210 protein-coding genes, 2 tRNA genes and 4 pseudogenes are annotated in these 230,686 nt (G+C 40.5%); 108 read left to right on the forward strand and 108 right to left on the reverse strand.

Translation table 11 applies throughout. From position 1 onward, the window contains the following. Nucleotides 1-126: 126 nt before the first annotated feature. Nucleotides 127-1,335: an NAD(P)/FAD-dependent oxidoreductase gene (locus M1F17_RS00465; RefSeq protein ID WP_094962882.1), complete on the reverse strand. Its 1,209-nt coding sequence runs from the start codon at nt 1,333-1,335 to the stop codon at nt 127-129. Nucleotides 1,336-1,710: 375 nt separating this feature from the next. On the opposite strand from M1F17_RS00465, the gene pitA reads away from it, so the two are divergent. Then, on the forward strand, nt 1,711-3,201 hold the full coding sequence (gene pitA / locus M1F17_RS00470; protein WP_004263157.1) for an inorganic phosphate transporter PitA: 1,491 nt from the start codon (nt 1,711-1,713) through the stop codon (nt 3,199-3,201). A 132-nt stretch (nt 3,202-3,333) separates the two neighbouring features. Here the strand turns inward: pitA and uspB are convergent, their stop codons facing one another. Further along, nucleotides 3,334-3,669: a universal stress protein UspB gene (gene uspB, locus M1F17_RS00475; protein WP_004263154.1), complete on the reverse strand. Its 336-nt coding sequence runs from the start codon at nt 3,667-3,669 to the stop codon at nt 3,334-3,336. A gap of 450 nt (nt 3,670-4,119) precedes the next feature. Here uspB and uspA point away from each other — a divergent pair, with 450 nt between their 5' ends. Then, nucleotides 4,120-4,554 carry a universal stress protein UspA gene (gene uspA / locus M1F17_RS00480; protein WP_004263149.1) on the forward strand — a complete coding sequence of 145 codons (435 nt, stop codon included), beginning with the start codon at nt 4,120-4,122 and terminating at the stop codon, nt 4,552-4,554. A 266-nt stretch (nt 4,555-4,820) separates the two neighbouring features. Next, a complete protein-coding gene (gene gdhA / locus M1F17_RS00485) occupies nt 4,821-6,155 on the forward strand; it encodes an NADP-specific glutamate dehydrogenase (RefSeq protein ID WP_004263145.1) in 1,335 nt (444 codons plus the stop codon). 82 nt (nt 6,156-6,237) lie between these two features. On the opposite strand, the gene rsmJ is transcribed toward gdhA, so the two are convergent. Together rsmJ and prlC are read right to left on the reverse strand one after the other, a co-directional pair. Then, a complete protein-coding gene (gene rsmJ, locus M1F17_RS00490) occupies nt 6,238-7,008 on the reverse strand; it encodes a 16S rRNA (guanine(1516)-N(2))-methyltransferase RsmJ (RefSeq protein WP_094962881.1) in 771 nt (256 codons plus the stop codon). Next, nucleotides 7,001-9,043 (reverse strand): oligopeptidase A, encoded by a 2,043-nt coding sequence (gene prlC / locus M1F17_RS00495; protein ID WP_004263141.1) that lies wholly within the window; start codon nt 9,041-9,043, stop codon nt 7,001-7,003. Before prlC ends, rsmJ begins: the two co-directional genes overlap by 8 nt. A 309-nt stretch (nt 9,044-9,352) precedes the next feature. Between prlC and M1F17_RS00500 the strand changes: the two genes are divergently transcribed. Beyond that, nucleotides 9,353-9,447: transfer RNA gene (locus tag M1F17_RS00500), tRNA-Sec, on the forward strand. 176 nt (nt 9,448-9,623) lie between these two features. Beyond that, a pseudogene (gene rhuM, locus M1F17_RS00505) lies at nt 9,624-9,887 on the forward strand (RhuM family protein); the annotation flags it as partial. A gap of 68 nt (nt 9,888-9,955) precedes the next feature. On the opposite strand, the gene M1F17_RS00510 reads toward rhuM (M1F17_RS00505), so the two are convergent. Beyond that, nucleotides 9,956-10,852 (reverse strand): LysR family transcriptional regulator, encoded by an 897-nt coding sequence (locus M1F17_RS00510; protein WP_096863483.1) that lies wholly within the window; start codon nt 10,850-10,852, stop codon nt 9,956-9,958. A gap of 111 nt (nt 10,853-10,963) precedes the next feature. Between M1F17_RS00510 and M1F17_RS00515 the strand changes: the two genes are divergently transcribed. The 4 genes and pseudogenes from M1F17_RS00515 to rhuM (M1F17_RS00530) all read left to right on the forward strand — a co-directional run. Then, nucleotides 10,964-12,166 carry an MFS transporter gene (locus tag M1F17_RS00515; protein WP_197739537.1) on the forward strand — a complete coding sequence of 401 codons (1,203 nt, stop codon included), beginning with the start codon at nt 10,964-10,966 and terminating at the stop codon, nt 12,164-12,166. Nucleotide 12,167: 1 nt separating this feature from the next. Then, nucleotides 12,168-12,644 carry a cyclophilin-like fold protein gene (locus tag M1F17_RS00520; protein WP_318837167.1) on the forward strand — a complete coding sequence of 159 codons (477 nt, stop codon included), beginning with the start codon at nt 12,168-12,170 and terminating at the stop codon, nt 12,642-12,644. A gap of 6 nt (nt 12,645-12,650) precedes the next feature. Next, on the forward strand, nt 12,651-13,766 hold the full coding sequence (locus tag M1F17_RS00525) for an alpha/beta hydrolase (protein ID WP_094960890.1): 1,116 nt from the start codon (nt 12,651-12,653) through the stop codon (nt 13,764-13,766). A gap of 32 nt (nt 13,767-13,798) precedes the next feature. Further along, a pseudogene (gene rhuM / locus M1F17_RS00530) lies at nt 13,799-13,915 on the forward strand (RhuM family protein); the annotation flags it as partial. A gap of 95 nt (nt 13,916-14,010) precedes the next feature. Here rhuM (M1F17_RS00530) and M1F17_RS00535 read toward each other — a convergent pair. Then, nucleotides 14,011-14,373 carry a YibL family ribosome-associated protein gene (locus M1F17_RS00535; protein ID WP_036958636.1) on the reverse strand — a complete coding sequence of 121 codons (363 nt, stop codon included), beginning with the start codon at nt 14,371-14,373 and terminating at the stop codon, nt 14,011-14,013. 291 nt (nt 14,374-14,664) lie between these two features. Between M1F17_RS00535 and M1F17_RS00540 the strand changes: the two genes are divergently transcribed. Next, complete coding sequence (locus M1F17_RS00540) at nt 14,665-15,204, forward strand: DUF2058 domain-containing protein (RefSeq protein ID WP_004263100.1); 540 nt, start codon at nt 14,665-14,667, stop codon at nt 15,202-15,204. Between the two features lie 32 nt (nt 15,205-15,236). Here the strand turns inward: M1F17_RS00540 and M1F17_RS00545 are convergent, their stop codons facing one another. After that, a complete protein-coding gene (locus tag M1F17_RS00545) occupies nt 15,237-15,935 on the reverse strand; it encodes an RluA family pseudouridine synthase (RefSeq protein ID WP_094960883.1) in 699 nt (232 codons plus the stop codon). A 182-nt stretch (nt 15,936-16,117) separates the two neighbouring features. Between M1F17_RS00545 and M1F17_RS00550 the strand changes: the two genes are divergently transcribed. The 4 genes from M1F17_RS00550 to M1F17_RS00565 all read left to right on the forward strand — a co-directional run bounded on the left by M1F17_RS00550 (nt 16,118) and on the right by M1F17_RS00565 (nt 20,586). After that, entirely contained in the window at nt 16,118-16,600 is a 483-nt protein-coding gene (locus M1F17_RS00550; RefSeq protein ID WP_004263097.1) for a cold-shock protein, read from the forward strand. A gap of 110 nt (nt 16,601-16,710) precedes the next feature. Next, nucleotides 16,711-17,451 (forward strand): MurR/RpiR family transcriptional regulator, encoded by a 741-nt coding sequence (locus M1F17_RS00555; RefSeq protein ID WP_094960882.1) that lies wholly within the window; start codon nt 16,711-16,713, stop codon nt 17,449-17,451. 193 nt (nt 17,452-17,644) lie between these two features. Further along, nucleotides 17,645-19,201, forward strand: a complete 1,557-nt coding sequence (locus M1F17_RS00560; RefSeq protein WP_004263090.1) for a PTS transporter subunit EIIC — start codon at nt 17,645-17,647, stop codon at nt 19,199-19,201. Nucleotides 19,202-19,215: 14 nt separating this feature from the next. Then, entirely contained in the window at nt 19,216-20,586 is a 1,371-nt protein-coding gene (locus tag M1F17_RS00565; RefSeq protein WP_112308016.1) for an adenylosuccinate lyase family protein, read from the forward strand. Between the two features lie 71 nt (nt 20,587-20,657). Here M1F17_RS00565 and ytfE read toward each other — a convergent pair whose 3' ends face one another. Beyond that, nucleotides 20,658-21,320 (reverse strand): iron-sulfur cluster repair protein YtfE, encoded by a 663-nt coding sequence (gene ytfE, locus M1F17_RS00570; RefSeq protein ID WP_094960879.1) that lies wholly within the window; start codon nt 21,318-21,320, stop codon nt 20,658-20,660. A 62-nt stretch (nt 21,321-21,382) separates the two neighbouring features. Beyond that, a pseudogene (norV, locus tag M1F17_RS00575) lies at nt 21,383-22,576 on the reverse strand (anaerobic nitric oxide reductase flavorubredoxin); the annotation flags it as partial. A 181-nt stretch (nt 22,577-22,757) separates the two neighbouring features. Between norV and norR the strand changes: the two are divergent. Beyond that, complete coding sequence (gene norR, locus M1F17_RS00580; RefSeq protein WP_180312278.1) at nt 22,758-24,272, forward strand: nitric oxide reductase transcriptional regulator NorR; 1,515 nt, start codon at nt 22,758-22,760, stop codon at nt 24,270-24,272. 50 nt (nt 24,273-24,322) lie between these two features. Here the strand turns inward: norR and M1F17_RS00585 are convergent, their stop codons facing one another. Further along, nucleotides 24,323-26,143 carry an FUSC family protein gene (locus M1F17_RS00585; protein WP_112308014.1) on the reverse strand — a complete coding sequence of 607 codons (1,821 nt, stop codon included), beginning with the start codon at nt 26,141-26,143 and terminating at the stop codon, nt 24,323-24,325. 108 nt (nt 26,144-26,251) lie between these two features. On the opposite strand from M1F17_RS00585, the gene M1F17_RS00590 reads away from it, so the two are divergent. Beyond that, a complete protein-coding gene (locus tag M1F17_RS00590) occupies nt 26,252-26,713 on the forward strand; it encodes a MarR family winged helix-turn-helix transcriptional regulator (protein WP_004263073.1) in 462 nt (153 codons plus the stop codon). 117 nt (nt 26,714-26,830) lie between these two features. On the opposite strand, the gene M1F17_RS00595 is transcribed toward M1F17_RS00590, so the two are convergent. From M1F17_RS00595 to M1F17_RS00635, 9 genes are all read right to left on the reverse strand, one after another. After that, entirely contained in the window at nt 26,831-27,277 is a 447-nt protein-coding gene (locus M1F17_RS00595) for a YbaY family lipoprotein (protein WP_004263072.1), read from the reverse strand. A 26-nt stretch (nt 27,278-27,303) separates the two neighbouring features. Continuing rightward, nucleotides 27,304-27,732 (reverse strand): winged helix-turn-helix domain-containing protein, encoded by a 429-nt coding sequence (locus M1F17_RS00600; protein WP_094960902.1) that lies wholly within the window; start codon nt 27,730-27,732, stop codon nt 27,304-27,306. 318 nt (nt 27,733-28,050) lie between these two features. Beyond that, nucleotides 28,051-28,530 (reverse strand): hypothetical protein, encoded by a 480-nt coding sequence (locus M1F17_RS00605; protein ID WP_318837168.1) that lies wholly within the window; start codon nt 28,528-28,530, stop codon nt 28,051-28,053. After that, nucleotides 28,520-29,170 (reverse strand): hypothetical protein, encoded by a 651-nt coding sequence (locus tag M1F17_RS00610; RefSeq protein ID WP_094960874.1) that lies wholly within the window; start codon nt 29,168-29,170, stop codon nt 28,520-28,522. The genes M1F17_RS00605 and M1F17_RS00610 overlap by 11 nt, the downstream gene beginning before the upstream one ends. After that, a complete protein-coding gene (locus tag M1F17_RS00615) occupies nt 29,142-29,699 on the reverse strand; it encodes a hypothetical protein (protein ID WP_094960873.1) in 558 nt (185 codons plus the stop codon). The genes M1F17_RS00610 and M1F17_RS00615 overlap by 29 nt, the downstream gene beginning before the upstream one ends. Beyond that, nucleotides 29,683-30,432 (reverse strand): type III secretion system inner membrane ring lipoprotein SctJ, encoded by a 750-nt coding sequence (sctJ, locus tag M1F17_RS00620; protein ID WP_094960872.1) that lies wholly within the window; start codon nt 30,430-30,432, stop codon nt 29,683-29,685. The genes M1F17_RS00615 and sctJ overlap by 17 nt, the downstream gene beginning before the upstream one ends. A gap of 3 nt (nt 30,433-30,435) precedes the next feature. Further along, the gene (sctI, locus tag M1F17_RS00625) at nt 30,436-30,732 is read right to left on the reverse strand and encodes a type III secretion system inner rod subunit SctI (protein WP_004263051.1); all 297 of its coding nucleotides are present in this window, start codon (nt 30,730-30,732) and stop codon (nt 30,436-30,438) included. Nucleotides 30,733-30,785: 53 nt separating this feature from the next. Then, nucleotides 30,786-31,094, reverse strand: a complete 309-nt coding sequence (locus M1F17_RS00630) for an EscF/YscF/HrpA family type III secretion system needle major subunit (RefSeq protein WP_094960871.1) — start codon at nt 31,092-31,094, stop codon at nt 30,786-30,788. Nucleotides 31,095-31,141: 47 nt separating this feature from the next. Beyond that, the gene (locus tag M1F17_RS00635) at nt 31,142-32,350 is read right to left on the reverse strand and encodes a PrgH/EprH family type III secretion apparatus protein (protein WP_318837169.1); all 1,209 of its coding nucleotides are present in this window, start codon (nt 32,348-32,350) and stop codon (nt 31,142-31,144) included. Between the two features lie 227 nt (nt 32,351-32,577). On the opposite strand from M1F17_RS00635, the gene M1F17_RS00640 reads away from it, so the two are divergent. The 22 genes from M1F17_RS00640 to M1F17_RS00745 all read left to right on the forward strand — a co-directional run bounded on the left by M1F17_RS00640 (nt 32,578) and on the right by M1F17_RS00745 (nt 56,571). After that, nucleotides 32,578-33,357 carry a helix-turn-helix domain-containing protein gene (locus M1F17_RS00640; protein ID WP_318837170.1) on the forward strand — a complete coding sequence of 260 codons (780 nt, stop codon included), beginning with the start codon at nt 32,578-32,580 and terminating at the stop codon, nt 33,355-33,357. Next, nucleotides 33,347-35,050 (forward strand): type III secretion system outer membrane ring subunit SctC, encoded by a 1,704-nt coding sequence (gene sctC / locus M1F17_RS00645; RefSeq protein WP_318837171.1) that lies wholly within the window; start codon nt 33,347-33,349, stop codon nt 35,048-35,050. Before M1F17_RS00640 ends, sctC begins: the two co-directional genes overlap by 11 nt. Next, nucleotides 35,041-36,141, forward strand: a complete 1,101-nt coding sequence (gene sctW, locus M1F17_RS00650) for a type III secretion system gatekeeper subunit SctW (RefSeq protein ID WP_318837172.1) — start codon at nt 35,041-35,043, stop codon at nt 36,139-36,141. The genes sctC and sctW overlap by 10 nt, the downstream gene beginning before the upstream one ends. 21 nt (nt 36,142-36,162) lie before the next feature. Next, entirely contained in the window at nt 36,163-38,229 is a 2,067-nt protein-coding gene (locus M1F17_RS00655; RefSeq protein WP_180312281.1) for an EscV/YscV/HrcV family type III secretion system export apparatus protein, read from the forward strand. Nucleotides 38,230-38,326: 97 nt separating this feature from the next. Then, entirely contained in the window at nt 38,327-38,731 is a 405-nt protein-coding gene (locus M1F17_RS00660; protein ID WP_094960865.1) for a type III secretion system protein, read from the forward strand. A gap of 6 nt (nt 38,732-38,737) precedes the next feature. Next, nucleotides 38,738-40,030 (forward strand): type III secretion system ATPase SctN, encoded by a 1,293-nt coding sequence (gene sctN, locus M1F17_RS00665; protein WP_318837173.1) that lies wholly within the window; start codon nt 38,738-38,740, stop codon nt 40,028-40,030. After that, nucleotides 40,030-40,485 carry a hypothetical protein gene (locus M1F17_RS00670; protein ID WP_180312283.1) on the forward strand — a complete coding sequence of 152 codons (456 nt, stop codon included), beginning with the start codon at nt 40,030-40,032 and terminating at the stop codon, nt 40,483-40,485. The genes sctN and M1F17_RS00670 overlap by 1 nt, the downstream gene beginning before the upstream one ends. Further along, the gene (locus tag M1F17_RS00675; protein WP_318837174.1) at nt 40,457-42,235 is read left to right on the forward strand and encodes a hypothetical protein; all 1,779 of its coding nucleotides are present in this window, start codon (nt 40,457-40,459) and stop codon (nt 42,233-42,235) included. The genes M1F17_RS00670 and M1F17_RS00675 overlap by 29 nt, the downstream gene beginning before the upstream one ends. Before the next feature lie 2 nt (nt 42,236-42,237). Next, nucleotides 42,238-43,170 carry a FliM/FliN family flagellar motor switch protein gene (locus M1F17_RS00680; protein WP_180312285.1) on the forward strand — a complete coding sequence of 311 codons (933 nt, stop codon included), beginning with the start codon at nt 42,238-42,240 and terminating at the stop codon, nt 43,168-43,170. A 10-nt stretch (nt 43,171-43,180) separates the two neighbouring features. Beyond that, a complete protein-coding gene (locus M1F17_RS00685; protein WP_172412213.1) occupies nt 43,181-43,837 on the forward strand; it encodes an EscR/YscR/HrcR family type III secretion system export apparatus protein in 657 nt (218 codons plus the stop codon). Nucleotides 43,838-43,850: 13 nt separating this feature from the next. Continuing rightward, nucleotides 43,851-44,123 (forward strand): type III secretion system export apparatus subunit SctS, encoded by a 273-nt coding sequence (gene sctS / locus M1F17_RS00690; RefSeq protein WP_004262998.1) that lies wholly within the window; start codon nt 43,851-43,853, stop codon nt 44,121-44,123. Further along, complete coding sequence (gene sctT, locus M1F17_RS00695; protein WP_094960861.1) at nt 44,120-44,914, forward strand: type III secretion system export apparatus subunit SctT; 795 nt, start codon at nt 44,120-44,122, stop codon at nt 44,912-44,914. Before sctS ends, sctT begins: the two co-directional genes overlap by 4 nt. Before the next feature lie 20 nt (nt 44,915-44,934). Then, entirely contained in the window at nt 44,935-46,056 is a 1,122-nt protein-coding gene (locus M1F17_RS00700) for an EscU/YscU/HrcU family type III secretion system export apparatus switch protein (protein WP_112308001.1), read from the forward strand. A 92-nt stretch (nt 46,057-46,148) separates the two neighbouring features. Beyond that, the gene (sicA, locus tag M1F17_RS00705; protein ID WP_004262993.1) at nt 46,149-46,649 is read left to right on the forward strand and encodes a type III secretion system translocator chaperone SicA; all 501 of its coding nucleotides are present in this window, start codon (nt 46,149-46,151) and stop codon (nt 46,647-46,649) included. 12 nt (nt 46,650-46,661) lie between these two features. Then, the gene (gene sctE / locus M1F17_RS00710) at nt 46,662-48,695 is read left to right on the forward strand and encodes a type III secretion system translocon subunit SctE (protein ID WP_094960859.1); all 2,034 of its coding nucleotides are present in this window, start codon (nt 46,662-46,664) and stop codon (nt 48,693-48,695) included. Nucleotides 48,696-48,713: 18 nt separating this feature from the next. Then, nucleotides 48,714-49,874 carry a hypothetical protein gene (locus M1F17_RS00715; protein ID WP_094960858.1) on the forward strand — a complete coding sequence of 387 codons (1,161 nt, stop codon included), beginning with the start codon at nt 48,714-48,716 and terminating at the stop codon, nt 49,872-49,874. Between the two features lie 2 nt (nt 49,875-49,876). Then, nucleotides 49,877-50,965 (forward strand): IpaD/SipD/SspD family type III secretion system needle tip protein, encoded by a 1,089-nt coding sequence (locus tag M1F17_RS00720; protein ID WP_094960857.1) that lies wholly within the window; start codon nt 49,877-49,879, stop codon nt 50,963-50,965. A gap of 47 nt (nt 50,966-51,012) precedes the next feature. Continuing rightward, nucleotides 51,013-52,602 carry a hypothetical protein gene (locus M1F17_RS00725; protein ID WP_318837175.1) on the forward strand — a complete coding sequence of 530 codons (1,590 nt, stop codon included), beginning with the start codon at nt 51,013-51,015 and terminating at the stop codon, nt 52,600-52,602. 1 nt (nt 52,603) lies between these two features. Beyond that, nucleotides 52,604-52,855 carry an acyl carrier protein gene (locus tag M1F17_RS00730; protein ID WP_094960855.1) on the forward strand — a complete coding sequence of 84 codons (252 nt, stop codon included), beginning with the start codon at nt 52,604-52,606 and terminating at the stop codon, nt 52,853-52,855. Nucleotides 52,856-53,086: 231 nt separating this feature from the next. After that, entirely contained in the window at nt 53,087-54,472 is a 1,386-nt protein-coding gene (locus tag M1F17_RS00735; protein WP_094960854.1) for an MFS transporter, read from the forward strand. A 98-nt stretch (nt 54,473-54,570) separates the two neighbouring features. Then, the gene (locus M1F17_RS00740; protein ID WP_094960853.1) at nt 54,571-55,572 is read left to right on the forward strand and encodes a LacI family DNA-binding transcriptional regulator; all 1,002 of its coding nucleotides are present in this window, start codon (nt 54,571-54,573) and stop codon (nt 55,570-55,572) included. Between the two features lie 24 nt (nt 55,573-55,596). Then, complete coding sequence (locus M1F17_RS00745; protein ID WP_318837176.1) at nt 55,597-56,571, forward strand: nucleoside hydrolase; 975 nt, start codon at nt 55,597-55,599, stop codon at nt 56,569-56,571. A 40-nt stretch (nt 56,572-56,611) separates the two neighbouring features. Here the strand turns inward: M1F17_RS00745 and M1F17_RS00750 are convergent, their stop codons facing one another. The 7 genes from M1F17_RS00750 to M1F17_RS00780 form a co-directional block, all read right to left on the reverse strand. After that, nucleotides 56,612-58,000 (reverse strand): amidohydrolase family protein, encoded by a 1,389-nt coding sequence (locus tag M1F17_RS00750; protein WP_272536794.1) that lies wholly within the window; start codon nt 57,998-58,000, stop codon nt 56,612-56,614. Nucleotides 58,001-58,141: 141 nt separating this feature from the next. Next, on the reverse strand, nt 58,142-59,092 hold the full coding sequence (locus tag M1F17_RS00755) for a carbamate kinase family protein (RefSeq protein WP_004262965.1): 951 nt from the start codon (nt 59,090-59,092) through the stop codon (nt 58,142-58,144). A 76-nt stretch (nt 59,093-59,168) separates the two neighbouring features. Further along, complete coding sequence (locus M1F17_RS00760; RefSeq protein ID WP_318837177.1) at nt 59,169-60,731, reverse strand: xanthine permease; 1,563 nt, start codon at nt 60,729-60,731, stop codon at nt 59,169-59,171. Nucleotides 60,732-60,975: 244 nt separating this feature from the next. Then, complete coding sequence (locus M1F17_RS00765; RefSeq protein ID WP_094960850.1) at nt 60,976-62,391, reverse strand: DUF1116 domain-containing protein; 1,416 nt, start codon at nt 62,389-62,391, stop codon at nt 60,976-60,978. Then, nucleotides 62,391-63,941 (reverse strand): acyl-CoA synthetase FdrA, encoded by a 1,551-nt coding sequence (gene fdrA / locus M1F17_RS00770; protein ID WP_004262956.1) that lies wholly within the window; start codon nt 63,939-63,941, stop codon nt 62,391-62,393. Before fdrA ends, M1F17_RS00765 begins: the two co-directional genes overlap by 1 nt. Continuing rightward, nucleotides 63,931-64,854 carry a DUF2877 domain-containing protein gene (locus M1F17_RS00775; RefSeq protein WP_004262954.1) on the reverse strand — a complete coding sequence of 308 codons (924 nt, stop codon included), beginning with the start codon at nt 64,852-64,854 and terminating at the stop codon, nt 63,931-63,933. The genes fdrA and M1F17_RS00775 overlap by 11 nt, the downstream gene beginning before the upstream one ends. A 35-nt stretch (nt 64,855-64,889) precedes the next feature. Beyond that, a complete protein-coding gene (locus M1F17_RS00780) occupies nt 64,890-65,495 on the reverse strand; it encodes an ankyrin repeat domain-containing protein (protein WP_036958612.1) in 606 nt (201 codons plus the stop codon). A gap of 601 nt (nt 65,496-66,096) precedes the next feature. On the opposite strand from M1F17_RS00780, the gene M1F17_RS00785 reads away from it, so the two are divergent. Next, entirely contained in the window at nt 66,097-67,029 is a 933-nt protein-coding gene (locus tag M1F17_RS00785; RefSeq protein ID WP_318837178.1) for a LysR substrate-binding domain-containing protein, read from the forward strand. Between the two features lie 2 nt (nt 67,030-67,031). On the opposite strand, the gene M1F17_RS00790 is transcribed toward M1F17_RS00785, so the two are convergent. After that, nucleotides 67,032-67,889, reverse strand: a complete 858-nt coding sequence (locus M1F17_RS00790; protein ID WP_094960848.1) for an alpha/beta hydrolase — start codon at nt 67,887-67,889, stop codon at nt 67,032-67,034. 61 nt (nt 67,890-67,950) lie between these two features. Then, nucleotides 67,951-69,988: pseudogene (locus tag M1F17_RS00795) on the reverse strand (TonB-dependent receptor domain-containing protein). An 848-nt stretch (nt 69,989-70,836) separates the two neighbouring features. Between M1F17_RS00795 and emrA the strand changes: the two are divergent. Continuing rightward, nucleotides 70,837-72,009, forward strand: a complete 1,173-nt coding sequence (gene emrA, locus M1F17_RS00800) for a multidrug efflux MFS transporter periplasmic adaptor subunit EmrA (RefSeq protein ID WP_318837179.1) — start codon at nt 70,837-70,839, stop codon at nt 72,007-72,009. Between the two features lie 16 nt (nt 72,010-72,025). Then, nucleotides 72,026-73,549, forward strand: coding sequence for a DHA2 family efflux MFS transporter permease subunit (locus M1F17_RS00805; RefSeq protein WP_318837180.1), 1,524 nt, complete (start codon nt 72,026-72,028; stop codon nt 73,547-73,549). Between the two features lie 37 nt (nt 73,550-73,586). Here M1F17_RS00805 and paaY read toward each other — a convergent pair whose 3' ends face one another. The 13 genes from paaY to paaA form a co-directional block, all read right to left on the reverse strand. Beyond that, nucleotides 73,587-74,180, reverse strand: coding sequence for a phenylacetic acid degradation protein PaaY (gene paaY, locus M1F17_RS00810; protein WP_004262936.1), 594 nt, complete (start codon nt 74,178-74,180; stop codon nt 73,587-73,589). Between the two features lie 21 nt (nt 74,181-74,201). Next, complete coding sequence (gene paaX / locus M1F17_RS00815; RefSeq protein WP_004262932.1) at nt 74,202-75,140, reverse strand: phenylacetic acid degradation operon negative regulatory protein PaaX; 939 nt, start codon at nt 75,138-75,140, stop codon at nt 74,202-74,204. A gap of 151 nt (nt 75,141-75,291) precedes the next feature. After that, nucleotides 75,292-76,602: a phenylacetate--CoA ligase PaaK gene (gene paaK / locus M1F17_RS00820; protein ID WP_094960845.1), complete on the reverse strand. Its 1,311-nt coding sequence runs from the start codon at nt 76,600-76,602 to the stop codon at nt 75,292-75,294. 118 nt (nt 76,603-76,720) lie between these two features. After that, on the reverse strand, nt 76,721-77,923 hold the full coding sequence (pcaF, locus tag M1F17_RS00825) for a 3-oxoadipyl-CoA thiolase (protein WP_318837181.1): 1,203 nt from the start codon (nt 77,921-77,923) through the stop codon (nt 76,721-76,723). Further along, nucleotides 77,920-78,360, reverse strand: coding sequence for a hydroxyphenylacetyl-CoA thioesterase PaaI (paaI, locus tag M1F17_RS00830; protein ID WP_004262926.1), 441 nt, complete (start codon nt 78,358-78,360; stop codon nt 77,920-77,922). Before paaI ends, pcaF begins: the two co-directional genes overlap by 4 nt. Further along, complete coding sequence (locus M1F17_RS00835) at nt 78,357-79,907, reverse strand: 3-hydroxyacyl-CoA dehydrogenase (RefSeq protein ID WP_206277295.1); 1,551 nt, start codon at nt 79,905-79,907, stop codon at nt 78,357-78,359. The genes paaI and M1F17_RS00835 overlap by 4 nt, the downstream gene beginning before the upstream one ends. Nucleotides 79,908-79,909: 2 nt before the next feature. Beyond that, nucleotides 79,910-80,704: a 2-(1,2-epoxy-1,2-dihydrophenyl)acetyl-CoA isomerase PaaG gene (paaG, locus tag M1F17_RS00840; RefSeq protein WP_094960842.1), complete on the reverse strand. Its 795-nt coding sequence runs from the start codon at nt 80,702-80,704 to the stop codon at nt 79,910-79,912. Nucleotides 80,705-80,706: 2 nt separating this feature from the next. Then, the gene (gene paaF / locus M1F17_RS00845; protein WP_094960841.1) at nt 80,707-81,480 is read right to left on the reverse strand and encodes a 2,3-dehydroadipyl-CoA hydratase PaaF; all 774 of its coding nucleotides are present in this window, start codon (nt 81,478-81,480) and stop codon (nt 80,707-80,709) included. An 8-nt stretch (nt 81,481-81,488) separates the two neighbouring features. Then, nucleotides 81,489-82,547 carry a 1,2-phenylacetyl-CoA epoxidase subunit PaaE gene (paaE, locus tag M1F17_RS00850; protein WP_140171963.1) on the reverse strand — a complete coding sequence of 353 codons (1,059 nt, stop codon included), beginning with the start codon at nt 82,545-82,547 and terminating at the stop codon, nt 81,489-81,491. Nucleotides 82,548-82,557: 10 nt separating this feature from the next. Next, nucleotides 82,558-83,067, reverse strand: a complete 510-nt coding sequence (paaD, locus tag M1F17_RS00855) for a 1,2-phenylacetyl-CoA epoxidase subunit PaaD (protein WP_094960839.1) — start codon at nt 83,065-83,067, stop codon at nt 82,558-82,560. A gap of 4 nt (nt 83,068-83,071) precedes the next feature. Then, complete coding sequence (gene paaC, locus M1F17_RS00860) at nt 83,072-83,830, reverse strand: 1,2-phenylacetyl-CoA epoxidase subunit PaaC (protein ID WP_164454837.1); 759 nt, start codon at nt 83,828-83,830, stop codon at nt 83,072-83,074. A 10-nt stretch (nt 83,831-83,840) separates the two neighbouring features. After that, the gene (paaB, locus tag M1F17_RS00865; RefSeq protein ID WP_164454839.1) at nt 83,841-84,128 is read right to left on the reverse strand and encodes a 1,2-phenylacetyl-CoA epoxidase subunit PaaB; all 288 of its coding nucleotides are present in this window, start codon (nt 84,126-84,128) and stop codon (nt 83,841-83,843) included. A gap of 31 nt (nt 84,129-84,159) precedes the next feature. Continuing rightward, entirely contained in the window at nt 84,160-85,098 is a 939-nt protein-coding gene (paaA, locus tag M1F17_RS00870; RefSeq protein ID WP_036958609.1) for a 1,2-phenylacetyl-CoA epoxidase subunit PaaA, read from the reverse strand. A gap of 323 nt (nt 85,099-85,421) precedes the next feature. Between paaA and paaZ the strand changes: the two genes are divergently transcribed. Next, complete coding sequence (gene paaZ, locus M1F17_RS00875; protein WP_036958608.1) at nt 85,422-87,485, forward strand: phenylacetic acid degradation bifunctional protein PaaZ; 2,064 nt, start codon at nt 85,422-85,424, stop codon at nt 87,483-87,485. Nucleotides 87,486-87,583: 98 nt separating this feature from the next. Then, nucleotides 87,584-88,345, forward strand: a complete 762-nt coding sequence (locus M1F17_RS00880) for a class I SAM-dependent methyltransferase (protein WP_094960836.1) — start codon at nt 87,584-87,586, stop codon at nt 88,343-88,345. Between the two features lie 19 nt (nt 88,346-88,364). Here the strand turns inward: M1F17_RS00880 and M1F17_RS00885 are convergent, their stop codons facing one another. The 3 genes from M1F17_RS00885 to proP form a co-directional block, all read right to left on the reverse strand. Then, the gene (locus M1F17_RS00885; RefSeq protein ID WP_094960835.1) at nt 88,365-88,676 is read right to left on the reverse strand and encodes a monooxygenase; all 312 of its coding nucleotides are present in this window, start codon (nt 88,674-88,676) and stop codon (nt 88,365-88,367) included. A 79-nt stretch (nt 88,677-88,755) separates the two neighbouring features. Beyond that, nucleotides 88,756-90,198: a deoxyribodipyrimidine photo-lyase gene (gene phrB, locus M1F17_RS00890; protein WP_094960834.1), complete on the reverse strand. Its 1,443-nt coding sequence runs from the start codon at nt 90,196-90,198 to the stop codon at nt 88,756-88,758. A gap of 232 nt (nt 90,199-90,430) precedes the next feature. Continuing rightward, nucleotides 90,431-91,933, reverse strand: coding sequence for a glycine betaine/L-proline transporter ProP (proP, locus tag M1F17_RS00895; RefSeq protein WP_004262894.1), 1,503 nt, complete (start codon nt 91,931-91,933; stop codon nt 90,431-90,433). A gap of 822 nt (nt 91,934-92,755) precedes the next feature. On the opposite strand from proP, the gene poxB reads away from it, so the two are divergent. After that, the gene (gene poxB / locus M1F17_RS00900) at nt 92,756-94,480 is read left to right on the forward strand and encodes a ubiquinone-dependent pyruvate dehydrogenase (RefSeq protein ID WP_004262892.1); all 1,725 of its coding nucleotides are present in this window, start codon (nt 92,756-92,758) and stop codon (nt 94,478-94,480) included. Between the two features lie 63 nt (nt 94,481-94,543). Here the strand turns inward: poxB and M1F17_RS00905 are convergent, their stop codons facing one another. Beyond that, on the reverse strand, nt 94,544-95,443 hold the full coding sequence (locus M1F17_RS00905) for a DNA-3-methyladenine glycosylase family protein (protein ID WP_112307983.1): 900 nt from the start codon (nt 95,441-95,443) through the stop codon (nt 94,544-94,546). A 151-nt stretch (nt 95,444-95,594) separates the two neighbouring features. Between M1F17_RS00905 and M1F17_RS00910 the strand changes: the two genes are divergently transcribed. Genes M1F17_RS00910 through M1F17_RS00920 form a run of 3 tightly spaced genes read left to right on the forward strand, consistent with a single transcriptional unit; the run spans nt 95,595 to nt 97,044 of the window. After that, nucleotides 95,595-96,107 carry a DUF2569 domain-containing protein gene (locus M1F17_RS00910; protein WP_004262890.1) on the forward strand — a complete coding sequence of 171 codons (513 nt, stop codon included), beginning with the start codon at nt 95,595-95,597 and terminating at the stop codon, nt 96,105-96,107. Nucleotides 96,108-96,147: 40 nt separating this feature from the next. Further along, a complete protein-coding gene (locus M1F17_RS00915) occupies nt 96,148-96,501 on the forward strand; it encodes a DUF488 domain-containing protein (RefSeq protein WP_036958629.1) in 354 nt (117 codons plus the stop codon). Nucleotides 96,502-96,519: 18 nt separating this feature from the next. Then, the gene (locus tag M1F17_RS00920) at nt 96,520-97,044 is read left to right on the forward strand and encodes a DUF2569 family protein (RefSeq protein ID WP_004262888.1); all 525 of its coding nucleotides are present in this window, start codon (nt 96,520-96,522) and stop codon (nt 97,042-97,044) included. A gap of 42 nt (nt 97,045-97,086) precedes the next feature. Here M1F17_RS00920 and M1F17_RS00925 read toward each other — a convergent pair whose 3' ends face one another. The 7 genes from M1F17_RS00925 to M1F17_RS00955 all read right to left on the reverse strand — a co-directional run bounded on the left by M1F17_RS00925 (nt 97,087) and on the right by M1F17_RS00955 (nt 104,177). After that, nucleotides 97,087-98,658 carry an ATP-binding cassette domain-containing protein gene (locus M1F17_RS00925; RefSeq protein WP_180312292.1) on the reverse strand — a complete coding sequence of 524 codons (1,572 nt, stop codon included), beginning with the start codon at nt 98,656-98,658 and terminating at the stop codon, nt 97,087-97,089. A gap of 333 nt (nt 98,659-98,991) precedes the next feature. After that, nucleotides 98,992-100,497, reverse strand: coding sequence for a glycerol-3-phosphate dehydrogenase (gene glpD / locus M1F17_RS00930; protein ID WP_112307981.1), 1,506 nt, complete (start codon nt 100,495-100,497; stop codon nt 98,992-98,994). 293 nt (nt 100,498-100,790) lie between these two features. Continuing rightward, a complete protein-coding gene (locus M1F17_RS00935; protein WP_004262881.1) occupies nt 100,791-101,549 on the reverse strand; it encodes a DeoR/GlpR family transcriptional regulator in 759 nt (252 codons plus the stop codon). Between the two features lie 28 nt (nt 101,550-101,577). Next, nucleotides 101,578-102,423, reverse strand: a complete 846-nt coding sequence (gene glpG, locus M1F17_RS00940; RefSeq protein WP_318837182.1) for a rhomboid family intramembrane serine protease GlpG — start codon at nt 102,421-102,423, stop codon at nt 101,578-101,580. A gap of 16 nt (nt 102,424-102,439) precedes the next feature. Next, nucleotides 102,440-102,763, reverse strand: a complete 324-nt coding sequence (glpE, locus tag M1F17_RS00945; RefSeq protein WP_004262879.1) for a thiosulfate sulfurtransferase GlpE — start codon at nt 102,761-102,763, stop codon at nt 102,440-102,442. Between the two features lie 88 nt (nt 102,764-102,851). Next, complete coding sequence (gene nfuA / locus M1F17_RS00950; protein WP_004266130.1) at nt 102,852-103,430, reverse strand: Fe-S biogenesis protein NfuA; 579 nt, start codon at nt 103,428-103,430, stop codon at nt 102,852-102,854. A 63-nt stretch (nt 103,431-103,493) separates the two neighbouring features. Further along, nucleotides 103,494-104,177, reverse strand: coding sequence for a DNA utilization protein GntX (locus M1F17_RS00955; protein WP_094960829.1), 684 nt, complete (start codon nt 104,175-104,177; stop codon nt 103,494-103,496). Between the two features lie 53 nt (nt 104,178-104,230). Between M1F17_RS00955 and bioH the strand changes: the two genes are divergently transcribed. Beyond that, nucleotides 104,231-105,010: a pimeloyl-ACP methyl ester esterase BioH gene (gene bioH / locus M1F17_RS00960; RefSeq protein ID WP_036958605.1), complete on the forward strand. Its 780-nt coding sequence runs from the start codon at nt 104,231-104,233 to the stop codon at nt 105,008-105,010. 48 nt (nt 105,011-105,058) lie between these two features. On the opposite strand, the gene M1F17_RS00965 is transcribed toward bioH, so the two are convergent. From M1F17_RS00965 to M1F17_RS00980, 4 genes are all read right to left on the reverse strand, one after another. Continuing rightward, complete coding sequence (locus M1F17_RS00965; protein ID WP_180312293.1) at nt 105,059-105,292, reverse strand: FeoC-like transcriptional regulator; 234 nt, start codon at nt 105,290-105,292, stop codon at nt 105,059-105,061. Between the two features lie 11 nt (nt 105,293-105,303). Further along, complete coding sequence (gene feoB / locus M1F17_RS00970; protein WP_144138715.1) at nt 105,304-107,622, reverse strand: Fe(2+) transporter permease subunit FeoB; 2,319 nt, start codon at nt 107,620-107,622, stop codon at nt 105,304-105,306. A 29-nt stretch (nt 107,623-107,651) separates the two neighbouring features. After that, nucleotides 107,652-107,882, reverse strand: a complete 231-nt coding sequence (gene feoA, locus M1F17_RS00975; protein WP_004262866.1) for a ferrous iron transporter A — start codon at nt 107,880-107,882, stop codon at nt 107,652-107,654. A 339-nt stretch (nt 107,883-108,221) separates the two neighbouring features. Further along, the gene (locus M1F17_RS00980; protein WP_180312294.1) at nt 108,222-110,552 is read right to left on the reverse strand and encodes a Tex family protein; all 2,331 of its coding nucleotides are present in this window, start codon (nt 110,550-110,552) and stop codon (nt 108,222-108,224) included. A gap of 168 nt (nt 110,553-110,720) precedes the next feature. Here M1F17_RS00980 and greB point away from each other — a divergent pair, with 168 nt between their 5' ends. The 14 genes from greB to hemN all read left to right on the forward strand — a co-directional run bounded on the left by greB (nt 110,721) and on the right by hemN (nt 125,636). Continuing rightward, entirely contained in the window at nt 110,721-111,206 is a 486-nt protein-coding gene (gene greB / locus M1F17_RS00985; RefSeq protein ID WP_004262861.1) for a transcription elongation factor GreB, read from the forward strand. A gap of 116 nt (nt 111,207-111,322) precedes the next feature. After that, nucleotides 111,323-112,042 carry a two-component system response regulator OmpR gene (gene ompR / locus M1F17_RS00990; RefSeq protein ID WP_004266122.1) on the forward strand — a complete coding sequence of 240 codons (720 nt, stop codon included), beginning with the start codon at nt 111,323-111,325 and terminating at the stop codon, nt 112,040-112,042. Beyond that, entirely contained in the window at nt 112,039-113,370 is a 1,332-nt protein-coding gene (gene envZ / locus M1F17_RS00995) for a two-component system sensor histidine kinase EnvZ (protein ID WP_036958604.1), read from the forward strand. Before ompR ends, envZ begins: the two co-directional genes overlap by 4 nt. A 410-nt stretch (nt 113,371-113,780) precedes the next feature. After that, complete coding sequence (gene pstS / locus M1F17_RS01000; protein ID WP_004262850.1) at nt 113,781-114,824, forward strand: phosphate ABC transporter substrate-binding protein PstS; 1,044 nt, start codon at nt 113,781-113,783, stop codon at nt 114,822-114,824. Between the two features lie 130 nt (nt 114,825-114,954). After that, a complete protein-coding gene (gene pstC / locus M1F17_RS01005; RefSeq protein ID WP_004262847.1) occupies nt 114,955-115,911 on the forward strand; it encodes a phosphate ABC transporter permease PstC in 957 nt (318 codons plus the stop codon). 1 nt (nt 115,912) lies between these two features. Further along, a complete protein-coding gene (gene pstA / locus M1F17_RS01010; RefSeq protein WP_036958603.1) occupies nt 115,913-116,794 on the forward strand; it encodes a phosphate ABC transporter permease PstA in 882 nt (293 codons plus the stop codon). A gap of 38 nt (nt 116,795-116,832) precedes the next feature. After that, the gene (gene pstB, locus M1F17_RS01015; protein ID WP_004262838.1) at nt 116,833-117,609 is read left to right on the forward strand and encodes a phosphate ABC transporter ATP-binding protein PstB; all 777 of its coding nucleotides are present in this window, start codon (nt 116,833-116,835) and stop codon (nt 117,607-117,609) included. A 13-nt stretch (nt 117,610-117,622) separates the two neighbouring features. Further along, a complete protein-coding gene (phoU, locus tag M1F17_RS01020; RefSeq protein ID WP_036958602.1) occupies nt 117,623-118,336 on the forward strand; it encodes a phosphate signaling complex protein PhoU in 714 nt (237 codons plus the stop codon). A gap of 666 nt (nt 118,337-119,002) precedes the next feature. Continuing rightward, nucleotides 119,003-119,842 (forward strand): ABC transporter substrate-binding protein, encoded by an 840-nt coding sequence (locus M1F17_RS01025; RefSeq protein ID WP_112307979.1) that lies wholly within the window; start codon nt 119,003-119,005, stop codon nt 119,840-119,842. 110 nt (nt 119,843-119,952) lie between these two features. After that, nucleotides 119,953-120,705, forward strand: coding sequence for an amino acid ABC transporter permease (locus M1F17_RS01030; protein WP_144138718.1), 753 nt, complete (start codon nt 119,953-119,955; stop codon nt 120,703-120,705). Between the two features lies 1 nt (nt 120,706). Then, entirely contained in the window at nt 120,707-121,459 is a 753-nt protein-coding gene (locus tag M1F17_RS01035; protein WP_144138721.1) for an amino acid ABC transporter permease, read from the forward strand. 186 nt (nt 121,460-121,645) lie between these two features. Continuing rightward, nucleotides 121,646-122,980 carry an NCS2 family permease gene (locus tag M1F17_RS01040; RefSeq protein ID WP_112307978.1) on the forward strand — a complete coding sequence of 445 codons (1,335 nt, stop codon included), beginning with the start codon at nt 121,646-121,648 and terminating at the stop codon, nt 122,978-122,980. 434 nt (nt 122,981-123,414) lie between these two features. Further along, the gene (yihI, locus tag M1F17_RS01045; RefSeq protein ID WP_112307977.1) at nt 123,415-123,930 is read left to right on the forward strand and encodes a Der GTPase-activating protein YihI; all 516 of its coding nucleotides are present in this window, start codon (nt 123,415-123,417) and stop codon (nt 123,928-123,930) included. Between the two features lie 332 nt (nt 123,931-124,262). Beyond that, complete coding sequence (gene hemN / locus M1F17_RS01050) at nt 124,263-125,636, forward strand: oxygen-independent coproporphyrinogen III oxidase (protein WP_004262801.1); 1,374 nt, start codon at nt 124,263-124,265, stop codon at nt 125,634-125,636. A 213-nt stretch (nt 125,637-125,849) separates the two neighbouring features. Here hemN and ampC read toward each other — a convergent pair whose 3' ends face one another. Next, nucleotides 125,850-126,992, reverse strand: coding sequence for a class C beta-lactamase (ampC, locus tag M1F17_RS01055; RefSeq protein WP_241098183.1), 1,143 nt, complete (start codon nt 126,990-126,992; stop codon nt 125,850-125,852). A 182-nt stretch (nt 126,993-127,174) separates the two neighbouring features. Between ampC and M1F17_RS01060 the strand changes: the two genes are divergently transcribed. Continuing rightward, nucleotides 127,175-128,056 carry a LysR family transcriptional regulator gene (locus M1F17_RS01060; protein ID WP_094960822.1) on the forward strand — a complete coding sequence of 294 codons (882 nt, stop codon included), beginning with the start codon at nt 127,175-127,177 and terminating at the stop codon, nt 128,054-128,056. 78 nt (nt 128,057-128,134) lie between these two features. Here the strand turns inward: M1F17_RS01060 and M1F17_RS01065 are convergent, their stop codons facing one another. The 22 genes from M1F17_RS01065 to M1F17_RS01170 form a co-directional block, all read right to left on the reverse strand. Further along, on the reverse strand, nt 128,135-128,422 hold the full coding sequence (locus M1F17_RS01065) for a helix-turn-helix domain-containing protein (protein ID WP_004262793.1): 288 nt from the start codon (nt 128,420-128,422) through the stop codon (nt 128,135-128,137). Nucleotides 128,423-128,522: 100 nt separating this feature from the next. Beyond that, nucleotides 128,523-128,744, reverse strand: a complete 222-nt coding sequence (locus M1F17_RS01070; RefSeq protein ID WP_094960821.1) for a helix-turn-helix domain-containing protein — start codon at nt 128,742-128,744, stop codon at nt 128,523-128,525. A gap of 189 nt (nt 128,745-128,933) precedes the next feature. Then, entirely contained in the window at nt 128,934-129,920 is a 987-nt protein-coding gene (locus M1F17_RS01075) for a fimbrial protein (RefSeq protein ID WP_094960820.1), read from the reverse strand. Between the two features lie 9 nt (nt 129,921-129,929). Further along, nucleotides 129,930-130,214, reverse strand: coding sequence for a helix-turn-helix domain-containing protein (locus M1F17_RS01080; protein ID WP_004262784.1), 285 nt, complete (start codon nt 130,212-130,214; stop codon nt 129,930-129,932). A gap of 44 nt (nt 130,215-130,258) precedes the next feature. After that, nucleotides 130,259-130,756, reverse strand: a complete 498-nt coding sequence (locus M1F17_RS01085) for a fimbrial protein (RefSeq protein ID WP_036958601.1) — start codon at nt 130,754-130,756, stop codon at nt 130,259-130,261. A gap of 13 nt (nt 130,757-130,769) precedes the next feature. Continuing rightward, entirely contained in the window at nt 130,770-131,285 is a 516-nt protein-coding gene (locus M1F17_RS01090) for a fimbrial protein (protein WP_004262778.1), read from the reverse strand. 9 nt (nt 131,286-131,294) lie between these two features. Continuing rightward, entirely contained in the window at nt 131,295-132,278 is a 984-nt protein-coding gene (locus tag M1F17_RS01095) for a fimbrial protein (protein ID WP_094960819.1), read from the reverse strand. 12 nt (nt 132,279-132,290) lie between these two features. Continuing rightward, nucleotides 132,291-134,801, reverse strand: a complete 2,511-nt coding sequence (locus M1F17_RS01100) for a fimbria/pilus outer membrane usher protein (protein ID WP_318837183.1) — start codon at nt 134,799-134,801, stop codon at nt 132,291-132,293. Between the two features lie 26 nt (nt 134,802-134,827). Then, complete coding sequence (locus M1F17_RS01105) at nt 134,828-135,496, reverse strand: molecular chaperone (protein WP_115166388.1); 669 nt, start codon at nt 135,494-135,496, stop codon at nt 134,828-134,830. 59 nt (nt 135,497-135,555) lie between these two features. Then, nucleotides 135,556-136,080, reverse strand: a complete 525-nt coding sequence (locus tag M1F17_RS01110; protein WP_094960816.1) for a fimbrial protein — start codon at nt 136,078-136,080, stop codon at nt 135,556-135,558. A 673-nt stretch (nt 136,081-136,753) separates the two neighbouring features. Continuing rightward, nucleotides 136,754-137,074 (reverse strand): helix-turn-helix domain-containing protein, encoded by a 321-nt coding sequence (locus M1F17_RS01115; protein ID WP_004262765.1) that lies wholly within the window; start codon nt 137,072-137,074, stop codon nt 136,754-136,756. A 30-nt stretch (nt 137,075-137,104) separates the two neighbouring features. After that, a complete protein-coding gene (locus M1F17_RS01120) occupies nt 137,105-137,383 on the reverse strand; it encodes a helix-turn-helix domain-containing protein (protein ID WP_094960815.1) in 279 nt (92 codons plus the stop codon). Nucleotides 137,384-137,536: 153 nt separating this feature from the next. Continuing rightward, nucleotides 137,537-138,034, reverse strand: coding sequence for a fimbrial protein (locus tag M1F17_RS01125; protein WP_094960814.1), 498 nt, complete (start codon nt 138,032-138,034; stop codon nt 137,537-137,539). 15 nt (nt 138,035-138,049) lie between these two features. Beyond that, complete coding sequence (locus M1F17_RS01130; RefSeq protein WP_180312295.1) at nt 138,050-138,565, reverse strand: fimbrial protein; 516 nt, start codon at nt 138,563-138,565, stop codon at nt 138,050-138,052. An 8-nt stretch (nt 138,566-138,573) separates the two neighbouring features. After that, nucleotides 138,574-139,560 (reverse strand): fimbrial protein, encoded by a 987-nt coding sequence (locus M1F17_RS01135; RefSeq protein WP_180312296.1) that lies wholly within the window; start codon nt 139,558-139,560, stop codon nt 138,574-138,576. A 14-nt stretch (nt 139,561-139,574) separates the two neighbouring features. After that, on the reverse strand, nt 139,575-142,097 hold the full coding sequence (locus M1F17_RS01140) for a fimbria/pilus outer membrane usher protein (protein WP_206277874.1): 2,523 nt from the start codon (nt 142,095-142,097) through the stop codon (nt 139,575-139,577). 25 nt (nt 142,098-142,122) lie between these two features. Then, nucleotides 142,123-142,791, reverse strand: coding sequence for a molecular chaperone (locus M1F17_RS01145; RefSeq protein WP_206277873.1), 669 nt, complete (start codon nt 142,789-142,791; stop codon nt 142,123-142,125). Nucleotides 142,792-142,848: 57 nt separating this feature from the next. Next, nucleotides 142,849-143,379, reverse strand: coding sequence for a fimbrial protein (locus M1F17_RS01150; protein ID WP_206277872.1), 531 nt, complete (start codon nt 143,377-143,379; stop codon nt 142,849-142,851). 552 nt (nt 143,380-143,931) lie between these two features. Continuing rightward, nucleotides 143,932-145,404, reverse strand: coding sequence for a nitrogen regulation protein NR(I) (gene glnG / locus M1F17_RS01155; protein WP_206277605.1), 1,473 nt, complete (start codon nt 145,402-145,404; stop codon nt 143,932-143,934). A gap of 9 nt (nt 145,405-145,413) precedes the next feature. Beyond that, nucleotides 145,414-146,463, reverse strand: a complete 1,050-nt coding sequence (glnL, locus tag M1F17_RS01160) for a nitrogen regulation protein NR(II) (protein WP_004262719.1) — start codon at nt 146,461-146,463, stop codon at nt 145,414-145,416. 156 nt (nt 146,464-146,619) lie between these two features. Beyond that, nucleotides 146,620-148,029 carry a glutamate--ammonia ligase gene (gene glnA, locus M1F17_RS01165; RefSeq protein WP_004262716.1) on the reverse strand — a complete coding sequence of 470 codons (1,410 nt, stop codon included), beginning with the start codon at nt 148,027-148,029 and terminating at the stop codon, nt 146,620-146,622. A gap of 368 nt (nt 148,030-148,397) precedes the next feature. Then, nucleotides 148,398-149,249 carry a PadR family transcriptional regulator gene (locus M1F17_RS01170; RefSeq protein ID WP_242439573.1) on the reverse strand — a complete coding sequence of 284 codons (852 nt, stop codon included), beginning with the start codon at nt 149,247-149,249 and terminating at the stop codon, nt 148,398-148,400. 433 nt (nt 149,250-149,682) lie between these two features. Here M1F17_RS01170 and typA point away from each other — a divergent pair, with 433 nt between their 5' ends. Beyond that, nucleotides 149,683-151,506 carry a ribosome-dependent GTPase TypA gene (gene typA / locus M1F17_RS01175; RefSeq protein WP_004262702.1) on the forward strand — a complete coding sequence of 608 codons (1,824 nt, stop codon included), beginning with the start codon at nt 149,683-149,685 and terminating at the stop codon, nt 151,504-151,506. 81 nt (nt 151,507-151,587) lie between these two features. Here typA and M1F17_RS01180 read toward each other — a convergent pair whose 3' ends face one another. After that, nucleotides 151,588-152,190 (reverse strand): hypothetical protein, encoded by a 603-nt coding sequence (locus M1F17_RS01180; RefSeq protein WP_047756061.1) that lies wholly within the window; start codon nt 152,188-152,190, stop codon nt 151,588-151,590. A gap of 351 nt (nt 152,191-152,541) precedes the next feature. On the opposite strand from M1F17_RS01180, the gene yihX reads away from it, so the two are divergent. From yihX to fabY, 3 genes are all read left to right on the forward strand, one after another. Next, nucleotides 152,542-153,156 (forward strand): glucose-1-phosphatase, encoded by a 615-nt coding sequence (gene yihX, locus M1F17_RS01185; protein WP_094960806.1) that lies wholly within the window; start codon nt 152,542-152,544, stop codon nt 153,154-153,156. Between the two features lie 61 nt (nt 153,157-153,217). Further along, on the forward strand, nt 153,218-153,655 hold the full coding sequence (gene dtd, locus M1F17_RS01190) for a D-aminoacyl-tRNA deacylase (RefSeq protein WP_004262693.1): 438 nt from the start codon (nt 153,218-153,220) through the stop codon (nt 153,653-153,655). Between the two features lie 23 nt (nt 153,656-153,678). Beyond that, complete coding sequence (fabY, locus tag M1F17_RS01195; protein WP_036958598.1) at nt 153,679-154,593, forward strand: fatty acid biosynthesis protein FabY; 915 nt, start codon at nt 153,679-153,681, stop codon at nt 154,591-154,593. A 76-nt stretch (nt 154,594-154,669) separates the two neighbouring features. On the opposite strand, the gene M1F17_RS01200 is transcribed toward fabY, so the two are convergent. Beyond that, nucleotides 154,670-156,427 carry an AsmA family protein gene (locus M1F17_RS01200; RefSeq protein ID WP_318837184.1) on the reverse strand — a complete coding sequence of 586 codons (1,758 nt, stop codon included), beginning with the start codon at nt 156,425-156,427 and terminating at the stop codon, nt 154,670-154,672. 126 nt (nt 156,428-156,553) lie between these two features. After that, nucleotides 156,554-157,942, reverse strand: a complete 1,389-nt coding sequence (locus M1F17_RS01205) for a uracil-xanthine permease family protein (RefSeq protein WP_036958597.1) — start codon at nt 157,940-157,942, stop codon at nt 156,554-156,556. Nucleotides 157,943-158,177: 235 nt separating this feature from the next. Here M1F17_RS01205 and gltS point away from each other — a divergent pair, with 235 nt between their 5' ends. Then, nucleotides 158,178-159,392, forward strand: a complete 1,215-nt coding sequence (gltS, locus tag M1F17_RS01210) for a sodium/glutamate symporter (protein ID WP_004262677.1) — start codon at nt 158,178-158,180, stop codon at nt 159,390-159,392. 97 nt (nt 159,393-159,489) lie between these two features. Here gltS and recG read toward each other — a convergent pair whose 3' ends face one another. The 5 genes from recG to gmk are packed head-to-tail and all read right to left on the reverse strand — an operon-like array spanning nt 159,490 to nt 165,414. Next, nucleotides 159,490-161,571, reverse strand: a complete 2,082-nt coding sequence (gene recG, locus M1F17_RS01215; RefSeq protein ID WP_094960804.1) for an ATP-dependent DNA helicase RecG — start codon at nt 161,569-161,571, stop codon at nt 159,490-159,492. Nucleotides 161,572-161,586: 15 nt separating this feature from the next. After that, complete coding sequence (gene trmH / locus M1F17_RS01220) at nt 161,587-162,300, reverse strand: tRNA (guanosine(18)-2'-O)-methyltransferase TrmH (RefSeq protein ID WP_096863551.1); 714 nt, start codon at nt 162,298-162,300, stop codon at nt 161,587-161,589. A gap of 22 nt (nt 162,301-162,322) precedes the next feature. Then, nucleotides 162,323-164,440 (reverse strand): bifunctional GTP diphosphokinase/guanosine-3',5'-bis pyrophosphate 3'-pyrophosphohydrolase, encoded by a 2,118-nt coding sequence (gene spoT / locus M1F17_RS01225; RefSeq protein ID WP_004262666.1) that lies wholly within the window; start codon nt 164,438-164,440, stop codon nt 162,323-162,325. A 19-nt stretch (nt 164,441-164,459) separates the two neighbouring features. Then, on the reverse strand, nt 164,460-164,735 hold the full coding sequence (rpoZ, locus tag M1F17_RS01230; RefSeq protein ID WP_004262665.1) for a DNA-directed RNA polymerase subunit omega: 276 nt from the start codon (nt 164,733-164,735) through the stop codon (nt 164,460-164,462). Nucleotides 164,736-164,790: 55 nt separating this feature from the next. Continuing rightward, nucleotides 164,791-165,414 (reverse strand): guanylate kinase, encoded by a 624-nt coding sequence (gene gmk / locus M1F17_RS01235; protein ID WP_004262662.1) that lies wholly within the window; start codon nt 165,412-165,414, stop codon nt 164,791-164,793. Nucleotides 165,415-165,734: 320 nt separating this feature from the next. On the opposite strand from gmk, the gene M1F17_RS01240 reads away from it, so the two are divergent. Continuing rightward, on the forward strand, nt 165,735-166,394 hold the full coding sequence (locus M1F17_RS01240; protein WP_318837185.1) for a hypothetical protein: 660 nt from the start codon (nt 165,735-165,737) through the stop codon (nt 166,392-166,394). Next, on the forward strand, nt 166,351-167,463 hold the full coding sequence (locus M1F17_RS01245) for a hypothetical protein (RefSeq protein WP_318837186.1): 1,113 nt from the start codon (nt 166,351-166,353) through the stop codon (nt 167,461-167,463). Before M1F17_RS01240 ends, M1F17_RS01245 begins: the two co-directional genes overlap by 44 nt. Before the next feature lie 37 nt (nt 167,464-167,500). Here M1F17_RS01245 and M1F17_RS01250 read toward each other — a convergent pair whose 3' ends face one another. After that, a complete protein-coding gene (locus tag M1F17_RS01250; protein ID WP_004262660.1) occupies nt 167,501-168,115 on the reverse strand; it encodes a trimeric intracellular cation channel family protein in 615 nt (204 codons plus the stop codon). Between the two features lie 122 nt (nt 168,116-168,237). Here M1F17_RS01250 and M1F17_RS01255 point away from each other — a divergent pair, with 122 nt between their 5' ends. Then, nucleotides 168,238-169,569 carry a DUF3748 domain-containing protein gene (locus M1F17_RS01255; RefSeq protein ID WP_318837187.1) on the forward strand — a complete coding sequence of 444 codons (1,332 nt, stop codon included), beginning with the start codon at nt 168,238-168,240 and terminating at the stop codon, nt 169,567-169,569. A gap of 307 nt (nt 169,570-169,876) precedes the next feature. On the opposite strand, the gene M1F17_RS01260 is transcribed toward M1F17_RS01255, so the two are convergent. Beyond that, nucleotides 169,877-170,191, reverse strand: a complete 315-nt coding sequence (locus M1F17_RS01260) for a YceK/YidQ family lipoprotein (protein ID WP_094960895.1) — start codon at nt 170,189-170,191, stop codon at nt 169,877-169,879. Nucleotides 170,192-170,582: 391 nt separating this feature from the next. Between M1F17_RS01260 and M1F17_RS01265 the strand changes: the two genes are divergently transcribed. Continuing rightward, nucleotides 170,583-172,241, forward strand: coding sequence for a putative transporter (locus tag M1F17_RS01265; protein WP_136134095.1), 1,659 nt, complete (start codon nt 170,583-170,585; stop codon nt 172,239-172,241). A gap of 331 nt (nt 172,242-172,572) precedes the next feature. Here M1F17_RS01265 and M1F17_RS01270 read toward each other — a convergent pair whose 3' ends face one another. Next, nucleotides 172,573-173,829, reverse strand: coding sequence for a valine--pyruvate transaminase (locus tag M1F17_RS01270; RefSeq protein WP_094960801.1), 1,257 nt, complete (start codon nt 173,827-173,829; stop codon nt 172,573-172,575). A 205-nt stretch (nt 173,830-174,034) separates the two neighbouring features. Further along, nucleotides 174,035-174,598, reverse strand: coding sequence for a DNA-3-methyladenine glycosylase I (locus tag M1F17_RS01275; protein ID WP_004262650.1), 564 nt, complete (start codon nt 174,596-174,598; stop codon nt 174,035-174,037). Nucleotides 174,599-174,800: 202 nt separating this feature from the next. Between M1F17_RS01275 and glyQ the strand changes: the two genes are divergently transcribed. The 11 genes from glyQ (at nt 174,801) to M1F17_RS01330 (ending at nt 188,729) form a co-directional block, all read left to right on the forward strand. Then, nucleotides 174,801-175,709: a glycine--tRNA ligase subunit alpha gene (gene glyQ, locus M1F17_RS01280; protein ID WP_004262647.1), complete on the forward strand. Its 909-nt coding sequence runs from the start codon at nt 174,801-174,803 to the stop codon at nt 175,707-175,709. A gap of 9 nt (nt 175,710-175,718) precedes the next feature. Next, nucleotides 175,719-177,788 carry a glycine--tRNA ligase subunit beta gene (glyS, locus tag M1F17_RS01285; RefSeq protein ID WP_164454867.1) on the forward strand — a complete coding sequence of 690 codons (2,070 nt, stop codon included), beginning with the start codon at nt 175,719-175,721 and terminating at the stop codon, nt 177,786-177,788. Nucleotides 177,789-178,008: 220 nt separating this feature from the next. Beyond that, nucleotides 178,009-178,085: transfer RNA gene (locus M1F17_RS01290), tRNA-Pro, on the forward strand. Between the two features lie 177 nt (nt 178,086-178,262). After that, complete coding sequence (locus M1F17_RS01295; protein ID WP_144138757.1) at nt 178,263-179,849, forward strand: ShlB/FhaC/HecB family hemolysin secretion/activation protein; 1,587 nt, start codon at nt 178,263-178,265, stop codon at nt 179,847-179,849. 619 nt (nt 179,850-180,468) lie between these two features. Continuing rightward, the gene (gene dppA, locus M1F17_RS01300; protein WP_004262639.1) at nt 180,469-182,076 is read left to right on the forward strand and encodes a dipeptide ABC transporter periplasmic-binding protein DppA; all 1,608 of its coding nucleotides are present in this window, start codon (nt 180,469-180,471) and stop codon (nt 182,074-182,076) included. A 168-nt stretch (nt 182,077-182,244) separates the two neighbouring features. Further along, entirely contained in the window at nt 182,245-183,264 is a 1,020-nt protein-coding gene (dppB, locus tag M1F17_RS01305; protein ID WP_004262635.1) for a dipeptide ABC transporter permease DppB, read from the forward strand. A gap of 10 nt (nt 183,265-183,274) precedes the next feature. Then, nucleotides 183,275-184,177: a dipeptide ABC transporter permease DppC gene (gene dppC, locus M1F17_RS01310; protein ID WP_144138760.1), complete on the forward strand. Its 903-nt coding sequence runs from the start codon at nt 183,275-183,277 to the stop codon at nt 184,175-184,177. A gap of 12 nt (nt 184,178-184,189) precedes the next feature. Then, nucleotides 184,190-185,170 (forward strand): dipeptide ABC transporter ATP-binding protein, encoded by a 981-nt coding sequence (dppD, locus tag M1F17_RS01315; RefSeq protein ID WP_094960799.1) that lies wholly within the window; start codon nt 184,190-184,192, stop codon nt 185,168-185,170. Then, a complete protein-coding gene (dppF, locus tag M1F17_RS01320; protein ID WP_004262626.1) occupies nt 185,167-186,171 on the forward strand; it encodes a dipeptide ABC transporter ATP-binding subunit DppF in 1,005 nt (334 codons plus the stop codon). The genes dppD and dppF overlap by 4 nt, the downstream gene beginning before the upstream one ends. A gap of 193 nt (nt 186,172-186,364) precedes the next feature. Then, a complete protein-coding gene (locus M1F17_RS01325) occupies nt 186,365-187,063 on the forward strand; it encodes a HAMP domain-containing protein (RefSeq protein ID WP_036958595.1) in 699 nt (232 codons plus the stop codon). Between the two features lie 169 nt (nt 187,064-187,232). After that, a complete protein-coding gene (locus M1F17_RS01330; RefSeq protein ID WP_036958594.1) occupies nt 187,233-188,729 on the forward strand; it encodes an insulinase family protein in 1,497 nt (498 codons plus the stop codon). Nucleotides 188,730-188,795: 66 nt separating this feature from the next. Here the strand turns inward: M1F17_RS01330 and M1F17_RS01335 are convergent, their stop codons facing one another. Next, nucleotides 188,796-189,794 (reverse strand): serine hydrolase domain-containing protein, encoded by a 999-nt coding sequence (locus M1F17_RS01335; RefSeq protein ID WP_318837188.1) that lies wholly within the window; start codon nt 189,792-189,794, stop codon nt 188,796-188,798. A 209-nt stretch (nt 189,795-190,003) separates the two neighbouring features. On the opposite strand from M1F17_RS01335, the gene M1F17_RS01340 reads away from it, so the two are divergent. After that, entirely contained in the window at nt 190,004-191,065 is a 1,062-nt protein-coding gene (locus M1F17_RS01340) for a nitronate monooxygenase (protein ID WP_318837189.1), read from the forward strand. A 46-nt stretch (nt 191,066-191,111) separates the two neighbouring features. On the opposite strand, the gene yhjD is transcribed toward M1F17_RS01340, so the two are convergent. Together yhjD and M1F17_RS01350 are read right to left on the reverse strand one after the other, a co-directional pair. After that, nucleotides 191,112-192,104: an inner membrane protein YhjD gene (yhjD, locus tag M1F17_RS01345; protein ID WP_004262608.1), complete on the reverse strand. Its 993-nt coding sequence runs from the start codon at nt 192,102-192,104 to the stop codon at nt 191,112-191,114. A 204-nt stretch (nt 192,105-192,308) separates the two neighbouring features. Continuing rightward, nucleotides 192,309-192,713, reverse strand: coding sequence for a DUF1090 domain-containing protein (locus M1F17_RS01350; RefSeq protein ID WP_036958592.1), 405 nt, complete (start codon nt 192,711-192,713; stop codon nt 192,309-192,311). 233 nt (nt 192,714-192,946) lie between these two features. On the opposite strand from M1F17_RS01350, the gene M1F17_RS01355 reads away from it, so the two are divergent. Together M1F17_RS01355 and gorA are read left to right on the forward strand one after the other, a co-directional pair. After that, nucleotides 192,947-193,789 carry a 23S rRNA (adenine(2030)-N(6))-methyltransferase RlmJ gene (locus tag M1F17_RS01355; RefSeq protein WP_004262593.1) on the forward strand — a complete coding sequence of 281 codons (843 nt, stop codon included), beginning with the start codon at nt 192,947-192,949 and terminating at the stop codon, nt 193,787-193,789. 138 nt (nt 193,790-193,927) lie between these two features. Next, nucleotides 193,928-195,280 carry a glutathione-disulfide reductase gene (gene gorA / locus M1F17_RS01360; protein ID WP_036958623.1) on the forward strand — a complete coding sequence of 451 codons (1,353 nt, stop codon included), beginning with the start codon at nt 193,928-193,930 and terminating at the stop codon, nt 195,278-195,280. Between the two features lie 56 nt (nt 195,281-195,336). On the opposite strand, the gene M1F17_RS01365 is transcribed toward gorA, so the two are convergent. The 4 genes from M1F17_RS01365 to mobA all read right to left on the reverse strand — a co-directional run bounded on the left by M1F17_RS01365 (nt 195,337) and on the right by mobA (nt 197,871). After that, a complete protein-coding gene (locus M1F17_RS01365; protein ID WP_318837190.1) occupies nt 195,337-195,936 on the reverse strand; it encodes a glutathione S-transferase family protein in 600 nt (199 codons plus the stop codon). A 49-nt stretch (nt 195,937-195,985) separates the two neighbouring features. Next, nucleotides 195,986-196,684, reverse strand: a complete 699-nt coding sequence (locus tag M1F17_RS01370; RefSeq protein ID WP_096863561.1) for a helix-turn-helix transcriptional regulator — start codon at nt 196,682-196,684, stop codon at nt 195,986-195,988. 78 nt (nt 196,685-196,762) lie between these two features. After that, nucleotides 196,763-197,281, reverse strand: a complete 519-nt coding sequence (gene mobB / locus M1F17_RS01375) for a molybdopterin-guanine dinucleotide biosynthesis protein MobB (RefSeq protein WP_318837191.1) — start codon at nt 197,279-197,281, stop codon at nt 196,763-196,765. Next, complete coding sequence (gene mobA, locus M1F17_RS01380) at nt 197,278-197,871, reverse strand: molybdenum cofactor guanylyltransferase MobA (protein ID WP_094960789.1); 594 nt, start codon at nt 197,869-197,871, stop codon at nt 197,278-197,280. Before mobA ends, mobB begins: the two co-directional genes overlap by 4 nt. Before the next feature lie 216 nt (nt 197,872-198,087). On the opposite strand from mobA, the gene M1F17_RS01385 reads away from it, so the two are divergent. The 4 genes from M1F17_RS01385 to polA all read left to right on the forward strand — a co-directional run bounded on the left by M1F17_RS01385 (nt 198,088) and on the right by polA (nt 203,203). Further along, nucleotides 198,088-198,357, forward strand: coding sequence for a YihD family protein (locus M1F17_RS01385; protein WP_004262581.1), 270 nt, complete (start codon nt 198,088-198,090; stop codon nt 198,355-198,357). 6 nt (nt 198,358-198,363) lie between these two features. Further along, nucleotides 198,364-199,359 carry a serine/threonine protein kinase gene (locus M1F17_RS01390; RefSeq protein WP_112307786.1) on the forward strand — a complete coding sequence of 332 codons (996 nt, stop codon included), beginning with the start codon at nt 198,364-198,366 and terminating at the stop codon, nt 199,357-199,359. A 33-nt stretch (nt 199,360-199,392) separates the two neighbouring features. Continuing rightward, a complete protein-coding gene (gene dsbA, locus M1F17_RS01395) occupies nt 199,393-200,013 on the forward strand; it encodes a thiol:disulfide interchange protein DsbA (protein ID WP_004262579.1) in 621 nt (206 codons plus the stop codon). Nucleotides 200,014-200,410: 397 nt separating this feature from the next. Continuing rightward, nucleotides 200,411-203,203: a DNA polymerase I gene (gene polA, locus M1F17_RS01400; protein ID WP_110592665.1), complete on the forward strand. Its 2,793-nt coding sequence runs from the start codon at nt 200,411-200,413 to the stop codon at nt 203,201-203,203. A 532-nt stretch (nt 203,204-203,735) separates the two neighbouring features. Here the strand turns inward: polA and yihA are convergent. Further along, nucleotides 203,736-204,347 (reverse strand): ribosome biogenesis GTP-binding protein YihA/YsxC, encoded by a 612-nt coding sequence (gene yihA, locus M1F17_RS01405; RefSeq protein ID WP_125891687.1) that lies wholly within the window; start codon nt 204,345-204,347, stop codon nt 203,736-203,738. 323 nt (nt 204,348-204,670) lie between these two features. On the opposite strand from yihA, the gene ppiA reads away from it, so the two are divergent. From ppiA to M1F17_RS01420, 3 genes are all read left to right on the forward strand, one after another. After that, nucleotides 204,671-205,243 carry a peptidylprolyl isomerase A gene (gene ppiA, locus M1F17_RS01410; RefSeq protein ID WP_004262568.1) on the forward strand — a complete coding sequence of 191 codons (573 nt, stop codon included), beginning with the start codon at nt 204,671-204,673 and terminating at the stop codon, nt 205,241-205,243. Between the two features lie 431 nt (nt 205,244-205,674). Continuing rightward, on the forward strand, nt 205,675-206,250 hold the full coding sequence (locus M1F17_RS01415) for an aminodeoxychorismate synthase component II (RefSeq protein ID WP_094960786.1): 576 nt from the start codon (nt 205,675-205,677) through the stop codon (nt 206,248-206,250). Nucleotides 206,251-206,379: 129 nt separating this feature from the next. Then, complete coding sequence (locus M1F17_RS01420) at nt 206,380-207,612, forward strand: aspartate aminotransferase family protein (RefSeq protein ID WP_094960785.1); 1,233 nt, start codon at nt 206,380-206,382, stop codon at nt 207,610-207,612. Nucleotides 207,613-207,672: 60 nt separating this feature from the next. Here M1F17_RS01420 and M1F17_RS01425 read toward each other — a convergent pair whose 3' ends face one another. Both M1F17_RS01425 and crp read right to left on the reverse strand, forming a co-directional pair. Beyond that, the gene (locus M1F17_RS01425) at nt 207,673-209,250 is read right to left on the reverse strand and encodes a hypothetical protein (protein ID WP_318837192.1); all 1,578 of its coding nucleotides are present in this window, start codon (nt 209,248-209,250) and stop codon (nt 207,673-207,675) included. Between the two features lie 191 nt (nt 209,251-209,441). Further along, nucleotides 209,442-210,074 carry a cAMP-activated global transcriptional regulator CRP gene (gene crp, locus M1F17_RS01430; protein ID WP_004262556.1) on the reverse strand — a complete coding sequence of 211 codons (633 nt, stop codon included), beginning with the start codon at nt 210,072-210,074 and terminating at the stop codon, nt 209,442-209,444. A gap of 356 nt (nt 210,075-210,430) precedes the next feature. On the opposite strand from crp, the gene M1F17_RS01435 reads away from it, so the two are divergent. Next, nucleotides 210,431-210,832, forward strand: a complete 402-nt coding sequence (locus M1F17_RS01435; RefSeq protein ID WP_004262554.1) for an OsmC family protein — start codon at nt 210,431-210,433, stop codon at nt 210,830-210,832. 90 nt (nt 210,833-210,922) lie between these two features. Here M1F17_RS01435 and M1F17_RS01440 read toward each other — a convergent pair whose 3' ends face one another. The 3 genes from M1F17_RS01440 to M1F17_RS01450 form a co-directional block, all read right to left on the reverse strand. After that, nucleotides 210,923-211,792 (reverse strand): phosphoribulokinase, encoded by an 870-nt coding sequence (locus tag M1F17_RS01440; protein ID WP_096863570.1) that lies wholly within the window; start codon nt 211,790-211,792, stop codon nt 210,923-210,925. A gap of 177 nt (nt 211,793-211,969) precedes the next feature. Further along, a complete protein-coding gene (locus M1F17_RS01445; RefSeq protein ID WP_004262551.1) occupies nt 211,970-212,188 on the reverse strand; it encodes a YheU family protein in 219 nt (72 codons plus the stop codon). Then, nucleotides 212,185-213,168 carry a hydrolase gene (locus tag M1F17_RS01450; protein WP_036958590.1) on the reverse strand — a complete coding sequence of 328 codons (984 nt, stop codon included), beginning with the start codon at nt 213,166-213,168 and terminating at the stop codon, nt 212,185-212,187. Before M1F17_RS01450 ends, M1F17_RS01445 begins: the two co-directional genes overlap by 4 nt. Nucleotides 213,169-213,269: 101 nt before the next feature. On the opposite strand from M1F17_RS01450, the gene M1F17_RS01455 reads away from it, so the two are divergent. From M1F17_RS01455 to M1F17_RS01465, 3 genes are all read left to right on the forward strand, one after another. Beyond that, on the forward strand, nt 213,270-213,875 hold the full coding sequence (locus M1F17_RS01455) for a LysE family translocator (protein ID WP_094960782.1): 606 nt from the start codon (nt 213,270-213,272) through the stop codon (nt 213,873-213,875). Between the two features lie 161 nt (nt 213,876-214,036). Continuing rightward, nucleotides 214,037-214,642 carry a hypothetical protein gene (locus M1F17_RS01460; RefSeq protein ID WP_094960781.1) on the forward strand — a complete coding sequence of 202 codons (606 nt, stop codon included), beginning with the start codon at nt 214,037-214,039 and terminating at the stop codon, nt 214,640-214,642. Beyond that, nucleotides 214,629-215,735, forward strand: a complete 1,107-nt coding sequence (locus M1F17_RS01465) for a DUF262 domain-containing protein (protein WP_094960780.1) — start codon at nt 214,629-214,631, stop codon at nt 215,733-215,735. Before M1F17_RS01460 ends, M1F17_RS01465 begins: the two co-directional genes overlap by 14 nt. A gap of 67 nt (nt 215,736-215,802) precedes the next feature. Here the strand turns inward: M1F17_RS01465 and murP are convergent, their stop codons facing one another. Beyond that, complete coding sequence (gene murP, locus M1F17_RS01470) at nt 215,803-217,269, reverse strand: PTS N-acetylmuramic acid transporter subunit IIBC (RefSeq protein WP_004262534.1); 1,467 nt, start codon at nt 217,267-217,269, stop codon at nt 215,803-215,805. A gap of 27 nt (nt 217,270-217,296) precedes the next feature. Continuing rightward, complete coding sequence (murQ, locus tag M1F17_RS01475) at nt 217,297-218,208, reverse strand: N-acetylmuramic acid 6-phosphate etherase (RefSeq protein WP_004262531.1); 912 nt, start codon at nt 218,206-218,208, stop codon at nt 217,297-217,299. A 255-nt stretch (nt 218,209-218,463) separates the two neighbouring features. On the opposite strand from murQ, the gene M1F17_RS01480 reads away from it, so the two are divergent. Both M1F17_RS01480 and adiA read left to right on the forward strand, forming a co-directional pair. Beyond that, on the forward strand, nt 218,464-219,324 hold the full coding sequence (locus M1F17_RS01480) for a MurR/RpiR family transcriptional regulator (RefSeq protein ID WP_004262528.1): 861 nt from the start codon (nt 218,464-218,466) through the stop codon (nt 219,322-219,324). A 104-nt stretch (nt 219,325-219,428) separates the two neighbouring features. After that, nucleotides 219,429-221,696, forward strand: coding sequence for an arginine decarboxylase (gene adiA / locus M1F17_RS01485; RefSeq protein ID WP_094960779.1), 2,268 nt, complete (start codon nt 219,429-219,431; stop codon nt 221,694-221,696). 80 nt (nt 221,697-221,776) lie between these two features. Here the strand turns inward: adiA and M1F17_RS01490 are convergent, their stop codons facing one another. Further along, nucleotides 221,777-223,711, reverse strand: coding sequence for an ABC transporter ATP-binding protein (locus M1F17_RS01490; protein WP_094960778.1), 1,935 nt, complete (start codon nt 223,709-223,711; stop codon nt 221,777-221,779). A 183-nt stretch (nt 223,712-223,894) separates the two neighbouring features. On the opposite strand from M1F17_RS01490, the gene kefG reads away from it, so the two are divergent. The 4 genes from kefG to slyD all read left to right on the forward strand — a co-directional run bounded on the left by kefG (nt 223,895) and on the right by slyD (nt 227,162). After that, nucleotides 223,895-224,449: a glutathione-regulated potassium-efflux system ancillary protein KefG gene (kefG, locus tag M1F17_RS01495; RefSeq protein WP_136135504.1), complete on the forward strand. Its 555-nt coding sequence runs from the start codon at nt 223,895-223,897 to the stop codon at nt 224,447-224,449. Then, on the forward strand, nt 224,449-226,257 hold the full coding sequence (gene kefB / locus M1F17_RS01500; RefSeq protein WP_004262513.1) for a glutathione-regulated potassium-efflux system protein KefB: 1,809 nt from the start codon (nt 224,449-224,451) through the stop codon (nt 226,255-226,257). The genes kefG and kefB overlap by 1 nt, the downstream gene beginning before the upstream one ends. Before the next feature lie 9 nt (nt 226,258-226,266). Next, nucleotides 226,267-226,470, forward strand: a complete 204-nt coding sequence (locus tag M1F17_RS01505; protein WP_004262510.1) for a YheV family putative zinc ribbon protein — start codon at nt 226,267-226,269, stop codon at nt 226,468-226,470. Between the two features lie 86 nt (nt 226,471-226,556). Further along, nucleotides 226,557-227,162, forward strand: coding sequence for a peptidylprolyl isomerase (slyD, locus tag M1F17_RS01510; RefSeq protein WP_181488835.1), 606 nt, complete (start codon nt 226,557-226,559; stop codon nt 227,160-227,162). An 81-nt stretch (nt 227,163-227,243) separates the two neighbouring features. On the opposite strand, the gene M1F17_RS01515 is transcribed toward slyD, so the two are convergent. Next, a complete protein-coding gene (locus M1F17_RS01515; RefSeq protein ID WP_004262507.1) occupies nt 227,244-227,465 on the reverse strand; it encodes a SlyX family protein in 222 nt (73 codons plus the stop codon). Nucleotides 227,466-227,711: 246 nt separating this feature from the next. Between M1F17_RS01515 and fkpA the strand changes: the two genes are divergently transcribed. From fkpA to tusB, 5 genes are all read left to right on the forward strand, one after another. Next, a complete protein-coding gene (gene fkpA / locus M1F17_RS01520; RefSeq protein ID WP_004262506.1) occupies nt 227,712-228,455 on the forward strand; it encodes an FKBP-type peptidyl-prolyl cis-trans isomerase in 744 nt (247 codons plus the stop codon). Nucleotides 228,456-228,752: 297 nt separating this feature from the next. Next, nucleotides 228,753-229,457: a transcriptional regulator gene (locus M1F17_RS01525; protein WP_004262503.1), complete on the forward strand. Its 705-nt coding sequence runs from the start codon at nt 228,753-228,755 to the stop codon at nt 229,455-229,457. Next, nucleotides 229,454-229,858, forward strand: coding sequence for a sulfurtransferase complex subunit TusD (gene tusD, locus M1F17_RS01530; protein WP_110592658.1), 405 nt, complete (start codon nt 229,454-229,456; stop codon nt 229,856-229,858). The genes M1F17_RS01525 and tusD overlap by 4 nt, the downstream gene beginning before the upstream one ends. Before the next feature lie 24 nt (nt 229,859-229,882). After that, nucleotides 229,883-230,242, forward strand: a complete 360-nt coding sequence (gene tusC, locus M1F17_RS01535) for a sulfurtransferase complex subunit TusC (RefSeq protein WP_004262499.1) — start codon at nt 229,883-229,885, stop codon at nt 230,240-230,242. A 57-nt stretch (nt 230,243-230,299) separates the two neighbouring features. Continuing rightward, on the forward strand, nt 230,300-230,587 hold the full coding sequence (gene tusB, locus M1F17_RS01540; protein WP_181488831.1) for a sulfurtransferase complex subunit TusB: 288 nt from the start codon (nt 230,300-230,302) through the stop codon (nt 230,585-230,587). Nucleotides 230,588-230,686 lie beyond the last annotated feature (99 nt).

The following is a 230,686-nucleotide window of genomic DNA, read 5'->3' on the forward strand; positions in this document are numbered from 1 at the left end:
ATGATTTATATGAAATTAAATATTAACCATTATTTTTCAATGGATTAAGATTATTTGGCCATAAATAAAGGCCGATAACTTTAACGGAGCAATCCTGTTAAGAGTCTGGTTAAGGCCGAGTGTTTTTTAGTCGTTTTTTGCAAAAGGGAGAGGTAAGCTTTCCGCGCATGCAGCCGCGGAGCTCCATGCCCATTGGAAATTGTAACCTCCGAGCCAGCCGGTCACATCCATCACTTCACCAATAAAATACAGGTCTGGTACTTTAAGTGATTGCATGGTTTTAGATGATATTTCGTGAGTATCAACGCCACCCAATGTCACTTCGGCGGTACGGTAACCTTCCGTTCCATTAGGTTGCACCTGCCATTGGTGTAAGGTGGTGTGTAACGCTTCAATTTGAGGATGATTAAGCTGTTTTAGAGCAAACTCAGGGATTTGTCCTTGGGCTTGTAATACCTCAATTAGCCGTTTTGGTAATAATTTAGCTAAGGTATTTTTCAATGATTGATTTGGGTGCTGTTGTCTCTCTGAAACGATAAAATCATTGACGGAGATATCTGGAAGTAAGTTAATACTCACGTACTCGCCAGGGTTCCAGTAGCTGGATATTTGTAAAATAGCTGGACCAGAAAGTCCCCGATGGGTGAATAAAATATTTTCTTTAAATACGGTGCCGCTTGCCGCTGTTACCGTTGCAGGGACAGAAATACCTGAAAGTACCTGTAAGGTTTCTAAAAGGGGTTTATGTAAGGTGAATGGCACCAGTGCTGCTCGTGTTGGAATAATAGTATGCCCAAACTGTTCCGCAAGACGATAGCCAAAAGGGGTCGCACCTAAACCTGGCATAGATAGGCCGCCTGTTGCAACGACAAGTGAGTGGGTACTTACTTGAGAGCCGTTGATCGTGACTAAAAAACCATTATCTGCTTTGTCAACGGCAGTCACCTCACTGCGTAACTTGATAGTGATATTAGGTAGATTACACTCACTTTGCAGCATATCGACGATATCTTGTGCACTATTATCACAAAAAAGCTGCCCTAAGGTTTTTTCATGATAGGGAATATTATATTTGGCCACTAAGGCAATAAAATCCCACTGTGTATAGCGAGCAAGTGCTGACTTACAAAAGTGTGGGTTTGTTGAAATGTAATTGCTGTGTTCTGCATACATATTAGTGAAATTGCAGCGCCCGCCACCGGACATCAATATTTTTCTGCCTAATTTTTTCCCGTTATCAACCACTAGCGTCTTCAAACCGCGTTTGCCAGAGTGTGAGGCACAGAATAAACCCGCTGCACCAGCACCTAAAATAATAACGTCGAAATTTTTCACAATAAGTGTCTCTATATATGTTTGATTTTAAGCGTAATTACATTGATAACCGGGATATTTTACGTCATCTCACCGGGATTGTAATGTAAAGCTTTGAGGAAGAACTGATGAAAACTATACAGGACGTATTATAATTAGAAAAATTCGTCTAAAAAAAGCAAACAACGATTATTTTCTGGAAATATCGTTAAAAAGTTTCAAAAATTCAGAATAAGTTTGATTGCTTTAATGTATTGAAAAATATGGGGTAATTGCTATGAGGTGCTTTTTTGATGGGTAGTTAAATCAAAAAAAGGTTAGATTTTGCTTCCACCGCCAGCGTTTGTCACTGATAATGCGCCGCGTTCATGTCCAACATATAATGGCTTAACGTCTATGCTACATCTTTTTACAGGTTTAGAATTTCATACAGGTCTATTATTAGTTCTGGCACTGTTATTTGTGCTGATCTATGAGGCTATAAATGGCTTCCATGACACCGCTAACGCGGTAGCAACGGTTATTTATACCAGAGCAATGCGGGCTCAGTTCGCAGTTGTCATGGCAGGGGTTTTTAACTTTTTTGGTGTCTTGCTGGGAGGGTTGAGCGTTGCATATGCCATTGTCCATCTCTTACCAACAGACCTCTTGCTTAATGTGAGCTCAGCTCACGGCCTTGCAATGGTTTTTTCATTGCTCTTGGCTGCAATTATTTGGAACCTTGGAACTTGGTACTTCGGTATCCCTGCTTCCAGTTCACACACACTGATCGGGGCAATAATCGGGGTGGGTTTAACCAACGCGATTGTGACTGATTCGTCTGTTGTTGATGCCTTGAATATACCGAAAATGATCAGTATTTTCATGTCATTAATTTTGTCTCCCGCTATCGGTTTTGTGATTGCTGGTTTGATGATTTTCTTTTTGCGCCGTTATTGGAGTGGCACAAAGAAACGTCGTCGTATTCACTTAACACCAGCGGAACGTGAGAAAAAAGATGGTAAGCGTAAGCCACCATTCTGGACCCGTACTGCATTGATTTTGTCAGCAGTTGGGGTGAGTTTCTCCCATGGTGCGAACGATGGCCAGAAAGGCATCGGTCTTATCATGCTGGTGTTAATTGGTGTTGCTCCAGCAGGTTTCGTTATGAATATGAATTCTAACGGTTATGACATCGCAAAAACACATGATGCGGTTGTCCACCTGCAACAATACTATGAAACACATAAACCAGCGTTAAACCATGCAATAGAAAATGCCCCGGCCGTTGCAGAAAGTAGTGATGAGCCTGGCGGTGAATTCCATTGTGATAGCACGCGTACTAGCGCTATTTTAAATCAAGCGCAAAAGATGCTTGATGGCATTCAAAGCTATGAAGAGCTGACGCCAGACCAACGTAACCACGCACGCCGTTTGCTGATGTGTATCTCTGATACTGCGAATGCGGTTGCGAAATTGCCAGAAACCAGTTCGAAAGATGCCAGCTTACTGAAAAAACTCAGTAATGATTTGCTGTATACCGTTGAATATGCGCCACTGTGGATCATTATTGCGGTTGCTTTAGCATTATCATTAGGCACCATGTTTGGTTGGCAGCGTGTTGCTGTGACCATTGGTGAGAAAATTGGTAAGAAAGGCATGACTTATGCGCAAGGTGTATCTGCCCAGGTGACTGCAGCAGTTTCTATCGGCGTGGCAAGTTATACTGGTATGCCAGTTTCAACAACGCAGGTTTTATCTTCTGCGGTTGCGGGGACGATGGTTGTCGATGGTGGTGGTGTACAAACAAAAACCATTAAAAGCATTGCATTAGCATGGTTATTGACTTTACCGGTGTCCATTGTGTTATCGGGCGGTTTGTACTGGCTATCGCTGTTGTTTATCTAGTCGCACTAATTTTGGCTTCATACATGAGTATGGAGCCTTTAACAGTTACATGAACACAGTAATCTACATATATAAAATAGTGATGATCGGAAGGTCATCACTATTTTCTCGCTAGCAAGTTACTAATCACAATTAACCTGTTATCAATAAATAGGCTAAACTCACGACAACAAGAATACTGAGTCTGCTTATCATCATGAATTGCTTACGGATCCGCTCACAACGCAAAATAACTTCTGGGTCGTAATGTTCCAGATATTGTTTATTATTTATGTATCGAACTAACCGCAGTTGTTTGTTCAGTTGGCCGTGTGTAGTAAAAAAACCATTACCATCAACGGATTGATAAAGCAGGGGATCTGAATCCCTTAGAATAGACAATAAAACACGAACGGAAGAAAAGTACCGCATCATATTTAAGATGCACAAAATGCATAATGCCCAAAATAATGCAATCATACTGAACATAATCCTCTCCTTAGAACCTAGCTCAAGCTCACAGCAATTGTCGCAAAGGAAATACAGCAGAAAAATTGTACTTATACTCAGTTATTTTATTGTAGGATAAATTACTGTTTAAAAAAAGTGCAGTTAGCGCAAATTTGTGATGACCTCTTGTTTCTATTGAAGAAAATAAATCTGAGTTACTGAACTTTATTATCACAGTCTGCTGTGCAACTTTGTTGCATTTCTAAACTAAAGAGTCGCCATAACTCGAATTTTTTAGGGCAATATATTAATATTGAATGAATGATGTTATTGTTTTATAAAATGTTATATGAAGTGATGATTTTAAGGTTAATCTGCTTAGATGTGATCAAAGCAACACTTAATAATCACAATTAGCAGGTATAGTATTCATAAAGATGTGGTGAAGGCATAACCACCAGATAATCAGCATTCGGAAGGAGCTTACTTATGGCTTACAAACATATTCTCGTTGCGGTAGATTTATCACCTGAAAGTAAAGTATTACTGGATAAGGCTGTCTCTATGGCAAAACCTTACGGGGCCAAAGTATCTATGATCCATGTTGATGTTAACTATTCAGACCTCTATACCGGTCTTATTGATGTCAATCTTGGTGACATGCAGCAACGTATTACTGATGAAACACGTAATGCTCTGAAGGATTTGTCTGCGGGCGCAGGTTATGAAATCCAAGAAACACTCAGTGGTAGTGGCGACCTAGGCCAAGTACTTGTGGACGCGATTAAGAAATACAATATGGATTTAGTGGTCTGTGGGCATCACCAAGATTTCTGGAGCAAGCTGATGTCATCTGCTCGCCAGTTAATCAATACTGTTCATGTGGATATGTTGATTGTGCCACTAAATGATGATGAAGAATAATCCATATCACTCAATTTGAAATATTATTCACTGAAAACGCTTGCTTATGCAGGCGTTTTTTTTGTTTCAAAATATGTATTTTGAGGGAGTTATTGGCAGGTCAAGCAATTTATTTTGCTATAGAGTGAAAAAAAACCTTGAATTTAGAATACAAACTAATGATATATTCAATAGGCAAACACAAATCAACCTCACATTTCCTAAAAATAATGATAAGAAAGAGTGAGGCACATCACAACAACTACATGTTAAAAAGGAAGACATAGATGACACAATCACTATCTTCGTTCTTGGAGTCTGTCCAAAAAAGAGACCCTTCTCAACCTGAATTTCTACAAGCCGTGCGTGAAGTATTCACTTCCCTTTGGCCGTTCTTAGAGCAAAATGCTAAGTATCGTGACCAAGCATTACTTGAACGTTTTGTTGAACCTGAGCGTGTAATTCAATTTCGAGTATGTTGGGTAGACGACCAAGGTAAAGTTCAAGTTAACCGTGCATGGCGTGTGCAATTTAGCTCTGCAATCGGCCCATTCAAAGGTGGTATGCGTTTTCACCCATCTGTGAATTTATCTATCCTGAAATTCTTAGGCTTCGAACAAACACTGAAAAATGCTTTGACCACATTGCCAATGGGTGGTGGTAAAGGTGGCTCTGACTTTGATCCTAAAGGTAAAAGTCATGGTGAAGTGATGCGTTTCTGCCAAGCATTGATGACAGAACTCTATCGCCATATTGGTTCAAATACTGACGTCCCAGCAGGAGATATTGGTGTTGGTGGCCGTGAAGTGGGCTTTATGACAGGTATGATGAAAAAGCTGTCTAATGACACTTCTTGTGTATTTACCGGTAAAGGCTTGTCTTTTGGTGGTAGTTTAATTCGCCCTGAAGCAACCGGTTACGGTTTGGTTTACTTCACAAATGCGATGCTAAAACGTCATGGCCTAGGTTTCGAAGGGATGCGTGTCGCGGTTTCTGGTTCTGGTAACGTTGCGCAGTACACCATTGAAAAATGCATGGAGCTAGGTGCCAAAGTGGTTACAGCTTCCGATTCAAGCGGTACTGTAGTTGATGAAGACGGCTTTACAACAGAAAAACTCGCACGTTTGGAAGAAATCAAAAACAACTATGGTCGTATTGAAGAATATGCAAAAGAGTTTGGCTTAACTTACTTAGCGGGCCAGCAACCATGGAATGTTCCTGTCGATATCGCTCTGCCATGTGCAACACAAAATGAGCTGGATGTTGATGCAGCAAAAGTGTTAATCAAAAATGGCGTTAAAGCGGTCGCTGAAGGGGCTAATATGCCAACGACTATTCCTGCAACTGAGCTGTTCCTTGAAGCAGGAGTGCTGTTTGCGCCAGGTAAAGCGGCTAACGCAGGTGGTGTGGCAACCTCAGGTCTTGAGATGGCTCAAAATGCGGCTCGTCTAGGTTGGAAAGCAGAGAAAGTTGACGCCCGTCTGCATCACATCATGTTGGATATCCACCAGCACTGTGTGGAGTTCGGTGGTGAAGAGAAACAAACTAACTATGTTCAAGGCGCTAACATCGCGGGCTTCGTAAAAGTCGCAGATGCAATGCTTGGGCAGGGTGTGTTGTAATCTTCTGACCTCAAACGTACGCGAAAGGGCGGCTGTATCATACTGATAAATTCACCTGTACATACGCCCTTCGCCGTTACGTTTATTCGCTATTTTTAATGCATGGATAGATATCAAACCGATGGTTTTTAGTGGTAACTGCTGATGGCGCTTTTTGTCCCGCAAGGGGCTCAGCGTAGTCAGGGCGCTTAACAACCACTCTACGTTTAGCCAAAGCAATCGCAGGGGCTAATAATGAATCTGCATCATCATCTGCTCCCACCAATGACTGAAATACTCGCATTTCTTTCTTCACTAAAGCACTTTTTTGCCGATGAGGGTACATCGGATCAAGATAGATAACATCAGGGGCATGGGTTATCTCACTCAGTGCTGTAATACTGGATGCATGAATCAATGACATTCGCTCTTGTAACCATGGGCCAATTTCTGCATCTTGGTAGCCTCGTTGTAAACCATCATCCAATAGAGCAGCAACTACAGGGTGGCGCTCCAACATACGGACATGGCAACCGAGAGCGGCTAGAACAAAGGCATCACGCCCTAGGCCAGCAGTGGCATCAATGACATCGGGAAGATAATCTTTTTTGATCCCGACGGCTTTGGCAACAGCTTCACCGCGACCTCCACCAAATTTGCGACGATGAGCCATCGCCCCAGAGACGAAATCAACAAAAATCCCACCTAATTTAGGCTCATCTAGTTTGCGCAGTTGTAAGTTTTCAGGCGTAAGTACAACCGCCATAATGGCATCAGGGGTATGAGAAAGTTGCCATTTTTCAGAAAGTTGAGAAAGAGTGCCGGGATCGGCACCCTCTTCGCAGATCAATTGGATCTCAATACGATTAGCCATGAATACCATAGCTCTTCAACATGGCATCTAATTCTGGTTTGCGACCACGGAAGCGTTCAAACAGCGCCATTGGCTCTTCTGAGCCACCACGACTTAAGATATTGTCGAGGAAAGACTGACCTGTTTGACGGTTAAAGATGCCTTCTTCACTGAAACGTGAGTATGCATCTGCCGCAAGCACATCTGCCCATAAGTAGCTGTAATAGCCAGCTGCATAGCCACCTGCGAAAATATGGCTAAAAGCATGTGGAAAGCGCGACCATTTTGGTGAAGGAACCACAGCGACTTTATCTTTAATCGCATATAGCGTTGGCATGACTTGCGCACCTTTGGCTGGGTCATACTCAGCATGTAAGGTGAAATCAAACAGGCCAAACTCTAACTGGCGCAGAACAAACATGGCTGATTGGTAGTTCTTTGCTGCTAACATGCTATTAAGCATTTCTGTTGGTAATGGTTCGCCTGTCTCATAATGGCCGGAAATAAATTCGAGGGCTTCAGGCTCCCAGCACCAGTTTTCCATAAACTGACTTGGTAACTCGACAGCATCCCATGGTACACCGTTAATCCCTGCGACATCTGCAACATCAATTTGCGTTAACATATGATGTAAGCCGTGACCAAATTCGTGGAATAAGGTAGTGACTTCATTATGAGTAAACAGTGCGGGTTTATCGCCAAGTGGTTTATTGAAGTTACAGGTTAAATAGGCTACAGGATTTTGTAATGAGCCGTCTTTATGCACCATACGGCCAACACAATCGTCCATCCAAGCTCCACCGCGTTTATGTTCGCGAGCATAGAGGTCTAGGTAGAAGCTGCCGCGTAAGGTATTGGTTTCATCATAGAGTTCAAAGAAACGCACATCTTTATGCCATGTTTCTACATCATTGCGTTCTTTGGCAGTTAAACCATAAATGCGATGAACAACTTCGAACAAGCCATTCAGGACGCGTTGTTCAGGGAAATATGGGCGCAATTGTTCATCATTTAATGAGAATTTATGCTGTTTTTGTTTTTCGCTGTAATAGGCTAAATCCCAAGATTCAAGCGTATCGACACCATAATGTTCTTTAGCAAAAGCCGTCAGTTCAGCCAGTTCATTTTCCCCTTGCTGATGAGCACGGTCAGCTAAATCATTGAGGAAATTCAGCACTTGTTCTGGCGATTCGGCCATTTTGGTCGCTAGGGATTTTTCTGCGTAGTTTTTAAAACCTAATAATTGCGCTAGCTCGTGGCGTAAAGCCATCAGTTCATCGATTAATTCGCTGTTATCCCATTTACCCGCATTTGGGCCTTGGTCAGACGCACGGGTGCTATATGCATGGCTCATCTCACGACGTAATTCTGCGTTATCAGCATAGGTCATAACAGGTAAATAGCTTGGCATATCGAGAGTGAGTAAGTAGCCTTCTTCACCTTTTGATTCAGCCATGGCTTTTGCTGCAGCAATAGCGCTTTCTGGCATACCCGCTAATTCTTTTTCATCTTTAATCAGTTTGGTCCAACCCATAGTTGCATCAAGCACGTTATTGCTAAATTTAGACGCTATCTCCGACAAACGTGCCACAATTTCACCATAACGTTGCTGTTTTTCAGCAGGTAAGCCAATGCCGGATAACTCAAAATCGCGTAAGGTATTTTCGATAGACTTACGTTGAGCTTGGCTAAGGGAATTAAATTCAGCCCCTTCTTTTAATGATTTATATGCTTGATACAAAGGCTCATGCTGCCCCATCCAGGTACTGAATTCAGACAGTAATGGTAAACATTTTTCATACTCTTCGCGCAGTTCTGGGCTGTTTTTCACGGAGTGTAAATGACTCACTGGCGACCAAACACGAGACAGCTTATCACTGGCTTCTTCTAAAGGTTGGCACAGGTTGTCCCAAGTGTATTGATCTGTTGCACTCAACAGGTTTTCTACTGTTTGGCGATATTCATTGAGTACGTGTTGGACCGCGGGAAAAATATCCGCAGGCTCTATAGTAGAAAAACGGGGTAGTGCGGAATCGGCTAATAATGAATTTGTCATAAAACATCCTGTGATTGCAGGCTTGTGCTCGTAGGCCAAGGCTTACTGTGTTGACAATAAAAGTTAAATGGCGAACTTATACCCAAATAGGATAAATGTTATGGGTGATAGAACCAGCACGCCATTGCGAATATAAGAAAGTATATGGGGGCAGATGTACAAACCTCAATATCAATCTAACGTTTTTTCTTATTAACGCTTATCAATAAATGGGGTTTTTGTTGGTTTTTATCAATAAAGGCAATAGTTGTAGTTTCAATGCTTTGGAAAATAATGAATTCAGTCTATAATCACTTTCCAATCTATAGAGGAAGATCGTCGTCTCCGGTGAGGCGGCTGGATTTCAAATCCAGTTGGGGCTGCCAGCAGTCCCGGGCAGGTTCGACTCCTGTGATCTTCCGCCAAACGCAGTTTCTGAATTTCTCCCAAAGTCTATATTTTCCTTTTAAATCAACAAGATTAATCACTTCGATGTCTGTCTGATTCTCCCCTTGTTTACTGGTTTATACCCCTGTTTGGGGGCAAAATTGGGGGCATAATTTTTCCCTATTTTTTGGATGCCCCCACAGTGAAGCTTAAAGCCAGTCAGCTGGATATGGGCTTAACCAGCTATAAATTTGATGAGGTGCGTAAAACCGATGTCACGATCGCGAAGAACTATCTTCGAGAAAATGAACTGAAAGAATTAAACCGTATCGTCAATATGTGGTTAGATTTTGCAGAAGACTAAGCACTGCGTCGTAAGCAAGTTTTTTTACAGGATTGGGATACCAAGCTGGATCAGTTTTTAAGTTTTAATGACCGTGAAGTTTTGCAATGTGCTGGTGGGATTAGTAAAAAAGCCTACCACTAAAAAACCAATCTGGGGGTATTAATGGGGGCACTGCTATTTATCCAACTCACCAAATGCGACTACTTTGTTCGATACCGTATCGCTTCTACAAAAGCCATAAAAGCGGGTGAGGACTGTCGACGGTTTGGGTAATACAGGTGAAAACCTTCAAAGTAAGGGCTATAATCGATTAATACAGCCTGTAACTTCCCCTTGGCAATATAAGGCTCGGCTAAATGTTCTGGAATATAGGCTATTCCCATTCCGTCCAGCGCTGCATTTAACTGGTGCAGTGTACTATTGAAAACGAGTTGCCCATCCACCTTTATACTTGTTGTATGATCATTTTGTTTAAATTCCCACGCATAAATAGCCCCCGCAGCACGATGGCGAATATTGATGCATTGATGTTCAGATAAGTCGTTAGGAAATAAAGGTTTAGGGTGCTGTTTAAAATAGTCCGGTGAAGCGACTGCAATTAAGCGCCAATCTGGCCCAATGCGAACTGCTATCATGTCTTTATTGATATCATCGCCAATTCGAATTCCTGCATCGAAACGTTCTTCAACAATGTTTGTAAAACCATAGTCCACATATATTTCTATTGTGATATCAGGGTATTTTTGTAAAAAATTATTCAATATTGGTCGAATATAAATTTCTATTTGGTCATCGGTACAACTTAAGCGAATAGTCCCTCTAGGGCTGTCTCTTAACTCACTTAATGCATTAAGTTCAATATCAATCTGTTCAAATAATGGTCGGATGGCATTCATTAGCTGTGCGCCAGCCTCTGTTACTGAAACATTTCGGGTTGTTCTTGCGAGAAGTCGAATCCCTAAGCGTTCTTCCAAAAGTCGTATTGTATGGCTTAATGCCGAAGGCGTCACACCAAGTCTTGCAGCCGCTTTTGTAAAACTTTGCTCTTGAGCAACGATAAGAAAAGCGTGCAAGTCATTCATTTTACCTTTCATCATTAATGAATTTTTCTCACAAGTTCATGAAGATTATACCCACTAATTAAATTATTACCTGTATGCCATGATGATGTCCATTAAATATCGTAGGTACATAGGCGAATATAATCGATGGATAATGCCATTTTTCAAGAGCGAAATTTTCCTGAAAGAGCGAACTGGAGTGCAGTTTTTGCCATGACGCTATGTGTTTTTGTATTGATAGCCTCAGAATTTATGCCTGTGAGCTTGTTAACACCGTTAGCGCTTGATTTTCAGGTGACAGAAGGAATGGCGGGACAAGGTATTACTATCTCAGGAATATTTGCTGTCATAACGAGCTTATTTATTTCTGCACTTACTCATAATTTAAATCGTAAAACCTTATTACTAGGGCTTACTGTCTTAATGGGAGTGTCAGGTGCAATGATTGCCTTGGCCTCTAATTATTATATTTATATGGTTGGCCGTGCGCTAATCGGTATTGTTGTTGGCGGTTTTTGGTCTATGTCTGCTGCGATAGCAATGCGCCTTGTGCCGATAGATCAAGTTCCTAAGGCACTGGCTATTTTCAATAGCGGCAATGCGCTAGCAACGGTTATTGCTGCACCTTTAGGAGCTTATCTGGGCTCAACTATTGGATGGAGAGGGGCATTTTTAGGCTTGGTGCCTATCGCGATTGCAACTATTTTGTGGTTGTGGGTGAGTTTACCCTCAATGCCAACTGATCCGAACATTCATCAAAATACGCCTCAGATTTTCAGTATTTTTAGCTTCTTTAAATACCGCGTTATCACACTGGGTATGCTTGCTATCGGGTTATTTTTTATGGGGCAATTTACCTTATTTACCTATGTACGCCCTTTTCTTGAGACCGTCGTAAAAGTCGATATTTCGATGGTGACATTTAGTTTGTTACTTATTGGTATTACGGGATTTATCGGAACTCTACTGATTAATCGTGTATTAAAAATAGGGTTCTATCAAACATTAATCGCCATTCCACTATTGATGGCCAGTATTGCGGTATCACTTATTTTCTTTGGCTATTCCAGTCTTACTTCCATCGTATTATTGAGTATTTGGGGTTTTATCGCGACTGCGGCGCCTGTTGGTTGGTGGAGTTGGATACCTCGAATATTTTCAAATAGTGCAGAAGCAGGAGGGGGATTGATGGTTGCTGTGATCCAACTTTCCATTGCCTGCGGCGCTTCGGTGGGAGGCATAATATTTGATTTGATGGGCTATGAAAGTACCTTTGCAGTCAGTGCGTTATTTCTTGTAGTCGCAGCAATACTTGTTCAATGCACAGCAAAGGCTGAAAAGGAAAAATAATATGTTGAATCTATTATTTAAAAATAGGCTTACCCCATTAAATTTTTATTTTCTGTTGGTATTTGCCTGCATCAGCCAGCCATTATTGGCACGTAGTTTACCAATAGAACCTAAAGTGTATTTAATCGAAATTCGTCTTGATACGCAAATAATCAAGGCAGAATTAAAAGATTCAGAAATGACGCGTGATTTTATCAGTTTATTACCGCTCACTGTTGAGTTAGCAGATTATTCATCCACAGAAAAAATCACTTATCTTCCCCGAAAACTACTAACTCGCAATTCATCTAGTGGGATCGAGCCAGAGATTGGGGATATTACTTATTATGCCCCTTGGGGAAATATTGCTATTTTTTATCAACCATTTAGTTACTCCTCAGGGTTATTTAAATTAGGAAAAATAACCGATGGGCTGGAATATCTACAATTTACATCACCAAAACAAGCTGTGATAGAGCTTTTCCAAAGAAATGACTAAAAGAGGATGTACATTATGGATCATGAACGTAGAGATTTATTGAAATTAACGGGGGCAAGTATTGCTGTTGCAGGTATGGCATCGATAATTACAGCGCCAGTATTAGCGCAACCAAATACAAATTTCAGTGAGCTATGGGATAAAACCTTTGTAAAAAGTGATAAGGTTGAACATAAAAAAGTCACATTCAAAAATCGTTATGGTTTAGCCTTAGTCGGAGATTTATATCAACCTAAACATACTAGTGGGTTATTTGCTGCGATTGTATTGAGTGGCCCATTTGGCGCAGTAAAAGAGCAGTCTTCGGGGTTGTATGCGCAAACATTAGCAGAGCGTGGTTTTATTACTCTAGCATTTGATCCCTCTTTTACTGGAGAAAGTGAGGGTGAGCCTCGAAATGTTGCTTCTGCGGATATCAATACGGAAGACTTTAGTGCTGCTGTCGATTTTTTAGGGCTACAGCCAAATGTGGATCGCGAGCGTATTGGTGCGTTAGCTATCTGCGGATTAAGTGGTATGGCTTTAACTGCAGCGAGTAGCGATTCACGTATTAAAGCCGTAGCAACAGCATCAATGTACGATATGTCTCGCAGTATTAGCCGCGGATACCAAGATAGTTACACCATTGAAGAACGACATAAAGTGATTGATTATCTTAGCCAGCAGCGCTGGAAAGATGCAAAAAACGGACACTATGCTTTAGGTTACCATGAGGTGCCATTCGATGAAGATGGCAATATTATCGAGGGACAACGTGTTTTACCGGAGACTCTGCCAGAGAATGCACCGCCTGTATTAGCCGCATTTTTTGATTATTACCGTACTCCTCGAGGTTTTCATCCCCGTTCAATTAATTCAACAACCGCGTGGACAGCAACAACGCCTATATCTTTTTTTAATTTTCCTATGCATACCAATATTGAAATGATATCACCAAGACCAATTTTGCTGATTGCAGGGGAAAATGCACATTCTCGTTATTATTCTGAAGATGTGTACAAAGTAGCTTCAGATCCTAAAGAACTCTTGATTATTCCAAATGCTGATCATGTTGATTTATATGATAATCTAAGCAAGATCCCTTTCGATAAACTCACTGTTTTCTTTCAACAGAATTTATAAATATAGTAGCACATTATTTTTAGTAAAATAATGTGCTTGCTGTCAGTTACTGCGTTACATCTGTTGGTGGCACTCAATTTCGCCAGTAGGCAACGCAAACGCTAGAACGGTATCTGATCAAAGGGTTTGTGATGGATGATGAGCGGCTGAATTACTTACTAGCGGTTCATAACTATAAAAAGTGTATTAAGAACCTCCCAGTATTCGTTGGGCATTACAGATTTTAGTTGGGTTGACTTTCTAACTAGAAATCAGCCTTAGAAAAACCGGTCATAACATCCAGTTCCATTTCGCGGCCTAATGCCGTCATTGGATGGACAATGGTCAAGCCTCGCACGGATTTTTTCAGCTTGCCAAGGTCGGCTTGTTCTTTCTTAGTGATGGGACGCTTGAACGGCATATCTACTAGTTTTTGCGCTTCTTTGCTTAGTTTTTTGTTACGCACCGCCTTCAGACGAGCGATTTCAATTTCCAGTGTCGCTTTTTCTTTCTCTAGTTCTGCGTGTTTTTCTACTTCACTCGTCAGTTGCATACTTGCCATCTGGCGACGAATAAGATCTAAACGGTCGCTAAGAAGCTTAATTTGTGCTTTTTCGATTTCTTTCATTATATTAATTAACCGTGAATAAATTTCTTGTCGGCAAGTATACACTATTCTAGATAAGGGGGGGAAAAGGGATATTGGGCGGTTAGCTATCAAATATAACGCTTATGATAAATTGTTAAATAGAACTTATTATCAAACCAATGTAGGTTCAGCCAATAATTGTATTATCATCGCTAGCATCTTTTCTTAAATAGCATCACATAATTTCTCCATCAATAAAGCTCAAAGCCTATCAGGTCTCAGTCGCTACAGGTATAATCACATAATTATCCGATAGATTTAGAGGCGAAGATGGCGAAACTCACCTTACAAGAGCAAATGCTAAAAGCAGGATTAGTTACCAGCAAGAAAATGGCAAAAGTGCAAAGAACGGCTAAAAAATCACGTGTTCAGGCGCGTGAAGCAAGGGAAGCCGTAGAAGAAAATAAAAAAGCACAGCTTGAGCGTGACAAACAATTGAGTGAGCAGCATAAACAAATGGTGCAATCCAAAGAGTTTAAAGCGCAAGTTAAACAACTTATTGAAATGAATAAAGTTGATATTTCAAAGGGAGATATTAGTTTTAATTTCACAGATAACAACGTTATCAAGCAAGTTGTTGTAGACAAGATAACACAAACGCAATTGATCAGTGGGCGTTTGGCAATTGCACGTTTAGCGATTGATAACAGTGATGTTAACGAGTATGTGATTATTCCAGCAAGTGTAGCGGATAAAATAACGCAAAGAGATGCGGATAGTATCGTACTCAACAATGCGCTGAGCCAAGAAGAACAGGATGAAGATGACCCGTATGCGGACTTTAAGATCCCTGACGACCTGATGTGGTAATACTCGTCAAATTTTAAGCCGTGGCTTTGGTGCTAAAACGGGGGGGCGCTAAATATTTTAATGTTCTTCTGACTCGCAGGGTGAACAAAATGCAATTCACTAGCGTGCAAAAGTAAACGTGGAGTCTGCTCAGTCCATTGTAATAATCGCCCACCATATAGGTCGCAGCCTAATATAGGGTAACCTAATTTTTGGCAATGGATGCGTAGCTGGTGGGTACGCCCTGTTTCAGGTATTAATTGGACTCGGGTTACTGGGAGCAATGTGTCATCATCTAATGTGTGATACAGACGCTCAATCACTTGATAGTGGGAGCGGGCAGGTTTGCCATTCACCTCGCAAAGCGACATGCGGGGAAACTGTGCAGGGTCTTTTGCTATTGCCGCATCAATGACACCCTCATCATTAGCTAAGTGGCCACAAAGTAGAGCTTGGTATATTTTAATGACGGAGCGTTGGCTAAATTGCTGGCTCAGAGCTGCATTGATGGCTTTATTGCGAGCAACCACCATCAACCCAGATGTGCCAAAATCGAGACGGTGAACAAGAGTACAGTCTGGGAATATTTTTACTAATCGGTGATGGACGGAGTCTAAGTTTTGTGGGTTTTTTCCAGAAAGGCTGAGTAGGCCACTTGGCTTATTAATAAGAACCAGATGCTCATCCTGATAGATAATTTCTATCTCATCGTGACAGGGCGGAGCAATAAAGGTGTCGATGATTTCAGTCATTAGCCTTTCCAGCAAAAAATGGTTGTTGATAATAACCAATTTTTAGTAGGTAGGCGAACGCTGTCACTTGCATCACGTAAATTTATCACTCAGACTAAAAGCAAAGCCGTAGTCTGCACACGCATTGTGCTCTATACTGCGCGTTGTAAAAACTGAGTCAATAAAAGATTAATTAGGCGGTAATGGCAATGAATGGAACGATCACAACATGGTTCGAAGATAAAGGTTTTGGATTTATCAAAGATGAGAATGGCGATAACCGTTATTTTCATGTGGTTAAGGTTGCCAACCCAGATTTGATTAAAAAAAATGCTGCAGTCACTTTCGAACCGACGACAAATAATAAAGGGTTATCTGCTTTTGCGGTCAAAGTCATACCTGAAAGTAAATATATTTATATCGCAGGAGAACGGATTAAGATTACATCAATTAAATCCTATCGTGTTTATTCAGTAGAAGTACCTGCAGATACGCGTATCGATAAAGAAAATACCGTGTTATCAATTGGCGCATTAATGAATAGTATCAAACCAAAATCAGATAAACCTGGTCAAATGCGTTCATTGAAAAAATTAGAAATTAGTACGTTACATGGGACATCATTAACATTTTCGGAAGATGAAATTGATATCGATGAGGCTGTGAAACAACTTAAGTTTAAGTGATTTCTTGTCAGGTAAACAGCACCACTCTTGAGTGCTGTTTACTTGTTTATTACTTTATTCTTATACAATAGAGTCACTTGAAAGCTAGCTAGGCTCATCGGGGAGGGGATATGTTAGATTTCTTAAAAAATTACGATAATTTAACCATTAGCGAAAAAAAAGTCTTAAAATACCTGACTGATAATATTACAGATATCCCTTACTTAAATATTAATGAACTAGTTGCTAAAACCTTTGTTTCTAAAACAGTTATTATTAATTTGTCGCAAAAATTAGGGTTTAGTGGATTTAAAGAACTTAAGTTTCAGATTAATAATTATATTTTAACAAAAAATAAAACTGAAAAAATCACACCTTCGTCTTATAAAAAACAACTTGAAAAAAATATTAATAAAAGTTTTACATTAATTAACGAAGAGCAAATTAGCGATTGCGCTAAAATACTACATAAATCGAGAAATATTTTTATTGTTGCCAGAGGGACAAGTAAGGCTGTTGGCTATTATCTTGAACACTTACTATTTGCGTTAGGTTTACACTGTTTTTTCATTAATGACTACAATTTATCTGATTCTTTCACTCGATTAGTCAGCAAAGATGACACTGTCATTTTTATCTCACTATCAGGGGGAACCAAAAAAATTATTGAAACAGCAAAAATTGTGCAATTAAAAGGGGCAAATATCATTAGTATGACCGCTTTTAATACTAATGAACTAACCACTTATACTGATAACACTTTGTTTTGTTTTGCCGATAATTTTGATACTAAAAGAGATGACACAAAATCCAGAATTGGCTTTTTTATTTTAGTTGATTTACTTATCAATGAATTAGAAAATCTACTTTAAATTTTCTTTTTTATTTTCTAAGAAAACTTCACTCGTCTTTCATTCTTGTCTTTGGTAGATAGTTTTTATTAATATGACCTAGGTCATTAGTTATGACCTAAGATAACTTTTAAAACCGTGACATCATTTCTTTTATAATCCCTCCAAGCTAGTATGCCTTTAATTCTAATAATAGAAGTCATAAGGAAACAGTATGGCCAGAAAAAAGTTTGGTGAATCTATTCAACGCTTTGGGAGAACATTACTCCTTCCAATAGGTGTTTTAGCACCTATTGGTATGATATTGGGTATCAGTGGTGCATTAGTGCAAACTTATATGATTGCACGTTTTCCTTTTCTCGGAAATGAAACGGTTAATGCATTACTTGTCAGCATTCGTTCAATCGCGGGTGTTATTTTTGATAATATTCCCCTATTGTTTGCTATGGGAGTGGCCTATGGTATGAGCCATCGAGATAAGGGGATCGCCGTCTTTGCATCGGTTGTCGGCTACTTATCGCTGATCATAACCATGAATATTTGGCTAGTGCTTACTGGTAAGCTTGCAGACCCTGCAATGATGGGGCAAGTAGGGCAAATTAAAGTTCTTGGTATACAAACTTTAAATATCAGTGCCGCAGGAGGGATTATTACTGGTTTGATTGCCGCTTGGGCGACTGATAAGTTCTATAACCTTGAATTGCCAACCGCATTTGCTTTCTTTTCTGGTAAAAAATCCGTTTCTATTATTATGATCGGTTTAATGATTGGAGTGGGTGCGTTATTACCGTTTATTTGGGAAGTATTAGTCCAAGGTTTGATGAAACTCTCTGCGGTATTTTTAAGTCCTGTAGGGCCATTTTTTACCGCGGGTGGTGAACGTTTATTTATTCCATTTGGTTTACACCATGTATGGAACGTTTTATTTAGATTTACTGAGGCGGGTGGTACTTATGTTATTGACGGACAAACCTTTGTTGGTGTTGTTCCTGCATTAACTGAGGTGCTATTTAACCAAGGCCCAGATAGTGAATATTGGTCGATGATGCCAAGTTTGACTCGCTTTATGGCGCAGCAACAAATGCTAGTCACACTATTCCTATTCCCTGCAATTGCTCTTGCTATTTACAAAACATCGAAGAAAGAAAACCGCGCAGAAGTGAAATCCATGCTGGTTACCATGGTATTAACAGCCATGCTTGGTAACGTCACGGAGCCACTCGAATTTACCTTCGTATTTATTGCGCCATTATTGTACTTAATTTACGCCATTATTGTCGGTATCGGTGCGGTGTTGCTTTCATTGGCTGAGGTCGGTATCGGTTATATTCGTGGAACCGTCTTTGATTTTACTATCTTTGGTCTTCTGTACGAGCACACTAACTGGATCTTCCTTGTTATTATCGGTAGCTGTTTAGCCGTCGTCACTTACTTTATTTTCTACTGGGCAATTATTAAATTTGATATTAAAACTCCTGGTCGTGAAGAATCGAGTAATCTGAAAAATACCTTAATTAAAGAAAAACGATATGGCGAAATCGCAGAAATTTTAATCCAAGCATTAGGTGGAAAACAAAATATTCGTAACGTAGATAACTGTATTACTCGTATGCGTATTGATGTTGGAGAAGTGAACCAAATAGATAAAGATTTAATGTTGGAATCAGGATGTACCGCATTCTTCTTTCCATCGGCAAACCACGTCCATGTCGTGTATGGACCAAAGGTTGAGTTTGTTCGCAATGCTGTTGATGAAGCAATGAAGAAATAAAGAAAGGATACGAAATGAGAGCATTATACGATTCTAAAAGTAAAACTATTGATGACCGTGGAATTAAAGACTTATTGTCTGATGAAGCAAAATATTCTACTTGGTTAATGTTTGAATCCATGCTGGCCCAAGCCCAAGCGGAACTGGGATTTATTCCACAATCAGCGGCAGATGAAATTAAAGAAAAGGCTGTTATCGAAAATATCGATTTTGAAGAAATGAGCCGTATTTACCAAAAAATAGGCCATGGCTTTGTACCTTTCTTGAAAGTTTTAGTGAATGCTTGCTCTGAGGAAAGTGGTAAATATATCCATTATGGAATTACCACGCAAAATATTCAGCAAAGTTCACAGCTCTATATGATGAAAACCGTACATCATAAATTTATGTTGTTACTCGGTGAAATCATCGAAAACTTAGCAGATTTGGCCGAAAGAACCAAACATATGGTGATGCCGGGAAGAACTCATGGACGTCATGCGATCCCTATCACCTATGGCTATAAAGTTTCGGTATGGATCAGCGATTTTATTGATTGCTACCAACGTATGAAAGAGTGTGAAAAACGGGTTTTCACTATCATGATGGGTGGTGCTGTTGGTGCATTTAACTCAATGCCTGATGTTGGTATGGCGGTACAAAAACGTGTCGCTGAGCTGGTGGGTATGGAAGCCATGGAAGTACCATCCAGAAACTTAAGTACGCATAAGCTTGAATATATGGCAAATTTAGCGTTAATGGCCAATATTTGTCATAAAATCGGTGAAGAAGTTTATAGCACAACGTTAGAAGAAATTGCAGAGGTTTCAGAAGGCTTTACTAAAGGAACAGTGGGCAGTAGTACTATGCCGCATAAAATAAACCCAAAACTTGCTAAGGGAATTATTGCTAACTCACAGAAATTATATTCTTTACCGAGTGTTGGTATGTATTCTGCGGTAAGGCCTTATGAAGGTGATAGTAGCTCTTATATGTTATTTGATGGGTTAATTGAAGAAGCTTTGGAATTAACCACGGAAATTTTACTAAGAACTGAAGAGCTTTCTAGGACGATTGTGCCACATGAAGAGAGAATGCTTCATAATGTTTTGAGAAACAAAGGGCTGGATAATACTGAGTATGTCATGATGAAGATGGCGGAAAAATTAGGCAAAGATAAAGCTCACTCCCTTCTGTATGAAGAAGCAATTAAAACTGCGGCGGATGGGGAAGATTTTTATACTAATTTGACCAAAAATAGTGTGATATCAGCAGCATTCAGTAATGAAGAAATTAAAGCAATGCTTGACCCGAGATCTTATATCGGGTTATCCGTTGAAATTGCAGAAAAAGAAGCAAAACGTGGATTAGTCGTTTCGCAAGAAATTAAGCAACAGTACAAATAGGTATTTTTAGTATTTACTAAAAATTATTTTAAATAAGGGGCTGTCTATTATATAGATAGCCCCTTACTTATTTATTCGCCAGCGAGTGCTCTTGGGAATAATAAGTTATTTTCTAGGTTAATGTGATTCATTAAATCATCAATCAGTTCATTGATACCATTATACAACACACGCCAGGTAGTACAGGCTTCTGGTGGCGGTGTGACATTATTGGTAATACCTTTAATTGCTTCTAAGATATCACTAGCATCATCATGTTCTTGTTCCATTACACTAATTGGGCCTGCTGCGTTTCTGCCCATTCCGTTTTTTATCATAGGGAATAAAACGCGTTCTTCTTTCATCATATGGCTAGCTAGTTCTTCCAGTAATGCTTCTAAGTATTTTGATAAACCTTTTGGCACGCTTGGCTTATTTATATGAACGCGTTCAACTTTTTGTGCCTGTAGTATTAGTTCAGGTAATTGTTCTCTGTGCCTATCATGATAGCGAACAATGATAAAATCGATAATCTCACTGAGTGGGGCTTTGCGCCAATCCTGTTCTAACGTTTCTGTGGCTAATTTAGCTAATTGGCTTTCTAATAGCTCAATATCTAACTTTAATTTTTCTGCGCTGCGACTCAGCGTCTGTTTGCCACCACAACAGTAATCCATATTATATTGGCGAAATAAAGAAGAAGCTCTAGGAATGGATAATGCGAGCTGTCCGAGTGTTTTATCTCTAAATTGCATATGAGGTATCCTTTAAAAAATCATAAAATTCTGATGCTACTTTGTTATTTAATTTATGCAGGTAATGCCCATTGGCGAGCAATATTACGCCCATATTCACGGCAGTCATCTAATGTTTTTGTGTCTGGTTTCCATTTTGCTTTTAAAGATAATGCGGTATCAAAACCGGCATCCATCAAACGTGTTTGAACACGGTCAACGGCGCCGCCATTCCAACCAAAACTACCGAAAGCAGCGGCTTTTTTATTTAAAAAACGTAAGCCTGTAATTTCTTCAAGCATACCTGCTATTTTAGGCATCATGACATTATTCATGGTTGAGGTACCGACCAGTGCCGCTTTGGAGCGAAAAACATGAGTAATAATGTCGTTTTTATCACTGCGTGCAACGTTAAATATTTTAACCGCGACATTAGGGTCGGCTTCATTGATGCCTTGAGCGATTGCATCCGCCATTAAACGAGTATTATTTGACATGGTATCGTAGAAAATAGTGATACGATCTTCTTGATAATCTGCTGCCCATTTCAAATACAATTCAATGATTTTATTTGGATTATCACGCCATACTACTCCGTGAGATGTCGCTATCATATCGACAGGTAGATTAAAGCCTAAAATTTCATTTATTTTTGGCGTCACTAAGCGGCTAAATGGGGTAAGAATATTGGCGTAGTAACGCTGGCACTGTTCGAATAATTCATTTTGGTCGACTTCATCATTAAATAATCGCTCATCACAATAGTGCTGCCCGAAAGCATCATTACTAAAAAGTACGGCATCTTCAGTAAAATAAGTCATCATGCTGTCAGGCCAATGTAGCATTGGAGTCTCAATGAAAATCAATTGTTTATTGTTACCTATATCGAGCGTGTCACCTGTTTTAACGATTTTGAAATTCCATTCAGGATGATGGTGATGACCATTTATTGAATCAATGGCATTGGCTGTGCAATAGATCGGGGTATTAGGAATAAAGCTCATTAATTCGGTTAATGCACCTGCGTGATCTTCTTCTGCATGGTTAATGACGATGTAGTCAATATCATTTAAATCAATTTGCGAGCGCAAATTTTGAACAAACTCACGGCTAAATTTATGATCGACAGTATCAATAAGAACATTTTTTTCTTCGCGGATTAAATAGCTATTATAACTACTTCCCTTTAATGTTTTGTATTCGGTTCCATGAAAATCACGTACTTCCCAATCACGCTGACCTACCCAATGGATGTTATTTTTTACATGAATCGCCATATTAATTTTGTCCTGTAGCTTTTAGAGTATAAGAAGACATAATCAATATTCATGCCAATATTTAACATTTTGATTTTTAACTAAATTAAAATAATTTGTTTTAGTTTATAGTCAAAATGACTATGCTAAGTGTTGTCATTATGACTATAATTGTTGTCAAATTGACAATGGGGAATGAATCATGGGTTTTTCTGTCGAGGCACTGGCAAAGATTGCAATCGAATTACAAAGTGGTATGGAGCATTCAGATCGATTTCAGCGTTTGATTACCACGTTAAGGCAATCATTAAGGTGTGATGCATGTGCGTTATTACGTTATGAATCAGGCCAATTTATTCCTTTAGCAATCGATGGGTTAATGGCTGATGTTTTAGGTCGTCGATTCTTTTTGTCAGGGCACCCTCGGCTAGAAGCAATTGCAAGAGCCGGTGATGTAGTGCGTTTTCCTGCTGATAGCCAGCTCCCTGACCCATATGATGGGTTAATTCCTCATCATCAACACCTAAAAGTTCATGCTTGTGTCGGCTTACCCTTGTATGCGGGGCAAAATCTTATTGGTGCATTAACATTAGATGGTATGGAACCTGATCAATTCGATGCATTTAGCAATGAGTCACTGAGGTTAATTGCCGCGTTAGCTGCGGGAGCACTAAATAATGCATTACTTATTGAACAGCTTGAAAAGCAAAATATATTACCGAATAAACCCATACTATTTAAACCTTCTGGAGAAACCGAGATTATTGGTTTATCTCTTCGTATGCAACAATTAAAAAAGGAAATTGATATTGTTGCCGCGTCTGAATTAAATGTTCTGGTCGGCGGAGAAACGGGAACAGGAAAAGAGCTAGTCGTTAAATCTATCCATGAAAAATCCCTTCGAGCAGATCACCCTCTTATTTATTTAAACTGTGCTGCGCTGCCTGAGAGTGTGGCGGAAAGTGAATTATTCGGTCATGTTAAAGGTGCCTTTACTGGGGCAATTAGCCACCGTAGTGGTAAATTCGAAATGGCGGATAATGGTACCTTATTTTTAGATGAAATAGGGGAGCTTTCATTAGCGTTACAGGCTAAATTACTGCGAGTATTGCAATATGGCGATATTCAACGTGTTGGTGATGACCGTAGTTTACGCGTTAATGTTCGTATATTGGCGGCAACTAACCGTGATCTACGCGAAGAAGTGTTAGAAGGTCGGTTTAGGGCCGATTTATTTCATCGTTTAAGTGTATTTCCGCTATTTGTTCCCCCATTAAAGGAACGTGGCGAAGATATTATTTTATTAGCGGGGTTCTTCTGTGAACAATATCGTCAGCGTTTTAGCTTATCCAGTGTGGTACTGAGTCCTTCATTACAACGGTATTTACTCAATTATTCATGGCCAGGTAATGTACGTGAATTGGAACATGCGATTCATCGTGCCGTTGTTCTTGCTCGAGCTTCAAGTGATACTGATGAAATTATCTTACAGCCTCAATATTTTACCTTTGATAATAATAAGTATGAGTTTACAGAAACATCACAGAAAGCCTTACCACTAACTAAAAATTTACGTGAGGTAACGGATGATTTTCAGCGTAAAGTCATTTCACAAGTATTAGAACAAAGCCATTATAATTGGTCTGCATGTGCCAGAGAATTGTCTGTCGATATCGCTAATTTACATCGATTAGCTAAACGACTAGGTCTGAAATAAAGTATTAATGCCTGCTTTAGTCGGGGTACTCATAAGAACTTATTTTATTATTAGCAATATTCTTTTTCCATATAGTGTTTTACATATTTCTTAAGCTGTTCAAGTTCTTTATTATCATTTTCGTTACGCTGTAAATGCTGAAATAGTGTGGAAATTTTCTTTAAGTCAAAGCGATTTTGTTGAATGCGTTTTTCAAGCGCAATAAGGGCTCTTTTCTTTGATGCGTGGTGCGCAAATTGCTTATGCAAAATAAGTAGATACAACCAAATACTTTGTCGAGTTATAAAAAAATCAAATATAGGCGGGTGAGGAAGATTTGCTTTTTTTGCTAGCAATAATCCACTAAATAAACGGTGCATGAATTGGGATGTGGAAGGCTTATTGCCCTGAATTAGAGCCGCTACTCCTTGTTTAAATTGCTGCTCAGAGAGATAGATTAATTGCTGGTAACGCTTGGTCGGGTTGGTTGGATAAATCCATGCGAAAGCAGCCATTGCAACTAATGGGCCTGAAACTATCGCAATGGCATTACCGATACTTTGAGGGAGTGAAAGAGAAAAAGGATAGCTCGGTTGGAGCAAAATTAAAGAAACCATAATGTAATCAAAAGCAATTAAAATTAGGCGGTTATGGGAAAAAATGATAACGCCACTAATAATCACTGGAATAATGAAAAAGGTCATCTGCCATGATGAAGAGGCAAAAGGCCATAAGTACCATGTGCAGATTAACGCTGTAATAGCGCCAAACAATTGCCCAGTAAAAATATTTTTCATAAACCTAGCGGGGTAATCGAGGGATGCGAATAGAGCCAACATCACTGAAAGACCGAGAGTAAGATAAGCCAGTACTTGCCACTGTGTCCACAACCATAACAAACCAACTGCAGCGATAGTCATAAAAGAACGAGCAAAGGCGTGCCATGCTGAAATTTTATCTTGATGAAGCTTCAGTTTATCCACTTTTTCAAAGTGTTTCGCTGATTTACCAAAAATAGCATAGTAAAGTGGGATCAATAGTGTTTTCAGTACTCCAGCGGGGCATAATGATAAAATATGTTTCCATTGAGTCTCAGTTGGCTCTAGTGCAGGAAAATAAAAAGGTGCAATAGATTGATATTTATCTAAGTGTAATAATATTTGGCTTTGAAACATGAGTTTTTGACGCGCTTTAGCAACTTGTTTGCGGTGATAACGCCAGCCAATACGATGAGTCTCTAAAATTTCGTCATAGCTAGCCATGGTTTGCCAAAGATAGTCGATATCGTGTTGCTTAATTGGGTGCTTTTTCTCAAGTGAGTCATGTAGTATTTGGAAGAATAGTGTATCAATTTGATTTTTAAGGGTAATGATATTATCTTGTTCACGCTTAGGGGTAAAAAGGAAATTGAATACTACCGCTGAAAGCACGCCAACCAAAATGGTCCATAGCCGATCCCAAGCGACTATAAATAAGTTATCAGTAATATGAACGCTCAACATACTCACCATCACGGCGGAGTAACCTGCTAAAAATGTGCCATAAGCGACAAAGCCCTTTTGTAATTGGCCGATACCACTGCAAATGCCTAACCAACTCGCTAGCCCAATAATGAAAAGTAACGGGTGAATAAGGTGAAGCTGAATTAAGACGACACCGGCAAGCACACCACAAACTGTTCCAGCAAAACGCCACCAACTTTTTTCCAGTAAATTTTCGCGCCAAGGTTGCGCTGAAGCCCAGACGGTCATGGCTGCCCATTGGGGGTGAACTAACTCTAAATATTGAGCAATAAAGAGCGCAGCAATTGATGCACAAGCGGTAATGGCGGCAAAACGAAAGCGTGCTGGGTTGAATCCCAATGAATTCAGTAAAGTTATTATTTTTGACATAGAATATGAGTAAATTTGGGGTGTTAAAAAAGTATTTAGTTGATAATATCAACTAAAATCAGCGTGATTATTAACTAATTGGTTGATAAAATCAACTAAAGAGGGATTATGCGTACAGAACAGGCTCGAGTATTTGGAGTGATTAGCCGAGCAGCTCACCATTATATGAAATGGATGGGAGAGCCTTATGGTATCAATGCAATTGAGTGTTTGATGATTTTACATATTCATCAATATGATGCATCAACCCTAGAGCAGATTACGAAAGCGATGGTTGTGGATAAATCAGTGACGACTCGAGGTGTGAGCAAATTTTTAGCTAAGGGCTGGGTTGCTAAAACGAATAGCTTAGTCGATAAACGGGTTTATCATGTTTCGTTGACAGCGCTCGGCAAAACGATTGTGAATGAGTTAAATTTTAAACTAGATAAATGGAATGATTATTTAGCGGCGGATTTGCCAGAACAAGAGGCTGATCAGCTATTTAGTGCACTAGAAAGCTTAGCGAAACGAGCTATTGAAAGCTCGGCGGCAGATTTTCCGAGTTTATTAGAAAAACCAAATGAGTGAGGCTCAATAACCAACCTAGCAATGTTATGTATTTAGGGCTGGTTTGAGAGCGGGTTATGACATTCTTCATTAAGAGGAGGAGAATTCTTTAAATTTATTTTGGCGAAATGAACGTTGTTATTGCGAAATAGCGGTCATAGGAAGTAATACTACTTCAGACATATTCTCAGGTATTGGGCTTAGTTTATTACTCATCATGATTAATTCGCCATCTTTTTCAATTCTTGCACTCATTCCTAAGGTATACCGTTTGGATTGAAATTCTTCAGGAAGAGCGACTGTAAATGCGATACTACGTCCTGCACTTTTTGTTTTTAAACTGTAATCCAGATTAGACTTTGCGTTGTTTTCATTTTGTTGTATTGAGGTCAATGACAGTGTAATTGTGGAATTTTCGGGAATATCATAAGAGTGGGAATAAATATTACCATTAATATTATAAGCGGGAGTATGAGTAAAATAACTCATTAAAGTACTATTACAAGCAGATAGCATGAAGGTTATAAAAAGTATAAATAATAAAAAAAAGTATTTCTTTGAAAAATTTGGGTTAATATTTAGCATTAAATTTTCTCTTTGATGAAATCTGGTTATAGTGATGAACGAATAAACATTCTCTGAAGAAAATATCGTATATAGGTGTAAAAGCTTTTTTTTGTATCATATTTAGAGAGCACTGGCATTTCTGATTTCTCTCCTGTATATAAAATGCCAATTCGAGGTAAGGTCATAATTAAATTTTCATCGAGATCGACTTTTTTAAAGGATTGTCGTAATTGCCTGACTAGCTTGTAATAACTACTTTCAGTTACGATAGTGCCTCTTTTTTCCCAAATTTCATACATGACTTCTCTCTTACTATTTGTTTTTATTAATAATAATTTAAGCAGGCATGATTCATTTTCGGAAAGGTTAACGACATTTTTTTCACGGGAAAGTGTGCGTTTGAGTGGGTTATAGACGACATTCCCAGATAAGAGGATCATTGATTCTTTTTCATTATAGTCAATGTTATCCATAAGGTTTTGTACTGTAGGTAAATCGGTCATAATTTATATCTGTCCTGATCATTTATGAATATATTTCAATACAAAAAACGAGACTAGATAAGATGTTTAAAAAAATAAAATCGCTTTTTGATATTGAGCTAATGTGTTTTGATAAAGTGAATTTAAACGATATTCAGAGGTTGTATATATCAATTTTTATTTAAATTTTTTATGTTTTTTATATTTTTATAAATAAATAGGCTTAGGGTATTAAAAAAATACACTAAACCTATAAATATTAGTCGATAGATAATAAATTCAAGATGAGGGTAATAGAGGCAATTAATGCTAGATTACTAGTTCATCATCCTTATCGTCGCTACCCTCTAAATTAATATTAGTCATATTATGACGAAGTTGGTTGCTAAGAGGGGCGCTCATCAAACTGATAGACATATAATGGTTGAGTGAGCGATTAAATTTTTTATTTAGTGATACTAGCTCTGGGTCATTTGATGATTGTAATGCTTGGCTAACACCGGCGATAAAGTTTTGTTTTTCATCTTTACCCAATGCAATCATAGTTTTAAATACATGAGAGAAGAATATTTTGTCATCTCCCTTTGATTTAAGCTCATCAATAAAGTTGTTAACTTTATTTTTTTCTATAGGGGATAAATCTATTTTTTCGCTGTATTGATACTTATTTGTGGTCTCCATATTTTTCTCCTGCCATATTGAGGTCATTTTACTTTGAATATTTTCTGTATGAATTTGAGAACCGTTATATTGAGGATTAATAACCTTAGTTTGTAGATTAGTCTGCATATTTGTGTTCTTCCGGTATTGAATTTATTGTTGTTATCAAGTTTTGATAGGCATTTTTATGCATTTTTAAAATTTGGCATTGTGTCGGAACAGAAAATACATGAGGAAAAATATTTTTAGAGGCAATGACAGGGGAAAAGTAGGTGATTCTATTATCGACTTCTAAGGCAATTGTATTATCAGCCGTGGTTGAAAACTTCATATCAGAACCACCTATCGTAATACGAGTTTGCATTTTTTCAGGTAAGTGTAATGTTGTATTGGTTGTTTTTGCACATTGCCTCTCAAAATAGGTTGCAACCGTCTCTTGTAGATGGTTATCACCAAAAATATCATTCAATATTTTCATCAGCTGTTCTTTGCTTTGACTGATATTTTCTTGGTATTGAATTTCACTGGTTTCTACCGCATGAATAAAATCAGTTAATAATTGTTTAATTCCATCGTTATAGCCTTGTTGATAAGCGGTTTGGTAGATAGCTTCTTGCTGTTGTTTTGTTTGTTTGTATAGCTCACTCGCCTTTTTTTGAGCTTGTTGAGTGATAATTGTGTGGTATCTATCGGCACTCAATGCTTGGTATTTGATCAAAACTTTTTCAGACATCGTCTGTTTAACATTTGGGGGTGTTTTCTCTGACATATCGACATGTTTCTTCAATAGTATTCCAAGGTAGCATCGTTTTTACGGATGACGGTATAAGTTGCTGAGTTTCAAGACTAAACATATATTTAGCTCGAAGAGTGTAAGCGGTGCCAAAAGGGGTTAAACACATCAATAATTGTTGTGCTCCAAGGGCAGTTAATACCTGTGGTGAAGTAGTGGGTTGATTTTCTGACTGCCAAAGTGGGCGACTTAGGCGTGTATGTAATACACGGTATTTGGAAAGTTCAACCCACCAAGGGAGCGGTTTGGCGTGTAACAAAACCCCTAAGCCTAACGCTACCTCCGGTAGTAAAGCCCAATGTTCAGATAATACTTTTGGCAATAAGGGAGTTTTCTCATTGGGTAAAGGCAATGAGTATTGATGAATCAATTGCTGATTGTGTTTACGTTGCAGTAAAGGTGGAAAGTCGTTATATCCGACCCCATTAAATTCACTATGGAAATAGCAACCTGGCGCGAGTAAAATATTCCCTTGTTCAATTAGTAGGTTAGTCAGCGTTGCCATCAACAGGTTTCTCCATCAGATGAGTTGCTGATTTTTTGTTACTTAGCTGGCGCCACAGTAATAGTAAAATAGTAAATAGAATGATAATTGCTGCGATAATTGAGCTGATTATAATTGGATTGAATGTATTTTCTGGTTCAGATTTAATTTGGTATTGTAATGGTGGCCGGTTGACGACGACGACTGAGACATTATCGTAATTTGCTTCAGCAAAACTGTTCGTTAGAAACAGTTTAATTTTATGCATCATCATCTGAGGATCTTCACTTCCGGAATAAGTAACTAAGCTAGACACATTTTGTATTTGCTTGGTCGGATTATTGCCATTTAATGGGTAGCTGACATGCACTCGAGCATTAATAATGTCGGGGATGGTGAGCAGTGATTGTTCAAGCCGTTGTTCGATTAAAGAAAGTAAACGGGTACGTTCTGCTTGTGGTGATGCGACCAAAGAATCTCCAGGGAATGCTTGAATAATTTCTATTGGCTCTTTTGATGGTAAGTTATATTGGCGCAATAAATCTACCGCGATAACAAAATCACTAGGTTGAACACGAATAGAATCCCCGTTTTTATTATCTTGTTTACGCGTAGCCTCAACACCATGCTCTTGCAGTATGGCCAACACTTCATTACTTTGCCTTTGGCTTAACTGACTGAGTAATAATTGGTTATCACAGCCCGCTAAGAAGCTAATAAATCCAATCAAGATAAACTTCTTTAAAATATTCATGGTTTACTGTGCTTTTAAGACGGCATCAATTGCAGAGACGCTTTTATGTGTCAATGTGCTAATCATATTCATTGTCAGGCTATAATTGCCGACACGATTTTGAAATTGCAGTAGTTGGGTTGGGTTACTTGGGTCAATATTATTGACATTCTCAGTTAAGGCTTTCCGTTCTTGACTGACAGTTGCTGTGTATTCAGCAAATAGCTTTTTGACCTTGTCTTCAATCGGAAGAGATGGTGAGAGAACTGATGTGGTCTCTGTTGGGGCAGTGAGTAGTAAATGTGGTGTAATAGCTAACATAAATAATTATCCTAAATAAAATAGAGCATTATAATTAATAATGCTCTTTAAAATTAAACGTTACGAATAATGGCTTGGTCAGTATCTTTAATGGATTTCATAAAATTACTCTGCAATTGGCGTGCCATATTATAGTTACCACTCATAGCGGTGATTTTTGCCAACACTAGTGGGTTATCGACTTCTAAATTGGTGCTAGCAAGTAAGGTGTTTAATTCATCGCCAAATTTTGTAGCTTTAGCACTAATACTTGCCGAGGTACGATAGATCATACCCAGATCATTTTTACCTGTTCCTTCGGTTTCTAATTTAGAGCTGCCCCAACGGCCACTAGTATCTAAACCTGAAATTATATCTGACATTTTATTTCCTCTTTATGTTTAAAATCATATTAATTAAATTTTTTAAGTTAAAAACTGATTGAATTAAAAAACCAATGGTTATTACCTAATAGAATATAACCATTTGCATTGGTGACAAATGATTTTCCTTCGAGCTTGTTATTTGCAAGGGAAATAGAAAATTGAATGTGATTTTCTCCCCATTTTTTGTAAAATAAATTTGTAAAATTAATCAGTGAAGCCGTCTGGTCGTCATTTAAGCTGTCTTTTATTATAAATATGACTTTATTATCTTTAGTGATTTTACGCCATTGAACATTACTTTCTGTTAATCCTAACTCTGCTTTTTGTAATAATTCAGCAAGGTTAACCTGTTTTATTTCACTCTTAATATAACAACTGAAATAACCAGATAATATTTTGTCTATTTTATTGTTTACATTAATGGATGTTTTGTCATCTATCGCTGTTATTTTTGGATTACATGGGTTACTAAGCTCTATCTTTAATGTATCTGGAAATACGTCAATAATCTTATTTTCAATTTCATTTTCGAGTTTATTTATTATTTTAATTGAAAACTTTTCATTATATTTAGCTTTGACTAGGCGTTGCATACTCCAGTCGGCATCTCTTTGGGTTTTAACTAAAATGAGGCTTTCGTCATTTGCACTTTGAGTTACAGTAATAGGGTCGTGGTTGCCTTGAAGTATGCGCTCTAGTGTTTTTACTTTTTTCTCAGTACTTTGTTCTGGAATATATTGAAAAATAACGTAAGCAATAAATATTGAAAATAAAGTAAAGAAAAAGACCAGCATAGTTTGTTTATTAAAAACACTTGCTTTTTCCTTGGTTGACTTTTTTACTTTAGATTGAATGGCAGGTAATGGATTTTCCACTTCCGAGCTCAATGCATCCTCAAACGTTTGGAAGCTTTGCCAATCAGTATCTTGCATTTTTATTGCAATAGGAAATATATCAGCCAAAAGCAATTGCTGAAGAACGATAGGAATTTCGGTACTTAGTCCACTATCATTTAGTCTAATTGCCAAACCACTTTCAGTAGATTGACTTGCCGTAACAATTGAAAACTCACAGGTAATACCATCACTAGGGATCTGGTAAGTTGTAAATCCATCATCATTGATGTCAGTTTTGTAATCTAGGCCGTTACTAATGATAATAAGATTATTATCTGTATTAACCATTAACTCTTGGCCGGTCATAGGACCACTAGCAATTTTTATTATGCATGTTTGGCTATTTGTGTTACTCATAAAAATAATCTCATGGAATTCATTTCATTTTAGTTATGTATTTATTGGGTCTCGTTATTGGCAGCAAGTAAAACAAGAAATATTTTTTCTGTCAGTTGAATTGTTCTTATTCATTTTTACTTTTAATTTGGAATGGAAAGTGTGAAGGATTCCAGAGTATTCCCTTGAGGATTTTTCATCTATCGCTCATTCTGTATACACCAAGTTACTTTAATAAGGCTTATATCATGTCAAAAAAAGATATTGCTATATTATTAGAAAGTAGGGGCTGTTGCTTTTCTTTGCAGGATAAATTGGTCTTGGCTATACCTAATAAGAATGCAACGCCTTTTTCTTATAAATCTCTATATTCAAATTTAAATATTTCGATAGAAATTCAGGCTATATTTATTTGCCAAGAAAATGAATGGGAGTTGATAGATAAATCAAACTGGAATTTATATTCAATGGATTTATCAGAATTAGTTGAAATTTTAGCGGTTATTGATACCGCGACAGGGCAAGCATTTCTCGCTAAAAAAGAGAAACCAAAGGTTGATGAAAATAGTCAAGACGAATTTATTGTATTACCTGAAGAGTTTCCACCAACCGTTTCGATTAAAAATGTAGTGATTGATTTAATCATTAGAAACCACCCTGTATTTGATAGTTGGTGTGAAATATTAAGGCGATATGAAGCCTACGGTATGATGCGATTTATTCTTACTTCCGCTCAAGATGATAAGAATGCCAATATTAATCAGCTATGTGCACGTTATGGTATATCAGCTTCTTATTTTAGGCAGCTTTATCGAGAAAACTTTAATAAAACGGCAAAACGTAAAATTATGAGTGTGCGTATGGCTAATGCCATTCTACAGCTAATTGAAAGCGATGATTCAATATTAGATGTAGGGCTGGAAGCGGGATATTGCTCAGCATCTCATTTTACTAATGATATTAAAAAAGAATTAGGCCTAACACCATCAGAAATTAGGCATATTGGAGCAACATTATATGAGCAGTAAAAAAAATCGAGTGTTAGGACTAACACTATTTTTACTGAGTGTGAATTTTTATTCGGCGCAAGCAGAAATTATTGTGGCGGAGCCTGTTACACAGTCAAAAAACCACGATACATTCGTCGCAAATAATATAGCAGTGGGTAAGGTGTTTGATGCGGTCGCAGAGCGTCTAAATAAACCGATTATTCTTAGTAAATTAGCAGCTCAAAAAAAAGTAACTGGCAATTTTAATTTGGCTAATGCAGATGAAATGTTTAAAGCATTAGCTCGGCGAATTGCGCTAGTGTGGTATGACGATGGCGCAAGTATCTATGTTTATGATAATAGTGAAATGCGCAGCGCAATTATTCCAACGAATAACGTCAGTAGTAACCAGTTGCTTAATTATATTCAACGAAATGGCATCTATGATTCACGTTTCCCTGTACGTTCACAAGAGGGGGAAAGATTATTATTTGTTTCTGGTCCGCCTCTGTATATTGAATTAATTAAAGCAGCTTCTTTATACCTTGCAGAACAAATTAGGAAAGAGGAATTATCCAGCGGTGAAGTTGCGGTTATTCCGTTAAAACACGCCTCAGTAACAGATAGAAGTTATTCATTACGCGGACAAAATATCACAATCCCTGGTTTGCTGAATGTCATTAATAACTTATTTAAAAATGGCACCACAATCGATGAAACGTTAATTATTCAGCCTCCATCTGTAGCGATTAACTCAACAGGAGATTCAATCGATGAATTAATGGATGCACCAATTGGGGACTCATCATCTTCTACGAATAAGCCCCAGTTGGTAACAAGAAAGCCTTCTAACAGTGCTTTTTCTCTAGTGGCGCATCCTGACAGTAATAGTTTGATTGTTAAAGGCAGCCAAGAGCAAATTCGTTATGTTCGTCAACTTGTGAATACATTGGATATGCGTCGTCGCCAAGTGGAGCTGTCATTATGGATTATCGATATTACTCGTTCTGAATTAGATAATTTAGGTGTCAATTGGGAAGTTGGCACATTTAATACGGGAACGGGCTCAGTATCTTTTAATCGCAGTACATTATCGAACAGCCAGCAATTTCTATTACAGATTGATGCATTGAATAAGACGGGTAATGGGCACATAGTTTCTCGGCCAGTGCTATTAACCCAAGAAAACATTCCTGCTTTATTTGATAACAACACTAGTTTTTACGCCAAATTACAAGGTGAACGTATTGCGACTCTTGAGCAAGTCACATATGGCACCATGGTGAGTGTGATGCCGCGTATTTCCGCAGGTAATAACGTTGAAATGGAAGTCAATATTGAAGATGGTGCAGAAAACCGCGATAGCATGGGTAAAACATCCAGCGTAGAAGGGCTACCAGCCGTTAATCGAACCAGTATTAACACCGTTGCGCGTATTGCAAAAGACAGTAGTTTACTTATTGGTGGTTATACGCGTGAACAATATGTTGAAAATGAAAGCAAAATTCCTTTTTTAGGCGATCTTCCTTATGTGGGAGGGTTATTTAGCCATTCATCTACGAATCAGCAAAAGATGGTGCGTTTATTTTTAATCCAACCGCGTTTATTGAATGAAAATGAAGGTTGGGATGGGCGACAATTTTCCGAAAAAACGCGGATTACCAACCATGACAGTCAGTTACACGGTACGGTTCAATTTCTTCAACAATACATGAGTGAGTCATGGCAATAACACCACTGAGCTTTAATACCCGCTTTTCGGTTAATACTCAAAACAAAAGTCGTGCATCAGTGAGTAGCAGTAGTGACGACTCCGATGAAGTTGCTCGTGGCGCAGGTGTCATTGATAGCTCTAGTGAATATGCATCGATGTCGATGCTAGCGGCAAGTCATGTGCGCCGAGGAAGTTCTAAAAAGGGCAGCGAAGAAGACTGGTTGCAATTTTCTGAACGCATTTTAGATAAAGATGCGGATGACAAAGTGTTACATATAGAAGGGTTACTTAATAAGCAGTTAATGACCCCGAAACAGTTACGAGAATTTTTATTGCAATTTTTTACTGATCCTAGTGACTTATTAATGCTTCTTGCAGCATTACTTAATCGAAAAAAATTAAAAAAAGAACAAATTGATAACCTTGAAGCTTTAGCGGAATTACTGCAAGCAGAAGACACTGAACGGAGCGCTCAAGCAGGCATTAATGTTGCACTCATTGCAAAGGCATTTGCAAAAAAATTACATTTCAGTGCTGGGAATTTACGTACATTATATCGTGAATTTATTAGTTATGACGGGCCGATTGTTTATTTATATGAGCAATGGGTTGAGGAAATGGAAATCCAAGAGCGTGAAAATATGATGCGTTATCTTGGTCGGGCGCTTGCTTGTGATTTACAGGCGTTGCCATTAGGCGATCTAAATATCACTGCGTTCGGTAGTTTTTTTAGCCGTGTTGGCCGGCTCCGAGAATTGCAATCATTAGACTATGTATTTTGTCAGCAATTCTTTCAATCCGGGTTTTTTCGCCACAATGGAAAATCAAATCAATCAAAGCTTGAAAAAGAGTTAAGCCAATTATTTACCCGAGGGATACGTAATCACGTTGGCTTTGAAGAAGTGGTCATCACTTTTATTAATAACATATTGAACATAATGAGCTCCGATATTCGAGGCCAATTTTTACAATTACTCTTACTGGCGTTTTCTATCATTCCAGTTGCTGTATTTCCTTCATTGGAAGCACGAGAGGAACTTATTGATCAATTAAAGAAACTCATGGACCAAGTTATGGTGAAAGAGCTGTTTTTACACCGACATTCGTAGTTTGATAGGAAAAGTAATTTCATGAAAAATATAACCGGATTTTTATTACAAATCCGTAATCGCCCAGAGCTAATGGTATTAGTTATCATGGTTATGGTTATTGCGATGTTGATTATTCCATTACCCACAATATTGGTCGATTTATTGATCGGCTTAAATATTATGATCTCAGTACTTATTTTTATGAGTTCTTTTTATATTACTCGGGTACTTAATTTTCAGTCATTTCCATCTATCTTGCTAATTAGTACGTTATTTCGACTTGCTTTATCAATTAGTACTAGTCGTCTAATTTTATTAGAAGCAGATGCAGGGGATATTATCGCAACGTTTGGTGAATTTGTTATTCAAGATAACTTAGTTGTTGGTATGGTGGTATTTGCGATAGTTACCATTGTACAGTTTATTGTCATCACTAAAGGTTCTGAACGTATTGCTGAAGTGGCTGCACGCTTTTCCCTTGATGCGATGCCGGGCAAACAAATGAGTATCGATGCTGATCTACGTGCAGGTGTGATTGATGAGGCGACAGTTAAAGAGAAGCGTGGCGATCTTGAAAAAGAGAGCCAATTATTTGGGTCTTTTGATGGCGCGATGAAATTTATTAAAGGGGATGCGATAGCGGGTATTGTCATCATTTTTGTTAACTTAATTGGCGGAATATCTGTTGGCACAGCTCAACAGGGAATGGATGTTTCAACTGCATTAAATACGTTTTCTTTATTAACGATTGGTGATGGTTTAGTTGCTCAAATCCCTGCACTACTCATTTCTATCAGTGCGGGTTTTATTGTCACTCGAGTAGGCGGTAATGATAAAAACTTAGGTGAAAACATTGTTTCGGAGTTATTTGCAAATGACTTTACGATTTTAATTACAGCATTAGTTGTACTTTCAATGGGTTTTTTACCTGGTTTTCCAACGATTATATTTTTACTATTATCAGGGCTTCTTATTGGACTATTTTCTTTCCGATATTTTAAAAAACAAAAAAATAAGCAAAAAATAGTGAAAGGTGAAGCAGAATCGATTAATTCAGATGTGACGGAAGGTGAAACACAAAGAGAAATCAGTGATATTGAGGAAGAATATATTCCAGAAACATTACCGATTATCATATCTGTTAACCAAAAATATAGAGAACATTTAGAAGATAATAGATTTTTGTCTAGAATGAAAAAAGATATTTTTATTCGATATGGATATAGGATCCCAGATATTGCTGTCAACTATTCACCGATTATTCCTGAAAATAAAATGGTGATACTCATTAATGAAATTAAAGCAGGAGAATATGATATCTATTTTCATGGGTATCGCTTACTGACTGTTAATGATGAACCTGAATATCTAGGTATGGAATTAATAAAGTTTACGGATGAATACGGTTCAGTGAGCACGTGGTTTGAAAAAAATGATCTATCTAATATTGAACAACTCGGTTTAATGGTTCGTGATGATGTAACAGAAGCGATTGATTGTGCTAGTACCTTGTTGTTGAGATTTATAAATGAATTTTTTGGTATTCAAGAAACTAAAAACTTACTTGATGACCTTGAAAGAAAATACCCTGAATTATTAAAGGAGTGTTATCGACATACGACAGTACAAAAAGTTACTGAAGTTTTTCAACGTTTATTAATGGAAAAAATTTCAGTTCGTAATATGAAACTAATTATTGAAACCTTAGTGCAGTGGGTGCCAAAAGAAAAAGATAGTTTAATGTTAGTTGAGCACGTAAGAAGCTCAATGGCACGTTATATTTCATCCTGTTTCTCTGTGGATGGGCGTTTGAATGTCCTCATGATTAACTCAGGGCTAGAAGACACGATACGTCAAGGGATTAGGCAGGCTTCCGGTGGAGTGTACTTACATCTTGAACCTGAAAAAACCAATGAGTTGATACAGGCTGCAGAACTTGCTTTAGAAAATAGTTATTTGTCAGTTAGGGATGTGAATGTTTTAGTACCGGTTGATATTCGTCGTTTTGTCAAAAAAATCTTAGAAGGCCGCTTTCCAGAGCTAGAAGTGCTTTCTTTTAATGAAGTTTCTGAAATGGTGAAGGTTAATGTGGTTAAAACCATATAATCAAAAAATTGGCTTTATTAACAAATAAAGCGACTTAATTCAATATAATTAAAAATGTTGGATGATATAAAATATATTTAAAATATAAGGAATACCAATGAAATATAGATTTATAGAAATGTTAAATGAGTATTTAAATTCTATGGGGCGTAGTGACCTAGTTAACTCTCAGCTAGATTGTCATTCTAATATTCAATTTGAAATGAACGAGTTCTCTGCGATTAATATCGATTTATCAACGAATGATATTATCATTTGGAGTCAATTAGTAGATTGCAATTACAGTCATTTAGAGTTAGTTAGTGCTCCTTTATTGAAATCATTATTAGAATATGCGCCAAATAATTTTTATCCGGGGCAACCGGCATTGAATCTTGTGGATGATGCCTATGTTCTTTCTGCGGTTTTAAAAGAATCAGCTTTAAATGATATGCAATTATTTGCAGATAGCTTTGAAGAGTTCTTTGAGCGTGCAAATGAGCTTAGTGCTCAGCTAACGTAACCCATTATGAAGTTATTCGATTTCTGCGCGCATCCTGCGCGCATTCATGGATGCTTAATAGAAGCGCCTTTACACGGTGTTTTTATTGGTGAAATTTGTTTTATTGAGCGTTCTCTTATGCAGCCCGACATTATTGCGAAAGCGCAGGTTGTTGGTTTTAAAGAAGGGCTCACGGTATTGAGTTTAATAGGTCGCACACAAGGTTTAACGCGAGAAGTGGTTATTCGCCCGAGTGGCTACCCATTTGTATTTGAAGTTGGCGAATATTTAGCTGGTAAAATTTTTAATGCGGCAGGAGAACAAGTTGGTGCGTTGAGTGAAGACCTTGCTGAGCCAATGTTGCTCAATACAAAATTATTACGTATTGATAGCCCTCCGGTGAGCGTGACACAAAGGCGGCCGGTTTCTGAGCCGATGGTCACAGGGGTACGTGCAATTGATAGCCTACTAACATGTGGCTTAGGGCAGCGTATTGGTATTTTTGCCGCCGCAGGTAGTGGTAAAACTTCATTAATGAACATGATCATCAACCACGCTCATGCGGATATTCATGTCGTTGCTTTAATTGGTGAGCGAGGGCGAGAAGTTATTGAATTTATTGAGGAGTTGAAAGAGTCGCCTCATGCGGCACAGACGATATTAATTTATGCAACTTCAGACAGCCCACCGATTGAGCGGTGTAATGCCGCGTTGCTTGCGACTACGATTGCTGAATATTTTCGTGACTGTGGTCGTAATGTATTGCTGTACGTTGATTCCATGACCCGATATGCGAGAGCGTTGCGAGATGTGGCTTTAGCTACCGGAGAACTGCCGGCTAGACGCGGTTATCCTGCCTCTGTTTTTGAACAGCTTCCTATGTTGTTGGAGCGTCCAGGGCAATTAAAGCATGGCTCGATTACTGCTTTTTATACGGTGTTATTAGAAAGTGAAGAAGAGGCTGACCCGATTGGCGATGAGATTCGCTCCATTCTAGATGGTCATATTTATTTAAGCCACAAATTAGCGGGACGTGGGCATTACCCAGCGATTGATATCTTACACAGTATTAGCCGCGTATTCCAAAAGGTAACGACTCCAGAGCATCGCCAGTGCGCAATTGATCTACGTGACATGATCTCAAGGCTTGAACAAATTCAGCTTTACCTTGAACTCGGTGAATATCAACGAGGTGAAAGCCATGAAAATGATCGAGCTTTAGATAAAAAAGAGCAAATTGAAGCTTTCTTAAAACAAGCCATGGATGAGCCAATGAGTTTCGACAATATATTAAGCAATCTCAATGAATTGGCATCTTAATGATTTCTAACTTGCTGGCTTTAACTGAGAGACGTTTTGACCGGACATTACAAGAACAATCGCAATTAAATTCAATAATAAAGCAACAGCAACAGCAATGCAGGGATATTCGCCAGCGTATTTTAGTTCTATCAACACAAACTGCATCTTATGAAAAATCAGAAGAGTTAAGCCGAACTGCTTTTTGGGAAAGGCAGCGATTAAAGGCAGCGGTTCTTGCGGAAATAGCTCAACTTGAATTTCAAATAGAAACTCTAGCAGCCGAAATATCAAAAAATAAAATACTACAGTCTGAAATTGCTAAACGAATATTCATATTACGTAATAAGTGCGAGAAATTCCGAAATTATCTCAAGCAACAACGTATAGCCAGAAGGTTAAAATCAGAGCTACAGCAACAAAATGAAATTGAGGAGTTATTCGTACATGTCAGCAATAAAAATAAGTTCAAATGAAAAAGTACCCTGTGTAGCTATCGACAGAGAAGCAATATCATCAACATATAACACCACTGAATTTAGCCACCAAAATATAACTCCAAAAATGGCAAAAGTAGTGAATGACAAAAATATGATGCATCTATTCGGCCATAAAAATAAAAGTCAGCCAAAGGATATATCTGCTTTTCTATCCGTATCCCTTCCTTTTATGCAAAAAATATCGCAATTGAGCGACTTAGCGAAGGGGTTTATTACATGGAAAGAAAATGTATATATTGGTGAAGGTATCCAAATAGCCGGGGAAAATAAAGAATTAAAGGCCAAAGCGATTGAGCCGCTAATAAATAATTATATATTTACGGAAAGTTGTATACCTGTTGTTCATTATTTTCAGGATAACTTACCAAAGACTCATCAGGTCAATATTACGAATAAATTGATGGTGGATAATCAGCCAGATATGAATCTATTGGCTGATTTGACGACTACTGGGAAAGTCGAAACCGTCCCTGAATTAATTGAGAATAATGAGAATAATGAGAATAATGAGAATACTAACTTTATTATTAGCACCCCAGCCGCTGACCTAGTCGATATACTAAATAAACCAGTTGTTGATAATAATCTGTCAGAGAGTCCGGTTATTCACGTTGAACAAAATATTGCTGACGAAGATGAGATTCCTTTGTTTAACACTATGATGGTTGGCTATCCACTACTGAATATCCCACAGCGAGCAAGGGGGAAAGCTAACGATAATTTAGTCCCATACGGGGAAAAGAAACCGCAATTAAGTGAGAAGAATCAGCTCAATATGGAAAGTCCACTGGCAAATTTGGCGCTTAGGAGTACTTTAGAACCGACATCAAAAGAGTTGAAACCAGAGGTTAAAACGGGGAAACAGTATATTAGATCTTCAGTCAAAGTAGAGCTTGAGCCCGCTATCCAAAGGAAAATAGTTGGAGAACAATCCAAGCCAGTTAATATTCGACAAATTGATTCACTCGATACCATTTTGTTAAATACATATCCACGAAAAAATAACCCAGCAAAAGATGACTCACTAAGAAATCCCCCTTCTCTTCTGGGAATGCAGTTAGCTACCCATCATTTGCATGACCAACAGGGCACCCATCAAGGTATTAAAGAGAACACTCATCAAGGTACTAAAGAGAACACCCATCATCATGTTGTTGGGCAGCTTGAACTTGCTTTTACAAAAAATGAGCCACCTACACAGCCAGTTACCTCACTGAGAACTTCTTATCTACATGATAATAAAAGTATTTTATTATCTGAAAATGAGACGAATAATCTCCCTGATAAAGTGCAAGAGACGACAATTTCTGCACAAATCTCACCTGCAGAAGATATGAGCCCACCTAGCAATATGATAGCAACGACTACTAATGAGGTTATGCGGGTGTCTGTGCCACTACAAGCCACACAGCAAAAGCCAGAGATGCACAAAATGCCAGAGCTAGTGGAAACCCCCCCATTTTTAGGTGAAAACCAACAGCCGAAAACTGCAGAACGTAGTTTCACTTATACCTTTAACCAGTGGCAAAGTAGCCCATCAGTGACGTTTGAATTGGCCTCTAAAGGAGAGTTCGTTGCCTCAACAGCGAGTCCAGAAGTTCAATTGGCATTAAATGAGAATAAGCATTTATTGGCTCATGAAACGAGTGTGCATATTCGACGTGAAGATGAACGTCAGCAGCATCGAAACCGACAGCAGCATGACCAACAGCAAGAAGAAGATTAATTATGTTGAAGATTAGACGGATCAGCTCTCAAGAAAAACAACTTAAAATTTGGCAGCAATATTATTTAGTTAATCCACAAATAAAGCTAGCTAACCGCAGTATTGGTTATTTTCAATTATCACTAGTGAGTGAAACACAGAAAATAAATGCATTCGTTGTTGTTGAAAGTTGGTGTCATTATCGTTGGCCTGAACTGGTTCATTATGCATGGAGTTCATTATCAAACAGCCAGCTATGTGAATTGTTTGCTTCTGAATATATTGGAATTACATTTTTCTCCCAGAATTTCCGTTGTGAATCTGTCGAGATAGTTGATGATATGCGTATTAATTACCAGCCATGGCTAATTGTTAAAGAAGCTAGCCTCGGGGAAGTATTATTAGCAGAACCAATAGAAAGCCTCGAAAAAAAGCAGGGAACTAATCAGATATTCGACCATTTAAAACTGCGAGCGGATTGGATATTAGGGTATAGCTATATTAGTGCCAAACTTTTGCAAACTATAGAATTACGTGATGTGCTGAGTATCCAACAATTACAGTTAAATATGTCTGTGGCAGGACAGGTATTAGCTCGATTTCAAAAGCAAGATGAAGGACTACTTATGATTGAAGAATTAGTGGCGCCAGAGAGTGAAGAGGAATTCGTATTTCCTGAAGAAGATGAAATGCAAGAAATTGTGCGCCCCTTTAATGTAAAAGAAATGAATATTAAATTAACCTTTGTTTTAGGTCATAGTGATATTACGGTCGATGAGCTTTCAAAAATGGAGCCCGGTTATATTTATTCTATTGGTGAAAATAAAGAACGTGAAGTTAAAGCCTATGCTAATAAGCAACTTATTGCAGAAGGGGAGCTTATTTATATTGGCAATAGTGATGAGTTAGGTTTGGAAATCACACATGTTGTCAGTTTGGGTGATAAAAGAGTTTAATATGCCAACGATACCTGATGGGATCCCATTATTAGCGATTATCGCATTCTCGACATTATTGCCATTTGTTATTGCTGCAGGCACCTGCTATTTAAAAATATCTATTGTATTAATTATGGTACGCAACGCGATGGGCGTTCAACAAGTTCCTTCTACTATGGTATTAAATGGTATTGCATTGTTACTTTCTATTTTCGTTATGATGCCAGTTTTACAGGATGTGAATAATCATATGCGACAAGAACAGGTTGATTTTAGTAATGCTGAATCAATCGATAGTTTTGTTGAAAATGGGCTGGGGGGATATAAAGCGTATTTGAAAAAATATTCAGATCCACAACTAGTGACGTTCTTTGAGTCAATACAACAAGGTCGAAGTGAAGAAGAAGTGACCGCTGATGAAGGCGAAGCTACATTATTTTCTTTATTACCTGCTTATGCATTAAGTGAAATAAAATCAGCTTTTGAAATTGGTTTTTATATCTATTTACCTTTTGTTGTAGTTGATTTAGTTATTTCCAGCATTTTATTGGCACTGGGTATGATGATGATGAGCCCAGTAACAATTTCGATTCCGGTTAAATTAATTCTATTTGTTGCAATTGATGGCTGGTCACTGATTTCTAAGGGGTTAGTGATGCAATACATTGAATTAGCACAGCATTAAAGCGAATGATACTATGGATCAAATCGTTTATTTAAGTAACAAAACGATGTTATTAATCGTTATATTATCTGCAATACCAGTAATAGTGGCTACTGCAGTAGGATTATTGGTAGGGTTACTACAAACTGTCACGCAACTTCAAGAGCAAACATTACCTTTTGGTATTAAATTATTAGCTGTTTTTGGTTCACTTTTTATGATCTCTGGTTGGTTATCCGATAAGGTAATGAATTTCGCATTAGAAACCTTAAGCGCTGCTATCCCTGCTATCGGGTTATTCGGATGAATCAGGAAATACTATCGCTGATGTCCTCGCTCTATTTTATCTTTCAAGAAGGATTGATAAAAATAGCGTTAGCTTGGTTGAGAATTGCACCAGTGATGTTTTTATTACCTTTTTTAAGTAACAAATTACTTAATGGTGGGATTATTAAAAACTGTGTGGTGGCTTATATTGCATTAGGTTTATGGCCTTTTTTTTCATCCTATGAAATACAATGGGATGAAATTAATTTTGTTGATGTATTTATTTATGAAATTTCGATTGGACTCGTATTAGCACTGATGTTAGCGCTGCCTTTTATGATAGCCAATATTGTTGGCGAATTAATTGATGCGCAGCGTGGCGAGACGATTAGTAGTATTGTTGACCCTGCGAGTGGAACCGAAGCTTCGGAGCTTGCTGTATTATTAAACCATATTACGTGTATGATATTCTTAGCACAAAATGGAATGTATCAACTTGCTAATCTATTCGCACAGAGCTATCAGTTATTACCCTTTGCCCATGGATTTACGTCATTTAATAGCCTTCCTTTGGGGGAATGGTTAAATAAAATGGTCGTCAGTGGAGTTGTTTTAACTGCCCCAATATTAGTGACATTATTTATTACAGAGGTTGCCTTAGGGCTATATTCCCGTTTTTGCCCTCAATTAAATGCATTTTCATTATCTTTAGCAATAAAATCAATCATCGCTTTCTGTGTTTTTTTACTTTATTTCCATAATGAGGTACCAGAGATATTAGTCAATATGATTTCGATTTCACCACTGCGAGACATATTCCTTTCTTCTTGATTTTATGGATATAAATAAATATGGCTGAAAAAACAGAAAAACCTACGGATAAAAAAATTAGAGATTCAGCTAAAAAAGGGCAAAGTTTTAAGAGTAAAGATAGCGTTGCGGCAATTGTATTAGTCGTAAGTGCATTTGTTATTGAAGGCGTATCTAGTTTATATGAACTGGGTGGGTTAATGCGAAAAATATTTTTATCCCCAACGGAGATAAAAATTGATGCACTACTTTGGCAATTCTTCACGATATTTTTAAGTATTGTATTACCTGTTCTATTTACTTGTTTTTTATCCGGTACAATTATTTCTTTATTACAAAGTCGATTTAGATTGGCCAGTGAAGCAATAAAGCTTGATTTTACTAAATTAAATCCAATTGCAGGATTTAAAAAAATATTTTCATTGAATTCATTGAAAGAGTTAATTAAGGCGATTTTGTATTTAATTGTCTTTATTATATCAATATTAGTCTTTTTTATTGTTTGGCGTAAAGATATTTTTATGCTCTACCGAACAATGATTAATGGGATGATTAGCCAATGGGTTAGTTTGTGCGTAACATTTATTGTCGTCTTTCTTGCAGTTGCTCTTATTATTATCTTGGTTGACGCAATAGCTGAATTCTTTTTGTATATTAAAAACTTAAAAATGGAAAAGCAAGAGGTTAAAAAGGAATACAAAGATAATGAAGGTGATCCTCATATCAAAAGTGCACGTCGAGGAATGCATCAGGAATTACTGTCTGAAGAGGTTAAATCAAATGTTCGTAATTCAACATTTGTAATGGCAAATCCAACGCATATTGCATTGCTTATTTATTATGATTCGAATATTGCACCATTACCCTTTTTATTCTCTAAAAGTAAAGGCGCACAAGCAAAAGCAATTATTAAATACGCGGAACAACAAGGTGTTCCAGTTATTAGGGATATCGTTTTAGCTAGGCAAATATGGCGGTCATATAAAAATGATAGTTTTATTGATGAAAAAGGATTAGAAGATGTTATGCAAATAATATCATGGTTAATCCGTATAGAATTAGTAAAAATGGGAGTCGATATTGATAAAGCATTAGAAAAAATATCAGAGAACGAGGCATATTCGAAAAATAATAGCGAACTTAATAATTTATTTATTACTTAAATCGTTTTTTTAAAGAAAGAATCAAATCGGTTAATTATGATGCAAGCATAAAGTATATGTTATGCATTGCATATCAACAATAAGGTAAATATATGAATAATGCGGAAACAGAGAGTTTTCAACAATCTGATATGGAAGAATTACTTGACAATATTACAACTGCACTAATGGATGGTGCAACTTATAAAGATATTCACGGGATCCCACAAAGTACAATGGATGGCATTTATTCCTATGCATACGAGTTCTATCAACAAGGCAAATTAAAAGAAGCAGAAACTTTTTTCCGATTTCTAAGTATTTATGATTTCTATAATACAGATTATGTGATGGGGCTTGCTGCTGTCTATCAATTAACGAAACGGTATGACAAAGCAACTGAATTATATGCTCTCGCATTTGTATTGGCAAAAAATGATTACCGCCCGCTATTCCATGCAGGACAGTGCAATTTAATGATGAAAAAAAGCAGTGCCGCAATTCATTGTTTTGAAAGCGTTGTAAAAAGCAGTACAGATATTGATTTAAAAAATAAATCTCAAGCTTATTTAAATGCATTAAAGAAAAACTCAGAAAGAGATTCTAATATATAACGAGGAAATGGCATGGTAGATATTAAAGCTTTAGGAAATAGTGAACGAATAAATAATATTAATGCCTATTTACAAGGTAGTAATCCTTTAGCACTAAGTGAGGATATTACAAAATCAGTTTTAGCTTTAGAGGATGTATGTAGGGAGTCCATATCGGGAGAACAAGCAAAACGAGCTAAGATAGAAGGCTCGCCTCGCCTGAATAAGCCGATGATGGCAAAAGCTATGCTAAGTGCACAATCATCTTCGCAAGATAAAACATCTAATGCAATGGCCATACTGGTTGAAACATTTGCGACAATTCGTCGGTTGTTACATGAAGGTAATATTGGTGAACTAAGTAATCGGTTACAGCTTTTAAACCTTGAATCAGGTTCCTTACGAGAGAAAGGGAAGGAGTTACTTGATTCTTTCGCAAATTCGACAAAAAAAGCACTTAATATTAAACATCAATTAGATGAGGCCAAAGGTATTTTAGATTTAGGTAAAAATAAGTTGGCGAATACCTTAAATTTACTAGAGGAACATCAATTTTCTGTAGCAGATAATATAAATGATATTACGAATACAAAGGAAGAATTAAGCAATTGTGAACAACGATTAGAGAAAATAAATACTTTTGATAAACCTATTACAGAAGAAGTTTATAACCAAGAAGTTAATATTAAAAATAAAATAGAAGTGCTTACCAATAAACTCGAAGAGTTGACAAATAAACGTGATGCTTTAGAAAGCACAACAACTTTATTTAAAGCTAATGTTGGAACGTTAACTGAAAATGTCGATAAACTTCAAAATAATTATGAAGTTCTAATAAATAAAGAATATGAGCTTGTAAAAACTTCTGACGACGCCAGCCAAAAACTGAATGTATTTATGGAAACAGCACCTAGGTCTGTTGAGGTTGACGGTGAGAAATGGGAGAACACATTATCTCTCTTAACGATGCTGACGGCTCAGCTTAAAAAGGTTATGAATGAAGACTCTATTCGTAACATGAAAGAGCAAGAAGCAGTGATGATGAAAATCAATGAGGCCTCTCGGAAAGATTCTGATAACAAAGCAAAAGAGGCCGCGGAATCTGAACGTAAAGCGGCTGAAGCAAATAAAGCGGCATCTTGTGCCAGTAAAATTTTTAGTTATGTACTTTTAGCTGTTTCAGTGGTTGCTACCGTAGCTTCTTTTGGAACAGCAGCACCGTTAACACTTGCGATTGCAGCTATTGGTATTTCTATGGCGGTTGCGGACATTGTATTGGAAGAAACAGGGCACGGTAGCTTAATGCAGATGCTTGCTAATGAAATTTCTTCAGTAGTAACGGATGTATTGATTAAATTTGGTGTTGATGAAGATAAAGCTAAGCAGATTGGTAGCATCGTGGGAATGATTGTCGCTGCGATTGCATTTTTAGCTCTTTCGTTAATTTCTATGGGTTCAATGGCTAAAAATATCGTGAATACGGTGAAGAGTGCGGCTCAATTATTGCTCAAAAATGCGGGTTCTTTACTCAAAAGTACAATTAAAGCCATGCCAAAAAATTTAACTAATGCATTGGGTAATATGGCAACCAAAACTGCAAAAGTGAGCGATTCAGTGGCTGATAGCACAGATGATATGGTGAAGTTAACGAAATTCACCAAGCTGGCAGACAAATTTGATGATGCAAAAGATACCGTGAAAACGACCGAAAACACGATAGCTAAAATCAAAAAAGTCGACACGGTGAAAAATCCAAGTGTAGCAATGGCCAAATTAGAAGTTACTGCAAGAGGCATGAATGCAGGGCTTACAGTTGCAAATGCAGCGACAACAGGAGGGTTAAATGTACACGCGGCATCAATGGGAGCCAAAATGAAAGAGATGCTTGCAGGTATGATGTTAAATAACTCTGCTATCGAAGCTATTACCGAGTTACTTAATCAATTAATTCAAGCTATGTCGAAAAACTATGAGCAGTTTGATGAAATGTTTGTATCAATGCTTAATGGCCTTCAAAAATCGGGTCAAAGTAAAGTCGATATGATGAATACCGCACGCTTTGCGTAAACTAAGGAGTAATTTTATATGACACCCATTATGACACAACCCGTTATAGCCAATAAAGCTGTTTTCAATGCTGAAGCATTAGGTAATAAAAAAGAGATATCTGTTTCAACTCATCCATCTGCTCGACAAGAAATTAATTTAGCAAGTTTGCCACAATTAACACCCGCAGAATTTTCAGATAAGCCGGTATTAAAGTCACCATCGAGTGGGGAAATAATGCCAGAACAATTAATGGGCGCCCTATCAGAGCTTGATTCAGACGAAATAGAAAAGGCGGCAATACGGTTAAGTGCATGTCCTCCTAAACTTGCTAATGAGTTGCATCATATTTTTAAAAATGCAGAACAAAAAGCGATTGAAAGCATTAGCTCCGCGAAGACGAGTGAATATATTGGTATTATCAGCAGTGATATTATTGTTGAAATATCAAAGCTTATCCGCAAAGTTGCATCCGAAATTAAAATCTCAGACCGCCAACTTAATGCAGCATTTAATATCTTAAGTGGCAAAATGGTGGCGGCAGCCGCCACATCTACCATTAAAGAAGGAAAAAAAATGATGGAGAGCGCCATGATTAATTTTGGCGTCTCATTAGGCGTAAGTGGTTTAGGTGCTGCATTCCAAGCGAAATCGTTACATACGCAAAATAAATCGATAAACACTAACTTAAAAACGGGTACTAATAATATTAATGCAGGTAATAAACTTAATGGTCATGCCTCTGAGTTAACAGGAAAAAATAACGGAAGTACCGTACTAAAAGGTAAGGACGGTAGTACTATTGAGTTGGTTGACCAAGCAACGGCGGGGCAGAAAACGTTAGTTGCGAAAAATATGCAAAATGCAGCGGATAGTACGAAAGCTCACGGCCAAAATCAGCTTAATGATCATAACAATATTGTCACCAAAGAGAGTGTGAAACGTGGTGTAGCAGAACAAGGGGCTCGCTTATCCGATAGCGCAGGGAATATGGCAGGGTCGGCATCACAAGCTGGGGCTAAAGCGGAAAGTGCTAGCGCGATGATAGAGCAGGAAACGTCATCAGCAGCACGTAAAGTCTCTGAAAATGCAGAGAAAACGATGAGTGAAAGTACTGAGTTGTTGAAGAAAATGGATGAAGCTTTAAGGGATATTCGTGATTCTAAAACGCGCACATTCCAAGCTGCAATACGAGGGTAATAATGAGTACAACATCATTGAACCTATTGGCAAATATTCAGCTTTCACGCGTAAATAATGTCGGTTTAATTGATAACAATCCTTCCCCTGTCGGGGAAGGTGTTTTGATTGATCCTAATTTGGATATCTATCAACAAGTCGTCAGTTATTATGAGCAATTATGTGATGAAATAGCCAAACCTATAGAACGAACTAATATTGTTTTTGATCAGCTAAATGATATTTCTGAACAGGCAAACGCTTTAATCCGAGAATTAAAAATATCAGGGGACAGCACCTCTAGAGTATTAATAAAGTTATCTGAAGAGTTCGCGACATTACCCAGTGGTGCGGCAACTCATTTTTTTCGTTCTCAGCCGATTGATGATGGTCGAAGCCATATTGGCGAAATTTCTAAAATAATAGAGAATATTAATTCTGGATACCAAAAAGATTTCGGTAACATCATAAAATCGGCAACAAAATATATGCAGGATGTTAATACTGCCCTTGGTAAAATATCCGAATATATTAAGGCAGGGGATAGTGGAAAAATCAAATTTCTGCGAGTTGCATTATTAGATAGACTCGATGAGCTTTTTAACAAGTATACAGATCATAAAGAAGTAAGAGGAAATAAACCTGAGATAACAGATTCTGATGAGGCGAATAAAAGGTACTATGAAAATTGGTCTGAACCTGATAAAAGTGCGGAGAGTATATATCAAATGAAATATAGTGATTCGGCTTTTGCATTTTGGAAAAAAAAACTACACGGCCAAGGTTTTAGTGTGGAAATAAGAAATGAGAATAATAATAAATTTATTCGTATTTATCCAGATATTAACCCGCTCCGGGAAATTATGAAGGTGATTTATGATGTTGATAAATATGAAAAAGGTTGGGCGAGTAAAGGCGTGGACTTAATGGCTCAGACTGTACAAAGCCTGCAAACTGCAATTGATGCTCAAAAAAATGCAGTTAATAGTTCGGTTTCTCGTTTATTAGAGACTTTCCGCCAAGATAATAGTCATTTTGATACGTTAACTCAATTATTGATAAAGTTAATTCAAGAACTCAACCAATATAATAACGGTTTAGTTAATAGTTAGTATATATACAAGAAATTAATAATTGTTTATTATAAGGATAACCTTTGATGCCAACATCAAACATTGGTAGTTCGTGTAAGGCTAACATTAATAATATTAACCATAACCAACAAAGTAGTGGTGAATTTGTTAATCAACTAAATAAAATTATTTCATCGGGAACCGAGAGTTTATTACCTAAGAATAATATTGAAAATGAAATTAATATCTCTGGCGATGTTAATAAATTACATGCGAGAAACCATCAACAACAAATAGAAAAAATTACACAACTACTTAGCTCTTCTGACAGTCATATTACTCATGAGATGGTTGAAAAGGTATTAAATGCAGGGGGGCATGGCTGTACTTTGCAGCAGGAAATAAATCATAGACCTGAAAGTGCATTGGTAGTATTGACGTTATTTGAGCCCCAAGAAATACCACGAGCTTTACTTTCTGCAGCGACAGAGTTAGTTAAAAGTATAAATACAACAAATTTAAGTAAAGAAAAAAATGTTAAAGATATTTTAAATGGTCAACAGGAAAAGGTAGATACGCAACTCGCTAATTTTTTATTAACTAAAGGGAATAATGACTTGGTAATGCGTTACCAAGAGAAGTATGTTTCCCCGGCAATTAAACAGCAATTAACTGCATATTTCCCTGATAATGAAATTCAAAGCCACTCAGTAGATAAGTTTTTAGTCACAGAAGCAAATGAACAGCTAGATAGTGATATTTCTAAATTAATAATGGAATATAATAAAGTTCCTGCTAATCAGTATGGCGATAAGTATCAGCAATTAAATAATATATTCCGTAGTTTAGAGGAAAAAATAGGCATCATTATGCCGTTAAAAGTCAAAATGAATTTAACGGAATCTGTGAAACAAGAAAACCCTGACAATGAATCATCGAGCGATGAGGTTGATGGTTTGGCCAGCCAATTAGGAACGGATTTACCTGGGATTATTTCAAATAATTATAAAACAATTTTATCAAGTAATTATGCTAATTCACCATTAAGTGCAAATTCTGAGTATATTTCTCATCAAAAGCATGAAAGTAAGACAGATCAAGAGCTTAATTTATCAAATACCCATGAAAGTGATAAGCCATTTGATGACAATGCGCCTTTATCACAAGAAAGCGTAGTATTACGGGCGGTATTAAATGCAACAGAGAAAAAACCTTTACCAGATTATGAGTCTCTTAATCGAGGTGCTGAAAATGACCAAGAGGTTGCAACTATTGAACCGGAACTCTTTATCGAATCAAGCAACGAAGGCTCTTTAGCTGAGAAGAAAAAGCAAATATTGAAATCGATTGAAGACCAGCCTGAATCTTCTGTTAAATTAGCGAGTCAGAGTAAGCAACCACTGAATATCACGCCTAAACTGGGTAGTCACTACGGTAGTTACTTAATCGACAAAAAAGTTCCTGAAGGTGTGAAACTCAGCAATAATAGAGAGCTAGTGAAGGAGAAATCAACCAAACCGGCAGAGACAGAATCGTTTTTGGCCATTAAAAATGCCTCTCACTATAGAACATCTTATATTGATGGTAGTGCTAAAGTTGTATTGTCTGCAGAAGGGCTAATGACACGTAATTTAAATGAAAAATTAGATTATGCGAAGCAGTCTCAAGGTGAATAAAATGACTTTATCGACAGAAATTCACTGGCAGTGGTTATTCGACCAAATTCATTTAATTCGAACCTATTCCGGCATTACAAATGATTTTACTCTTGATTCGGCATTAATTGCGGATGTGCATATTGACTCTTTGGAAATGTTGGAGTTGATAGCAGCCATTGAGCAGTATACCGGGCAACCCATTAGCGATGAAGTCTGGATGAAATGGTATAATTTACAGGATATTGTCGAGTATCTATTGAGTGTTAAATAAAAACAGAAAGCCACAGTATTTATACGAGCGTGGCTTTTGTTGATTTATTTCCTATCGTGTCATTTCAGTCATTTAAAATTCATATTTTTGTCATCAAGTGATAATGCTCACAAAATAGCATACCCTCGTTTGCTTAATTCTACGCGCGTAGACTATCCTTTAAGTAAATAAAAAACGCCAGTTAGATTTTTTGATTAATAGGCTTCGCGCCAACACCAAGGGTTTATCACTATGGCTACACAATTAAATATCGAGGCGAGTCAACAAGCCGCGCAAGAGCGGTTAAGTACGCCAGAAGGAAAAAAAGATTTCCGGCGGGCGATTTTTTCTTGTTGGTTAGGTACAACCATGGAATATGCAGACTTTGCTCTCTATGGTTTAGCGGCAGGTATTATTTTCGGTGATGTTTTCTTCCCTGATGCAACGCCTATTATGGCGCTGTTATCCAGTTTTGCAGCCTATTCAGTTGGGTTTATTGCACGTCCAATAGGCGCGTTATTTTTTGGTTGGCTAGGTGATAAACATGGCCGAAAAATGGTTATGGTCATCACGATTGCATTGATGGGGCTATCGACTACATTAATTGGTGCAATACCCAGCCATGCACAAATTGGTGTTTGGGCGCCTGTTTGTTTGGTGATCCTAAGGTTTGCTCAAGGCTTAGGGGCGGGAGCTGAGCTATCCGGTGGTACTGTGATGCTAGGTGAATATGCGCCAGTAAAACGCCGTGGTTTAGTTTCTTCGATTATTGCATTAGGCTCCAACAGTGGAACATTACTGGCCTCAATGATTTGGCTGATAGTGTTACAAATGGACAAAGAAAGTTTGATGTCATGGGGATGGCGGATTCCTTTCCTTGGCAGTATTTTGATTGCATTGGCGGCATTATTTATTCGTCAACATATGCGTGAGACGCCAGTTTTTGAGCGGCAAAAAGAACAGCTTGCTGAAGAACGCCGCCTCGCATTGGAATCTGATGCTGTCGCTCACCCTGTAGATAACCGTTCATTTTGGCAAAAAACGCGTGCGTTTTGGACCATGGTCGGGTTGCGTATTGGTGAAAATGGGCCATCTTATCTTGCTCAAGGCTTTATTATCGGTTATGTCACCAAAATATTGTTGGTTGATAAATCTGTGCCAACAACGGCGGTTTTGATAGCGTCAATTCTTGGTTTTGCCATCATTCCATTTGCCGGGTGGTTATCAGATAAATTTGGGCGTCGGATTGTTTATCGCTGGTTCTGTTTTTTACTGATGTTGTATGCCGTGCCCGCTTTCATGTTATTAGACTCCCGAGAGCCAATGATTGTTATTCCAACCATTGTTATTGGGATGGGGTTAGCATCACTAGGGATTTTTGGCGTACAAGCAGCTTGGGGGGTGGAGTTATTTGGTGTACGTAATCGTTATACTAAAATGGCTTTCGCTAAAGAGCTTGGTTCTATTTTATCTGGTGGTACTGCGCCGCTGGTGGCATCTGCATTACTATCATGGACAGGGCATTGGTGGCCGATAGCCGTTTATTTTATTGCGATGGCATGTATTGGTTTAGTAACCACATTCTTTGCACCAGAAACGCGAGGCCGTGACCTAAATCTACCAGAAGATGCGATATAAGTAAGCATGGCTGTATATAAAAGTAAGCATGGCTGTATATAAAAGTCAGAGTGGCTGCTATTCTTTGGCAAAGTCATGTTAGAAAAAGGAATTGCTGGGTGTCAGATACAAATGACCGTAAAGTGACGCGGGTAGATGTTGCCCGCGAAGCCGGAACCTCGGTTGCGGTAGTCAGTTATGTGATTAACAATGGCCCTCGTCCTGTTGCAGAGGCAACGCGGCAAAAGGTGTTAGCAGCAATCAAAAAAACGGGGTATCGGCCAAATGGTATTGCAAAAGCCCTAGCTTCGGGGAGCACGCAAACTTATGGGCTAGTGATCCCCGATATTTCTAACCCCTTTTTAGCCTCTATTGCGCATGCTTTGCAGCGTGAAGCGTTTAAACATGGGCATGTTTTGTTACTGGGGGATGCGGGGGATTCTCGGGTTCGTGAAAAAGAACTGATTAATAACCTGTTGTTAAGGCAAGTTGAAGGGCTTATTTATACCAGTGTTGACCGGCATCCCTATGTTGATTTAATTCAGTCATCGGGCACGCCCTGTGTGATGCTTGACAGGATTGAGGCTGCGGAAGGGATCAGTACCATTCAAGTGAATGAGAAACTGGCCGCCTATAAAATTACCCGTCATCTCATTAAGCATGGCTATCAAAATATTGGCATTATTTGTGGCCCGAATGAGATGCTCAACACACAAGACCGCTTAAATGGCTGGAAAGCTGCGCTGACAGAAGCGGAGTTATCCATACAACAAAAATGGATTTTATCGGGGGAATACACCCGTGATTGGGGTTACCAAGCTATCTATCAGATGCGGGAAGAGGGATTCCCCGAAGCTATTTTTGCCACGAATGAATTGCAAGCTTTTGGCTGTTTAAAAGCCTTAGCAGAATTAAAATTACGCGTACCAGAAGACATTGCACTGGTATGTTTTAACGGTACCGTGCAATCAGAATATACTGTTCCAACTCTCACAACTGTTCGCCAGCCTGTTGATAAAATAGCGCAAAAAGCGATACACATCTTACAAAATTGGCCGCAAAAAGAAGCCATTTGTGAAGTGGAATTTGAATTACAAATCGGGCACTCATGTGGGTGCTGATTATTTATTGTTTCAGGGAAATTTATGCGTGTGATTATAGATTGCGACCCCGGTAATGGGGTCGTTGGTGCGAATGTTGATGATGGCCTAGCACTTGCGCTGGCTATCGCTGCACCTGAAATCAAATTGGAAATGATCACCACAGTTTCGGGTAATACACCTAGCGAAATTGGCTTTGACGTTGCTAGTCATTTAGTTCATTCACTGGGTGAAAATATTCCTGTTTATCGTGGTGCGTCGTCAGCGTTGGTTGAAACTAGCTCACCATGGCGTGAACTACTCGATAACGGCGCTGAACGAGCGCAACTTACGCACCTATGGGATGGCCTTCCATCCATACCTAGCTTACCGAAGTCTATCCCAGAAGCCGCGTTACGTATTGGCGAGTTAGTTTGCCAGAACCCAAAACAAGTCACGATTATTGCCATTGGCCCATTAACCAATATCGCAATAGCAATGCAGTTGTTTCCTGACATGGCTAAAAACGTGGCAGAGATAGTAATCATGGGGGCGGTTTTTAACGTGCCGGGGTACTTGAAAGACACTAATTTTGGCATCGACCCTGAAGCGGCCTACGCGGTGCTTAATAGTGGAGCAAATCTGACTTTAGTGCCAATGGATGTCACCGTACAAACGCAAATGGTGCATGAGGATCTTGATAAGCTTGCTCAAATTGCTACACCACTGAGCCGTTTTCTTGTGGCAACAATGCGACCGTGGATGGACTATTCACGTGCGACACGCCATTTAGCAGGGTGTTGGATACATGATGTGTTAACCGTAGCATGGTTATTGGATAAGAGCCTGGTGACTTATGATAAAAAGCACGTAGGTATTGAGCTTCAGGGAGTGCTGCGCGGTAAAAGCTTTTGCTATGACGCACTGCGCTTACGGGTCGGGGTTCCTGAACCAAAAACAAAGCCAATTACTGTGCTGCAATCCGTAGATAACTCAGGTTTATTAGATTTAATCTTTAATACGCTCAAACTGAAAAAATAACGTGGCAAGAATAGCGCCTATAGGCGCTATTCTTTTATCACTATGAAGCGGACTTTGGCATCATTCCGTGGGCTAAATGGCCTTTATGGAAAGTCGCGAACCTTGGGGAAATCCGTGCAACGGCCTCGGCAGAACAAGATGCATCAAGCAGCACAAAGCTGGCATCATCCCCTTTAGCTGGCCACACTTGTTGGCCTTTTTCATCTAACGGTAGAATATTGCCTGTTGCGATGGCCAGTGAACGGGACAGCGATAGCTCATCAGGGCGAGTATAAAGCTGCGCGTATAAATTGGCTTTTTCTAGCATATCGCCTAGGCCAAAGGGCGACCAATGGTCAATCACACTATCCGTTCCGGTCATCACAAATACCCCATTTTTATTTAGGGTTTTCAGTGGCATATGCAGTGTGCCAATCGGGACGGTAGAGGCAATGGTAATTTGCTGCTCAGCCAACTGTTTTGCCGTTTTTTCCGCTTGTTCAGGGGTGAGTGTTGCCAGTGCAAAGGCATGGCTGATGGTCACTTTACCGCGTAAGCTGCGGTTTTCATCCACCGTTTTAATCATATAATTGATAGCGGCAACGCCTGCAGGGCTCGTTTCATGCAGATGAATATCCACGCCTTTGTTGTAGTCCAATGCAATTTTGAACATCGAATCGAGAGACTTTTCCATCGCGCTATCTACATTGGTTGGGTCTAAACCGCCAACGTAATGAGCGCCTGCTTGCATGGCTTCACGCATTAAACCTTCTGACTTGGAATGTAATAAACCATGTTGCGGAAAGGCGACGATTTCGCAAGTTAGGTCTTGTTGGTGTTCACCAAGCACTTTTTGTAAGGCTTCTAAATTTTTTAAACCGGAAACGGGCTCGATATTACAATGGCTACGAGCAATGGTCGATCCTTGGGATTGGATCAGTGCGATCAGCGCATTCGCTCTTTCTTCCGTGAAAGGTTGTAACTCAGGTAGCAATTTTTGCTCTAATGCGATCATATCCATAATGGTTTTGCCTTCACGTGACTGTGGCGCTTGCCATGGCCCGCCATAGAAGGTTTTATCAAGGTGGATATGCATGTCACGAAAGGCCGGTAGCATCAGTTTGCCTTGCGCACTATAGGCATTTAATGTGCCATCAGCATGCTGTTTATTCGGTAAAACGGCTGCAATTTTACCGTCCCGGATTTCTACAGTGTGTAATGCGGTTTGGGTGCCGACGACCGTTGAATCTTGGTAATTAAAGCCAGTTTCGAGTAGCACGTCATCGAGGTAATAATGTTTATCCGTAATACTGGACTGGCCTGCTTTTTGGCTAGTTTGGTCTTGAGCGGAGGCAAAGCCCGATACCGCGCCGAATAAAGTGCAAGCGGCTGCGACTTTAGCGCTGGTGGAAAGGAACTCTCTTCTGCCTGATGATTTTTCTGCTTTCATAGAAACTCCTAGTGATATCCATTTACTTTCGAATTTCCTGTTTTTAAGCGACACTTACCCACTCAGATCGTCATCAAACGATCTGAGGAATATTGCGGTTTGCGACTAACAAAAAATTCGCATGATCCAGATTATAGAAACTTACCCTTGAACAATATGGGTTCCCGTTTCACCGCGTAAGGCTTCTGGTAGCTTTTCAGGGGTGGTGATGATCACACGTTTACCGCCATTAGCAATAAACGATAGGCTAGCTTCAATCTTCGGTAACATGCTACCCGCTGGGAAATGGCCTTCTTCCATGTAGCGTTGCATGTCGCTAGTGCTGGTTTCGCCAAGTGCTTTTTGTTCAGGTTTGCCGAAGTGAATACACACTTTTTCGACACCTGTGGTGATAATTAAAATATCGGCATTGAGCTCTTTCGCCAGTAAAGTTGTTGAGAGGTCTTTATCAATCACCGCGTCAACACTTTTGTAGCCACCATTGCCGTTATCAATGACTGGAATACCGCCACCACCTGCAGCAACCACCACATAATTGTGTTCTGTTAAAGTGCGGATCGCTTGTGATTCAATCACACGTTTTGGTTCGGGGGAGGCCACCACACGGCGGTAACCGCGACCAGAGTCTTCAACAAAATGCCAGTTTGGGTTTTCTTGCTGTAATTGCTGAGCTTGTTGCTCAGTAAAAAATGCCCCAATCGGCTTGGTTGGCGCGCTAAAGTTTGGGTCGTTTTTATCGACTTCAACTTGTGTCACTACCGTAATTGCTTGGCGGTTATGGCGTTTCGCTAAGACGTTAGTCAAAGCTTGTTGAACTAAATAGCCAATTCCGCCTTGAGTATCTGCCACACAGTTAGCCAGCGGTGTTAAAGGTAAACCTTCGGTTTCGTGTGCAATTTCTGCACGGCGCAAATCTAATCCAACTTGAGGTCCATTTCCATGGGTCAAAACAATGTTGTAATTACCTTCAAGCATATCACTAATATGGTGTGCGACTTCTTGAACGGCTTTTTCTTGAGCTTCGATAGACTGGCTGTTGTTATCTTTGATAATACTGTTGCCCCCGATGGCAACAACCACGAGTTCTTTCATTGTTAATGTTTCCTGAGACAGAGATTTAGCTGATAGTAGGTGTACAGCGCACACCTACTATAAAAGGTTGGCTTAGTTACACTGACTTACTGAGTTTCTCAGATTTTTCAGCTTGTTGTTCTTCCACCGATTTCCGGCTATCTAAAAAGTGTTTGAGTACAAATAAAGCTGCCATCATGAGGTATGCGTAAACAAACATCAAGGTTGAACCAGTAGCAATTCCGACCGCTGGGGAGTGAATAATTCCGAAGAATACTAATATTGCTCCCGCTGCAGCAGCAATGGCTCCACGCAGTGGTTGGTTGAGGATAGCAAAGATAGCAATACAGCCCCATAACATACTGGCTAACGGCGCACCGTTACCTAAATGAACTAGACCTTGGTAATAAACACCTTTGTGTAGCAAGGTTTCAACACCAATTGCACTCGCAGAGGTGCCCGCCGCGCCCATGACACTATTAACCATCGTCAATGCCCAGTTAGCAATCCATGGGAATAGACAGATAAAGATAACGGGAACTTCAATTTTTGGCGTTTCTCGCACAACTTGGTTGGCGGTGACGACACCGATAAACACCAGTATTGGCACGATAGCGGTCATTGGAATGATAGCTAACATAAAAGCGCCGATACCGAATAATGGGACGATAAACATAGTGATACCGGATGCTAGGGTATAACCTACGCTAGCGCCCATGGCTTTCCAACCCGCATGGCCGACGTAAACAGTGACAGGGAATGGGTTACCCATAAAACAGCCAAATGTAGACGATAAACCGTTAGCTAACATGACCTTACGAGTATTATATTCATCACCTGCAGCATGCGCACTTTCAATATTTTCAAGGTCGAAGATATAGTTTGCTAAGCCAAGTGGTACCGCAGACGCTAAGTAAGGCAGAGCGTGTGGCAGGCCTTGGAAGAAGCTATCAATATGGATGCCCGGCGGGTTGAAACCAAATGACGCCATTGAGTCTTTGATTGCTTCCGCACTTTGCAAGCCAGAAACCCATGCCAATACCGTACCGGCAATTAGCAGCAATAAGCCAGTTGGGATGCGAGCAAAAATCGGTTTTTTACCAAACCAGTTAATGAAAATTAATAACAGCACAATGAATGAAACCGTTGGTGCTTCAAACGCTTGCAGCATCGGGTTCATCGCTAGTAACAGTAATCCTAAACCGGACAAACAGGATAACAGTACGGTGCGTGGGATCATCTTACGGATGGTTTCACCTAAGAAAGAACCACCGACGAGGATCATTGATTCGACAAAACACCAAACTAGCGCAATTTGGATCGCAAATTCAGCATTCTGTGTTGTTTGGTAGACAGGCATGATGACTAAGAACGTCACCGTAAAGATAGAAGGCGCACTCGGCCCTGATGGTAAAGCGGTGACATCATTGCGTCCAGTTTGCTTTATCATTTGCTGGCCAAAGTAAGCATAGCTCACGCTGGCAAGTAAAACAGCGAAACCAAAGGCTGGTGCGATACGGCCGTAAACAATTTCTGATGGGATGCCGACAACGAAAATCAAGAGACCCATCATGGTGAGTAGGTTGGTTAGGTTATTGGTCATTAAGCCGAAGTAGGCGGCCAAATCCCCACGTTTCCATTTGATATTTAGTATATTCATAAAATACTCCCATACCCGTCATACTTTGAACCGCAGCGTTGTTGGCTGCGTTCATTCACCCTAGTCACATACTTGTGTATGCTCCTAGGGACTCATTTACTTGCCGCCTAGCTGCAATTCAAATTATTTAGGGTATACCCCTACATTTTGAGTTACAGCACTGTTTTTCAAATAAAATTAATCAGGGTTCACGTTTTATTTTTATTGCCCAACCGGAGTTGGGCGTCTTTTTTATGATTGAAAACTAAGCATATTTCTGTGCGTAGGCCAACATGGCTTTTTCAAAGCAATCAAACGGCGGGTGAACAATACCTGCCCCAATCATACCGATGCCCGCATCTTTATGGGCAATGGCTGTGTTGATGACAGGTAAAATACCACTGGCTGAAACCTTCGTAATATCAATAGCTGTAGGGATACCCATAAAGCCCAATAATGGAATAGTGACATTCGGGTTTTCACCTAAGGTGATTTCACGCATTTGGCGAGAGAAATCGACCGCTTCTTCTACCGTACCGCCAACGAGTGCCACAATAGCTGGCGCTGTTGCCATAGCAAAACCGCCAATACCGTAGGTTTCTGTGATTGCGGAGTCACCGATATCTAAACCAGAGTCTTCAGGTTTGTAGCCTGCAAACATTGGGCCGATAACTTGCTGAGAAGGCCCTGTGAACCATTGGCCTGGTAGTCCACTAATGCGTAAACCAAATTCATAGCCATTACGCGCCATGGTCGTGACAACAGTGCTGTATTCGATACCGTGAGCCGCATCCATTGATGCTTTACACATCGCCATCCACGTTGGACCGGAGAAGTAATCGCTGCTTGCAACAAAATCAAATACTTCTTTTTGTTGGGCGACAGAGAAATCAGTTTGAATGATCCCTGTTGTAAGCGCTTGAATCAGTAAGGTTGTCCCTGCATTGTTACGGTTATGGCACTCATCGCCCATATGCAGTGCTTGAGCAAGCATCAAACGCAGGTCGATTTCACCAATGATTTTCATTGCGTCGCGCAGCATTGGGCCTAATACATCACGCATCCAATTTAAACGGTCTATTACACTTTGATCATTGGCACCCATGCGCAGGATTTTCGCCATTTGCTCACTGAGGTTAGTGAATGCACGGTTGCCATAGGTTTTATTTTCAACGATATGCATAAACATCGATGCTGAAGTGACACCAGCCATCGAACCTACACAATCGTGTTCATGGCAAGGGGAGAAAATGATATCTCCCGAGGCCGCAACACGTTCTGCATCAGCTAAGTCTTTCGCTAATCCTTCGAAAACCAGCGCTCCCGTCACCGCACCTTTCATCGCGCCACACATATCTTTCCAAGCAACCGGTGGACCTGCGTGTAGGATAGTATTTTTGGTCATGCCCGGAACCACATTAATCGCTTGGTCGTAACCGATTAACACAGGTTGAGATTGAATAATGCGCTCAAGCGCTTGGGTATTGGCGGCCGCAATTTTTTCTTGTAGTGCGGCATTACCTTCAATTTGGTCGAGGGCGCGGATAACCGCAACGTTGCCTTGTCCGGGAGGAGTCCAATTTAAATGTGTGACCGGAACATGTTGTTTTTTTAGGTCATCACTGAACATTTCGATGCCAACATTGATGACATTTAATGGCTGCTTAAATAATGAAGTCATTATGCTTTCTCCCCTTTCCATACAAACTCACGCCCTAATAAACCGGTATTGGTGCTGCTACTTGCCCAGATAACGCCGGCATCTGTTAGCATTTTGACCTGAGCATCCATCGACGGTGTGTCTTGGTCAGTACCCAGCACATAGCCTAAAATTTCTAATTCACGCCCATCTTGTTTGGCAATATTCTTCGCTTCTTTAATCGCGTCGATCATCACGCCTACTGGGTCTTCGTGAGAACCAAAGCCCAAAACGAAGTCCATCATAATCACGCCAACTTCAGGGTCGCGAGCCTCTTGTAATAAGCGTTCAATGCGGTTAGTTGGGTCGATCATTGGGTGCGGTTTACCGTTGGTAAAGTCGTCATCACCAAAGTCGAGGAAAGTGTGCGCAATACTTTTGTTGAGGTCTTTTAAGCGATAGTCAGGGTTTGGCTGAATATTGCTGTAAACATCATCGTATTTTTCCAAGGCGGCAAACATGGCTTCATCACATAGCGTTCCACCACAGAATAAGCCACGAATATATTTCTGCTCAGGTTTCAGCTTTGCTCTGACTTCGTCAATAAGTGGTAAATTAAGAGGATGTAAATCTAAATCTTCTTTGCGAATACCGGTTAATAGAACGGCTTTCAGTGCGGCTTCTTTGGTGCCCTGAGCAAAGGTTAGACCGGGTTTGTCTTCTGGTAGTGGTTGGCTACCTAAGAAACACACAACAACTGGTTTGTGGCATTTTTCCGCTTGTTCTAACACTTTTTTCGCAACGTTAGGAGCTGGTGGCTTAGAGATCAATGCGATAACTTGGGTTTCATCATCGGCATCAAGCATTTTCAGGGCGTCAATCATCATGATACCGCCAATTTTCTCGCTTAAATCGCGACCACCAGTACCAATTAATTGGGAAACCCCTGCGCCAAATTCGTGAATACGGACGCTAAGTTCTTGGCTACCCGTACCGGATGCACCGATGATGCCAATGCTGCCACGGCGAACGCTATTACCAAAGCACAGCGCGGTTCCGTTGATAATGGCAGTTCCACAGTCAGGGCCCATCATCAGTAAGCCTTTTTTGCTAGCCAGCTGTTTAAGTGCGAGTTCATCTTCAATGGAGACGTTATCGGAAAATAGCATGACATTGAGGTCATTTTCTAACGCAATGCGTGCTTCACGGGCAGCAAACTGACCATTTACTGAAATGACGGCAAGGTTGGCATCTGGGATATGTGTTTTCGCTGAATTAATGGTGGCGTATTTGGCTTCATGCTGCCCGCCGCCTTGATTTTTCTTATTAAATAAATCTTCGATAGCAATTAATGTGGCTTCGTTAGCTTCATCACTTGGGCCTTTAATGACAATCATTAAATCGCCATTTTTAGCCTCTTCTAATTCAGGTGTTAGTAAACCTAAATTACGTAAAACACCTTTGTTCATCTCTGTTGCCATTGCGACGAACGCTTGCTCAACATTGTCGAGTTGATTGGCTTTTGTCGAAATAGACATCAGTGATACGGAATCAAAATAGGTATTCTTTTTTATGACAACTTTAGTCGACATAGTTTTCTCCGAAATAATGGGTGATATACAGGGCATCTCGCAAGCCAAATAGCATGTCGCTGCCAGAACTCGACCCGATATTTAAAATCTCTAAAAATTGTGGATAAATATTTGTTTCTTTCGCATCAACTAATGATTGAATTAATTGCTGCATATTTTCGCGATATTCTCGGTTTAATGCTTTTTCTAATGTGATGGCACTGATAGGTGTCGTCTGGCTTAAGCTTTGGGTTATTCCTTGATAAAACTCAGGGTAAAAAGTGGCAGCCGGGTGACCGGTTAATAATAAAAATGCCATTAACCCAACTAAGTAATCATCTCCTGAAGGTGTTAGCCCGATACCTAATCCAACAAACTGGCGGATCACATAAATAATATTTTCTTTATTTTTCTTAATTATTGACTCAATCAATTCAGAGCGTAATTGAACCAATTGCTCTGTCATAGAGAGATAAAAAAAGTTATCTCCCTGATATTTAAATAGAGAATTTTTATTTTCAGTTAAGATTAAATCCAAATTACTTATTTGTTCTTCGATATATAATAAATAATTTGATTTCTTCAGTTCGTTATCACTAAAGTTGATAACTGGTTGCCGCCATTCTTTACATAAAGAAAATGATATTAAATAATGACTACCAATCAATATTTCTTTATTCGATAAATTAATAGTCTCTCCTTCTTTAATATCGAAAAGAGAAAAGTCTTTATTGATTAATCGGCAACTATTTGGTGCATTATCTAATTGAGAACAAAGAAAAGTATAAAGTACATTATCAATAGAAAAGTTAATGGCTTTATTAAATACTTGTTCTACTGTTCCTTGGGGTTGTGGCTGATTTAACAGATTGAGAAAATGTGTATCAGCCGTTAGCCCGTATAACCTTTGCCGATGAGATATGGATGCGTTCACATGCCTCCTTATCCTATTTAGAGTCTATGATTTCGCTAGGCTCCAGCTGCAATCAGTAACTCAGCAATCTCGTTATAGCCTTTTTCACGTGCTAGCTCTAATGGTTTTTTACCATACTTATCAGTCATGTGAGGATTTGCGCCATGGTCTAATAGCAATTTAACGATTTGCTGCTGTTTTTCGCCACCGTCGTTGAGTACGATAGCTTCTAATAGTGGTGTCCAACCTACAAAGTTGGTATGGTTGACATTAATATCGGTTTTTTCAAGTAATTCACGAACAATTTCTACATGGCCTTTTTCACTAGCAGGTGTAATTCCCACGCCACCAAAACGGGTCAATAAATCTAAATTTGGTTTTGCAGGCAAGACAATACGCAATAAAGTGAGGTCATTATTAAGACAACTTAATAAGAAAGGGTTAAAACACGTTTGGTCTTGTTTATTAATATCCGCCCCTGCATTAATCAGAAAAGAAACACATTCATAATGTTTATTCAGGCTGGCATTGACGATAGCTGTACGGCCTTGACGGTTGGTGGTATTAATATCCACACCTTTTTCAAGACAACTTTTTAATATTTCTAATTGTCCTTGTTCAGCGGCGGTTAAAAAATCGTGAGCGAGAGTACTAGCGGTCATCATTTTCCCCTTAGGTTGGTTTTTATTACCAACATAGATAAAGACAATTTAAAGGTGACTTCGAATATATAATGGTTAGAGCATAGCAATTGTCATTAATAAAAAGAATCCGTTTAAATTTAATTCATCAATGAGGCGTTTTATTGTTGAATTAAATTCAATAATCCGGCTTTTTTGTGCGTGTGAGCATTATTTTTAATCGTTATTTGATAGTTTATGGCCATTTTTTGACCCGAATTGTGTGATTTTCTTTGTTAATTAAAATCGAAAATCATGATTTACTCAGTTCTGTGATAGACATCAAATTGAAAGTTTTTAATTTGTTAAATTTGTAATTTTATTGATCGCAATCGTGTCGAATGTTAATACTTGGTTTGCCTATTTAATTCAATAATATTAGGTATTTCGAATATTAATAGTTACTTTAAAGGTGTGGTTTTTACTTGGCGAAAATGCATATCAAATTTAATCTATTCCAGTTGTTAATAATTCTGTTAAGCTATAAAAATGTGCTCGAAAAATAATCTGATTTTTACGTTATTGAATTTTATTCACATAAAAATATGATTTGTCTAAATTTTAAACATTTTTGGCGGTGGGTATGAACTCAATTTTTGCGGAAGAAAACTTACTGACTTACACAACAGCGGCGAAGTTTGCTAGTTTTAGTAAAGCAGCAGAAGAGTTAGGCGTGACCACCTCCGCGGTGAGTTATACCATCAAACGTATCGAAACCTATTTAGATGTGGCGTTATTTATTCGTAATACCCGTAATATTGAACTCACCGAAGCCGGTTATTATTTTTATCGCAAAGCAACCGACTTGCTTAATAATTTCCATTCCATTCAAAAAAGTATTTATTCTATTGAGCAAGGTATTGAAGTGCGGGTACGTATTTGTATTAATCAGTTATTATATACGCCGTATCATACCGCTAGGTTATTGCAAATATTAAAAAAACAGTTTGCTACCTGCCACATTACAGTGACAACAGAAGTGTACAATGGGGTTTGGGATGCCATTATTAATAACCATGCGGATATTGCGATTGGCGCTCCGGGTACTTTGATGGATGGCGGTGGAATTGACTACACTGAAATTGGTGCGATTCACTGGCAATTTGCTATAGCGGCAACTCACCCTTTGGCGCTGATGCCAGAGCCCATCGCTGAGAGCCAGTTGCGTCTTTATCCAAATATTATGGTAGAGGATACCGCGCATACCATTAATAAGCGGGTGGGCTGGCTACTACATGGGCAAGAGGCAATTCAAGTTCCTGATTTTAATACTAAATGCCAGTGTCAGATACTCGGTGAAGGGATTGGCTTTTTACCCGATTATATGATCAAAGAACATGTTAAACATGGCCTGTTGGTAACAAAACACATTCAGAACCCACGACAAGACTCCCATATGCTATTAGCCACACAACATTCGGCTACTGGGCTTGTGACGCAGTGGATACGCAAAGAATTTGGTGAAAAGGGGGTTTTAGCAGACCTCTACAGCGACCTCCTAAAACCCATCAATTAGTATTATTGGCTAGCGACATCAAGGGCTTTATCGATGGCGTCAGGGATCACTGAACCGTGGTTTTTGCCGTCGAACAAGGTAAATTCACAGTGCCTTTGGTGGTTTGAAATTTCAGTGCAAACTTGGCGTGTGCTAATCCAACTTTTGCGCATTTGGTAATTTTTCACCTGTTCGGTGCTGAGTTTGGATAAATCAGGGCTCTCTTCTAAACCACCTAAAGTCACAAACAGGGGGGAACTGGCCTGTTTAGCTGTCAATTTTGCTAAATCCACCATACTTCCTTTGCCCCACCATAATGACGGGCTGGCAGAAACATAAAACTGGAAATCATCCGGCTGTTGTTGGTATGCCATCAAGGTAAATAATCCGCCAAATGAATGGCCAAATAGGGTTTGCTTGCTTTTATCAATAGGAAACTGTTGTTCTGCCCATGGGCGGATTGTGTCAGTTAAATATTGGTATAGCGCAGGGGAGCCGCCCCCTTGTTTAAAATCGTCACCTGCAACAGGTGGGGTATAGTCGTAAGTTCGCCATGCTTTTGGAAAGGCTTCATCGATTGGGTAACCAATTCCAATAATAATCGGTAGTTTATCTACGGGGAGCTTTTCAACAGCGCGATTAACGGCTTTAGGATATAAGCCATTGCCATCAAGCATATATAGGACAGGGCGTTGTGCGGTGACATTATAGGGTACTGCACTGTAAATGCGCAGCGCACGGTCACCGTAGGTCATATCCGTTTGTTGGATATCGTAAAATTGGCTGACAGTTTTATCCAAGGGTGGAATGGTTTGGCTTGGGCGGGAAAATGCGGAACTGGTCATACACAGTAATATGCCACTTAATATGATTTTATTCATTTATTGAGTCTATTTAAAGGTTTTGAGGGTATACCTGAAACAGGCATACCCTCAGAGTTAATTAGAAACTAACGTTAACGTTCGCCCAATAACGGCGTCCGTCTTCAACATCCCAGTTACCGCCTTTCTCATCAATCTTAGGCCTTTTCTCATTACCAATATTTAATACCGCAAAGTTGAGTTTGGTATTTTTCAATAATTGATAGGTTGCACCGACATCCATAGTGGTATAACCACTACGGTAGCGAGCACCAGAATGACTATTCCTCTGCGCAGCCCAAATTTGCTTACCTTCATAGTGAGCGCGGGTATACAGAGTCAGGTCTTCATTGAAGTTCCAATCTAATTTTGCATTAGCGATGTGTTTTGGTGTTTTATCTAATGGGTATCCTTTCAATGAGGTCCCATTTCTTAGTTTCTCATCATCACTTTTACGTTCGGAATCAGTATAAGTGTAGTTTAAGTTAAGGTTCCAATCTTGTGCGAGAGGTATACCCGTTGCAACCTCGACTCCTTTAATATTGGCTTTACCAACATTGTCATATTGGTAGATAAACAGACCAGTGCTAGTTTCTTCTTTACCAGTCGCATAGCTCGTTAATTTATTTTTAAAATCAGTATTAAAGAAGGTTAAGCTTGCATTAAAGCCAGACTCATGGTTATAAGCAATACTGATTTCTTCACTAACGCTCTTTTCCGGTTTTAGGTCTGGATTACCATAAATAACACCTTTACCACCTTGGGTAGAGGTGCCATAACCTTTACTAATTTCACGCAATGTTGGTGCGCGAAAAGCAGAAGAAACGCCCCCTTTAATGGTGATTTCATCTGTCAGATAATAAACCGCATAACCCCTTGGGTTCCAATGGTTTCCATAGGTTTCGTGGTGATCTAAACGTAGGCCACCGGTTAAGATCAGATCATCTGTTGCAGTAAATTCATTTTCCACAAACAGTGCCGATTGCTCAACGCTCATACTGTAATTTTCAAACTTTTCTTTTGAAACCAGTGAGCTATCTTTGAGCTTTGAGTATTGATATTGGCCACCAACGGTTAAGATGTTGTCGGGTAAAAACGCGACTACTTTACCATCTACAACTGTATTGGTAATTTCAGGGACACGAACTTCATAGCCTCCTTCCCATTTTCCTGTTTTTTCATTCAATTCTTGTGATTTAGTATGTCGTTTGGTTTGTTCTTGATAAACACTAAATTCTGTATTGAAATTGTTCCATTCACCTTTAGGCATGGTTACGGTTATTATGTATCTCTGATTTTGGGTTTTTCTGCGCACCAGCACGGTTGGCATATTCATCGATAGATTTACCTGGAGTATCTCCCCTTTCTTGAGTGGTTCTACCCGCTTCTAATAAAAAAGTTTGATTATCCATTGGGGTAAACGTCAGTTTTGCGGTTAGGCTCTTATTATCTTTTTTATTATGCCCTCCAATTATCTTATCTTCTTGGCGGTAATCCCCACCACCATACAATTGCAGGCCGAGTTTATCTTGAATTAATGGACCAGATAGGTAGAAGTTACCGTCGGTTGAATTACCGCTATCACTGTTTTCTTGGATAATTGCGCCGGTTGTCACACTACCGTGCCATTCATTGGTCACTTTTTTGGTGATGATATTGATAACACCACCCATCGCATCAGAACCATACAGGGAGGACATAGGTCCACGGATCACTTCGATGCGTTCAATCGCTTCGACAGGTGGCATAAAGCCCGCTTCAAAACCACCACTGCCATTTGGACGTGATTCACGGCTATTTTGACGACGCCCATCGACCAATATCAACGTGTATTCGCCGGGTAAGCCACGGATATTAATATCTTGTTTGTTGGCGGCCCCAACGATACTCACCCCTTCCACGTCTTTAACGGCATCGGCGAGGTCACGGACAGGTTTATTTTGTAATTGGTCTGCACTGATCACGGTCACACTAGCAGGAGCATCACGCAGTTGTTGCGAGAAGCCTGACGCACTGACGACCATGGTATCTGTTTTATTGTCTGCTGCTGTAGCGCTAAATGAAGATAAAGCCGCACAAACACCGGCGGCAATAAGGGTGTAGTGATATTGCAAAGTCATAGTTATCCCTAGTAAATATAAATGAGAATGATAATTATATTGTTTGCGAATATTATCACTAAAACATATCAAAAATAAATAATGAGCTAGCTAATTTATGAGCAATATTTGATCTCAGCTAAGAATTTTCACCTAAGGTGTTTTCCCCCCTTTTACCGTTTTTACCAAGCGTGACGAAAAATTAAGGCTTAACTTTGGTTTATGGTGTTTATCGGTGTGTAAATCTACTCTAGCGCCAACGTTCACTAAAAAAATTTGAGTTATATGAAACATACATTCAAAATTAGCCCGTATCCTTGGGGATAACCTCGTTAACCTAATGAATAATATTAAGTACTGGTAAAGAGATAAAAGCCGGCCGATAGGCCAGCAATACTAGCGTACTTCGTTACTCTATTAAGCACCGTATTGAGTTTATTAATGTTGTATTGATGAGGACAAAAATGAAAATCGAGACAATCAGTGGTATTAAAAAGCAAGCGGCAGCCCGTGATCAAAAATGAAAACTCCAAGTTAAGAAATCATAAATATAGCCTAATAAATAGGGGCTTCACATCTAAAAAAGAATGTCGATAATTGAATGATTGATTTTTATTACGAGTAAATATTATTTAATATATTTTTAATTTTCACTTTCAATCTAATTAAGAATGATTTTGATTAAATTGATAATAAACATCAATTTAATGCTTGATTTGATTTGCTTTTAATTAGTTGTTTTATATCAATGAATTAATGGTTTTTTGTTGGGATTAATTTGATTGTAAATTATTAGCTATTGCTTTATTACATATAGTTCGTAAATATATAGGAAGAATTAATATTGATTTCAGAACTTGAGAGTTATTATGAGTCAAGATACCCATTCAGAAACACATAATCAAAAAACGACGAATGAAAAACGCAGAACAATATGGATGGTGATAGCCACAATAATTATCATTCTATTATTTGTAGCCTACGGTGCTTATTGGTTTTTAGTTTTACGCTTTCAAGAATATACCGATGATGCCTATGTATCTGGCTTGCAAATCCCGATAGTTGCGCAAACAACGGGTAATGTTACTCAAGTTAACTTTGAAAACACCGACTTGGTAAAGGCGGGTGATGTACTCGTTGTATTAGATAAAACTAACGCCCGCTTAGCATTCGAACAAGCCAAACATGATTTAGCAACAACCGTGCGCAAAACCAAAGAGCTCTATATCAATGGTGATGAATATCAAGCGCAAATTCAAAAAAACCGGGTGACACTTGCGCAAGCTCAAAAAGATTATCAACGTCGTGTGGCTTTAGGCCGCAGCGGTACCATTTCGAAGGAAGACCTACAGCACTCCCAAGAAGCGGTGCAACTTGCTCAGGCAGCTCTGGATATTTCTATTCAACAATACAATGCCAATCGTGCATTGTTGCGTAATACAGAGCTCAAAAAACAACCAGCAATTCAGCAAGCGGCTGATAGCGTACGCAGTGCGTGGATAAACTTACAACGTACTGAAATTAAAAGCCCGATGACGGGGTATGTTTCACGGCGTAATGTTCAAGTTGGTTCTCAAGTCAGTCCACAGAGCTCTTTAATGGCCATTGTGCCTGTCCAGCCTGTTTGGGTAGATGCAAACTTCAAAGAAACCCAACTGGAAAAAGTCCGTATTGGGCAACCCGTGACGATTAACAGTGATTTTTACGGAGATGATATCGTTTATAACGGTACCGTTGTCGGGCTTGATATGGGAACCGGCAGTGCTTTCTCATTATTACCTGCCCAAAACGCGACAGGGAACTGGATTAAAGTCGTACAGCGCTTGCCTGTACGCGTTGAATTAGACCCTGAGCAGGTGGTGAAGCACCCATTACGCATTGGGTTATCCATGAATGTCACCATAGATATTAAAGACCAGAATGGCCCTGTCTTAGCGGAAGTCCAGCGTACAGCACCAGCATTTGAAAGTGATGTGTTGGTCTTAAACTTAAGTGATGTCGACCACATCATCGACACCATTATCAGCGATAACGCAGACTAGCTTGAAAGGAGCCGTTGTGGCAGATATTCAACCACTTAAGGGAGCAAAACTGGTATGGGCAACCATTGCGTTGTCCCTTGCGACCTTCATGCAGGTGCTTGATTCCACGATTGCTAACGTGGCTATCCCGACTATTGCCGGTAACCTTGGGGTTTCTATGTCTCAAGGGACATGGGTGATTACCTCTTTTGGCGTATCGAATGCGATTTCAATTGCCATTTCTGGTTATTTGGCGAAGCGTTTTGGTGAAATCCGTGTTTTCTTATGGGCAACGGCACTTTTCACATTATTTTCATTACTTTGTGGGTTTTCCGATAGCCTTGGTATGCTGATTTTATACCGCGTATTGCAAGGGGCCGTCGCCGGGCCAGTGATCCCGCTTTCGCAAAGTCTTATCATGCGTTGCTATCCGCCAAAAATGCAAAATATGGCGTTAGCATTTTGGTCGATGACGATTATTTTAGCCCCAGTATTCGGTCCTATTTTTGGTGGTTATATTAGTGATAATTTCCATTGGGGCTGGATATTCTTTATGAATGTGCCTTTAGGCATTTTCGTCATTATTGTCGGCTCAATTATCTTAAAAGGGATGGAGTCGAAGGTCGTGAAAGTGCCATTCAATGTGATTGGTTTGGCACTACTTTCTGTGGGAGTTGGCTGCTTACAAGTTCTGCTCGACAAAGGTAAGGAACTGGGATGGTTGGCGTCTAATGAAATTGTTATCTTAGCCGTTGTTTCAGCGATTGCGTTGGTATTCCTCGTTATTTGGGAACTCACAGATAAAAACCCAATTGTCGAATTATCGTTATTTAAATCGCGCAATTTTACCATCGGAACGATTTCTGTCAGCTTGGCATATATGGCCTATTTCGGTGCTATTGTCTTGTTGCCGCAACTTTTACAGGAAGTTTATGGCTATACGGCAACATGGGCAGGGCTCGCATTGGCACCTATTGGCTTATTGCCTGTGTTGTTCTCGGCTCCAGTGGCAAAACTATCCGATTTTCTCGATATTCGCTGGATAGTGACCTTTAGCTTTGTATTCTATGCAATTTGCTTCTTCTGGCGTGCATATACTTTTGAACCGAGTATGGGCTTTTCTGCTGTGGTTTGGCCGCAATTGGTACAAGGGATGGCAGTGGCTTGTTTCTTTATGCCACTGACTACATTGACACTTTCAGGTTTACCGCCGGAAAAACTCGCTTCCGCGTCGAGTTTAGCTAACTTCTTCCGTACCTTAGCGGGTTCAATAGGGACTTCCATTACCACAACGCTGTGGAGTGATAGAGAAGCCGTGCATCATAGCCAATTAACGGAATTTATTACCGATTACAATCCTGAATCTTTAGGGATGTATCAAGAAATGGCCGCTCATGGGCTGAGTACCGAACAGACTTCCGGTTTTATTGCCCAGCAAATTACTAGCCAAGGGTTAATTATTGCTGCAAATGAGATTTTCTGGTTATGCGGTTGGGTATTTATTGCGCTGATTATTACCGTTTGGTTTGCTAAGCCACCATTTGGCAGTAATGCGAAATAATTAATGGATGGGGCTACGTATTTTAGCCCCATCTAGCTTATAACTGGGATTTAGGGATCACATTCTCGAAACTTAGAGTGGGTCGGTTCGTTTCGATTTCTTTGAGTGGTTCGACTTCTTTAAAGGTGTTTAAGCAGCGTGTGACTAAGTTTTGATAATCTTTAGTTCCGCTGGTTTTCCACGCAATTTCTTTGTCTGATAAAGCGCGCAAGACTTTGGCTGGAGTGCCGACAATTAAACTATTTTCTGGAAAGATAGCTTCAGCTTTGACGAATGCGCATGCGCCCACTATGGAATTTTCGCCAATTACGGCTCCATCCATAATTACACTATTCATCCCGACTAGCGCATTACGTTTGATATGGCAGCCATGCAAAATTGCCCCATGACCAATGTGCCCATTTTCCTCGACGATCGTTTCATATTGCGGGAAACCGTGCATGACACAATTATCTTGCACATTGGCACCATCTTTAATGATCAAGCGACCAAAGTCCCCACGTAAGCTGGCGTTTGGGCCAATATAGACATTTTTGCCAATAATAACATCACCAATCACCACAGCAGTAGGGTGCACAAAACTTTCAGGGCTTACGACGGGCGTAATACCATCGATTTGATAAAAAGGCATACAGGCTCCTGTAATGTGTATTTAGGCGGCTATATCTCTGAGTACTCCACCAAAGCGGCGATAATAAGCGCTGGATGGCTGAGGTAGTTCGCCGACCGTCGTTTCGCACTGTTCAGAAACATATTGGGTTGCCGCTTGATCAATGCGTTGATAAATATTGGTGCAAAGATGGCGAGCAATATGGCCTTCCCATTGTGTAGGAAGGAGTTCATCAGGTAATAACGGGTCTTTAAGCGTGACACGGCGGTAGAAGTGGATCAGTAACAAACGTAGCTGAAAACAGTGTTCAGGGGAAATCTGTGCGTCAGTATTTTCTTTAAGGAGTAGTGCAAGTGGCCTAAATAAGGAAATAAACTGATGGTAATGCTCTGAAATTTCTTGCAAAGACCAAGCGTGTGAAACCAGTTCTTTGAGGTTTTTTTCTGAGCGGCTATAGGGGTAATCGGCATGAAAATAAATGGCATTTTCCGTGGCATTGAGCTCATTAAGTAGTGTCGGTACATCACTTTGCGCACAGCTTGGTGCCGCCATGAGTGACGTGTTAAATTGCCCGAAACCGAGCCAACTCAGTTCCTTTTTTAGCCTAATTTTTTCGTCTTTATCAGCCGCTTCGAGGAGTAGTAAATCCCACTTTCCATCCCAATCAGGCTGCCCTGCGAGGTAAATTTTATTTTCTGCTCGGCGAAACCGACTTTGCCCACGCTCAGAAATGCGGTAATAGCTGCGACGGCCGATTTTTTCTACATCGAGCCAACCTTCTTTTTGTAAACGGAAAACGGAGGTTCGAACAAAGCGGTCAGTAAAGCCCATCGGTTCTAACAGCTTAGTTAAGCTTCCTAGCCACACTTCACCACCACGATGGTGCAAAGCATCACCATAGAGTGAGCTAATTAGAGACGTACCACTAATGGGCTGGCTTGCTATTGCATGTTGTATGAATTGGCTAAGTTTATTTTCCATTTATATTTCATCTATAAAATTTATGTATCAGAAGGCTTACTGAATAGTAGACATAAATTTAAAGGTTGTCTTCCATTACCTGTTTTGAACACTTTCTCAGAGATTAAGGCATATCAGAGTAGTTCATCTCAATATGCCTTAATAATTTGAATTAAATCGCAATTCTAGTATCAATTACTCGTTCGGCTTTGCCTTGAGAACGAGGGATATCGCCGCAATTGACAATACTAATACGGGTGCTAATGCCAACCATGGATTTGATTCGGTGCTTTAAATGGTGGCAGATATTACAGCGTTCATCATAAGTGAGTTGTTCAGGGTGTTTGAGCTCAACACGGACAGATAAGTTGTCCATATTGCCTTGGCGACCAATCTCTAACTGATAGTGGGGAGAAAGCTCCTTAAACTGCATAATTTGTTCTTCAATCTGAGAAGGGAACACATTCACGCCACGAATAATCATCATGTCATCTGAACGACCGGTGATTTTACCAATTCGACGCATATTACGATTTACCCCCTGCATTAGGTGGGTGAGGTCGCGAGTTCGGTAACGAATCACAGGCATAGCTTCCTTTGTCAGGGTAGTAAACACTAACTCACCATGTTCACCCGCTCCTAATGTTTTTAAGGTATTGGGGGAAATAATTTCGGGATAAAAATGGTCTTCCCAGATAGTTGGGCCACTCTCTCCTGAGTCTGCACACTCCATAGCGACACCAGGCCCCATGACTTCAGATAAACCGTAAATGTCTAACGCTTTGATACCAAGGCGGGTTTCAATTTCTGTTCTGAGAGATTCTGTCCAAGGTTCAGCGCCAAAGACACCTAATCTAAGTGAGCACTTACTAGCATCTCCGCCCATGATTTTCTCAAGTTCATCAATAATACTTAAGCAGTAAGATGGCGTCACCATGATCACATCGGGTTTGAAATCCGCGATCAGTTGCGCTTGCTTTTCAGTTTGCCCACCAGACATAGGGATCACTGCAGCCCCTAGGCGTTCCGCGCCATAATGAGCGCCTAGGCCTCCGGTGAATAAACCATAGCCGTAAGCAACATGGACTTTATCGCCTCGGACAGTGCCTGCTGAACGTAAACTACGTGCGATCAGATCAGCCCAGTTATCGATATCCCGTTGGGTGTAACCCACAACAGTTGGACGCCCTGTAGTTCCCGAAGAGGCGTGAATGCGGATGATTTGGTCCATTGGCACGGCAAAGGTGCTAAATGGGTAGTTTTCACGTAAATCCTGTTTGGTCGTGTAAGGGAATTTTTCGATATCACTCAGTTGTTTGAAATCGTCAGGGTGTACACCCGCATCATCGAATTTTTTACGATACATGGGTACATTTTCATAGGCGTGAGTGAGTGTCCACTTCATTCTAGAGTACTGTAAAGACTCGATCTCATCCCGCGATGCAAATTCAATTGGGTCGATGCTATCTTGTATATTGCTCATAATTGCCTGTCCTCATAATTATTATGTTCACCAGTTCACGTGAATAAATGACGTTTCTGGTATTTGCCTGAGCAGGTGTCGGGTTTTCAGGCTGTTTTTATTTGTATTAAGACGTTGTTCAGACTCGTTCAATAATCATTGCTATGCCTTGCCCAACACCGATACACATGGTGCATAATGCATAACGCCCCTGCTTGCGGTGCAGCTCATTGATAGCGGCAATAACAAGCCTTGCTCCACTCATTCCAAGTGGATGGCCTAACGAAATGGCTCCCCCGTTAGGGTTAACGTGTGAGGCATCATCAGGTAAACCAAGCCCCCTTAAAACGGCGAGTGCTTGAGCGGCAAAGGCTTCGTTTAGTTCAATAACATCCATTTGTTCGATGGTGAGCCCTGCCATTTTTAATACTTTTTGCGAGGCAGGAAGTGGACCGATCCCCATCAATCTTGGCTCAACGCCGCAAGTGGCTGTAGCGATGATACGAGCCCGTGGTGTTAGCCCTTGCTGCTTGGCAATAGTGCCGGATGCGATAATCAGTGCGGCAGCTCCATCATTAACACCAGAAGCATTACCTGCCGTTACAGTCCCGTTATCGCGAAACGGGGTTTTTAGTTTTTGTAATTGTTCAAATGTCGTTTCTGCTCTTGGATGCTCGTCTTCACTGACGACGTATTCATTTTGACGTTGTTTAACCGTGACAGGGATGATTTCTTGCGCAAAAATACCGTTAACTTTGGCAGTTTCAGTACGCTGTTGACTGCGTAATGCAAAAGCATCTTGGTCTTCACGGCTAATTTGGTAGGTTTCAGCCACATTTTCCGCAGTTTCTGGCATCGAATCTGTGGAAAACTGTTGTTCCATCAGCGGGTTGATAAAGCGCCAGCCAATAGTGGTATCAAATACTTGCGCTTGGCGTGAGAATGCAGATTCTTGTTTGCCCATGACAAACGGCGCTCGGCTCATGGACTCGACGCCCCCGGCAATCATGAGCCCGGACTCACCAGATTTGATACTTCTTGCCGCTAATGCAATGGCATCTAGCCCAGAACCACATAGGCGGTTAATGGTGGTACCAGAAACTGAAACAGGGAGCCCGGATAACAGTCCTGCCATGCGAGCTACATTACGGTTGTCTTCTCCTGCTTGGTTTGCGCAACCTAAAATGATGTCGTCAGCTAATGACCAATCGAGTTGCGGGTGCCTTTCCATTAAGGCTTTTAATGGCACTGTGGCAAGGTCATCAGGACGTAATGGTGATAAAGCGCCACCGTAACGGCCAATTGGGGTGCGGACACCATCACAAATAAACGCATCTATCATGATTGTTCTCCTGTTAAACGATGGCCTAACCGATGAGAGCGACCGTGAAATAGAGCGAGTGTTTTGCCATCTTGGTTCGTTATCTCGACTTCATATAAGCCGTTACGTTTGCCTTGGTGTTTCATCGTGGCAGTGGCAGTCAGTAAGTCACCTTCAAAACCGGGACGAATAAAATCAATGGAACACATTGAGGCAACAGCGGCATGCCCTTGGCTATTACAGGCGTAGGCAAATGCAGTGTCGGCAAGGCTAAATAATTGCCCGCCGTGGCAGGTTTTATGGCCATTAAGCATTTGTGCTGTGATAGGCATCTTCAATTGCGCAAAGCCTTCTTCGACTTTTTCAATGGACATACCCATAGCTTTTGCACATGCATCATCACGGTACATAATGTGAGCTGATTGCTGGGCCAGTGTATCGTTTGGCAGTGAAATCATGGTTGCTCCTTGAAAGATAAAGATTGATAACCGGCTGCTAATTGCCTTAAAAGTGGGTTTGGCCGATAACGGCTGTCGCCATAAAACTGTGCTAAATTTTCAAGTACGGACAGCACGCGTTGCCAGCCAAGTTGTATCCCCCAAGCGAGTGGGCCTTTGGGGTAATTCACACCAAAACACATGGCATTATCGGTATCTAACGCAGTTGCTATTCCCTTATTGACGATATCTAATGCCTCATTGCACAACATCGCGACCGTTCTCATGGTTAACAGCGCAGGGTAGTCTGGTAATACAATCACGTGTTTGCCTAATGATTGAAAAAATGCGATTGCTTGTTGGTTTTGCTGCGTATTATTTTGTGCTGCACAGCTTATCGTGATGGCTTTTGCTGTAAGGTAATTTGCTGACAAATCAAAATGTACGACCGCTTGTTTTTGTATTTGCGTATGTGATGACGCCAATTCACCATTCGTTAACATAATAATAACGTCATTAACAATAAGTGTTGGGAATTGTTCGGAATGTTGTGTTAATCCTTCGAGAGAGATCCCATTTTCAGTTAAAAGCTGCGCAAACTCAGGAAATATCTGCCAATCGCCATGAGCTTTTATGTTTAGAGGCTGGTCAAGGTGAATTTTTTCTGCGACTAAAGGTAAAGGCTGGGGTTTATTATCATCATAATGATAAAATCCTTGCTTCGATTTACGGCCTAAATGACCCGCTTGGACTAATTCCAATTGCATTAATGAGGTTTGAAAGCGTGGGTCATACCCAAAGGCCTGAAATACCGATTCAGTCACCGCATAGTTCACATCATGACCAATTAAATCTGTTAGTTGTAATGGCCCCATAGCGAAACCCCCTGCGTCACGTATGGCGCTGTCTAATGTGGCAGGGGACGCAATTTGTTCTTCAAGGGCACGCATTGTTTCTGCGTAGAAAGGCCGAGCCACACGGTTGACAATAAAACCAGGGGTGGAACGGCAAATCACTGGCACTTTTCCAAATGATAGCGTCAATTCTTTTAGCTGTTTTATCACCGTATCTGATGTTTCTAGCCCGCGGATCACTTCAACCAATTTCATCACGGGAGCGGGATTAAAAAAGTGTAATCCTGCAAGACGTTCTGGATGAGTTAATTGTCTACCGATTGCGGTAATTGATAACGATGAAGTATTACTAGCAAAAATGGTTTTTTCGTTACAAATACCTTCAAGTTCACTGAAAATGGTTTGCTTTACCTCAAGTTTTTCAGCAACAGCTTCTATTACCAATTGTGCTTCTGAGAGCTCAGGTAAACTTTGCGCAACGCTAATGCAGTTAAGCAGTTCTTTTGTTGCTACAGCTTGGGCTTTTCCTTGCTCCACGCGCTTATTGAGCCGTTGAGTCATTTCGGTAAGGGAGTGACGTAAAACCTCTTGGTTAACATCAAACAACAAGACACGTAAACCCGCGCTCGCGGCAACTTGCGCAATACCAATACCCATAGTGCCTGCGCCAATAACGGCGACGGTATTGATGGCTAAATTCAAAGGTAAGGTCATGATTATCTTCCTTTAAACTGGGGTTCACGTTTATTTAAAAAAGCACTAACTCCTTCGCGATAATCTTCACTTCTCCCGCCAAGGCGCTGTAAGTCGCGCTCAAGGTTGAGTTGCTCATCAAGAGTATTAGTTGCTGCGGCATAAATGGCCTTTTTGATAAGCCCTAAGCCATAAGTGGGTTGGGTAGCAAGGTGTTGCGCAAGCTGTTGAGTGGTATTAATGAGTTCTTCATTTTCAGTGACTTGCCAAATCATTCCCCACTGTAATGCTTTCTCCGCACTTATTTTATCGCCTAATAATGCCATCCCCATTGCCCGTGCATGGCCGACTAATTGAGGTAAAAACCAACTCCCCCCTGAGTCAGGAACCAAGCCAAGGCGGCAAAAAGATTGAATAAAACTGGCATTTTTTGCGGCAATGACAATATCACCAGCGAGTGCAATGGCGGCTCCTGCACCCGCTGCAACACCATTGACCGCACAAATAATTGGTTTTGGTAATGCGGTTAGGCGGCGGATCAAGGGGTTATAATAAGTTTCAACAGAGAAACCGAGATCAGGAACTTCACTACCCACGCTCACATTGCGATCATTCAGATCTTGACCGGCACAAAATCCACGGCCTGCGCCAGTGATCACTAAACAGCGTACGGTTTCATCGCGTTCTGCTATTTTGATAGCTTCACTGAGCTGGCGATGCATTTCATCGTTAAAACTATTCAGCCTATCGGGGCGGTTGAGAGTGACGGTGAGAACCCCATTTTCTAAAGTAGTGAGGATCATTGCTTCATTGGTCATGATTATTGTCCTGTAAACTGAGGTTTTCGTTTTTCGAAGAATGCCTCGATCCCTTCACGTCGATCATTCGTACCCGCTAAAGTCACAAAATATTGGCGCTCAAGCTGTAACCCCTCAGTAAGGTGGTTTTCTTGAGAATGCACCAGTGATGCTTTCGCGGCTTGTACCGCTAAAGGTGCATGCATCGCGATGCGCTCTGCCAGTTTTTGGGCGCGTTCTAACACCAATTCATCCACACAAATCTCACTGATTAACCCTGCTTGTAACGCGTGTTTTGCACTGATTGGCTCACCTGTTAGTACCATTTGCATGGCGAGGGATTTGCCCACCGCGCGGATTAAACGCTGTGTTCCTCCCGCACCTGGCATTAAACCCAGAGTAATTTCGGGTAAGCCGAAGCGAGCGGACTCACCGGCAATGATGATGTCGCTGGCGAGTAATAATTCAAAACCTGCCCCTAGTGCATAACCATTTGCAGCACTAATAATAGGTTTTGATATCATGGATAACCTGCGCCAAACTTGTGGGCGTTTATCGGTGATCGCATTCGCAACGGTTTGTTGCTGTAGTTCTTTAAGGTCGGCACCGGCTGCGAAAAAACGCGGATTTCCGGTGATTACGATCGCACCGACCTCATCATTTATTTGTGCTTGTTCGAGGTGCTGAACGAGCAACTCTAAGCAGGCGGTGTTCAGGGCATTACGTACTTCAGGTCGGTTTAACGTGAGTGTCAAAACGCGGTTATGTTGTTGTGACAAAATCCAGTGGTTTTCCATTACAGCTCCTACACGTCAAAGTCTAAAACAACACCATCGCCTTTTGGCCACGCTTGGCAGCTAAGAATGTACCCCGCAGCGATTTGGTCGGGCTCGAGGCTGTAATTGACCCCCATTTCCACTTCACCAGAGCGCAATTTACATTTGCAGGTTGCGCAAACGCCCCCTTTACAGGCGTAGGGCAAATCCGCACCTTGGCGCAGTGCGGCATCCAAAATACTGTCGTCTTGGCTATCCATGGCGATATCCATCGTTCTGCCATCAAGGTGAATACTGACTTGACGTGTTTCGCTAGTTATAGCTGTTGCGGGTTTGAATTTAGCGCCTGAAGTATTGAAACGCTCGGTGTGAACATATTCCTTTGGCATGCCATAGCCGACTAAAGTGTCATGCACCTCATCCATCATGCTGTCGGGCCCACAAATAAACGCTCGGTTAAATTGTTTAAAATTTAATAAGGTGTTATTTAAGGCGCTGAGCTGTTGTTGGCTAATCCTGCCGCTGAGTAGTTCGCTATCTTGCTGTTCTTGGCTGAATAGGTAGAGAACTTGGAAACGTGTTGCAAAACGGTTTTTTAGGTCTGCGATGCTTTCTTTAAACATCACTGAGCGGCTATTTCGATTACCATAAATCAACACAAAACTGCTTTTGGGTTCAGTTTGTAATGTGGCTTTAATAATGGAGAGCAATGGTGTGATCCCAGAGCCAGCAGCGACGGCAAGGTAGTGTGCGTGGTTATCTGCTTCTGGCTGATAGCCAAATTGCCCTTGCGGAACCATCACATCAAGGCTATCGCCAACTTGTAGCTCTTGGTTAACGAAATTAGAGAAACGCCCCTCGTAAATGGCTTTCACCCCAATTTTTAGCGTGTTTTCATCCGGTGAGCTGCAAATGGAATAACAGCGACGTAGGTTTTCACCATTAATAGAGGCTTTTAATGTGAGGTGTTGCCCCGGGCGGTAATGATATTGCTCGCGTAATGCATCGGGTACGTTAAAAGTAATGGCGACAGCATCAGGGGTGTCACGCTCAATGGCAGCAATACTTAAACGATGAAATACAGTCATATAGGTGCCCCTAAATACATTTAAAGTAATCAAACGGTTCTAAGCATTCAGTGCATCGATACAATGCCTTGCATGCAGTGGAACCAAATTCACTAATTTTTTCGGTCTGCTCGCTGTCACAACGTGGGCAACGAACCGCACCTTTGTGTTCTGGGTGCTCGCAGGACGTACCTTGTGGTGGTGCGATACCGAATTCACGCAAGCGTCTTTTTGCATCTTGGTTCATCCAATCTGTTGTCCACGCAGGGGTTAACAGAATTTCGATATCGATATTTGAAAAACCCGCATTACCTAGAACAGTTTTAATTTCATTGAGTAAAAATTCAGTTGCTGGGCAACCTGAATAGGTAGGTGTAAAAATAACTTTCCAACCCTGAGCCGCAGGTAGCACATTGCGGATCATGCCAAGATCAGTAATAGAGAGTGCGGGTAGTTCAGGATCGGGTATTTGGTGGAGCTGTTGCCAGATCTGGTGAACCTGGGGCGATTGAAGTTCGCAATGTTGCAGTCTCTGTTCCATAGCATCACCACTGGCAGTTCGGGTAAGCGCGTTGCACAAACTGCAATTGTGTTAATAACAAGCCCAAATGTTCAGTATGGCTGCCTTGCTTGCCGCCTAAGCGATACGCTTTTTTCTCCGGTACAGTGAGGGTCGCTTCAGTGAATGTTTCGCTAATGGTGTTTAACCATGCGGCTTGTAAAGAACGTGGGTCAACGGCGATGCCTAATTCGCTAAGTGCGATTTCAACGTCATCAGCATGGAAAAGTTCGCCAGTAAAACGCCATAACTCATTGACTGAACGTTGGATTCGTTGATGACTTTCTTCACTGCCATCCCCTAAACGGATCATCCAACCACGGCTAAAACGCAAGTGATAAACGGCTTCTTTGAGGGATTTCTCAGCAATGGCAGACAGTTGTTCATCACGGCTATGAATTAGCGCTTCATATAATGGAACATGATAAGCATCCATAAAAAATTGGCGCACTAAAGTGTCATCAAAGCCATTGTTGGGTTGTTCAACCAATAATAAATTGCTGAATTCTCGTTCATCACGCAAAAAAGCAAGGGTGTCTTCATCGCACTCAGTTCCTTTTAATTGCGCGGCATAGTTCAAAAAGTTACGCGCTTGCCCTAGCAAATCTAAGCCGATATTGGATAACGCAAGGTCAATTTCGAGCTCAGGAGCATGGCCGCACCATTCGCACAGGCGCTGCGCTAAAATTAAGGGGGTATCGCCAAGTCGTAATGTGTAATGGTGGAGCTGTTCTTGTTGGTTCATGGCAAGCTCCTTACATGTTTTTGATACCATCAGGGATGGTATAGAAGGTTGGGTGACGATAGACTTTGGTATCCGCAGGGTCGAAGAAGGTGCTTTTATCTTCGGGCTGTGAGGCAATTAAATGTGCGGCCTTCACCACCCAAATTGAGCAGCCTTCGCTACGCCTTGTATATGCATCGCGGGCATTCTCCAGTGCCATTTGGTTATCAGCCGCATGTAAACTGCCGACATGACGATGCGCAAGCCCTTGCTTACTACGGACAAAAACTTCATATAAAGGCCAATCTTGATTGCTCATGGTGTTTTCCTTTTTGTAAAATGGTCAGTGATTAAGCCGCCGTTTTAACGGATTTTTGTTTGCGGCTATGTGCCATTGCACCTTCACGTACCCATGCGCCGTCTTCCCACCCTTTGCGCTTAGCGCTAAGGCGCTCGTGATTACAAATGCCATTGCCTTTAATAACTTGATAAAACTCTTCCCAGTCGATTTCACCAAAGCGGTAATGACCAAGTTCTTCATCCCAAACCAGATCAGGGTCAGGGATCGTCATACCTAACGCTTCCACTTGCGGAACGGTGTTATCAACAAACTTTTGCCGTAGCTCATCATTACTGAAGCGTTTGATTTTCCAAGCCATGCTTTGAGCGCTGTGCGGGGAGTCCGAATCGTTGGGGCCGAACATCGTGAGAACGGGCCACCAAAAGCGGTTTATCGCATCTTGCAGCATCGCTTTTTGCTCATCGGTGCCTTCTGCAAGTGCCATAACAGCTTCATAACCTTGGCGTTGGTGAAAACTTTCTTCTTTACAGATTTTCACCATTGCTCGTGCATAAGGGCCATAAGAGGCACGGCACAATGCAACTTGGTTCACAATTGCCGCACCATCGACAAGCCATCCAATCACTCCTATGTCTGCCCAACTTAATGTCGGGTAGTTAAAAATGGAGGAATATTTCATTTTTTCATCAAGTAACTTTTGGTAGATATCTTGACGAGAGCAACCGAGAGTTTCGGCAGCGCTATAAAGGTATAAACCATGACCTGCTTCATCTTGAATTTTGGCCAGTAAAATCGCTTTACGGCGGAGTGTTGGGGCTCGAGTCAGCCAATTCGCTTCTGGTAGCATGCCAACGACTTCTGAATGGGCATGCTGACCAATTTGGCGGATAAGGTTTTGCCGATACGCATCGGGCATCCAGTCCTTGGGCTCGATGGAAATATCTGCTTCGATTTTGGCTTCGAAGTTAGCCTGGTTATGCTCGCTCATTGATCTTTCCATTAAGTGATTCGTTAATGTTATTTTTTATTAAAATAGTGAATCATGTTTATTTAACATCAATGCTAGGAATTGTTAACATAAAGATCAATATTCATTAACCTTGTTTTGCGATGCACTTCACAATCAATAAGTAAAATTAAATTAAAAACAATGAGTTATATTTGTTGTTTTTTGTGTGGTTTTAATAAAAATAGGCATTTTATATAAAATTGTTCTTAATTTGTTAAATTTAAATTAGCTTCTATGATTATTTTTATGATACATATTTGTCATCTGATTTGAATTGATGTTTTTTATTTCTGGAGAGGAATATGCAGCATTTAACAAGTTACATTATGGGAAAATGGGTACAAGGTGAGGGCGAAGGGCGAAAAATTCACCATGCGCTAACGAATGAAACCTTATATACGGTGACGACTGAAGGGTTGCCGTTAGCAGAAAGTTTGCAATATGGCCGCCAAGTGGGGGGCGAAATATTGTCAGCGATGACATTCCAGCAACGCGGGCAAATGCTTAAGGCCCTAGCAAAATACCTACTGGAACATAAAGCGCAGTTATATGCGATTTCGGCACAAACTGGCGCAACCAAAGCGGATAGCTGGGTGGATATTGAAGGGGGAATTGCCACATTGTTTTCTTATTCGGGGCTCGCTAACCGTGAGCTACCAGATGACACGATTTGGCCTGAAGATGAAATGATCCCGTTATCAAAACAAGGGCAATTTATTGGCCATCATATTTTAACATCTCGCCGTGGCGTTGCCCTGCACATTAATGCATTTAACTTCCCGTGCTGGGGTATGTTAGAAAAACTGGCTCCAACATGGCTTGCTGGCATGCCTGCTATTATCAAACCAGCAACCGCCTCAGCACAGTTAACACAGGCGATGGTGAAGTTAATGGTGGATAGCGGCCTGGTACCTGATGGCGCAATTCAACTGGTTTGCGGTGGTGTTGGCGATATGTTTGAACACCTCGATTTTGAAGATGTGGTGACTTTTACAGGGTCGGCTAGTACAGGGCAAAAACTAAAATCGCATCCACGTATCATTGCCAAATCAGTGCCTTTTACAATGGAAGCGGATTCACTGAATTGTGCAATTTTAGGTGATGACGTCCAGCCAGAACAGCCTGAATTTGCTTTATTTATTAAAGAAGTCGTTCGTGAAATGACAGCGAAAGCGGGACAGAAGTGTACCGCGATTCGTCGCATTATTGTGCCGAAAAACCAGCTCGAAAATGTGAAGCAGGCGTTATTGAAACGTTTATCTGCCACAACAGTGGGCGATCCTGCGGTGGAAGGGGTTAGAATGGGCGCATTGATTAACTTAGAACAGCGCCAAGACGTACAAGAGAAGGTGAATTATTTACGTGATCATGGCTGTGATGTCCTATGTGGTGGGCAATTCGAAAAGCTGGATGTTATTGGAGCAGATAGCCAGTACGGGGCTTTCTATCCACCAACGTTGTTATATTGTGCAGAGCCGTTTAATTCGACTGCGGTACATGAAATTGAAGCTTTTGGCCCTGTCGCCACATTAATGAGCTATGACAATATCGAACAGGCGGTGCAGTTGGCGATTTTAGGTGGAGGTAGTCTTGCGGGGACGTTAGTCACTGCTGATGCACAAGTCGCGCAAACGGTCATTCGTGCGAGTGCGCGGGCACATGGGCGGATGCTAATTTTAAATGAAGCATCAGCCGCGGAGTCCACAGGCCACGGTTCACCGCTTCCGTTACTGGTACACGGCGGCCCAGGTCGTGCAGGTGGTGGTGAGGAGCTTGGTGGGTTGAGAGCAGTCAAACACTATATGCAGCGAACTGCCATCCAAGGTAGTCCTTCGATGCTAACAGCCATTACCAAGCAATGGATCCGCGGGGCAGATACTATCGCTGATGTGGTTCATCCATTCCGTAAACATTTTGAAGACTTAGCGATTGGCGACACATTACTGACTGCAAGGCGTACCGTTACAGAGGCCGATATTGCTAATTTTGCTTGTCTCAGCGGTGATAATTTTTATGTTCACGTCGATAAAATTGGCGCAGCACAGTCGTTATTTGGTGAACGAATTGCGCACGGCTATTTTGTCGTTTCAGCAGCCGCAGGGTTATTTGTTGATGCAGGTGTTGGGCCCGTAATCGCCAATTATGGCATGGAAAGTTTGCGTTTTATTGAACCGGTGAAAATCGGAGATACCATACAAGTTCGCCTAACGTGCAAGAAAAAGATCAAAAAAACGCAAAAACTTGCTGAAGATAAACCCAATGGTGTTGTTGAATGGGATGTGCAAGTGTTTAATCAGGATGATACCGTTGTGGCGTTGTACAGTATTTTAACGCTGGTGGAGCGTCGTGTAGGTGATTTTCATTAGTCATTATACGATATGAATTAATTATTGAGCTAATAGGTGCATTTTCAATCATTTTCTGTTGTGATGAGTTACTAGCAACTGAATGTAGGGAAACAAAGATGAAAACGCACCACCAAGCGGTTTATCAACAATTTGACCAGCAAGCAAACTCGTATTTAACCAGCCAAGTTCATGCACAAGGTGAGGACTTACTTGTTTTGCAACAATTGCTACAAGGCTGTCAGGGTGAGGACGTGCTTGACCTTGGCTGTGGAGCAGGGCATGCCAGCTTCCATGCAGCGCCGCTGGTAAAGTCAGTGACGGCTTATGATTTATCGGACTCAATGCTCAATGTTGTGGCTAAAAATGCACAAGAACGTGAATTAAACAATATCACTACCTGCAAAGGGACTGCGGAGTCTCTACCGTTTGATGGCAATGGTTTTGACCGAGTGATTAGCCGTTATTCAGCACACCATTGGCACGATGTGGAACAAGCGCTACGTGAGGTGCGTCGAGTGCTCAAACCAGGTGGAAAAGGCATCTTTATTGATGTGGTATCACCGGGGCATCCATTATTGGATATTTACTTACAAACTGTCGAAGTGCTTCGGGATACTTCACACATTCGTGATTATTCCGCTGGAGAATGGTCTGGTATGTTTAATAATGCAGGGCTATTTGTTCAACGAGTACAAAGTTTCCGTTTAGCGCTGGAATTTACCAGTTGGGTCGAACGGATGCGTACACCAAAGGCACTCGTTGAGGCTATCCGCCACTACCAAGGAACATTAAGTGATGAGGTAAAAAGCCACTTTGCAGTACAAGCAGATGGCTCATTTACCTCAGATGTGATGTTGTTTGAATTTCAGTGCCAATAGCTATTTATTGCGCTAAAAATTATTGCGCTAAAAACTGCGCTTGGTTTAATTGGCTAAGCGCGTTATTTACCGCAAAAATTTCACCGCGAACATCAGGAACACCAAAGGATTTTAATCGTGCGCTGTGTTTGGTGAGGTAAGCTTGTGCATCAGCTTCTGAAGCAAACAAATACACACCACCTGCCATTTGTGTTTGTTGGTTTTCAGTCCAAATCTTCCAAATAAAGCCCGGCTCTTGGTTAATTGATTCCGCCAAATCATTCATTGCGGATGCCATTTCATCACCCCATGGCCCCTGATACGGAAAATCAACTTGTAAAATAACGCTCATATCTGCTCCTTATGATTGAAGCGCTATAGTAACCCTTAAAGTAAATAATAACTTTGCTATTCATCGTATTTCAAACGACTTATTGCTTCAAACTATTACGTTTACCTGCCTCAAATGCAGCTAGAGTCGCTAACCGAGCTTGTTTATGGTCAACAATCGGCTCTGGGTAATTAAGCGCAGTGTTGCTGATCACAGCCCATTCATGGGGTGTATGAATATATTTGTCGGGCACTTGCTGCAATTCGGGCAACCAATGGCGAATAAAAGCCCCTTGCGCATCAAACTTTTTCCCTTGAGTGGTTGGGTTAAAGATACGAAACCAAGGGGAGGCATCAACGCCAGTAGAGGCTGACCACTGCCAACCGCCGTTATTCGCGGCTAAGCTGCCATCAAGCAGTTGGCTCATAAAGTATTTTTCACCTTTGCGCCAATCAATCAGTAAGTCTTTGACTAAAAAACTAGCCACAATCATTCGTAGGCGGTTATGCATCCAACCTGTTGTATTTAGCTGGCGCATAGCGGCATCCACTATTGGGTAACCCGTTTGTCCCGTTTTCCATGCTGCAAAATCGGTTGAAGAATCATTCCAGTGAATATGTTGTGTCCACTGAATAAATGGCTGATGGCGACATAGGCGTGGAAATGCCACTAAAAGATGCGAATAAAATTCACGCCAGACTAACTCATTTAACCACGTGAACGCCCCACTATCAGGGTGATCTAACACTTGGGGGTTCTCTGCTTGTAATCGGTTGAAGCATTGGCGAGGGGATAGCACCCCCACCGCGAGATAAGGTGATAATTGGCTGGTACCATCAATAGAGGGAATATCTCTATCGTTTTGATAATCGCCGACTTTCAGGGAACAAAACTGCCTGAGTCGCGTTAAAGCCGATTTTTCACCGGCAGGAAATTGCTGGAAGTCTTCAATGGGCTGATGCGGAAATAACGGTGAAGCCCTATCAATGTTGATAGGGGCAGCTCGTTTTTCTGGGGCTCGTAGTGAACGGCAATCTGTCACGGTAAGTTGGGTGAGGAAGGCTCGGCGAAAGGGAGTATAAACTTGATACATCTCCCCTTTTTGAGTCGTCACGGAGCCGGGTGGTAGTAATAAATAATCATCGAAAGCATGGATATGCAACCCATGAGGTTGATTGATTAACCACTCGTCTCGTTGTTTTTCGTTCCACTCATATTGCCGATTAAAAAACAAGGCATCCGCTTGCTGTGTCTTTGCGTAATCGAGTACCCATTGTGCCGCATCGGTGAAATGGTTAACGGTTTGGCAAACCAGTGGAATACCAAGCTCTGCGAGTGAATTCTGCAGTTCAACAAGATTCTGGTGAATGAATGAAATTTGCCGTTCAGCCATATCATGTTGTTGCCACTGCTTAGGGGTTGCCGTAAAAAGGGCGATTACCTTTGCATTTGGGTCTGCGCAGGCGGAGGAAAGTGCTTTGTTATCAGTGACCCGTAGATCATTACGAAACCAGATAAGATGACAAACTTGTTTGGCTGCCATCGCCTCCCTCCTTGGTTGAAGTTTTTGTTGAAATTAAAACAAAGAGCCGTTTTACCGGCTCTTCAGACTGCTGACAAACATATTATGTTTGGCGGCAAGTCGAATAGGTTTTGAAAATAAACTAGGAAAATCAATTTATTGATTTTCGGCTGATAACACAAAGTGGGAAAAACCACGCTTTTATCCCGCTTTGTCAACAACCTTAAGAGCCGTTTTACCGGCTCCTTCATGTTTAATCTAATTTAGGGTGCTGATTGATTAAGGATTGGCGTTTTTTCTCAAGCTCAGCAATTTGTTGGTCAATATCTTCAACTTTCTGCTCAATATTGTCAAAGTGCTCGCTAAGAATTTCTTTTGCCTCGGCTTTATCTGATGCAGCAGGTGTTGCCCCGCGTAATGGTTTATTCGCCGTTTCTGGCATTCTAATACCCGTATATAAACCAATTAAAGCAATCACGATTAAGTAATAAGCTGGCATATATAAGTCAGTGGTTGATTCGACCAACCATGCCGCAACAGTCGGTGTCGCACCGGCAATTAATACTGAAATGTTAAAGGCAATAGCTAACGCACTGTAACGAATATGTGTCGGGAAAATCGCGGGTAAAATGGAAGCCATAACCCCTGTAAAACAGTTCAACAGCACCGCTAAAATTAATAAACCTAGGAAAATTAAGCCAACAGAACCACTGTTGATTAACATAAATGCAGGGTATGCCAATAAAATCAGACCGACACTACCGGTAATAACAAATGGGCGGCGACCAATTTTATCACTGGTTAAACCGATAATCGGTTGAACAAATAACATACCAATCATAATTGCAATAATAATTAGCACACCATGGTCAGTAGAATAATTCAGGTTGTGTGATAAGTAACTTGGCATGTAGGTCAGCAACATATAGTAAGTCACATTGGTTGCGATAACCAAGCCAACACAAATCATCAAGCTTTTCCAATACTTAGTCGCCACTTCACGTACTGAGATTTTTGGTGGGTTTTGAATATTGGCTTTATCTTGCTTTTCTAACGATTCGACATGTTGTTGGAAAGCAGGGGTTTCTTCTAGTGAATGACGTAGATATAACCCGATGATCCCTAACGGTAATGCTAAGAAGAACGGAATTCTCCAGCCCCAATCATGGAAGTTAGCTTCCCCAACGATACTGGAAATGAGTACTACGACACCCGCACCTAAGACAAAACCGGCGATAGAGCCAAAGTCTAACCAACTTCCCATAAAACCACGTTTACGGTCTGGTGAGTATTCAGCAACAAAGATTGCTGCACCAGAATATTCACCACCTACCGAGAAACCTTGAGCTAACTTAGCAATTAATAACAGAATGGGTGCCCAGATACCAATGCTTTCATATGATGGAATCAAACCAATACAGAAGGTACTGACTGCCATGATGATAATTGTCATCGAAAGGACTTTTTGACGGCCGTATTTGTCACCTAAAATACCAAAAACGACACCACCTAATGGCCTAACTAAGAAAGGCACGGAGAAAGTGGCTAATGCGGCAATCATCTGTACGCTCGGTGATGCGTCCGGAAAGAAAACCTGACCTAGAACATAGGCTAAGAAACCGTATACCCCAAAATCAAACCATTCCATCGCATTACCCAGCGAAGCCGCGGTAATTGCTTTTTTGAGTTTACCGTCATCAATAATAGTAATATCACTAATATTTAACGGTTTTTCTTTTTTCTTCTTGAATCTCATGAAACCATCCTCTTATTTTAATTTCAATAATCGAAACAACAGCACTTAAGATATGGGTTTTCATACATCGGAAAATATAAAACCTTATTATTTAGAATAGACGTTGTTTACGCAATAGATAAGTTTTTAGTGTTTTTATGTCGCGCTGAAATAACAGGCTAAAATAGGTATGTAATGGGTAGAATAATGAGAGTGTCTGTCTTTAAAATACAGCAAAAAAGTCACCTTGAGTTAAAAAATACAGTACTAATACTACATTAATATCGAACAAATGTAAAATGCAGGTGCTTTATACTGATTCATGCGCCTTATTGGGATTTTATATTGGTAATATAACGATTGAATTTAATACTTGAAAAAATAGAACTTTGGGGATCAATTAGGTGAATATAAATTGTTTTAAATCAATTTAGTATATGTTTTTTTGGTGAGTTTTAGTCTGTCATAAATATATAAGGTTATTGATTTAATATGGTGGAAACAATGGTGTGACTGTGATGAATAATATATGTAGATAACTCCATCTTTTTATGATGTTCTTGTTTTGCTTAAGTTGTTAATAACTCGCCTATTTATTTATCTTGTTGCTATCCTCTTCTTTTGATAATAACGGTGGATTGTGCTGTTCTATTTTATATTTAATTTGATGAGTAGGAATGAGGAATTTACTTAGTTACAATCAATCTATTATCGATATTGGGTTTGATATACGCGAGTATGACAAGATTCTACTTTGAATGTTGTTATGTTTCTAAAAGTACCTTTCATATTTTGAGCTGCAAGATATCAAGGGTATCACATCCGACTTAAAAGAGTGCCATTATGAAAAAACAGAGTGTTGCATCCTATATTGCAAAAGTACTTGATAATGCAGGTGTTAAACGTATTTGGGGCGTTACAGGAGACTCGTTGAATGGCTTAACCGACAGCTTGCGTCGTCAAGGCGCTATTGAGTGGCTAGGAACTCGCCATGAGGAAGTCGCTGCCTTTGCTGCGGGTTCAGAAGCTCAGCTAACTGGTAATTTAGCCGTATGTGCAGGCTCTTGTGGGCCGGGAAATATGCACCTTATTAATGGGCTGTATGATTGCCATCGTAATCGAGTGCCCGTGTTGGCAATCGCCGCTCATATTCCATCTAGCGAAATTGGTAGTAATTATTTCCAAGAAACCCATCCAACTGAATTATTCCGCGAGTGCAGCCATTATTGTGAAATGGTCTCTAACCCTGAGCAAATTCCACAAGTTCTTGGTATCGCTATGCGTAAAGCGATTCTGAATAAAGGGGTATCAGTCGTTGTGATACCAGGTGATATTGCGCTAAAAGATGCGCCAGAGTCCGCGAAAGAAACATGGTATCAACCACAAGCGCCACTGATTATGCCTCAGCGAAGTGAAATCGAAAAACTCGCTGAATTGCTGAATCAGTCTAAGAATATCACGTTATTCTGTGGTAATGGCTGCGCAGGTGCCCATGATGAAGTGGTTAAACTAGCAGAAACACTAAAAGCACCGGTAGTACATGCGTTACGTGGTAAAGAACATATTGAATGGGATAACCCATACAGCGTTGGGATGACAGGCTTAATAGGTTTTTCATCAGGTTACCACGCAATGATGAATGCAGATACGGTTGTTTTGTTAGGGACACAATTTCCATACCGTCCTTTCTACCCAAGCGAAGCTAAAATTATTCAGGTTGATATTAATGCAGGTAGCTTGGGCTCCCACTGCCATATTGATATGGGGCTGATTGGTGATATCAAAGCAACATTAGATGCATTACAGCCACATTTAGAGGCTAAACAAGATACAAAACACCTTGATGGCGCTTTAAAACATTATGCAGAGGCTCGAAAAGGGTTAGATGACCTCGCTAAACCGGGTCATGAGGGGTTAATACATCCTCAGTATCTTGCAACAAAAATTAGTGAATTAGCTGCTGATGACGCGATTTTCACCTGTGACGTTGGAACCCCGACAGTATGGGCTGCGCGCTACTTGAAAATGAACGGTAAGCGCCGTTTAATTGGCTCTTTTAACCACGGGTCAATGGCGAATGCGATGCCACAAGCTATTGGTGCGCAGGCCGTTGATAAAAAACGTCAAGTGGTTGCAATGTGTGGCGACGGCGGTTTCAGTATGCTAATGGGGGACTTTATCTCTCTTTCTCAAATGCAATTACCGGTAAAAATCATCATTCATAACAATGGGGTGCTCGGTTTTGTTGCCATGGAAATGAAAGTGGCTGGTTTCTTAACAGCGGGAACGGATTTACATAACCCTAACTTTGCAGCGATTGCGAATGCTGCGGGTATCAAAGGGATCCGTGTTGAAAAAAGTGAAGATCTAGACGGTGCATTAAAAGAAGCTTTTGCCCATGATGGGCCAGTGGTGGTTGATGTCCTAACCGCCAAACAAGAGCTGTCGATGCCACCAGAAATTGCGGCACAAGAAGCGAAAGGTTTTAGCTTGTATATGTTAAAAGCGATTATGAGTGGTCGCGGTGATGAAGTCGTTCAATTAGTGAAAACGAACTGGTTACGTTAAATCATTATTGTGAATAGTAGGAAAGCCCATTTCAGGTTATTGAAGTGGGCTTTTTAAAACTATTCAATAACCTGCGGCTGACTGGCTACGCCACAAATGGGCGGCAACCAGTGCACGCCATGGGGAAAATTGTTCCAACCATTTTTCCGTTTCTTTGGCGGAGGGCTGTTCTAATTTCGCAAGTAATGTTTGCAAATTACGTCTTACCGCCACATCTCCATGTAAAGAGCCATCTAAATAGTTGAATCCTCTAAGTAAAGCATAGCTCACAGTCCAAGGTCCAATACCTTTGATTTGTAATAATTGTTCAGTTATTTGATTCGCATTGGAATGAGTCACGTGCTGTGATAAATCAATTTGTTGATTTTCGATGGCGTCACAAAGAGCTCTGAGGGCGATAATTTTTCCCTTTGAAAAACCCGTTTGGCGCAGTATTTCGTCATCAACTAACCTGACTTGTGGAACATCGGGAAAACACCAAATACCTGAAGCATGCTGAATCCCCACGGCTTGGATAAATCGCCGACGAATGGCGATAGCTGCATGGACACTAATTTGTTGCCCAATAATAGCCCAAACTAACGCTTCAAATGCACTAGCAGATTGATAAATTCGTAATCCTCTTTGTTTTTCAATGAGCTGTCCAAGTATTGGGGTTTCAAGGTAGCGTTTTTCGAACTCATCAATATTTTGTTTCAAACCAAGTACATGCTGTGCCAGCGTTAGTAAATCTTGCTCATTGATAATGATAGATGGAGAATCAATCGCTAATGAAATCGTTGCTTGTTGTTTTTTAAGTTCCAATGTCATTTTTGTTGCATGTTGTTGCCATATTATGCCTTTATGTAATGTATTTTCTTCTACTATTTCCGCGACATTGTGTTGATCTCTTAAATGAAAGGCAAAAAAATCACCATAAAGGTAATTGGTAGGGAGTGGTAACTGTGCGGTAAATATTTGCATAATGATGGCCTTGTCAGATTGTTCTTTATTAGCAATATAATTGTGAATTAGCGCATTTAGTTACTCATTTTTTGTTGAGTAGGTATGCTATCTTATACAGGGCTATTTATTTTGTATTGATATTATTTGTATGTTTAATAAGGAAGTGTAAATGAAAACTGAAGGTCACAGTTCATCTCATGGCACTTCGGTACCATCACCACAACCAAGGCAGGAATTAAAAGGCATTGGTGGATGGCTTATTTTACCCATGTTAGGGATAATATTGTCCTTGATTATTTTGCCTTTTTCGATTTATGAGCAAAATGCTCAAGTGATTGAATATTGGATTGAATTAACAGACCCACAATCAAGTTCATTTATTCCATTATTTAAAGAGCTAATCTACTTTGAAGTTTTAGGTAACGTTATTTTATACGCCACCTTACTTTTCCTAAGTTATGTCTTTTTTACAAAGAAAAAACTCACAATTAAAATTTATATTTTTTTCCAGATCTTTTCTTTAGTTTTGACGGTTACGGATATTATACTCGCAAGTATTTTATTGGATTTAGAGGTTGAAGCCTCCGATATCAAAGATATTTTTCGGGCTCTAATTGCTTGTGCCATTTGGATACCGTATTTTTTAGTTTCAAGGCGTGTTAAAAATACTTTTGTAAATTAATAAATAAAATGCTGCGGTTTACTTATTGGGTAGGTAAATGATGATTAAATGCAAACGAGTTTATGACCCTGTTGACGATAATGATGGTTATCGCGTGCTTATCGATAGACTGTGGCCAAGAGGAATAAAAAAAACAGACTTACACCACGACTCTTGGAATAAAGACGTTGCACCTTCCAATGAGTTACGAAAATGGTTTCATCAGAACACAGATCAGTTTGCTCAATTTATCGAGCGATATCAGCAGGAACTTAATAACACAACAGCTTGGCAGGTATTGGTTTCACAAGCAAAACAAGGTGACTTAACACTGTTATACAGTGCTAAAAATACAGAACATAATCAAGCAATTGTACTCAAGGCATTTCTTGAAGAAAAAATGCAAAGTAAATAGTAAATAAAGGTTATTTGAATGGATATTCAGCAATCAACCACGCAAACAGAGCCAGCAATAATATCACCAGAGGCTCAGCCGGTAGTTAAAAAGCCGTTACAGGGACTCAGTGGATGGTTAATTTTACCGGTTATTGGTCTGTTTTATATGTTGTACAAAACGGTCACGATGCTATTGCAAGAAATCTCGCAAGTACAAACTGCATGGTCATTGGCAACTGAAGCGGATTCTGATTTTTATATTTCAGGCTTTGCGACAGGTTTTTACCTCTTGCAACTAGGTTATGGTGTTTTAATTGCTCTATTTCTTTGGACGTTTATCGCTGCGGTTAAATGGAAAAAACAGGCGAAGTGGCTGTTTATCACCACCATGGTACTGTTTACTTTAATGGTATTAGTTGCTCGTTTTGTGTTCCCATATATATTTGGTTTGGAAATTAACTACTCAAATATTATTACCGCTATAAATGGCAGCTTCTATTGTGTGTTATGGATCCCCTACTTTTTAGTTTCTCATCGCGTCAAAAATACGTTTATCCATTAAAGCAGATGGCCACACCTAATTAGGCAGTGGCCTAGTAGACAGTTATTTATCAGAAAGATTTAGCGTATGGGTTATATTGCAGTTTGCAATAAAGGCGTCATCGTGAGAAACCAGTAAGAGTGTTCCTTGGTAGTCCTGCAATAGCGCTTCAAGTAGTTGTTTTGAATCCAAGTCTAAATGGTTATCCGGTTCATCGAGTAATAAAATAGCGGGTGGGTTCGGGCTATGCGTGAGCGCCAGTAGTGTTGCTTTTAACTGCTCACCACCACTGAGCTGCTGTAGTGGCAGTAATGATTTATCTCCTCGTATTCGCAGCATACCTAATTGCGTGCGCCACTGCTCTACAGTAAACAACGGTTGGTATTGATGAAGTGCTTCAGCGACAGGTAATGTCTTATCGAGTAAGTTGAGGTGTTGGTCTAAATAGCAAAATTCACCGCTTAGGCGGCATTCTCCTGAAGATGATGGCAATAGGCCAGCAAGCACTTTAAGTAGTGTTGACTTACCACAGCCATTACGCCCTTGAATATGCCAATGTTCTCCACTGTATATGGTGAATGAAAGTGGTGATGAATAACCGTAGGGCAAACACAAGTTAGAAGCAAAAATTGTGACTTTATTACCTTCATTTTGATAGTTAATCGTCATTTTTTGTGGCTTGATATAGCGAGCTTTTTCTTGGTTTTCCTGTTGTTGGCTTTGCAGATTATCCATAACCCGTTGGTGCCGTTCTGCGACATTTGATTGCCTTTTCTCTGCACGGTTCTTTTGCATATCAAGTAGCAGTAAGGATTGCGACCCACCATAGCGAATTTTTTCCCCCTGTTTCTTGCGTTGAGCGGCTTTTTGTAATGTGGCCTGTTGCTGCTTTTTCTCTTGGTGAATACGTTTTTCTAAGCGCTCACTTTGTGCATCAATTGCGGCAATTTCCAAGTTTTTTTGGGTATCGTATAACGCATAATTTCCCCCATATTCGTGTAAGCCTTTTTCCGTTAATTCAAAAATAGCATCCATTTCGCCTAACAGAGTTCTGTTGTGAGAGATAACTAGGCAGCCAGCCCGATGCTCAGTAAGCTTTTGGCTGAGCCATTGCCGACTTTGCGTATCTAAATGGTTATCCGGCTCATCAAGTAGCAAAAAGTGATCTTGATGAAGAAATGCATGGCAAAGGGCTAGACGGGTACGTTCACCCCCACTTAAATGGGAGATAGGAGCTTCCATTGAGATAGCTAGCCCAGCAGAGTCCAATAAACTTTGCCATTGGGAAGGTAAATGCCATTTATCTTCCGTTAGTTCAAAATCTGCCAAAGAACCATTTCCTGCCTCGATGCGTGAAAATGCATGATAAAGTTCCTTGATGCCTAAGGCATCGACGAGTGTTTCGCCCATTAGTCGAGTTAACTGCTCAACATAGATAAAGGGGAGGTTCCAATGTACATTCCCTTGTGTAGGGCGCAATTGGTTAGCAAGAATACGCATTAAAACCGATTTTCCTCTGCCATTATGGCCAATTAGAGCATTTTTTTTGCATGACAACGTCCCGCTTATCGGTGGAAAAAGGGCGGTTTGGTTAAATTCAATATTGAGCTGTGAAAAGTGACAAGCTATCGTCATATGCACCTCCAAAATAATGAGGACAGACAACGTCGTTGACTTATTAAGAAGTGTCGATGAAAGCGGTTGCCTGCCAGGAACAGAAAAATGAATACCAAAAGGGTATTAGAAAATATTTTCTGGCAGTGCTTAGTTCATCGTGAGGCGTACCTGCGAAGTTGGGTGAGAAGTAAGGTCGCGTACATTATAAACAGATGGAATTGATTTGTGCAAATTATCGTGATTGGGGTTTTTCTGAAAGTCGTACAAACTAAAAATAGAAAAAGCCAGTCAACAATTGCAACTGGCCTTTTCCATTAACAACGAGATTTTATAACAACGAGATTTTTACGATTATGCAGAGGTGTGCTCTGACAACCCATTTTTTGCTAACCACTGAGCAATGCGCTGTTTTTCTTCTTCATTCAGCCACATACCCAATTTAGTGCGACGCCAAATGGCATCATCCAATTCTGTTACCCACTCATGTTTGACTAAGTAACGTAATTCTGCTTCATAGACATTCGCAGAGAAGGCTTCACCGAGGTCGCTGAGTGAATTTGCACCTTCAAGGATTAACTTACTGTTGCTACCGTAGGTTCTGGCAAAGCGTAGCGCTAAACCTTCAGGAAGCCATTGATAATGTTGACGCAATACACGTGCATAACCATCACGGTCACAACCTTCGATATCGCCACCTGGTAACTGACCATTTTTAGTCCATGGGCCACCTGCATTTGGATAGTAAGTCGCTAACTTATTCACAGCAGCTTCCGCTAATTTACGGTAAGTGGTTAATTTACCGCCAAATACAGATAACAATGGCGCTTGGCCTTGTTCATCGTGAATATCCAATGTGTAATCACGAGTAATGGCTTGTGGTGAGTCCGATTCATCGTCGCATAGTGGGCGAACACCTGAATAGTCCCAAACAATGTCACTCACGGTTAACTGTTTTTTGAAGTGGTCGTTATACACTTTCAGTAAATAGTTAACTTCGTTTTCATCAATTTTGACGTCTTTCGGGTCGCCTTTGTATTCTACGTCAGTGGTGCCGATGATAGAAAATTCATCCATCCACGGGATAACAAATACAATACGGTTATCTTCATTTTGTAAGATGTACGCTTGTGGTTCATCATGAGCACGCGGAACGACAATATGGCTCCCTTTGATTAGGCGAATACCGTAAGGTGATTTTAATTTCAGCCCATCATCAAAGAACTCTTTTACCCAAGGCCCTGTGGCGTTAACCAGCCCTTTTGCTTTCCATGTATGGGTTTCGCCTGTACGTAAGTCCTGAGCCTCAACAACCCATAAGCCGTTTTCACGGTAAGCGCGAGTCACTTTTGTGCGAGTACGAACCTCACCACTCTTACGTACCACTTCTTGAGCGTTTAACACAACTAAACGCGCATCATCAACCCAACAATCGGAATATTCAAAACCTTTTGTTAGTTCAGGTTTTAGTACAGAGTTTTGGTTGAATTTCAGCCCCTTACTACTTGGTAAGCTGACACGTTTGCCTAAATGGTCATATAAGAATAGGCCAATACGGATCATCCAAGCTGGACGTAAATGAGGCTGATGAGGTAAGCGGAAGCGCATTGGGAAGGCAATATGCGGTGCTAATCGTAATAGCACTTCACGTTCTGCCAAAGCTTCGCTGACTAATCTAAATTCATAATGCTCTAAATAACGTAAGCCACCATGAATGAGTTTAGAACTCGCAGATGAAGTCGCACTTGCCAAGTCTTGAGCTTCGAGCAGTAATACCGATAATCCACGACCTGCAGCATCTGCTGCAATTCCAGCGCCGTTGATCCCGCCGCCGATGACAATCAAGTCTTTAGTTTCCATGCATCCCCCTGAGATGTTCGAAACGCTTTCAATAATGTTCGTTTTCGCTCATTTGATTGTAGTCAAAATAGATAGTGATGCCAACTATTATTAATGAAAAAAATAACAACTGCGTGATATTGGTAACAATTTTTTTTCAATACCCACATATAAAGTATTGTTATTTACAAGAGGGAAAAGAGGGTTTCGCGCGAAAAAGAAAAAAACACCTGTAAGGTGGGGGACTATGGTGGGGAAGGGGACTAATGAACATGATGGTAGCTGGGACTACCATCATGAAGGTAACTATTTGATTAACAAAGCTCTAATTGAACATTATGTTGCTCAATCACTTTGAGAATGCTGTCTGGTGGCTGTTTATCAGTAAATAAATAGTCAATTAGGTTCATATTACCCAAATTAACCATCGCGTTACGACCAAATTTAGAATGGTCGGTGACAAGCATGACACAACGTGAATTTTCAATAATCGCGCGTTTGGTACGAACTTCGTGGTAATCGAACTCAAGTAATGAGCCATCCATATCAATACCACTGATGCCCAAAATGCCGTAATCTAACCTAAATTGGGAAATAAAATCGAGGGTCGCTTCACCGACAATACCGCCATCTCGTGATCGTACTTCACCTCCCGCTAAAATTAGGCGGAAGTCTTCTTTTGGCATCAGCAAGGTGGCGACGTTAAGATTATTGGTCACCACACGTAGGTTTTTATGGTTAACCAGCGCATGAGCAACCGCTTCAGGGGTTGTACCAATATCAATAAATAGTGTCGCACCATCAGGGATCTGGCTTGCAACATGCTGCGCGATACGCGCTTTTTCATCTGACCACATGATTTTACGGTCATTATAAGCTGCATTCACAGAACTTGAAGGCAGTGCTGCGCCACCGTGGTGCCGCTGAATTTTATTCTGTTCAGCGAGGTCATTGAGGTCTCGACGGATCGTTTGAGGGCTAACCTCAAAGTGTTCGACGAGTTCTTCAGTACTGACATATCCCTGAAGACGCACAAGCTCAACTATTGCATCATGTCTCTGGGTTTGTTTCACAGCGTTAGCCTCTAATTATTAAAATGTTTTATCTGGAGCTCTGGTGTTTAAAACTGTGCCTATTATCCCATACTCCCATCAATAAGCCGATAATTAACCCTGAAGTATGTGCGGCATTGGCAATATGCATACCTAAAACATCGAAGTAACCGAAAAAAAGCCAGATAATCGAGAATATCATTAACCCTCGAGGAACATTGATGCCACTTTCGGGACGACGTTCACCCGTTAACCACACATAGCTGACAAGGGCATAGACGACACCAGATAAGCCGCCAAAGTTGTTTTCACTAAACAGCGACTGCCCCCAGTTACTAAACAGCGCTGAGACCAGTAAGATAGTGAATAATTTACCCGTTCCGAGCTTTCGTTCTACTTGCCCAGCCAAAAACCACCAGAGCGCAAGGTTGAAACCAATATGTGATAGCGAAAAGTGCACCAATGCAGGACTAAACCAACGCCAAAGTTCCGTTTGTTGGTCGCCAATAGGCCATGCCAAATAACGTAGAACTTCTCGTGCATCAGTCATTTCTACCCAAAGATATACAACAATCGACAACAAAATAACAGCGATAGTTAAAGGGCCAGATTGTTCTTTAAGGTAACCCCAAGTTAGGTAATTGCGATATTGAAACTGGGTATCTGCGCTTCCCGTGTGCCAACTGGCTTCTAGGTAGCGAGGGTGATTTGGGTCTTGTAGAAAAATATCTAATTCTTTTTGGACTTGAGGTTGAAGTTGCTCATCTTCTAGCCAAAGCTCAAAGACAGCTTGTTCTTGTGATGGCTTTATTTTTAAGTGAATATTTTTGCTAGCCATATAGTCAACAAAGGCTTGCGCCATTCTGGGATTAGCAAAGGAGGTGATGTGGATCATGAATGCGTTTTCTCATCTAGAGAGCCGTAACGGCTTGTGGATATTCCCTTAACCATGCTTCAAATCCACCATTGATGCTATATACAGATTCAAAGCCAATGTTGATCAGATATTGTGCAGCACCTTGGCTACTGTGCCCATGGTAGCACATCACCATAACAGGTTGTTCGTAATCCGTTTGTTCTAAAAATTGGCTCAGTGACTCATTGGTGAGGTGATAGGCTCCACTAGCATGGCCTGCACGGAAACTTTGTGGGTCTCGTACATCTACCAGTATGGCCGTGCCGTCTAACCAATGTTGATAGGCTTGTTCTGGTGTTAGTGTTTCAAAATGGTCCATAAAATACCGAATACAGTAGGTAACAACCCATTAAAGGTTAAATAATAGGCACTCGTAAAAACAGAGTGCCAAATATTCGTGGTATTGATTAGTAGAAAGAGTGCTCGCCACGTTGGTGTTCAGTCAGGTCTTTAACGCCTTTTAGCTCACCTTCAAACATTTTGAGAAGTTCTTTTTCGATACCTTCTTTAAGCGTGACATCGACCATTGAACAACCGTTACAGCCGCCACCAAATTGCAGAATTGCAAAGCCTTCATCGGTGATTTCCATCAGGGAAACACGGCCACCGTGGCTGGCAAGTTGTGGGTTAATTTGTGACTGTAAAACATACTCAACACGCTCAATTAATGGTGCGTCATCAGAGACTTTACGCATTTTGGCGTTCGGCGCTTTTAACGTCAGTTGTGAGCCTAGTTGGTCGGTAACGAAGTCAATCTCGGCATCATCCAAGAATGGAGCGCTAATTTCATCAACATAAGCAGATAATTTCTCGAACTTTAGTTCTTTATCTGTTGCTTCAACGGCACCCGGAGGGCAGTATGACACACCGCATTCTGCGGTTGGTGTGCCTGGGTTGATAACAAAAACACGGATTTGAGTTCCTGGCTCTTGATTTTCCAACAACTTGGCAAAATGAGCCTGTGCTGCTTCAGTAATATTAATCATAATCATTTGCTCAATAATAGTTGACTGCTTTAGTTGGTTATAATACGCCCATTTACCCCTTTCCTACAAGGTGCGACACAGTGACCATGCATCAACAGTACGTGCTCCCGCACAAATCAACAATTGTGCTGCGGCATTCATCGTGGAACCTGTTGTAATAACATCATCAATAACAGCAACATGTAGGTTTGAAACCGAGTCGTTTAAGGTAAATGCTCCCTTTAGGTTGTTTTGGCGATACTCACGTTTTAGTGTTGTCTGTGCCAGTGTAGCACGACTACGCGATAATGAATTTTGCGAATAGGGGATATTTAACCATCTGGATAAATTTTCGCCTATTAATGCCATGTGGTCAAATCCTCTCCACAACAGACGGCGGCGATGCAATGGAATTGTGACAATTAAGTCCGGTTTGTGCCATTTTTGTTGGCGGTAACCCGTGAGCCAAAATAACGCAAAGATACGAGCTAGAGTAAAAGCAAGCTGAGGTTGTTTTTGAAATTTAAACCGATGGATTAACATGCGTAAAGCGGCTTGGTATGGGGTTACAGTGATAATTCTCTGCCATGCAGGAGGGTTTTTTAGGCAGCGTCCACACTCCATGGTAGGCTGTTCACAGGGTAAAGCACAGCGCAAACAGCAGGTTGGCATTTTAGGTAATCCTTCAAGACAAAAACTACAAACACCTTGATGAGGTAATTTTAGTGATTGATGGCATAGCCAGCAGCCCCCCTCCATTGTTAGCATAGTAGAGTCCTGTTAAACGAGTTGACGAATAAATGAATGAAGAGAGTGTAACGATGGCAAAGTTATATTGGCAGACCGTTGGTGAAGGTAAACAAGATCTTGTGTTGCTGCACGGATGGGGATTGAATGCACAAGTCTGGCAAACAATTATTCCGCGAATCGCTTCGCACTTTCGGGTTCATTTGGTTGACTTGCCGGGGTACGGACGTAGCCAAGGGTTCTCCCCCATGAATATTCAATCGATGGCGAATATTTTGTGGGAGCAAGCCCCTAAAAACGCGATTTGGCTCGGTTGGTCACTTGGTGGGCTAGTTGCAAGCCGTATTGCGCTTGACCATCCTTATGAAGTCAAAGGGTTAATTACCGTTGCTTCTTCCCCATGCTTTAAAGCAGAAGAAAACGGTTGGGCAGGGATCCGGCCAGAGGTTTTATTAGGTTTCGAGCAGCAACTTTCGGCTGATTTTCATCGCACCGTCGAGCGTTTTTTAGCATTGCAAACTTTAGGCACTGAAAGTGCAAGAAATGATGCAAAAACTTTGAAATCAGTGGTACTTGAGCAGCCTATTCCAACTGTTGAAACACTAAATGCAGGGCTTGAATCATTACGTACCGAAGATTTGCGGGATGAATTAAAACAGTTACCTATTCCTTTCTTGCGCATTTATGGTTATCTCGATGGCTTGGTACCGCGCAAAATAGTGCCTATTTTAGATGAGCTGTATCCGAATTCGCCATCCGTGATTATGCGCAATAGCGCTCACGCGCCATTTATTTCTCATCCTGATGAGTTCTGCGAATACTTGTTGGATTTTCAAAGTCGTACCGAGGAATAAATAAAAAAAATCAGCCTAACTTGGGGCTGATTTTTTGTGGTGTCTCTATTATTTGATTTTATACACAAAATGAGCGCAATCAGTGCTTTCAGGGCAACCTTTACAGCTATTGCCTGTTAAACAAGCACTGATATCGACTTGTTCAATTTTTTCTAAACTGACTAGCTTCTCAACCATTGCTTTAATTAATGGGATTGGCGTATTTAGCTGCTCACTAAGTAGTGCGATGTCAGCTTGCCCATATAAGGCGATTAAATCTCTTATTTGTAGCAAGCTGGTCATCGTTTCATTCCTTAGTGGCAAGCATCTCTTGAACAGCCAGAGCATTGCTCTGCGGTTTTGCTCTTGATATTCAAGGTTACGCGGCTACGCATGCGACGTAAGAATATAAACAAGGCAAGGTTGAACAGGATAACCGCAGTAATGGTAATCAAGCTACTTTGTGGGTGTTCGCTGAAAGTCGCTGTTTGGTAAAATAGAGCTGCAAGACTATAAGCCACATTTAAACCCCACAGAATGGAGAAACTCATCCAGCTTTTATTGGTTTCACGTGCGATAGCCCCCATCACCGAGACGCAAGGCACATACAGCAAGACGAAGATGAGGTAGCTGTAAGCTGCAATTCCTGAACCAAATTTTGCTGCCATGGTTCCCATTGAGCCGGATTCCATCTCTCCATCGCCTTTACTAGCTTCGATAGGGTTTGATAGCGCGCTTAAGGTAAAGGTTTCTTTTAAGCTATCCCAAGTTTCAGAAACCGCATCTCCCAGTTCTTCCCATAAATTGAAAGATTCTGCATCAAACGGCTCAGAAGTAATGGCTTCAGCGGTATACAGGGTGTTTAGTGTTCCCACTACCACTTCTTTGGCCATCGCCCCGGTAATCAACCCAACGGTCGCTTGCCAGTTATCAGCATGCACGCCAATAGGTTGTAAAGCAGGGGTTATGACTTTACTGACAGAAGCCAGTGCGGAGTCATTAATATTATCAACAGGCTTACCAGAGAAAGAAAAGCTATTTAATGCACCAATAAAGATACTGGCAACGATGATGACTTTACCTGCACGTACCACGAAGCCTTTGAGGCGTTGCCATGTTTGAATCAGTAGTGTTTTGATGTGTGGCACATGGTAAACCGGAAGTTCCATGATAAATGGAGAGGCTTCGCCACGCATGAGGGTATGTTTTAGTAGTAACCCAGTTAAGATAGCGACAACAATCCCTAAAATATAGAGAGAAAAGACCACACTTGCCCCATTTTTGCCAAAGAAAGCGGCAGCAAAAACGGCGAAAATGGCCAGTCTTGCCCCACAAGACATAAACGGAGCCATTAATACAGTAATTAGTCTTTCACGGGGTGCGTCTAACGTGCGGGCACCCATAATGGATGGTACGTTACAACCAAAACCGACAATCAAAGGTACGAAGGATTTACCCGGTAAACCTAGTGCTTGCATGAGGCGGTCCATTACGAAAGCCGCTCGCGCCATATAACCCGAGTCTTCCAGTATTGAAAGGAACAGGTACATCATCCCGATTTGTGGCACTAACGGTAAAACCGTGTTAATACCGCCACCAACACCTTGAGCAAGGAAAATAGTTAGCCAATCAGGGAAGCTGAAATAATCACCTAGCCATTGAATTCCATGGATAAATATTGCTTCTGATGCACCTTCAAAGAAGGGTTGTAAGGCACCGCCAATGTTGATGGCTAAGACGAACATCAAATACATCACAAACAAGAAAATTGGCACGCCGAGCCAACGGCTCAGAATAAATTTATCCAGTGATTGTGTTAGTCGATTTGGTTCAGCGGCACTATTGTTAATCGCAGCATTGCAAATTGTGGCAATAGATTGATAACGTGCGTCGGCAATGAGTAGTTCAGGTTCTTCGTTTAAGCTTTCTTTCAGTGTTTGGCGTATCGCCAGCAATTGCCCTTCAGATATTTCCGCGCGTTGGCGACTATATATATCTCCTTCGAGGATCTGTAATGCTAGCCAGCGGCGTTGCTGGTGGCTAAATTGTTGTGCTGAAATTTGTTCAGATAATGAATCCACTGCCTGTAATAATTGGGGTGGATATTCCACAAGGGCTTGCTGGCTATTTTGTGGATGTGTATCAATGGCTTTTTTCAGTTTATCGATACCAGTTGCTCGAGTTGAAACCATTGGGATCACAGGGCAGCCGAGCTGTTTTTCTAATTCAGCTATATTAATATCAATATGTTGGCTTTGAGCGATATCCAACATATTCAAGGCGACAATACATGGAACGCCTAACTCGACTAATTGTAATGTCAGATAAAGGTTACGTTCTAAATTAGACGCATCGACAACATTAATGAGCATGTCTGCCTCACCACTTAAAATAAAGTAGCAGGCGATTTGTTCGTCGAGAGAGGTTTGTTCAGAAATCGTGGTCAGAGAATAGGTGCCAGGTAGGTCAACGAGCTCGATTTTATGGTCATCTGTATGGAAGCGACCGACTTTTCGTTCAACAGTGACCCCAGCCCAGTTACCGACACGCTGTCTTGACCCTGTGAGCTGGTTGAATAAGGTCGTTTTGCCTGCATTGGGGTTACCAATTAAGCCGATGGTTAAACGTTTCATAGTGTTTGCCAATAATAAAAAAGAAATACTTAAGCGGTGGTCGCTTCATCTAGGTTGAGTAGGGCGAGATCCTTTTTGCGTAGCACTAAGCTGACACGATGAGTTTCTATTTGTACAGGATCGCCAAAAGGCGCTAAACGCACCACTTTAAAGACAGAACCCGGAAGTAAACCGAGTGAAAGCAGTTTTTGTCGGTATGCAGGACTGATTTCTGGGGAGAAACCAAGTATTTTGTAGCTGCATTGAGGAAGTATTGCCATAGTGTCTTCCTAATCATTTAATTCATAATGATATCGATGACAATTGTTAATGATTACAATTGCTCAGGTAACGAGACCACCAAACAACAATAAATCTAATTAACAATGAGAATCATAATCATCCACCTTTTATTATATTTAGCCTCTTTTTTCGTCAATTTGACTTGATATGGATCAACGAAGCATTGAGTTTGCGGTGTTTCGTTAGCAAAAATAATGGTGGGGTAAACGGGGGAGAGGGTTTAATTATGCCTAATATATTGGCTGGGGTAATTAATTACAGCATTATTTATTGAAATAGGCACCACAACAGGTACATTGCGATGCCTATTAACAGAGTTAACGTTTCTTGCCAAATGCAGCAGCAAGGGCATCACTCATGGCACTATTACCCGAAGATGCGTTGTTTTGGCGTGAACCTCCTCTTGATTGAGGTGTTTTACGCGTATTTTTTTCCTGTTCAGGGGCGGCACGGCGAGGAGAACTATTAGAATCCCCCGCTTGCTCATCTAAACGCATCGTTAAAGCGATACGTTTGCGTGCAATATCAACATCTAACACTTTTACTTTAACAATGTCGCCCGCTTTTACCACCTTGTGTGGGTCTTCGACATAACTATTTGAAAGTGAAGAAATATGAACTAAACCGTCTTGGTGAACACCAATATCCACAAAAGCACCGAAGTTGGTCACATTAGTGACTGCGCCTTCTAATATCATGCCAGAAGTCAGGTCATTCATCGTTTCTACACCTTCTGCGAAGGTGGCAGTTTTAAACTCAGGACGTGGGTCACGACCCGGTTTTTCCAGTTCTTTAATGATATCAGTGACAGTTGGAACCCCGAATTGCTCAGTAGTAAAGTCACGTGGGCTCAAGGCATTAAGCACCTGTGAGTTACCCATAATTTCTTTGAGCGGCTGGCGGACTGACTCAAGAATTTTTTCAACAATCGGGTAAGCTTCAGGGTGAACAGTAGAAGCATCTAACGGGTTTTCACCATTGGTGATACGTAAGAAGCCCGCACATTGTTCAAAGGCTTTTGGCCCAAGGCGTGCAACTTTGAGTAACTGTTTTCTATCACTAAACTGGCCATTCTGGTCGCGCCAGTCCACCACGTTTTGCGCAATCATTTTGCTTAAACCGGCAACGCGAGTCAGTAAGGCAACAGAAGCGGTATTCAAATCAACACCAACGGAGTTTACACAGTCCTCGACGACCGCATCGAGTTTACGCGCTAACTGAGTTTGGCTAACATCATGCTGATATTGGCCAACCCCAATGGATTTAGGATCAATTTTCACTAATTCAGCAAGCGGGTCTTGTAGGCGACGAGCAATAGATACGGCACCACGTAAAGACACATCTAAGCTAGGAAACTCCAAAGCCGCAAGTTCAGAAGCGGAATAAACAGAAGCGCCAGCTTCGCTGACAATGACTTTCTGTGCAGTGACTTCAGGGTATTGTTTTTGTACTTCAGCAAAGAAACGTTCCGTTTCACGAGAAGCGGTGCCGTTACCAATCGCTACTAATTCGACGTTATGTTTTTGGCAAAGTGCCGCAACGATGGTTGCCGCTTTTGCGGCTTGTCCGGTATGCGGATAAATCGTATCCGTCGCAATTAATTTACCTGTCGCATCCACGACAGCGACTTTCACCCCAGTACGTAAACCTGGATCTAAGCCCATGGTGGCACGCATTCCCGCTGGTGCCGCCATCAGTAAGTCACTAAGGTTACGAGCAAACACGTTAATAGCTTCCTCTTCAGCTTTTTCGCGCAGTGAGCTCATGACCTCTGTTTCTAAGTGCAGTAATACTTTGACACGCCATGTCCAGCTGATCACGGCTTTACGCCATTGGTCAGCCGGAGCATTATTTAAACGAATATCTAAATGGCGGGTGATAATTTCTTCGCAGTAACTTTCTTTTGGCGGTTCATCGAACTGCGGATCACAGTTTAATGAAAGTTGTAAAATTCCTTCGTTACGACCACGGAACATCGCAAGCGCTCGGTGAGAAGGGACTTGAGCAACAGGCTCGTGATGCTCAAAATAGTCACTAAATTTTACCCCTTCTTCTTGCTTACCTTCTGCAACAACAGAAACAAGGTGGGCATTTTTCCAAATATAGTCACGAACTTTCGCTAAAAGTGCCGCATCTTCGGCGAAACGCTCCATAAGGATATAACGAGCACCATCTAAGGCGGCTTTGACATCAGCAACACCTTTATCTGCATCGATATACGTTTTTGCAAGTTCGTCAGGTGATTGGCTAGGGTCATTCCATAAGGTGTCCGCTAAAGGCTCAAGCCCTGCTTCGATAGCAATTTGCCCACGGGTGCGACGTTTCGGTTTATAAGGAAGATACAGGTCTTCAAGTTCGGTTTTATTAAGCGTAGTGTTGATAGCGGAGGCAAGCTCTGGAGTCAATTTACCTTGCTCTTCTATCGATTTGAGAATGGTTTGTTTACGGTCATTTAATTCGCGCAAGTACCCTAAACGGCTTTCTAGCTGGCGAAGCTGAGTATCGTCCAACCCACCGGTAACCTCTTTACGGTAACGTGCAATAAACGGGACAGTATTCCCTTCATCTAATAGTGTGATGGCAGAAAAAACCTGTTTCGGCTGGGCTTGCAGTTCCGCTGCAATAATTTGGCTTAGAGTTTCATTCATGTCGAGTTTAAATACCTACTGAAAGAACAGTTAAAAAATTTACTGCACTGTTATACTTGGTGGTAACGAGAATTTCCAGACTGAATTTGAGCCTATTGGTAGGAAAGTCTCAGATTATGTTCTATAAAATACTATAATTATGGTTTCACTGATTAATATTCAAAGGTTATGACTAAAAGTCTTTTAATTACACGTGAAGGTTGGGATGCATTAGATAAAGAGCTGAAATACCTGTGGAAGGAAGAACGTCCTCGGGTTACTCAATCTGTTTCAGAGGCCGCAGCTCAAGGGGATCGCTCAGAAAATGCAGAATATATTTACGGCAAAAAAAGGTTGCGCGAAATTGATAGACGCATCCGTTTCTTATCCAAAAGATTGGATCAATTAAGGATTATCGAGCCTGATCCTCGCCAAGAAGGCCGTGTGTTTTTTGGAGCATGGGTTAAACTAGAAGATGAAAATGAAAATATCAGAATATTCCGTATCGTCGGTGCTGATGAATTCAACCCTACAAAACAATGGATTTCAATTGATTCTCCCGTAGCACGAGCCTTGATAGGTAAACAGGTTGATGATGAAATAACAGTAAATACGCCAGGAGGGCAGGTGACTTATTTTGTGTTAGAAATAAGCTACCAGCCACTAACCACCTGAAGTGTAAAATGATTCATTAAATCCTACGTTAGTGGTAAATTAGTGAGCATTAATATTGTTTTACTTACATTCATTAAAAAAATAATTTGAAAGATGCACATCTTGAGGGCTACAAAATGCAGGAAAGTTATAAGGTTCTTGTCGTCGATGATGATATGCGTTTACGTGCACTGCTGGAACGTTACCTCACTGAGCAGGGTTTTCAGGTAAGGAGTGCCGCGAACGCAGAACAGATGGACAGAATCCTGACAAGAGAATCTATTCATCTGATCGTCTTAGATCTAATGCTACCGGGTGAAGATGGCTTATCAATTTGCCGTCGCTTACGTAGTCAAAATAACCCAATTCCTATTATTATGGTAACAGCGAAAGGCGAAGAAGTTGATCGCATCGTTGGCTTAGAAATCGGTGCGGACGACTATATTCCAAAACCTTTTAATCCACGGGAATTGCTAGCTCGTATTCGTGCGGTTTTACGTCGCCAAGCTAATGAATTACCGGGTGCGCCATCTCAAGATGATGCGATAATTACTTTTGGTAAATTTAAATTAAATCTTGGGACACGAGAAATGTTCCAAGGTGATGAGAATATGCCATTAACCAGCGGTGAATTCGCGGTGTTAAAAGTGTTGGTTTCTTACCCAAGGGAACCGTTATCTCGTGACAAGTTAATGAGCTTAGCGCGAGGTCGTGAATACAGTGCGATGGAACGTTCAATCGATGTTCAAATTTCACGTTTACGCCGCATGGTTGAAGAAGACCCAGCACACCCTCGTTATATCCAGACGGTTTGGGGCTTGGGCTATGTGTTTGTTCCTGATGGAAGTAAAGCATGAAGCGACTGAGGTTCTCAAGGCGTAGTACATTTTCTCGCTCGTTATTTTTATTTGTAGCCTTACTGTTTGCGAGTCTCGTGACCAGTTATATGGTCGTGTTGAATTTTGTTGTAATGCCTAGCTTACAGCAATTCAACAAGGTACTGGCATACGAAGTAAGAACATTAATGACAGAGAAAATGGTTCTACAAGATGGAACCTCAGTGCGGGTATCTCCCGCGTTGCGTAAGAAAATCTACAATGAATTAGGAATTACCTTTTATGCACATTCAGCGGCGATGGAAGAAGGACTGAATTGGGCAAAAGAGTATGATTTTCTAAGTGAACATATGTCGGAATATATTGGTGGTAAGGCGAGTGTTCACCTTGAATTAGGCCGAGAATACCCCATTCTATGGCTAACGTCTTATCTCGCACCTGATATTTGGGTGCGAGTTCCACTGACTGAAATCGGCCAAAACCAGTTCTCCCTTGTTTTTCGCTATACATTAACAATTTTTCTCACCATTTTTGCAGGGGTATGGTTGTATATACGCTACCAGAACAAGCCGTTGCTTGAATTGGAATACCACGCAGGTGAAGTCGGCAAAGGGGTAATTTTACCCCCAATGCAGGAAAAAGGCGCCACTGAGGTTAGAGCCGCTATTCGTTCTTTTAACCACATGGCTGCAGGGATTAAAACCTTAGAAAATGACCGAACTGTCTTAATGGCAGGGGTAAGTCATGACCTAAGAACTCCCTTAACCCGTATTCGTTTAGCGACAGAAATGATGAGCCCAGAAGATAGCTATCTGGCTGAATCTATTAATAAAGATATAGAAGAGTGTGATGCGATCATCGGCCAATTCATGTCTTATCTGAAAACTGGTCAAGAAATGGATATGGAATTCTGTGACCTTAACGCTATTTTAATGGAAGCGGTGAACTCAGAAAGTAATGTCATCGGTGAAATTGAAACCGCACTTGAGCCTGGCTCAATGATTGTTAATGGTAACCCATTAGCAATTAAACGCGCGATTACCAATATGATTGTTAACGCTTACCGCTATGGTAATGGCTGGATCAAAGTCAGTAGTGGAAAAACGGAAGACTCCGTTTGGTTCCAAGTCGAAGATGACGGTGCAGGTATCAAAGAAGAAGACATTCATCGCCTGTTCCAGCCATTTGTACAGGGTGAAAAAGCTCGTAGCAACAAAGGCACAGGGCTAGGGCTAGCGATTATTCGCCGAATTGTCGATGCTCATGAAGGGAGCATTGAGATCCATAAGAGTGAGCGTGGTGGGTTTGCGATTAGGGCTTTGCTTCCTCTTAAAGAGAAAGAAGACTAAATACTCTTCACACTTTGCGCGGCAGCGTTGTTGGCTGCGTTCGGCTACTCGGGTCACATACTTGTGTATGCTCCCCGAGATATCCTCGCTTGCCGCCTAGCTGCAACACAAATTGTTTTGAGTATTACTTTATAGTTGCAGGATAAAAATATTTTTCGCTTTTATGACAGTCTGTCATTTTTCTTTTTGATATTAGTTTCGAAATTTTGTTTTTATAACTAATTGAATTTTAAGTTGTAAAATTGTATTTTTCTTCGTTTTTGTTTTCTCGCCAGTGAAAAAATCAGCAATTGTCATAAAACTGTCATAAAAACGACATGTTGTCGTAACTAAATTGTCCTATTTTTCCTACCGTGACATACACCCAACAATTTTATACTTGATTGTTTCTATACATCCCCGGAGGGATTATGAAAATGACGCGTACCACCTTAGCAAGCGTAATGGCAGCAACTTTATCTCTGACTGCAATGTCTTCTTTTGCTGCTACCAGCCTGACCGGAGCTGGCGCGACCTTTCCTGCTCCTGTTTATGCGAAGTGGGCAGATTCTTATCAGAAAGAAACAGGTAATAAAGTAAACTATCAGGGGATTGGTTCTTCTGGTGGTGTCAAACAAATCAATGCAAAAACAGTTGATTTCGGTGCATCTGATGCCCCATTAACTGATGAAAAATTAAAAGAAGATGGCTTGTTCCAGTTCCCAACTGTTATCGGTGGTGTGGTACTGGCTGTTAATGTAAAAGGAATTGAGTCAGGGCAACTGACTTTAGATGGCAACACATTAGGCGACATCTATTTAGGTAAAATTACCAAATGGAATGACCCAGCAATCGCTAAATTGAACCCAAATGTTAGTTTGCCAGACCAAGCTATCGCAGTTGTTAGACGTTCTGACGGTTCTGGTACCACGTTCGTATTCACCAGCTACCTTGCTAAAGTCAGTGCAAGCTGGAAATCAGACGTTGGCGCGGGTTCTACCGTTAACTGGCCGAAAAATAGCGTAGGTGGTAAAGGTAATGATGGCGTTGCAGCTTTCGTACAGCGTCTACCAGGTTCTATCGGTTATGTTGAATATGCATACGCAAAACAGAACAACCTTGCGTATACTAAATTAATCTCTGCTGATGGCGAGGCGGTTTCACCAACGGGTGAAAGTTTCAGTGCCGCAGCGAAGAAAGTTGACTGGTCTAAATCTTTTGCACAAGATTTAACAAACCGTGATGGCGCGAATGCATGGCCGATTACTTCAACCACATTTATCTTAGTTCACAAGCAGCAAGCGAATGCGGAAAAAGGCAAAGCGGTTCTTGACTTCTTCAACTGGGCTTATGATAAAGGTGGTAAACAAGCGGAAGCGTTAGATTACGCAATTTTACCTCAAGAAGTCGTGACCGCAGTACGTGCAGCATGGAAAACAGAAGTTAAAGATAGCCAAGGTAAAGCATTATTCTAGGTGAACTTAGGTTTTCTAAGTGCACTTAGGGTTGGAAATGGCGGGTAAGTGCTGAGGAACAGGGCTTACCCGCTCATCGTTGTAACGCAATCCTGTAGAAAAGAGCAGGAATGAAATGAGAACAAAGCGCATGGCCGAGAAAACAACGGCATTTAGAGCTCCCAGCAAATCAGGTGATGTGATTTTTAGTGCACTGGTAAAGATTGCCGCGCTCATCACTTTGTTAATGCTCGGAGGCATTATTATTTCCCTTATTTTTGCATCTTGGCCAAGTATGCAAAAGTTTGGGTTTTCGTTTTTGTGGACCAAAGAATGGGATGCACCGGCTGAAGAATTCGGTGCTCTTGTGCCTATTTACGGCACTATCGTTACATCGTTAATTGCTCTGATTATCGCCGTTCCTGTTAGTTTTGGTATAGCACTGTTCCTAACAGAACTGGCACCCAATTGGTTAAAACGTCCTCTTGGTATCGCGATTGAACTTCTTGCTGCTATCCCAAGTATCGTTTATGGGATGTGGGGGTTATTTGTCTTTGCTCCTCTGTTTGCAGAATATTTCCAAGAGCCAGTTGGTAATGTGATGTCGAGTGTGCCGATTGTCGGTGAATTATTTTCAGGGCCTGCATTCGGGATAGGTATTTTAGCAGCGGGGATTATCCTCGCGATTATGATTATTCCCTACATTGCGTCAGTGATGCGCGATGTATTTGAACAAACGCCTGTGATGATGAAAGAGTCAGCTTACGGCATTGGTTGTACGACATGGGAAGTGATTTGGAATATCGTGCTGCCGTATACCCGCAATGGGGTAATCGGTGGAGTGATGTTAGGCCTTGGCCGTGCATTGGGTGAAACCATGGCGGTGACGTTCGTGATTGGTAATACTTACCAACTTGATAGCGCATCACTGTTTATGCCAGGTAACAGTATCACCTCGGCACTGGCAAATGAATTTGCGGAAGCAGAGAGCGGTTTACATACCTCGGCCTTGATGGAACTTGGACTTATCCTGTTTGTTATCACTTTTATTGTGTTAGCGATTTCCAAGTTGATGGTCATGCGTCTTGCGAAGAATGAGGGCCGTTAATATGTCGATATCTCAACCTATCGCAGTGAATGAAAAAGAACGAGCACGCCGTCAAGCGTGGCGTCGTCAAGTTAACAGAATGGCTCTATTTGTCTCAATGTTAACCATGGCTTTCGGCTTGTTCTGGTTAGTGTGGATTTTGTTTTCTACAGTCACTAAAGGGATTGATGGCATGTCCCTCAATCTGTTTACTGAAATGACTCCACCACCGAATACTGAAGGTGGCGGGCTGGCAAATGCCATCGTAGGTAGTGGTTTATTAATCTTATGGGCGACAGTTATTGGTACGCCTTTAGGGATTTTAGCGGGAATTTATTTAGCAGAATATGGCCGTAAGTCATGGCTAGCTTCAGTCACCCGATTTATTAATGACATTTTATTATCAGCTCCGTCTATCGTTGTAGGGCTGTTTGTGTACACCATTGTGGTTGCTCAAATGCAGCACTTCTCGGGTTGGGCTGGGGTTGTGGCGCTTGCATTGCTGCAAATTCCAATTGTTATCCGAACCACTGAAAACATGTTGAAATTAGTTCCGGATAGCTTACGTGAAGCCGCTTATGCACTTGGCACACCAAAATGGAAAATGATTTTATCTATTACGCTAAAAGCATCTGTGTCAGGGATTATCACTGGGATCTTGCTTGCAATTGCGCGTATTGCTGGGGAAACCGCACCGCTTCTGTTTACTTCTCTGTCAAATCAGTTCTGGAGTACGGATATGAGCGAACCAATTGCTAACTTACCGGTGACAATCTTCAAATTTGCAATGAGCCCATTCTCCGAATGGCAAGAGCTTGCATGGGCAGGGGTTCTGTTAATTACCCTATGTGTCCTGCTCATTAACATCATTGCACGTGTTGTGTTCGCACAGAAAAAACACTAAGCGCCAGATAAATAAAGATTTAGAGAGAAAAGCAAACCATGATTAATGCAAACGATATTGCAAATAGTAAAATTAAAGTACGTGACCTCAACTTCTATTATGGCAAGTTTCACGCACTGAAAAATATCTCTTTAGACATTGAAAAAAATAAAGTCACTGCGTTTATCGGCCCATCAGGCTGTGGTAAATCGACGTTACTACGTACCTTCAATAAAATGTATGAATTGTATGGTGAACAGCGCGCAGAAGGTGAAATTTTACTGGATGGTCAAAATATCCTGACAGATAAACAAGATATCGCGTTATTGCGTGCGAAAGTCGGAATGGTTTTCCAAAAACCAACACCATTCCCGATGTCAATCTACGATAATATTGCATTTGGTGTGCGTTTATTTGAAAAATTATCTCGTGTAGAAATGGATGAACGTGTGCAGTGGGCGTTAACAAAGGCTGCATTATGGAATGAAACCAAAGATAAGCTACACCAAAGTGGTTATAGCTTGTCGGGTGGGCAGCAACAGCGTCTCTGTATTGCTCGTGGTATTGCTATTCGTCCAGAAGTTTTATTGTTGGATGAGCCCTGTTCTGCTCTTGACCCAATTTCAACCGGTCGAATTGAAGAACTGATTAGTGAATTAAAGTCAGAATACACCGTGGTAATTGTTACCCACAATATGCAACAAGCAGCACGCTGTTCTGACTATACGGCTTTCATGTATTTAGGGGAGTTAGTTGAGTTTAATCATACTGACAAAATGTTTACTACCCCAGAAATGAAGCAAACTGAAGATTATATTACTGGCCGCTACGGTTGATATGGAGCCGACGATGGATACGCTGAATCACAACAAACATATATCGGGGCAGTTCAATGCTGAACTGGAACATATCCATACTGAATTGATGACGATGGGGGGGCTGGTCGAAGAACAGCTTACCAAAGCCATTACGGCCATGCATAATCAGGATGAAGCCTTAGCGCGTGAAGTTATCGAAAATGACCATAAAGTCAATATGATGGAAGTGGCCATTGATGAAGAATGCGTTAAGATCATCGCGAAACGCCAACCAACGGCGAGTGATTTGCGCCTGATTATGGCAATTTCAAAAACCATTGCTGAGCTGGAAAGAATCGGCGATGTTGCAGACAAAATTTGCCAAACTGCATTGGAAAAATTCTCTCATCAACATCAGCCCCTGTTAGTGAGCTTAGAATCATTAGGCCGCCATACAGTGCAAATGCTACATGACGTATTAGATGCATTCGCACGAATGGATCTCGAAGAAGCCATTCGTATTTACCGTGAAGATGAGAAAGTTGACCAAGAGTATGAGGGCATCGTACGCCAATTGATGACCTATATGATGGAAGACCCTCGGACGATCCCAAGTGTATTAACGGCATTGTTCTGCGCACGTTCAATTGAGCGCATCGGTGACCGCTGCCAAAATATCTGTGAGTTTATTTTCTACTATGTGAAGGGGCAGGATTTCCGTCATGTGGGTGGGGATAGTCTTGAAAAGATGCTAACGAACAAATAAATGCTCGTCATATTTCGTACTGTGGCGGTGTTGGCTTCGCTCGGCTACTCGGGTCACATACTGGTGTATGCTCCCCGAGATATCCTTGCTTGCCGCCTAGCCACAATACGAACTATTTAGAGCATAAACGCTGGTCATATTTCGTGCTGTGGCGGTGTTGGCTTCGCTCGGTGATTCGGGGCACATACTGATGTATGCTCCCCGAAATATCCTAGCTTGGTGCCTAGCCACAATACGAACTATTTAGAGCATAAACGCTGGTCATATTTCGTGCTGTGGCGGTGTTGGCTTCGCTCGGCGATTCGGGGCACATACTGATGTATGCTCCCCGAAATATCCTAGCTTGGTGCCTAGCCGCAATACGAACTATTTAGAGTATTGATACGTTTGAACAGTTATTTCTTTAATGACTATTGGCGTATATTTTCAGGTACAAAGCATCTAAAAATTTAGCTTAAGATTTTTATACCGACTTTCTTCTTGCTCAATAAGAGTCTATTGATGGTTTAACCATGTTGGGGCCTTTGTACAAAGCTTGCCCCTTTTTTGTGTGGTTTTATATTCTATTTTGTTATAAATATATTATTTAATATTATTTCAAGTGCTAAGCAATAGTTGATAGCTTGTGATGGTCGATTTACAAAAATTTACCGTCAGGGGTGTTCAATGAAAGCTCGTATTCTAACGACTGTTTTACTTACAGGTTTAGCGCTGACAGCGAATGTCGCTAGCGCAGATAAATTAGATGATATCAAACAAGCGGGTGTGATCCGCATTTCAGTATTTGATAGTAACCCACCATTTGGTTTTATTGACCCACAAACTAAAAAATTAGCGGGTTATGATGTTGATATTGCGCAAGAAATTGCAGATGGCCTAGGGGTAAAACTTGAGCTTCGTCCAACTAATCCAGCAAATCGCATTCCACTTCTAACTTCAGGAAAAGTTGACTTGATTGGTGCTAACTTCACCATTACAGATGAACGCGCAAAACAAGTTGATTTCTCAATTCCTGATTTTGCGACAGGCCAAAAATTTATTGCCCGTAAAGGCGTATTAAAAACACCTGACGACATCAAACCACTGCGTATTGGCGCAGACAAAGGTACTGTGCAGGAAGTGACTTTGCGTGAGCGGTTCCCTGAGACTAAAGTGATTTCTTATGACGATACCCCACAAGCTTTCGCTGCACTGCGTAATGGTAACGTCCAAGCTATCACACAAGATGATGCAAAACTGGTGGGCTTATTAGGCAATTTACCTGAAAAAGTGAAAGCAGATTTTGAGATTTCCCCATTTAGCCTGACGAAAGAATACCAAGCATTGGCAGCAAGCAAAGGTGAAACGCGTTTGGTTGAAAACGTCAACGAAACACTGTTGAAACTGGAGAAAGACGGTAAAGCCGAGGTGATCTATAACCGTTGGTTTGGGCCAGATACCAAAGCCGCACAGCCACGCGGAGACTTTAAATTCGCACCACTGAGTGAGCAACAGCCACAGTCTTAATGGGGAACGGTAAGTACTCAGTGATTTGAAGCCCCGCACTCTGTGTGGGGTTCTTGGTTATAAGGGATGAGTTTTTAATCACAAGCTGTGAAGGCAATAGGTCGTGAACAATGTTTGAAAAATTTTTAAATGGTGATTTTTGGTCTGCCCATTTCTTGGCACCGCAGTATTTAGAATGGTTTGGCTACGGCTTTTTGATCACTATTTGGATCTCGATTTGTACCATTGTTGCAGCCACTGTATTGGGTTTTATAGTTGCATCAGCAAAGGATAGCCAAATTGCTCTTGTGCGTTGGGCTGTGAGTATCTACATCTCTATTTTCAGAAATACGCCTTTGTTGGTGCAGTTATTCTTTTGGTATTTCGCTTCTGGTGAAATTTTACCCTCTGCTGTAATGGAATGGCTCAATACTCCCCATGAAGTCCATTTACTTGGAATCACAGTGGGTTGGCCGTCATTTGAATTTTTAGCCGGTTTTATTGGTTTGACCCTTTATACCGTGCCGTTTATCGCTGAAGAAATTCGTGCTGGGATCCGTGGCGTTCGTCAGGGGCAAAAATATGCGGCGTTTGCTTTAGGGCTAACCTCATGGCAGGCCATGAAATTGGTGGTATTACCGCAAGCCGTTAAAATCGCGATGCCTCCACTACTGGGCCAATATATGAATGTGGTAAAAAATTCATCATTAACGATGGCGATAGGCGTCGCAGAACTGTCTTATGTCTCCCGCCAGGTTGATAGCCAGACACTGCAAACCTTTGCTGCATTTGGTGTGGCAACCGTTTTGTATATTGCCATTATTGCGGTAATGGAAGGTTGGGGTCAGTGGCGTCAACAGCGTAATTTGGCTCAGGGGGTATAAGATGGATTTTTCGATTATTGAGCAGAATTGGCAATATTTATTGTTTGGTACTTTTCCGGATGGGCCACTTGAAGGCGCTGCACTGACGTTAGTCATTAGTTTACTTGCCGGTGCGGCTTCTATTGTATTAGGAACATTGGGCGGAATAGCTTTAGCCATGCTGCGGGGCTTCTGGGTTAACCTATTTGCTGCGATTTTAGGTTTCTTCCGTGCAATTCCGGTCATTATGTTAATTTTTTGGACCTATTTTCTGTTGCCAATCTTATTGGGTATGGAAATTCCGGGTATTGCAACAGTCGTCTGTGCATTGGCATTAATTACTTCTGCATATTTGGCTCATGCCGTGAAAGCTGGCATTTTAGCGATAGGAGCAGGGCAGTGGCAGGCAGGATTATCCTTGGGGTTTAGCCGCTGGCAGGTATTGTGGAATGTCGTATTGCCACAGGCCTTACGTATGATGGTTCCTTCATTTATTAACCAGTGGGTAGCATTAATTAAAGATACCTCATTAGCCTATGTTGTTGGTGTTGCGGAGCTTTCTTTTTTAGCAACCCAAGTGAATAACCGTGAAATGGTTTATCCTCTCGAAGTTTTCTTATTCGTAGCATTTATTTATTTTGTGATGTGTTTTGCGGTAGAAATTATTGCGAATAGGGTGGCGACAAAGTTGAGTGCGCAACATCAACCTCAAAAAATGGCTGCGAAACATCGTTTATTGTTTTGGCGCCGACAAAAACTGTTAGCACTTTCCTAAATTAAAAGTGGTGGTGAAATATCCACCATTTCCTCACTCCACTATTTTGGTTTATTTTTATTATTTCATCTTGGCGTATCAGTTAGTTAGGACATTTTTGCCCCTTATAGTTTACGCAATCGTTTTCTTTTGTGATTTTTAATTGTAGTATAGGGCGAAAAAAACTTTTTTTGGGCGCAATATCTAATGAGTAATCAATCTTCTAGCTCGGCACAACCGCAGGGCTTGTTTCAGCGTGTTTTTAAATTGCAAGAGCACGGCACGACAGCACGGACAGAAGTTGTTGCAGGCTTCACCACCTTCCTAACGATGGTATATATCGTTTTTGTTAACCCTCAAATTCTCTCAGTTGCAGGCATGGATATCAAAGCTGTATTTGTCACCACCTGTTTGATTGCGGCTATTGGTAGTATTTTGATGGGGCTGTTGGCAAATTTACCGATTGCAGTAGCACCTGCTATGGGGCTGAATGCTTTTTTTGCTTTCGTTGTAGTTGGCGCGATGGGCTATTCATGGCAAGTTGCAATGGGGGCCGTATTTTGGGGGGCAGTCGGGTTATTTATTCTGACATTATTCCGTATCCGTTATTGGATTATCGCCAATATCCCGCTTAGTCTTCGCGTCGGGATCACCAGTGGTATCGGCCTATTTATTGCGATGATGGGGCTGAAAAACTCCGGTATCATTGTCGCTAACCCAGACACGTTAGTCTCTATCGGTAATTTGACTCACCATAATGTTTGGCTGGGAGCCCTCGGGTTCTTTATTATTGCAATCTTAGCGGCTCGTAATATTCATGCCGCGGTATTAGTTTCTATTGCAGTGACCACCTTGATTGGTTTGGCTTTGGGGGATGTGAAATATTCTGGAATATTCTCAATGCCGCCAAGTGTCACGAGTGTCGTCGGGCAGGTTGATTTCGCTGGCTCTTTAGACTTAGCGTTATCCGGTGTGATTTTTGCCTTTATGTTAGTAAACCTGTTTGACTCATCAGGCACCATGATAGGTGTGACTGACAAAGCTGGTATCACAAATGAACGCGGAACTTTCCCACGGATGAAGCAAGCGTTATATGTGGACAGCTTGAGCTCTGTTGCAGGTTCAGCGATGGGGACATCTTCTGTCACCGCCTATATTGAAAGTTCTTCTGGTGTTTCTGTTGGTGGGCGTACAGGTTTAACTGCGATTGTCGTTGGTATTCTATTTCTATTGACCATGTTTATCTCACCTCTTGCCGGTATGGTTCCTGCTTATGCAACTGCGGGTGCCTTGATTTACGTGGGCGTGTTGATGACTTCAAGTTTAACCCGCGTGAAATGGGATGACTTAACTGAGTCTGTACCCGCATTTATTACCGCAGTGATGATGCCATTTAGCTTCTCAATCACAGAAGGTATCGCACTAGGCTTTATTGCGTACTGTGCAATGAAAATTGGTACAGGCCGCTGGCGTGATTTGGGGCTGTGTGTGATTTTAGTGGCGGCGATGTTTCTACTAAAAATGGTGCTCGTCGACGCCTGATATTCGTCATACTTCAAGCTGTGGCGTTGTTGTCTTCTCTCGGCTACTCGGGTCACATACTTATGTATGCTCCCCGAGATAACCTCGATTGACGCCTAGCCACAACTTGAATTATTTAGAATATTGCTCAAGATGACTCTCTATTTTCTGTCCTCTAACGGTACAGCTATTTAGAGTATTGGAACGTTTAGTGTATTGGCGAAGTGATCATTTTCTGTAGGTAAAGCTATTTAGAAGATTAATCCCCCCTCATACGGCTCTTCCTTTTTGTTGCTTGCATGCAACACAAATTATTTAAGGTATAATCATTAAAGTACTATTGCGAAGGCAGGGTGGAGTAAAAAATCCGCCAAAATTGCAAACTAGTGCTTTCCCCCTTTATGGGATCCTGCTAGATTTCGCAGCAGAAACTGACTTTATCAAGGTATCAGACCATGAATGCACCAAAAAAACCGGCTGCTAAGCCAAAGAAAAAATACCGTAAAACTAAAGAAGAGATAAATGCGGAAGGCCGTGAGCGTAAGCGCGAGAAAAAACATCGAGGTCATAAATCTGGTAGCCGTAACCAAGAATCTGCTTCTAGCAATGCTAAAGGTGGGCAATCTACCACCATAGACCCGCGTATTGGTAGCAAAAAACCGATTCCATTAGTTGTGGATGATAACAAACCAGTAGCGCGTCCAGTGGTGAAAGAGAAGCCAGTCGCTAAAGAAAAATTAACGCCAGAAAAAGAGTTGGAAATGCTAGAAAGCGATGACCGCCTAGATAGCATTTTGGCGCGTCTGGAGGATGGCGAAACTATCACTGCGCAAGAACAGCAGTATGTTGATACCTGTTTAGACCGTATTGATGAACTGATGAATATTCTCGGTATTGAATATAGCGAAGAAGAAGAGGAAGAAGACGAAGAAAAACTTGATGACATTATGCGCATCTTAAAAAGTAAATAATTTCGTTTAAAAGATCCCTCGCGCTAGCGGGGGATTTGGCTATTTTTTCTGCTAACTCACTTTTCTTTGATGTTGAATCAAGTCTCTTTTCTCTAACATATTTATACTCGTCATATTCAAAGCTGCAGCGTTGTTGACTATGTTCATTCGCACGAGTCTCATACTTATGTATACTCCTAGCGACTCATTCACTTGTCGCTTAGCTGCAACTCGAAATATTTAGAGTCTATAATGCTTATGCAGGTTATAAAATTTTCACTCTCATCGAATAACAAATTAAATAGAGTGAAGTCATCGTTATAGTTTGAGCTTTTGGTCAATTGAGGAATGTTATGTCAGAGCAAAATATTGTTTGGGATCTTTCTCTCATTCAAAAATACAATTATTCAGGGCCTCGTTATACCTCGTATCCCACAGCCTTGGAATTCAATCAAGATTATGATGAGAATGCGTTTGTTCAAGCAACACAACGTTATCCTGATCGACCTTTATCGCTCTATGTCCATATCCCTTTTTGCCATAAACTTTGTTATTTCTGTGGCTGTAATAAATTAGTGACACGCCAAAAACATAAAGCCGATGAATATCTTAAAGTAATTGAAAAAGAAATTATTCAGCGCGCAGCTTTATTAAAAGGTCGTATTGTGACCCAGATGCATTGGGGCGGTGGTACTCCGACTTACCTCGATAAAGCTCAAGTCAGCCATTTGGTTGGTTTATTGAAAAAGCATTTTCATTTTGCGGATGATGTTGAAATGTCCATCGAAGTCGACCCGCGTGAAATTGAACTGGATATGATAGATCATCTGCGCCATGAAGGGTTTAACCGCTTAAGCATGGGAGTTCAGGATTTTAATAAAGAAGTTCAGGTGCTGGTTAACCGTGAACAGGACGAAGAATTTATTTTTGCCCTAATTAAACGAGCCAAAGAAACGGGTTTTACCTCAACGAGTATTGATTTGATTTATGGTTTACCTAAACAAACTCCTGAGAGCTTTGCATTTACCTTAAAGAAAGTGGCTGAATTATCACCAGATCGCTTAAGTGTGTTTAATTACGCGCATTTGCCTAATTTATTTGCGGCGCAGCGTAAAATTAAAGATGCTGATTTACCAAGTGCAGAGCAAAAACTCGATATTCTGCAAGACACAATCGCAACCCTCACCAGAGATGGCTATCAATTTATTGGTATGGACCACTTTGCTCGCCCTGAAGATGAGCTCGCTGTGGCCCAACGAGAAGGGGTTTTACACCGTAATTTCCAAGGTTATACGACTCAAGGCGACTGTGATTTATTAGGATTAGGCGTTTCTGCGATCAGTATGTTAGGCGATAACTACGCGCAAAATCAGAAAGATTTGAAAACCTATTATGCGCAAGTTGAAGAGCAAGGCCAAGCGCTGTGGCGAGGTCTCGTCTTAACCGATGATGATTGCTTGCGCCGTGATGTTATTAAAACCTTAATCTGTAACTTCCAATTGGATTTTGCACAAATTGAAGCAATCTATCCAATTGACTTTAAATCTTATTTTAAAGAGGATTTAGAGCTATTGAAGCCAATGGCAGAAGATGGATTAGTCGAAATGACAGACAAAGGAATTAAAGTTACGCCGCAAGGGCGTTTACTTATTCGTAATATTTGTATGTGTTTTGATGTTTACTTACGTAGTCAGATGAGGCAGCGGCAGTTTTCCCGCGTTATCTAAATGCTCTTCATAATTCGTGCTGTCGCGTTGTTGTCTTTAATACTCTTCATATTTCGCGCAATAGCTGCGTTGGCCTTATTCGGCTACTCGGGTCATATACTTTTGTATACTCCCCGAGATAGCCGAATTTTGCCGCCTTGCTCTAGCACGAACTATGTTGAGTATTACTGGTTCGTTATCTGATTATTTAGAACATTGGATGTTCTGCGTGGGCTAGTGTTTCGCTTTTTCGATTAGCTGGTAGGCCGCAGTGATGCGGTCAGGGATTGGATACCATTTGTTGGATAAAATAATAATACCCACTTGGTTTTCCGGAATAAATGCCGCATAGGTTGCAAAACCATTGGTTGAGCCTGTTTTATTGTAGAAAGCCTGTGTTTCAGGTGGCATTACTGGTGTAATTGCTTCGACCTTTTGTGGCTGTAATGCCATTTCATTTCGGTTACCTTGCTGTAATTGAGCAAGAGATACTGGCCATGAATAGCTTTCCCACATCATATCTTGCATAAATGAATCGGTCATATAGAACCCAGTATGGGTGTTTTCTACGGCTTCTTGCCACGGCTTAGCGACTTTCTTCGTTTGCATATTAATATCTAAGAAGCGAATTAGATCTTTAGCATTAGATTTCAAACCATAAGATTCAGCATCTAAAATTTGTGGTGCTACACGAATGGGCTGATCGTGCTTATTATAACCTTGAGCATAATTTTTCTGTTGGTTTTTAGGGACATGAATATAGGTATGTTTTAGCCCAAGTGCAGGCAACATTAATTTTTCCATCGCTTGCTCAAATGGCATTTTGAGTTGTTTAGCGGTAACGATACCGAGTAGCCCCACGCCAAGATTTGAATAAGAGCGATATTGCCCAATGGCTTTGGTCGGTTTCCAATGTTGGTAATAACGGATTAATTCAGCTGAATTAGTAATGCTATCAGGCACAAATAACGATAAACCGGAAGTGTGAGTAGCCAAGTTCATTACTGTGACTTGGTCAAAAGCAGACCCTTTTAATTCAGGAAGATAGTGGCTTACCTTTTGCGAAAAATCGAGTTTTCCTTGGTCTTGTGCATAGGCTGCGAGTGTGGCAGTAAACGTTTTAGACAAAGAACCAATCTCAAATAAAGTCTCATCACTGACAGGTACTAAGCTTTGCTTAGACTGCACACCATAGTGATAAATATAGTGTTTCCCTTCAACGGAAATTGCGACAGACATCCCTGGGATCTGTTTTTGTTCCATCAGAGGTTTAATAATGTCATCCACATCCTTTTGAGTGAACGCATTAGCGGATAGCGTGGTTAACGCCAAACTCAGTGCGACAAAAATTCGCCCCTGACGAAAAAGAGTTTTCATAGAGTTATTCCAATAAGTACAAGTTTAAGTTATTGCTAACAGGAACTGAAAGCACTTCATTGTAAATTTAAAGTGCTTTAATATAGGCTATTAGGCGGTTAAACCGCGATTGCAAAGCAGTATGCATGCTTTCGGTCATTATTTAAAACGATATAAAATTCGATGAGGTAAAAGAAAATCTTATGGCAGAAAATTATCGTCATCGGCTTCCACTCAATGCGCTTAGGGCATTCGAAGCTTCAGCGCGGCATTTAAGTTTTACACGAGCAGGAATAGAGTTGAATGTCACTCAGGCAGCTGTTAGTCAACAAGTTAGGTTGTTAGAGGAGCAGCTGGGACTAGAACTCTTTATTCGCTTACCTAGAGGGCTTGCATTAACTGATGAAGGGCTTGCATTGCTGCCCGTATTGAGCCGCTCTTTTGACCAGATTGAGTCATTACTACTGCAATTTGAAGATGGCCATTATCGAGAAGCTTTAAGTATTTCAGTGGTCGGTACATTTGCTGTGGGCTGGTTATTGCCAAGGTTAACCCAATTCTCGGAACTATACCCTTATATTGATTTACGCATTATGACTCATAACAATGTGGTGAATCTCGCTGCCGAAGGCGTTGATTTTGCTATTCGCTTTGGGGAGGGCTTATGGCCACTGGTTGAAAATATCCCCCTATTTTCAACAGCTCATACTGTACTTTGTTCAGAGAAAGTCGCAAGCCAGCTCAAACATCCATTAGATTTAAAATCCCACCAGTTAATGCGTTCATATCGTAAAGATGAATGGGAAAAATGGTTTTTAGCTGCGGATATTGAACCTTGGCGTGTCAAAGGCCCAGTATTTGATTCATCGCGTTTAATGGTTGAGGCTGCGTTATTAACTGACAGTATAGCATTGGTGCCAAGTTGCATGTTTAGTCATGAATTAAGTGCTGGGGCGTTAGTTCAACCTTTTGATATATCTGTAACACTGGGTGGATATTGGTTAAGCCGTTTAAAGTCAAGAGTCATGACACCAGCGATGGCGATATTTCGTCATTGGTTGGTGGAGGAGTCTAAAAAAGAATAATAAGTCGGTGCTATACTATAAATAGAAATAGCACCGATATTTAATTTATTGGCATATTATAATGCTCATATTTAGAGGTTAGAATACCAAAGCTTCAGCAGAGAAATAATTCTTTTTATTAACAGAGAGCTCTGTACTATTAATATCCGTAATGGTTTCAGTAAAGAAATAGGTCGGCGAAACATTAAATATTTGTGCCAACTGGTAAATAGTATCGACATGAATATTAACCTCGCCATTTTCATAGCGTGATTGGTGTTGTTGGCTAATGCCTAACAATATGCTTAAATCTTTACCACTCATTCCGTGACTTTCTCTTAATGATCTTATTTTTAAACCGACGGATTTAGATATTTTTCGTTTCATGATTTTCTCTCTAATTTATTTTAAATATTATAATGTTAATATAATTAAATATTTTTAATGTAATTGGATCTTCTAGTGATATGTATTATTACTTAATTTATTAAAAATCATGGGACTGAAAGAAGGTTTTAATATCAATCTCAAAATACGTTGCATACTGGAACAATCTATCTAAAGTAATTCTATTTACTCCTCTTTCATATCGTGACTGCTGTTGTGGGCTGATGCCAATAACCTCGGATAGTTCATTAACTGAAAGTCCATTCGTTTTCCGATAAAAAAGTATTTTTTTGCCAATTAGGTGAGATGTTGAATAAGGCATATATACTCCTATAATTATATTTTTTATTTCTAACTAAACACGATGAAAGATTACCTCTCTATCTTAACCATTTTAATAAAATAGTAAATTTGCTATTTATCAATTGTTCGATGATATTTTTCGATGTTAGCAATAAAAATCAAGTTATAAATAAATTAATATCTTTTTATGATTAATGTTGGATGCTATTTATTCATATCTTATGTTAACCGAAGCTGTTGAGTTTGCAGTTCCTGCAGTTATATTATTAGCAGTCTTAATATATCTAGCTTTCCAATTAAAAATATAATCGCCACCTGCAACATTGTTTTGCAAAGTGAACTTTGAGTTGAGCTTTATCGGGTTACTGTTTCTATCCAATAATTGAATGGCGACTCCAGTCGCTTGACCTTGCCCAGACAATTTAATCTTCCCTGTATTGATATCAACATACCCAGCACTACTTGTGACTGTCACTTTTAGATTGGTGCCTGCAGCGCAGCTTAATGTAATGGGTATATTGACACTATTGCTAGTAGAGCCAATAGCTTTAAACTGAGTATCATACCAAGTCCCTAAGTTAACATTGTAACTTGTCGCTTTTGTTGAGCACTTTAATACATTAATTTTGATAGCACCTGCTGGAATATTCAGCGATGTTAAATTCCACGTACTGTTATGTGGCGCAGGGTTACGCTGTGTTAGTCTTCCCACATGCCCTGCCTTTAAATTTCCCCCTTGTGTGACTTGTCCTGTTTTTTTTATGGTAATCGTCCAATATGGGTTAGCAATAGTCCAAGCGGCTGGGTTAGCTGCTGTTGGTGGTCCATAACGTGTATTTAAAAAACCGATATTGGTTGCTTTCACTTGAATGCTGATGCCCGGTATATTACTGGCTGCAATTTTATTGCCGTTTGGTACCCAACCATTGACATAGTCAGCGTGTAAGTAGGCATCACCACATTCACCATTACTTTTTGGGCCTGAAAATGTATTGACTTGTGAGCCTTTAAAATTGACCTGAATAGTGGCTAAATCGCGAGCCCCTGTATCATCATATTGCAGCGAATAGGTTCTTGCTGGTACATTCACCACAACATTCCGTAAATTAGGATTTTGAATACAGGCCGCTTGTGTATATGCAGAATAAGCAAAAACCGAGCCTATTATTACCAGTAAAATTTTCTTTTTAGTCATAAAATATCCTTAACATTTACTTTTTTTATTTAAATATTTTTCTTCTGCATGCTCAATCTCATTGATCTCTCTAGAATTGAAAATAAAAAAAGCCATAATATCAATTTCAAATATCTTAGAGTAATGATAAAGCCTATCAATATTAATTCGATTAATACCACGCTCATAGCGTGACTGTTGTTGTTCACTCACACCCACGATATTAGATAAATTTTCTAATGTCATGCCTTTCATTTTTCGGTAATAGGTGATTTTATTGCCAATTATTTTTGATATAAGATAGTAATTAGGCATACCGCTTTCCCCTATTAAAACTGATATAATTAAAACAAACTTACTTACTGATATGTAAATGTAAATTCTAAATGGCTTTTAAATGAACCTGCAACCATACCACTTCCATAACCCGAGACTCTTGCAGATAATGGGATTTCAACATTTCGCGTTTGAGTATTAACATTCGCGGTAATGGTATCGCCATTTTTTATTGTTGTTTTATTGCCGGTATTGGCTAAATTTAATGCCACATTTTTCGCTGTACCATTATTAATAAAATGTTCAGTTATTGTTGAGTCTGGCGTACCTGATATTTTCATTACAGCTTTGGTGGTGCCTACAGGGCAATTTTTTAGCTTCACGGAAAAATCAACCCACGGAGATTTTTGCGTATCTTTGATATTCCAAATATTAATTTTTTTCAAATCGATTAAATAATTATTTTTTTCAACCTCACAAGGAGCAGCAATAACGACGCCATGCACTTTAATATTTGCTGTTAGCCCAAATGCAGTTAAAGAACAGCTCATTAGTGATAGTAATAGGATAAAATGTCTCATATTATTTTCTCTTTTATAAATAGGTAATTGTTGCCGTAATATTGGCGGAAATAGTTCCCGGAGTGGCATTACCTAATGAGCTAAAGGCGCGTGTGCGTAATGGAATATTAATATTCGCTTGCCCATTTGTCGGAACTTGTAATACTTTTTGGTTACCTAAAGCGGTTGTTCCATTACCATTTTGTAGTTGAACGGCTAAGTTTTTAGCCGTACCTTGATTTTTGTATAAGCTTGCTGCATCCGCAGTATCTGCGGTTCCTGTAAACGTCAGTTTTACTTGATTAATAAAAGATGAACAATTATTTAGGCTAATATTAAATGTGTTCCAGTTAGAACCTGAACTCGCATTACGAAATACATCAGCAGAAATATTTTTCAGGTCAATATCAATATTATTCCCACCGGTAATATTGCAAGTTGCGGCTCTAATATTTCCGGTAAAGTTCAATGTCACTGTGCTAGCAGCAAATAAATTCCCACTGAATATTAAGCTACTAAGTAAAAGTAAATTTTTAGATATTTTTTTCATTTTTTATTCCTACTCATAGCGAATATTTACAGTAGCAGAGGCATTCGCTGTACCCGGCGTGATGTTATCTGCCGTTTTGATATAGCGAGCTTTCCAATCAAACATATAATCACCAGCCGGCACATTATTTTGCAGGCTATTTAAAGTGTTCAACTTGATCGGGTTATTATTTTTATCTAGCAATTGTATTGCGACACCAGTGGCGCTATCAGGTCCCGTTAGAGCTAATTTTCCTGTAGCGGTATCTTCATATTTAGAACTTGTGACCGTCGCTTTAATATTGGTACCCGCTGCACATGTTAAGGTAATTGGAATATCTACAGGCGCACTGGTTGAGCCTATATTAGGGAATTGTGTATCATACCAATCTTGCATATCAATATTGTAGGTTGACTGGTTGTTCTTTAATGAACAGCTAAGTACATTGATACGAATCGCATTTGCAGGCATGTTTAAGGTTGTTAGATACCAAGTGCTAATGGGCGTCTGATTTTTTTGAGTTAATTGAGCTACTGGGCCAGAGCGCAGGGTATTTGACGAGGTTACCTGCCCTATTTTTTTTATTTTAATATACCAAACGGTATCTGATATTTCCCATGGTTGCTTGCCACTTGAGGAAGGGCCAAACCAACGATTGAAATCTCCACCTATTGATGCAGTTTGAACTGAAATACCGATACCAGGAATATTTGATGTTGCAACACCATTATTGGGAACCCAGTTATTAATAAAATCACCATATAAGTAAGATATACCACAGCTCCCATTTCCTTCAGAATAGGTAGTTGTCATCGAACCAGATAAATAACGGACACTTAGTGCCCCTAATTCTCTGGTAGTTATATCATCATACTGAATGTTATAAGTTGCTGTAGGAATATTCACTTGTATATTATTAAATCTTGGATTCTGGATACAGGCTGCATTTGTATAGCTTGAATATAAAAATAGACTTATAAATATAAAAGTAGACTTATAGAATAAATTTTTCATTTATATCACCGATTATTTACAAATTGCAGCTGTTTTATATAACCCCATATAATTCGATATACCTGCTAAGTTATAATTTACTTGGCATTGTTGTTTATCGTTATATTGAATGGTAAAGCTGCCATTTTCAGCTAAACCAGATAAATAAATTTCGCCATCATTGCCCACTATATTATTTAGCTGAGGATTATCTTTAAATATCGCCTGAGCACCAAAAGGTACGGGGTTACCATCAGCAAAGGTTAATATCATGATGGCTCGGTACCCGACATTTGCGGCAAAGCTGGCTTTCACTAGAGCGCCACGGCTTGGTGCAACACTTTGGCTGGTTAACTCCATTTCCGTATTTTCAGGTAGTTCAGAAGTATCAATATCAATCACATTTTTACGATAAGCCGTGACATAAGGCACGAGTGCATAACCTTGGTTATTAGTGACAACCCCTGCTTGGTTTAATACTGGTACATCACCTGCATCTGGGATTTCAACAATAGCCGCGGTTTCGCCTAATTGTTGACCGAGTACAAGGCCGCCAGAGTGAGCCACTAAGCTACCATTAACACCGTAATAGAGGTTATAGTTGTCTTTGCTATAGCCTGTTCCACCTGAAATTTCACCATATTGGCCTTTATAAGAAGCGTTCATATTACCGCTCGTACCTTGTTCTTGAGTGGTGAAACCCTGCTGCATGCTCCAATTTAAGCGGTTATTAAGTTGTGAAGCGGAAAGCCTAATACTGCCTGTGCTTGGGCCGTTGCTGCTACTATTACTGTTAAAGTTGTAATAGAAGGTGTTATCAAACACGGTAAATGGCACACTGACAGAGAAGGCAAGCTGATGATCATCTTCACTTTTCGTACGGCTATCGGAAGTATATGAGTAGCTATTGGTATTTTTGTTATAGGTATAATTCAAACTATAACTAATGCCTTGCCAACTGTTGTTATAACCCACGGTGGCAGACTGAGTTTTACGGTCACTATTCCAGTAGTCTTCATTGATATAGCCTACGGAGATTGAACCAAAGTTATCCCCTAAGTTTTGGCTGAGGGTGATCTCACCGCGATTACGGCGGCGTTCAATTTCAGGGATATAGTTTGTATTTCTATAGCCGTCAAAGACTTCCGCTAAACTGTAAAAACCTTTAGTGGAATAACGATAACCAGCCAATGCGATATTAGTACCAATATCGTTGATATTTTTGTTATAGCGGAAACGGTATGATTGGCCTTTTTCCTTAACGTCATTACTTAGCGTTGAATTTGCATGGGTAACGTCAATGGATAACGCACCAAATCGCCCAAGGTTTTGGCCTGCGCCGATGGAGTAAGATTGGTAATGCTCACTCACTTGGCTACCACCATAAGCGGTAATACCATAAGGTAGACCATAGATTAAGGTAAATTGGCCAAATTTTGTTTTATCAATGCTACTGTCATAAGCGCGGTATTCTCCGCCCGTTACGCTATAAGAAAAATATCCTTCACGTTGCAATACAGGTAATGAAGCAAAAGGAACGATTTGATATTGCTCACTACCGTTGGATTCTTTGATGGTGACATGCAAATCACCGCTTCCCCCCGTTGGGTATAAGTCATTGATTTCAAAAGGGCCCGCAGCCACCTCGGTTTGGTAGATAATGTAACCATTTTGGCGGATCGTCACCTGTGCGTTGCTACGAGCAATCCCACGTACAACGGGCGCATAGCCGCGTAAACTCTCAGGGGACATATCATCATCTGTCGCAAGCTGAGCACCACGAAATGGCACGCTATCAAAAACCATCGAAGGTGAGACACTATCTCCCAAGGTCAACTGACTTTTGATGCTATTAATACCGCGTGATGCGTAGGTATAGATGGTATCCCATTTACCGGATTGGTCGGTACTACTTGACCATGTTGTGTAATTGCGTAGCCGCCATGCTCCAATATTTAAGCCAGGTCTTAAATTTACATAATGGGATGTGTTATCCGAACCACTACTTTTACGATCGTAATTCTTAGAGCCGTTATAGCTATAATTTAATAGCAGTGCGTTGATCCCATTATCGATATTGGCTAAGTCAACGTAACCCCTTGGGTTTCTATCCAATGCGATTTGGGGGATGCTTAAATATAAACGTTGAGAATCAAACTCAAAATTACTTGTGGCATCAGGAATCGCTGCAAGGTTTACACAGTGACTTCCTGCGGTTTGTAATTCAGGGTATTCCGCTGTTTTGATACCAAACTCTTTAATATCAGCAAGTGATAAACATGGAACTAATTGGTTACGGCTATTTTTTTCAAATTTAAGATTTTTAGCACCAATTAAGTTGGTGTTGACATAAATATCAACATAGTAGTCACCGGCTAATTGCTCATTATTCTCGAACTGTGACAAATCAACCGAATCTTTATTCGGTAGCTCTAAAAAGTCAGGATCAAAGTAGACATTATTTTCTGTTTTTTCTTCAGCATATAGCGATGCGGTATAGCCTAAATATAATAGTAGGCCTAGAGATATTTTATTTATTTTCATGATAAAGCCCAACTTATTTTATAGTTTTATATTTTCTTTTCGAGTGCTTCTGGTGCTGCACCATAATCATTAATAACTTCCCATTTAATTGTTCCATTAGTATTTGAGTTATTAACCTCGAAAGTCGCACTTGAGAAAGGTGCAGCATAAGAAACATCATTAGCCTTTGTTCCGTTAAAGCTGATGCTCTGGAAATTCATAAAATAAGGTGTTGGGTTTTTAACCGTAATTTTATTTCCAGATTTAGACCACACTAATTTTTTTTGCTCTTCAATAAAATTAACATCTTTTAATGCTTTAGGGCGATAAATTAATTTCATTTGTGTTTTAAAGGCAATTTGTAATGAGTTTTCTGTTCTTTCTGTTGCTGGAATAGTTTTTATATTTAACCAGAACAATGACTCTCTATCATTAGGTAATTTATTTTCTGTTAAAAATATTCTAAGCGCATTAGTTCTATCTGCATTTAGCCTAAATAATGGTGGTGTGATAGAAAAATCAGACTGTTTTTTTTCATCTATATTATCTATCCAAGATTGAATCAAATAAGGGATTTTATCTGGATTTTCTACGCTGATGCTGACATCTTTGTTTCCCTCATTATAAATAACACGGGTTCCACCAATAATAACACCAGCATTCGCAGTATTTATTAGTGCAAGTAAGGAAATGAAAATATAGATAATAGATTTCATAATACCACCATTGATTATTATTAGATAAGGCTTAAGTCCTTTTAAACCTTATTTATTACTTAGTTATAATTGATTGTGAAAGTTGCTGTCGCATTTGCAGGACCAGGAGTCACTGTGTCAGACTTAGCAATATAACGTGCTCTGAAATCTAAATTATTTTCCACATTTTGTTGTAATGGATATGCTTTAGAGGCAGTAAATAATGGAACAATTTTATTCGTATCATCAGTAATTTGAATTCCAACGCCAGTTGCAACGCCAGTTTCTTCTTTTAATTTAATAACTTCATCATCACCAATATAAGAATCAGCATCAAATTTTACTGAAGCCGTTGTTACTGTAGCAGGGCAATTAATTAATTTGATCGTAAATTTAGTTGCTGCCGCTGTACTTCCTGCGTTTGGTAATGCTTTTTTAGATACTTGTCCTAAGTTTACTTTTAGTGCATCAGAGCCAGCTGCTAATTCGCATGCTTGGTCGATGATTTCACCTGTAAAGTCGATAGTACCATCTGCTGCTAATGCATTATTAACAGCAAAGATTGAGGTTGCAGCAATTAATGATGCAAGTAAGTTCTTTTTCATTTGTTTTTCTCCAAAAGATAATTATTTATTTTTATTGAGTAGGTGGAATTACCAATTACTCAATTGGAGAGTATTTTGAAACTATTTATTAAAATAAACAAGTTTTGTAAAATTTGGTAAAATATAATTAAATTTTAAAGTATTTAATTTTTTTAATTAAGTTAACACATTATAAGAGAAGGATTAATACACTATATTGAGCTAAGTTAAATATAATTTTTTTTGATTTTTTCACTAAAGTTAAATAACGATATAAAACTAAGAATAATTACAAGGAGGGATATAAATTTAATTTATCTCTCATATGGTGATAATTTGGGATTATAAGGTTTTGACTTATTAGACCACATACAGTGGATGTTGTATTTTTACTATCGAAAAATGAAATAATAGTATAGTTATCGGATTTAGTAGGTCTAAATGTGCTATTTATTTGGTTTTTTATAGAGAAAATGGTGTTGCCATTCAGTAAATGAATAAAAATAGGGGGTAACCTTGGTTTTAAGGAAACATTAAATGACTATCAAAATGTTCTTATTAAATTCAATTAAGTAGCCTTAATTTTAATTCGCTATGTTAAGGCTACGTGAGAGATTTTTTACTTATAGTTACCTTTAGCTACAGTTGTCATGACTATAAATTTCCTATAAATAAATTTAGTTTTGTATTAACGCTATTTGTATAAATTGAAATTATGTTCTGGTGATAATAGGCTTTCTGCTTGCAACATTTTTTTTCTATTCTGTTTATTACTCATTGTGTTAACTGGTATTGGGATAGCAAAGTCAACAATTAACTCTTGAATATCAAGGTCGAGTATTTCGGAAATAGAATATAACGTATCAACATGAATTCGGATTTCGCCTAATTCATGGCGAGATTGATGCTGCTGACTAATCCCAAGTAATGTACTGAGTTGCTGAATACTCATGTTTTGGTCTTTTCTTAGTGTGCGGATCCGCGCTCCGACAATTTTAGAGGTGTTTTTTTTCATACGATAACCAATAATGATTAAGTAAAAATACTATAAATAAAATGATTTTTTAATTTCATAACCATTTTTAATTTTTGTTTTTTCATCTTCACTAAATGAAAAGAAATAAATTATATTAATATCAAAATAATTAGAATATTGCTTTAGCCTATCTATCGATATTCGATTATTTCCTCGTTCATAACGTAGTTGCTGTTGCTCACTAATTCCAACAGTTTTAGCAAGGGCAGTAAGAGAGAGTCCTTTATTTTTACGCAATGACTTTATTTTATTACCAATAACCGCAGAGACAGGGTAATAATTGCTCATTATTCAACCTCATTGATTTTTTATTCTTAATAAGTAAAAGAATGCCTTGTACCTTCAAGATACATCTATCAGGTACTATGGTTTTTATCTTGATTTAAATCACACGTATACAGTTTTTATTTGGATATTAGTTAATATAATAGCCAGACCTTGTTAATGATAAACAAATGTAAAATCAAGGTGGCTATTAAATGAACCACTTGTCATACCTGAGCCATAGCCTGCCATTCTCGCTGATAGCGGAATATCAACTTTGCGGGTTTGTTCATTAACGGGCACCGTAATTTTTTCACCATTTTTTATCGTGGTTTTATTTGCATGGTGAGCTAAGTTTAATGCGACATTTTTAGCACTACCGGTGTTGATAAAATAATCCGTTGTGGTTGAATCTGGGGTGCCTTTAATTTCCATAATGGCTTCCTTGGTACCCATAGGGCAATTTTTCAATTTAATTGAGAAATCAACCCACGGTGAAGTTTGTGTATCCCGAATATTCCAAACATTCACTTTTTTCAGGTCAATGACATGATTGATGGTTTCTAATTCACAGGGCATAACTGCGACATAACCATGTACATTGATATTAATTTGCTGGTCTGTTGCCAATACGGGGCTGGAAGCAAGACAGAATAACAGCACTATTTTCTTCATATTATATGCTCCGGTTTATAAATAGGTGATGGTGGCGGTAATATTGGCTGAAATAGAGCCAGCCACGACATTACCTGCCATGCTAACAGCCCGCGTACGCAGTGGAATAGCGACATCAGATTGCCCATTTAAGGGCACTTGTAATATTTTTTGATTACCTAACGGTGTGGCACCATCACCGCTTTGTAATTGCACAGCTATATTTTGAGCAGTACCTAGGTTTTTATATAAGCTAGTCGTATCAGCTGTGTCCGCAGTGCCTGCAAATGTCAGTTTGATTTGATTGATAAATGACGAACAATTATTTAAATGAATATCAAAATTTCTCCAGTCGGACCCTGTCTGCGCGCCACTAAATATATCAATAGGTAAACGTTTTAAGTCAATATCAATATTGTTTCCCCCAGAAATATTACAGGTCGCTGCTTTAATATTACCTTTGAAATTTAATGTTACCGTATCCGCCGCATTAACTAATAATGGCTGACTTAAAATATTGATAGTCAATAGGGTTAATATTGTTTTTTTCATGAGAACCTCTATTCGTAGCGAATATTAACGGTGGCTGTTGCATTCGCACTTCCGGGAGTGATTTTATCTGCCGTTTTAATATAACGGGCTTTCCAGCCAAAAATATAGTCGCCTTCAGGAACATTACTTTGTGAAATGTTACTTGTATTTAGCTTTATGGGGGTATTGTTTTTATCTAGGAGTTGAATTGCTACGCCAGTTGCTTTATCTGTACCAGATAAAGCAAGTTTCCCTGTATTTTGATCAATATAGCCTGAGGAACTGGTAACGGTAGTTTTAATATTTGTTCCCGGATTGCAGGTTAATGTAATTGGAACATCAATAACATCACTAGCATCTCCAATATTTGTAAACTGAGTATCTCGCCAGTCACCCAGCTCAATATTATAAACGGATTGGTTATTTTTCAGTGAACATTGGAGAATGTTGACTTTAATTTGGTCAGTAGGAAAATATAAACTCGCTAAGGTAAAGGTTGTTCTTGGGTAGGGGTTATATGCGAGAGCATGGCCAATGGCACCCGATGATAATGCTCCTGATTGTGTTACCCGCCCAGTTTTTATGAATGTGACTGTCCACATGGGGGTATTAATTCGAAGAGAATGATGAACATTATCATAAGGAGCATAAAATGGTTCCGGCCCACTATTAAGATAAAATCTGTCGTGCATTATTTTTACGCCAATTCCAGGAATATTTGTACTGGCAATATAGTTAGCATTAGGTTTCCAACTATTTGCATAAGCGTATTTCCAGCGTATATTTCCACATGTCCCAGGGTAAGTTGTTATCGCGTAAGGACTTCCACTTACATATCTGTGCTCAAAAATAGATAAGTCGCGAACACTGTTATCATCATAAAGTATATTAAATGTGCGTGGAGTCACGGTTGTTATAACATTATTTAATGCAGGATTTTGTACACAGATTGCATTAGCATGCCCGGCATACAAGTATCCCACAGCCAATACGGAGTTAACTATTAATTTTTTCATTACTGATTTCCTGTTTATCGGCATATGGCAGCGGTTTTATATAACCCCATATAATTTGAAATGCCGGCTAAGTTGTAATTAACCTGACACTGCTGTTTCTCGTTATATTGAATAATAAAGTGACCACTTTCTGCCAAACCGGATAAATAAATTTCGCCATCATTACCCACTAAATTATTTAACTGTGGGTTGTCATTAAATATGGCCTGAGCGCCAAATGGCACGGGCTTCCCATCTGCAAAATTCAATACCATAATGGCGCGATAACCGACATTAGCGGTGAAACTGGATTTCACTAGCGCACCACGGCTTGGGGAGACTGACTGGCTGGTGAGTTCCATTTCCGTGTTGTCAGGTAACGCCGAGGTATCAATGTCGATGGTATTTTTGCGGTAAGCGGTGACGTACGGCACTAACGCATAACCTTGGTTATTGGTTACTACGCCCGCTTGGTTTAATATGGGAACATTCCCTGCATCAGGCACTTCTACCAGCGCAGCGGTCTCACCTAATTGTTGCCCTAACACTAACCCACCCGCGTGGGCGACAAGGCTGCCGTTAGTTCCGTAGTACAGGTTATAGCTATCTTTGCTATAGCTCGCACCACCAGAAATTTCACCATACCTGCCTTTATAGGTGGAGTTCGCATTACCAGAACTGCCTTGCCCCTGATCGGCTAAACTTTGTTGCATGCTCCAATTTAAACGGTTGTTCAGGTGAGATGCTGATACACCGACGCTACTCGAACTGGAGTCTCGGCTACTGTGGTTACTGGCAAAGTTAATGTAGGCGGTATCTTCAAACAAACTGAACGGAATATTGACCGAAAAAGTAAATAAATGGTCTTCATCACTGTATTTTTTTGCCCCAGCACTCTGCGAATAGCTGCTGGTATTCTTGTTATAGGTGTAATTCAGCCCGTAACTGATCCCTTGCCAGCTATTGTTATAGCCAAGGGTTGCTGACTGTGTTTTGCGGTCACTATTCCAATAATCTTCATTAATATAACCCATTGAAATAGAACCGTAAGTATCCCCTAGGTTTTGGCTGAGGGTGATTTCACCGCGATTACGGCGGCGTTCGATTTCAGGAGTGTAAGTGGTATCACGGAAGGTATCAAACACCTCGGATAAACTGTAATACCCTTGGGTCGAATAGCGGTAACCTGCCAAAGCAATATTGGTGCCGATATCATTGAGGTTTTTGTTATATCTAAAGCGGTAAGACTGACCACGTTCTTTGCTGTCATCACGCATTTTGGCGTGAGATTGGGTAATATCAATAGACAGCGCCCCGAAGCGGCCCAAGTTTTGCCCAGCACCTATCGAATAAGATTGGTATTTTTCACTGAACTGACTTCCTCCGAACATAGTGATGCCATAGGGTAAACCGTATACCAAAGTGAACTGACCAAATTTGGTTTTATCTACATGGCTATCATATGAACGGTATTCACCTGCGGTGGTGCTATAAGATAAATAACCCTCACGTTGCAGCACGGGGAGTGAGGCAAAGGGTACAATTTGCACCTGTTCGCTGCCGTTCGACTCTTTTATCGTCACATGTAAGTCACCGCTGCTGCCGGTTGGATAGAGGTCAGTGATTTCAAAGGGGCCTGCTGCCACATCGGTTTGGTAGATGGTGTAACCGTTTTGGCGAATGGTGACCTGTGCGTTGCTGCGGGCTATCCCACGCACAATTGGCGCATAGCCGCGCAGACTTTCAGGGTACATATCATCATCGGTGGCGAGCTGCGCCCCACGAAACGGTACACTGTCAAACACCTCTGACGGAGAAACGCTGTCTCCCAAGGTTAGCTGGCTTTTTATGTGGTTGATCCCACGGGAGGCGTAAGTATAAATAGTATCCCATTTATTGGACTGCCCTGTACTGTTGGACCACGTGGTATAGTTGCGCAGACGCCATGCCCCAATATTTAAGCCGGGGCGTAAATTGACGTAGTTTGAGGAGGTGTCTTCTCCACCGCTACGATCGGTATTTTTAGAACCGCTATAGCTGTAATTCAGTAATAGGGCGGTAATACCGTTATCGATATCGGCAAGGTCAACATAACCCCTCGGGTTTTTCGCCAGCGCGATTTGCGGAATACTTAGGTATAACCGCTGTGAATCAAATTCAAACTGGCTTGTTGCATCAGGAATGATTGCTAAATTGACGCAGCTTGTTTGGCTATTTTGTAGCTCAGGATAATCTGCAATTTTAATATCGAAGCTTTTTAAATCATCCAAAGTTAAGCAAGGAACCAGTTTATTCTCAGTATTTTTATCAAACTTTAAACTTTTTGCCCCGATTAAGTTGGTATTGACATAAATATCAACGTAATAGTTACCCGCCAATTGTTGGTTATTTTCAAATTGGCTTAAATCGACAGCATCTTTATTAGGCAACTCTAGGAAATCAGGGTCAAAATAGATATTTCCTTGTGCTGTATTATTATCGATGGCATTTTCAGCGTATAAAGGTACCGTATAGCCTAAATAAATAAGTAGGCTAAAGCATATTTTATTTATTCTCATTTTAACAACCTAAATCAATATTGGGCTATATTTTCGCTTCAGCCAGTTCAGATGCGGAGCCGTAATCATTAATGACTTCCCATTTCACCGTGCCATGAGTGGCGGCATCGTTAATTTCAAAAGAAGTGCTGGAAAACGGTGCCGCATAAGAGACGTCATTGGCCTTTTTACCGTTAAAGGTAATACTTTGGAAATTCATAAAATACGGCGTCGGGTTTTTTACCGTAATCCTATTGCCTGTTTTTGACCAAGTTAATTTCTTTTGCTCTTCAATAAAATCAACATTTTTAATTGCAGAAGGGCGATAAATTAATTTCATTTGTGTTTTAAAGGCAATTTGTAATGAATTTTCCGTGCGCTCTGTTGCTGGGATCGTTTTTATATTCAGCCAAAATAATGATTCTTTATCTGTCGGTAAGGTATTCTCTGTTAAAAATATTCTTAGCGCATTGGTTTTATCTGAGTTTAATCTAAATAATGGAGGTGTAATAGTAAATGCGGATTGCTTATTTTCATCAATACCATCAATCCATGATTGAATTAAATAAGGGATTTTATCAGGGTTTTCGACACTAATACTGACATCCTTATTTCCCTCATGATAAATAACACGAGTGCCGCCAATAATAACGCCTGCATGGGCTAAATTAATCAATAAAAATGAAGAAATAAAAAAATAAACTAAGCGTTTCATATTAGTACCATTGAATAGAGGAATAAGGTTTAAATCCATTTAAACCCTAAAAGCCTATTAGTTATAATTGATAGTGAAGGTTGCGGTTGAGTTTGCTTGACCAACGCCAACGCTATTAGACATTGCAATATAACGAGCGGTAAAATCTAAATTATTTACTGTCTTTTCTTTTAATGCATACGCGCTAGATTCAGTAAATAGTGGAACGGTTGTTCCTGTGGCGTCCTGAATTTGAATACCAACATTTTGTGCCGTTGTCGCTGCAGCAGGGTCGGTTAACTGGAGTACACTATTATCACCTGCATAACTGGTGGCATCAAATTTAACCGTTGCGCTAGTCACGGTTTGCGGGCAGTTTTCTAATTTGATAGTAAATTTAGTTGCTGCTGCGGTGCTACCTGTACTAGGTAATGCCGTTTTAGAGATTTTCCCTAAGTTTACGGTAAATGCATCAGAACCGGTTGCAAACTGACAAGCCTGATCGGTAATTTCACCTGTAAAATCTATCGTTCCATCAGCAGCTAATGCATTATTAATGGCAAAAATAGACGATGCCGCAATTAAATAGGCAAAGACATTCTTTTTCATTTTTTACTCTCCAAGAGGATATTTATATGATGAGGTTGAGTTAGTGAATATATTTAGTTACTCAACTGGTGAGTATTTTGGCTTTTATTTTAAAAATAAACAATATGAGAGTAATTTAGGTTTAATACCCTTTTTTAATATCATTTTTATATCTTGAGTTTGATATTCACATTATAGGTTGGAGATTATTTTTGGATATTTTAAGAAATGCTGTTTTTCTAAGGTGATAAATTTTAGAGTGGAATTAAATAAAGATTAAATAATTAAATTAATTTTAAACTGGTGTTTTTTATTGTTACTTAACTCATGATGTGTTTTGATGGCATTTAATATTATTATAGTGCTTTAATTTTTTCATTTTAAAACAAAAAGCAGTCTAAAATGTATTATATTAAAGGTATCATCCGAAACCAATCATCATTAATGGTGATTTATTTAACGTTTTAATATCTTTTTTTGATGTAGATTGGTATGGCGTTATTGAATATTAAGATAAGCATGAAATAATAAATTAAGTCATGCCTATCTTAATAGGATAGTAAGTTTGGGGGGTTATTCAATTCCTAGCTCTTTTAATTTTCGAGTTAATGTGTTTCTTCCCCATCCTAATAAACGGGCCGCTTCTTGCTTATGGCCATTGGTGTATTTCAACGCGCAATTTAACATTGTACGTTCGAGTAAGGGAATAGTCTGTGCAAAGAGGTCTTCTTTGCCTTCTATTAACGCGTTATCGGTCCACTCTTCCAGTAATTCAAACCACTGAGCTGCAGAAATAGGATTTTGCGATGACAATGATTGTGTTGGCATGGAATCAGCTTGTGATGATTTTACCACTGCATTTTGTTGTGGGTGCTCTTCAAGTAAATCATCGGGCAAATCTTGCGGTAAAATTTCTTGGCTTGCTGCCATCACGGTTAACCAACGGCAGACATTCTCCAATTGGCGAACGTTACCTGACCAATAATAGCGCTGAAGAATTTTTTCGCTGTCAGGGTGGAGAACCTTAGCCTCGACACCGAGTTCTTTTGCCGTATTTTGTAGAAAATAATCGGCGAGACGTGGGATATCTTCAGTGCGCTCACGTAGCGGTGGTAATTGTACTCGAATGACATTTAACCGGTGAAATAAGTCTTCGCGAAATAAGCCTTCTTTAACCCGTTTTTCAAGATCTTGGTGGGTCGCTGCAATAATCCGTACATCTACATTGACTGGGGTATAACCCCCAATACGATAGAATTGGCCTTCAGCCAGAACACGTAACAAGCGAGTTTGTACATCAAGGGGCATATCGCCGATTTCATCTAAAAACAATGACCCATGGTTAGCTTGTTCAAATCGGCCCTGACGTACTTGAGTCGCACCCGTAAATGCGCCTTTTTCGTGGCCAAATAGCTCAGATTCAATTAAGTCTTTGGGAATAGCCGCCATATTTAATGCAATAAAAGGGGCGTCGGCACGAGGGCTGTGTTGATGTAACGCGTGGGCAACCAGCTCTTTTCCCGTTCCTGATTCGCCATTAATAAGCACACTAATTGATGAGCGTGATAAACGGCCAATAATGCGATAAACCTCTTGCATCGCTGGTGCTTCCCCGATCATGGTCGAAGAGACTGTAGGGGCAGGCTGCTTAGCTTCACGGCTAGTATGGTTTTGTTCACGGCTATGATTCAGAGCACGTTCGACTAATGCGACGGTTTCATCAATATCGAAAGGCTTTGGTAAGTAATCAAATGCCCCTGATTGGTAGGCATTTACGGCAGCATCAAGGTCAGAGTGTGCTGTCATAATAATAATCGGCAGAAGCGGGTGTGATTGCTTGATGGTATTCAGAAGCTCAATACCATTTGTGCCTGGCATACGGATATCAGATAACAACACATCAGGGCGTGAATTTTCTAATGCGGTGAGCACTGCATTCGCACTATCAAAGCAGGTACAAGCAAAGTTAGCATTATTTAATGCGCGCTCAAGTACCCAACGGATGGAACTATCATCATCAACCACCCAAATTTTTCCCTGCGTCATGGTTATCTCCTATTTCTTAATTGGTAGATAAATGGAAAACTCAGTGTGGCCTGGCCAACTGGTAAATTCGATTTTTCCTGCGTGTTGGTCAACTAAACTGCGAGCAATCGATAGGCCAAGCCCTGTGCCATCAGGCCGTCCGCTCACCATGGGGTAAAACAATGTATCCTGAATTGCCAATGGAATACCAGGACCGTTATCTTCAATATCAATACGTGCAGCTAATCGATAACGTTCACCTTGTAGTGTGACTTGAAAAGCCGTTCGTGTACGCAAAGTGATATAGCCTCCCGTTTCGGCGAGGGCTTGTAAGGCGTTTCGGGTGATATTTAGCAGCACTTGCTCGATTTGGTCTGGGTAATACTCTAATTCGGGCAGGCTTGGGTCATAGTCACGAATTAGTGTCACATTATCGGGCTTTTCTAATGACACCAACCGCGTTACATTTTCCATAATATGATGAATACTTTGCTGTGTTTTTGGCCCTGGATATTGTGGACCAAGCAGCCGATCAACCAATGCTCGCAAGCGGTCGGCCTGTTCGATAATCACTTGAGTATATTCATTTAATTGTGGGTCAGGCAACGCTTTAGATAGCAATTGCGCAGCGCCTCGCAAACCTCCGAGAGGGTTTTTGATTTCGTGAGCAAGTCCACGGATCAGTTCGCGGGCAGCCAATTGCTGGGCATTCTGTGCGAGTTCTTGGCTCAAACGCCGTTGGCTATCTAATTGTGAAAGCTCAACTAAAATAAATTGCTCTGAAAAAGGCTGTGCACTGAACGACATCACGTGGGAATGGTTGTTAAATACTAAGGTGACTTCGTTCTCGGTAAAACTATGGCCATCTTTTAAGCTATTGAGCATGAGTTCATCATTGAGCGAACAATAACTGAATAATAGTGGCAGTGGCGTACCGTATAGCTTGCGCTGGCTTTGGGTTAAGATCTGGAGTGCAGCATGGTTGGCGTAATGGATAACCAAGTCGTAATCCAAAATTAGCACGCTATTAATGAGTGAGTCGAGAATATGTTCCGGTGCTGGCAAATGTTCGGTTTTCATGTAATGTTGCTCCTGCACTATTTTGGTGCATTATACCTGATAGACCAAACAACCGATATTTGATTTTTGTTGCGTAAATACGTTAGAGATAAAAGGCCCCATCAAAAGATGGGGCAAGTGCTTCACGGCAACAAAGACTAACAGTGGAACGGCGTGTTACACACTGTAGTACATTTCAAATTCGAGAGGGTGTGGTGCCATACGAACACGTTGAATGTCGGCACGGGTTAATTCGATATACGCATCGATAGCATCATTAGTGAATACGCCACCACGGGTTAAGAATTCACGGTCTTTATCTAATTCCGCTAATGCTTCGTCTAAAGAGCCAGAAACTGTTGGAATTTCTTTGGCTTCTTCTGGTGGTAAATCATATAAATTTTTGTCCATCGCATCACCAGGGTGGATCTTGTTAATGATGCCATCAAGGCCTGCCATTAACTGAGCCGCAAACGCTAAATATGGGTTAGCTGCTGGGTCTGGGAAGCGAACTTCAATACGGCGTGCTTTAGTGCTCGCAACGACTGGAATACGAATCGAAGCAGAGCGGTTACGTGCAGAATATGCCAACATTACAGGTGCTTCAAAGCCCGGAACTAAGCGTTTGTATGAGTTAGTGGTTGGGTTAGTAAATGCGTTCAGTGCACGTGCATGTTTAATAATACCGCCGATGTAGTACAGCGCCATTTCGGATAAACCGCCATATTTGTCACCTGCAAACAGGTTAACGCCGCCTTTAGATAAAGACATATGGCAGTGCATACCAGAGCCGTTATCGCCCACTAAAGGTTTAGGCATAAAGGTGGCTGTTTTACCGTAGGCATGTGCAACATTGTGAACAACATATTTATAAATTTGAGTTTCATCCGCTTTTTTAGTCATAGTATTAAAGCGGGTCGCAACCTCGTTTTGGCCAGCTGTCGCCACCTCATGGTGGTGAGCTTCAACAACTAAGCCCATCTCTTCCATTGTGGTACACATGGCTGAACGTAGGTCTTGTGATGAATCAACTGGTGGAACTGGGAAATAACCCCCTTTTACTGCAGGGCGATGGCCTTTATTACCACCTTCGTATTTGGTTCCAGTATTCCATGCCGCTTCGATATCATCGATATGGTAGTAACTACCATGCATGTTGTTGCCAAAACGAATGTCATCAAAAACGAAAAATTCAGGTTCTGGCCCAAAGAGAACGATATCGGCAATGCCACTTGAGCGCAGAAAATCTTCCGCACGTTTTGAAATTGAACGTGGGTCTCTGTCATAACCTTGCATCGTGCCCGGCTCTAAAATATCGCAGCGAATGATCAACGTGATATCGGCAAAGAACGGGTCTAACATTGCAGTTGATGGGTCTGGCATTAATACCATGTCTGACTCATTGATGCCTTTCCAGCCACCAATAGATGAACCATCAAACATCTGGCCTTCTTCAAAGAAGTCTTCGTCAACTTGATGAGCAGGGATAGTGATGTGTTGCTCTTTACCTTTAGTGTCGGTAAAACGCAGATCAATAAATCTAACATTGTGCTCTTTAATTAACGATAAAACATGTTCAGCGGACATCTCGGCTCTCCTGGTCGGGTCTAATCAACAAATCACAGGCTATCATATTGATAATATGTTTGTTGTTTGTCTGGCGTGTTAGTCATATATAAATAGGTAGCACGCGCTCTATAAATAGATAAGCGAAAAGCGTGCCAACTTTTTAATTATAGTAAATACTGATTGTTACGTGTGGAATAGATTTATAATTAAGCAATTTCTGTACTAAATGCACCGATTTAGTGCTAATTATTTCGTCATTGCACTAAATTGGTGCGAGTGACAGTTGGAGATGGGATTTCAAATAAAAAATCAGCATTGTGCTCTGTTAAAGCGCAATGCTGATGGGATATAAAAGAAATGAGGTTGTTTAATCTCAAACAGTTACATTAATCTTCATCGCTATTTGTTAATAACGTATTCACTTCTTCAATTTGTTTTACTGCATCATTAATGATAGAGGCGATTTGACGTGTTTGCTCTTCATTGAGTTGTTTTAAAACCATTTTGTGACGTAATAAAGCTTTAAAGCGACTGACTGCCACCTCAATGTCTTCTGCTAAATTACTGCCTTGTTGCATATCACGTGCTTTTGCCAGTTTGCGAGCAATAACCGCTTCAATTTCTTTATTTTGAGCTAGATGGGCAGAGCCTTCAGGTGTAATCGTAAAACTTTTGCGATTGCGTTCAACAATCTGAGACTCCAAGAAGCCTTGTTCTTCAAGCAGTGTTAGCGTTGGGTAAATAACCCCCGGGCTAGGAACATATAAGCCATTTGAGGCTTCTTGAATATCTTTGATAATTTCGTAGCCATAGCTTGGTTTTTTAGCGACTAACGAGAGTACCATAATATGAAGATCGCCATGGTCGAATAAACGACGAAGGCCTTTACCTCTTCCACGGCCTCTTTGGCTGTCATCACCATGGCCTCGACCATGACGACCTTCGCCGTGGCAGCGTTCACCGTGCCCATGACCATGACGGCCTTCGCCGTGGCAGCGTTCACCGTGCCCATGACCATGACGGCCTTCACCGTGGCAGCGTTCACCGTACCCATGACCATGGCGGCCTTCGCCGTGGCAGCGTTCACCGTGCCCACGACCATGACGGTCTTCGTCGTGGCAGCATTCACCGCTCCCATGACCATGACGGCCTTCATCGTGGCAACATCCACCGCGGTGGCCATGTTGATTTTCATCATGGCGTGCATAATATACATGACGACAAGATTTAATTAGCATATAGTTACTCCTTAGTTTGTAACTTTAGATATATCGAATTTATTTTATGGTTTTACTATATTTAGATATATCTAATTAGTCAATTTAGATATATCTAAATAATGCAAAAAGATATTTAAACTGGCAGTTAAGAAAGAAAGTCTATTTTTTGTTCTTTTTTTGGGCTGCGAATATTAAGTTTTTAGCGTATTATTCTGTCACTTCGTGGTTTCGCAGAGATGATGCTCATTATTTTGTGAGGGAATCTGGCACTGTTACGCAACTGAATGTTTTTTCGCTAAAAACTTTTTATACAGTGATGGGTTTCACATTTATTCCACTTGTGCGGAAAAACGTGTAAAATAACAGCAAATTAACGTAGAAAGTATGCTTTGGGTGTGAATAACGGCTCAGTAAGCATATTCCTTTCCTGTCAATTAAACGGTAAAAATCCTTGTCAATTCAAAATTTAAGAAACATCGCCATCATCGCTCACGTTGACCATGGCAAGACCACACTGGTTGGTAAATTATTGCAGCAATCAGGCACGTTCGGTGAACGTGAAACTGTTGATGAGCGTGTTATGGACTCCAATGACTTGGAGAAAGAGCGTGGTATTACTATCCTTGCTAAAAATACCGCTATCCAATGGAATGGTTATCATATCAATATCGTAGACACCCCAGGTCACGCCGATTTCGGTGGTGAGGTTGAGCGCGTTATGTCTATGGTTGACTGCGTACTGCTGGTTGTTGATGCGATGGATGGCCCAATGCCACAAACTCGTTTCGTAACGCAAAAAGCGTTCGACCACGGTTTACGTCCTATTGTTGTTATCAATAAAGTTGACCGCCCAGGCGCACGCCCTGATTGGGTTGTTGATCAAGTATTCGACTTATTCGTGAACTTAGGTGCAACGGATGAGCAACTCGATTTCCCTATTGTTTATGCATCTGCATTAAACGGTATCGCAGGCCTTGACCACGAAAACATGGCTGAAGACATGACTCCACTGTATGAAGCGATTGTGGAACATGTTGCACCACCAGCAGTGGATATCGACGGTCCATTCCAAATGCAAGTTTCGCAATTGGATTACAACAGCTATTTAGGTGTTATCGGTATCGGCCGTATCAAACGTGGTGTTGTTAAGCCTAACCAACAAGTAACGGTTATCGATAGCGAAGGTAAAACTCGTAACGGTAAAATTGGTAAAGTTCTGACTCACTTAGGTTTAGAGCGTATTGATTCACAACAAGCGGAAGCGGGTGATATCGTCGCTCTGACAGGTTTAGGTGAACTGAACATTTCTGACACCATTTGCCAAGTCGGTAGCGTTGAAGCATTGCCTGCGTTAGCAGTTGATGAGCCAACAGTTAGCATGTTCTATTGTGTTAATACTTCACCATTCTGCGGTAAAGAAGGTAAATTCGTGACTTCACGTCAGATCCTTGACCGCTTGAATAAAGAATTGGTTCACAACGTTGCACTGCGTGTTGAAGAAACTCAAGATCCAGACGCATTCCGCGTTTCTGGTCGTGGTGAGCTTCACTTATCTGTTCTGATTGAAAACATGCGTCGTGAAGGTTTCGAATTAGCTGTATCTCGTCCAAAAGTTATCATTCGTGAAATCGATGGCCGTAAACAAGAGCCATTCGAACAAGTGACTTTAGACGTTGAAGAACAGCACCAAGGCGACATCATGAAAGCTTTAGGTGAACGTAAAGGTGACCTGCGCGACATGATGCCAGACGGTAAAGGCCGCGTACGTCTTGATTACGTCATTCCAAGCCGTGGTCTGATTGGCTTCCGTACTGAATTCATGACAATGACATCAGGTACTGGTTTACTGTATTCAACATTCAGTCATTACGATGATGTTCGCCCAGGCGAAATCGGCGGCCGCCAAAACGGTGTTCTGATCTCCAATGGTCAAGGTAAAGCAGTTGCTTATGCGCTATACAGCCTGCAAGACCGCGGTAAGCTGTTCTTAGGTCACGGTGCTGAAGTGTATGAAGGTCAAATCATCGGTATTCACTCACGTTCTAACGACTTAACCGTTAACTGCTTAACGGGTAAAAAACTGACTAACATGCGTGCGTCAGGTACTGATGAAGCAACAACACTGTCACCACCAATTAAAATGACTCTGGAACAAGCACTTGAGTTCATTGATGATGACGAGTTAGTTGAAGTGACTCCGCAGTCTATCCGTCTGCGTAAACGCCACTTGACTGAGAACGATCGCCGTCGTGCAAACCGTTCTAAAGAAGACTAATTATCGTTACGTGATGTTGTTGATTACGTCATTGTAGTTATGCAGTAAGGCGCCGAAAGGCGCCTTACTTATTTATAAGGTTTATAATGACTTGTCTTTTTTCATAAAATACAGCGACGAAATAAACAGTCCGATAATTAAAGGGATTTCGTATAATTCTTCGATAAGGCTTTGTAGTTCAGAATGATATAGGAAAACTGAACTGAGAAATCTATGGTGTTCAACACTATCTGAAATCACAAAAGCGCACAGGGTCAGTAGTAGGCTCCAAAGTGGAATAGCTGTGTTTTTTAGGTGAAAAATAATACTTTTTCTTAATGAAGAAGCAAATAGCATCAAAACTAAACTGCCAATCAAGATGATAGAAATTAGCCTGAAGTAAGAGTGATCCAGATTAGGAAAAAATTCACGCCCCCAATTTATTCCTCTGCCAAATAATGTTACCCACCAGATAGTTGCCCACACCCAAAATAATTTCATTCCCTGATTTTTTTGCTGTAATGGTTTCATATAAAACCAAGTGAAAATGGCACTGATAATTAGAATAATAGATTGAAAATGTTCAATAATTTTTGTTGTAAGGTCGATATTAAAATCCAGAGGGATAGTATTAAATAATGGAATTAAAAATAAGCTTCCCCACAGAATAGCAATCGGCCAAGAGATTGTTTTATCTATTTTCATAGTATGACTTTTATATTTTAAGATTTATTTATTACTGATATCGGATAGATATCAGCTCACATTGCTTGTGGCATGGCTTGCTACGTAAAAACTATTATGCAAAAAGCGTATGGAGGGACTTAACATTTAGTATCAAAAATCGATAGTGCTGTGTGAAATAGCACCTTTGGGATAAAAAGCGTTTTCTCATTAATGGAACAAATCGTCTGGTTTGTTGTTCATTAATTGCGCTAAGTGTGGATTGCTTAATCGATAAATTGACAAAATAACGTGAATTATCACTAATTAGGGCTGTTCAGTTGCGTGAATAATGATTAAAGTAAATTTAGTGAATAACAATGAGGAAAATTTATGCTGTATATCTTCGATATGGGTAATGTGATTATTGATATCGACTTTAATCGTGTATTTGATAAATGGTCTGAACTCAGTGGTACACCAAGTGAAGAGATCAAATCACGGTTTACTTTTGGTAATATCTTTCAATTACATGAGTGTGGAAAAATTTCAGACATCGAGTTTGCTGAGCTGCTTTGTGAAGAAATGGACATCACTCTAAGCTTTGAAGACTTTGCTGAAGGCTGGCACGCTATTTTTATTTCGTTAAGACCTGAAGTCATTGATATTATGGAACGCCTGCGTGAGCAAGGGCACCGAGTGGTGGTTTTATCGAATACCAACCGTCTACATCTAGACTACTGGCCAGCACACTACCCAGAAATTGCAGCCTCCTCCGATTTCCTATATCTGTCCCAAGATTTAGGCATGCGTAAGCCTGATCCTGAAATCTACAAATATGTACTGCAATCAGAAGAGTTTGATGCTGCAGATGCTATTTTCTTTGATGATGTCGAAGAAAATGTAAAAGCCGCAGAAGCCCTTGGTATTCGTAGTATTCATGTTGTGGATAAAGACACCATTCCTGAATATTTCCGCACTTACGATTTTAGTGCAGAAGTTGAATAACATCCTGATTTTATAGTGGGGCAACGGCTAACGTTGCTCCATCTTTTTGTAAAGAGTCATCATGATTGCATTAATCCAGAGAGTCACTCATGCGAGTGTGGCTGTTGATCAGAAAATAGTAGGGCAAATAAATGCTGGGTTGTTGGTTTTGCTTGGCGTTGAAAAAGATGATGATGAGCAGAAAGCCAAACGTTTGTGTGAAAAAGTATTGGGCTACCGTATTTTTAGTGATGAACAAGGGAAAATGAATCTCAATGTTCAACAGGCGGGAGGCAGCCTTTTGGTTGTTTCTCAATTTACTTTAGCAGCTGACACTAAAAAAGGTATGCGGCCTAGCTTTTCAGGGGGAGCAGAGCCTGAAAGAGCAGATGCTTTGTACCAATACTTCGTTGAACAAAGCCGCCAACAAGGGGTTGAAACACAAACTGGTGAGTTTGCCGCTGACATGCAAGTGAATTTAACCAATGATGGCCCTGTTACCTTCTGGCTACAAGTGTGAGTTCATTTTTAAAGGGGGAAGCGATGTACCATTTACGTACACCGAAAGATGATATTGAATTTGCAACTTACTACCATTTTCGCTGGGAAATGTTGCGAAAACCGTTTAATCAACCCCTAGGTTCAGAAAAAGATGGTTATGATTTAACCGCACACCATCAAATGGTCGTGGATGATAAAAACCGTATTCTTGCCATTGGTCGCTTATATATCAATGCTGACAACGAGGGAGCAATCCGTTTTTTAGCCGTTAACCCTGCCATGCAAGGTAAAGGGCTCGGTAAATTGATTATCATGGCCCTAGAGTCCGTTGCACGCCAAGAAGGCGTCAAACGCATCGTATCCAGTGTTCGTGAAGAAGCAGTACCCTTTTTCGATAAAATGGGCTTTGAGAACCGTGGGCAAGTCGCTGGGCAGTTAAAAACACCAGTGCGCCATTACTTGATGATCAAACCCATTGAGACATTAGACCAAATTCTACATCGTCCAGACTGGTGTGGTGAGCTACAACAAGCTTGGTATAAGTATATTCCATTGAGCGAAAAAATGGGGGTTCGAATCGACCAATACACAGGGACTCGTTTTATTACTACCATGCCGGAGGCGGGCAATCAAAACCCCCATGAAACGATTTTTGCAGGGAGCCAATTTTCATTAGCCACACTGACAGGATGGGGGCTGATTTGGCTGTTAATGCAAGAACACCAGCTTGGTGGCGATATTGTATTGGTCGATGCCAGTATTCGTTATGGTAAACCTGTAAGCGGTAGGCCTACAGCAACTGCGGACTTAGCTAATATGAGCGGTGACCTTGACCGTTTAGCTCGGGGTAGCAAAGCGCGAGTAAAACTGAAAGTCGAGGTCAGTAACCCCGATGGTAAAGTGGGCGCTGTATTCAGTGGTGTCTATATGGTGTTACCTGTAGAGCCCGCAAAGTAATGTTGTTCATTGAAAATTAAAAGATAAAGGCAGGTATGATTGACCTGCCTTTTGTATTTCTATGGATTGATAGTTTTTATGGATTGCTAAGAGCGGGGAGCGGCTCTACCAAAGAAGGCTCGGTAGGCTGTAAATCGGCTTCGGACTCTACTGAAGAAGTGACAACCCCGTTAACAACGGTACGGAATAGGCGTTTACCTTGCAATGGTATGGCCATCAATTCCCCATTCAAACTTTTTGCCACTGATGGGGCGAGTAAGTCCCCTTGTAATGTCGCATCAAAGTCACCGATAACTTGAGCTGGGAAGCCTGCCCAACCCCATTGGTTTAAATCGACGAGGTCAATATTAGAACCTGATGCCCTGAGTAAGAAGGGGACTTTTTTGGGCTCTTGTTTTACCAGCAAGCCAATTTTACTGATACCTTTATCAGTACTGACCGTTAAGCTCGCTGCTGCCGAGGATTTACCACTTTGGCGTATTTCGACAAATGGACGACGCACTAGAACTTGGTTGATTGTGCCGCTATCTGCATTGAATGTCGCTTTACCGCTCCAAATTCCCCATTGTTTCTGTTTGATTAAATCAACATTTTCAATATTACCGCTTAATGCCGTCAACTCGAAAGGAAATTGCGGCTGGATATTCATCAAAAGTGATTGGGAAAGGGTGAATTTCTTAATATTTAAACCGGACAACCACGCTGGCGTTGGTTGCGCGAAGAAGGGCAACCAATTTTCAGGTAAGGTATATAAGATACCCGCGAGTTTACCTTCATCGATAGTGAGTACTTGATTATTGCGTTGCCAAGACCCACTGAGGTTAAAAATGCCTTTATTATAGTAACCTGATAACTTGCTGATATTGAGATTATCACCGTTAATATTCAGCTCTCCAATTAAGGTACTCAGCTGCTGGTCTTTCACGACGAATTGGTCGACATTAAAGCTAATGCTGCTTTTAGGGCTAGTCCAGCTGCCTCTAACGAAGCTGAGTTGGTCAATTTCGGTGCTTAAGCCAGAAAGTGCCCAATCTTTACCTTGAATATCAACATTGGTTAGTTCTACTTTTTTGACTTGCAGTGATTTATCACTCGTTATTGCATCAAATAGTGAATCGAAATCAACATTATTTTCCCAGCCAACTTTATTCATGGTGAGGGAGTCAACCATGATAGAGCCATCATTAAGTACCTTCCCAGTGCCCGCAATATAGCCATTATTTAAGTAGGCACTGGCTTGGCTTATTTCTGTTCCTTGCTGCTGTAATTTACCGGTAATGGCAACATTCTTGAATGCAAGGTCATTGAATTTTAATTGGTTAGAGGTAAATCGAAAATCACCGTAACCAAAAGGAGTGTTTTCGGTGGGTTTCCAAGGGGTCATTCCTCCCGTAAAGCCGGCGACTTGTACCGTATCATTGCCTTTTTTAAGCGTAATCTGGCTATTTTCAAATTGCAAAATAGTCGCGGAAATAGGGAACAACACCGTATTTGGTGAGACTGTTGTAGATAATGTCCCTTGAGTGATAACCAAACGTTTTATTGCGGTGCCACTAAATAGGTTTAGCCAATTAACATCAACCACGACTTGCCGTGAATCTAAAGATAGGTCACTGTTTTTAGTCGTTAACTTAACATCTTGGAAGATGAACTCACCGGGGTTAGAAAACTCATGCCCCATAATTCCCACATCAATATCGTAATAGGTAAATTTACTTAAAAATTGACTGGAGTAGGATGCGCCCCAACGGGTTTGTAGCCCGATATAAGTAAAAATAAACAATAGCAGCAGTAACAAAAGTGCATAGGTAGTAAATTTGATTAACCATTTCACAGTTTACTGCTCCTTTGGTTTGTGAACGAATAGACACAGGAAGAAACCGTCTAATATAACGACAATTTAAGGATAGCATACAGAAAAACCGCCAGAGTGTTCAACACTGGCGGCTAGAATGAAAGGTTATTTTTCGAGAGGGAAGACTAAATTCAGAACAATTGCAGTTAAACCACCCGCAGCAATACCTGAAGAAAATAATGTTTTTAACCAGTCAGGCGCGAATTGCAAAATCAAGGGTTGCTGTGACACACCCATACCCACGGCGAGAGAAAGGGCTATAATCATGATGGCGCGGCGATTGAGTGGCTCACGAGACACGATACGCACTCCTGAAGCGGCAATGGTACCAAACATCACAATGGTTGCTCCGCCTAATACGGGCTCAGGGATTTGTTGTACAAAGCCTGCAACCGCAGGGAATAGCCCTAATAACACTAACATTAAAGCAACAATGTAACCGACATAGCGACTTGCCACCCCTGTTAATTGGATAACACCGTTGTTCTGCCCAAAGCAAGAGTTAGGGAAAGTATTAAATACCGCTGAGACCATCGAGTTCAAACCATTGGCAAGTACGCCACCTTTGATTCGTTTCATATATAAAGGGCCACGAACGGGTTGTTCTGACACATCTGAAGTGGCGGTAATGTCACCTATTGTTTCTAAGGAAGTCACCATAAAAATGAGAATTAATGGGATCAACAGGTTCCAGTCGAAAGATAAGCCATAATAGAAAGGCTCAGGGACAGTAATAATTGGCTGATTGGCTTCCATTGGTTGCGCATTTGGTAACATGTCCATCCACCAAGCTGCAATATAACCAACGGCCATGGCAATAACTAAAGATGCGACACGTAAGTAAGGGTTTTTCTGCCGATTAAGTAAAATAATAACCGCTAAAACAACCCCAGCCAAAATCAGGTAATCTGGTGAACCGAAGGTATTATCGCTAATCGCACCATAACCACCACCAATGGAGGTTAAGCCGACTTGAATTAAAGATAAGCCGATGATCATGACAACGACACCAGAAACCAGTGGTGTAATGACACGGCGGGCTAGATGTAAAAAACGTGAAAGAATCACTTCGGTTAATGCGGCGACGAGTAACGTGCCAAACAAAGCTGCCATCATGGATGGGATATCAGCCCCACCTTGCTTGAGTGCAACACCCCCCATGATTAACGGTGCAACAAAGTTAAAACTGGTTCCTTGAATCGAAAGTAGGCCTGAGCCAATAGGGCCCCATGCACGAATTTGAATTAAAGAAGCAATACCGGAGGCAAATAAAGACATACTAATGATGCGTTGAGTATCGTGAGCTGGTAGCCCCAAAGCCTGGCAAATCAGCATCGCTGGGGTAATAACAGCGACAAACATCGCCAGAAGATGTTGCCCGGCAGCAAACAAAGCTTGCGGCAGCGGTGGACGGTCTTCTAATTTGTAAATAAGTTCGCTTTGCGTGTGTATGGTCGCTTCAGTAGTTTGCTTTTCAGACGTCGCAGTATTCATTGCCTTCATTTCTCGCCAACAAAAAACGCATTGTAATGTGTCGAAATTAAAAAGCAATCGTTTGCTTTTAAAAAATATATTCATTAGTTAAATAGTGTCGTCACATTTATATATATTTTAACTTGTATTTATAACAGTTTTTTTTTCTAATCCTACAACCTGCTTTTGGCGTTTTAAGGAAGAAATTAACGTCTAACTAGTTTTTGATAATTTTAACAACAGACGAGGTACGTGAATGTATCATCTCGATGTCTACGGTACACTGGTAGCTGCTACCTTAGTATTATTGCTTGGGCGTAAACTGGTAAAATCAGTCCCTTTTCTTGAAAAATATACCATCCCTGAACCTGTTGCGGGTGGGTTGTTAGTTGCTTTTAGTCTTTTATTGCTTAAACAATTATTTGACTGGAGCCTTTCTTTTGACTTATCACTGCAAGAACCTATGATGCTGGCATTCTTTGCCACTATTGGTCTTAATGCCAACCTTGCTAGCTTGAAAGCTGGTGGTAAGGCATTGTTTATATTTATTTTTGTGGTTGTAGGCTTATTGCTAGTCCAAAACACAGTGGGGATTGCCCTTGCTGAATTATTGGGACTAGACCCTTTAATGGGGCTGTTAGCTGGCTCAATTACCTTATCTGGCGGCCATGGTACTGGTGCGGCATGGGGTAAAATTTTCACTGAAAATTATGGTTTCCAAAGTGCAACAGAAGTTGCAATGGCGTGTGCTACATTTGGGCTCGTTCTTGGTGGTTTAATTGGCGGACCTGTTGCACGTTTTCTAACACGTAATATTCCAACGCCAGGAACGGCAGAAGATGATAAAGATGTGCCAACTGCATTTGAGAAGCCTCAATCAGGGCGCATGATCACGTCAATGGTTTTAATTGAAACTATTGCATTGATTGCTATCTGTTTGCTGATAGGAAGTTATATTGCAGGTGAATTAGCCGATACTCCTTTTGCACTGCCTAAATTTGTATGTGTACTGTTTGTTGGTGTTATTTTAAGCAATAGCCTATCACTGCTTGGTTTTTACCGAGTGTTTGACCGCGCCGTTTCTGTTATGGGTAACGTGAGCCTATCATTATTCTTAGCGATGGCTTTAATGAGCTTGAAGCTCTGGGAATTAGCATCACTGGCCATTCCAATGATCATCATTCTTGCTGTACAAGCTTGTGTAATGGCAGGGTATGCAATTTTTGTTACCTTCCGTGTGATGGGGAAAAACTATGATGCCGCTATTTTAGCTGCGGGGCATTGTGGTTTCGGTCTTGGGGCTACGCCAACAGCGATTGCGAATATGCAAGCGGTAACGGATAGGTTGGGTCCATCTCACCTAGCGTTCCTTGTGGTCCCAATGGTTGGGGCATTCTTCATTGATATTGTTAATGCGATAGTCATTAAATTGTATTTAATGTTGCCACTATTCCCAACTATTGCGGGATAGTTTTTATTTAATAATAAATCAAGTTAAGCAGGTATTGCCGTGAAAATATTCACGGCAATTTTCATTTTAAGGAATGGATAAAAAGAAGATATAAAACTTAAGCGTGGCTGTATTGTTCTCGCTCAGGTAACCAGCGCTCAATAAGTTGTTGTGCATTTTCTGGGTAGTTTTGTTGAATATGGCGTGCGAGGCGTTGCACTTCTGGCAACATATATTGGTCACGTAACAAATCAGCGACCTTAAATTCTGCATTTCCTGTTTGTCTAGTGCCTAATAATTCCCCAGGTCCGCGAATTTCGAGATCTTTTTGTGCGATAACAAAGCCATCATTGCTGTCCCGCAACACTTGTAGCCTTTGTTTAGCGGTGTGGGTTAATGGTGTCTTATATAATAGTACGCAGTGAGATGCGATAGCTCCACGGCCAACTCGCCCTCTCAATTGGTGCAATTGAGCTAAACCAAGGCGCTCAGGGTTATCAATAATCATCAAACTGGCATTAGGCACATCAACACCGACTTCAATGACCGTTGTAGCGACAAGTAGTTGAATTTCATTCCTTTTAAAAGCCGCCATAATACTTTGTTTTTCAGCAGGTTTCATTCGCCCGTGGACTAAGCCTACTTTTAATTCAGGTAGTGCCAGTGCGAGTTCTTCGCTGGTCACTTGAGCCGCTTGTGCTTCTAATAATTCAGAGTCTTCAATAAGTGTACAGACCCAATAGGCTTGGCGACCTTCTTCAATACAGGCTTGGCGAACGCGTTCAATAATATCGTTACGGCGGGTATCCGGTATAGCGACAGTAGTGACAGGCGTTCTGCCCGGAGGAAGCTCATCGATGACAGAGGTATCTAAGTCTGCATACGCTGTCATCGCCAGTGTCCGTGGGATCGGCGTAGCGGTCATGATCAATTGATGAGGGTGGTACCCTTGCTGCTCACCTTTTTCACGCAGAGCGAGCCGCTGATGAACGCCAAAGCGATGTTGTTCATCAATGATAACAAGCCCCAGCGCTTTAAAGCTCACTTGCTCTTGGAAAATAGCGTGTGTTCCAACAACCATCGCAACTTCTCCACTTGCGATGGCATCTTGCTGAGCCTGACGTGCCTTACCCTTCTGTTTGCCCGCTAGCCAACCCACTTTAATGCCTAAAGGCTCTAACCATTGTTTGAATGTATTGGCATGTTGCTCTGCAAGAATTTCGGTGGGAGCCATCAAAGCTACTTGTTTGCCATTCTCGATGGCACAAACGGCCGCTAAGGCCGCAACAAGCGTTTTTCCTGACCCTACATCCCCTTGAATCAAACGCATCATAGGGACATCTTTGGCGAGGTCTGCTTCAATTTCGCTAACAACACGGTTTTGTGCATTTGTTGGCGAGAAAGGTAATTGTGCGAGTAACTGTGATTTTAATTGACCACTTGTTGCTAAAGGCTCGGCATATAGGCGTTCGTTGCCTGCACGGATGGCTAGCATACTGAGGTGATGTGCTAAAAGCTCTTCGAGTATAAGCCGTTTCTGGGCAGGATGGTGCCCTTTCTCCAGTTCAATCAAAGCGACATTCGGTGGTGGATTGTGTAATAAGCGAATGGCATCTGGTAGGCTTATCATTCCACGGCTAAGCTCTTCTGGAAGCAATTCTTTTATTTTTCCGCTATCAAGTAACCTTAGCGCTTGTTCCATTACCTTGCGTAAAGTGGCCTGACGAACACCTTCCGTGGTTGGGTAAACAGGTGTTAAGTTCTCTTGTAAGCTGATGTTGCTGGTGTCTTGGGAGACTTTATATTCGGGGTGAATGATTTCTGGCCCTGTATTTCCTCTGCGAACTTCCCCATAGGCGGTGACCTGTTTTCCTTCTGCTAAGTTATTCTTCATTGCAGCTGAAAAATTAAAAAAACGTAAGGTGAGGTTACCTGTGCCATCGGAAATCAAGCAGGTCATCATTCTTTTGCGGCCGAATACCACTTTAGTTTGCAGTATTTCACCGGTAATTGTTGCGGTCGTACCGGGGAGGAGATCTTTTATTTGATATAGACGGGTGTGGTCTTCATAGCGTAAAGGGAAATGAAGAAGAAGGTCTTGAACGGTGTTCAAACCGATTTTACGCATTTTTTCTGACTGGCTTGCTCCAATTCCGCGCAATGAAGTCAGTGAAATGGTATCAAGTAGCCCATTATTCATGTTATTTCCTTTTATTTAACCAAACTGCCGTCTTTTCATTTTTTCGGTTAATTGCATTTGTGCCCACCACGAGTCATCAGCTTCAATTTGCCCTTGGTTATTGATAAATGGGCGAGGAAGTCCCTTACGTTTAGCAACTTCAGCCAGTACAGGGTAACCTCCTTCAAATAACCAAGTTTGTTGTTCATCTGGTGAGAGTAAGCAATGGTCACGTTCGTACATACCCGCCTGCTGCCGTTGCCGTTGGGCTTCATATAAAATCAGTGCAGAAGCAACGGAAACGTTCAAAGATTGCACCATGCCAGCCATTGGAATGATAATGTGTTTATCAGCCAATGCGAGGGCTTGTTGTGAAATCCCTGTTTTTTCTTGCCCCATCATAATACAAGTTGGCAAAGTATAATCAATTTCACGAAAATCAACGGCATGTTCTGACAAGTTAGTCGCCAAAACCTGCATATTTTGTGATTTTATGTGGGCAATTGCTTCTTCGGTGGATGTGTGTGAAATAATTTTAACCCAGCTATTACTCCCCGCAGCAGAAGAAACGGACAGTTTGACTTGTTGGTCCGGCCAAATAGCATGAATTTGATGGATCCCTACGGCATCCGCACTGCGTACAATCGCAGAAACATTGTGCGGTTTATGAATTTCTTCGAGGCAGAGAGTTAGGTCAGGCTGCCGCATCGCCATCATTTGGCAAATGCGGCGATAGCGGCGTTCATTCATAGTTATTAATTACGTATGGTCGTTAATTACGGTTTCGGCTAACACGTAGAACGTCAGGCATAATACGGATTTTCCGCATCACATTTGCCAATTGAACACGGTTTTTAGTTGTAAGGCGAATAAAAGCGCAATATACACGGCCATCTTTTTCTTCTGTATTCATACTTTGAATACTTGAGTTGGCGTCATTAATGGCGGCAGTTAAATTTGCTAAAGCACCTTGGTGATTAATCATATCCACTTTAATTTCAGCGATAAAGTCGGTATCAGTGTCGTTGTCCCATTCAACAGCCATAAATTTATCAGGTTCTTTTTGATAACCACGAATGTTGCGGCAGGATTCATGATGAATAACGAGACCTTTACCAGGACTAATATGTGCAACAATTGGGTCACCAGGAATAGGACGACAACATTTTGCAAAGGTGATTAAAACACCATCAGCACCTTTGATAGAGAGTTTATTCCGGCTTTCAACTAACACTTGTTCTTCAGGTGTATTTTGTGGATTGTTCTGTAGGTTACGTGCGACAACCACACTCATTGCATTACCCAACCCAATTTCAGCAAGCAAATCATCGATAGAGTGCAGCTTCATGCGTGCCAATTCCGCATCAATATTGGCTTGAGGGATATCAGTGAGTTTATTTCCTGCCCCTAGCGCATGGTTGAGTAAACGGCGACCTAAATTAATAGAATCTTCACGTTTTAAATTTTTCAATAACTGGCGAATTTTGGCCCGCGCTTTTGAGCTGACAACAAAATTGAGCCATGCTGCATTTGGCCGTGCGCCTGGCGCGGTAATAATTTCGACAGTTTGGCCACTCGTAAGGGATTGCGAAAGTGGGTAAGGCTGGCGATCAACGCGCGCGCCCACGCAAGCATGACCAATATCCGTGTGTACTGCGTAGGCAAAGTCAACAGGTGTTGCACCGGTAGGTAATTCAACAATACGGCCTTCTGGGGTGAAAACGTAGATTTCATCCGGAAATAGATCCGATTTAACGCTTTCAATAAATTCAAACGAGCTACCTGCACTTTGTTGTAACTCAAGTAGACTTTGCATCCAACGTTGAGCTCTAACTTGTGCCGTTGTACCTTGTTCACCTTGCTCTTTATAGGCCCAATGCGCAGCAACCCCCATCTCAGCCATTTGGTCCATGTCTTCTGTGCGAATTTGCACTTCGACAGGAACACCATGTGGCCCAATCAATGAGGTATGTAGCGATTGATAGCCGTTGGCTTTAGGGATAGCAATATAGTCTTTAATACGCCCCGGACGCGGTTTGTATAAACTATGCATTTGGCCTAAAACGCGGTAGCAAGTATCCACATCTTTTACAATTACCCTAAAAGCATAGATATCCATAATGGAATGGAAACGTTGCTCTTTTTGGTGCATTTTGCGATAGATGGAATAAAGGTGTTTTTCTCTGCCACTTACGCGACAAGGAACTCCTGCCTCGGTTAGCCTACCGTCAATTTCCGAGAGAATTTTTTGGATCATCTCTTTTCGGTTACCGCGAGCAGCCTTGACGACTTCCTTAATAACACGATAACGGTTGGGATATAACGCTTCAAAACCCAGCTCTTCAAGCTCTGTTTTGATGTGGTGTATACCTAGCCTGTGGGCTAACGGGCTATATATTTCAAGGGTTTCACGTGCAATGCGCCGACGTTTATCGGGCCTAAGTGACCCTAACGTGCGCATGTTGTGAGTGCGGTCTGCCAGTTTTATCAAAATGACACGGATATCTTTTACCATCGCCATGATCATTTTGCGGAAGTTTTCTGCTTGAGCTTCTTTTTTGTCGCGAAAGTTGAGCTTGTCTAGTTTGGATACACCTTCGACGAGACCGGCGACGGTGGTACCAAACAATTCTTCTATATCTTGAAATGTCGCTGGAGTATCTTCAATCACATCATGAAGTAGCGCTGCCATTAGTGTTTCATGGTCCAAACGCATCTCAGCAAGAATACAAGCAACAGCAACTGGGTGAGTAATATAAGGCTCACCACTTGAACGGGTCTGTCCTTCATGGGCATCCCGAGCAACAACATAGGCTTTTCTTAGTAATTCAATTTGTTCTTTAGGAAGATACTTTTGAATGACTAAATTAAGGCTTTCAAACAGATACAAGGCAGACCCACCTTAGTGATTAGCGACGACCTTCAGCGATTGCAGAAACTGCTTGCATTTCAGCCGCTTCTTGCTCTTGCTGTTCTTGGCGCTCACGCACATCTAAAATGTGACCGTTGATTAAGCCTTCTTCTACTTCACGTAATGCGATAACAGTGTATTTATCATTTTCTTCAGGAACTAAAGGGTCTTTTCCACCCGTTTGTAACTGACGAGCTCTACGTGCCGCAACCAATACGAGGTCAAAGCGGTTACCAATTTTTTCTACTGCGTCTTGAACAGTTACGCGTGCCATAAATGTGCTACTCCAAAGAAATAAAAAATGACCTGATATGATACTGAAACTATTCTCAGTCTGCTAGTAATTTGCTGATTAAAGCATCATGTCGTTGAACTTGACGCCCTAATTTTAAACGCTCAGTACGGATGATAGATTGTAAATCGCTCAGTGCGGTATTGAAATCATCATTAACAATAAGGTAATCATACTCGTTGAAATGTTCAATTTCACCTACTGCTTGTGACATGCGTTTTTCAATAACTTCATCGCTGTCTTGCCCACGACCACGCAGTCTGCGATAAAGTTCATCTTTTGATGGTGGGAGAATGAAAATACTACGTGCCTCAGGCATTTTGGCTCTTATCTGCTGCGCTCCCTGCCAATCGATATCAAGAAAAACATCAACACCACTATTTAATACATCTTCAATGATAGGTTTGGACGTCCCATAATAATTCCCAAAAACGCATGCGTGCTCTAGGAATTCACCTTTGTCGACCATTTGTAAAAAATCAGTTTCAGATACAAAGAAATAGTGCTCGCCATGGACTTCTCCTGGACGTGCAGTTCGAGTTGTATGAGAAACGGAAACCTGTGTGTCATACAATGGTTGTGTTTTTAATAAAGCCTGAATCAGACTTGATTTCCCTGCTCCACTAGGGGCAGAAACAATATATAACGTGCCTTGTATCATGATGATTTCTTGAATAGTCGAGGATTAAACATAAAAGATGGTGATAAACCCGACATAGTATACACGGACTTGCATCAACATGCAGCGATATCAATAAATCATGAATTTTAATTAAATGAATTTGATTAGTAACTAAATTGTGAACGGGCTCGAGAAATTAACTTATTACTCATGAAAGCATCATTAGTTTTGCGAAGCCTTTTGCAAACAACTTCTTTTGAGGATGAAGACTTTGAGAGGTTGTTTGATGCTTAGCAACTGAGGAGAAAATGCTTTAAAAGAGTAACATCTTAATGGATTGGTAATAACAAGGAATAGTTATGATTTATATTTTGTATGGTTATTGGTTCGCGTCAGTTTATAGACTAAGTGGGTTAATTGTTGGGGTAATGGTGTGTATTAATGTTGCTCAAGCAACGCAGCAAATTGCCGTTAATAAACCGTGTGAAAAACAAAATAGTAAAATAATAAGTCAGGAAAGTCATCGGTTAGGAAAACAATTACAACTGTGGAACCAAGCTTACCGTTTGGCGGGTAGCAGTTCCATTAGTGATGAAGCTTATGACCAGCTATTTAATTTATGGCGTTCTTTACAACGATGCCAGCAACTTCCCGAAGAATTGCCAGAAGTACTATTACCTGAAAAATCACAGCTAACTATGCATCCCATTCCTCATACAGGGTTAAAGAAACTCAATGAATTAGAAGTTTATAGCTGGATAGAAACACGTAAAAATATCTGGCTACAACCTAAAGTTGATGGTGTAGCAGTAACGTTGGTTTATAAAAATGGCAAGCTTATTTCCATGATTAGCCGAGGAAATAGTGTTGAAGGAATCGAGTGGCGGGCAAAAGCAGATTTTATTCCTGCGATACCCAAACAAATCAAATATTCAGGCATGTTAGTTCTTCAAGGCGAATTATTTTGGCGTATGAATGGACATATTCAAGCTAAAAGTGGGGGAGGTGAACGCTCGTAATAAGATTGCGGGGTGGTTAATGCGAAAAAATGAGCCAACCGCCCTTGAAGAAAATATTGGTATTTTTATTTGGGCATGGCCTGCGGGGGATGCTAATCCAAAAACACAGTTAACATTACTTTCTGAGATAGGTTTTCCGCTTGCTGAACAATATAGCCATAAAATTGAAAATAAGATTCAAGCTAAGCAACTAAGGGAATACTATTATCAAGGGCAATTACCATTTGCTACAGATGGCATAGTGCTTAAAAATTTTCCAGCGCCAGCAGCATCAGCCTGGCAATCAAAACAAAATAGTTGGGCGATTGCATGGAAATATCCATTACGCAGTGTGCTATCAGAGGTAACTAAGCTTCAGTTCAATATAGGAAGGACCGGGAGAATTAGTGTTGTAGCTAGCATAACCCCCATCAATATTGACTCGAAAACTATTTCAAAGGTAAATGCTGGATCATTATCATCATGGGAAAAACGAGATTTACTTGTTGGAGATAAAATACTTGTCTCTCTTTCAGGGCTAGGAAGTCCAAAGATTGAAGACGTTATTTGGCGACGAGAGGAACGCGAATATCCAGAGACATCAACCTTAAAACAGTTTCACTCACTAAGTTGTCTTACTTATACTGAAGTTTGCTCACAGCAGTTTGTCGCAAGATTAACGTGGTTAGGTAAACAACTACGTATGCGAGGAATAAGTGAGGCTACATGGCGCCAGTGGGTAGAAAACCATAACCTAACTCGATTAACAACTTGGTTGTCAGAACAATGGCAAAGCGATTTATCGAAAGGTAAAAAACACCAAATGTTAGTAAAGCAACTGAAAATGGCAAAGGATCAACCTGTTTCGCTTTGGTTAAAAGGTCTCGCAATTCCACTAACTAAATTACAAGTAGGGAAAGTGACTGACATAGGTATGTTGTATGACCCATCATGGGTTAACAGTCTAAATTTGACGAAGCTGCAAAAGAAAAAATTAGCTAATTGGCTAGCGGAACCAGAAATTGAATCTATTTTACGTATATTGTCTGACATGAAAGCGATTCAGCCACCAATAGAAAGCCATCAATAGTAAATCATTAATGGCTGAAACTCTTTTATTGATTAGATTAATCTTGGTTTTCGTAATTAAAAATAGGCAAACCGAGACGATAACGAATGGCTATTAGCCTTGCACTCAAGCCAACAACGAGTGTGATAATAACCACGATATCTTTAGGTAAAGGCGTTTGTAATAGGCCAATATAGATCCAAGCGGCAGCGAAAGAAACGCCAGCATAGACTTCTTTTTGGAAAACTAAAGGGATTGTGTTACACAGCATGTCTCTTAACACACCACCAAAAACGCCAGTAATCACTGCTGCAATAGCTGCAATGATTGGGCTGTAGTGCATATCGAGTGCTATTTGGGCGCCAAGTATAGAAAATACAATTAGTCCGATAGCATCTAATATGAGGAATAATCGGCGTAAATGTTTCATCATAGGGGCTATCCAGATTGTCACAATCGCAGCGCCTGCAACAGTCAGGATATACTCAGGATGTTCCACCCAACCTAGGGGGTAATGGCCAAGTAAGATATCACGGACGGAACCACCACCAATTGCCGTCGCGGACGCAATAATAATGACGCCAAAGACATCCATTTTTCGTCTGCCAGCCGCAAGTGCTCCAGTCATGGCTTCTGCGGTGATACCAATAATATAAAGTACACTTAATAACATGGTAGTTTTGTTCGAGATTAAGGTTATTGCTAAAGGGTAATATTACTTATGAAACTTCTCGACTGAGATTTTCTAGTATTGATTAAACTAGATTAGTTAAAGTAATCCGATAGCGATATTAAATGATGTCAAAGGATAACAGATTGAATAATAAATTGCCCTATAAAGAAACACGTTTAACGCATGATGAACGAAGCCACCAACTAACGAATATTAATATCTGGACTCCAGACAGCCAGTGGTTAGCGTATGATATACGGCCGAGCGGTAGTTCTTTTACAGGTTTATCTATAGAAAAAATTCATGTAAAAACATTACAAGTCGTTGAGGTTTATCGTGCAAGTCATGGGGCTCATGTTGGAGTGGTAACGGTAAGTCCTCAACTGCCAACTCAATATGCTTTTATCCATGGCCCTGAGTACCCTGATGAACAGTGGCAATATGACTTTCACCATCGAAGAGGGGTGTATGTTAAAGAAGACCAATTAAATGTAGTTCACCCAATTGATGCAATGTGCATTACCCCTCCGTATTTAGTGGGGGCGTTGCGTGGGGGGACTCATGTCCATGTTTTTAGTCCAGACGGAAAGTGGTTGAGTTTTACCTATAATGACCATGTAATGCATGAATTAGATGTGCAATTAGACCAACGAAATGTGGCAATTGCAGTACCTATTGGGCCCGTTAATGTGAGTCCTAAAATACATTTTCGAGAATATAGTGGCGATTACTTTTGTTGTGTTGTGACGCGAACAACGCAACAGCCTAAGCCTAGCAGCGATGAGATTAGCCGTGCATATGAAGAGGGTTGGGTAGGTCAAAAAGGTTATCAAAAAGAGAATGGAGAGTGGCAAGAAAGAGCGCTGGTGTTTATTGGTGACACTCATTCTACAAATGGAGAAATTATTCCTGAGATCTATATTGTTGATCTACCTTCACAGCTTGAGGATTACATGATTGCGGGGGAATCTCCTATCCAAGGAACAGAATCAAGCATGCCTTCCCCACCAAAAGGTATACAGCAAAGGCGTTTAACTTATACACACGATAAAAAATTTCCTGGTTTAGCGAAGCAGCCACGACATTGGCTAAGAACTTCGCCAGATGGTAAATCAATCGCTTGTTTGATGAATGATGATGACGGTAATGCTCAATTGTGGTTAGTTGATACGCTAACTGGAGTGCAAAGGCAGATAACTCAGGGTTCTTCACCAGTCCAGTCTGTCTTTAGCTGGGATAGTAAAGGTGAGCACATTTGCTTTATTTGTGACAATAGTGTCGTGTATTGTCACGTCGTAAGCGGAGCCATACAAAAATTAACGCAGCGTACTGAACTTGCTCCTGTTGCTGATTCCGTTGTATTTTCACCTAATGATGAATTGATTGCGTTTATGCGAGATATTGATGGATTTAGGCAAATTTATACCGTAGAAACGGGTTTAAACAGCAAATAAAATAATTATGTTACTACAGTCACGAATAAAAAAAGTATTGATAAGCTTTTTTTTATCTGTGACTGTTTTTATTTTTCTCTGATTAGCATTTAAAAAATTTAATTGTTAATTATTCATGTAATGAGTGCAAAAATACTTATAAACAGAATAGAATATTTAAGTTAAGGAGATGGTTATCATAATAAGATAATAATTAAACAGATATTATATAAATGATTGGTCAGATCTTAGATTAAAAAATAATGTATTCATAAATACAGTTAATACACAGTGAAATTTTAATTACAAACGTTTGATTGAGCCTGAATTACTTTTTAGTTTTATCTTTCTTTTCAAGTTCTTCTATGCGTTTTTTGGGTGAGTCTGCTTTATCATCATTACCCGATTTTGCGTAATCTAAAGGAATTAAAAGAGTATCCATAACAACAGAAAAGGGTAAATCAATAGCAAGTAAAGGTTTAACAACCCAGCCGGTCTCATCATCTTTAATCATTTTAATACTGTTTTTCGAACCAGGGTAATAACCTTCTGATGGGCCTGCATGAGTCATAATACTGGAGCAACCACTCAAAATAAGAGGTGCGATAAGAAAATATAATCGTATTGAAATTAAACTCGGCATAGACATTGTTAACCTGTATTTAGTTTGTCGTCCCCAATATTTACTTATAATAACTAAAAACAAGAAATTCACAATAATGGTGTCGTATTATTATTTTATTTAACCGTATGTATTTTTTTAGTTAATAGTTTACTTGTAGCTATTAACTAAAAATGTTTGTCTTAGGTAGCTATTTCGATGAATGATAAATAACGTTAAGAAATAAAGACATACTATTTTATATTTGTTATCAGGTTGAAAATTCTAAAAAAATAGATCATTTATTCCTTCTGAACTGTGCTCTATGGCACATATTACCCTTATGCTATTTGGCATAATCGATTCAGTAGTATGTTTTATCACCTATTTGGGTGTGTTTAACGGGTAACTTGTCGTCAAAAGGATGCGGTCTATGAGTGAATTAGCTCTTACTGTAAGTTTGTTGGCGTTAGCTGCTGCTTTAGGGCTATGGATTGGAAATTGGAAGATCCGGAGCGTTGGGCTAGGGATTGGTGGTGTTCTATTTGGGGGGATCATTGTTGGACACTTCGCCCAAAGTTATGGCTTGCAACTTAATAAAGACATGCTGCATTTTATTCAAGAATTTGGCTTGATACTGTTTGTATACACAATAGGTATTCAGGTTGGGCCTGGTTTTTTCTCTTCTCTACGCGTTTCTGGGCTGAAACTAAACGGCTTTGCGTTGATGGTCGTTGTCTTAGGCGCGGTGGTAACAGCAATCATATATAAAGTCGCGAATATTCCATTACCGATTATCTTAGGTATTTTCTCAGGGGCGGTAACGAATACGCCATCTTTAGGTGCTGGTCAGCAAATTTTAACTGACTTAGGATCTGACCCTAATCTTGTTGGCCAGATGGGGATGGGTTATGCCATGGCTTACCCTATGGGGATTTGTGGCATCTTATTGGTGATGTGGTTAGTACGCATTATCTTTAGAATTTCAGTAGAGAAAGAAGCTTCTGCATTTAATAGTTCTACTTTTCAACAGCGCGACTCTCTGCAGACTATGAACATTGCCATTCGTAACGCCAATCTTGATGGCTTAATGATGCAAGACATCCCACTGCTTGGTAGTGAAGCTATTGTTTGCTCAAGATTAAAACGTGGGGACATGCTGGTTGTTCCTCAGCCTACCACAGAAATTCATTTAGGTGACTTATTGCACGTTGTTGGTTTAAAAGATGATTTAAATAGAGTTCGTTTAATATTAGGTGAGGAAGTTGACGTATCCTTGTCGACATCAAGCTCTATTTTGCATTCCGTTCGTGTGGTGGTGACGAATGATGCTGTACTAAGTAAAAGGCTGAAAGACTTAAACTTAAAACAAAAATATGATGTTGTTGTGACACGATTAAACCGTACTGGTATTGATTTAGTTGCTAATAACAATTCGGTTTTACAATTTGGTGATATTTTAAATATTGTTGGACGTCCTGAGTCAATCGAAGCCGTCACCGCTTTGTTAGGTAATGCGAAACAGAAACTACAGCAAGTTCAAATGTTACCTGTATTCCTCGGGATAGGGCTTGGAGTTGTGCTGGGGTCAATACCCGTTTTTGTTCCTGGTTTTCCTGCCGCACTGAAACTAGGATTAGCGGGAGGGCCACTGGTTGTTGCTCTAATTCTCGGTCGTATAGGGACTATAGGGCGTTTATATTGGTTTATGCCTCCGAGTGCAAACTTAGCGCTGAGAGAACTGGGAATCGTCATGTTCCTCGCTGTTGTTGGGCTCAATTCTGGTGGTGGCTTCATTGATACTTTAATTAAAGGTGATGGGCTAACGTGGATTGGTTATGGGCTATTGATTACGTTTGTACCACTATTTATTACAGGTGTTGTAGCTCGAATTTTTGGCAAAATGAACTATTTGAGCCTTTGTGGGGTGCTAGCGGGCTCTATGACAGACCCTCCTGCACTGGCTTTTGCAAATAATATTCATGCGGCCAGCGGTGCTCCGGCATTGTCTTATGCAACGGTTTATCCATTAGCGATGTTTTTAAGAATTATTTCTCCACAATTGCTGGCTATTTTATTTTGGGCGGTTTAGCTAGATGTGATTGTTAAACCGATGAATAGCAGAAATTCTATTGAAATTTCTAAAATTATAGCTTTTTCAATATGATATTTGGATTTTGATGTTTGATGTATAAGGCAGTAATGAAAGGTATCACGATATATAGGGGCAAAAAGTGCTTTTGTTTAAGCAATAACCAAATAGAAAAGATGTTCTAATAGTTTTGAATGATATTCGTATTGAAAAATTAATTTGATTTCAATTACGGAGTTCTCGCTAATTTTTAGCCCCTTCTATATGAAAGGGCTTTTTTTTTACCTAAATATTGCAATAACAGGGCTAAAAGTACCTTGTCGTTTCACAACTAGCAGGTCACTTCTTGATAAGCTTTTTCAAGCTCTTCAGCTAATATCTTGATCCCTTGTTCAATTTTTTCTGGCTCAGGGACATAGTTCATACGCATACATTGATGCGCATGTGGCCAATCCTGTTCAATACCAGGGAAGAAGTAATGGCCGGGAACCATCAATACACCACGTTTTTTTAAGCGTTGGTATAATTCTAAGCAATTAATTGGTAGGTCTTTAAACCATAACCAGAGGAAAATGGCACCTTCTGGCTTATGAATTAAACACTTATCTTCTGGGATATAGCGGCGAATAATTTCGATGGCTTCTTCTACACGCTGCTTATAAAAAGGACCAATTACATTTTTAGATAACGAGATAAGGTCATCTTTTTTAAGCATTTCTAAGGCAAGCGCAGGGCCTATGCCACCAGGAGCAAGGCTGATGATGCCATTCATATTACTAACAGCTTCAATGATTTCTTCGTTAGCGATGATAATGCCGCATCGAGTTCCTGGTAAACCAAGTTTAGATAAACTCATACAAAGAATGACATTTTCGTTCCAAAATGGCGTAGCTTCGCTGAAAATAATGCCAGGGAAAGGAACACCATAAGCATTATCTATTAGTAGTGGAATATTATGTTGTTTAGCTAGTTGGTCTAAATGCTCAACTTCTTCATCAGTAATGACATTACCAGTCGGATTTGTTGGGCGAGACACACAAATCACCCCAATATCATCAGTAACCTCTAATGTGTTGAAGTCGACTCGGTATTTAAATTGACCATTAGGTAAAAATTCTATTTGTGGCTTATTCGCGACGAATAAGCCATCATCAAGACCTGAGTCTGCATAACCGACATATTCAGGGGCAAGAGGAAATAGCACTTTACGGGTGATACCATCTTCAAAGCGACCGGCTAGCAAGTTAAATAGATAGAAAAAAGCACTCTGGCTGCCGTTAGATAGGGCAATATTTTTCGCGCTAATATTCCAACCTAGTTTTGCTTTTAGCGTTGCTGCAAGCGCTTTCAACATGGCATCTTTACCTTGAGGACCATCATAATTACATAAAGTGTCCGTCAATTGGCCATTAGCACACATCTCAGCTAACAGATCTTGGAAATACTTATCCATTTCAGGGATATGAGCAGGATTTCCTCCCCCTAACATAATGGAGCCAGGGGTTCTTATGCCTTCATTCAAGTCTTTCATTAATAATGAAATACCTGAATTTTTAGCAAATTTATTGCCAAATTTAGAAAATATCATCGCATTTATTCACATATATTTATTAGATTGTTAATGGAATTTAAAACATACTCCGCTGCACCTCAGAGTTCAACCACCAATTTCTATCTTTTATTAAGATAAAATATTAAGATGGATATATTTAACAGTCTAAAATGTTGCAATGTTAATGCTTTGGTGGTTTATTTTTCTTTTTACTCGATGAGTTACACCGATAAAAACTAATTTATTTAAATTGGCAACAATTCACTAAATGGTCATTTATCATGCCAGTTGCTTGCATAAAGGCGTAGCAAGTAATTGAGCCGACAAATTTAAACCCACGTTTTTTGAGCGCTTTGGAGAGAAGCTTAGAAAGTTCTGTTTCCGCAGGAACTTGTGATGAGAGCTCCCAACCGTTGATAATGGGTTGGCCATTAACAAATTGCCAAATAAAAGTGGAGAAGTCTTCACCATTTTCTTTCATGGCTAAATAAGCTTTTGCATTTGCAATAATTGCATTAATTTTTAATCGATTACGGATGATCCGAGTATCTTGCATGAGTCGCTCAATATCGTCTTCATTCATTGATGCAATTTTTTCAGGGTCGAAATGATGAAATAGATCACGATATCCTTGGCGTTTTTTTAAAATGGTGTACCAAGAGAGCCCGGCTTGTTGGCCTTCAAGGCAGATCATTTCAAATAATGTTAAGTTATCATAAGTGGGTTTACCCCATTCATGGTCGTGATAAGCGATATATTCAGGATCTTGATTGACCCAATGGCAACGTGTTAGTGCGGTATCCATTTTTCATCCTTTTTACAATGGTAATTGGTTTGCCTCAAAAAACAAATCATTTATACTGTATAAATAACCAGCTTAAAAGGGGTGAAAGTATTTTTTTTTATTTTTAGAATAAATACAGACATATTCAATGCTGTATATCTTGCGGTCAAAGGGTATACTGGCGTACTTTCATTAAATTTTACGTATCGCGTGCGGATCTAACATGCAAAAGTTTGATACCAAAACCTTTCAAGGTCTTATCCTGACATTACAGGACTACTGGGCGCGTCAAGGCTGTACCATTGTTCAACCATTGGACATGGAAGTCGGCGCTGGAACTTCTCACCCAATGACGTGTTTGCGCGCATTAGGCCCTGAGCCTATTGCAGCGGCTTATGTTCAACCATCTCGTCGACCAACTGATGGCCGCTATGGTGAAAACCCAAACCGTCTACAACACTATTACCAGTTTCAGGTGATCATCAAACCATCACCAGACAATATCCAAGAGTTATACCTTGGTTCTTTAAAAGAATTAGGTGTTGACCCAACAGTTCACGACATTCGTTTTGTTGAAGATAACTGGGAAAACCCAACATTAGGTGCCTGGGGATTAGGCTGGGAAGTGTGGCTTAATGGGATGGAAGTTACTCAGTTCACTTACTTCCAGCAGGTCGGTGGTCTTGAGTGTAAACCAGTAACAGGTGAAATTACATACGGTTTAGAGCGCTTAGCGATGTATATCCAAGGCGTGGACAGCGTGTATGACCTTGTTTGGTGTGATGGCCCATTGGGTAAAACTACCTATGGTGATATCTATCATCAAAACGAAGTTGAGCAATCAACCTATAACTTTGAATACGCAAATGTTGATTTTCTTTTCAAATGCTTTGAAGAGTACGAAAAAGAAGCTCAACACTTGCTGGCTTTGGAAACGCCACTTCCACTACCTGCATACGAACGTATCTTGAAAGCGGCTCATACTTTCAACTTACTCGATGCACGTAAAGCCATTTCTGTTACTGAACGCCAGCGCTATATCTTACGTATTCGTACCCTAACCAAAGGGGTTGCAGAAGCGTATTATGCTTCTCGTGAAGCGCTTGGATTCCCTATGTGTCATAAGAACTAAGAGGCTGTCATGACTCAACAGACTTTCCTTGTGGAAATCGGCACCGAAGAGTTACCGCCGAAGGCTCTTCGTTCATTAGCTGAATCATTTGCTGCAAATTTTACGGCTGAACTTGATGGGGCAGATATTGCTCATGGTGCAGTAACGTGGTTTGCTGCTCCTCGCCGGTTAGCACTTAAAGTCGCTGATTTAGCGGCTTCACAGCCAGACCGTGAAATTGAAAAACGCGGCCCTGCTATCTCTCAAGCATTCGGTCCAGATGACCAACCAACTAAAGCCGCTGAAGGCTGGGCTCGCGGGTGTGGTATTACCGTTGATCAAGCTGAGCGTTTGACCACGGATAAAGGCGAGTGGCTACTCTATCGTGCCCAAATGAAAGGGCAGGCAGTCAGTGAATTACTGGCTGATATGGTTAGCTGTGCATTGGCCAAATTACCTATACCTAAATTAATGCGTTGGGCAGATAAGGACACACAATTTGTTCGCCCTGTGCACACGGTAACATTGTTACTGGGTAGTGATGTTATTGATGGCGAAATTTTAGGGATTAAGAGCGGGCGCACAATTCGTGGTCACCGTTTCATGGGTGAATCTGAATTTACTATTGATAATGCGGAACAATATCCAGCCATTTTACGTGAACGCGGTAAAGTCATGGCAGATTACGCAGAACGTAAAGCGGTTATTAAAGCCGATGCGGAAAAAGCGGCTCAGGCTCTTGGTGGCCAAGCTGACTTAACAGATAGTTTGCTTGAAGAAGTGACTTCATTGGTTGAATGGCCGGTCGTTTTAACAGCTAAATTTGAAGAGAAATTCTTAGATGTTCCTTCAGAAGCGCTAGTTTATACCATGAAAGGGGACCAAAAATATTTCCCAGTTTATGATAAGACGGGCAAGTTAATGCCTAATTTTATCTTTGTGGCAAATATTGAGTCTTCTGACCCTCAGCAAATTATTTCAGGTAACGAAAAAGTTGTACGTCCGCGTTTAGCCGATGCCGAATTTTTCTTTAAAACTGACCGTAAACAACGTTTGGAAGATAACTTACCACGCTTAGAAACTGTATTGTTCCAAAAACAATTAGGTACACTGCGTGATAAAACTGACCGTTTAGAAGCATTAGCTGGCTGGATTGCAAACAAAATTGGTGCAGATGTAAACCATGCGACACGAGCTGGTTTATTAGCAAAATGTGACTTAATGACTAATATGGTGTTTGAATTCACAGACACTCAAGGCGTTATGGGAATGCATTATGCACGCCATGATGGTGAGTCAGAAGACGTTGCATTAGCTTTAAAAGAGCAGTACCAACCGCGTTTTTCTGGAGATGCACTTCCATCGACTGATGTTTCAGCCGCATTAGCATTGGCTGAAAAAATGGATACGCTTGCTGGTATTTTTGGTATTGGCCAACATCCTAAAGGCGATAAAGACCCATTCGCTTTGCGCCGTGCTGCATTAGGTGTCTTACGCATCATCGTAGAAAAAGGCTACCAGCTTGATCTTGTTGAAATGACAGAAGAAGCAGCTCGTTTATACGGTGATAAATTAACCAATAAAAATGTGGTTAATGACGTTGTCGAGTTCATGCTTGGTCGTTTCCGTTCTTGGTATCAAGAATTAGGCTATAGTATTGATACCATCCAAGCGGTATTAGCTCGTCATCCAACACAACCTGCTGACTTTGATGCACGAGTGAAAGCTGTTACTCACTTCCGTTCATTAGAAGAGGCGCAGGCACTTGCAGCGGCAAATAAACGTGTTTCCAATATTCTGAGCAAATCAGAAGAAAAATTGGCTGATAACGTTTTAGCTTCTGTTCTAAAAACACCTGAAGAAGTCAAACTTGCGACCCATGTTGTGGTATTGCAAGATAAACTTGCGCCAATGTTTGCAGAAAGGAATTATCAAGAGGCTTTAGTTGAATTAGCTTCTTTACGCGATATCGTAGATGAATTCTTTGCAAATGTTATGGTAATGGATGAAGACCAAGCGGTTCGTATTAATCGTTTGACGCTATTAAGCCAATTACGTGAGTTGTTCTTAAAAGTAGCGGATATTTCTTTGCTTCAATAGCCTTAAAAATAGGTTATTAGCTTGTAGTTAACGTTATTTTTATAAACGCTAACCTGTTTGATAAATAAGCACTAAAATATTCTAGTGCTTATTTTTTACTTAAAATAAGGTAATTTGCATATAAGCCTTACTGTTTTGGTGGTTTTATCAGCAAACGAACAGAATTGGCGAAAAATGGGTTGACGATCTCCGTTCTTGGCAGTATTATTCACACCGTTTTCGGCGAGTAGCGCAGCTTGGTAGCGCAACTGGTTTGGGACCAGTGGGTCGGAGGTTCGAATCCTCTCTCGCCGACCAAATTTTAGAACCCACCTCATTGAGGTGGGTTTTTTCGTTTATATACCTTCCTATTTTTCACCCCAACTATTTCAGACTAACTTGGCTTGCACTCAATAACCTATCTCTGTTGATATATAAGCTGATTCACTCATGTTGTTTTAGGTAAAAACGCTTTTTCATTACAAGGACTCGTTAATGAAAGTTAATAACGTTTTATCGATACATCTTTGTTTCTTCTTATTAAGTCTTTATACCGTTATTGGCTTTAAAGCTTATAGCGCGCCTATAGCGCCTCCAAATGGTATTGTTGAGATGCCATCTACTTGTATTATGATAAACCAAGTACATTTCATTGGGCTTGAGCAGATTAAGGAAATAGCTGTTAGCCAAGTCAATAAATGGCGGCAAAAGATAGAGGGCCAATGTATTGATGAACAAGGCTTACTCAACTATGCAGATGATATTACGGCGAAGTTAATTCATGCAGGCTATCTGACCTCTTACTTGTATTACCCTGAGCAAACTTTTCTGTTTGGTATTTTGCAAGCAAAAATAATAGCAGGAACGGTTTCTTCTGTGGTTTATCAAAATGAGCAGTCAGAAGATAAATTACTACCACACATATTTCCTTTCCAGTTAGGTGATACGCTTAATTTACGGCAAATTGAACAAGGCTTGTACAATTTGCAAAATACATCTTTACTTCCTTTCCATATCAAACTAATTCCTGATGATACCTATGGGAATGCTACTCAAATTGTCGTGGTAGGCCAGCACCGACGCGAATTCCAAGGTGCGCTTTCTTTTGAATCACACTCAATTTCTCGGCAAGTCGGTAGCACTGTTGGCCATACTTTTATGGTCGCCAATCCTTTTTTACGAAGTGATTTTTTATATTCAGAAATCAGCCGTCAATTTAGCAACACAGAAGAAACTGAAATTAAATCAGCAATATTGTTTTACTCTCTCCCTTATCAATATTGGTTGTTTTCAATATTTAGTGGGTATCAGGAAAATAAAACAGTTATTACCAGTAATGATGCCGCTTTACCACTACAGCAACATAATGGCTTCTTATTACTACAAGCCGAATATTTATTAAAGCGAACAGAAAAAACGGTAACTTCATTAAGTCTAGGGTCTGAAAGCCAAAAAAGTGACACGTTTTTGGCTGACCTACACTTACGAACACAACAACGCTTGGCTCATTACATCATTGGTGGGTTAACTCATCAGGTCAATTTTTTACGGGGAAGTGCTTTAGTTACATTAACGTATAAACAAGGAACTAACTGGTTTGGTACCAATGTACAGCAAATTACGGGTTTAAATAAGCCACAGGTTTTACAGATTTCGGCTTCAGCAATGAAGGAAGCCTCCCCTTTTCAATATCAAAGCCAATTTGATATGCAATTAAGTCGTGACAAGCTAGATGTTTTATTAGACCAAGGATCACTTACTGGATTTGGAGGTGTTAGTGGTTTTATCGGTGGAGCTGAGCACCTTGAAATGGGGGATAATAGCTTAAAGCTACAAAACGAGGTGGTCTGGCAGAGCCCATGGCCGCAAATGGCTTTATATACCTCGTTAGGTTTAGGAACAACATCAAATGATAGAGCCACATTTTGGAAAGAAAACCTATTGCTGGGAGGGAGAGTCGGAGCTAAAGGCCAAATTGGGAGTTTGTCATATCATTTATTTGTAGAAGCGCCAGTTTGGCAAACTGACCGACTACTGGTAAATTCAATGAGTTCGAGCCTTCAAATGAAATTTCATTATTAATTAAATCATAGGGTTAAAGCTGGTGATTGTATCTATTTAAAATGACCTAGGTAATATTAGGCAATTGTAGTTTTTATCATCAGTATTAAAGCATATTCTGTACTTTGGAAAATAAGAATACAAACTACAGCCAGTATTATTTTATTCTTTAAGTTATCAATTGGTTAAAATTATGTTTAGTGAAAGCAGTTGAATGTTTTTTATTTGCATAAAAAACAAACTAAATAATTACATACTAAAATAATTTCCACATCGATTCTCTCTAGTGTTTTATTTCGTATCATGCCAACAAAAGCACTATATTCGTTCAGTAATTCAGCACTTAATCACAAATATAAAAATAAATAACCTCGATATAAAACCCTATTCACTACTAATTATATGGTTATAACACCTGCATCTTGCACTTCATTATGAAATTTTAAGCTAAATTGCAATGCTAATTGTTTCTAATATGTTACATGAATTGTGGGCGGAGCGTAAATGTGGCTATTGACGAAGTGAGTGACAGTTGATTAATTGCACAATGAATAACAAAAAATACAGATACTACATCTGTCGCTTTTATGACGGATCTAGACATCAAGCAAAACAACATGAACACCATAGGAGCATACAGATGCGCTCTATTAAAAAGACAGGTCTACTGACTGTAGGACTTACATTGGCAGCATTAGCAGTATCAGCAACAGTACAGGCAAAAACGTTAGTTTACTGTTCTGAAGGTTCTCCAGAAGGCTTTAACCCACAGTTGTTCACATCAGGAACAACCTATGATGCAAGCTCTATCCCGCTGTATAACCGTTTAGTTGAATTCAAATTAGGAACAACGGAAATTGAACCGGGTTTAGCGGAAAGCTGGGAAGTGAGTGATGATGGTAAAGAGTACACTTTCCATCTACGTAAGGGTGTCAAATGGCACTCTAACAAAGAATTTAAACCGACCCGTGATCTTAACGCAGATGATGTGATTTATACATTTATGCGCCAAAAAGATGCAAATCACCCATATCATAAAGTTTCAGGCGGTAGCTACGAATACTTTATGGGAATGGATATGGATAAAATTATCGATAAAGTTGAAAAAGTCGATGATAACACAGTAAAAATCACATTAACTCGCCCAGAATCACCATTCTTAGCTGATATGGCAATGGACTTTGCATCGATTCTTTCTGCTGAATATGCAGACCAGATGTTGAAAGCGGGTACGCCAGAGAAAGTGGACTTAAACCCAATTGGAACGGGCCCATTTGTTCTGCAACAATACCAAAAAGACTCTCGTATTCTTTATAAAGCCAATGACCAATATTGGGGTACAAAACCTAAACTTGACCGTTTAGTCTTCTCTATCACACCAGATGCTTCCGTTCGTTATGCAAAACTGCAAAAAAATGAATGCCAAGTCATGCCATATCCAAATCCGGCTGATTTAGAGCGCATGAAGCAAGATAAAGACATTACATTAATGGAGCAACCAGGCCTAAACGTCGGCTATCTCTCTTATAATGTTGAGAAAAAACCATTAGATAATCAAAAGGTTCGCCAAGCACTGTCTATGGCGGTGAACAAAGATGCAATTATCGAAGCGGTTTATCAAGGTGCAGGCCAAAAAGCGAAAAACCTTATCCCACCGACAATGTGGGGCTATAACGATGCGGTAAACGATTACGAATATAATCCTGAAAAAGCCAAAGCCTTATTAGCAGAAGCGGGTTTCCCGAATGGTTTTGAAATTGACCTGTGGGCTATGCCTGTTCAACGACCATATAACCCAAATGCACGCCGTATGGCGGAAATGATCCAAGCAGACTGGGCAAAAGTTGGCGTTAAATCAAAAGTTGTTAGCTACGAATGGGGAGAGTACCTCAAACGTGCGAAAGATGGTGAGCCACAAACAGTAATGATGGGTTGGACGGGTGACAATGGGGACCCTGATAACTTCTTTGCAACCTTGTTTAGCTGTGCAGCAAAAGAGCAAGGTTCTAATTACTCAAAATGGTGTAATGAAAGCTTTGAGAACTTGATCCAACCAGCGCGCCAAACAGCAGATCACGACAAGCGAGTCGAACTGTACAAACAAGCGCAAGTTGTGATGAATGAGCAGGCGCCAGCCCTGATTATCGCGCACTCTACAGTGTTTGAACCCGTACGTAAAGAAGTCAAAGGCTATGTGGTTGACCCATTAGGCAAGCACCACTTCGAAAACGTCGATATTGAGAAGTAATCGTATCTAATCTGTCTATCCCCTTCGTTGCTGGTTTAGAGCGGAGGGCGTTTTCTTCTCTAGAAGAAGCAGAGAAGTTAAGTTGTTTGTGAGCACCCGGAAAAGCAATTTTCTGAGTAGCCAAACGGACTAAGAGCCGTCAACGGCATTATTAAAGAGATTCAGGATATGTTGCAATTTATCCTCCGACGATTGGGGCTTGTGATCCCCACGTTTATCGGTATTACATTATTGACTTTTGCCTTTGTCCACATGATCCCAGGCGACCCGGTGATGATCATGGCCGGTGAAAGGGGACTATCCCCTGAAAGGCATGCTTATTTAATGGCAGAGTTAGGGCTTGATCAGCCACTTTGGAAACAATATCTTCATTATATCAATGGGATATTTCATGGTGATTTAGGGATTTCCTTAAAAAGTCGCATCGGTGTATGGGAAGAGTTTTTGCCCCGTTTTTTAGCGACAGTGGAATTGGCAACTTGTGCCATGATTTTTGCAATTTCTGTAGGGATCCCAGTTGGGGTTTTAGCCGCAGTAAAACGTGGTTCAATCTTTGACCATACTGCGATTGGCCTTTCTTTAACAGGCTACTCAATGCCTATCTTCTGGTGGGGGATCATGCTCATCATGTTAGTGTCGGTGCAATTAGACCTCACCCCTGTTGCAGGACGAGTGAGTGACACTGTTTTTCTTGATGATTCCCAGCCTCTGACCGGTTTTATGCTAATTGATACCCTAATTTGGGGTGAAGATGGCGATTTTATTGATGCGGTAGAGCACTTGATATTGCCTTCCATTGTCTTGGGTACGATCCCATTAGCCGTTATTGTGCGTATGACTCGCTCGTCAATGTTGGAAGTATTGGGAGAGGATTATATTCGTACTGCACGTGCTAAAGGTCTTGGCCGCGCTCGCGTAATTTTAATTCACGCACTACGCAATGCATTATTACCCGTTGTTACGGTAATTGGCTTGCAGGTTGGGGTGATGTTAGCAGGGGCTATCTTGACAGAAACTATTTTCTCATGGCCTGGGTTAGGGCGCTGGTTAATCGAAGGGCTACAGCGTCGTGATTACCCTGTGGTACAAGGGGGAGTTCTGCTGGTTGCTACACTGATTATCTTCGTAAACTTAGTGGTCGACGTGCTGTATGGCATTGTAAACCCACGTATTCGTCATAAGAAATAAGGAGCGCTAAATGTCTCAATCTACTGAGCCAACCGTTGTCAGCGCCCCACAGCCGATGACACCATTACAAGAATTTTGGCATTATTTTAAACGTAATAAAGGGGCAGTTGTCGGGATGTTCTACATTATCCTGATGGTACTGATTGCGATTTTTGCAGGTATATTAGCTCCACATGCTCCAGATGAACAATTTCGTGATTTCTTACTTGCTCCGCCAGTTTGGGAAGATGGGGGAAGTTGGCATTTTATTTTAGGCACTGATGATGTTGGGCGTGATTTACTCTCTCGTTTAATGTATGGCGCCCGACTGTCACTGCTAGTTGGTTGTTTAGTGGTTGTGCTGTCGTTAATCATGGGGGTCACTATTGGTGTGATCGCTGGCTATTTTGGTGGTGTCGTTGACGCATTAATTATGCGAGTTGTCGATATCATGTTGGCATTGCCAAGTTTGTTATTAGCTTTGGTACTGGTCGCCATTTTTGGACCTTCGATTGTTAATGCCTCGATTGCTTTGACGTTTGTTGCATTACCTCACTATATTCGATTAACACGAGCGGCTGTTTTAGTGGAAGTCAACCGTGACTATGTGACGGCTTCTCGTGTTGCGGGTGCAGGGGCTGTACGCCAAATGTTCGTGAATATTTTACCTAACTGTTTGGCACCATTGATTGTACAAGCCTCTTTAGGTTTTTCGAATGCCATTTTAGATATGGCTGCTTTGGGTTTCCTCGGAATGGGCGCGCAGCCACCAACTCCTGAGTGGGGAACGATGCTGTCTGATGTGCTGCAATTTGCACAAAGCGCATGGTGGGTTGTGACTTTCCCTGGACTGGCAATTTTATTGACGGTGCTTGCGTTTAACCTAATGGGTGATGGGTTACGTGATGCATTTGATCCAAAACTCAAGCAGTGATGAGGTAACCAAATGGCATTGTTAAATGTAGAACAACTTTCGGTTCATTTCGGAGACGAAAAGGCACCGTTTCGCGCCGTTGACCGCATCAGCTATAGCGTTGATAAAGGCCAAGTCGTTGGTATTGTAGGGGAATCTGGTTCAGGTAAATCAGTGAGTTCACTGGCTATTATGGGGTTAATTGATTACCCGGGAAAAGTGATGGCGAATTCATTGCAATTTGATGGACGAGATTTATTGTCAATCCCTGAAAAAGAGCGCCGGCAAATCGTTGGAGCCGATGTGGCGATGATTTTCCAAGACCCGATGACTAGTTTAAACCCATGTTTTACGGTGGGTTATCAGATTATGGAAGCATTGAAAGTCCACCAAGGCGGCAGCAAAAGTACGCGTAAGCAACGGGCAATTGACCTGTTAGACATGGTGGGTATCCCTGACCCACAATCACGTTTAGATGTGTATCCTCACCAATTGTCAGGAGGAATGAGCCAGCGTGTGATGATTGCTATGGCAATAGCATGCCGGCCTAAATTATTGATTGCGGATGAGCCGACAACGGCATTAGATGTCACTATTCAAGCCCAAATTATTGAATTATTGTTGGAATTGCAGCAGCAAGAAAATATGGCATTAGTGCTTATCACGCATGACCTCGCTTTAGTGGCAGAAGCTGCGCATCATATTATTGTGATGTATGCGGGGCAGGTGGTGGAGTCCGCCAAAGCAAGTGATATTTTTAAACATCCTCGCCATCCTTATACACAAGCGCTATTACGTGCCTTGCCGGAATTTGCGACGAATAAATCCCGTTTAGCCTCACTTCCTGGTGTGGTCCCCGGAAAATACGATAGGCCTGTAGGGTGTTTATTGAACCCACGTTGTCCGTATGCAACGGAGAAATGCCGTCAAGAAGAGCCAATGTTACAAACCGTTGGTGATCGCCAAGTCAAATGCCATATGCCGCTGGATGATATGGGGAGGCCAACATTATGAGTGATAAACAACACACTCCATTGCTCAAAGCGGTGGATTTGAAAAAATATTATTCCGTCAAAAGAGGGGTTTTTGCTGCTGAAAAAACCTTAAAAGCATTGGATGGAGTCTCTTTTGAGCTAGAACGAGGTAAAACACTGGCCGTGGTTGGGGAGTCGGGGTGTGGTAAATCGACATTAGGTCGTTTATTAACCATGATTGAGCAACCTTCTGAGGGCGAGTTGTATTACCAAGACCAAAACTTGTTAGTAAAAGATAAGTCTGCAGAGAAACTGCGTCGCCAAAAAATCCAAATTGTGTTTCAAAACCCTTATGGCTCTTTGAATCCACGTAAAAAGGTGGGGCAAATTTTGGAAGAGCCGTTATTGATTAATACTTCACTGTCGAAAGAGCAGCGCAAGGAAAAAGTATTATCGATGATGGCTAAAGTGGGTTTAAAAACAGAGCACTATAGCCGATATCCTCACATGTTTTCTGGTGGTCAACGCCAGCGTATCGCGATAGCACGTGGTTTAATGCTTGACCCTGACATTGTGGTTGCAGATGAACCCGTTTCCGCACTGGATGTTTCTGTTCGTGCTCAAGTATTAAATCTGATGATGGATTTACAGCAAGATTTAGGTTTGTCTTATGTCTTTATTTCACATGATTTATCGGTGGTAGAGCATATTGCTGATGAAGTCATGGTGATGTATTTAGGCCGCTGTGTGGAGAAAGGAACAAAAGAGCAGATTTTTAATAACCCTCTTCACCCTTATACTCAAGCGTTATTATCAGCGACACCAAGGTTGAACCCAGACGCTCGGCGCGAACGTATTAAGTTAACGGGAGAGTTACCAAGTCCTTTAAACCCACCACCGGGGTGCGCATTTGCAGCGCGTTGCCGTAGAGCATTTGGTCAGTGTACTCAATTTCAACCAACATTGAAGGAATATAACCAACAGTTAGTTGCGTGTTTTGCGGTTGATGAAGATGAAAAACAAACGGTTGTCGTGAGTTAAGGAGTGAAACGGTGGAAAGGCTAACTTTCTGCCGTCTTTTATTCTAGTGCCACTTTAAGCCGCTTTAACATGCTGTTTGTCCTAAATACCCAATCTTTCTTTTTAAGCTACTCTTTTACGGATAAAATCAAGTATACTGACTGATGTTTCCGTTTTCTTTAAAAAGCTGCTTGATTAGAAAGGTTGTGGCCAAATGAATACCCGAGTCCAACGCTCACTAACATTAAAAAGTATGGTCGTATTCTTTATGATTACGCTACTATCACTTGCGCTTTTTTTAGCTATTCAATTCAGTTACTTAGTTGAACAACGTAAGCAAGATTATTTAGACCAGCTCAGTAACGCTGTAGTGCAAATTCAAAAACCATTAACAGATTCCCTCCTAAGCTCCGACCTTAATGAAGTTAAACGGCTGCTGATAAGCTTAAAGACATCAGGCATTATGGGAAACGCGATTATTACTGTTGATGGCACAACGGTAATGAACCTAAGCTTTGCAACGCCGAAGCCGATACCCAATTGGGTTACCCATTTTGTGGGGATCCCTGTCGAAATGACCGTACCATTGTATGCGTATGGAAATGTTGTGTTGCAAGCGAAGCCTCAAGGGTATTTAACATTACAAGTGGATCCTAACCGTGTTTATCGGTTTGCGCTAAATACCCTTGCTTTGATGACAACAACTTATTTATTGTTGGTACTCATTATTGCTATTGGAATGACGTGGTGTGTCAGTCGTATGATAATAAGGCCGCTACGTAAAATTGCAATTGAATTACAGACAAATTCTGAAGTTAATCAAATTGTTGTGTCTGAATATCATCGTGACGATGAGCTCGGTTTACTTGCAAAAGGGTATAACCGTCAAAGAAAACAGCAAAAATCAGATTAAGTCATGAACATGAACTCAGCTTTATGGTCTAATATCGTTATAGTGGTAACAATGAAAAATGGAATAAAGCCAAACTATATCGTTTAACCCGATAAGTTCACGTTTTTCGTTAATTTATCTGTTGCTATTTGCGGTTAAATATAAAGATATAAAACACATAGGGGTTTACATGCAGGGCTTGAAAGTTCGGTATATCATTGGTGTTGTATTATTCTCAGTCGCGCATTTAGCGGGAGCTGAGCCTTTACAACCTGATCCAGCATGGCAGCAAGGGAAGCTAGAAAATGGCTTTAGCTGGCAATTATTACAAACACCGCAACGTCCTAATGATCGTATCCAGCTTAGATTAGCAATTAAAACAGGCTCATTAACAGAAAAAGCGAGCGAAAAAGGGTACAGTTACCTCATTCCTAAAATGGCGTTGCTTCATCAAACTGAAGCATTTCCAACAGCAACATTACAAGATTTCTGGCGTCAGGCCACAGACCCTGACATGCCAATTCCACCCGCTGTTGTTTCTTATGACTACACCATTTATAGCTTAAGTTTACCGAATAATCGCCCGGACTTAATTAAGCAAGCACTTAGCTGGTTAGCAACTTCTGTTGCAGGAGCTGAGTATACAGAAACGACACTACATAATGGTTTGACAGCACAAAATGTCCCAGTTGCAACACTTCCTTTAAATGCCAATGATCCCGTTTGGCGAGCGCGTTTAAAGGGGTCAACGATGATGGGGTATGACCCAGGCCAAAAACCGAATGATGTTGTAGCTCTTGATAGTGTGAATTCTTTTTATCAAAAATGGTACACACCGGACGTCATGACATTGTATGTAGCGGGCCATGTTGATTCTCGAATGTTATCTGATTCAATTTCACAAACTTTCTCATCATTAGAAGGTAGGCGCTCTGAACCTGTTTCTGTTGCAGTACTATCGGCGGTAAAACCACAATCTATTGATATTTTACAGGAACAGCCTGCACAGGATACGCTTTCATTAATTTGGGATATTGATTGGCTCCCCATTAAAGACTCAAATGTTTTACTGCGTTATTGGTCGAGCGATTTAGCACGTGAAGCGGTTTATCGTTCTTTGCAAAAAGCGTTCAATCAAAAATTTAATCAAGGAGAAGTTGTTCCGGGGTTAGATTGTCGTGTGCAATATCAGAAAGCCAGTTGTACGTTAACGGTGACAGCAGCACCTGAAAAAATGGCAGCGGTAACGGATATTGTTGCGAGTGAGCTTGCATCGATTAACCAAAATGGTATTGCTGCTGAGCTATTTGACGATATGCTTAAAGAAAAACAAGTGCAGTTATCGCAACTATTTGCAGCCTATGCGCGTACGAGTACTGATGTTTTGATTAGCCAACGTTTGATTTCTCAACAAAATGGGGTGGTTGACATTGCTCCTGAACAATACCAGCGGTTAAGGCAATCTTTCTTGGCGTCACAAAGCCTTGAACAGGTGAATATGGAAGCCCGTCGGTTATTATCTCAAGAGGCAGCGTTTGTATTAGCGCAGCCAAAAGATAAACAAATGATGGATGCAGAACAAATTCGCCAGAAATTTACCAAGGTGTTATGGCCCCAAATTGCTGCGCCAGTACCAACAGAAGCCGCTCCCGCTGCACCAGCAGAAGAAAACCACACCTCACAATAAGCATGAAAAGATAGATATATGAAAAGATAGTCATTGAATGATTCAGTGGCTACCTTTTCATTAATGTTATTGGCTTAATAGCGATTCAATAACGCGAATTAGAGTCTCTCGCGACTCTCTGTCATCAACAAATCCTGCCGCACTGATTTTTGCTTCTGGTGCGTAATAGGCTGCAGACCCCCAAAAGCCTAAATGGGAATACAGGGTGATACCATTGACCACATTAACCATAATGCCTAATCGGTAAAGTTCTGCACCTTCGTGAGAGCCCATACTAAGCATCGTCTTTAGCGTGTTCGGTGATGAAAAAATATCCCCCTCAAACAAGGCTTCTAGGAAGGTAGCCATTTGTTTCGATGACATAACTAAACCCCCACCGCCATAGGTATCCATGGAAGCATGAATATGTGTTCCATCCAATTTACCTAAATATTGACGAGCCCGTGGTGCTGCGATTTGCGGCGGTTGTTCTAATGACTCCCAATAGGCGCTCTCGAGACCAATAGAATCGAAATGCAAAAGTTCCCTAACAGCTAGGCCAAGAGATTGCCCCGTAATCCGTTCAATAATATTACCGAGCAAAATATAACCCGTATCTGAATAGATAAAGGATTTTGCAGGCGAAAACGTGGGAAATTGTTTACGCATGTACATTTCGATTTGTTCTGTTCGGCTCCAAACATAGTTAGGTTGTTTGAGAACGGCTTTTAGATAGTCTCCATCTGCATGGTCTAGCAGGCCACTACTGTGCTCCAGTAAATGGCGGATAGTGATAGCATGAGTATTACATTGGGTACTGAGTAGCGTATTATATTTAGGGTCAATATATTCAGATATTGCATCATCAATACTGAGTTTTTCCATTTCAGCAAGACGTAAAATTGCAGCTGCGGTAAATGTCTTTGTATTACTGGCAATTCGTAGTGGTGTATCAACAGTAAGAGGCCTACCTTCAATATCCATTCCTCTAGCACAGAAGGCACCCACGCTATTTTTGCTTTGATTATGATAGTAAAGGACGATGCCACAAGTTAAATTTTCGAGTTGTTGAATAGAGGTGGTCATAATAATCTCATTATTGAATGATTAAGATGAGGATATATGGCATCTTAATCATATCTATACGATCCCTGTACGCTTTAAATGCGCTTAAAGTGACAATATGGCGATGACACAATGGCCAGTGTTTTTTCTTTTTATATAAATTTGGTGCTATGTTTATCCTCAATATAAGAACATAAAATGTACCCAGACATTGAAGTAAAGGAAATAACATGAATAGCTTGAATATATTTCTACAACGGTTAGGTTTGCGTTATCCCATCATACAAGCCCCAATGGCGGGAGTTTCTACTCCGGCGCTAGCCGCTGCGGTTTCAGAAGCTGGAGGGCTTGGCTCACTAGGCCTAGGTGCAAATTCAGTAGAACAAGCTCGCCAATTGATTACTCAAACACAAGCACTGACAAGTAAAGCATTCAATGTCAATTTATTCTGCCATTTACCTGCGAAACGTCATCCTGATAATGAACTGGCATGGAGCCAGTATTTAGCGCCTTATTTCGCTCAATTTAATGAGACTCCTCCTACCTATCTCAATGAAATTTATCACACTTTTTTAGATAACTCAGAAATGTTATCTATGTTACTTGAAACAAAACCTGCAGTAGTGAGTTTTCATTTTAATATTCCATCCATCGAGGTGGTACAGCAATTGAAACAACATGGTATTTATACCATGGCGACGGCAACGAATTTACAAGAAGCACAACAAATTGAATTGGCTGGAATTGATGCTGTTGTTGCACAAGGTATTGAAGCGGGAGGGCATCGAGGCATGTTTGATTTGCAAGTTTTAGATGAAGAACTCACCACTTATGAATTAGTGACGTTAATCTCTCAACATATTGATTTACCTGTGATTGCTGCGGGTGGCATAATGGATGGGCAAGATATCAATAGGGCTTTAGAGTGCGGTGCTGCTGCCGCTCAATTAGGCACAGCATTTTTACTTTGCCCTGAATCTGCCGCGAATGCAGGTTATCGAGCTAAGATCAAATTGCAAACAGCGGATCACACTCAACTAACTTCTGCTATTTCAGGGCGCCCAGCGAGAGGGATTATTAATCAATTTATTCGAGCAGGTAACGGCTATGAGACAAGTCAATTACCTGATTATCCATTGGTTTATGATATTGGTAAGCAGCTCAATGCAGCAGCAATGAAGTTAGGTAGTGATGAGTTTGCGGCATATTGGGCGGGGCAGAATGTGGCGAAAGCTCGTGAGATGTCTGCGTCTTTATTGGTTAGAACGTTGGCAGAAGAAATGAAACGCTAGTTTTAAACAGTGGTAGGGCGGTTTGTCTTACCGCCCCAGTAAGTTGTTATTTAATTATTTCGTTATCCAATGAACCTTTTGGCTCATCAGTCGCTATCCAAGCTGCACAAAATAAGGTTAAACGCGCAAAGAAGTAAAAGAATGCCATTAGGCCAAGCACTGAACCAAACGCGGCTCCAGAAGGTGACGAGGCAAGGTTAGGTAAAATCCATGTCATGATGGATTTAATGATTTCAAACCCAATAGCTGCAAGCAATGTTCCTTTAAATAGTGACCTGCGGCGATGCTGCATACGCGGTAGGATCCAAAAAATCCATAAAAATAGTAGGAAATTAGCTGTAATTGATATTGTTAAACCAATCAGTGTCCAAGCAGGTTTAAGCCATTCTATACCATCTAACCCAAGCGTACTGACAATCGTCGCTTGTGCAGAGCCAGCAACAGAGGTAAGTGTAATTGTCACAATTAAGGCAATAAGTAGGCCAATTAAGGCAAAGAAGTCGCGAATGTAGCGGAAAATAATATTTTCATGTTCATCTTCATTACGTTCCCATACAGAACGTGATTGTGCCAAAATAGCTAAACGTAAGTTATTAACCCAATTAACCCCTGAGTACACGGCTAAAGCCAACCCTGTCAGCCCAACTGTCGTACGTTGGCGGATTGCGGTGTCTATTGTTCTTTCTAATGTATTTGCGAGCGTAGGGTCAGTAATATTTGCAGAAATTCCACGAACTAATTTTTCAAGCAATTCAGGATTACTGGCTAATACAAAACCGGCAGCGGCGAATGAAAACATTAAAACGGGAATTAAAGAGAGAAAGGAGAAATAGGTAATTGCAGCCCCAAACTGGTTCCCCATTCGGTCATTAAAACGTTGCACGGTACGAATGATGTGAGCAATAAAAGGAATTGCACAAATAAAGTTCACAACTCGCATTGAGAAGGTCACTGCTTTTTTACTGCCATCAATACTTTTATTCAGTGTCGCTTTCAGTTTATTAGTATCTTTCTGTTCTTCTTCCTGCGTATTCGACATTTAATCCCCTTTTCCCGCAACTAAAAGTTGTCTGACTTTTCGACCTATTTAATGCCTATAAATGAATTATATGCATAGTACTATAGCTTAAATTGGACAGTAACTTCATCCCAATGACTGTTTTAAGAGACAAATAGTCATTGGAACGTTTGTTTAAAGTCAAAGCAACTGGTTAATTAATCAGAGGAAAAGGGGCGTTAGAAATTAAAGCGCATCTTTATAAACTTGCAGTTCAGCTTGGGCTTCTTTTAATTCTGCTTGAGCTTCTGCGAGTTTTCTTTCACGTTTTTTAATTTTACTACTGTCATCGCCTTTTAATTTTTCTTCCTGCAGCTCAGCTTCGCGTTCCTGCACTTTTTCTGTTTTCTCAGCTACATCTTTTTGACTATCACGATATAAAGATTCTGGAGTGCAATAACGATTCACATTATCTAATGCTTCTTCTAAGCCTTTAACTCGATGCTGATTACCATGTTGTTTTGCGTAATCAATTTGTTCTTGAATGCGTTGTTTCTTTATTTCGCAGCCATTTTGTGTTTTTGCTGCCATTACTGATGCGCTAGCAAAAAAGGAAATACAAATACTAGTTGTAAGGAGTAGTTTATTCATTATTTACCTCTGTTTATTTTAAAATTTGTGTTTAGGATAGCGTTTTATTTCTTTTCAGTCATGTGAATTTTAACACAGCTATGGTTATGACATTTGTAGTCAATTTTAGCTATAATGACGCGGATGAATAAATCCGGTCTATTTTTTGTTCAAAAGGGCTATCTTTAAAGAACCTATTTAATAATAGTCATCTTAGTGGCTAGTATTGAATTTCCTCAGGAAACAAACGTTACATGTTAAGTTATCGTCACAGCTTTCACGCAGGCAACCATGCTGATGTGTTAAAACACACAGTACAGAGCTTGATCATTGAATCTCTGAAAGAGAAAGAAAAACCGTTTCTGTATTTAGATACACATTCAGGTGCTGGCCGTTATCAATTAACGGGGGAACATGCAGAAAAAACAGGTGAATATCTTGAAGGGATTGCGCGTATTTGGGAGCAACCTGATTTGCCTGAGGAATTATTGCCGTATATGAATATTGTGCGCCAATTGAATGATAATGGGCGTTTACGCTATTACCCGGGTTCACCATTATTAGCGAAATATTTATTACGTGAACACGATAAGCTGGTATTAACTGAACTACATTCGAGCGATTATCCATTATTACGTACAGAATTTTCACGGGATAACCGCGCGCAAGTTTTCAAGGAAGACGGCTATCAACAGCTAAAATCGAAATTACCTCCACAGAGTCGACGTGGCTTTGCGCTGATGGACCCTCCTTATGAGATGAAGACGGATTATGAAGCGGTCGTGAAAGGGGTGGTGGAAGGCTATAAACGCTTTGCAACAGGAACATATGCAATTTGGTATCCTGTTGTATTACGTCAACAAATTAAGCGTATGGTCAATCAATTAGAAGCAACAGGCATTCGTAAAATATTACAAATTGAATTGGCGGTACGTCCTGATAGCGACCAGCGTGGGATGACGGCATCCGGTATGATAGTGATCAACCCACCTTGGAAACTTGAGCAGCAAATGAAGAATGTGCTGCCATGGTTACATAAAACACTCGTCCCAGAAGGCACTGGGCATACGTTAGTTGAGTGGATTGTGCCAGAGTAAACTGTATTTTTGATAGGTAATACCGATTAAATTAACAGGTGTTATCTATCGTAAAGCGCTATTTATGCCATGACAATCAATAGCATGATGCGAGAAAATGCATTCATAAATCATTCAATCAATGGGAATAACCAAATTATGAGCAAACATTACGACTATATCGCAATTGGTGGCGGAAGCGGTGGTATTGCGTCGATGAACCGTGCAGCAATGTATGGGCAAAAATGTGCCTTAATTGAGGCGAAAGCATTAGGTGGGACTTGTGTTAACGTGGGCTGCGTACCGAAAAAGGTGATGTGGCATGCGGCACAAATCTCGGAAGCTATTCGCAATTATGGTCCTGATTATGGTTTTGATGCGACAATTAATCGTTTTGATTGGAAAACACTTATTGATAGTCGTACTGCTTATATTGACCGAATTCACCAGTCTTATGACCGTGTCTTAGGGAATAATAAAGTTGATGTCATCAATGGTTTTGCACGTTTTATTGATGCCCATACTGTTGAGGTAAATGGTGAAACCTACACGGCAGACCATATTTTGATTGCAACTGGCGGGCGTCCAGTGATCCCTGCTATCCCAGGTGCAGAATATGGCATGACTTCTGATGGCTTCTTTGAACTTGAAGCATTGCCAAAACGTGTTGCGGTTGTGGGTGCCGGTTATATTGCCGTTGAACTTGCTGGTGTATTAAATGGTTTAGGCGCAGAGGCGCATTTATTTGTGCGTAAACATGCCCCGTTACGTTCATTTGACCCACTGATTGTCGAAACATTAGTGGAAGTCATGAATACGGAAGGCCCTAAACTGCATACGGAATCAATTCCGAAAGAAGTCGTGAAAAATGCAGATGGTTCACTGACATTAAAATTGGAAAATGGCCAAGAGCAAACCGTCGATGCATTAATTTGGGCTATTGGTCGTGAACCAATGACAGATAACCTGAATATTGAAGCCACAGGCGTCGCACTGAATGAAAAAGGTTATATCAAGGTTGATAAATACCAAAATACCAATGTACCGGGTGTCTATGCGGTTGGTGATAATACTGGCGCCGTTGAGTTAACCCCTGTTGCGGTTGCTGCGGGTCGTCGTTTATCTGAACGTTTATTTAATAATAAACCGGATGAGCACTTAGATTACAGTAATATCCCAACGGTGGTGTTCTCTCACCCACCAATTGGTACAGTTGGTTTAACTGAGCCAGAAGCGATTGAAAAATATGGTGCTGATAAAGTTAAATGCTATAAGTCATCTTTCACAGCCATGTATACCGCCGTCACTTCGCATCGTCAGCCTTGCCGTATGAAATTGGTCTGTGTGGGTGAAGAAGAAAAAATCGTGGGTATTCACGGTATTGGTTTTGGTATGGATGAAATCTTACAAGGCTTTGCGGTTGCATTAAAAATGGGTGCAACCAAAAAAGACTTTGATAATACGGTGGCCATTCACCCAACAGCGGCAGAAGAATTTGTGACCATGCGTTAAGTATTGGTTATTTAAATTAAAAGCTAAGTTCATTTGAGCTTAGCTTTTTTTTGGCATTATTTTGCCAACAGTTCTGCAATCGCAGGAATAGTCGCTAAGCTATCAAGGTATTTTTGCATCGCAGGGGTGGTTTCCATGATTTGGTATTTGACTAAAAACATCACAAATGCACCGACATACACATCGACAGCAGTAAATTGCTCACCACAAATAAACGGTTTAGCATTGTTTAAACCCATTTCTAAACAGGCCATTGTGCGTTCGACAGAACCAAAGCCAGAAGATTTTTGCTGTTCTTCATCTAATTGAATCCCTAAGTTATTGATAGTGAAGGCAGATTCAATTGGGCCTGCAGTAAATAGGAACCAACGGTAGTAATCTGCACGTTTAGGGTCATTCAAAGCTGGTGCTAAACCTTTTTCAATAAATTTATCCGCTAAATACAAGCAAATTGCAGCGGTTTCAGTGACGACGGCATCACCATCAACAAGTGCGGGAACTTTCGCCATCGGATTAATTGCAAGATATTCCGCCGTATGCATATCTGCACCATAACCTAATTCAATACGCTTGTAAGGAACATCTAAAATTTTTAATAGTAGGTCGACCGTGTTGCCACGTGACATTGAATTAGTAAAAAGAACCAGTTCGCTCATGGTGATTTCCTTATATGAAGTTGAGTGCTTACTATAAGGGAGTGGAGTGTCAGAAATTGTCAGGAGAGACGCACAAGACTTCTTTTTGCCAGCGCTCTAGTAGGTAATTTTTGGGGTAAGGTAGTTTATCTGAAAGTGCATGATAAGACTGAATGCGGTCTAAACGAAAATGGCGGTAACTTTCACGTAATTCACACCAAGCGGCTAATACTTGGGAGTCTTTCATATAACCAATGGCAATTGGCCAAATAATTCGTTCACTAGGTTGATTTTGCCCATCAAGGTAAGTCATTTTGGCTTTGCATTCTTCTCGTAAACTTAAACGTAAGTCTTTAACAATGACGTCATTAATTTCATAGAAATGTGTGGTGGGGGCAAATAAGGTATTTTGATTTAGGATTTTCTGTGAATGACCTGCAACTACAGCATTAATTTTGCTTATCGCCCGTATTGCTGAGTTTTTTAGTTCAGTGTCTGCGTTACTTTTTACCCAACGTAAACCTAATATTAAGGCTTCAAGTTCATTTTCATCGAAAGCTAAAGGCGGTAGTAATAGTCCCGCTTTTAATTGGTAACCAATACCGGCTTCCCCGATAATTTCAGCACCTTGATCACGCAGGGATTCAATATCTCGATAGATAGAACGCACGCTAACTTGAAGTTGTGATGAAAGTGCTTCAGCCGTAATAGGATAGCGATTTTCTTTGAGTATCTGCAATAGGGTCAGTAAACGTTGAGTACGGGTCATGAGTGTTTTTTAGGTTATTGTGAATGAATCTCTAAATTGCGTCTATTTTATCTAAACGATAGACGCAATATCAGAGAGTTACTTGCTTTTTTGCCACCAAGACACAATGTAATCTGCGATTTGCTCTGGGTTATTGATATCTAATTGCGGCACGTTGGTATCAATGATTTCATCACTGGCAACAGCCACCACATAGTTATCTATCAAACCGTTGAGAGGTTTGCCCACTTCAGAGCGAAACAAGGCGATTTTATCGATCGGTTCGTGCTTAAAGCCCTCAACTAAAATCAGATCTAATGTTGTGTGATCGAAACGACTGGCTAAATAGTGTAGATCCATTTCATTAGCTTCGGGGGTTTCGGTCATCAGCGCCCAGCGCTTTGCACTGGCAACAAGCGTTTGGTTTGCGCCAGCTTTACGTAATTCAAAACTGTCTTTGCCCGGTTTATCCACTTCCATGTCATGGTGAGTGTGCTTAATTAAACCAACACGAACGTTACGCAGCTTAAGCAGAGGGATAACTTTTTTTAATAAAGTCGTTTTTCCTGTGCCGCTATAAGCGGTAATTCCAAGTAGGGGTAGAGTATTTTGCTTCATAATTCTTTTTGTTGTAACTCCCAGTTACGGCTATCTTCCAGTGTATTAAGATTCGCAAATGAACCCGATTCGGGTGAGAAAATAACACCTTTTGCATTAATTTCATGCATAAAGAGCATTAATTTACGGTCACCTCTTGCAAGGTAATCATCAAGTTGAGCTTTTAGTGAGCGATGCAATAAAGCAAACGTAGGGTGCTCTCGTTCTGTATCACAAGCGTAGCAGGCTAAATGTTTTTCTTTCTCATTGAACATTTTTTCCGCTAAATTGAGAGGGAAAGCAGGAACATCGCAAGGCACAAACAGTAACCAATCTGTTTTGGCATGGTGTAAAGCCGCTTGCATTCCTGCTAATGGGCCAGAAAAATGGTTATTTAAATCAGAGATAACCGTCAATTGGCTTTCGCTGTAACGTGCCTGATTACGGTTTGCATTGATGAGTACTTCGCCAACTTGGGGTTGTAAGCGTGCTAAAATATGTTGATAGAGCGGCTTTCCCGATAAAAGTACCAATCCCTTATCTTGACCACCCATTCGAGAGCCTCGGCCACCAGCAAGTATCACACCCGTTATTAACTGACGAAATGACATGTTCAATATCCTTGAATATCTTCAAGAAAATGTTTCAACATTCCTAGAAAACACTTTCGAGTATAGTAATTACTAAAATTTATTCTATTTTGCTATAAAATCAATGAATATTCGTGCGTATTGCAGTTAAACTTTACGTAGATTGACAACAGTTCGCTTTTTCTCTTGTATGATTATTGGTAACTTGTATCGAATATTCGTGATAAAGGAATAAACATGAAATGCCATCGCTTAAATGAAGTTATTGAGCTTCTGCATCCTGTCTGGAAAGATAATTCAGATTTAAACTTGGTAGAATTATTGCAAAAACTGGCTGATGAAGCAGGTTTTAAAGGCAGTTTATCTGAGTTAACAGATGATGTGCTAATTTATCATTTAAAAATGCGTGGTTCGGATAGCAATGAAGCGATCCCGGGTTTAAAAAAAGATTATGAAGATGACTTTAAAACCGCTATTTTGCGTGCCCGTGGCATTATTAAAGACTAAAACGCGATGGACGAAATAGAACATTCGAATTTCCATTTTAGTGGAATCTCCCCTGACTTAATTTTAGACGCCTTAATGGAAGTCGGGGTTTACCCCGAATCAGGTCTGCTTGAATTAAATAGCTACGAAAATCGGGTTTATCAATTCCAAGACGAAAATCGGCAACGCTATGTGGTTAAATTTTATCGTCCTGAGCGTTGGAACCGTTCACAAATTCAAGAAGAGCACGATTTCACTTTAGAGCTTCGAGATGAAGGGCTGTCTGTCGCAGCGCCTCTTGAGTTTGCTGGGCAAACGGTATTGGAGTTTGGTGGGTTTATATTTGCAATTTTTCCGAGTATCGGTGGCAGACAATATGAAACAGATAACTTGTTTCAATTAGAAAGTGTAGGCCATTTGCTAGGACGTATACACCAAATTGGCCAGCGTAAAAATTTTGCATTTCGTCCGACAATGGGTCTTGATGAATATTTGGCACAACCTCGCCAAGTGATAGCTTCAAGCCCTTTGATTGCAGAACGCTATAAAGCTCAATTTATAGAGTCTTTAGATGCATTGATTGCACAAGTAAAATTACAATGGCCTGACTCTATTTCATCTATTCGCCTACAAGGTGATTGCCACCCAGGCAATATTCTGTGGCGCGATGAAGCTTGGCTGGTGGATTTTGATGACGCCCGAAATGGGCCTGCAATTCAAGACCTCTGGATGCTACTTAATGGCTCTCGCCAAGAACAAGTCATTCAATTGGATACGTTATTAGAAACGTATAATGAGTTTTGTGATTTTGATGTAAAACAGCTGAAGCTGATTGAACCTCTTAGAGCAATGCGTATGGTACATTACCTCGGGTGGATTATCCGCCGCTGGCAAGACCCTGCGTTTCCTCGAGCATTTTCATGGCTACAAGCTGATGATTTTTGGCAAAAACAATCGCTCGAATTTAATCAACAGATTGAACGGTTGCAAGACGCCCCTTTGCAGTTAACCCCTCAGTTTTAACTTTTAAGTTTTTGTTTTTGGAGAATGTAGTCTATGAAAAAAATTATGTTGGCTTTGCTTGGTATTGCCATGTCTTTTAGTGCTGCAGCGGCAAACTACACGGAAGGTAAAGAGTATACTGATGTTAAAGCTGTACCAAATTTACCTCAAGTTTTGGAGTTCTTCTCATTTTATTGCCCACACTGCTATCAATTTGAGAGCGTGTATAAAGTGCCTCAAACGGTAGAGAAAAACTTACCAGAAGGCGTGAAAATGGAGCGTTATCACGTTGATTTTCTTGGTCCTTTAGGTGCCGATTTAACTCAAGCTTGGGCCGTTGCGATTGTCTTGAAAGCAGAAGACAAAGTCACACCTATCCTGTTTGAAGGTATCCAAAAAACGCAAACTATCAACAGTAAAGCAGATATCCGTAATGCCTTTATCAAAGCAGGTATTTCTGGTGAAGAGTATGATGCAGCTTTAAACAGCTTCGTTGTGAAATCTATCGTTGCGAAACAGCAAAATGCAGCGCAAGACTTAAAACTGCGCGGTGTTCCTGCATTATTTGTTGATGGTAAATACCAAGTTCGTAATAACGGTATCTCAGTTGATAACGCAGCGGACTACGGCAAAGAGTTCTCTAATGTTGTGAACTTCTTAGTAAATAAAAAATAATCGTAAATAGACGGTGGTATACTCGCCATCGTCTCTTTTTTCTATTAATATCCACAATTCAAAGACTTTCTCTCACCTGTATTAAACCCATTCAATTATGCGCTAACTCTTTGATTTTACTTTTCTGTTTATATTGTTAACAGCCATATTACTTGTTGAATTTACTGAGTAACACAAATTTACACACAAGCTTATCCACAGGATGTTAGTCAGATACTTAGTTAATCGGCGTGATTAATTTTAATTAACTGTAATCAATGGTGTACTTATAATAGTGGATGATTTGGTGTGTTTTTAATTATCTAACTAAGCGGAATATAAAACTTGGGATGTATCTGAGGCCACATTATGGCATCCTATTGGTATTCGTTCCTGACTAAAAAGATGATGACAGATTATGGCTCAGATTGCAGAAAACCCTCTTATTCTGGTTGATGGTTCCTCTTACCTATACCGTGCTTACCATGCATTCCCTCCACTGACCAATAGTGCTGGTGAGCCTACAGGGGCAATGTATGGCGTGCTTAATATGCTACGTAGTTTAATTATGCAGTATAAACCTAGCCATGTAGCGGTTGTCTTTGATGCGAAGGGAAAAACATTTCGTGATGAATTGTTTGAAAGCTATAAGTCACATCGCCCACCTATGCCTGATGATTTACGCGCTCAAATCGCCCCATTACATGAAATGGTGGAAGCGATGGGCTTGCCTTTACTGGTGGTTTCAGGAGTGGAAGCCGATGACGTCATCGGGACATTAGCCTGTGAAGCAAGCCGAAAAGGTATGCCAGTGCTAATTAGTACGGGCGATAAAGATATGGCGCAATTAGTTGAGCCTAACATTACGCTCATCAATACCATGAATAACACTATTCTAGGGCCTGATGAAGTCAAAGAAAAATACGGTGTTCCCCCTGAACTTATCATCGACTTTTTAGCATTAATGGGGGATTCGTCAGATAATATTCCTGGGGTGCCTGGCGTTGGTGAAAAAACAGCACTCGCTTTACTGCAAGGTATTGGTAGCTTAGAAGCAATTTATAATGACCTTGAGGCTATTGCTCCATTAGGTTTTAGAGGTTCTAAAACGTTAGCCCCTAAAATGGCGGAAAACCGTGATGTTGCTTTTTTATCATACCAATTAGCGACGATTAAAACGGATGTTGAGCTGGAAAAAACATGTGAAGAGCTACAAGTTGCTCAGCCAGATGTGGATAAACTGCATAAATTATTCAGCCGTTATGAATTTAAACGTTGGTTAGCCGATGTTGAAAATGGGACTTGGATGGAGGGGAAAGGCTCAAGTGCGAAACCTAGCCCAACACCAGCAGCGTCACCTGTGAAGCCATCAAACCCAACTGTGCCAACATTGTGTGCCGAAAATTACCAAACGATTCTAGAAAAAGCCGATTTAGAGCGCTGGGTTGAAAAATTAAGCAAAGCATCATTATTTGCTTTTGATACTGAAACCGATAGTTTAGATACCCAAGAAGCTCGTTTAGTGGGAATGTCATTTGCAATTGAGCCGGGGCATGCCGCTTATTTACCATTAGGTCACGATTACCTTGATGCGCCAGTACAGCTTCCTCTGGAAGAGGTTTTGGAACTTATGAAGCCTATCCTTGAGAGTGAAAACATCCTCAAAATTGGCCAAAACTTGAAGTATGATGCAGAAGTTCTTGAAAATTATGACATCGAATTAAAAGGTATCGGTTATGACACCATGCTGGAATCGTATGTGTTAAACAGTGTTGCGGGGATGGGACGCCATGATATGGACAGCTTGGCCGATCGCCATTTGAACCATAAAACCGTGAGCTTTGAAGAAATCGCAGGTAAAGGTAAAAAGCAGCTGACATTTAACCAAATTGCTTTAGAAGAAGCCGCTAATTATGCGGCGGAAGATGCAGATGTCACGCTATTACTGCATCAAGCGTTATATCCACAATTAGAGGCTGAACCTAAGCTTAATCACATTTTCCAGAATATTGAAATGCCACTTGTGCCTGTGTTAGTCCGAATGGAGCGTAAAGGTGTTCTAATTGATGCTAACGTGCTTGCTGCGCAGTCAAAAGTGATTACCGCTCGTTTAGCTGAACTGGAAAAGGAAGCTTTTGAGCTTGCGGGGGAGGAGTTTAACCTCGCTTCACCAAAACAATTACAAACGATTTTATTCGAAAAATTGCAGTTGCCAGTGATAAAGAAAACGCCAAGTGGGGCAGCATCGACGAATGAGGAAGTGCTTGAAGAATTAGCGCTAAACCATGCATTGCCAAAATTGTTGCTTGAGCACCGTAGTTTAGCCAAATTAAAATCCACGTATACGGATAAACTGCCACTCATGATTAACCCGCGTACTCAGCGTGTTCATACTTCTTACCACCAAGCAGTCACAGCAACGGGGCGTTTATCTTCTCGAGATCCTAACCTACAAAATATTCCAGTTAGAACTGAAGAAGGTCGCCGGATCCGCCAAGCCTTTATCGCGCGTGAAGGCTACAAAGTGATGGCAGCGGACTATTCACAAATTGAATTACGTATTATGGCGCATTTATCTCAAGATAAAGGCCTATTAACTGCGTTTGCGGAAGGGAAAGATATCCATAAAGCGACAGCCGCTGAAGTCTTTGGTGTACCACTGGAACAAGTCACCAGTGACCAACGCCGTAGTGCCAAGGCGATTAACTTCGGGCTTATCTATGGCATGAGTGCATTTGGTTTAGCACGTCAATTAGGGATCCCTCGTGGTGAAGCTCAGCGCTATATGGATCTCTACTTTGAACGCTACCCTGGTGTATTACGTTATATGGAAAACACACGCTTACAAGCTTCTGAACAAGGTTATGTTGAAACACTTGAAGGCCGTCGCTTATATTTAGCGGATATTAAGTCGAGTAATGGGATGCGCCGTAAAGCGGCAGAACGCGAAGCGATCAACGCACCAATGCAAGGAACCGCAGCGGACATCATTAAAAAAGCCATGATTGCCGTTGATAATTGGTTGCAAACTGAAAAGCCGCATGCAGATATGCTAATGCAAGTTCACGATGAATTGGTCTTTGAGGTCAAAGAGTCTGAATTAGAGCGTGTTCAAGCTCAGGTCCAGTCATTAATGGAACAAAGCATGAAACTGGACGTGCCATTAAAAGTGGATGTGGGAATTGGTGATAACTGGGATGAAGCCCACTAATTTTTAATCATATTGAATATATAAAACCTTCAATATGAAGAGACCCCCAAGAGTTGGATAACCAATTACTGGGGGTTTTTTATGTTTGAGCGAAGGTCGAAGGTATAACAGATAATTATTCATTTGAAATTATTAACTAGAAATTCACTATAACTCTGCAATAAATCAATTATTTTTGTGATGAAAGTCAAGAAAATGATTAACATTTTTATGCGACATACATCTCATAAATATGTAATTAAAATCCGTTTTTTAGCTTATTTTATTCGTATTTCTGTGCTGAATCGTAGAAAGCTTTGAAAAAAAATTACAAAAAGGCTTTTTTTCGAGCGAAAAATAAAGTACATTAATAGGCGTAGGGTACAGAGGTAAGATGTTCTATCTTTCAGACCTTTTACTTCACGTAATCGGATTTAGCTGAATATTAGCTGCTCCAGTCAAGTTTTTGACTGGAGCATTTTTTTATCTAAAATTCAGTAAATTAGAAGATGCAAGGGTGTCATGAGCCATTTCTGACTCACAACAAAAGAAATCAAGCTGGTGTGTTATACCAACTATCTAGCTTAATGCGGAGTTTATCGACACCAATTTTTTTCAATGCTGAAAAGTATTCGACTTCAATATCCCCTTCAAGAGGAGCCAATGCCTGGCGAACTTCCATCAGTTGTTTCTTTCTTGCTCCAGAGGCTAGTTTGTCTGCTTTAGTGAGCAAAACTAAAACGGGTACATTCATCGCAACAGACCATTCAATCATTTGCATATCGAGGTCTTTTAATGGATGGCGGATATCCATTAATACAACAAGCCCCTTAATACATTCTCTCTTTTGGAGATATTCCCCGAGTGCTTGTTGCCATTTACGTTTCATTTCTTCAGGAACTTCGGCATAACCATAGCCCGGAAGGTCAACAAGGCGAACGCCTTCCTCAACTTCAAATAGGTTGATTAGCTGAGTTCTTCCTGGTGTTTTACTGGTACGTGCTAAGCTTTTTTGCTGTGTTAATGCGTTTAACGCACTGGATTTCCCCGCATTAGAGCGGCCAGCAAAAGCCACCTCAATTCCGGTATCTTTAGGTAGATGACGGATATCGGGTGCACTGATGACAAATTTTGCCATCTGGTAGTTATGATTTTTAATTGCCATTTGTCGTTCTCCCTGAGTTAGCCTCAAAAGGCTCGGGGATTATAGCTTTGCTTAGCACTTCCCGACAACTTGAAATCTCCCCTCAACGGTTTTTCTCTTTGAATCTGGTATTATTTTTCCTGTGTTATGAGCCGCGCAATTGTAATAATAGAAAAATAGCCATTATTCATGACGCCTTTTGCTGAAAGTGGTCTAGAATTTAACGCATTTGATGCACTTTTGTTTTTGGGCGTAAATATAGGTAAATCTTCAGCATTCTTGTTAGCTTCACTCTAGAATTGCTTGATTGCAGTTGTAATGAGCTATAACGAAAGGGACCTTACATGTTAAAACGAATTTTTGTGCCACTTTTGGCCGTCTGCGCAATGAGCGCATCTTCTCTTGCTTTATCTGCGGGTGAGACTTATGTCAAGTTAGTCACGTCGGCGGGTGATATCGAATTAGAACTGAATAGTAAAAAAGCCCCTGTTACGACAGAAAATTTCGTTCAGTATGTTAATGAAGGTTATTACAACGGAACTACTTTCCACCGTGTTATTCCAGGTTTTATGATCCAAGGCGGTGGCTTTAATAAAGATTTACAGCAAAAGCAAACCCGTGCCCCAATCAAAAATGAAGCAGATAATGGCTTACGTAATTTGCGCGGTACTATCTCTATGGCACGTACTGCAAATAAAGACAGCGCAACGAGCCAATTCTTTATTAATGTTGCTGATAACGCGTTCTTAGACCACGGACAACGTGACTTCGGTTACGCCGTATTTGGTAAAGTGGTGAAAGGGATGGATGTTGCAGATAAAATCTCTAAAGTAAAAACGGAAAATGTAGGCCCATATCAAAATGTTCCTGTAGAGCCAATTACAATCATTTCTGCTGAAGTGATTAAAAAGCCTTAGTGATTAAAAAACAGTAGTAATTAAAAACTATCGTGTCGAATACAGTGGGTAGGTTGCTTTAACGTGCCCACTTTTTTTAAAATCCGCTTTTCCTTCCCCTTTGAGTTTCTCTTCATTCACTATGTTAGTTAAAATGTGTCAGCGCTTACTACGTTTTAATAGCCTTTTATTTCATTGTATTTAAAGTAATTCTTAATCAAAATGTGAGCTTGTTATAGGAATGTAAATATAGTTCCATGATTTTTATATGGAAATTTTTTTTGAGAAAAAATAATCATTGACTTAAATAGGCTATTTTCCTGCTTTGGCTGTGCTATGATAGCCGCCCTTATTATTTTTATGGTGTTTTAATCATCGTTCTGATTGCCAACACAATAAAAATATGCATAAGAAATAATACATAATGATAAAAATCAGTCGGATAGGCTAATATGCTTCTACTTATTGATAATTACGATTCATTTACTTACAACTTATACCAATACTTTTGTGAATTAGGGGCTGAAGTTGTTGTAAAACGTAATGATGAAATTACCATCGAAGAAATTGAACAGCTTTCGCCTACACATCTTGTGATTTCACCTGGGCCATGTACACCGGATGAGGCTGGCATCTCCCTTGAGGCGATAAAATACTTTGCAGGTACGCTTCCCATTTTAGGTATTTGCTTAGGGCATCAAGCCATTGGGCAAGCTTTTGGTGCATCAGTTGTTAAAGCACGAGAAGTTATGCACGGTAAAACCTCTGCGATTCACCATAATCATCAAGGGGTATTCAAAGGCTTGAACCGGCCCTTGACGGTGACACGTTACCACTCTCTGGTAATTGCGGCAGAGACACTCCCTGTTTCTTTTGATGTATCAGCATGGTCACTGAATAATGGTGATGTTGATGAAATCATGGGAATACGGCACAAAACCTTGCCTATAGAAGGCGTTCAGTTCCATCCTGAAAGCATTCTGAGTGAGCAAGGCCATGAATTACTAAATAATTTTCTAAAATATTAATTTATAAATCTGGTTCAGAATAAATTAATTATGCATATTATGCCCTTTGCTATTGCTCTTTTTTGATTTTTTATTCATATTTAATGATTATATTTTCATTATCGCATTAAATAAGAGCAGGTGAGGGGTATGTCAGAACAATACGCAGCAGCAGAACAACACGCAGTTAATCGGCAGACTTTCGATCAAGTTATGTTGCCTATTTTTTCGCCGGCGGAATTTATTCCAGTTAAAGGTGAAGGTAGCCGTGTCTGGGATCAGCAAGGTAAAGAATATATTGATTTTGCTGGTGGGATCGCGGTTCTTGCTTTAGGGCATTGTCACCCTAGTTTGGTGGCTGCTGTGCGTGAACAAAGCGAAAAGCTATGGCATGTCAGTAATATTTTCACCAACGAGCAGGCGCTAAAGTTAGCACAAAAACTTACGAATGCGACATTTGCTGACCGTGCGTTTTTTGTGAATTCAGGCTCAGAAGCTAACGAAGCCGCGTTTAAATTAGCGCGTCGTTACGCTATCACCAAATATAACCCATATAAAACGAAGATTATTGCTTTCAAACAAGCCTTCCATGGGCGCACATTATTTACCGTTTCGGTGGGCGGGCAAGCGAAATATGCAGATGGTTTTGGGCCAAAGCCTGCGGATATTATTCATGTGCCTTTTAATGACCTGGATGCGGTCAAAGCGGTCATTGATGAAAATACCTGTGCTGTGGTGTTAGAGCCCGTACAAGGGGAAGGTGGTGTCACCCCTGCGACATCAGAATTCCTGCAAGGAGTTCGCAAGCTATGTGATGAAAATAATGCATTGTTGATTTTTGATGAAGTACAAAGCGGTATGGGGCGTACAGGTAAATTATTTTCTTATATGCATTACAACGTTGTGCCTGATATTTTAACCACGGCAAAAGCATTGGGTGGCGGTTTCCCTATCAGTGCAATGATTACTACTGAAGAAATTGCGAAAACGATGGAAGTGGGTTCGCATGGTACCACTTATGGCGGTAATCCATTAGCTTGTGCAGTAGGTAATGCGGCGTTTGATATTATTAATACAGAAGATGTATTAAATGGCGTTCAAAAGCGCCGTGAATTGTTTATTGCTCATTTGAATAAGCTTAACGATAAATACCACATTTTTTCTGAGATCAGAGGAATGGGGCTCTTAATTGGTGCTGAGCTTGACGGCAAACTATTGAACCGCTCGAAAGATATCCTGCAAGCCAGCGCAGTAGAAGGGCTGATGATGCTCAATGCAGGCACTAATGTTTTACGTTTTACGCCTTCGCTGATTATTTCGGAAGAAGAAATTAATAGCGGCATGGCGAAATTAGAAACGGCAATAGAGAAGTTACTGAGTTAATGATTAATTGAAAGTTGCAGAGGCATTAATGTCTCTGCAACTAGTTCCTTAAGCAAGCGGTTATTTATTATCCAAGAGGCTTAATTCAGATTGAAGGTGAGATATATGAGCTTCTTCTTTGACTATTTCTGTCATAAGGTTTTTTATATCTTCTAATGTTTTTTGTGGGTCTTGCAAGGTATACTCTAAGCTTTTAGCTTTTGGTATTTTATTTTTAGGGACTATTGTTTGTTCTTCTTTACTTTGCGATAATTTATATCCATTACTAATAAATTGTTTGCGAGCTTTTGATTTTTCGGTGTGGCGTATTTTGATATTAGGCTTTTTTTTTCTAATAATTGATTTTTCTTTCCGATCTAAATTATCTGTTATTTTAGATTTTGTGTGGTTTTCGGAGGTGGTTAAATTAACCACTGTTTCTTTCTTCTTGTTTTCTGAACTATACCCAGAATCGACAGAATTCTCTGAAACATAACCAGATAAATTAGAGTTTATACTTTCATTACTCGAATAAAAATTAATGCTTGAATTCTGATGGTTATCACTAAAAAATTCATTAAATATTGTTTTTGCATTTTCACTGATAATATCAGAGTCTGACTTATTTATTATGCGAGTTGCATCATCAATAATATCTTGTGAATACGCTTGTTTAACAAGTTCGCTACTCTCTGTATTTAGACTTTCATCTTGTGCTTTATACCAGTCAATACCATCATTGTCCCAAGCTAGTTGTTTATTTGTGGTAGATTCATTGAAATGATCTTCTAACGTGCTAATGGCTGATTCCATTTTATTAAAAATATTTCCGCACTCTTTATTTTTGTCAGGTGATGGTTCAGTAGAGTCTAGAGTATTGATATTATTTAATTGATTATTATCTTGAAATACTTCTTTATTCGAATCTTTAATTTTTTCGTGTTTTTTTATTAAATTTTGACTGGTTATAGTAGTTTTATCTATAATCTTAGCCTCGCCATTTTCAAATTTAACGCATAGTTCTTCCTTTTTATTTGTTTTAAAAACATCTCTGAACTTGCGAATACTTTTTTCATGAATGGATTTTATTTTATATTTAAAATTAGATAGCATACCTGCGGAACGGTTTAAATGAAAATCTACAAACGTTGAGGTTTCAACGTTGTTTTTTTTACTTGTTTGCATTGGTAAGTCTTCCTGAGTTTTATGGGTAATTGAATGGTCTTCTACTGGGGTAAAATTTTTTTCTATTTTTCTCGAATTTTTAAATATGAGGGGATAGCGAGAAACTAAGCTCTGATCTTGAGAACTAGGCATATTTTTAAAAAAATCAAGGCTAGTCTTGAAATCGATAGAGCGGATGTCAATATTTTTATTTTTTTGAGTTTCAAAAATAGTTTTATGCTTAGGATAAAATGTCTTATGAGTTGGCTGGGTATTAGGTAGCAAACTTCCTATATTTAATGAAGATACAAAGTTTTCACGTGGTGTCTTTTTTATCTGTTCTGTAGGTTGTTTCACTAATGTGGGGGAATTTACAGATGCTTGATTTGCATATTGTAAGTTTTCAAAAAAGGTTTTATTCTTAATAAAATCTTTTTTGTTATTTTCTAATTGTGGCGAAATAACTTGGTTTTTTGTGCTAGTAATAGTGCGCATATATAAAATCTCGGATGATTAATTATTAATTATTTTATATAAGTATATTTTAATTAATATCAAAAAACGCGAGTGTGCTAGAAAGTCAATAAAGGGGCCATAAGCAAAGAAATGAAAAACAGCGCTATATCATTGATATACCGCTGTTTACAATAATAGCCCAGCCAAAGGTGGCCAGGCTGAAAGGTTAATTAACGTGTGCCGTAAACCACAATTGTTTTACCATGTGCAGAGATCAGGTTTTGGTCTTCTAACATTTTCAAAATACGGCCAACTGTTTCACGGGAACAACCCACGATTTGGCCTATTTCCTGACGGGTAATTTTGATTTGCATACCGTCTGGATGTGTCATCGCATCAGGTTGTTTGGCTAAATTTAATAGAGTTTGAGCAATACGGCCTGTAACGTCTAAGAATGCGAGGTTACCGACTTTCTCAGATGTTGTTTGTAGGCGACTAGCCATTTGCGCAGAAAGGCGCATTAAAATATCAGGGTTAACCTGAATCAATTGACGGAATTTTTTATATGAAATTTCAGCAACTTCGCAGGCGATTTTTGCTCTAACCCACGCAGTACGTTCTTGCCCTTCTTCAAATAACCCAAGCTCACCAATGAAATCCCCCTGATTCAGGTAAGAGAGGATCATTTCTTTGCCTTCTTCATCTTTAATTAAAACAGCCACCGAACCTTTAACGATATAGTAAAGGGTTTCTGCTTTCTCACCCTGATGGATAAGAGTGCTCTTGGATGGATATTTATGAATATGGCAGTGTGACAAAAACCATTCAAGAGTAGGGTCTGTTTGTGGCTTGCCGAGAACCATTAGCGTTATCCTCTGTATGTTATTGCAGCCATTCGGAAAAACGTACTAGAAAGGCTGGCTTTAAAGTCACTAGCTTAGCATATTAATTTGCCTTATATACCTTTAAATAATCAAGGGGCTGATTACTTCAGCGTTTTTGATTGCTCTTGGTAACGCAAATTGATATCAACACTATAATATGATCAATTAAACTGTTGAGTTTTGATCTTAATCCTATCAACTAAGTATTGTTTGTAGCATATTCAATAAAGAAAGTCTTCCCTGTATCGCTTCAGCCAAATAAAGTTGATATAACATTCCTTATATCTATGGAACAATGTAGCCTTTAAACCGATTTCATTTCAAGGGGAAATACAATGGAAGCAAGAGTAAAGTGGGTTGAAGGGCTTTCTTTCTTAGGAGAGTCTGCGTCTGGGCACCAGGTGATGATGGATGGCAATGCGGGTGATAAAGCCCCAAGCCCAATGGAAATGGTGTTAATGGCAGCGGGGGGTTGTAGCGCAATTGATGTCGTTTCGATTTTGCAAAAGGGCCGCTACGATATTACGGATTGTGAAGTTAAATTAACCTCACAACGTCGTGAAGAAGCCCCTCGTTATTTTGTGAAAATCCATTTGCATTTTATTGTGACAGGGAATGAATTAACGGAAAAAGCAGTCGAACGTGCCGTTCAACTTTCTGCTGAGAAATATTGCTCAGTCGCATTGATGTTAGAGAAAACCGTTGAAGTCACACACAGCTTTGAAATAAAAAACTAAAAATAAATTTAATTTTTATTAATATATTTGAATTGAAAGATGCTTACCTTAATTAATGATAAGCATCTTATTTTTTAATCAAAAAATAATTTAACTGTTGTTCTTTTGATTAATTAGTTTTTCGACTATTGGTGCCATAATTAATTCCATTGCTAAACTGAGTTTCCCTCCTGGGACGACAATTGTATTCATTGCTGAAATAAAAGAGCCGGATATCATTGACAGCAAATAGGGGAAATCAATTTGCTCTAGCCCACGAAAGCGGATCACAATAAAGCTTTCGTCTTGTGATGGGATAGCTTTAGCCGAAAATGGGTTAGAGGTGTCTACCGTAGGAACGCGTTGAAAATTGATATGGGTGCGAGAAAATTGTGGCGTGATGTAATTAATATAGTCCCCCATTGAACGTACAACAGAGTCCATAACCGCTTCGCGGGAGTGCCCTCTCTCTGTGGTATCGCGGATCAATTTTTGGATCCATTCGAGGTTGACAATAGGGACAACACCTACAAGCAAATCAACATGTTGTGCAACATTATGTTCTGGAGTGACAACGCCACCATGCAGCCCCTCATAAAATAAAATATCTGTTTTGTCTGGTAGCGGCTCCCAAGGGGTAAATGTCCCAGGTTGCAAGCCATACGGTACCGCTTCATCATAAGTATGTAGATATTTACGGGACTGCCCACAACCTGTTTTTGCATAGTCGATTAAGGTTTGTTCAAGCAACGCAAAATCATTCGCTTCGGGGCCAAAGTAACTGATGTGCCGGCCTTGTTCTCTGGCTTTACGGATAGCCATATCCATTTCAGGGCGTGTATAGCGATGAAAGCTATCCCCTTCTAATGTTGCTGGTTGGATATTTAATTGGTGAAAAACTTTACGAAATGCTTGGCTAGTTGAGGTTGTGCCAGCTCCGCTCGAACCAGTGATAGCAATGATTGGGTGCTTTTTGGACATCGTGGACTCCCTGTGTTGCGCTTATAAGCACTATTTTAATCAATAGTGCATGAAGCGGATTAACGGGTGTTAGGGTTTTGAGTTTTATTTGATGGTTTTACGACATGATTGTGTTGGAAAACACGCAACTTTTTTATGACAAAAGATGACGTAAAAATGAACCATGGAATAAAAACATCATACAGAAAAACTTCCCTTAGGCATGAAATTAACCGATTCATGCAATTCAGACCAGACTAGCACAATTTCACCAGAAACTAACTGCCGTTTCACATCGTTGACCTTATCTTGTAAGCTTTTTTCATGGGAGCCGTAGTCGGTTCCTTCCCGTAAGACATAGCTTTCAATTAGGTTTTCCAATGTTTCAGGTTCAAGTTCTTGCCAAGGAATAATCACATTATTTCCTTATCTAAATAAGGCGTTAACCATTGAGGGATGCGTGTTTCTAACCACATTTGCGGTTTTCTCAAGGTACCGCTCACAAAGCCTACGTGCCCACCATGTTCTGTCATTTGGTATTCCACATTGTGGGGTAAAAATGATAAATCAGGAACAACCTCAGGCGCCATAAATGGGTCATCTTTAGCGTGGATAATCAATGTTGGCTTCGTGATGTAAGCTAATTTAGGTAATGCGCTGCATTTTTGATAATAATCTGTCGCATCATCAAAACCATGAATACGAGCAGTGATCACATCATCAAATTCACGGATGCGTTTTAGTTGTTTAAGCTGCAGCAAGTTTAAAGGTAGTGAGCCAGGGTAGCGTACCAATTTACGCGTTGCATTACGTTTTAAGCCATTTAGTAAATAGCGTTGATAGAATTGAGATATTCCTTTTTCCATCCGCAAAGAACAGGCTTCTAGCATTAATGGGGCCGAAACCACGACGCCCGCATCTAAATCTGCATTTTGCCCACTTTCTGCGAGATAGCACGCTAACATATTACCACCAAGAGAATAGCCGACTGCGGCCGTCGGCGTATCACCATAGGTTTGTTTTAACCAACGGAGAAAATAGCGAGCATCACTGGTTTCACCTGAATGGTAAATTCGCTGTTGGCGATTGGGTTCACCGCTACAACCGCGAAAATGCATAATTACACCCAACCAACCATGCTTTTGGGCCGTTTCTAGCATCCCGTGGGCATAAGGGCTCTTAAAATTGCCTTCGAGACCATGGAAGATCACTAAACGTGGCTTATGTGCCGCTAGCTCAGGTTTTTCACTCCAAGCGAGATCGATAAAATCGCCATCAGGCAATTCAAGCCGCTGCCATATTGGTTTGATTTTCGGTGTTCTACGGAAAATCCTTGGCAGTAATGTTTGGAGGTGTGGATTTTTAGCCCAACTTATTGGACGAAAGTTTTCTGACATAGCCTTGTTTTTATTTAATGGAGACTCTTGTGAGTCACATAACATACTGTTATTTTTTTGTGATGCAAGTAAACAAATTTGAGTTTGAGGCTAAATTATAAATGACATTGGGGCTGGTTTTTTCTCTTTTTACGTTTTTATTCATTGCTGCAGTCACTCCCGGCCCTAACAATATGTTGCTAACGTCAAGTGCAGCAAACTACGGTTTTCGCCATACAATAATATTATGCCTTGGTATTATGTTAGGGATGCAGTCAATACTCTATCTCTCCGCATTCGGGGTTGCTGCACTTTTATTGCTCTATCCTGCGCTTCATGTCGCCTTAAAATTCGCCGGAAGTCTATATTTGCTATGGCTAGCATGGAAAACAGCGACAGCAAATTATGCACCACTGAAGACGAATAGCGAAGTTGCGAAAAGCATTACTTGGTATCAAGGCGGCTTATTACAGTTTTTAAACCCCAAAGCATGGATGATGGGGCTAGGCGCTGTCGGGGGATTTAGCCTCCCCGGTGAATTATTTACCCAATCTATTTTAATGATGAGTATCGCATTTGTGATAGTTAACTTAGTGGCGGGTTTAATTTGGATGGGGTTTGGTTCATTAATTAGCCTATTTTTACGTAGCCGCCGTGCTTGGTTTATTTTTAACTGGGTGATGGGCTTATTAACTGCACTGTGCGTGCCGTTAATTTGGTTGGAATGATCTTTGTTGTACGTGCTAGAGACTTTATAAGAGTTCGATAGCTAATACATAAAATAAATTAAATATTTGTGGCTGATTTTATCTTAATAGGCTATATAATTAGGCTGAGATTAAGCCGTAAATAGAAGAAAGATTCTCTACTATTTGAAGGAATAAAGTAAATGCTTTCCGAAATTATAGAAAAGAATAAAAAAATAATTAAAGGTGAGGATATTGATTTAGTTGTTAAAAAATTATATTTATCCTCTCCGTCTGTAGGTTTCATGAACACAGATGACTCTACATATGTGATTTTAAATCAAATTAGTAATAAATTTTCAGTTCCCTTTAAACATATTTATGTTACAGGATCTGCTCATATAGGATTTAGTTTAAAGACATCTAATGAATATAGTAAAGGTTCATCTGACTTAGATATTGCTATAGTTGATGGCTTTCTTTTTGATAAAATTTTAAATGGCATAGTGGATGATACATTTAACTTTACTAAGAAGTCATCATTTAAGAGTTTTGAGGTATATAAGAGTTATATAAATAATGTAGCTAGAGGATTTATTCACCCATTGTATTTTCCATTCGGAAATACTAGAAAAAACTGGTTTGATTTCTTCAACGAACTAACTTTAGATCATAAAGAGAGTTATTCTAAGATATCAGCTTGCTTGTTCTCTTCTGAAGAAAGCTTTAAAAATAGGCAAAAGTATAGTATTAATTACTTTAAAGCTAACAATCATGAAAATAAGAGTATCTTAAATGAAAACGATTGATTATAAGATCAGGTCTGTACAACTACTAAATTATATGAATGATATTGAATCTGGTAGGCTGGTAACTAACCCGTTTTTCCAAAGGAATTTAGTCTGGAGGGATCTTCATAAACAGGAGTTTATAAAAACAATATTGCTAGGATACCCATTCCCGCATGTTTTTTTGTCTAAAGGTAAAATTGATTTAGACAAAAAAATAAGTATTGCTTCAATTGTTGATGGGCAGCAAAGAACTAATGCAATAATGGAGTTCATTTCAGGGAAACTATCTGTTAATAACAGAAAATTCTCTGAATTGACGGACGAGGAAAAACAAGACTTCTATAAATATGAAATACCCGTGATAGAATTGGATTTAACCAATGATGACCAAATTATTGCTGATATTTTTCAGAGAATCAATAGAACTTCGAATTCATTGACAATGATAGATAGAAAGTCATCAGAGTTTAGTGCTTCGGAGTTCATGCATTTTTCAGAGTTTATTTCAGGCCAGATGGACTTATCTTCTGCTGAAGATGATGAAGATGAGGAAATTACGAACATAAGAAATAATCCATATATAAAAGATAGCTTTAAAGACTGGGCTAAAGCGGTTGATAAAAACAAAAAAGCAAAAGAGTTTAGGCAGTTGATGACTAGCCAAAATCTATTCTCTATTAATGAAATTGCGAAAAAAACAAATCTTCAATATACATTGAATATTATATCAACCACGATTGGCGGTTTTTTCAATCGAAATGAATTATCATGGACATATGCTGAACAGTATAATGAGTCGTTTGATTTAAAAGATAAATTATTGGAAAGACTGGAAAAATCAGCTATTTTATTTAATAAACTGAAATTCAAAAAATCATCTCTATGGTATAGAAAGGCCAATTTTTTTAGCCTTTTTGTCTATTTTTGTAGAGTTATCAATAAGATTGATATTAATGATGACGGAAAGGTTAATGAAATAAAAATAATTATAGATTCAGTTGAATTATCTGATGATTATAAAAATGCAGCAAAAGAAGGTGTAAATAATAAAAAAGAAAGAGAGATCAGAGATATTGAAATTCAAAATATTTTTGAGAAAATCATAAATTAAGCTTAGTGTTTATTCCCCTACTAATCTATTAACAGATTGATAGGGGAGTTTGATTATGTAAACTTGATTAATCTAAATCGACGTTTTTAGTGCCGAAAAAGTAGGTAAAAATAAAACCGAATAAGTAGGAAACGAATAACCCGCCCACATAAACTAACATCCCTGGGAACACGCCATCAGCAGAGGTCATCATTGGGATAGCGACTAAGCCGGACGGGCCAAAGACAGTATTTAAACCAACGGGTAAACCCATCCAAGCCACGAGTCCAACAAAGAACCCCCCAGCAGCACCGCCTAAACATGCGGTGACAAACGGCTTCATCCGAGGAAGGGTTACACCGTAGATAAGTGGTTCACCGACACCTAAGAAACCTGGAATGATAGCTCCACGAATTTGGTTACGTAATACTGAATCTTTTGCGGCTTTAACGTACAACGCCATCGCTGCACCAACTTGCCCACCACCAGCCATTGCTAGGATAGGGAAAAGTGAGTTAAAGCCTTGGGTTTCAACGAGTGCCATATATACCGGAACAAAACCTTGGTGCACGCCAAACATTACTGCAATTAAGAATAGCCCAGCAAGTATAGCGGTTCCGAATGGGTTGCTGCTTAAATGAACAAAAAGCCACGACATACCAGAGAATAACCAACTGCCAATTGGCATGATGAAGATAAACACTGCAGCACCAACAATTAACAAGGTAATTGTTGAAGTTAAAATCATATCAAGGTTGGCTGGAATAATTTTACGGACTTGTTTTTCGACCCATGCCCCAAAAATACACGCAATTAATACCCCAATAATGTTACCTCTTGGGTCGATAGCCAACCCGAAGAAGCTATTCATATCAGAATAGAACCCCTTAGCTATTTCAGGGTTGTACCCAAGAACAAACAGTGAAGCAATGATGGCGCCATTTACTGCGCTACCGCCAAAGGCTTTTTGAGTGTTATAACCGATAAGAATACTTAGGAAGCTAAACAGCCCTTTGCTAAATACCGACATATACAGAATCGTATGTACGAGTAGGGTCTGCTCTTCAGGTTTTGTCGGGAGCCCTGCTGGAAAATAGGTTTGTTTCGCCAGAGTTGCAAAACCTAATAGTAAGCCCGCAGCAATAAAACCTGGAATTAGCGGAGTAAATATGGTGGCAAATTTGGATAAAAATCGGTGAACGGCACTGGTTTGTTTCTTTTTCAGTTGCTGCTTATTTGCGGATGCAATATCGTTCAGATCCTGAGGCTGGGCTGCTGCTTCGTGGTTATCCTCTTCATCACTATCTAAAAGTTGGTTCATCAAGTCCGCGGCAGTTTGCGCTTTACCTGGGCCAAGGATCACTTGCAGTTGTTCATCACTTTCAATAACGCCAAGCACTCCTGCAATTTGTTTGAGTGCAGCTTTATCGACTAGCTGGTCATTGTTGAGTGTGAGCCGCAAACGGGTCATACAATTGCCCGCTAATTTAATATTACGGCGTCCTCCAACGTGTTGCAGGATCTGCTGTATCATTTCTATTGTTATTTTAGCCATACTATTTATCCCATTGAAGTCCGCAAGTTAGGCGGATGAGGCCATATTGAGAGCCGTACGAATAAAACCGTTGTTATCTAAGAGTAGTTGACGTGCGTCATCGGCATTTAAACCCGATAACACCATTAAAATGGCAGTTTTGCAGTGCCGGTTACATTGTTGAAGGGCGGTCTCTGCGGTAGTTCGGTCGCAGTCGGTTGCTTCCATCACAATTTTAGTTTGTCTTTCAATGAGTTTGGCATTTGTTGCTTCGACATCGACCATTAAATTACCAAACACCTTTCCAATACGGATCATCGCCCCAGTGGTGATCATATTCAGCACTAATTTTTGTGCTGTTCCTGCTTTCATGCGTGAAGAACCGGTGACAACCTCTGCACCTACAATGGGAGTAATAGCAATATCTGCGGCATTGGCAATTGGGCTATTTGGGTTACAGCTAATGGCCGCTGTTGTTGCACCAACAGCCTTCGCGTAAGCTAAAGCGCCTAATACATAAGGCGTTCGCCCACTGGCTGCGATACCAACTAACACATCATTATCATTAAATTGAATATCTTTGAGGTCTTGTTCACCCAGTTCAGGCTTATCTTCTGCATTTTCTACGGCACGGAAAATAGCTTGATGGCCACCGGCGATTAAACCCACAACTTGTTCATGTGGCGTCCCATAAGTTGGCGGGCACTCACTGGCATCAAGGATCCCTAAACGGCCAGAGGTTCCTGCACCTGAATAAATCAGACGACCGCCTTTTAAAAAAGCCTCTGCGACTTTATCAACCAGTTGGGCAATTTCAGGGAGCACTTTTTCAACCGCTAACGGAACGAGCTTGTCCTCATCATTAATGACCTTCAGCATTTCAGCCGTTGATAGTTGGTCGATATTAGTACTGGCTGCATTGCGGCTTTCAGTTACCATTTTGCTTAAGTCGATAGTCATAAAAATTGCTCCTAAATCAGTTATTGGGCTAATATAAGGAATTATTTATTCCTTATATGTGATTAACATCACGGTGCTATCTATTCTAACTTGTGAATATACAAGAATATTTTGTGATTAATTTTATAAGCTAAAGTCACGACTCTTTGAATTATAAGTATTATTCATCAGGTATCAGTGGCTTGATTGAGGAATAATTTATTATTATTTTTTTATCTATAGGTCTGGCTATTACAATTATTATTAGAGGTCACCATGACATTATTGGACATCATTACCTACTCACTACCGCGATTAGCGGAAAACCAACGCAAAATTGCCCAATTTATCCTTGAAAATCCCGAAAATGTACTAAATTTGTCGTCTCAGCAATTAGCGGAAATTTTAGATGTTAGCCAATCAGCCATCGTTAAGTTTAGTCAGAAAGTTGGCGTAAAGGGGTATCCCGCCTTGAAACTTGCACTTAGCGAGATTATTGGGCGCCAACAACTCAAAGATGGAGCGCCTCATTCTGCTCTACATAACCGTATTGCGCCTGATGATAACTTGATGGTTGTTGCTCAGAAACTAGCAATGGAAAAAAATCACTCCATTACAGAAACAACAAAATTGATTGATTTCAAGCAGTTTGAACGCATTGTTGAGCGAATAGACCAATCACAGCGAGTACAGATTGTCGGGATTGGTGGGTCAGGTTTAACCGCAAAAGACCTCAGTTACAAATTACAAAAAATTGGTATCACAACACTTGTGGAGTCAGACCACCATGTGCAAATTGCTGCGGCGCTGACTCTCAATACTCATGATGTACAAATCGTTATTTCTTTTACAGGAAGACGTAAAGACATGCTAACAGCAGCGAATATTGCGCGTAAGCAAGGGGCATGCGTCATCGCGATTACTCGTGATTGTGATTCCCCCTTGGGGCAACTTGCTGATTATGTTCTTGAAAGTATCGCGGAGGAAGATGAATGGCGTAGTTCATCAATTTCTTCAAGAACCGCACAAAATACGCTAACAGACTTGATCTTTATGGCGTTATTACAACGAAGAGAAGCGAAAGCGAAGTCGTTGGTTATGAATGCAAGAGTAGTAATTAATAAATTAGATGAATAGCTGGCGGCTTGAATTCTCATCGATAACTTTGCAATAAAACCTTATTTACGTTAAGACTAATATTATAAGTATTTTGATTTTAAAAAGTTAAAAGGGAGTTATTGATGAGAGCACTCATAGTTTATACGGAATTAACTGATGACGACTCCGTTATTAGCCATGCCGTAGCAAGACTCGCCAGTGAACTTAACGATGAGCACGTAGAAACCGTGATCATTCGTAATTTTGAAGATGGAATGGCATACATTCGGTCAAATACCAGCATTGACTGCTTGTTATATGGCCGTGATATGTCAGACAAGCAAGAACAAACTCAGGCACATCAGTTAATTACCCAACTTCACCGTAGGCAAGAAGATGTCCCCGTATTTTTATTAAGTGATCGTGAAGAAGCTTTGACGGCATTCGACCGCAAAATGATGGAACAAGTCGATGAATTTGCATGGATTTTAGAAGACTCCGCAGATTTTATTGCAGGTCGTGTCCTTGCCGCGATCATCCGCTACCGCGCCAATTTACTGCCCCCTTTGATGAAAAGTTTGATTAAATACAGTGATGTACATGAATATTCATGGGCAGCACCGGGGCATCAAGGTGGTGTTGGGTTCACCAAAACTCCCGCAGGTCGCATTTATCATGATTTCTTTGGTGAAAACTTATTTCGGACGGATATCGGTATTGAGCGGGTTGCTGTGGGTTCACTGTTAGACCATACCGGCGCATTTGGTGAGTGTGAAAGGAATGCTGCGCGTATATTTGGTGCTGACCAATCTTACTCCGTGGTTGTGGGAACATCGGGTTCGAACCGAACGATTATGCAAGCTTGTATGACAGATAATGATGTTGTTGTGATTGACCGTAACTGCCACAAATCTATTGAGCAAGGTTTGATCTTAACAGGGGCAAAACCGGTTTATATGACACCAAGCCGTAATCGTTATGGCATCATTGGCCCGATTTATCCTCAAGAAATGACACCCGAAGCGATTACTGAAAAAATCGCTAAAAATCCATTAACTTCGGATAAAATAGGCAAACGTCCTGCATATAGCGTCGTAACCAACTGTACTTACGATGGCGTGTGCTATCACGCACGTAAAGTACAGGATTTGCTGGATGAATCATTGGATAGAATCCATTTTGATGAGGCATGGTACGGCTACGCACGCTTTAACCCTATCTATCGCGACCACTTTGCGATGCGTGATGACCCTAGAAAAGACGATGAGCCCACCGTTTTTGCAACTCACTCTACGCACAAATTATTGAATGCACTTTCACAAGCTTCATTTATCCACATTCGAAATGGCCGTAATGCGATTGATTTTAATCGTTTTAACCAAGCCTATCATATGCATGCGACTACTTCGCCGCTATATGCAATTTGTGCCTCAAATGATATTGCCGCAGACATGATGGACGGTAATAGTGGGCGTTCACTCACTGATGAAGTCATCCGTGAAGCTATCGACTTCCGTCAATCACTGGGCTACCTATACAAAGAATTTATCAATGACGATGAGTGGTTTTTCAAACCATGGAATCAAGAAATGGTGAAAGACCCAGCAACAGGCAAGCGCTATGCTTTTGAAGATGCGCCTGTTGAGCTGTTGATGAAAGAGCAAAGCTGCTGGGTGATGAACCCTGAAGATAAATGGCATGGTTTTAAAGATATCCCTGAAAATTGGGCGATGCTTGACCCGATTAAGGTGAGTATTTTGTCGCCGGGAATGGGAGATGACGGTAAATTACTGGATAGCGGCGTCCCAGCCGCGTTAGTCACGGCATGGTTAAACCACTATGGTATTGTACCAACCCGCACGACTGATTTCCAAATTATGTTCTTGTTTTCTATGGGGATCACAAAAGGAAAATGGGGAACCCTGGTCAATGCGTTGCTGTCGTTTAAGCGCCATTATGACAACAATACGGCACTGAAAAAAGTATTACCTGAAGTGGTTGAAGCGTCTCCTGAGATCTATGGCGAGATGGGGCTACGTGATTTAGGCAATAAAATGTTTGTGTATCTACAAAAAAATAACCCAGGTGGCCAGTTAAATCAGGCTTATGAGCAACTCCCCGCCGTGATGATGAGCCCACGCGATGCCTATCAAGAAATTGTTGCTAACCGCGTTGAGGCGATTCCTTTAGATAAACTAGCCGGACGTATTGCCGCTAACTCGATTATTCCCTATCCACCGGGTATTCCTATGTTGTTATCAGGTGAAAGTTTTGGCGATAAAAATAGCCCGCATATCGGCTATTTGCATAGTCTTCAAGCGTGGGATAGCGAATTTCCGGGTTTTGAACATGAAACCGAAGGTACTGAAATTATTGATGGCCAGTATTATGTGATGTGTGTGAAAGAATAAGATTCAGTAATGATAAAAACGAAAAGCTATCAAAAGATAGCTTTTCGTGATTTTAATGGATTGTGATGTTTTATAACGAATTAATTTAATTCAAATTCACTGGTCATGGTTTCTAACTGCTCTTGCAGTTCCATCCACTCCATTTCCACATCTTCAAGCGCTGCTTTGTGTTCAGTTTGTTTTTTCAAACATTCCGTCAATTCGGCTTTTTTATCTTGTTCGTAAATGGTGGCATCAGAAAGTTTTGCTTCTAGCTCATTTAGGGCATTCGAGTGCTTATCCATTTGCTTTTCCAATTCCGTGATTTTTTTGCGGATCGGTTGAGTCAGTTGGCGGAACTCCGCTTCACGACGTTTTTGGTCTTTTCTATCTTGTGCCGTCACCGTTGCAGCGGCTGCTGGCTTGTCTTTTTCTTGTTGATCACGCGCTTGCTGTAATTCGAGCTTATTTTGCTCTGCCAGCCATTGTTGGTAATCTTCTAAATCACCATCAAATTGCTCTACAGAACCGCCGTGGACCAAATACAGTTCATCGGTAGTGGTGCGCAGTAAATGCCTATCATGGGAAACGACAACTAAAGCACCTTCGAAGGCCATTAAGGCTTCAGTAAGTGCTTGCCGCATATCTAAGTCCAAGTGGTTGGTTGGTTCATCGAGCAACAGTAAATTAGGGCGTTGCCAAACAATTAACGCGAGTACTAAGCGCGCTTTTTCCCCACCAGAAAAACGACCGCTTGGGTCAGTAACTTGGTCGCCTTTAAAACCGAAGCCCCCTAAATAGTCACGTAATTGTTGCTCAGTTTGTTCAGGCGCAAGGCGAACTAGATGCTGTAGAGGCGATTCTTCAGGGTGCAAGTACTCTAATTGGTGCTGGGCGAAATAACCAAGTTTGATACCTTTTGCGAGGGAAATTTCCCCCTGTAACGGTGGCAAATCGCCCGCTAACATCTTAATTAATGTGGATTTACCTGCACCATTTCGGCCTAATAATCCAATACGTGAGCCTGGTACTAAGTTCAGCTTGATGGATTGTAAGATGACTTTTTCACCATAGCCTGCGCTGACTTTTTCCATTTTTAATAATGGATTCGGTAAGCTTTCTGGTTTACGGAATGAAAAATGGAATGGGTTATCCACATGAGCTGGGGCAACCATTTCCATTCTTTCAAGCATCTTAATGCGGCTTTGTGCTTGTTTAGCTTTGGTGGCTTGCACTCTAAAACGGTCAATATAACTTTGTAAATGTGCAGCTTTAGCCTGCTGGCTTTCATACAGTGCTTGTTGCTGAGCCAGTTTTGTTGCGCGCTGACGTTCAAATGACGAATAGTTACCCGTGTATTCGAACATGGTTTCTTGTTCGATATGCAACACTTTATCAATAATCGGGTCGAGGAAGTCCCTATCATGGGAAATCAAAATCAGGGTGCCTTGGTAGCTTTTTAACCATTTTTCTAACCAAATCACTGCATCTAAATCAAGGTGGTTGGTCGGTTCATCAAGTAGCAATAAATCTGAACGACATAACAAGGCCTGTGCTAAGTTCAAACGCATCCGCCATCCACCAGAAAATGATTTTACAGGGGAGTCTAGCTGTGCTTGGCTGAAACCTAAACCATGTAGCAAACTGGATGCGCGAGAACGGATAGTCCATGCATCAATGGCATCAAGTTGCCCATGTACGACAGCAATGGCATGGCCATCATTTTTTTCATTGGCTTGCTGAAGTTTTTGTTCTAAGGCTCGGAACTCGCGATCACCATCAATCACATACTCAAGAGCGGGCACATCAAGGGCGGGGGTTTCTTGGTTCACCCATGCCATGGACCAATTGCTTGGAAAGGTTGCAGAACCCGCTTCAGCTTGTAATTCGCCTTTTAATAACGCAAGAAGTGTCGATTTACCGCAGCCGTTTTTACCCACTAAACCAACTTTTTGGCCGGGGTTAATAGTCGCAGTGGCATTGTCCAGTAGGACACGAACACCTCGGCGAATTTGGAGTGAAGAGAAAACAATCATAGCAACCGTCTATTAAAAATATGTTAGATTATCAACGTATATACTCTAAATAATTTACGGTGCTGTTAGGTGACTAGTGCGAATGCGCGTAGTCAACAACACAGCAACGTGAAGTATGACGAGTATAGCAGGCAGCATGGTAACGGAAAATGTTCCGTCTGACACGCCTTTGAGGAGGGAAAGATGTCAAATACACCGAAAGTGCTGGTGGTCTACGCTCACCCGGACCCCGACGAATCGATGGCTAATAAGGCATTATTGGAGGCAGTGCGTGATTTTGACCATGTGACTGTACACGATTTATACGCAATTTACCCAGATTATTTTATTGATGTAACCGCGGAACAAAAATTACTGTGCCAGCACGATATCATTGTTTTTCAACATCCTCTCTATACATATAGTTGCCCTGCGTTGCTGAAAGAGTGGTTTGACCGCGTGTTAACTCGCCGTTTTGCGACCGATGTAGGGTACCAAAAATTAAAAGGCAAATACTGGCGTTCTGTGATTACCACAGGCGAGCCTGTTCACGCTTACCAATATGATGGATATAACCATTATCCACTTACAGAAATACTTCGCCCATTTGAATTGACCGCATTAATGTGTGATATGCAGTGGTTGGAACCAACCATTATTTATGCAGCACGTCGGCAGCCTAAAGAACGATTTGAACAGATTATTGATGACTACCGTCAATGGATGCAACAGCCGCTAGGTGCGGGAGGGTTATCCTAATGTCAGAACTAGGGCTATTTGAATCCGTTATCATCTTCCTCTGCGCAGGGGTAGTCATGGTACCTATTGCACAAAAAATCCGCTTAGGTGCTGTACTGGGGTATTTGCTTGCCGGGATCATGATTGGGCCATTTGTTTTTGGCTTTATTCGTAATGTTGATGATATTTTGCACTTCTCCGAAATGGGAGTGGTGTTCCTGATGTTTCTCATCGGGTTAGAGCTAAAACCTTCTAAATTATGGGAGCTTAGGCGCTCGATTTTCGGTGTAGGTACGCTTCAAGTGGTTGTCACTGCGGCTATCATGGCGTCACTGTTGTTTTTAGCCAAATTTTCTTGGCAAGCTGCCATTGTTGGTGGATTAGGAATGGCGATGTCATCAACGGCAATGGCACTTCAGTTGATGAACGAAAAAGGGATGTCCAACAAAGAAAGCGGGCAACTCGGTTTTTCTGTTTTGTTATTCCAAGATATGGCCGTGATCCCAATTATGGCGCTGATCCCATTGCTAGCCGGGGACTCAGCAACCAGTGATTGGCAAAAAATTGGCTTGAAGATAGTGGCGTTCGCAGGTTTATGGGTAGTTGGCCGCTATTTATTACGGCCGATGTTCAGGCTTGCCGCTAAATCTGGCGTTCATGAAATTTTTACGGCTGCAGCGCTGTTGGTGGTATTAGGTTCCGCACTCATTATGGAAAGCCTTGGGTTTTCTATGGCTCTGGGAACCTTTATGGCAGGGGTCATGTTAGCGGAAACAGAGTTCCGCCATGAGCTGGAAATTAATATCGAACCGTTTAAAGGTCTGCTACTGGGGCTATTTTTTATCTCAGTAGGTATGTCATTGAATTTAGATGTGTTGTGGGCTTATTTACCACAAGTATTGATTGCTGTTGCGGTATTAGTCGCAGTCAAAGCGTTAGTGCTTTACGGACTGAGTTTAGCCGCTAGGCTTCGAAATGGAGCAAGAGCTCAATTTTCCGGGGTGCTTAGCCAAGGTGGTGAATTTGCTTTTGTGATCTATGCAACTGCTTTTGGTGCAAGTGTGATAAATGAACGGCAGATGGACTTATTACTGGTAGTTGTCACACTTTCGATGATGACTACTCCACTTGTGATGCAGTTGATAGATGCCTATTTAAACTACCGTTATAATCAACAACCAGCCTCGAGTGAAAAACCATTTGTAGAAGACAATGACCCACATGTTATTTTGGTCGGTTTTGGTCGCATGGGGCAAGTGGTTGGCCGCTTATTAATGGCGAATAAGGTTAAAATTACAGTACTAGAACAAGATGTTACAGCGATTAGTACCATGCGCCGCTACGGCTATACGGTCTATTACGGTGATGCACGTGAACTGCAATTATTGCGCTCAGCAGGAGCCGATAAAGCAAAATCTATCGTCATCACCAGTGATGTGCCTGAAGAAGTGATGGAAATTGTGCAAATTTGCCAAGAAAATTTCCCTAACTTACATATTATTGCACGTGCTAAAGGTCGCCTTGAGGCCCATGAGCTATTACAAAGTGGAGTGACTGATTTTAGCCGTGAAACATTCTCGAGCGCACTTGAATTAGGAAGCAAAGCGCTTGTTAGCACAGGGATGCATCCTCATAAAGCTTATCGCGCGAAGCAGCATTTTCGCCGTTTAGACATGAAAATGCTTAGAGATATTTACCCAGAGAATGAAAATAGTGACAGCGGGCAAATTTCACGCATTAAAGAGGCACGTCGTGAACTTAATGAACTCTTTGAGAAAGAAATGCAAAGAGAACATCGGCAGCCTCATAGCTGGAATAATGAACAATAAGGGTTAGAAATGGCTTCAACACGTAAACGCTTTATTGCCGGGGCGACGTGCCCTAAGTGCAAGTCACAAGACACATTAATGATGTGGCGTGAAGATAAAATTGATGTTGTCGAGTGTGTCAATTGTGGCGATCAGCAACGCCAAGCAGGGGATGAAGCAACGGGACATGTTAGGCAAAAAGAGCAGGTTATTGGAATTTTTACACCTGAATAATAGAAATTTGTCAATTCTCAATACATCACTATAGTTTTTCGGTACAATTGGCAAAAATTTTTCCCTTACGGGTAGTAGGAGATGTCATGAAAGTAGCAAAAGACTTGGTGGTCAGCTTGGCTTATCAAGTAAGAACAGAAGACGGTGTTTTAGTTGATGAGTCGCCAGCAAGCGCGCCAATGGACTATTTGCATGGTCGTGGGTCTTTAATTTCAGGTTTAGAAAAAGCATTAGAAGGTCGCTCTGTCGGCGAAAACTTCGATGTTGAAGTCGCTTCAGACGATGCATATGGCCAATACGATGACAACTTAGTTCAACGTGTTCCTAAAGATGTATTTATGGGCGTTGACGAGCTAGAAGTCGGCATGCGTTTCTTAGCTGACACTGACATGGGCCCAGTTCCTGTTGAAATTACAGGTATCGAAGGTGATGAAGTTATCGTTGACGGTAACCACATGTTAGCAGGTCAAAACCTGAAATTTAATGTTGAAATCATGGCTATCCGTGAAGCAACAGAAGAAGAAATCGCACATGGCCACGTCCATGGTGCAGGTGGTCACGACCATGACCACGACCATGAAGGTGGTTGCTGTGGCGGTGGCGGTCATAACCACGGTTCAGAAGGCGGTTGCTGCGGTGGCGGTGAAGGTCACGGACACGGTCACAAACAAGGCGGCTGCGGCTGCCACTAATACTTCGTATTAGTGTTTGTAAAAAAAAGGAAGCGAAAGCTTCCTTTTTTTAATTTAAAATCAATAGGTTCACATTTTAAATTAATAATGTGGTGGCGGCGTTTCTTCTTCAGGCCTTGCTAAGTGAGAATCTTGGGATGATTTCAGCCTTTCAGCTACAATGCGTAAATGTTCCTGCAGACGGCTCATTTGCATTTGTTGGTCAGTAATAACCTGGTTTAGTTGTTCAATCGCCAGTTCTTGAAAGGCAACTTTACTTTCTAAAAGTTCTAGGCGTTGTTCAAATGTATCAGATGAGTCCATATTCGACTCTCCTTAAGCGTTTATATCGTAATTAAACCATCATAATAACTGAACATTACAAATCAATAGATAAGTTTTAGTTAAAGATATAGGCGACGAAACGACTTTTTGTTAATGTGGTCTCAGTAGTTATTATATTTTTTTAATACTCAATGGGGTAACGGGGTCTAAACTTAAAGAGCCCTACCCATAAAACGAATAGTTCGCTATTCGAATATAATCGAATAAAAGTTATCGGAGACTAGGATGAAATCACTGTTTAAGGCAAGCCTTTTAGCAACTACGCTAGCATTTACTTTTGCTGCTCCGCAAGTGATGGCAGCGGAAGCCAAAGCACAAAGCAGCGCATTCAAAAACGCAGAAGAGCGTAATGCGTATGCACTGGGTGCGTCTTTAGGCCGCTACATGCAGAATTCTTTAGAAGAACAAAAAACAATTGGTATTAATTTGGATAAGGCTCAATTACTCGCTGGTGTCCAAGATGCATTTAACGGCAAAAGCAAAATGACCGATGCAGAAGTTGAAGAAACATTGCGTCAGTTTGAAGGTCAAGTCAAAGAAGCTGCCGACAAAAAAATGAAAGAAGAATCAGCTAATAATGAGAAAAAAGGCGCTGAGTACCGCGAAAAATACGCGAAAGAAAAAGGCGTTGTTAAAACTAAATCAGGCTTACTGTACAAAATTGAAAAAGACGGTACAGGGGCGAAACCTAAAGCAGATGAAACAGTTGTGGTTCACTACAAAGGTTCTTTGATTGACGGTACTGAATTCGACAGCTCATATTCACGTAATGAGCCACTGACAATTCCATTAAATTCAGTTATTAAAGGCTGGACTGAAGGTTTAGTTAACCTGAAAAAAGGCGGCAAAATGCAGTTGGTTATCCCAGCTGAATTAGCTTACGGCGAAAATGGCGTGCCGGGTATCCCAGCAAATTCAACATTAGTCTTTGATGTTGAATTATTAGATATCAAACCTGCTGCTAAATAAGTCCTCACTAAGCATTAGCTAAGTGTATTTTGATGCCCAATGCATTCATGCCTTGGGCTTTTTTATATTTCACATCAAAAAAACTCTCAAATTGTTTAAAACTTGTGATAAAACAGACTGTCTTGCATTCATTCGCTTGACGGCAACGCCGTGGAGTTTTAACTTCAGAAGACTCTATTTTATTTTTTATCATCACAATTGTTGGCTACAAACAAAGTAATGAAGGCCAAATAGTCGAATAATGAACGCCTTTTTAGTCAACAGGATGAGTTTTTACATTAGAAGGATGATGTTGAAATGTCTGATTCTATACAATCACACGACCTCAGCGATATTAACATATTGGATAACCAACCTTTTTCTGAGACAGACCATGAGATTTTAAAATCGTATGAAGCTGCTGTGGATGGTCTGGCAATGCTAATCGGTGGGCACTGTGAAATTGTTCTTCACTCTTTAGAAGACCTAAACTGCTCTGCAGTCAGAATCGCAAATGGCCAGCACACTGGGCGTAAAATCGGCTCACCGATTACAGACTTAGCGTTGAGAATGCTGCATGATATGGCAGACGAAGAATCGAATGTCTCGAAGGCTTATTTTACGAAAGCGAAAAGCGGTGATTTAATGAAATCCGTTACTATTGCTATTCGTAACCGCAAGCAACGTGTGATTGGCTTATTATGTATCAATATGAACTTAGATGTGCCGTTCTCTGAAATTATTCAATCGTTTGTTCCAGAAACTAAGCAAGAAGTTACTTCAGATGTAAACTTTGCCTCTTCAGTTGATGACCTTGTCGCACAAACATTGGAGTACACAATTGAAGAAGTTGGCGGTGATCGTAATGTATCAAATAATGCGAAAAACAAGCAAGTGGTTCTTAACCTATATGAAAAAGGCATTTTCGATATTAAAGATGCCATTAACCAAGTTGCTGACCGTTTGAACATTTCTAAACACACCGTTTATTTATACATTCGTCAATTCAAGAGCGGTGAATGAGTAATACAAATTCGTTAACCTACTGCTTAGTTGTGACAGGTCCTGCTTATGGTACACAACAAGCAGCGAGTGCGTATCAATTTGCAAAAGCCCTTCTTCAAGAAGGGCATATATTGAAAACACTCTTTTTTTATCGTGAGGGTGTTTTTAATGCGAACCAGCTTACGTCACCAGCAACAGATGAATTCAATTTAGTTTCAGCTTGGCAGGAACTGGCAAAACAATCTGGGTGCGAAATGCATATCTGTGTTTCTGCCGCATTGCGTCGGGGGGTTGTTGACCAAGAACAAGCGCAAAGTTTATCACTTCCAACGGCTAACCTTGCTGAGGGCTTTATCATGAGTGGGTTAGGAAGCCTTGCGGAAGCGATGATAACCACAGACCGGACAATTCAATTCTAAGAACAGCTCAATACAAGGTACCGTGTGAAAAAAATAGCTTTTGTCTTTACAACCATGCCCCATGGAAATGCCAGTGGCCGAGAAGGGTTAGATGCATTATTAGCAACTTCAGCACTGACAGAAGACATTCAGGTGTTTTTTCTCTCTGATGGCGTTTATCAGCTTCTAGCAAACCAACATCCCGCTGAAGTGCTTGCTCGAGATTACATCGTAACATTTAAAATATTGCCGTTATATGACATTGAAAAAGTTTATCTCTGCGGCTCTTCGCTACAAGAACGGGGGCTGGGAGAGCATTGTGAATGGGTTTTAACACCAACAATTCTTAGCAAGAAAGAGGTAAGCGCTAAAATAGCGGAATGTGATGTGGTGCTTAATTTTTAATATATTGTGTGAATTTTGAGCTTGGGTTGTTTTTTGATCTATAGTAGGATCTTTTCTATGCTGTATACATTAGTAACATCTCCGTTTAAATGTGATTTTTCTACAATGGTAGGCTTTATTACGGCTGAAGATGTCGTTTTACTGATGCAAGATGGCGTGGTTGCGGCAGTCGCACAGTCGCCTTATCTTGTTGCACTACAAAAAACAGGGGCGCAGTTGTACGCTTTGGATGTAGACATCAATGCTCGTGGGTTGCAAAATACCCTATCAACCGCAGTTTCTGTAATCACATATCAAGGTTTTGTGAAGCTAACAGAAGTCCAAAAACAACATTTTGCCATATAAAGGCACTAAAAGTTGTATATTTCTTGACACCTGAGCCAGTCAGCAATAAAATTTCGCGTCCTCGTGTATCGTCATGTTGGCGAACGGGGTCAAAACCCG

This window comes from Providencia sp. PROV073 (assembly GCF_033688125.1).
Taxonomy (GTDB): Bacteria; Pseudomonadota; Gammaproteobacteria; order Enterobacterales; family Enterobacteriaceae; genus Providencia; species Providencia hangzhouensis.

What these genes read in the sequence shown, in the direction of transcription:
- fabY (WP_036958598.1), top strand. Translation starts at nt 153,679, where the DNA reads ATGTACCATTTACGTACACCGAAAGATGATATTGAATTTGCAACTTAC.
- sctN (WP_318837173.1), top strand. Translation starts at nt 38,738, where the DNA reads ATGAAGTTATTCGATTTCTGCGCGCATCCTGCGCGCATTCATGGATGC.
- sctS (WP_004262998.1), top strand. Translation starts at nt 43,851, where the DNA reads ATGGATCAAATCGTTTATTTAAGTAACAAAACGATGTTATTAATCGTT.
- norR (WP_180312278.1), top strand. Translation starts at nt 22,758, where the DNA reads ATGGGTTTTTCTGTCGAGGCACTGGCAAAGATTGCAATCGAATTACAA.
- M1F17_RS01350 (WP_036958592.1), bottom strand. Translation starts at nt 192,713, where the DNA reads ATGAATAAACTACTCCTTACAACTAGTATTTGTATTTCCTTTTTTGCT.
- gmk (WP_004262662.1), bottom strand. Translation starts at nt 165,414, where the DNA reads ATGATACAAGGCACGTTATATATTGTTTCTGCCCCTAGTGGAGCAGGG.
- M1F17_RS01060 (WP_094960822.1), top strand. Translation starts at nt 127,175, where the DNA reads ATGGCAGAAAATTATCGTCATCGGCTTCCACTCAATGCGCTTAGGGCA.
- M1F17_RS01365 (WP_318837190.1), bottom strand. Translation starts at nt 195,936, where the DNA reads ATGAGCGAACTGGTTCTTTTTACTAATTCAATGTCACGTGGCAACACG.
- M1F17_RS00755 (WP_004262965.1), bottom strand. Translation starts at nt 59,092, where the DNA reads ATGAAAGAACTCGTGGTTGTTGCCATCGGGGGCAACAGTATTATCAAA.
- M1F17_RS01245 (WP_318837186.1), top strand. Translation starts at nt 166,351, where the DNA reads ATGGACATATTCAAGCTAAAAGTGGGGGAGGTGAACGCTCGTAATAAG.
- M1F17_RS01525 (WP_004262503.1), top strand. Translation starts at nt 228,753, where the DNA reads ATGTCTGATTCTATACAATCACACGACCTCAGCGATATTAACATATTG.
- glpG (WP_318837182.1), bottom strand. Translation starts at nt 102,423, where the DNA reads ATGATCCACATCACCTCCTTTGCTAATCCCAGAATGGCGCAAGCCTTT.
- M1F17_RS01415 (WP_094960786.1), top strand. Translation starts at nt 205,675, where the DNA reads ATGCTTCTACTTATTGATAATTACGATTCATTTACTTACAACTTATAC.
- M1F17_RS00590 (WP_004263073.1), top strand. Translation starts at nt 26,252, where the DNA reads ATGCGTACAGAACAGGCTCGAGTATTTGGAGTGATTAGCCGAGCAGCT.
- sctC (WP_318837171.1), top strand. Translation starts at nt 33,347, where the DNA reads ATGAGCAGTAAAAAAAATCGAGTGTTAGGACTAACACTATTTTTACTG.
- M1F17_RS00885 (WP_094960835.1), bottom strand. Translation starts at nt 88,676, where the DNA reads ATGAGCGTTATTTTACAAGTTGATTTTCCGTATCAGGGGCCATGGGGT.
- gdhA (WP_004263145.1), top strand. Translation starts at nt 4,821, where the DNA reads ATGACACAATCACTATCTTCGTTCTTGGAGTCTGTCCAAAAAAGAGAC.
- M1F17_RS01450 (WP_036958590.1), bottom strand. Translation starts at nt 213,168, where the DNA reads ATGTCAGAAAACTTTCGTCCAATAAGTTGGGCTAAAAATCCACACCTC.
- M1F17_RS00525 (WP_094960890.1), top strand. Translation starts at nt 12,651, where the DNA reads ATGTACATTATGGATCATGAACGTAGAGATTTATTGAAATTAACGGGG.
- M1F17_RS00700 (WP_112308001.1), top strand. Translation starts at nt 44,935, where the DNA reads ATGGCTGAAAAAACAGAAAAACCTACGGATAAAAAAATTAGAGATTCA.
- M1F17_RS00910 (WP_004262890.1), top strand. Translation starts at nt 95,595, where the DNA reads ATGAAAACTGAAGGTCACAGTTCATCTCATGGCACTTCGGTACCATCA.
- paaZ (WP_036958608.1), top strand. Translation starts at nt 85,422, where the DNA reads ATGCAGCATTTAACAAGTTACATTATGGGAAAATGGGTACAAGGTGAG.
- emrA (WP_318837179.1), top strand. Translation starts at nt 70,837, where the DNA reads ATGAGTCAAGATACCCATTCAGAAACACATAATCAAAAAACGACGAAT.
- M1F17_RS00735 (WP_094960854.1), top strand. Translation starts at nt 53,087, where the DNA reads ATGGCTACACAATTAAATATCGAGGCGAGTCAACAAGCCGCGCAAGAG.
- M1F17_RS01390 (WP_112307786.1), top strand. Translation starts at nt 198,364, where the DNA reads ATGGACGAAATAGAACATTCGAATTTCCATTTTAGTGGAATCTCCCCT.
- M1F17_RS00630 (WP_094960871.1), bottom strand. Translation starts at nt 31,094, where the DNA reads ATGTCAGATATAATTTCAGGTTTAGATACTAGTGGCCGTTGGGGCAGC.
- M1F17_RS00595 (WP_004263072.1), bottom strand. Translation starts at nt 27,277, where the DNA reads ATGCTAAATATTAACCCAAATTTTTCAAAGAAATACTTTTTTTTATTA.
- feoB (WP_144138715.1), bottom strand. Translation starts at nt 107,622, where the DNA reads ATGAAACGTTTAACCATCGGCTTAATTGGTAACCCCAATGCAGGCAAA.
- murQ (WP_004262531.1), bottom strand. Translation starts at nt 218,208, where the DNA reads ATGACTATCGACTTAAGCAAAATGGTAACTGAAAGCCGCAATGCAGCC.
- ompR (WP_004266122.1), top strand. Translation starts at nt 111,323, where the DNA reads ATGCAGGAAAGTTATAAGGTTCTTGTCGTCGATGATGATATGCGTTTA.
- M1F17_RS00600 (WP_094960902.1), bottom strand. Translation starts at nt 27,732, where the DNA reads ATGGATAACATTGACTATAATGAAAAAGAATCAATGATCCTCTTATCT.
- M1F17_RS01260 (WP_094960895.1), bottom strand. Translation starts at nt 170,191, where the DNA reads ATGCCGAGTTTAATTTCAATACGATTATATTTTCTTATCGCACCTCTT.
- slyD (WP_181488835.1), top strand. Translation starts at nt 226,557, where the DNA reads ATGAAAGTAGCAAAAGACTTGGTGGTCAGCTTGGCTTATCAAGTAAGA.
- M1F17_RS01070 (WP_094960821.1), bottom strand. Translation starts at nt 128,744, where the DNA reads ATGCCTTATTCAACATCTCACCTAATTGGCAAAAAAATACTTTTTTAT.
- M1F17_RS01205 (WP_036958597.1), bottom strand. Translation starts at nt 157,942, where the DNA reads ATGAATACTGCGACGTCTGAAAAGCAAACTACTGAAGCGACCATACAC.
- M1F17_RS01090 (WP_004262778.1), bottom strand. Translation starts at nt 131,285, where the DNA reads ATGAAAAAAATATCTAAAAATTTACTTTTACTTAGTAGCTTAATATTC.
- M1F17_RS01295 (WP_144138757.1), top strand. Translation starts at nt 178,263, where the DNA reads ATGAAAGTTAATAACGTTTTATCGATACATCTTTGTTTCTTCTTATTA.
- M1F17_RS00585 (WP_112308014.1), bottom strand. Translation starts at nt 26,143, where the DNA reads ATGTCAAAAATAATAACTTTACTGAATTCATTGGGATTCAACCCAGCA.
- M1F17_RS01135 (WP_180312296.1), bottom strand. Translation starts at nt 139,560, where the DNA reads ATGAAAAAATTAATAGTTAACTCCGTATTGGCTGTGGGATACTTGTAT.
- mobA (WP_094960789.1), bottom strand. Translation starts at nt 197,871, where the DNA reads ATGTCATTTCGTCAGTTAATAACGGGTGTGATACTTGCTGGTGGCCGA.
- M1F17_RS01340 (WP_318837189.1), top strand. Translation starts at nt 190,004, where the DNA reads ATGAATAGCTTGAATATATTTCTACAACGGTTAGGTTTGCGTTATCCC.
- dppA (WP_004262639.1), top strand. Translation starts at nt 180,469, where the DNA reads ATGCGCTCTATTAAAAAGACAGGTCTACTGACTGTAGGACTTACATTG.
- pstC (WP_004262847.1), top strand. Translation starts at nt 114,955, where the DNA reads ATGGCCGAGAAAACAACGGCATTTAGAGCTCCCAGCAAATCAGGTGAT.
- M1F17_RS01275 (WP_004262650.1), bottom strand. Translation starts at nt 174,598, where the DNA reads ATGGATACCGCACTAACACGTTGCCATTGGGTCAATCAAGATCCTGAA.
- yihX (WP_094960806.1), top strand. Translation starts at nt 152,542, where the DNA reads ATGCTGTATATCTTCGATATGGGTAATGTGATTATTGATATCGACTTT.
- M1F17_RS00560 (WP_004263090.1), top strand. Translation starts at nt 17,645, where the DNA reads ATGGCCAGAAAAAAGTTTGGTGAATCTATTCAACGCTTTGGGAGAACA.
- bioH (WP_036958605.1), top strand. Translation starts at nt 104,231, where the DNA reads ATGGCAAAGTTATATTGGCAGACCGTTGGTGAAGGTAAACAAGATCTT.
- paaB (WP_164454839.1), bottom strand. Translation starts at nt 84,128, where the DNA reads ATGAGCAATCAAGATTGGCCTTTATATGAAGTTTTTGTCCGTAGTAAG.
- hemN (WP_004262801.1), top strand. Translation starts at nt 124,263, where the DNA reads ATGTCAGAGCAAAATATTGTTTGGGATCTTTCTCTCATTCAAAAATAC.
- M1F17_RS01330 (WP_036958594.1), top strand. Translation starts at nt 187,233, where the DNA reads ATGCAGGGCTTGAAAGTTCGGTATATCATTGGTGTTGTATTATTCTCA.
- glnL (WP_004262719.1), bottom strand. Translation starts at nt 146,463, where the DNA reads ATGAAAACCGAACATTTGCCAGCACCGGAACATATTCTCGACTCACTC.
- M1F17_RS01085 (WP_036958601.1), bottom strand. Translation starts at nt 130,756, where the DNA reads ATGAGACATTTTATCCTATTACTATCACTAATGAGCTGTTCTTTAACT.
- M1F17_RS00980 (WP_180312294.1), bottom strand. Translation starts at nt 110,552, where the DNA reads ATGAATGAAACTCTAAGCCAAATTATTGCAGCGGAACTGCAAGCCCAG.
- M1F17_RS01145 (WP_206277873.1), bottom strand. Translation starts at nt 142,791, where the DNA reads ATGAAACGCTTAGTTTATTTTTTTATTTCTTCATTTTTATTGATTAAT.
- M1F17_RS01425 (WP_318837192.1), bottom strand. Translation starts at nt 209,250, where the DNA reads ATGCGCACTATTACTAGCACAAAAAACCAAGTTATTTCGCCACAATTA.
- sctE (WP_094960859.1), top strand. Translation starts at nt 46,662, where the DNA reads ATGGTAGATATTAAAGCTTTAGGAAATAGTGAACGAATAAATAATATT.
- M1F17_RS00730 (WP_094960855.1), top strand. Translation starts at nt 52,604, where the DNA reads ATGACTTTATCGACAGAAATTCACTGGCAGTGGTTATTCGACCAAATT.
- M1F17_RS00550 (WP_004263097.1), top strand. Translation starts at nt 16,118, where the DNA reads ATGGCAATGAATGGAACGATCACAACATGGTTCGAAGATAAAGGTTTT.
- glnA (WP_004262716.1), bottom strand. Translation starts at nt 148,029, where the DNA reads ATGTCCGCTGAACATGTTTTATCGTTAATTAAAGAGCACAATGTTAGA.
- M1F17_RS01355 (WP_004262593.1), top strand. Translation starts at nt 192,947, where the DNA reads ATGTTAAGTTATCGTCACAGCTTTCACGCAGGCAACCATGCTGATGTG.
- M1F17_RS01115 (WP_004262765.1), bottom strand. Translation starts at nt 137,074, where the DNA reads ATGAAAAAAAACACCTCTAAAATTGTCGGAGCGCGGATCCGCACACTA.
- fkpA (WP_004262506.1), top strand. Translation starts at nt 227,712, where the DNA reads ATGAAATCACTGTTTAAGGCAAGCCTTTTAGCAACTACGCTAGCATTT.
- sctI (WP_004263051.1), bottom strand. Translation starts at nt 30,732, where the DNA reads ATGTTAGCTATTACACCACATTTACTACTCACTGCCCCAACAGAGACC.
- paaE (WP_140171963.1), bottom strand. Translation starts at nt 82,547, where the DNA reads ATGACTGTATTTCATCGTTTAAGTATTGCTGCCATTGAGCGTGACACC.
- ampC (WP_241098183.1), bottom strand. Translation starts at nt 126,992, where the DNA reads ATGAAAACTCTTTTTCGTCAGGGGCGAATTTTTGTCGCACTGAGTTTG.
- M1F17_RS01170 (WP_242439573.1), bottom strand. Translation starts at nt 149,249, where the DNA reads ATGCTAATTAAATCTTGTCGTCATGTATATTATGCACGCCATGATGAA.
- M1F17_RS01110 (WP_094960816.1), bottom strand. Translation starts at nt 136,080, where the DNA reads ATGAAAAAGAACTTACTTGCATCATTAATTGCTGCAACCTCAATCTTT.
- M1F17_RS00905 (WP_112307983.1), bottom strand. Translation starts at nt 95,443, where the DNA reads ATGCAAATATTTACCGCACAGTTACCACTCCCTACCAATTACCTTTAT.
- M1F17_RS01515 (WP_004262507.1), bottom strand. Translation starts at nt 227,465, where the DNA reads ATGGACTCATCTGATACATTTGAACAACGCCTAGAACTTTTAGAAAGT.
- greB (WP_004262861.1), top strand. Translation starts at nt 110,721, where the DNA reads ATGACTAAAAGTCTTTTAATTACACGTGAAGGTTGGGATGCATTAGAT.
- sctW (WP_318837172.1), top strand. Translation starts at nt 35,041, where the DNA reads ATGGCAATAACACCACTGAGCTTTAATACCCGCTTTTCGGTTAATACT.
- M1F17_RS00955 (WP_094960829.1), bottom strand. Translation starts at nt 104,177, where the DNA reads ATGCTAACAATGGAGGGGGGCTGCTGGCTATGCCATCAATCACTAAAA.
- paaK (WP_094960845.1), bottom strand. Translation starts at nt 76,602, where the DNA reads ATGAGCAATATACAAGATAGCATCGACCCAATTGAATTTGCATCGCGG.
- M1F17_RS01125 (WP_094960814.1), bottom strand. Translation starts at nt 138,034, where the DNA reads ATGAAGAAAATAGTGCTGTTATTCTGTCTTGCTTCCAGCCCCGTATTG.
- M1F17_RS01435 (WP_004262554.1), top strand. Translation starts at nt 210,431, where the DNA reads ATGGAAGCAAGAGTAAAGTGGGTTGAAGGGCTTTCTTTCTTAGGAGAG.
- M1F17_RS00720 (WP_094960857.1), top strand. Translation starts at nt 49,877, where the DNA reads ATGAGTACAACATCATTGAACCTATTGGCAAATATTCAGCTTTCACGC.
- crp (WP_004262556.1), bottom strand. Translation starts at nt 210,074, where the DNA reads ATGGTTCTCGGCAAGCCACAAACAGACCCTACTCTTGAATGGTTTTTG.
- M1F17_RS01180 (WP_047756061.1), bottom strand. Translation starts at nt 152,190, where the DNA reads ATGAAAATAGATAAAACAATCTCTTGGCCGATTGCTATTCTGTGGGGA.
- polA (WP_110592665.1), top strand. Translation starts at nt 200,411, where the DNA reads ATGGCTCAGATTGCAGAAAACCCTCTTATTCTGGTTGATGGTTCCTCT.
- M1F17_RS00660 (WP_094960865.1), top strand. Translation starts at nt 38,327, where the DNA reads ATGAAATATAGATTTATAGAAATGTTAAATGAGTATTTAAATTCTATG.
- poxB (WP_004262892.1), top strand. Translation starts at nt 92,756, where the DNA reads ATGAAAAAACAGAGTGTTGCATCCTATATTGCAAAAGTACTTGATAAT.
- paaY (WP_004262936.1), bottom strand. Translation starts at nt 74,180, where the DNA reads ATGCCTTTTTATCAAATCGATGGTATTACGCCCGTCGTAAGCCCTGAA.
- M1F17_RS01100 (WP_318837183.1), bottom strand. Translation starts at nt 134,801, where the DNA reads ATGAAAATAAATAAAATATCTCTAGGCCTACTATTATATTTAGGCTAT.
- M1F17_RS00655 (WP_180312281.1), top strand. Translation starts at nt 36,163, where the DNA reads ATGAAAAATATAACCGGATTTTTATTACAAATCCGTAATCGCCCAGAG.
- phoU (WP_036958602.1), top strand. Translation starts at nt 117,623, where the DNA reads ATGGATACGCTGAATCACAACAAACATATATCGGGGCAGTTCAATGCT.
- M1F17_RS00520 (WP_318837167.1), top strand. Translation starts at nt 12,168, where the DNA reads ATGTTGAATCTATTATTTAAAAATAGGCTTACCCCATTAAATTTTTAT.
- M1F17_RS01255 (WP_318837187.1), top strand. Translation starts at nt 168,238, where the DNA reads ATGATGTCAAAGGATAACAGATTGAATAATAAATTGCCCTATAAAGAA.
- glnG (WP_206277605.1), bottom strand. Translation starts at nt 145,404, where the DNA reads ATGACGCAGGGAAAAATTTGGGTGGTTGATGATGATAGTTCCATCCGT.
- M1F17_RS01460 (WP_094960781.1), top strand. Translation starts at nt 214,037, where the DNA reads ATGCTTTCCGAAATTATAGAAAAGAATAAAAAAATAATTAAAGGTGAG.
- M1F17_RS01420 (WP_094960785.1), top strand. Translation starts at nt 206,380, where the DNA reads ATGTCAGAACAATACGCAGCAGCAGAACAACACGCAGTTAATCGGCAG.
- trmH (WP_096863551.1), bottom strand. Translation starts at nt 162,300, where the DNA reads ATGAATGAACGCCGCTATCGCCGCATTTGCCAAATGATGGCGATGCGG.
- M1F17_RS00610 (WP_094960874.1), bottom strand. Translation starts at nt 29,170, where the DNA reads ATGTCAGAGAAAACACCCCCAAATGTTAAACAGACGATGTCTGAAAAA.
- M1F17_RS01150 (WP_206277872.1), bottom strand. Translation starts at nt 143,379, where the DNA reads ATGAAAAAGAATGTCTTTGCCTATTTAATTGCGGCATCGTCTATTTTT.
- M1F17_RS00670 (WP_180312283.1), top strand. Translation starts at nt 40,030, where the DNA reads ATGATTTCTAACTTGCTGGCTTTAACTGAGAGACGTTTTGACCGGACA.
- uspB (WP_004263154.1), bottom strand. Translation starts at nt 3,669, where the DNA reads ATGTTCAGTATGATTGCATTATTTTGGGCATTATGCATTTTGTGCATC.
- M1F17_RS00915 (WP_036958629.1), top strand. Translation starts at nt 96,148, where the DNA reads ATGATTAAATGCAAACGAGTTTATGACCCTGTTGACGATAATGATGGT.
- M1F17_RS00925 (WP_180312292.1), bottom strand. Translation starts at nt 98,658, where the DNA reads ATGACGATAGCTTGTCACTTTTCACAGCTCAATATTGAATTTAACCAA.
- M1F17_RS01040 (WP_112307978.1), top strand. Translation starts at nt 121,646, where the DNA reads ATGAGTAATCAATCTTCTAGCTCGGCACAACCGCAGGGCTTGTTTCAG.
- M1F17_RS01075 (WP_094960820.1), bottom strand. Translation starts at nt 129,920, where the DNA reads ATGACTAAAAAGAAAATTTTACTGGTAATAATAGGCTCGGTTTTTGCT.
- M1F17_RS01370 (WP_096863561.1), bottom strand. Translation starts at nt 196,684, where the DNA reads ATGACCCGTACTCAACGTTTACTGACCCTATTGCAGATACTCAAAGAA.
- paaA (WP_036958609.1), bottom strand. Translation starts at nt 85,098, where the DNA reads ATGAGCGAGCATAACCAGGCTAACTTCGAAGCCAAAATCGAAGCAGAT.
- M1F17_RS01240 (WP_318837185.1), top strand. Translation starts at nt 165,735, where the DNA reads ATGATTTATATTTTGTATGGTTATTGGTTCGCGTCAGTTTATAGACTA.
- pstB (WP_004262838.1), top strand. Translation starts at nt 116,833, where the DNA reads ATGATTAATGCAAACGATATTGCAAATAGTAAAATTAAAGTACGTGAC.
- M1F17_RS01120 (WP_094960815.1), bottom strand. Translation starts at nt 137,383, where the DNA reads ATGAGCAATTATTACCCTGTCTCTGCGGTTATTGGTAATAAAATAAAG.
- nfuA (WP_004266130.1), bottom strand. Translation starts at nt 103,430, where the DNA reads ATGATTAATATTACTGAAGCAGCACAGGCTCATTTTGCCAAGTTGTTG.
- pitA (WP_004263157.1), top strand. Translation starts at nt 1,711, where the DNA reads ATGCTACATCTTTTTACAGGTTTAGAATTTCATACAGGTCTATTATTA.
- M1F17_RS01065 (WP_004262793.1), bottom strand. Translation starts at nt 128,422, where the DNA reads ATGAAACGAAAAATATCTAAATCCGTCGGTTTAAAAATAAGATCATTA.
- feoA (WP_004262866.1), bottom strand. Translation starts at nt 107,882, where the DNA reads ATGGCAATACTTCCTCAATGCAGCTACAAAATACTTGGTTTCTCCCCA.
- M1F17_RS01480 (WP_004262528.1), top strand. Translation starts at nt 218,464, where the DNA reads ATGACATTATTGGACATCATTACCTACTCACTACCGCGATTAGCGGAA.
- murP (WP_004262534.1), bottom strand. Translation starts at nt 217,269, where the DNA reads ATGGCTAAAATAACAATAGAAATGATACAGCAGATCCTGCAACACGTT.
- glyQ (WP_004262647.1), top strand. Translation starts at nt 174,801, where the DNA reads ATGCAAAAGTTTGATACCAAAACCTTTCAAGGTCTTATCCTGACATTA.
- uspA (WP_004263149.1), top strand. Translation starts at nt 4,120, where the DNA reads ATGGCTTACAAACATATTCTCGTTGCGGTAGATTTATCACCTGAAAGT.
- sctT (WP_094960861.1), top strand. Translation starts at nt 44,120, where the DNA reads ATGAATCAGGAAATACTATCGCTGATGTCCTCGCTCTATTTTATCTTT.
- M1F17_RS01455 (WP_094960782.1), top strand. Translation starts at nt 213,270, where the DNA reads ATGACATTGGGGCTGGTTTTTTCTCTTTTTACGTTTTTATTCATTGCT.
- M1F17_RS00835 (WP_206277295.1), bottom strand. Translation starts at nt 79,907, where the DNA reads ATGACCTTACCTTTGAATTTAGCCATCAATACCGTCGCCGTTATTGGC.
- gltS (WP_004262677.1), top strand. Translation starts at nt 158,178, where the DNA reads ATGTATCATCTCGATGTCTACGGTACACTGGTAGCTGCTACCTTAGTA.
- M1F17_RS00725 (WP_318837175.1), top strand. Translation starts at nt 51,013, where the DNA reads ATGCCAACATCAAACATTGGTAGTTCGTGTAAGGCTAACATTAATAAT.
- yihI (WP_112307977.1), top strand. Translation starts at nt 123,415, where the DNA reads ATGAATGCACCAAAAAAACCGGCTGCTAAGCCAAAGAAAAAATACCGT.
- tusD (WP_110592658.1), top strand. Translation starts at nt 229,454, where the DNA reads ATGAGTAATACAAATTCGTTAACCTACTGCTTAGTTGTGACAGGTCCT.
- M1F17_RS00540 (WP_004263100.1), top strand. Translation starts at nt 14,665, where the DNA reads ATGGCGAAACTCACCTTACAAGAGCAAATGCTAAAAGCAGGATTAGTT.
- M1F17_RS01025 (WP_112307979.1), top strand. Translation starts at nt 119,003, where the DNA reads ATGAAAGCTCGTATTCTAACGACTGTTTTACTTACAGGTTTAGCGCTG.
- proP (WP_004262894.1), bottom strand. Translation starts at nt 91,933, where the DNA reads ATGAGATTCAAGAAGAAAAAAGAAAAACCGTTAAATATTAGTGATATT.
- M1F17_RS00635 (WP_318837169.1), bottom strand. Translation starts at nt 32,350, where the DNA reads ATGAGTAACACAAATAGCCAAACATGCATAATAAAAATTGCTAGTGGT.
- paaI (WP_004262926.1), bottom strand. Translation starts at nt 78,360, where the DNA reads ATGATTTCACTGCCAAACGATACACTGGCCCAGCAATCAGCTCACATT.
- M1F17_RS01130 (WP_180312295.1), bottom strand. Translation starts at nt 138,565, where the DNA reads ATGAAAAAAACAATATTAACCCTATTGACTATCAATATTTTAAGTCAG.
- paaF (WP_094960841.1), bottom strand. Translation starts at nt 81,480, where the DNA reads ATGGAAAACCACTGGATTTTGTCACAACAACATAACCGCGTTTTGACA.
- M1F17_RS01105 (WP_115166388.1), bottom strand. Translation starts at nt 135,496, where the DNA reads ATGAAATCTATTATCTATATTTTCATTTCCTTACTTGCACTAATAAAT.
- ppiA (WP_004262568.1), top strand. Translation starts at nt 204,671, where the DNA reads ATGTTAAAACGAATTTTTGTGCCACTTTTGGCCGTCTGCGCAATGAGC.
- M1F17_RS00615 (WP_094960873.1), bottom strand. Translation starts at nt 29,699, where the DNA reads ATGGCAACGCTGACTAACCTACTAATTGAACAAGGGAATATTTTACTC.
- M1F17_RS00920 (WP_004262888.1), top strand. Translation starts at nt 96,520, where the DNA reads ATGGATATTCAGCAATCAACCACGCAAACAGAGCCAGCAATAATATCA.
- rsmJ (WP_094962881.1), bottom strand. Translation starts at nt 7,008, where the DNA reads ATGGCTAATCGTATTGAGATCCAATTGATCTGCGAAGAGGGTGCCGAT.
- paaC (WP_164454837.1), bottom strand. Translation starts at nt 83,830, where the DNA reads ATGAACCAACAAGAACAGCTCCACCATTACACATTACGACTTGGCGAT.
- yhjD (WP_004262608.1), bottom strand. Translation starts at nt 192,104, where the DNA reads ATGTCGAATACGCAGGAAGAAGAACAGAAAGATACTAATAAACTGAAA.
- M1F17_RS00715 (WP_094960858.1), top strand. Translation starts at nt 48,714, where the DNA reads ATGACACCCATTATGACACAACCCGTTATAGCCAATAAAGCTGTTTTC.
- M1F17_RS00555 (WP_094960882.1), top strand. Translation starts at nt 16,711, where the DNA reads ATGTTAGATTTCTTAAAAAATTACGATAATTTAACCATTAGCGAAAAA.
- M1F17_RS00780 (WP_036958612.1), bottom strand. Translation starts at nt 65,495, where the DNA reads ATGACCGCTAGTACTCTCGCTCACGATTTTTTAACCGCCGCTGAACAA.
- M1F17_RS01465 (WP_094960780.1), top strand. Translation starts at nt 214,629, where the DNA reads ATGAAAACGATTGATTATAAGATCAGGTCTGTACAACTACTAAATTAT.
- M1F17_RS01095 (WP_094960819.1), bottom strand. Translation starts at nt 132,278, where the DNA reads ATGAAAAATTTATTCTATAAGTCTACTTTTATATTTATAAGTCTATTT.
- M1F17_RS00675 (WP_318837174.1), top strand. Translation starts at nt 40,457, where the DNA reads ATGTCAGCAATAAAAATAAGTTCAAATGAAAAAGTACCCTGTGTAGCT.
- M1F17_RS01505 (WP_004262510.1), top strand. Translation starts at nt 226,267, where the DNA reads ATGGCTTCAACACGTAAACGCTTTATTGCCGGGGCGACGTGCCCTAAG.
- M1F17_RS01490 (WP_094960778.1), bottom strand. Translation starts at nt 223,711, where the DNA reads ATGATTGTTTTCTCTTCACTCCAAATTCGCCGAGGTGTTCGTGTCCTA.
- M1F17_RS00965 (WP_180312293.1), bottom strand. Translation starts at nt 105,292, where the DNA reads ATGACCAGCTTGCTACAAATAAGAGATTTAATCGCCTTATATGGGCAA.
- pstA (WP_036958603.1), top strand. Translation starts at nt 115,913, where the DNA reads ATGTCGATATCTCAACCTATCGCAGTGAATGAAAAAGAACGAGCACGC.
- M1F17_RS00680 (WP_180312285.1), top strand. Translation starts at nt 42,238, where the DNA reads ATGTTGAAGATTAGACGGATCAGCTCTCAAGAAAAACAACTTAAAATT.
- dppB (WP_004262635.1), top strand. Translation starts at nt 182,245, where the DNA reads ATGTTGCAATTTATCCTCCGACGATTGGGGCTTGTGATCCCCACGTTT.
- fdrA (WP_004262956.1), bottom strand. Translation starts at nt 63,941, where the DNA reads ATGTCGACTAAAGTTGTCATAAAAAAGAATACCTATTTTGATTCCGTA.
- phrB (WP_094960834.1), bottom strand. Translation starts at nt 90,198, where the DNA reads ATGGCAGCCAAACAAGTTTGTCATCTTATCTGGTTTCGTAATGATCTA.
- M1F17_RS00535 (WP_036958636.1), bottom strand. Translation starts at nt 14,373, where the DNA reads ATGAAAGAAATCGAAAAAGCACAAATTAAGCTTCTTAGCGACCGTTTA.
- M1F17_RS01250 (WP_004262660.1), bottom strand. Translation starts at nt 168,115, where the DNA reads ATGTTATTAAGTGTACTTTATATTATTGGTATCACCGCAGAAGCCATG.
- yihA (WP_125891687.1), bottom strand. Translation starts at nt 204,347, where the DNA reads ATGGCAATTAAAAATCATAACTACCAGATGGCAAAATTTGTCATCAGT.
- M1F17_RS00510 (WP_096863483.1), bottom strand. Translation starts at nt 10,852, where the DNA reads ATGATGAAAGGTAAAATGAATGACTTGCACGCTTTTCTTATCGTTGCT.
- gorA (WP_036958623.1), top strand. Translation starts at nt 193,928, where the DNA reads ATGAGCAAACATTACGACTATATCGCAATTGGTGGCGGAAGCGGTGGT.
- ytfE (WP_094960879.1), bottom strand. Translation starts at nt 21,320, where the DNA reads ATGCAATTTAGAGATAAAACACTCGGACAGCTCGCATTATCCATTCCT.
- glyS (WP_164454867.1), top strand. Translation starts at nt 175,719, where the DNA reads ATGACTCAACAGACTTTCCTTGTGGAAATCGGCACCGAAGAGTTACCG.
- M1F17_RS01385 (WP_004262581.1), top strand. Translation starts at nt 198,088, where the DNA reads ATGAAATGCCATCGCTTAAATGAAGTTATTGAGCTTCTGCATCCTGTC.
- M1F17_RS00515 (WP_197739537.1), top strand. Translation starts at nt 10,964, where the DNA reads ATGGATAATGCCATTTTTCAAGAGCGAAATTTTCCTGAAAGAGCGAAC.
- pstS (WP_004262850.1), top strand. Translation starts at nt 113,781, where the DNA reads ATGAAAATGACGCGTACCACCTTAGCAAGCGTAATGGCAGCAACTTTA.
- M1F17_RS00605 (WP_318837168.1), bottom strand. Translation starts at nt 28,530, where the DNA reads ATGCAGACTAATCTACAAACTAAGGTTATTAATCCTCAATATAACGGT.
- M1F17_RS01140 (WP_206277874.1), bottom strand. Translation starts at nt 142,097, where the DNA reads ATGAGAATAAATAAAATATGCTTTAGCCTACTTATTTATTTAGGCTAT.
- dppD (WP_094960799.1), top strand. Translation starts at nt 184,190, where the DNA reads ATGGCATTGTTAAATGTAGAACAACTTTCGGTTCATTTCGGAGACGAA.
- kefG (WP_136135504.1), top strand. Translation starts at nt 223,895, where the DNA reads ATGTCAAATACACCGAAAGTGCTGGTGGTCTACGCTCACCCGGACCCC.
- glpD (WP_112307981.1), bottom strand. Translation starts at nt 100,497, where the DNA reads ATGGAAACTAAAGACTTGATTGTCATCGGCGGCGGGATCAACGGCGCT.
- kefB (WP_004262513.1), top strand. Translation starts at nt 224,449, where the DNA reads ATGTCAGAACTAGGGCTATTTGAATCCGTTATCATCTTCCTCTGCGCA.
- M1F17_RS01440 (WP_096863570.1), bottom strand. Translation starts at nt 211,792, where the DNA reads ATGTCCAAAAAGCACCCAATCATTGCTATCACTGGTTCGAGCGGAGCT.
- M1F17_RS01265 (WP_136134095.1), top strand. Translation starts at nt 170,583, where the DNA reads ATGAGTGAATTAGCTCTTACTGTAAGTTTGTTGGCGTTAGCTGCTGCT.
- M1F17_RS00880 (WP_094960836.1), top strand. Translation starts at nt 87,584, where the DNA reads ATGAAAACGCACCACCAAGCGGTTTATCAACAATTTGACCAGCAAGCA.
- dtd (WP_004262693.1), top strand. Translation starts at nt 153,218, where the DNA reads ATGATTGCATTAATCCAGAGAGTCACTCATGCGAGTGTGGCTGTTGAT.
- glpE (WP_004262879.1), bottom strand. Translation starts at nt 102,763, where the DNA reads ATGGACCATTTTGAAACACTAACACCAGAACAAGCCTATCAACATTGG.
- paaG (WP_094960842.1), bottom strand. Translation starts at nt 80,704, where the DNA reads ATGACCAATGAAGCAATGATCCTCACTACTTTAGAAAATGGGGTTCTC.
- M1F17_RS00790 (WP_094960848.1), bottom strand. Translation starts at nt 67,889, where the DNA reads ATGAATAAAATCATATTAAGTGGCATATTACTGTGTATGACCAGTTCC.
- M1F17_RS00565 (WP_112308016.1), top strand. Translation starts at nt 19,216, where the DNA reads ATGAGAGCATTATACGATTCTAAAAGTAAAACTATTGATGACCGTGGA.
- M1F17_RS01270 (WP_094960801.1), bottom strand. Translation starts at nt 173,829, where the DNA reads ATGATATTTTCTAAATTTGGCAATAAATTTGCTAAAAATTCAGGTATT.
- M1F17_RS00745 (WP_318837176.1), top strand. Translation starts at nt 55,597, where the DNA reads ATGCGTGTGATTATAGATTGCGACCCCGGTAATGGGGTCGTTGGTGCG.
- M1F17_RS00640 (WP_318837170.1), top strand. Translation starts at nt 32,578, where the DNA reads ATGTCAAAAAAAGATATTGCTATATTATTAGAAAGTAGGGGCTGTTGC.
- M1F17_RS01335 (WP_318837188.1), bottom strand. Translation starts at nt 189,794, where the DNA reads ATGACCACCTCTATTCAACAACTCGAAAATTTAACTTGTGGCATCGTC.
- sicA (WP_004262993.1), top strand. Translation starts at nt 46,149, where the DNA reads ATGAATAATGCGGAAACAGAGAGTTTTCAACAATCTGATATGGAAGAA.
- M1F17_RS00545 (WP_094960883.1), bottom strand. Translation starts at nt 15,935, where the DNA reads ATGACTGAAATCATCGACACCTTTATTGCTCCGCCCTGTCACGATGAG.
- dppF (WP_004262626.1), top strand. Translation starts at nt 185,167, where the DNA reads ATGAGTGATAAACAACACACTCCATTGCTCAAAGCGGTGGATTTGAAA.
- sctJ (WP_094960872.1), bottom strand. Translation starts at nt 30,432, where the DNA reads ATGAATATTTTAAAGAAGTTTATCTTGATTGGATTTATTAGCTTCTTA.
- dppC (WP_144138760.1), top strand. Translation starts at nt 183,275, where the DNA reads ATGTCTCAATCTACTGAGCCAACCGTTGTCAGCGCCCCACAGCCGATG.
- pcaF (WP_318837181.1), bottom strand. Translation starts at nt 77,923, where the DNA reads ATGATAGATGCGTTTATTTGTGATGGTGTCCGCACCCCAATTGGCCGT.
- M1F17_RS00785 (WP_318837178.1), top strand. Translation starts at nt 66,097, where the DNA reads ATGAACTCAATTTTTGCGGAAGAAAACTTACTGACTTACACAACAGCG.
- envZ (WP_036958604.1), top strand. Translation starts at nt 112,039, where the DNA reads ATGAAGCGACTGAGGTTCTCAAGGCGTAGTACATTTTCTCGCTCGTTA.
- M1F17_RS01030 (WP_144138718.1), top strand. Translation starts at nt 119,953, where the DNA reads ATGTTTGAAAAATTTTTAAATGGTGATTTTTGGTCTGCCCATTTCTTG.
- rpoZ (WP_004262665.1), bottom strand. Translation starts at nt 164,735, where the DNA reads ATGGCACGCGTAACTGTTCAAGACGCAGTAGAAAAAATTGGTAACCGC.
- prlC (WP_004263141.1), bottom strand. Translation starts at nt 9,043, where the DNA reads ATGACAAATTCATTATTAGCCGATTCCGCACTACCCCGTTTTTCTACT.
- dsbA (WP_004262579.1), top strand. Translation starts at nt 199,393, where the DNA reads ATGAAAAAAATTATGTTGGCTTTGCTTGGTATTGCCATGTCTTTTAGT.
- M1F17_RS01080 (WP_004262784.1), bottom strand. Translation starts at nt 130,214, where the DNA reads ATGCCTAATTACTATCTTATATCAAAAATAATTGGCAATAAAATCACC.
- tusB (WP_181488831.1), top strand. Translation starts at nt 230,300, where the DNA reads ATGCTGTATACATTAGTAACATCTCCGTTTAAATGTGATTTTTCTACA.
- M1F17_RS00760 (WP_318837177.1), bottom strand. Translation starts at nt 60,731, where the DNA reads ATGAATATACTAAATATCAAATGGAAACGTGGGGATTTGGCCGCCTAC.
- M1F17_RS00750 (WP_272536794.1), bottom strand. Translation starts at nt 58,000, where the DNA reads ATGAAAGCAGAAAAATCATCAGGCAGAAGAGAGTTCCTTTCCACCAGC.
- paaX (WP_004262932.1), bottom strand. Translation starts at nt 75,140, where the DNA reads ATGGAAAATAAACTTAGCCAATTCATACAACATGCAATAGCAAGCCAG.
- mobB (WP_318837191.1), bottom strand. Translation starts at nt 197,281, where the DNA reads ATGAAGCAAAATACTCTACCCCTACTTGGAATTACCGCTTATAGCGGC.
- M1F17_RS01035 (WP_144138721.1), top strand. Translation starts at nt 120,707, where the DNA reads ATGGATTTTTCGATTATTGAGCAGAATTGGCAATATTTATTGTTTGGT.
- recG (WP_094960804.1), bottom strand. Translation starts at nt 161,571, where the DNA reads ATGAATAATGGGCTACTTGATACCATTTCACTGACTTCATTGCGCGGA.
- adiA (WP_094960779.1), top strand. Translation starts at nt 219,429, where the DNA reads ATGAGAGCACTCATAGTTTATACGGAATTAACTGATGACGACTCCGTT.
- M1F17_RS00765 (WP_094960850.1), bottom strand. Translation starts at nt 62,391, where the DNA reads ATGACTTCATTATTTAAGCAGCCATTAAATGTCATCAATGTTGGCATC.
- M1F17_RS01325 (WP_036958595.1), top strand. Translation starts at nt 186,365, where the DNA reads ATGAATACCCGAGTCCAACGCTCACTAACATTAAAAAGTATGGTCGTA.
- paaD (WP_094960839.1), bottom strand. Translation starts at nt 83,067, where the DNA reads ATGGAACAGAGACTGCAACATTGCGAACTTCAATCGCCCCAGGTTCAC.